The organism is Nocardia sp. CA-136227 (assembly GCF_050955695.1).
Taxonomy (GTDB): domain Bacteria; phylum Actinomycetota; class Actinomycetes; order Mycobacteriales; family Mycobacteriaceae; genus Nocardia.
The window spans coordinates 2174830-2405515 of record NZ_CP192081.1; the positions used below are offsets into that span (position 1 = coordinate 2174830).

Annotated in this window: 211 protein-coding genes, 2 tRNA genes and 1 pseudogene (2 of these 214 running past the window's edge); 128 read left to right on the forward strand and 86 right to left on the reverse strand. The window is 68.9% G+C overall.

The window, feature by feature from the left end; all coding sequences use genetic code 11:
- On the forward strand, positions 1-1357 hold the 3' portion of the coding sequence (locus ACQP06_RS09740; RefSeq protein ID WP_433671917.1) for an ATP-binding protein. Its footprint begins 692 nt before the window's first position; only the last 1357 of its 2049 coding nucleotides appear in the window; the start codon falls outside the window, past its left edge; the stop codon is at positions 1355-1357.
- Between the two features lie 189 nt (positions 1358-1546).
- A complete protein-coding gene (locus ACQP06_RS09745) occupies positions 1547-1765 on the forward strand; it encodes a cold-shock protein (protein WP_433671918.1) in 219 nt (72 codons plus the stop codon).
- A 115-nt stretch (positions 1766-1880) separates the two neighbouring features.
- On the opposite strand, the gene ACQP06_RS09750 is transcribed toward ACQP06_RS09745, so the two are convergent.
- On the reverse strand, positions 1881-2345 hold the full coding sequence (locus ACQP06_RS09750; protein ID WP_433671919.1) for a hypothetical protein: 465 nt from the start codon (positions 2343-2345) through the stop codon (positions 1881-1883).
- Between the two features lie 121 nt (positions 2346-2466).
- Positions 2467-3270: a nucleotidyltransferase domain-containing protein gene (locus ACQP06_RS09755; protein ID WP_433671920.1), complete on the reverse strand. Its 804-nt coding sequence runs from the start codon at positions 3268-3270 to the stop codon at positions 2467-2469.
- Positions 3271-4005: 735 nt separating this feature from the next.
- On the opposite strand from ACQP06_RS09755, the gene serA reads away from it, so the two are divergent.
- Positions 4006-5604, forward strand: a complete 1599-nt coding sequence (gene serA / locus ACQP06_RS09760; RefSeq protein WP_433671921.1) for a phosphoglycerate dehydrogenase — start codon at positions 4006-4008, stop codon at positions 5602-5604.
- Between the two features lie 82 nt (positions 5605-5686).
- Here serA and ACQP06_RS09765 read toward each other — a convergent pair whose 3' ends face one another.
- Entirely contained in the window at positions 5687-5920 is a 234-nt protein-coding gene (locus ACQP06_RS09765) for a hypothetical protein (protein WP_404205294.1), read from the reverse strand.
- A 181-nt stretch (positions 5921-6101) separates the two neighbouring features.
- Here ACQP06_RS09765 and ACQP06_RS09770 point away from each other — a divergent pair, with 181 nt between their 5' ends.
- Complete coding sequence (locus ACQP06_RS09770; RefSeq protein WP_379277562.1) at positions 6102-7109, forward strand: 3-isopropylmalate dehydrogenase; 1008 nt, start codon at positions 6102-6104, stop codon at positions 7107-7109.
- A gap of 227 nt (positions 7110-7336) precedes the next feature.
- Here ACQP06_RS09770 and ACQP06_RS09775 read toward each other — a convergent pair whose 3' ends face one another.
- The gene (locus tag ACQP06_RS09775; protein WP_433671922.1) at positions 7337-8515 is read right to left on the reverse strand and encodes an MFS transporter; all 1179 of its coding nucleotides are present in this window, start codon (positions 8513-8515) and stop codon (positions 7337-7339) included.
- Positions 8516-8841: 326 nt separating this feature from the next.
- On the opposite strand from ACQP06_RS09775, the gene ACQP06_RS09780 reads away from it, so the two are divergent.
- The 4 genes from ACQP06_RS09780 to ACQP06_RS09795 all read left to right on the forward strand — a co-directional run bounded on the left by ACQP06_RS09780 (position 8842) and on the right by ACQP06_RS09795 (position 11467).
- Positions 8842-9615, forward strand: a complete 774-nt coding sequence (locus ACQP06_RS09780; protein WP_433671923.1) for a fumarylacetoacetate hydrolase family protein — start codon at positions 8842-8844, stop codon at positions 9613-9615.
- A gap of 13 nt (positions 9616-9628) precedes the next feature.
- Entirely contained in the window at positions 9629-11095 is a 1467-nt protein-coding gene (gene gltX, locus ACQP06_RS09785) for a glutamate--tRNA ligase (protein WP_433671924.1), read from the forward strand.
- A gap of 159 nt (positions 11096-11254) precedes the next feature.
- Positions 11255-11326 (forward strand) — tRNA-Gln (locus ACQP06_RS09790).
- A gap of 68 nt (positions 11327-11394) precedes the next feature.
- Positions 11395-11467: transfer RNA gene (locus ACQP06_RS09795), tRNA-Glu, on the forward strand.
- 54 nt (positions 11468-11521) lie between these two features.
- Here the strand turns inward: ACQP06_RS09795 and ACQP06_RS09800 are convergent.
- On the reverse strand, positions 11522-12022 hold the full coding sequence (locus tag ACQP06_RS09800; protein WP_357279204.1) for a pyridoxamine 5'-phosphate oxidase family protein: 501 nt from the start codon (positions 12020-12022) through the stop codon (positions 11522-11524).
- 242 nt (positions 12023-12264) lie between these two features.
- Positions 12265-12966, reverse strand: coding sequence for an IclR family transcriptional regulator (locus ACQP06_RS09805; RefSeq protein WP_357097580.1), 702 nt, complete (start codon positions 12964-12966; stop codon positions 12265-12267).
- A gap of 135 nt (positions 12967-13101) precedes the next feature.
- Here ACQP06_RS09805 and leuC point away from each other — a divergent pair, with 135 nt between their 5' ends.
- The 3 genes from leuC to ACQP06_RS09820 all read left to right on the forward strand — a co-directional run bounded on the left by leuC (position 13102) and on the right by ACQP06_RS09820 (position 15994).
- Positions 13102-14526 carry a 3-isopropylmalate dehydratase large subunit gene (gene leuC / locus ACQP06_RS09810; RefSeq protein WP_433671925.1) on the forward strand — a complete coding sequence of 475 codons (1425 nt, stop codon included), beginning with the start codon at positions 13102-13104 and terminating at the stop codon, positions 14524-14526.
- Positions 14527-14583: 57 nt separating this feature from the next.
- A complete protein-coding gene (leuD, locus tag ACQP06_RS09815) occupies positions 14584-15192 on the forward strand; it encodes a 3-isopropylmalate dehydratase small subunit (RefSeq protein ID WP_357097576.1) in 609 nt (202 codons plus the stop codon).
- Positions 15193-15349: 157 nt separating this feature from the next.
- Positions 15350-15994 (forward strand): HU family DNA-binding protein, encoded by a 645-nt coding sequence (locus tag ACQP06_RS09820; protein ID WP_433671926.1) that lies wholly within the window; start codon positions 15350-15352, stop codon positions 15992-15994.
- A gap of 199 nt (positions 15995-16193) precedes the next feature.
- Here ACQP06_RS09820 and ACQP06_RS09825 read toward each other — a convergent pair whose 3' ends face one another.
- From ACQP06_RS09825 to cofC, 3 genes are all read right to left on the reverse strand, one after another.
- A complete protein-coding gene (locus ACQP06_RS09825; protein WP_433671927.1) occupies positions 16194-17156 on the reverse strand; it encodes an NUDIX hydrolase in 963 nt (320 codons plus the stop codon).
- Positions 17153-19360, reverse strand: a complete 2208-nt coding sequence (locus tag ACQP06_RS09830; protein ID WP_433671928.1) for an RNA degradosome polyphosphate kinase — start codon at positions 19358-19360, stop codon at positions 17153-17155. The genes ACQP06_RS09825 and ACQP06_RS09830 overlap by 4 nt, the downstream gene beginning before the upstream one ends.
- 62 nt (positions 19361-19422) lie before the next feature.
- Complete coding sequence (gene cofC / locus ACQP06_RS09835) at positions 19423-20139, reverse strand: 2-phospho-L-lactate guanylyltransferase (RefSeq protein WP_433671929.1); 717 nt, start codon at positions 20137-20139, stop codon at positions 19423-19425.
- 104 nt (positions 20140-20243) lie between these two features.
- On the opposite strand from cofC, the gene ACQP06_RS09840 reads away from it, so the two are divergent.
- From ACQP06_RS09840 to ACQP06_RS09850, 3 genes are all read left to right on the forward strand, one after another.
- Positions 20244-21239, forward strand: a complete 996-nt coding sequence (locus tag ACQP06_RS09840; RefSeq protein ID WP_433671930.1) for an NAD(P)H-dependent glycerol-3-phosphate dehydrogenase — start codon at positions 20244-20246, stop codon at positions 21237-21239.
- Between the two features lie 65 nt (positions 21240-21304).
- Entirely contained in the window at positions 21305-22402 is a 1098-nt protein-coding gene (locus ACQP06_RS09845; protein ID WP_433671931.1) for a D-alanine--D-alanine ligase family protein, read from the forward strand.
- Between the two features lie 106 nt (positions 22403-22508).
- Positions 22509-22805 (forward strand): DUF6191 domain-containing protein, encoded by a 297-nt coding sequence (locus tag ACQP06_RS09850; RefSeq protein WP_433671932.1) that lies wholly within the window; start codon positions 22509-22511, stop codon positions 22803-22805.
- 27 nt (positions 22806-22832) lie between these two features.
- Here ACQP06_RS09850 and ACQP06_RS09855 read toward each other — a convergent pair whose 3' ends face one another.
- Positions 22833-23525 carry a DUF3515 domain-containing protein gene (locus ACQP06_RS09855; RefSeq protein ID WP_433593465.1) on the reverse strand — a complete coding sequence of 231 codons (693 nt, stop codon included), beginning with the start codon at positions 23523-23525 and terminating at the stop codon, positions 22833-22835.
- A 188-nt stretch (positions 23526-23713) separates the two neighbouring features.
- On the opposite strand from ACQP06_RS09855, the gene ACQP06_RS09860 reads away from it, so the two are divergent.
- The 3 genes from ACQP06_RS09860 to ACQP06_RS09870 are packed head-to-tail and all read left to right on the forward strand — an operon-like array spanning position 23714 to position 25689.
- Complete coding sequence (locus ACQP06_RS09860; RefSeq protein WP_433673280.1) at positions 23714-24673, forward strand: thiamine-phosphate kinase; 960 nt, start codon at positions 23714-23716, stop codon at positions 24671-24673.
- A gap of 47 nt (positions 24674-24720) precedes the next feature.
- Complete coding sequence (locus ACQP06_RS09865; protein ID WP_357279964.1) at positions 24721-25398, forward strand: uracil-DNA glycosylase; 678 nt, start codon at positions 24721-24723, stop codon at positions 25396-25398.
- A 33-nt stretch (positions 25399-25431) separates the two neighbouring features.
- Positions 25432-25689 carry a hypothetical protein gene (locus tag ACQP06_RS09870; RefSeq protein ID WP_357097557.1) on the forward strand — a complete coding sequence of 86 codons (258 nt, stop codon included), beginning with the start codon at positions 25432-25434 and terminating at the stop codon, positions 25687-25689.
- A 16-nt stretch (positions 25690-25705) separates the two neighbouring features.
- Here the strand turns inward: ACQP06_RS09870 and ACQP06_RS09875 are convergent, their stop codons facing one another.
- Positions 25706-26206 carry an N-acetyltransferase family protein gene (locus tag ACQP06_RS09875; protein WP_433671933.1) on the reverse strand — a complete coding sequence of 167 codons (501 nt, stop codon included), beginning with the start codon at positions 26204-26206 and terminating at the stop codon, positions 25706-25708.
- Between the two features lie 85 nt (positions 26207-26291).
- Positions 26292-26483 (reverse strand): 50S ribosomal protein L28, encoded by a 192-nt coding sequence (gene rpmB / locus ACQP06_RS09880; RefSeq protein ID WP_011210730.1) that lies wholly within the window; start codon positions 26481-26483, stop codon positions 26292-26294.
- Positions 26484-26767: 284 nt separating this feature from the next.
- Between rpmB and ACQP06_RS09885 the strand changes: the two genes are divergently transcribed.
- Positions 26768-28666 (forward strand): DAK2 domain-containing protein, encoded by a 1899-nt coding sequence (locus tag ACQP06_RS09885; RefSeq protein ID WP_433671934.1) that lies wholly within the window; start codon positions 26768-26770, stop codon positions 28664-28666.
- On the forward strand, positions 28667-30934 hold the full coding sequence (recG, locus tag ACQP06_RS09890) for an ATP-dependent DNA helicase RecG (RefSeq protein WP_433671935.1): 2268 nt from the start codon (positions 28667-28669) through the stop codon (positions 30932-30934).
- Between the two features lie 4 nt (positions 30935-30938).
- Here the strand turns inward: recG and ACQP06_RS09895 are convergent, their stop codons facing one another.
- The 8 genes from ACQP06_RS09895 to ACQP06_RS09930 all read right to left on the reverse strand — a co-directional run bounded on the left by ACQP06_RS09895 (position 30939) and on the right by ACQP06_RS09930 (position 37431).
- Positions 30939-31655 carry a hypothetical protein gene (locus tag ACQP06_RS09895; RefSeq protein WP_433671936.1) on the reverse strand — a complete coding sequence of 239 codons (717 nt, stop codon included), beginning with the start codon at positions 31653-31655 and terminating at the stop codon, positions 30939-30941.
- A gap of 48 nt (positions 31656-31703) precedes the next feature.
- Complete coding sequence (locus ACQP06_RS09900) at positions 31704-31925, reverse strand: DUF397 domain-containing protein (protein ID WP_357097547.1); 222 nt, start codon at positions 31923-31925, stop codon at positions 31704-31706.
- A 251-nt stretch (positions 31926-32176) separates the two neighbouring features.
- Positions 32177-32548, reverse strand: coding sequence for a hypothetical protein (locus ACQP06_RS09905; protein ID WP_357097545.1), 372 nt, complete (start codon positions 32546-32548; stop codon positions 32177-32179).
- A 23-nt stretch (positions 32549-32571) separates the two neighbouring features.
- Positions 32572-33015, reverse strand: coding sequence for a roadblock/LC7 domain-containing protein (locus tag ACQP06_RS09910; protein WP_433671937.1), 444 nt, complete (start codon positions 33013-33015; stop codon positions 32572-32574).
- Between the two features lie 95 nt (positions 33016-33110).
- Positions 33111-33959, reverse strand: a complete 849-nt coding sequence (locus tag ACQP06_RS09915) for a hypothetical protein (RefSeq protein WP_433671938.1) — start codon at positions 33957-33959, stop codon at positions 33111-33113.
- The gene (locus tag ACQP06_RS09920) at positions 33949-34341 is read right to left on the reverse strand and encodes a hypothetical protein (protein ID WP_357097539.1); all 393 of its coding nucleotides are present in this window, start codon (positions 34339-34341) and stop codon (positions 33949-33951) included. The genes ACQP06_RS09915 and ACQP06_RS09920 overlap by 11 nt, the downstream gene beginning before the upstream one ends.
- 236 nt (positions 34342-34577) lie before the next feature.
- Entirely contained in the window at positions 34578-35999 is a 1422-nt protein-coding gene (locus tag ACQP06_RS09925) for a short-chain fatty acyl-CoA regulator family protein (protein ID WP_433671939.1), read from the reverse strand.
- 217 nt (positions 36000-36216) lie between these two features.
- Positions 36217-37431: a DUF445 domain-containing protein gene (locus tag ACQP06_RS09930; RefSeq protein ID WP_433671940.1), complete on the reverse strand. Its 1215-nt coding sequence runs from the start codon at positions 37429-37431 to the stop codon at positions 36217-36219.
- A 107-nt stretch (positions 37432-37538) separates the two neighbouring features.
- Between ACQP06_RS09930 and ACQP06_RS09935 the strand changes: the two genes are divergently transcribed.
- Positions 37539-38450, forward strand: coding sequence for a helix-turn-helix domain-containing protein (locus tag ACQP06_RS09935; RefSeq protein WP_433671941.1), 912 nt, complete (start codon positions 37539-37541; stop codon positions 38448-38450).
- A gap of 18 nt (positions 38451-38468) precedes the next feature.
- Here ACQP06_RS09935 and ACQP06_RS09940 read toward each other — a convergent pair whose 3' ends face one another.
- The 7 genes from ACQP06_RS09940 to ACQP06_RS09970 all read right to left on the reverse strand — a co-directional run bounded on the left by ACQP06_RS09940 (position 38469) and on the right by ACQP06_RS09970 (position 45581).
- Positions 38469-39014 carry a hypothetical protein gene (locus tag ACQP06_RS09940; RefSeq protein WP_433671942.1) on the reverse strand — a complete coding sequence of 182 codons (546 nt, stop codon included), beginning with the start codon at positions 39012-39014 and terminating at the stop codon, positions 38469-38471.
- Between the two features lie 121 nt (positions 39015-39135).
- Complete coding sequence (locus tag ACQP06_RS09945; protein ID WP_433671943.1) at positions 39136-39486, reverse strand: YbaB/EbfC family nucleoid-associated protein; 351 nt, start codon at positions 39484-39486, stop codon at positions 39136-39138.
- Between the two features lie 192 nt (positions 39487-39678).
- Positions 39679-40218 carry a hypothetical protein gene (locus ACQP06_RS09950; RefSeq protein WP_433671944.1) on the reverse strand — a complete coding sequence of 180 codons (540 nt, stop codon included), beginning with the start codon at positions 40216-40218 and terminating at the stop codon, positions 39679-39681.
- Positions 40219-40364: 146 nt separating this feature from the next.
- Positions 40365-41876 (reverse strand): serine/threonine-protein kinase, encoded by a 1512-nt coding sequence (locus ACQP06_RS09955; RefSeq protein ID WP_433671945.1) that lies wholly within the window; start codon positions 41874-41876, stop codon positions 40365-40367.
- A gap of 73 nt (positions 41877-41949) precedes the next feature.
- Positions 41950-43140, reverse strand: a complete 1191-nt coding sequence (locus tag ACQP06_RS09960; protein WP_433671946.1) for a DUF7373 family lipoprotein — start codon at positions 43138-43140, stop codon at positions 41950-41952.
- A 4-nt stretch (positions 43141-43144) separates the two neighbouring features.
- On the reverse strand, positions 43145-44389 hold the full coding sequence (locus ACQP06_RS09965; protein WP_433671947.1) for a DUF7373 family lipoprotein: 1245 nt from the start codon (positions 44387-44389) through the stop codon (positions 43145-43147).
- A gap of 4 nt (positions 44390-44393) precedes the next feature.
- Entirely contained in the window at positions 44394-45581 is a 1188-nt protein-coding gene (locus ACQP06_RS09970; protein ID WP_433671948.1) for a DUF7373 family lipoprotein, read from the reverse strand.
- Between the two features lie 322 nt (positions 45582-45903).
- Here ACQP06_RS09970 and ACQP06_RS09975 point away from each other — a divergent pair, with 322 nt between their 5' ends.
- The 6 genes from ACQP06_RS09975 to ACQP06_RS10000 all read left to right on the forward strand — a co-directional run bounded on the left by ACQP06_RS09975 (position 45904) and on the right by ACQP06_RS10000 (position 53884).
- Positions 45904-49308 carry a pyruvate carboxylase gene (locus ACQP06_RS09975; protein WP_433671949.1) on the forward strand — a complete coding sequence of 1135 codons (3405 nt, stop codon included), beginning with the start codon at positions 45904-45906 and terminating at the stop codon, positions 49306-49308.
- On the forward strand, positions 49305-49868 hold the full coding sequence (gene rsmD, locus ACQP06_RS09980; protein WP_433671950.1) for a 16S rRNA (guanine(966)-N(2))-methyltransferase RsmD: 564 nt from the start codon (positions 49305-49307) through the stop codon (positions 49866-49868). The genes ACQP06_RS09975 and rsmD overlap by 4 nt, the downstream gene beginning before the upstream one ends.
- Positions 49869-49960: 92 nt before the next feature.
- A complete protein-coding gene (locus ACQP06_RS09985) occupies positions 49961-51085 on the forward strand; it encodes an FAD-dependent oxidoreductase (RefSeq protein ID WP_433671951.1) in 1125 nt (374 codons plus the stop codon).
- Positions 51082-51993, forward strand: coding sequence for a hypothetical protein (locus ACQP06_RS09990; RefSeq protein ID WP_433671952.1), 912 nt, complete (start codon positions 51082-51084; stop codon positions 51991-51993). Before ACQP06_RS09985 ends, ACQP06_RS09990 begins: the two co-directional genes overlap by 4 nt.
- 106 nt (positions 51994-52099) lie before the next feature.
- Positions 52100-52840 carry an SDR family oxidoreductase gene (locus tag ACQP06_RS09995; RefSeq protein WP_433671953.1) on the forward strand — a complete coding sequence of 247 codons (741 nt, stop codon included), beginning with the start codon at positions 52100-52102 and terminating at the stop codon, positions 52838-52840.
- A gap of 12 nt (positions 52841-52852) precedes the next feature.
- Positions 52853-53884, forward strand: a complete 1032-nt coding sequence (locus ACQP06_RS10000) for a sigma-70 family RNA polymerase sigma factor (protein WP_433671954.1) — start codon at positions 52853-52855, stop codon at positions 53882-53884.
- A 20-nt stretch (positions 53885-53904) separates the two neighbouring features.
- Here the strand turns inward: ACQP06_RS10000 and ACQP06_RS10005 are convergent, their stop codons facing one another.
- Positions 53905-54285, reverse strand: a complete 381-nt coding sequence (locus ACQP06_RS10005) for a pyridoxamine 5'-phosphate oxidase family protein (protein WP_433671955.1) — start codon at positions 54283-54285, stop codon at positions 53905-53907.
- Between the two features lie 94 nt (positions 54286-54379).
- Complete coding sequence (locus ACQP06_RS10010) at positions 54380-58573, reverse strand: molybdopterin-dependent oxidoreductase (RefSeq protein ID WP_433671956.1); 4194 nt, start codon at positions 58571-58573, stop codon at positions 54380-54382.
- 306 nt (positions 58574-58879) lie between these two features.
- Here ACQP06_RS10010 and ACQP06_RS10015 point away from each other — a divergent pair, with 306 nt between their 5' ends.
- The 5 genes from ACQP06_RS10015 (at position 58880) to ACQP06_RS10035 (ending at position 63176) form a co-directional block, all read left to right on the forward strand.
- Positions 58880-60046 carry a molybdopterin-binding protein gene (locus tag ACQP06_RS10015; RefSeq protein WP_433671957.1) on the forward strand — a complete coding sequence of 389 codons (1167 nt, stop codon included), beginning with the start codon at positions 58880-58882 and terminating at the stop codon, positions 60044-60046.
- A gap of 41 nt (positions 60047-60087) precedes the next feature.
- Positions 60088-60489, forward strand: a complete 402-nt coding sequence (locus tag ACQP06_RS10020; protein WP_357097507.1) for a TOBE domain-containing protein — start codon at positions 60088-60090, stop codon at positions 60487-60489.
- Positions 60490-60494: 5 nt separating this feature from the next.
- On the forward strand, positions 60495-61283 hold the full coding sequence (gene modA / locus ACQP06_RS10025; protein ID WP_433671958.1) for a molybdate ABC transporter substrate-binding protein: 789 nt from the start codon (positions 60495-60497) through the stop codon (positions 61281-61283).
- Between the two features lie 88 nt (positions 61284-61371).
- Positions 61372-62130 carry a molybdate ABC transporter permease subunit gene (gene modB / locus ACQP06_RS10030; RefSeq protein ID WP_433671959.1) on the forward strand — a complete coding sequence of 253 codons (759 nt, stop codon included), beginning with the start codon at positions 61372-61374 and terminating at the stop codon, positions 62128-62130.
- Positions 62127-63176, forward strand: a complete 1050-nt coding sequence (locus tag ACQP06_RS10035) for an ABC transporter ATP-binding protein (protein WP_433671960.1) — start codon at positions 62127-62129, stop codon at positions 63174-63176. Before modB ends, ACQP06_RS10035 begins: the two co-directional genes overlap by 4 nt.
- A gap of 97 nt (positions 63177-63273) precedes the next feature.
- Here ACQP06_RS10035 and ACQP06_RS10040 read toward each other — a convergent pair whose 3' ends face one another.
- A complete protein-coding gene (locus ACQP06_RS10040) occupies positions 63274-64377 on the reverse strand; it encodes an alkaline phosphatase family protein (protein ID WP_433671961.1) in 1104 nt (367 codons plus the stop codon).
- A 262-nt stretch (positions 64378-64639) separates the two neighbouring features.
- Here ACQP06_RS10040 and coaD point away from each other — a divergent pair, with 262 nt between their 5' ends.
- Positions 64640-65131: a pantetheine-phosphate adenylyltransferase gene (gene coaD, locus ACQP06_RS10045; protein WP_433671962.1), complete on the forward strand. Its 492-nt coding sequence runs from the start codon at positions 64640-64642 to the stop codon at positions 65129-65131.
- A gap of 59 nt (positions 65132-65190) precedes the next feature.
- Here the strand turns inward: coaD and ACQP06_RS10050 are convergent, their stop codons facing one another.
- Positions 65191-66294, reverse strand: a complete 1104-nt coding sequence (locus ACQP06_RS10050) for a hypothetical protein (RefSeq protein WP_433671963.1) — start codon at positions 66292-66294, stop codon at positions 65191-65193.
- Positions 66295-66517: 223 nt separating this feature from the next.
- Positions 66518-67075, reverse strand: a complete 558-nt coding sequence (locus ACQP06_RS10055; protein WP_433671964.1) for a GtrA family protein — start codon at positions 67073-67075, stop codon at positions 66518-66520.
- Between the two features lie 222 nt (positions 67076-67297).
- Here ACQP06_RS10055 and ACQP06_RS10060 point away from each other — a divergent pair, with 222 nt between their 5' ends.
- The 6 genes from ACQP06_RS10060 to ACQP06_RS10085 all read left to right on the forward strand — a co-directional run bounded on the left by ACQP06_RS10060 (position 67298) and on the right by ACQP06_RS10085 (position 71445).
- Positions 67298-68065, forward strand: coding sequence for a DivIVA domain-containing protein (locus tag ACQP06_RS10060; RefSeq protein ID WP_433671965.1), 768 nt, complete (start codon positions 67298-67300; stop codon positions 68063-68065).
- A 106-nt stretch (positions 68066-68171) separates the two neighbouring features.
- Positions 68172-68831 carry a YceD family protein gene (locus ACQP06_RS10065; protein ID WP_433671966.1) on the forward strand — a complete coding sequence of 220 codons (660 nt, stop codon included), beginning with the start codon at positions 68172-68174 and terminating at the stop codon, positions 68829-68831.
- 2 nt (positions 68832-68833) lie between these two features.
- Positions 68834-69016 (forward strand): 50S ribosomal protein L32, encoded by a 183-nt coding sequence (rpmF, locus tag ACQP06_RS10070; RefSeq protein WP_033088742.1) that lies wholly within the window; start codon positions 68834-68836, stop codon positions 69014-69016.
- A gap of 17 nt (positions 69017-69033) precedes the next feature.
- Positions 69034-69804 (forward strand): ribonuclease III, encoded by a 771-nt coding sequence (gene rnc / locus ACQP06_RS10075; protein WP_433671967.1) that lies wholly within the window; start codon positions 69034-69036, stop codon positions 69802-69804.
- Entirely contained in the window at positions 69805-70662 is an 858-nt protein-coding gene (mutM, locus tag ACQP06_RS10080; protein WP_433671968.1) for a bifunctional DNA-formamidopyrimidine glycosylase/DNA-(apurinic or apyrimidinic site) lyase, read from the forward strand.
- A gap of 201 nt (positions 70663-70863) precedes the next feature.
- Positions 70864-71445, forward strand: coding sequence for a dihydrofolate reductase family protein (locus ACQP06_RS10085; protein WP_433671969.1), 582 nt, complete (start codon positions 70864-70866; stop codon positions 71443-71445).
- Between the two features lie 4 nt (positions 71446-71449).
- On the opposite strand, the gene ACQP06_RS10090 is transcribed toward ACQP06_RS10085, so the two are convergent.
- The 6 genes from ACQP06_RS10090 to ACQP06_RS10115 all read right to left on the reverse strand — a co-directional run bounded on the left by ACQP06_RS10090 (position 71450) and on the right by ACQP06_RS10115 (position 75579).
- The gene (locus ACQP06_RS10090; protein WP_433671970.1) at positions 71450-71902 is read right to left on the reverse strand and encodes a DUF350 domain-containing protein; all 453 of its coding nucleotides are present in this window, start codon (positions 71900-71902) and stop codon (positions 71450-71452) included.
- Positions 71903-71923: 21 nt separating this feature from the next.
- Entirely contained in the window at positions 71924-73087 is a 1164-nt protein-coding gene (locus ACQP06_RS10095; RefSeq protein ID WP_433671971.1) for a glutathionylspermidine synthase family protein, read from the reverse strand.
- The gene (locus ACQP06_RS10100) at positions 73087-74079 is read right to left on the reverse strand and encodes a hypothetical protein (protein WP_433671972.1); all 993 of its coding nucleotides are present in this window, start codon (positions 74077-74079) and stop codon (positions 73087-73089) included. The genes ACQP06_RS10095 and ACQP06_RS10100 overlap by 1 nt, the downstream gene beginning before the upstream one ends.
- Positions 74080-74106: 27 nt before the next feature.
- Positions 74107-74388, reverse strand: a complete 282-nt coding sequence (locus ACQP06_RS10105; RefSeq protein WP_433671973.1) for an acylphosphatase — start codon at positions 74386-74388, stop codon at positions 74107-74109.
- Positions 74385-74849, reverse strand: a complete 465-nt coding sequence (locus ACQP06_RS10110) for an OsmC family protein (protein ID WP_433671974.1) — start codon at positions 74847-74849, stop codon at positions 74385-74387. Before ACQP06_RS10110 ends, ACQP06_RS10105 begins: the two co-directional genes overlap by 4 nt.
- Positions 74850-74919: 70 nt before the next feature.
- Positions 74920-75579: an HAD family hydrolase gene (locus ACQP06_RS10115; RefSeq protein ID WP_433671975.1), complete on the reverse strand. Its 660-nt coding sequence runs from the start codon at positions 75577-75579 to the stop codon at positions 74920-74922.
- A 128-nt stretch (positions 75580-75707) separates the two neighbouring features.
- Between ACQP06_RS10115 and ACQP06_RS10120 the strand changes: the two genes are divergently transcribed.
- Positions 75708-76901 (forward strand): cytochrome P450, encoded by a 1194-nt coding sequence (locus ACQP06_RS10120; RefSeq protein WP_433671976.1) that lies wholly within the window; start codon positions 75708-75710, stop codon positions 76899-76901.
- 218 nt (positions 76902-77119) lie between these two features.
- On the opposite strand, the gene ACQP06_RS10125 is transcribed toward ACQP06_RS10120, so the two are convergent.
- Genes ACQP06_RS10125 through ACQP06_RS10135 form a run of 3 tightly spaced genes read right to left on the reverse strand, consistent with a single transcriptional unit; the run spans position 77120 to position 80480 of the window.
- Positions 77120-77821, reverse strand: coding sequence for a response regulator (locus ACQP06_RS10125; protein ID WP_433671977.1), 702 nt, complete (start codon positions 77819-77821; stop codon positions 77120-77122).
- Positions 77818-80331 carry an ATP-binding protein gene (locus ACQP06_RS10130; protein ID WP_433671978.1) on the reverse strand — a complete coding sequence of 838 codons (2514 nt, stop codon included), beginning with the start codon at positions 80329-80331 and terminating at the stop codon, positions 77818-77820. The genes ACQP06_RS10125 and ACQP06_RS10130 overlap by 4 nt, the downstream gene beginning before the upstream one ends.
- Positions 80328-80480 (reverse strand): hypothetical protein, encoded by a 153-nt coding sequence (locus tag ACQP06_RS10135; protein WP_379101804.1) that lies wholly within the window; start codon positions 80478-80480, stop codon positions 80328-80330. Before ACQP06_RS10135 ends, ACQP06_RS10130 begins: the two co-directional genes overlap by 4 nt.
- 307 nt (positions 80481-80787) lie before the next feature.
- Here ACQP06_RS10135 and ACQP06_RS10140 point away from each other — a divergent pair, with 307 nt between their 5' ends.
- The 7 genes from ACQP06_RS10140 to ACQP06_RS10170 all read left to right on the forward strand — a co-directional run bounded on the left by ACQP06_RS10140 (position 80788) and on the right by ACQP06_RS10170 (position 90813).
- The gene (locus tag ACQP06_RS10140) at positions 80788-82998 is read left to right on the forward strand and encodes a protein kinase domain-containing protein (protein WP_433671979.1); all 2211 of its coding nucleotides are present in this window, start codon (positions 80788-80790) and stop codon (positions 82996-82998) included.
- A gap of 191 nt (positions 82999-83189) precedes the next feature.
- Positions 83190-83798: a hypothetical protein gene (locus tag ACQP06_RS10145; protein WP_433671980.1), complete on the forward strand. Its 609-nt coding sequence runs from the start codon at positions 83190-83192 to the stop codon at positions 83796-83798.
- A 99-nt stretch (positions 83799-83897) separates the two neighbouring features.
- On the forward strand, positions 83898-85658 hold the full coding sequence (locus ACQP06_RS10150) for a serine/threonine-protein kinase (RefSeq protein ID WP_433671981.1): 1761 nt from the start codon (positions 83898-83900) through the stop codon (positions 85656-85658).
- A 312-nt stretch (positions 85659-85970) separates the two neighbouring features.
- Complete coding sequence (gene kdpF / locus ACQP06_RS10155; RefSeq protein WP_357279956.1) at positions 85971-86057, forward strand: K(+)-transporting ATPase subunit F; 87 nt, start codon at positions 85971-85973, stop codon at positions 86055-86057.
- Positions 86058-87734, forward strand: a complete 1677-nt coding sequence (kdpA, locus tag ACQP06_RS10160) for a potassium-transporting ATPase subunit KdpA (protein ID WP_433671982.1) — start codon at positions 86058-86060, stop codon at positions 87732-87734. It abuts the gene before it with no gap.
- Positions 87731-89881, forward strand: coding sequence for a potassium-transporting ATPase subunit KdpB (gene kdpB / locus ACQP06_RS10165; protein ID WP_433671983.1), 2151 nt, complete (start codon positions 87731-87733; stop codon positions 89879-89881). The genes kdpA and kdpB overlap by 4 nt, the downstream gene beginning before the upstream one ends.
- Positions 89881-90813 (forward strand): potassium-transporting ATPase subunit C, encoded by a 933-nt coding sequence (locus tag ACQP06_RS10170; protein ID WP_433671984.1) that lies wholly within the window; start codon positions 89881-89883, stop codon positions 90811-90813. Before kdpB ends, ACQP06_RS10170 begins: the two co-directional genes overlap by 1 nt.
- Here the strand turns inward: ACQP06_RS10170 and ACQP06_RS10175 are convergent.
- Positions 90777-91136: a hypothetical protein gene (locus ACQP06_RS10175; RefSeq protein ID WP_433671985.1), complete on the reverse strand. Its 360-nt coding sequence runs from the start codon at positions 91134-91136 to the stop codon at positions 90777-90779. The genes ACQP06_RS10170 and ACQP06_RS10175 overlap by 37 nt on opposite strands.
- 180 nt (positions 91137-91316) lie before the next feature.
- Between ACQP06_RS10175 and ACQP06_RS10180 the strand changes: the two genes are divergently transcribed.
- Both ACQP06_RS10180 and ACQP06_RS10185 read left to right on the forward strand, forming a co-directional pair.
- Positions 91317-91652, forward strand: coding sequence for a winged helix-turn-helix transcriptional regulator (locus ACQP06_RS10180; RefSeq protein ID WP_433671986.1), 336 nt, complete (start codon positions 91317-91319; stop codon positions 91650-91652).
- Between the two features lie 59 nt (positions 91653-91711).
- Positions 91712-93701 (forward strand): annotated as a pseudogene (locus tag ACQP06_RS10185) (potassium transporter Kup).
- Here ACQP06_RS10185 and ACQP06_RS10190 read toward each other — a convergent pair.
- The 5 genes from ACQP06_RS10190 to ACQP06_RS10210 all read right to left on the reverse strand — a co-directional run bounded on the left by ACQP06_RS10190 (position 93698) and on the right by ACQP06_RS10210 (position 98592).
- On the reverse strand, positions 93698-93904 hold the full coding sequence (locus ACQP06_RS10190; RefSeq protein WP_433671987.1) for a hypothetical protein: 207 nt from the start codon (positions 93902-93904) through the stop codon (positions 93698-93700). The pseudogene ACQP06_RS10185 and the gene ACQP06_RS10190 sit on opposite strands and share 4 nt — an antisense overlap.
- A gap of 139 nt (positions 93905-94043) precedes the next feature.
- The gene (locus tag ACQP06_RS10195; RefSeq protein ID WP_433671988.1) at positions 94044-94511 is read right to left on the reverse strand and encodes a YbaB/EbfC family DNA-binding protein; all 468 of its coding nucleotides are present in this window, start codon (positions 94509-94511) and stop codon (positions 94044-94046) included.
- A gap of 54 nt (positions 94512-94565) precedes the next feature.
- Entirely contained in the window at positions 94566-97367 is a 2802-nt protein-coding gene (locus ACQP06_RS10200) for a hypothetical protein (RefSeq protein WP_433671989.1), read from the reverse strand.
- A 3-nt stretch (positions 97368-97370) separates the two neighbouring features.
- A complete protein-coding gene (locus ACQP06_RS10205; RefSeq protein ID WP_433671990.1) occupies positions 97371-97685 on the reverse strand; it encodes a WXG100 family type VII secretion target in 315 nt (104 codons plus the stop codon).
- Positions 97686-97827: 142 nt separating this feature from the next.
- A complete protein-coding gene (locus tag ACQP06_RS10210) occupies positions 97828-98592 on the reverse strand; it encodes a DUF6585 family protein (RefSeq protein WP_433671991.1) in 765 nt (254 codons plus the stop codon).
- A gap of 312 nt (positions 98593-98904) precedes the next feature.
- On the opposite strand from ACQP06_RS10210, the gene ACQP06_RS10215 reads away from it, so the two are divergent.
- The 6 genes from ACQP06_RS10215 to ACQP06_RS10240 all read left to right on the forward strand — a co-directional run bounded on the left by ACQP06_RS10215 (position 98905) and on the right by ACQP06_RS10240 (position 105525).
- Positions 98905-99726: an SDR family NAD(P)-dependent oxidoreductase gene (locus tag ACQP06_RS10215; protein WP_433671992.1), complete on the forward strand. Its 822-nt coding sequence runs from the start codon at positions 98905-98907 to the stop codon at positions 99724-99726.
- A gap of 151 nt (positions 99727-99877) precedes the next feature.
- Entirely contained in the window at positions 99878-100588 is a 711-nt protein-coding gene (locus ACQP06_RS10220) for a metallophosphoesterase family protein (protein WP_433671993.1), read from the forward strand.
- Positions 100589-100766: 178 nt separating this feature from the next.
- Positions 100767-101210 carry a CBS domain-containing protein gene (locus ACQP06_RS10225; protein ID WP_433671994.1) on the forward strand — a complete coding sequence of 148 codons (444 nt, stop codon included), beginning with the start codon at positions 100767-100769 and terminating at the stop codon, positions 101208-101210.
- Between the two features lie 19 nt (positions 101211-101229).
- Positions 101230-102522 (forward strand): SLC13 family permease, encoded by a 1293-nt coding sequence (locus tag ACQP06_RS10230; protein ID WP_433671995.1) that lies wholly within the window; start codon positions 101230-101232, stop codon positions 102520-102522.
- 83 nt (positions 102523-102605) lie between these two features.
- Positions 102606-104837, forward strand: a complete 2232-nt coding sequence (locus ACQP06_RS10235; protein ID WP_433671996.1) for an acyltransferase family protein — start codon at positions 102606-102608, stop codon at positions 104835-104837.
- 70 nt (positions 104838-104907) lie between these two features.
- Positions 104908-105525 carry a hypothetical protein gene (locus ACQP06_RS10240; RefSeq protein WP_433671997.1) on the forward strand — a complete coding sequence of 206 codons (618 nt, stop codon included), beginning with the start codon at positions 104908-104910 and terminating at the stop codon, positions 105523-105525.
- Positions 105526-105548: 23 nt separating this feature from the next.
- Here ACQP06_RS10240 and ACQP06_RS10245 read toward each other — a convergent pair whose 3' ends face one another.
- Complete coding sequence (locus ACQP06_RS10245; protein ID WP_433671998.1) at positions 105549-105989, reverse strand: carboxymuconolactone decarboxylase family protein; 441 nt, start codon at positions 105987-105989, stop codon at positions 105549-105551.
- Between the two features lie 169 nt (positions 105990-106158).
- Between ACQP06_RS10245 and ACQP06_RS10250 the strand changes: the two genes are divergently transcribed.
- On the forward strand, positions 106159-106356 hold the full coding sequence (locus ACQP06_RS10250; RefSeq protein ID WP_357092590.1) for a hypothetical protein: 198 nt from the start codon (positions 106159-106161) through the stop codon (positions 106354-106356).
- A gap of 21 nt (positions 106357-106377) precedes the next feature.
- Here ACQP06_RS10250 and ACQP06_RS10255 read toward each other — a convergent pair whose 3' ends face one another.
- Both ACQP06_RS10255 and ACQP06_RS10260 read right to left on the reverse strand, forming a co-directional pair.
- Positions 106378-107502 carry an acyl-CoA dehydrogenase family protein gene (locus ACQP06_RS10255; protein WP_433671999.1) on the reverse strand — a complete coding sequence of 375 codons (1125 nt, stop codon included), beginning with the start codon at positions 107500-107502 and terminating at the stop codon, positions 106378-106380.
- A 1-nt stretch (position 107503) separates the two neighbouring features.
- Positions 107504-108736: an acyl-CoA dehydrogenase family protein gene (locus tag ACQP06_RS10260; RefSeq protein ID WP_433672000.1), complete on the reverse strand. Its 1233-nt coding sequence runs from the start codon at positions 108734-108736 to the stop codon at positions 107504-107506.
- 173 nt (positions 108737-108909) lie between these two features.
- Between ACQP06_RS10260 and ACQP06_RS10265 the strand changes: the two genes are divergently transcribed.
- The 3 genes from ACQP06_RS10265 to ACQP06_RS10275 all read left to right on the forward strand — a co-directional run bounded on the left by ACQP06_RS10265 (position 108910) and on the right by ACQP06_RS10275 (position 113770).
- A complete protein-coding gene (locus ACQP06_RS10265; protein ID WP_433672001.1) occupies positions 108910-109575 on the forward strand; it encodes a DUF1707 SHOCT-like domain-containing protein in 666 nt (221 codons plus the stop codon).
- Positions 109484-113038 carry a chromosome segregation protein SMC gene (smc, locus tag ACQP06_RS10270; RefSeq protein ID WP_433673281.1) on the forward strand — a complete coding sequence of 1185 codons (3555 nt, stop codon included), beginning with the start codon at positions 109484-109486 and terminating at the stop codon, positions 113036-113038. The genes ACQP06_RS10265 and smc overlap by 92 nt, the downstream gene beginning before the upstream one ends.
- Positions 113039-113131: 93 nt before the next feature.
- A complete protein-coding gene (locus ACQP06_RS10275; RefSeq protein ID WP_433672002.1) occupies positions 113132-113770 on the forward strand; it encodes an HAD family acid phosphatase in 639 nt (212 codons plus the stop codon).
- 31 nt (positions 113771-113801) lie between these two features.
- Here ACQP06_RS10275 and ACQP06_RS10280 read toward each other — a convergent pair whose 3' ends face one another.
- Positions 113802-114716, reverse strand: coding sequence for an NmrA family NAD(P)-binding protein (locus ACQP06_RS10280; protein WP_433672003.1), 915 nt, complete (start codon positions 114714-114716; stop codon positions 113802-113804).
- Positions 114717-114820: 104 nt separating this feature from the next.
- On the opposite strand from ACQP06_RS10280, the gene ACQP06_RS10285 reads away from it, so the two are divergent.
- Together ACQP06_RS10285 and ACQP06_RS10290 are read left to right on the forward strand one after the other, a co-directional pair.
- A complete protein-coding gene (locus ACQP06_RS10285; RefSeq protein ID WP_433672004.1) occupies positions 114821-115591 on the forward strand; it encodes a TetR/AcrR family transcriptional regulator in 771 nt (256 codons plus the stop codon).
- 174 nt (positions 115592-115765) lie between these two features.
- Positions 115766-116650, forward strand: a complete 885-nt coding sequence (locus ACQP06_RS10290) for a hypothetical protein (RefSeq protein WP_433672005.1) — start codon at positions 115766-115768, stop codon at positions 116648-116650.
- Between the two features lie 36 nt (positions 116651-116686).
- Here the strand turns inward: ACQP06_RS10290 and ACQP06_RS10295 are convergent, their stop codons facing one another.
- Complete coding sequence (locus ACQP06_RS10295) at positions 116687-117076, reverse strand: DUF2237 family protein (RefSeq protein WP_326357779.1); 390 nt, start codon at positions 117074-117076, stop codon at positions 116687-116689.
- 215 nt (positions 117077-117291) lie between these two features.
- Between ACQP06_RS10295 and ftsY the strand changes: the two genes are divergently transcribed.
- The 13 genes from ftsY to trmD all read left to right on the forward strand — a co-directional run bounded on the left by ftsY (position 117292) and on the right by trmD (position 131311).
- A complete protein-coding gene (ftsY, locus tag ACQP06_RS10300; RefSeq protein WP_433672006.1) occupies positions 117292-119013 on the forward strand; it encodes a signal recognition particle-docking protein FtsY in 1722 nt (573 codons plus the stop codon).
- 261 nt (positions 119014-119274) lie between these two features.
- On the forward strand, positions 119275-120579 hold the full coding sequence (locus ACQP06_RS10305; protein ID WP_379278633.1) for an ammonium transporter: 1305 nt from the start codon (positions 119275-119277) through the stop codon (positions 120577-120579).
- 5 nt (positions 120580-120584) lie between these two features.
- Positions 120585-120923 carry a P-II family nitrogen regulator gene (locus tag ACQP06_RS10310; protein ID WP_154787741.1) on the forward strand — a complete coding sequence of 113 codons (339 nt, stop codon included), beginning with the start codon at positions 120585-120587 and terminating at the stop codon, positions 120921-120923.
- A gap of 111 nt (positions 120924-121034) precedes the next feature.
- A complete protein-coding gene (locus ACQP06_RS10315) occupies positions 121035-123482 on the forward strand; it encodes a [protein-PII] uridylyltransferase (RefSeq protein ID WP_433672007.1) in 2448 nt (815 codons plus the stop codon).
- Between the two features lie 188 nt (positions 123483-123670).
- Positions 123671-123979 carry a hypothetical protein gene (locus tag ACQP06_RS10320; protein ID WP_379278627.1) on the forward strand — a complete coding sequence of 103 codons (309 nt, stop codon included), beginning with the start codon at positions 123671-123673 and terminating at the stop codon, positions 123977-123979.
- A 49-nt stretch (positions 123980-124028) separates the two neighbouring features.
- Complete coding sequence (ffh, locus tag ACQP06_RS10325) at positions 124029-125603, forward strand: signal recognition particle protein (RefSeq protein WP_433672008.1); 1575 nt, start codon at positions 124029-124031, stop codon at positions 125601-125603.
- Positions 125604-125665: 62 nt separating this feature from the next.
- Positions 125666-126403 (forward strand): MBL fold metallo-hydrolase, encoded by a 738-nt coding sequence (locus ACQP06_RS10330; RefSeq protein WP_433672009.1) that lies wholly within the window; start codon positions 125666-125668, stop codon positions 126401-126403.
- A 161-nt stretch (positions 126404-126564) separates the two neighbouring features.
- Positions 126565-127665, forward strand: a complete 1101-nt coding sequence (locus ACQP06_RS10335; protein ID WP_433672010.1) for an amidohydrolase family protein — start codon at positions 126565-126567, stop codon at positions 127663-127665.
- A 130-nt stretch (positions 127666-127795) separates the two neighbouring features.
- Positions 127796-128959 (forward strand): LppU/SCO3897 family protein, encoded by a 1164-nt coding sequence (locus ACQP06_RS10340; RefSeq protein WP_433672011.1) that lies wholly within the window; start codon positions 127796-127798, stop codon positions 128957-128959.
- Positions 128960-129379: 420 nt separating this feature from the next.
- Positions 129380-129826, forward strand: coding sequence for a 30S ribosomal protein S16 (rpsP, locus tag ACQP06_RS10345; protein WP_357092641.1), 447 nt, complete (start codon positions 129380-129382; stop codon positions 129824-129826).
- The gene (locus ACQP06_RS10350; RefSeq protein WP_029930032.1) at positions 129826-130068 is read left to right on the forward strand and encodes an RNA-binding protein; all 243 of its coding nucleotides are present in this window, start codon (positions 129826-129828) and stop codon (positions 130066-130068) included. Before rpsP ends, ACQP06_RS10350 begins: the two co-directional genes overlap by 1 nt.
- Entirely contained in the window at positions 130069-130605 is a 537-nt protein-coding gene (gene rimM, locus ACQP06_RS10355) for a ribosome maturation factor RimM (protein WP_433672012.1), read from the forward strand.
- 4 nt (positions 130606-130609) lie between these two features.
- On the forward strand, positions 130610-131311 hold the full coding sequence (gene trmD / locus ACQP06_RS10360; protein WP_433672013.1) for a tRNA (guanosine(37)-N1)-methyltransferase TrmD: 702 nt from the start codon (positions 130610-130612) through the stop codon (positions 131309-131311).
- A 6-nt stretch (positions 131312-131317) separates the two neighbouring features.
- Here the strand turns inward: trmD and ACQP06_RS10365 are convergent, their stop codons facing one another.
- Positions 131318-132538 (reverse strand): PQQ-binding-like beta-propeller repeat protein, encoded by a 1221-nt coding sequence (locus ACQP06_RS10365; protein WP_433672014.1) that lies wholly within the window; start codon positions 132536-132538, stop codon positions 131318-131320.
- Positions 132539-132658: 120 nt separating this feature from the next.
- On the opposite strand from ACQP06_RS10365, the gene ACQP06_RS10370 reads away from it, so the two are divergent.
- On the forward strand, positions 132659-135070 hold the full coding sequence (locus ACQP06_RS10370; RefSeq protein WP_433672015.1) for a Tex family protein: 2412 nt from the start codon (positions 132659-132661) through the stop codon (positions 135068-135070).
- 211 nt (positions 135071-135281) lie between these two features.
- Here ACQP06_RS10370 and ACQP06_RS10375 read toward each other — a convergent pair whose 3' ends face one another.
- On the reverse strand, positions 135282-135491 hold the full coding sequence (locus ACQP06_RS10375) for a TOBE domain-containing protein (RefSeq protein ID WP_357281576.1): 210 nt from the start codon (positions 135489-135491) through the stop codon (positions 135282-135284).
- 127 nt (positions 135492-135618) lie between these two features.
- Here ACQP06_RS10375 and ACQP06_RS10380 point away from each other — a divergent pair, with 127 nt between their 5' ends.
- From ACQP06_RS10380 to ACQP06_RS10430, 11 genes are all read left to right on the forward strand, one after another.
- Positions 135619-136521, forward strand: coding sequence for a hypothetical protein (locus ACQP06_RS10380; protein ID WP_433673282.1), 903 nt, complete (start codon positions 135619-135621; stop codon positions 136519-136521).
- Between the two features lie 213 nt (positions 136522-136734).
- Entirely contained in the window at positions 136735-137076 is a 342-nt protein-coding gene (gene rplS, locus ACQP06_RS10385; protein WP_120737548.1) for a 50S ribosomal protein L19, read from the forward strand.
- Positions 137077-137219: 143 nt separating this feature from the next.
- Entirely contained in the window at positions 137220-138038 is an 819-nt protein-coding gene (gene lepB / locus ACQP06_RS10390) for a signal peptidase I (protein ID WP_433672016.1), read from the forward strand.
- 30 nt (positions 138039-138068) lie between these two features.
- Positions 138069-138812 (forward strand): ribonuclease HII, encoded by a 744-nt coding sequence (locus ACQP06_RS10395; RefSeq protein ID WP_433673283.1) that lies wholly within the window; start codon positions 138069-138071, stop codon positions 138810-138812.
- Between the two features lie 43 nt (positions 138813-138855).
- A complete protein-coding gene (locus ACQP06_RS10400) occupies positions 138856-139161 on the forward strand; it encodes a DUF2469 domain-containing protein (protein WP_040859817.1) in 306 nt (101 codons plus the stop codon).
- 86 nt (positions 139162-139247) lie between these two features.
- Positions 139248-139604, forward strand: coding sequence for a YraN family protein (locus tag ACQP06_RS10405; protein ID WP_433672017.1), 357 nt, complete (start codon positions 139248-139250; stop codon positions 139602-139604).
- A 1-nt stretch (position 139605) separates the two neighbouring features.
- Positions 139606-141108 carry a YifB family Mg chelatase-like AAA ATPase gene (locus tag ACQP06_RS10410; protein ID WP_433672018.1) on the forward strand — a complete coding sequence of 501 codons (1503 nt, stop codon included), beginning with the start codon at positions 139606-139608 and terminating at the stop codon, positions 141106-141108.
- A gap of 2 nt (positions 141109-141110) precedes the next feature.
- Positions 141111-142313, forward strand: a complete 1203-nt coding sequence (dprA, locus tag ACQP06_RS10415; protein WP_433672019.1) for a DNA-processing protein DprA — start codon at positions 141111-141113, stop codon at positions 142311-142313.
- An 81-nt stretch (positions 142314-142394) separates the two neighbouring features.
- Complete coding sequence (locus ACQP06_RS10420) at positions 142395-143318, forward strand: tyrosine recombinase XerC (RefSeq protein ID WP_357092664.1); 924 nt, start codon at positions 142395-142397, stop codon at positions 143316-143318.
- A gap of 133 nt (positions 143319-143451) precedes the next feature.
- Positions 143452-144228 carry a siderophore-interacting protein gene (locus ACQP06_RS10425; protein ID WP_433672020.1) on the forward strand — a complete coding sequence of 259 codons (777 nt, stop codon included), beginning with the start codon at positions 143452-143454 and terminating at the stop codon, positions 144226-144228.
- Between the two features lie 125 nt (positions 144229-144353).
- Positions 144354-144725: a hypothetical protein gene (locus ACQP06_RS10430; protein WP_433672021.1), complete on the forward strand. Its 372-nt coding sequence runs from the start codon at positions 144354-144356 to the stop codon at positions 144723-144725.
- Positions 144726-144794: 69 nt separating this feature from the next.
- Here the strand turns inward: ACQP06_RS10430 and ACQP06_RS10435 are convergent, their stop codons facing one another.
- On the reverse strand, positions 144795-145298 hold the full coding sequence (locus ACQP06_RS10435) for a DUF1990 family protein (protein WP_433672022.1): 504 nt from the start codon (positions 145296-145298) through the stop codon (positions 144795-144797).
- 7 nt (positions 145299-145305) lie between these two features.
- Positions 145306-145791 carry a M23 family metallopeptidase gene (locus tag ACQP06_RS10440; protein ID WP_433673284.1) on the reverse strand — a complete coding sequence of 162 codons (486 nt, stop codon included), beginning with the start codon at positions 145789-145791 and terminating at the stop codon, positions 145306-145308.
- A gap of 388 nt (positions 145792-146179) precedes the next feature.
- Here ACQP06_RS10440 and rpsB point away from each other — a divergent pair, with 388 nt between their 5' ends.
- Positions 146180-147061 (forward strand): 30S ribosomal protein S2, encoded by an 882-nt coding sequence (gene rpsB / locus ACQP06_RS10445; protein ID WP_433672023.1) that lies wholly within the window; start codon positions 146180-146182, stop codon positions 147059-147061.
- Positions 147062-147169: 108 nt separating this feature from the next.
- Positions 147170-147985: a translation elongation factor Ts gene (tsf, locus tag ACQP06_RS10450; protein ID WP_433672024.1), complete on the forward strand. Its 816-nt coding sequence runs from the start codon at positions 147170-147172 to the stop codon at positions 147983-147985.
- A gap of 81 nt (positions 147986-148066) precedes the next feature.
- Here the strand turns inward: tsf and ACQP06_RS10455 are convergent, their stop codons facing one another.
- The gene (locus ACQP06_RS10455) at positions 148067-148300 is read right to left on the reverse strand and encodes a hypothetical protein (protein ID WP_433672025.1); all 234 of its coding nucleotides are present in this window, start codon (positions 148298-148300) and stop codon (positions 148067-148069) included.
- Positions 148301-148587: 287 nt separating this feature from the next.
- Between ACQP06_RS10455 and pyrH the strand changes: the two genes are divergently transcribed.
- From pyrH to ACQP06_RS10490, 7 genes are all read left to right on the forward strand, one after another.
- Positions 148588-149322: a UMP kinase gene (gene pyrH / locus ACQP06_RS10460; protein ID WP_357092686.1), complete on the forward strand. Its 735-nt coding sequence runs from the start codon at positions 148588-148590 to the stop codon at positions 149320-149322.
- A 37-nt stretch (positions 149323-149359) separates the two neighbouring features.
- A complete protein-coding gene (gene frr, locus ACQP06_RS10465; protein WP_213556998.1) occupies positions 149360-149917 on the forward strand; it encodes a ribosome recycling factor in 558 nt (185 codons plus the stop codon).
- Between the two features lie 40 nt (positions 149918-149957).
- Positions 149958-150929 (forward strand): phosphatidate cytidylyltransferase, encoded by a 972-nt coding sequence (locus ACQP06_RS10470; protein ID WP_433672026.1) that lies wholly within the window; start codon positions 149958-149960, stop codon positions 150927-150929.
- 94 nt (positions 150930-151023) lie between these two features.
- Complete coding sequence (gene rlmN / locus ACQP06_RS10475) at positions 151024-152133, forward strand: 23S rRNA (adenine(2503)-C(2))-methyltransferase RlmN (RefSeq protein ID WP_433672027.1); 1110 nt, start codon at positions 151024-151026, stop codon at positions 152131-152133.
- A 252-nt stretch (positions 152134-152385) separates the two neighbouring features.
- The gene (locus ACQP06_RS10480) at positions 152386-153582 is read left to right on the forward strand and encodes a fatty acid desaturase family protein (RefSeq protein ID WP_433672028.1); all 1197 of its coding nucleotides are present in this window, start codon (positions 152386-152388) and stop codon (positions 153580-153582) included.
- Positions 153583-153638: 56 nt separating this feature from the next.
- Positions 153639-154076, forward strand: coding sequence for a 2,4'-dihydroxyacetophenone dioxygenase family protein (locus ACQP06_RS10485; protein ID WP_433672029.1), 438 nt, complete (start codon positions 153639-153641; stop codon positions 154074-154076).
- Positions 154077-154213: 137 nt separating this feature from the next.
- Positions 154214-154642, forward strand: a complete 429-nt coding sequence (locus ACQP06_RS10490) for a phage tail protein (RefSeq protein ID WP_433672030.1) — start codon at positions 154214-154216, stop codon at positions 154640-154642.
- A gap of 5 nt (positions 154643-154647) precedes the next feature.
- Here the strand turns inward: ACQP06_RS10490 and ACQP06_RS10495 are convergent, their stop codons facing one another.
- Both ACQP06_RS10495 and ACQP06_RS10500 read right to left on the reverse strand, forming a co-directional pair.
- Complete coding sequence (locus ACQP06_RS10495) at positions 154648-155514, reverse strand: SGNH/GDSL hydrolase family protein (RefSeq protein ID WP_433672031.1); 867 nt, start codon at positions 155512-155514, stop codon at positions 154648-154650.
- A 55-nt stretch (positions 155515-155569) separates the two neighbouring features.
- Positions 155570-156421 carry a helix-turn-helix transcriptional regulator gene (locus ACQP06_RS10500; protein ID WP_433672032.1) on the reverse strand — a complete coding sequence of 284 codons (852 nt, stop codon included), beginning with the start codon at positions 156419-156421 and terminating at the stop codon, positions 155570-155572.
- Between the two features lie 110 nt (positions 156422-156531).
- On the opposite strand from ACQP06_RS10500, the gene ACQP06_RS10505 reads away from it, so the two are divergent.
- The 3 genes from ACQP06_RS10505 to ACQP06_RS10515 all read left to right on the forward strand — a co-directional run bounded on the left by ACQP06_RS10505 (position 156532) and on the right by ACQP06_RS10515 (position 159248).
- Positions 156532-157419: an NmrA/HSCARG family protein gene (locus ACQP06_RS10505; protein ID WP_433672033.1), complete on the forward strand. Its 888-nt coding sequence runs from the start codon at positions 156532-156534 to the stop codon at positions 157417-157419.
- 246 nt (positions 157420-157665) lie between these two features.
- On the forward strand, positions 157666-157917 hold the full coding sequence (locus tag ACQP06_RS10510; RefSeq protein WP_433672034.1) for a hypothetical protein: 252 nt from the start codon (positions 157666-157668) through the stop codon (positions 157915-157917).
- A gap of 167 nt (positions 157918-158084) precedes the next feature.
- Positions 158085-159248, forward strand: a complete 1164-nt coding sequence (locus tag ACQP06_RS10515) for a low temperature requirement protein A (protein WP_433672035.1) — start codon at positions 158085-158087, stop codon at positions 159246-159248.
- A gap of 3 nt (positions 159249-159251) precedes the next feature.
- Here the strand turns inward: ACQP06_RS10515 and ACQP06_RS10520 are convergent, their stop codons facing one another.
- Together ACQP06_RS10520 and ACQP06_RS10525 are read right to left on the reverse strand one after the other, a co-directional pair.
- Positions 159252-160484, reverse strand: coding sequence for an RNA polymerase sigma factor (locus ACQP06_RS10520; RefSeq protein ID WP_433672036.1), 1233 nt, complete (start codon positions 160482-160484; stop codon positions 159252-159254).
- Positions 160481-160819: a YciI family protein gene (locus ACQP06_RS10525; RefSeq protein ID WP_433672037.1), complete on the reverse strand. Its 339-nt coding sequence runs from the start codon at positions 160817-160819 to the stop codon at positions 160481-160483. Before ACQP06_RS10525 ends, ACQP06_RS10520 begins: the two co-directional genes overlap by 4 nt.
- A gap of 133 nt (positions 160820-160952) precedes the next feature.
- Here ACQP06_RS10525 and ACQP06_RS10530 point away from each other — a divergent pair, with 133 nt between their 5' ends.
- The 5 genes from ACQP06_RS10530 (at position 160953) to ACQP06_RS10550 (ending at position 165357) form a co-directional block, all read left to right on the forward strand.
- Complete coding sequence (locus ACQP06_RS10530) at positions 160953-161765, forward strand: alpha/beta fold hydrolase (RefSeq protein ID WP_433672038.1); 813 nt, start codon at positions 160953-160955, stop codon at positions 161763-161765.
- Positions 161766-161867: 102 nt separating this feature from the next.
- Positions 161868-162530, forward strand: a complete 663-nt coding sequence (locus ACQP06_RS10535; protein WP_433672039.1) for a DedA family protein — start codon at positions 161868-161870, stop codon at positions 162528-162530.
- 58 nt (positions 162531-162588) lie between these two features.
- Positions 162589-163518, forward strand: coding sequence for a cytochrome c oxidase assembly protein (locus tag ACQP06_RS10540; protein WP_433672040.1), 930 nt, complete (start codon positions 162589-162591; stop codon positions 163516-163518).
- A 185-nt stretch (positions 163519-163703) separates the two neighbouring features.
- Positions 163704-164411: a hypothetical protein gene (locus ACQP06_RS10545; RefSeq protein ID WP_433672041.1), complete on the forward strand. Its 708-nt coding sequence runs from the start codon at positions 163704-163706 to the stop codon at positions 164409-164411.
- 262 nt (positions 164412-164673) lie between these two features.
- Complete coding sequence (locus ACQP06_RS10550) at positions 164674-165357, forward strand: hypothetical protein (RefSeq protein ID WP_433672042.1); 684 nt, start codon at positions 164674-164676, stop codon at positions 165355-165357.
- A 103-nt stretch (positions 165358-165460) separates the two neighbouring features.
- Here the strand turns inward: ACQP06_RS10550 and ACQP06_RS10555 are convergent, their stop codons facing one another.
- The gene (locus ACQP06_RS10555) at positions 165461-165745 is read right to left on the reverse strand and encodes a DUF2631 domain-containing protein (RefSeq protein WP_357092747.1); all 285 of its coding nucleotides are present in this window, start codon (positions 165743-165745) and stop codon (positions 165461-165463) included.
- 93 nt (positions 165746-165838) lie between these two features.
- Between ACQP06_RS10555 and dxr the strand changes: the two genes are divergently transcribed.
- Positions 165839-166978: a 1-deoxy-D-xylulose-5-phosphate reductoisomerase gene (gene dxr, locus ACQP06_RS10560; RefSeq protein WP_433672043.1), complete on the forward strand. Its 1140-nt coding sequence runs from the start codon at positions 165839-165841 to the stop codon at positions 166976-166978.
- Between the two features lie 24 nt (positions 166979-167002).
- On the forward strand, positions 167003-168205 hold the full coding sequence (locus tag ACQP06_RS10565; RefSeq protein ID WP_433672044.1) for a M50 family metallopeptidase: 1203 nt from the start codon (positions 167003-167005) through the stop codon (positions 168203-168205).
- 81 nt (positions 168206-168286) lie between these two features.
- Here the strand turns inward: ACQP06_RS10565 and ACQP06_RS10570 are convergent, their stop codons facing one another.
- A complete protein-coding gene (locus ACQP06_RS10570; protein WP_433672045.1) occupies positions 168287-168853 on the reverse strand; it encodes a YbhB/YbcL family Raf kinase inhibitor-like protein in 567 nt (188 codons plus the stop codon).
- A 27-nt stretch (positions 168854-168880) separates the two neighbouring features.
- Positions 168881-169573: an alpha/beta hydrolase family esterase gene (locus tag ACQP06_RS10575; RefSeq protein WP_433672046.1), complete on the reverse strand. Its 693-nt coding sequence runs from the start codon at positions 169571-169573 to the stop codon at positions 168881-168883.
- Between the two features lie 71 nt (positions 169574-169644).
- Between ACQP06_RS10575 and ACQP06_RS10580 the strand changes: the two genes are divergently transcribed.
- The 5 genes from ACQP06_RS10580 (at position 169645) to ACQP06_RS10600 (ending at position 177008) form a co-directional block, all read left to right on the forward strand.
- Positions 169645-170079 (forward strand): MarR family winged helix-turn-helix transcriptional regulator, encoded by a 435-nt coding sequence (locus ACQP06_RS10580; RefSeq protein ID WP_433672047.1) that lies wholly within the window; start codon positions 169645-169647, stop codon positions 170077-170079.
- Between the two features lie 170 nt (positions 170080-170249).
- On the forward strand, positions 170250-170897 hold the full coding sequence (locus ACQP06_RS10585; protein WP_433672048.1) for an MspA family porin: 648 nt from the start codon (positions 170250-170252) through the stop codon (positions 170895-170897).
- Positions 170898-171278: 381 nt separating this feature from the next.
- On the forward strand, positions 171279-174578 hold the full coding sequence (locus ACQP06_RS10590) for a protein kinase domain-containing protein (RefSeq protein WP_433672049.1): 3300 nt from the start codon (positions 171279-171281) through the stop codon (positions 174576-174578).
- A gap of 263 nt (positions 174579-174841) precedes the next feature.
- Positions 174842-175087 carry a hypothetical protein gene (locus ACQP06_RS10595; protein ID WP_433672050.1) on the forward strand — a complete coding sequence of 82 codons (246 nt, stop codon included), beginning with the start codon at positions 174842-174844 and terminating at the stop codon, positions 175085-175087.
- A gap of 280 nt (positions 175088-175367) precedes the next feature.
- Positions 175368-177008, forward strand: coding sequence for a TerD family protein (locus tag ACQP06_RS10600; RefSeq protein WP_433672051.1), 1641 nt, complete (start codon positions 175368-175370; stop codon positions 177006-177008).
- 295 nt (positions 177009-177303) lie between these two features.
- On the opposite strand, the gene ACQP06_RS10605 is transcribed toward ACQP06_RS10600, so the two are convergent.
- Positions 177304-177942: an endonuclease V gene (locus tag ACQP06_RS10605; RefSeq protein WP_433672052.1), complete on the reverse strand. Its 639-nt coding sequence runs from the start codon at positions 177940-177942 to the stop codon at positions 177304-177306.
- A gap of 255 nt (positions 177943-178197) precedes the next feature.
- Between ACQP06_RS10605 and ispG the strand changes: the two genes are divergently transcribed.
- From ispG to ACQP06_RS10620, 3 genes are all read left to right on the forward strand, one after another.
- Positions 178198-179331, forward strand: a complete 1134-nt coding sequence (gene ispG, locus ACQP06_RS10610; RefSeq protein WP_433673285.1) for a flavodoxin-dependent (E)-4-hydroxy-3-methylbut-2-enyl-diphosphate synthase — start codon at positions 178198-178200, stop codon at positions 179329-179331.
- 157 nt (positions 179332-179488) lie between these two features.
- Entirely contained in the window at positions 179489-180352 is an 864-nt protein-coding gene (locus tag ACQP06_RS10615; RefSeq protein ID WP_433672053.1) for a GNAT family N-acetyltransferase, read from the forward strand.
- Between the two features lie 89 nt (positions 180353-180441).
- Positions 180442-182229, forward strand: coding sequence for a penicillin-binding transpeptidase domain-containing protein (locus ACQP06_RS10620; RefSeq protein WP_433672054.1), 1788 nt, complete (start codon positions 180442-180444; stop codon positions 182227-182229).
- A gap of 40 nt (positions 182230-182269) precedes the next feature.
- On the opposite strand, the gene ACQP06_RS10625 is transcribed toward ACQP06_RS10620, so the two are convergent.
- From ACQP06_RS10625 to ACQP06_RS10660, 8 genes are all read right to left on the reverse strand, one after another.
- Positions 182270-182470, reverse strand: a complete 201-nt coding sequence (locus ACQP06_RS10625; RefSeq protein WP_357092784.1) for a hypothetical protein — start codon at positions 182468-182470, stop codon at positions 182270-182272.
- Positions 182471-182680: 210 nt separating this feature from the next.
- Positions 182681-183190, reverse strand: a complete 510-nt coding sequence (locus tag ACQP06_RS10630) for a peroxynitrite isomerase (protein WP_433673286.1) — start codon at positions 183188-183190, stop codon at positions 182681-182683.
- Positions 183191-183263: 73 nt separating this feature from the next.
- Positions 183264-184085 (reverse strand): ABC transporter permease, encoded by an 822-nt coding sequence (locus tag ACQP06_RS10635; RefSeq protein WP_433672055.1) that lies wholly within the window; start codon positions 184083-184085, stop codon positions 183264-183266.
- Positions 184085-184921 (reverse strand): antibiotic transporter, encoded by an 837-nt coding sequence (locus ACQP06_RS10640; RefSeq protein WP_433672056.1) that lies wholly within the window; start codon positions 184919-184921, stop codon positions 184085-184087. Before ACQP06_RS10640 ends, ACQP06_RS10635 begins: the two co-directional genes overlap by 1 nt.
- The gene (locus tag ACQP06_RS10645) at positions 184918-186000 is read right to left on the reverse strand and encodes an ATP-binding cassette domain-containing protein (RefSeq protein WP_433672057.1); all 1083 of its coding nucleotides are present in this window, start codon (positions 185998-186000) and stop codon (positions 184918-184920) included. The genes ACQP06_RS10640 and ACQP06_RS10645 overlap by 4 nt, the downstream gene beginning before the upstream one ends.
- On the reverse strand, positions 185997-199256 hold the full coding sequence (locus ACQP06_RS10650) for an amino acid adenylation domain-containing protein (RefSeq protein WP_433672058.1): 13260 nt from the start codon (positions 199254-199256) through the stop codon (positions 185997-185999). Before ACQP06_RS10650 ends, ACQP06_RS10645 begins: the two co-directional genes overlap by 4 nt.
- A gap of 41 nt (positions 199257-199297) precedes the next feature.
- Entirely contained in the window at positions 199298-199711 is a 414-nt protein-coding gene (locus ACQP06_RS10655; protein ID WP_433672059.1) for an AMP-binding protein, read from the reverse strand.
- 147 nt (positions 199712-199858) lie between these two features.
- Positions 199859-200722 (reverse strand): helix-turn-helix domain-containing protein, encoded by an 864-nt coding sequence (locus tag ACQP06_RS10660; protein ID WP_357092801.1) that lies wholly within the window; start codon positions 200720-200722, stop codon positions 199859-199861.
- A 262-nt stretch (positions 200723-200984) separates the two neighbouring features.
- On the opposite strand from ACQP06_RS10660, the gene ACQP06_RS10665 reads away from it, so the two are divergent.
- Positions 200985-201344 (forward strand): DUF4254 domain-containing protein, encoded by a 360-nt coding sequence (locus tag ACQP06_RS10665; RefSeq protein ID WP_379102218.1) that lies wholly within the window; start codon positions 200985-200987, stop codon positions 201342-201344.
- Positions 201345-201604: 260 nt separating this feature from the next.
- Positions 201605-201967 (forward strand): hypothetical protein, encoded by a 363-nt coding sequence (locus tag ACQP06_RS10670; protein WP_433672060.1) that lies wholly within the window; start codon positions 201605-201607, stop codon positions 201965-201967.
- Positions 201968-201998: 31 nt separating this feature from the next.
- Here ACQP06_RS10670 and ACQP06_RS10675 read toward each other — a convergent pair whose 3' ends face one another.
- From ACQP06_RS10675 to ACQP06_RS10710, 8 genes are all read right to left on the reverse strand, one after another.
- Positions 201999-203636 carry a hypothetical protein gene (locus ACQP06_RS10675; RefSeq protein WP_433672061.1) on the reverse strand — a complete coding sequence of 546 codons (1638 nt, stop codon included), beginning with the start codon at positions 203634-203636 and terminating at the stop codon, positions 201999-202001.
- A gap of 135 nt (positions 203637-203771) precedes the next feature.
- A complete protein-coding gene (locus ACQP06_RS10680) occupies positions 203772-204569 on the reverse strand; it encodes an ABC transporter permease (protein ID WP_379272533.1) in 798 nt (265 codons plus the stop codon).
- Positions 204570-204572: 3 nt separating this feature from the next.
- Complete coding sequence (locus ACQP06_RS10685) at positions 204573-205466, reverse strand: 2-aminoethylphosphonate ABC transporter permease subunit (protein ID WP_433672062.1); 894 nt, start codon at positions 205464-205466, stop codon at positions 204573-204575.
- Positions 205463-205639, reverse strand: a complete 177-nt coding sequence (locus ACQP06_RS10690; protein WP_433672063.1) for a hypothetical protein — start codon at positions 205637-205639, stop codon at positions 205463-205465. The genes ACQP06_RS10685 and ACQP06_RS10690 overlap by 4 nt, the downstream gene beginning before the upstream one ends.
- Entirely contained in the window at positions 205636-206820 is a 1185-nt protein-coding gene (locus ACQP06_RS10695; protein WP_433672064.1) for an ABC transporter ATP-binding protein, read from the reverse strand. Before ACQP06_RS10695 ends, ACQP06_RS10690 begins: the two co-directional genes overlap by 4 nt.
- Positions 206821-206842: 22 nt before the next feature.
- Entirely contained in the window at positions 206843-207913 is a 1071-nt protein-coding gene (locus ACQP06_RS10700; protein WP_433672065.1) for a 2-aminoethylphosphonate ABC transporter substrate-binding protein, read from the reverse strand.
- Between the two features lie 94 nt (positions 207914-208007).
- A complete protein-coding gene (locus tag ACQP06_RS10705; protein WP_433672066.1) occupies positions 208008-208697 on the reverse strand; it encodes a phosphonatase-like hydrolase in 690 nt (229 codons plus the stop codon).
- A 24-nt stretch (positions 208698-208721) separates the two neighbouring features.
- Entirely contained in the window at positions 208722-209837 is a 1116-nt protein-coding gene (locus tag ACQP06_RS10710) for a TIGR03364 family FAD-dependent oxidoreductase (RefSeq protein ID WP_433672067.1), read from the reverse strand.
- Positions 209838-210036: 199 nt separating this feature from the next.
- Between ACQP06_RS10710 and ACQP06_RS10715 the strand changes: the two genes are divergently transcribed.
- Positions 210037-210729, forward strand: a complete 693-nt coding sequence (locus ACQP06_RS10715; protein ID WP_433673287.1) for a GntR family transcriptional regulator — start codon at positions 210037-210039, stop codon at positions 210727-210729.
- 8 nt (positions 210730-210737) lie between these two features.
- Here the strand turns inward: ACQP06_RS10715 and ACQP06_RS10720 are convergent, their stop codons facing one another.
- Positions 210738-211751, reverse strand: a complete 1014-nt coding sequence (locus ACQP06_RS10720; protein WP_433672068.1) for an LLM class flavin-dependent oxidoreductase — start codon at positions 211749-211751, stop codon at positions 210738-210740.
- 129 nt (positions 211752-211880) lie between these two features.
- Between ACQP06_RS10720 and map the strand changes: the two genes are divergently transcribed.
- From map to ACQP06_RS10740, 4 genes are all read left to right on the forward strand, one after another.
- A complete protein-coding gene (map, locus tag ACQP06_RS10725; RefSeq protein WP_379101984.1) occupies positions 211881-212744 on the forward strand; it encodes a type I methionyl aminopeptidase in 864 nt (287 codons plus the stop codon).
- Positions 212741-213034 (forward strand): hypothetical protein, encoded by a 294-nt coding sequence (locus ACQP06_RS10730; RefSeq protein ID WP_433672069.1) that lies wholly within the window; start codon positions 212741-212743, stop codon positions 213032-213034. The genes map and ACQP06_RS10730 overlap by 4 nt, the downstream gene beginning before the upstream one ends.
- Before the next feature lie 10 nt (positions 213035-213044).
- Entirely contained in the window at positions 213045-214577 is a 1533-nt protein-coding gene (locus ACQP06_RS10735) for a cobyric acid synthase (RefSeq protein WP_433672070.1), read from the forward strand.
- A 66-nt stretch (positions 214578-214643) separates the two neighbouring features.
- Positions 214644-215207, forward strand: coding sequence for an alpha/beta fold hydrolase (locus ACQP06_RS10740; RefSeq protein WP_433672071.1), 564 nt, complete (start codon positions 214644-214646; stop codon positions 215205-215207).
- Here the strand turns inward: ACQP06_RS10740 and ACQP06_RS10745 are convergent.
- Positions 215187-216215 (reverse strand): alpha/beta hydrolase, encoded by a 1029-nt coding sequence (locus tag ACQP06_RS10745; RefSeq protein WP_433672072.1) that lies wholly within the window; start codon positions 216213-216215, stop codon positions 215187-215189. The genes ACQP06_RS10740 and ACQP06_RS10745 overlap by 21 nt on opposite strands.
- 173 nt (positions 216216-216388) lie before the next feature.
- Here ACQP06_RS10745 and mqo point away from each other — a divergent pair, with 173 nt between their 5' ends.
- The 8 genes from mqo to ACQP06_RS10785 all read left to right on the forward strand — a co-directional run bounded on the left by mqo (position 216389) and on the right by ACQP06_RS10785 (position 226266).
- A complete protein-coding gene (mqo, locus tag ACQP06_RS10750; protein WP_433672073.1) occupies positions 216389-217912 on the forward strand; it encodes a malate dehydrogenase (quinone) in 1524 nt (507 codons plus the stop codon).
- 18 nt (positions 217913-217930) lie between these two features.
- Positions 217931-218380, forward strand: coding sequence for a GNAT family N-acetyltransferase (locus ACQP06_RS10755; protein ID WP_433672074.1), 450 nt, complete (start codon positions 217931-217933; stop codon positions 218378-218380).
- 146 nt (positions 218381-218526) lie between these two features.
- A complete protein-coding gene (locus ACQP06_RS10760; protein WP_433672075.1) occupies positions 218527-220677 on the forward strand; it encodes a VWA domain-containing protein in 2151 nt (716 codons plus the stop codon).
- 162 nt (positions 220678-220839) lie between these two features.
- On the forward strand, positions 220840-221460 hold the full coding sequence (cobO, locus tag ACQP06_RS10765; protein ID WP_379276565.1) for a cob(I)yrinic acid a,c-diamide adenosyltransferase: 621 nt from the start codon (positions 220840-220842) through the stop codon (positions 221458-221460).
- 11 nt (positions 221461-221471) lie between these two features.
- Positions 221472-222866 carry a cobyrinate a,c-diamide synthase gene (locus ACQP06_RS10770; RefSeq protein WP_433673288.1) on the forward strand — a complete coding sequence of 465 codons (1395 nt, stop codon included), beginning with the start codon at positions 221472-221474 and terminating at the stop codon, positions 222864-222866.
- The gene (locus tag ACQP06_RS10775; RefSeq protein ID WP_357281447.1) at positions 222853-223245 is read left to right on the forward strand and encodes a cobalamin biosynthesis protein; all 393 of its coding nucleotides are present in this window, start codon (positions 222853-222855) and stop codon (positions 223243-223245) included. Before ACQP06_RS10770 ends, ACQP06_RS10775 begins: the two co-directional genes overlap by 14 nt.
- Positions 223246-224118: 873 nt before the next feature.
- A complete protein-coding gene (locus tag ACQP06_RS10780) occupies positions 224119-225570 on the forward strand; it encodes a DUF222 domain-containing protein (RefSeq protein ID WP_433672076.1) in 1452 nt (483 codons plus the stop codon).
- Positions 225571-225897: 327 nt separating this feature from the next.
- Positions 225898-226266: a hypothetical protein gene (locus ACQP06_RS10785; protein WP_433672077.1), complete on the forward strand. Its 369-nt coding sequence runs from the start codon at positions 225898-225900 to the stop codon at positions 226264-226266.
- A 57-nt stretch (positions 226267-226323) separates the two neighbouring features.
- On the opposite strand, the gene ACQP06_RS10790 is transcribed toward ACQP06_RS10785, so the two are convergent.
- Both ACQP06_RS10790 and ACQP06_RS10795 read right to left on the reverse strand, forming a co-directional pair.
- Positions 226324-227424 (reverse strand): hypothetical protein, encoded by a 1101-nt coding sequence (locus ACQP06_RS10790; RefSeq protein WP_433672078.1) that lies wholly within the window; start codon positions 227422-227424, stop codon positions 226324-226326.
- Positions 227425-227435: 11 nt separating this feature from the next.
- Entirely contained in the window at positions 227436-228563 is a 1128-nt protein-coding gene (locus tag ACQP06_RS10795) for a phosphotransferase family protein (protein ID WP_433672079.1), read from the reverse strand.
- Between the two features lie 293 nt (positions 228564-228856).
- On the opposite strand from ACQP06_RS10795, the gene ACQP06_RS10800 reads away from it, so the two are divergent.
- Positions 228857-230215, forward strand: a complete 1359-nt coding sequence (locus ACQP06_RS10800) for a DoxX family protein (protein ID WP_433672080.1) — start codon at positions 228857-228859, stop codon at positions 230213-230215.
- On the opposite strand, the gene ACQP06_RS10805 is transcribed toward ACQP06_RS10800, so the two are convergent.
- A protein-coding gene (locus ACQP06_RS10805; protein WP_433672081.1) for a hypothetical protein crosses the window boundary here: on the reverse strand, positions 230208-230686 show its final stretch. It continues 487 nt past the right edge of the window; only the last 479 of its 966 coding nucleotides appear in the window; the start codon falls outside the window, past its right edge — the gene reads right to left on this strand; its stop codon occupies positions 230208-230210. The two genes, ACQP06_RS10800 and ACQP06_RS10805, sit on opposite strands and share 8 nt — an antisense overlap.

Sequence of the window (230686 nt, forward strand, 5' to 3'; positions counted from 1 at the left end):
CAACGCCATCGGCCGGGAGAGCTTCGTGCTCAGCCGCCTGCCGATCGACGTCATGGAGGAGACCCGCATCGACGTCGGCCGCGTCCCGGTCCGATTCGGCCGGCAATTCCTGCCGGTGACCGGCTGGATCGCCTATTCGAAACAGCCGTACCGGGACGAGGCCATGGCCGGGGTGCGCATTTACGCGCGCGGCAAGATCGTCGCGCAGACCCGGGATTTCGGCATTTCCTCCGGATTCACCGGCGAATTCAAACTGCGCTCCTACCTGGTCGGCGCGATCGAGGTGGACTGGCTCGACGATGACGACGACCTGGTCCGCTCCGACCGCCAGGACATCATCTGGAACTCTCCGCGCGGCGAGGCTCTCGCCGAGTGGGGCCAGGCCCTGATCAAGGAGATCGGGCGGCTCGGCGAGAAGTCCATCCGCCGCCGGGTCTGGGAGGAGTTCGTGGAACGCTCCCGCATCCACGAGACCCTCGACGCCATCGCCCCCGGCGACCGCCTGTTCCGCGACTCCGTCCTGGACGCGGCACGAATCCTGGTGGCGCACAAGGATCGAGCCTCGCTCGACGATCCCGCGCACCTGGAGAACATGCTGCGGCTGGCGCTGTCGCTGGGCCCGCAGCGGAGCCTGCTCGACACCCTCAAGGAGATCGCCGAGGACGCCGATCCGCAACTGGACGTGGTGGTCGCGCTCTTCGAACGGGCTCGCGTCGCCGAGATCTACTCGCTGGGCCAGATCGCCAGCGAGCGGGTCGCCGTGGTGGATCGGCTGCGCTCGCTCATCGACGACCGCCGCTCCCTGGAACGCCCCTTCCAGGAGCTGATCGAATCCGCGCCGTGGCTGCTCGCCCCGGAATGGACCCCGCTGGGCATGAACGAATCGCTCAAACGGGTGCGCGCCAGCTTCGAACGCTGGTACGCACAGAAATTCGGGACGCCGCTGGTGACCACCTCCATCGGCAGCGAGAAACGCGAACCCGATTTCGTGCTGCTGCACGACTCCGGTGAACTGTGGATCGTCGAGATCAAGCGGATGGACTACCACCTCACCGACGAGGAGTACAACCGCGCGGTCAACTACCTCTACGAACTCGACCATTTCCTCGACGAGAACCCGCGCATCGGCGCGCAATTCCCGCGCCGGCGGCTCACTTTCATCGTGGACCACATCGACCGGCTCGGCCCGGCGTCGCTCTCGTCGCTGGTCAGCGATCAGCGGGTGGATCGCCGCACCTGGCGCGAACTGCTCGACGCCACCCTGCGCGCGCACCGAGACTTCCTCGAACGCGTCTACGCTATGCGGGTCACCGAACCCGGCGCCGACGAGCCGCCCGGCAACGTGCGCGCGGGTTGATCCCGGACCGGTCCGCCGCGAGTGATACGCGGCGGCTGGGGAATTCGATAATCGGACAAGGGTCGCGAGAGCCGGGCGGGGGATGCGCCAGGCTCGGGCGACCGCCCGCGCGCGCCGCGGCCGTGACACCATGGACCGCGGCGCGCGGGGACGACAGCGGTGTCCGATTCGGCTCGAGAAGGTTTGGTAATGGTGCACGGCACGGTGAAGTGGTTCGACAGCGAGAAGGGGTTCGGGTTCCTGAGCCCGGACGGCGACGGGGCGGACGTATTCGTGGAGTACACCGCGCTACCGGGCGCCGGATTCCGTTCGCTGGCCGAGGGGCAGCGCGTCGAATTCGAGGTGCGGGGCACCAAGCCCGGGCCCGAGGCGGTGGCCGTGCGGGTCATCGCGGGAGCCGACTACTGACCTCCGCCCGAGCTGGTGCGTCTTTTCGCCGAGGTCGACGCCGAGCCGTTCTGGCTGGACCGCGGGCAGCTGGATGCGGCGTGCAAGGTCCCGCACCAGCCGCCGCGCGACAGGGTTAGGAACTGCCTGTTTGGAGGCGGCTCAACGGGTCGCAGCCGCGCTGCGAGACGGGGGTGGCGGGGGTGCTGCCGGCAAGTGCGGGCACGACGGTGATGGTGAGTGCTTTGGTGGTCTGACCGTCATCGGCGGTGATGACGTGCTGTCCCGCGGTCGCCGGGATCCAGGACACGCTCGCGGCGTATTCGATGCCGGTCTGCGGTTGCACGTGCGAGCTACCGGTGCCGATGCATTGGCCGTTGTCGTAGAAGCTGACGACCTGGCTGCCGCTCGGTTCCGTGGATGGCCCGGCGGCAAGGCGGTAGCTGGTTCCGACGTAATAGGTTTGCGCCGGCGGATTGATATTCACCCATGCGACGTCAGCGGACGCCGCGGGGGCGGCGCCCGTGACGATGGCGACCGTCGCGGCCAATCCTGTAATGCCACAGCCGATTCGGCGGCCGTGGCGGGTGTCTGTGATCATCGTTCTCCTGTGTCGGACCCGAGGTTCCGGGCCAGGAGAAGCTATCGCTCGACCGAAGTGAAACGGGTGGATTTCAACATCTGGGGGTGCCCCAATCTGGGGCGCTCGCCGGGGGTTGTTCTCAGCCCCGCACGTGGTGCCGGAAGAACTCGGCTGCGCGGGCCTGTGCGTGTTCGCGCCGGGCCGGATCCACCTTCGCGAACTCCAACGCGGCGCGCTCGAACTCGGCGGAGATGAAGTCCGCGATCGGCGCGGGCACGTCCCCGGAGCCCATTTCGCGGGTGCGTGATTTCAGCTCGGTCAATTCCCGCACGGACTCGACGAATTCACGAGGCAGCTCGCATTCGGCCAAGAGGGTCGGTAAATGCATCGGCGCCACCGCCTTATCGGGGTGTTCGTGCATCCACCGCAATGCCATGGCGGGCCGCAATGAATAGAACACCTTCTTCAATGACCGGTTCGAATCGAACAGCCGCCATTGCCGTCGGCCCAGGTGCAGATAGTGCCGGGCCACTCGCTGCCGGTCGGCGACCTCGTCCGCGAGGGTGCGCAATTCGTCGCGGAATTGCGCGTCGCCGCGATACGCGATCGGTGACATCAGCCATTCGATAAGCACGGCATTGCCGTTCACCAGCAGTCGCAGCGCCTTCACGAGATCCCAGCCGTTGACATCGAGCAGTCCCACCAGAGGCGTCTCGATGACATCGCTTCCGGGCCAGGGCGTGAGGTAGTCGTCGGCCGGACGGAGGTAGACGAACCGGCAGTCGTAGTCGGAGTCCGGGGACGGGAATCCCCAGGCGCGGCTGCCGCTTTCGATGGCGAGCAGCACGTCGACGCGGTGTTCGCGCACGATCCGGTCCAGTTCGCCGTCGATCGTGGCGACCACCGCCGGGTCCATGGAGGCGGGGATCGAGCGCAGGGTCATGGCAGGCGACGGTAGCGTCCGGGATCGCGCTGGTCCATGCGTTTTTCGCGCGGCGAGCCCCCAGAATTAGGGGCGTGATAGCCGCGTTATATGGCGGGAATTCGACACGCATATGAACGGGACCACAGAATTCCGAGGCTGTGACGCCGGTCACATCGTGTTAATCCCCCGTAACGGGCCGCGAAATCGGCCCGATAGGCTCCACGTCAGAAAGTTCGTACGGATTTCAGAAGAGGTATTTCCATGATCCCCGTTATCATCGACACCGGTTCCGCTGCTCTGAGCGGTCTGCTCGACACCGGTTCGGCCGCTCTGCACGGCATCCTGAACACCCTGTGGACCGGCTCTTTCGGTCGCTAAGGACTACTGACGTCGATTACTCGACTTTCGAAAGCCCGGCCTCGGACTCCGTAGCTCCGAAGCCGGGCTTTCGGCTATCTCGAATGCCTGTGCGCCGAGACCTGATTCCGCGGTAGTGCGCCCCCGTCGCCGGTGTGACCAGGGGTCTCGCGAGCCCGAACCTGAACGCCTGCCCAGGAATAGCGGCCCGAATCACATCGCCCCAACCGAGCCGTACCGCGCGGCCTGTACCCCGTGAGACCCGCGCGGCCCTCCGGAAACCCGCAGTTCACGGCTTTGATGGCAGTTGCCTACCAGGCGGTAAAGCGCCCCGATTCCCAGCCCACTAAGCTGACGCCCGTAAATCCCGGATCCCTTCCTCAGGAGTAACCCACCGTGAGCCAAGCAGGCCGTCCTGTTGTTCTGATCGCCGACAAGCTCGCCCAGTCGACCGTCGACGCGCTGGGCTCCGGCGTCGAGGTTCGCTGGGTCGACGGCCCGAACCGTCCGGAGCTGCTGGCCGCCGTGCCGGAAGCCGATGCGCTGCTGGTCCGTTCGGCCACCACCGTCGACGCCGAGGTGCTCGAGGCGGGCAAGAACCTCAAGATCGTCGCGCGCGCCGGCGTCGGCCTCGACAATGTCGATGTGCCCGCGGCCACCGAGCGCGGCGTCATGGTCGTCAACGCGCCGACCTCCAACATCCACACCGCCGCCGAGCACGCCGTCTCGCTGCTGCTCTCGGCCGCACGCCAGATCCCGGCCGCCGACGCCACCCTGCGCGAGCACACCTGGCAGCGCAGCAAGTTCAACGGTGTCGAGATCTTCGGCAAGACCGTCGGCGTCATCGGCCTGGGCCGCATCGGCCAGCTGTTCGCGCAGCGTCTCGCCGCCTTCGAGACCAAGATCGTCGCGTACGACCCCTACACCTCGCCGGCCCGCGCCGCCCAGCTGGGCATCGAGCTGCTGACCCTGGACGAGGTGCTCGAGCGCGCCGACTTCATCTCCATTCACCTGCCCAAGACTCCTGAGACCAAGGGCATGCTGAACAAGGAGACCCTGGCCAAGACCAAGAAGGGCGTCATCATCGTCAACGCCGCCCGTGGCGGTCTGATCGACGAGCAGGCCCTGGCCGACGCCATCCTCTCGGGCCACGTGCGCGGCGCCGGTATCGACGTGTTCGAGACCGAGCCGTCCACCGACAGCCCGCTGTTCGAGCTGCCGCAGGTCGTCGTCACCCCGCACCTGGGCGCCTCCACCGCCGAGGCCCAGGACCGCGCCGGCACCGATGTCGCCAAGTCCGTGCAGCTGGCCCTCGCGGGCGAGTTCGTGCCCGGCGCGGTGAACGTCACCGGTGGCGCGGTCAACGAGATCGTCGCCCCGTGGCTGGACATCGTCCGCAAGCAGGGCGCGCTGCTGGGCGCCCTCGCCGACGAGCTGCCGGTCTCCATCGAGGTCCAGGTGCGCGGCGAGCTGTCCTCGGAAGACGTTGCGGTGTTCGAGCTTTCGGCGCTGCGCGGCGTGTTCTCCGCCCTCATCGAGGACTCGGTCACCTTCGTCAACGCCCCGTCGCTGGCCAAGGAGCGCGGCCTCGAGGCGTCGGTCACCACCCACACCGAGAGCCCGACCCACCGCAGCCTGGTCGACCTGCGCGCCGTGTTCGGCGACGGCCGCACCCTGAACGTGGCGGGCACCCTGACCGAGCCCGCCCAGGTCGAGAAGATCGTCAACATCAACGGCCGCAACTACGACATGCGCGCCGAGGGCCTGAACCTGGCCGTCCTCAACTACGAGGACAAGCCGGGCCAGCTGGGCCGCCTGGCCACCAAGCTCGGCGACGCGGGCATCGACATCCTCGCCGCCCAGCTGACCCAGGACCTGGAGGCCGAGGGCGCCACCGTCGTCCTGCGCGTCAACAAGGACGTCCCGGCCGAGGTGCAGTCCGCCATCGCCGAGGCCGTCGGCGCCGCCAAGGTCGCCCTGGTCAGCCTCGACTAGTCGATCGCGCACAACGCGATCCGGGCCCCCTCCACGGAAAGTGGAGGGGGCCCGGTGCGTTCGGTGGGGTGGGTGACCGCCGTCAGCGGCGACCGCGGGCTTCGACCGCGTCGCGCGCCTCGACCAGACTGGCCGTCGGATCCTGCTCGCGATACGCCTTGATGGCGTGGATCTTCTTGCCGCGCAGCAGATGCTCGTCGATCGCGGTGTAGTCGATGGCGTGGTCGGGATCGTCGATGCCGAGATGCTCGAGGATCAGATCGATCTTGCGTTCCAGCCGGCGGAGTTTGCGCTCGAAGCGGAGATTGTCGAACATCCCCCGACACTACCGGCGCGATCCGCCGATCGAGAGCTCCGCGCGACCGCGTCGATCCCACTGGTTGGGAGCGATTCGCCCTGGTGAAAGGGGTCATGGCGGCACCCGCTATGGTGGCCGGGACTCTCCTGTCAGCGCGGAGAGGACCACCCGCGCGTTATCGAAACGGAGCATGGATTTCATGAAACTCGCTGTCATTCCGGGCGACGGTATCGGCCCCGAGGTCATCGCCGAGGCCCTCAAGGTGCTCGATGTGGTGGTGCCCGGTGTCGAGAAGACCGCATACGACCTGGGAGCCAAGCGGTTCCATGCCACCGGCGAGATCCTCCCGGAGAACGTGATCCCGGAGCTCAAGCAGCACGACGCCATCCTGCTGGGCGCCATCGGCGACCCGTCGGTGCAGTCCGGCCTGCTCGAGCGCGGCCTGCTGCTGCGCACCCGCTTCGAGCTCGACCACCACGTGAACCTGCGTCCCTCGAAGCTGTACCCGGGCGTCACCAGCCCGCTGGCCTCGAACCCGGACATCGACTTCGTGGTCGTGCGTGAGGGCACCGAGGGCCCGTACACCGGCACCGGCGGCGCGATCCGCGTCAACACCCCGCACGAGGTGGCCACCGAGGTCTCCACCAACACCCGCTTCGGCGTCGAGCGCGTGGTCCGCTACGCCTTCGAGACCGCCCGCAAGCGCCGCAAGCACCTGACCCTGGTGCACAAGAACAACGTGCTGGCCTTCGCCGGTTCGCTGTGGTCGCGCACCGTGGCCGAGGTCGGCGCCGAGTACCCGGACATCGAGACCGCCTACCAGCACATCGATGCCGCCACCATCCACATGGTCACCGATCCGGGCCGCTTCGACGTGATCGTCACCGACAACCTGTTCGGCGACATCATCACCGACCTGGCCGCCGCCGTCTCCGGTGGCATCGGCCTGGCCGCCTCGGGCAATATCGACGCCTCGGGCGTCAACCCGTCGATGTTCGAGCCGGTCCACGGTTCGGCCCCCGACATCGCGGGCCAGTCCAAGGCCGACCCGACCGCCGCCATCCTGTCGGTGTCGCTGCTGCTGAACCACCTCGGTAAGACCGAGGAGGCCGCCCGTATCGAGGCCGCCGTCGCCAAGGATCTGGCCTCGCGCTCGGGCGCCGCCTCGACCGTCGAGGTCGGCGACCGGATCGCCGCGTCGCTCTAGGGTTCACGCGCCGCCGATTCACCACCGAAGCCCCCGTCCCGCGACCGCGGAACGGGGGCTTCGTCGTCGTGCCCGAGCCTCGCCGGAGTGCCATCCTGGAGTGGATTCGGTGAAATGAACTGGGGCAGTGGGGCGTTTCGTCCGGATAGTGAGGCGTATCGCACAAATGCATTCGGATGCGAAAACGTAACGGGCGCAGGTCTTCCTGATTTGCCGCGAATCAGCCGCTACCGGGAACCCCTGGGTACCAACGGGACTGCCGCCAGTGCGATCAGCGCCGTCAGCAGGTAGGTGACCGGAAAACCGGCCGCCGTGATCAGTGCGCCGAAGGCCGGGGCGATCGCGGCCGCTGCCAGGTTCTGGCCCGTGTTCTGGATACCCAGCCCACGACCCGACCAATACGGCCCCGCGATCTCGGCCACCGCCGTGAAGGCCAGGCCATTGTCGGCCACGGTGATGACCGAGGCCGCGATCAGGATCGGGATCGCCGCCCACCACTGCTGCGTCCAGGCCGCTACGGCCAAGGCGGACAGGGAGATTACCGCCGCCACCGCCACCGTGCGCAGCGGCCGCAGACGGCTGCCCACCCGGTCCGACCACACGCCCGCGCCGATCCGCCCGGCCGCGCCCAGGATCTGGGTCACCGTCACCAGCGCGCCCGCCGCGGGCAGCGACAGGCCCACATCGCGGTGCAACCACAGCAGACCGAACGTCCAGATGGTGGCCTGGGGGATGACCAGCAGCACCGACACCACGTGGATGCGCAGCAGCGTGGAGTCCCCGCGGTACGGATTCGCGGGACGCCCTGAGCCCCCGGCGGATTCGGGTCGCGGCGGATCCACAATCCCGACCAGGCAGCCGATCGCGGCCGCGCCCGCCAGTACCGCGGGCACCAGCACCGCCATCGAGAACCCGTGTGCCGCAGCGATGGCCGGGATCGCCAGCGCCCCGATCGCCACGCCCAGCGGCTGCGCGGTCTGCCGGATGCCCATGGCCAGCCCGCGCTGATCGATCGGGAACCAGCCCACGATGACCCGCCCGCTGGCGCCGTTGGTACTGCCCGCGCCCGCCCCGGCCAGGAACAGCAAGGCCCCCAGCGCAACGTAGTTCGAGACGGTGGCGGCGGCCAGGCCGGCCGCGAACATGACCGCCGGACCGGCCACCAGCGCCTTGCGCTCGCCGACCTGATCGACCACCCACCCCCACGCGATCAGCGTGCAGCACAGGCCGACCAGGGGCATGGCCACCAGCAGACCGGCGGTGGCCAGCGCCATTCCGCGCTGGGTCAGGGCCGGCAGCAGGAAGGCGGCGCCGTTCACCATCACGGCGCTGGCGGTCTGGGCGAAGACGCCGAGGCCCAGCATGGTCCACCGTCGTGTCGTGCCCATCTCCGTCACGGTGGTCATGACCTCACCTCGCGTCTCACTATGTGGAATCAATGTCCTACAGTTTGAACATCGGGTCTTACGGTACACCTGGGGCGCAAGACGATTTCCGGGGCGAGCTGTCTGTTTGCTCACATTCGGGCGCTGATCTCGTGAGTGCCGCGGACCGGTCCGAGATCGCTTGCGTATAAGGGCATTCCACATCCGGCCCGGGGCGGTGCGGGCCGGTATGCCGCACCGGCCCGGGGCCCGCGCGGGCGTCCCCGCCGCCATCGCGCCCCGGCCCGGTCCCGCCCCGCGGTCGGGCGCGTTCGGGCAGGTCGAAGCCGGTCGATAGGATGCCAACCATGCGCCTAGGTCGAGTTGCCAGCCCAGATGGAGTCGCTTTCGTCAGCATCGAAGGGGACGGCCCCGCCGCCGTCGCCCGAGAAATCGCCGAACACCCGTTCGGTACCCCGACCTTCACCGGTCGCAGCTGGCCGCTGGCCGATGTGCGCCTGCTGGCCCCCATCCTGGCCAGCAAGGTGATCTGCATCGGCAAGAACTACGCCGCGCACGCCGAGGAGATGGGCGGCCCGGCCCCGGCCGACCCGGTCATCTTCATGAAGCCCAGCACCTCGATCCAGAGCCCCAACGCCCCGATCATCCTGCCGCCCAGCTCTTCTCAGGTGGACTACGAGGGCGAACTGGCGATCGTGATCGGCCGCCCCTGCAAGGACGTGCCCGCCGCCCGCGCCAACGAGGTCATCCTGGGCTACACCGTCGCCAATGACGTCACCGCCCGTGACCAGCAGCGACACGACGGCCAGTGGACCCGCGCCAAGGGCTACGACACCTTCTGCCCGCTCGGCCCGTGGATCGAGACCGCCCTGGACCCTTCGGATCTGGAGATCGTCACCGAGGTCGACGGCCAGGTCAAGCAGCGCAGTCGCACTTCACTTCTGCTGCACGATATTCCGAAGCTCATCGAGTGGGTCACCACCGTAATGACCTTGCTTCCGGGCGATGTCATCCTCACCGGCACCCCCGAGGGCGTCGGGCCGCTGCAGGACGGTCAGACCGTGTCGGTGACCGTGTCCGGTATCGGCACCCTGTCCAATCCCGTTGCCGCCAAACGCTGAACGAAAGAGAGCCATGTCTGACGTCCGGGTTCGTTTCTGCCCGTCACCCACCGGCACGCCGCACGTGGGTCTGGTCCGCACCGCCCTGTTCAACTGGGCCTTCGCGCGCCACCACGGCGGCACCTTCGTCTTCCGCATCGAAGACACCGACGCCTCACGCGATTCCGAGGAGTCCTACGCCGCCATCCTCGACGCCCTGCGCTGGCTCGGCCTGACCTGGGACGAGGGGCCCGAGGTCGGCGGCCCCTACGCGCCCTACCGGCAGTCGCAGCGGCGCGAGATCCACCTCGACGTGGTGCAGCGCCTGCTGGCCGCGGGGGAGGCCTACGAATCCTTCTCCACTCCAGAGGAAGTCGAGGCCCGCCACAAGGCCGCCGGCCGCGACCCCAAGCTGGGCTACGACAACTTCGACCGTGACCTGACCGACGAGCAGATCGCCGCCCACAAGGCCGAGGGCCGTCCCGCGGTGGTGCGCCTGCGCATGCCCGACCGCGACCTCACCTGGAACGACCTGGTGCGCGGCGAGACCACCTTCCGCGCCGGCGTGGTTCCCGACTTCGCGCTCACCCGCGGTAATGGCGATCCGCTCTATACGCTGGTCAACCCGGTCGACGACGCGATGATGAAGATCACCCACGTGCTGCGTGGCGAGGACCTGCTGTCCTCCACTCCGCGTCAGCTCGCGCTCTACGACTCCCTGAAGCGAATCGGGGTCGCCGAGTTCACCCCGGAGTTCGGGCACCTGCCCTTCGTGATGGGCCAGGGCAACAAGAAGTTGTCCAAGCGCGATCCCGAGTCGAATCTGTTCCATCACCGCGACCGCGGGTTCATTCCGGAGGGTTTGCTGAATTATCTGGCACTGCTCGGCTGGAGCATCGCCGATGATCATGACCTCTTCTCCATGGCGGAGATGGTGGCGGCGTTCGATATTTCGAAGGTGAATTCGAATCCGGCCCGATTCGATCAGAAGAAGGCCGACGCACTCAACGCCGAACATATTCGGATGCTCACTCCCGGTGATTTTGCTCACCGGCTGCGGGAGTACCTCACCGGACAGGGACATATCGGCGCCGAGATCGACGAGAAGCTGTTCGAAACCGCGGCCGATCTCGTTCAGACGCGCATCAAGGTGCTCGGGGATGCCTGGGATCTGCTGAAGTTCCTGTTCATCGCGCCCGCGGACTTCGCGATCGACCCGGCCGCGAAGGAAAAGAATCTCGGCGCCGATGCCGCTCCGGTGCTGCAGGCGACGGTGAAAGCCCTCGAAGGCGTCTCGGAATGGGCCACGGCCCCGCTGGAGACCGCGCTGAATACCGCGCTGATCGAGGAGCTCGAGCTCAAGCCGCGCAAGGCGTTCACCCCCGTGCGCGTCGCGGTGACCGGATCCCACATCAGCCCGCCGCTCTACGAGTCGATGGAACTGCTGGGTCGCGAGGTCACCATGGACCGGTTGCGCGGGGCCCTCGCGGAGATCGGCTGACGCCGGTGTCCCGCCGGGCCTGAGGTAAGCCCGAATTGATACACAAACCGGCCTCTGACCAGCCGGTTTGTGTATCTACCGGGGGATGCTGCTAATCTTCTTCTCGGCCGCAGAGCAGCCAGGAACTTCCTCCGGGGAGATCCTGAAAGCCCAGGTCAATGGGGTATGGTGTAATTGGCAACACAGCTGATTCTGGTTCAGCCATTCTAGGTTCGAGTCCTGGTACCCCAGCTGCGAGAGCTCCGGCTCTCGAATTCGAGAAGGCCGGTGGATTGCCAAATCCGCCGGAATCTCATCCTGGTCCCGTCGTCTAGCGGCCTAGGACGCCGCCCTCTCAAGGCGGTAGCGCGGGTTCAAATCCCGTCGGGACTACAAAGTGAAGGCCCTCAGCCAACCGGCTGGGGGCCTTCACTGTTTCCGGGGTTCTTACGGCTCCTGGCCGTGGGTGCTGCCGCCCAGCGGCATGGCGGGCAGGCCGAGTTTGCGGTGATCCCAGCTGCGGGTCCGCTCGGGCACCACGCGCACCGCCACCCGCTTGTGCAGCATCTGCTCCACGAACGGCTTCATCTCTTCGCTGTAGGGCCCGGTATAGCGTTCCCACACGCTGATTCCCACTTTGAACAGCGCTTCGGGGTCGTCGACGACCTCGGCGCGGCCCTCGATGGAAATGCCGCGCAACTGGTCGTAGGTGTCGCCGGCCTCGACCATCACGGTGATGCGCGGATCGCGCCGCAGATTCACCGTCTTCTGGGCCTTGGCCTTGGTCTCGAACCAGATCTCGCCGTCGATGAGCGCGTACCACATGGCCACCAGGTGCGGCCTGCCCTCGGCGCTCAGCGTGGCCATGGTGGCGACCCGGCTGCGCTCGAGGAATCCCGTGATCTCCTCGTCGGACATCACGATCTGCGCGCGTTGATTAACTCCCATGGGCCGACTGTAATTTACGGCGTATGAGCGCGGTCACACCGGCCATTTCCTGCCATGCGCGGGGCTTCACCGGCGGTTTGCCGGGCCGCGGAAACGCCGCAGCCCCCGCCGGATCCGGCGGGGGCTGCGATCGGCGCCCGGGTCGTGGGCTGTCGGGGACTGTCGAGCGGCCGCTGAGGCTGTCGTGACGGCTGAGGCCACCCCGAGTGTCACCCGGGGCCGCAAAGTCCGTCAGCGTCGCGTCAGAGGCGTTTGTGGAGGGCGTCGGCGGCGGCCACCAGGTCCGCGGCCCAGCGCGCGCCCGGGCGGCGGCCCATGCGGTCGATGGGTCCGGAGACCGAGACGGCCGCGATCACGCCGCCCGCCGCGTCGCGCACCGGCGCGGAGACGCTGGCCACCCCGGCCGCGCGCTCGGCCGCGCTCTGCGCCCAGCCGCGGCGGCGGACCTCGGCCAGCGCCCGCTCGCCGAACACGGCCTCGGGCAGGATGCTGCGCTGCGATTCGGGATCGGCCCAGGCCAGCAGGACTTTCGCGGCCGAGCCGGCGGTGAGCGGTAGTCGGGCCCCGATGGGCACGGTGTCGCGCAGGCCCGCGGCCGGTTCCATGGCGGCCACGCAGACGCGGGCATTGCCGTCGCGGCGGTAGAGCTGCACGCTCTCGCCGGTGATCTCGCGCAGGCGCGGCAGGATGGAGGAGGCGGCGTCCAGGAGCGGGTCGCTGGCGGTTGTCGCCAGTTCCGACAGGGCCGGACCGGGCCGCCACAGTCCCTGGCTGTCGCGGGCCAGCATGCGATGCGTCTCCAGGCCCACGGCCAGGCGATGCGCGGTGGCGCGGGGCAGGCCGGTGCGGGCGCACAGCTCGTTGAGGCCGCAGGGTTGCTCGGCTACGGCGTGCAGGACGGCCATGGCTTTGTCCAGAACCCCGATACCGCTATGCTGTCTCATAGAACGATATTAGCGTCTCGCATGTTGGGAAATGCAAATTGACTGCGCGGCAAACCGGCCGCTCCCCGGCTTCGGACGCGAGCCACCGTGTCACCAGCCCGGGCACGGGAATGTCTATCGAGAGGTGATGGAGCTATGGCCGACCGGCCACGCACTCTGGCGGAGAAGGTCTGGGACGAGCATGTCGTCGTGCGCGGCGAAGGCGAGGGCGAGCACCGCCAGCCCGATCTCATCTACATCGACCTGCACCTGGTGCACGAGGTCACCAGCCCGCAGGCGTTCGACGGCCTGCGCGCCGCGGGCCGCCCGGTCCGCCGCCCGGATCTCACCATCGCCACCGAGGACCACAACGTCCCCACCGTCGACATCGACAAGCCGATCGCGGACCCGGTCTCGCGCCTGCAGGTCGAGACGCTGCGCAAGAACTGCGAGGAGTTCGGTGTCCGCCTGCACTCCATGGGCGATGTCGAGCAGGGCATCGTGCACGTGGTGGGCCCGCAGCTGGGCCTGACCCAGCCGGGAACCACGGTGGTGTGCGGTGATTCGCACACCTCCACCCACGGTGCGTTCGGCGCGCTGGCGATGGGTATCGGCACCTCGGAAGTGGAACACGTGCTGGCGACGCAGACGCTGTCGCTGCGCCCGTTCAAGACCATGGCCATCAATATCGACGGTGAACTGCCCCACGGCGTCACCTCCAAGGACGTGATCCTGGCGGTCATCGCGCAGATCGGCACCGGCGGCGGTCAGGGCTATGTGCTGGAGTACCGCGGCGAGGCCGTGCGCTCCATGTCCATGGAGGCCCGGATGACCATGTGCAACATGTCGATCGAGGCCGGCGCCCGGGCGGGCATGGTGGCCCCCGACGAGGTCACCTACGAGTACCTGAAGGGCCGTCCGCACGCCCCGCAGGGCGCGGACTGGGATGCCGCCGTGGCGGCCTGGGACGCCCTGAAGAGCGACGAGGGCGCGGTTTTCGACGCCGAGGTGCACCTGGACGGCTCGGCGCTGACCCCGTTCGTCACCTGGGGCACCAACCCGGGACAGGGTGCGCCGCTGGGCGACTCGGTGCCGGATCCGGAGCAGATCCACGACGAGAACGAGCGCGCGGCGGCCGAGAAGGCGCTGGAATACATGGACCTGACCCCGGGTACCCCGCTGCGGGACGTCGCCGTGGACACGGTTTTCGTGGGTTCGTGCACCAACGGCCGGATCGAGGATCTGCGCGCGGTGGCCGACATCCTGAAGGGCCGCAAGGTCGCGGGCGGGGTGCGGATGCTGATCGTGCCGGGCTCGATGCGGGTGCGGCTGCAGGCGGAAAAGGAGGGTCTGGGCGAGATTTTCACCGCCGCGGGCGCGGAATGGCGTCAGCCGGGCTGCTCGATGTGCCTGGGCATGAACCCGGATCAGCTTTCCCCCGGTCAGCGCTGTGCCGCCACCTCGAACCGCAACTTCGAAGGGCGCCAGGGCAAGGGCGGCCGTACGCACCTGGTCTCGCCGCTGGTCGCGGCGGCCACCGCGGTGCGCGGAACCCTGTCCTCACCTGCGGATCTGAACTGATCGCCCGCCGGTAGCGGCCCAGATTCCGCTGCCCCCACTGACTCAGGAGAAACAACGATGGAAGCCTTCAAGGTCCACAAGGGGATCGGTGTTCCGTTGCGCCGATCCAATGTCGACACCGACCAGATCATCCCGGCCGTCTATCTGAAGCGCGTAACCCGAACGGGTTTCGAGGACGGTCTGTTCGCGGCATGGCGGACGGATCCGAACTTCATTCTGAACACCGAGCCTTACAACCGGGGTAGTGTTCTGGTCGCCGGTCCGGATTTCGGGACCGGATCCTCACGTGAGCACGCGGTTTGGGCCCTCAAGGACTACGGCTTCCGGGTCGTGATCTCGTCTCGCTTCGCCGACATCTTCCGCGGGAACGCGGGCAAGGACGGGCTTCTGACGGCCCGGATGGCCCAGAGCGATGTGGAATTGCTCTGGAAGTTGCTCGAGGAACAGCCGGGTTTGGAATTGGCGGTGGACCTCGAGGCGCGCACCGTGTCGGCCGGAACCGTCGTGTTGCCGTTCGATATTGACGACTACACGCGGTGGCGCCTGCTGGAAGGCCTGGACGACATCGGTCTCACTCTCCGGCACAGCGACGAGATCAGCCAGTTCGAAAACGCAAGGCCGACTTGGAAACCCGCAACCATTCCGGCCCGTATTTCGCAGACGTAATCATTGATGGGCGTTAGCTGGACGCCCTCAAACCCGGTAGCTGAGCGTGTGCCATGCGTCATGTATTTCCGCGTGGCACATAGACTCTTGCCCCGAAAGGGTTTACCGTGGTACCTAGTCGGTCCGACGACGGGCCAATTAGTCTGCGGAGGATTCAATGAACAAGGCGGAACTGATCGATGTTCTGACCGAGAAGTTGGGTACTGACAGGCGCACCGCTACTGCAGCTGTCGAGCAGATGGTCGACACGATCGTGCGTGCTGTGAACAAAGGTCAGAGCGTCACCATCACGGGATTCGGCGTCTTCGAGCAGCGGAAGCGCGCGGCGCGTGTCGCTCGCAACCCGCGCACCGGCGAAACCGTCAAGGTGAAGCCGACTTCGGTCCCGGCCTTCCGTCCCGGTGCGCAGTTCAAGGCGATCATCGCGGGCAAGCAGAAGATCGCCTCGAGCGGCCCGGCCGTGAAGCGCGGTGTGGCTGCCCCGGTTTCGGGCAAGGCCGGTGCGAAGAAGGCCGCCGCCAAGAAGACGGTGAAGAAGGCCGCCACCAAGGCTCCGGCCAAGACCACCGCCAAGAAGGCGGCGTCGAAGGCTCCCGCCAAGAAGGCCGCCGTCAAGAAGGCGGTCGCCAAGAAGGCCGCCGTCAAGAAGGCGGTCGCCAAGAAGGCTCCGGCCAAGGCCGCCGTGGTCAAGAAGGCCGCCGCTGCCAAGAAGGTCACCGCCTCGAAGGCCACCACGGCCAAGAAGGCTGCCAAGAAGGCTCCCGCCAAGAAGGCCGCCGCGAAGCGCACCGCGCGCCGCTAATCCGGCGACAACCCGTCGCTGACGGGGGTTTTCGAGCAGGACGACACGTGAGACGGCCCGGCATCGCCGGGCCGTTTCGCTTGTCCGGGGCCGGTAGGGGGCCGGAATCGGCCGTCCGCCGGGTGGATTCGGCCGGACAACGGCCGGTACGGCGGCGTTCCAAGGGTTCTGGGCGGCCGCCGGACGACAGATGACCCGGTCAGCCCTGGGGTAGGTCGGCGGGGACGAGAATGCGGTCGAGATGGTCCGCGGCGACCAGCCGGCCGCCGTGGAAGGACAGCACCCACACGCTGCCCTTGCGGTTGCGGGCCGGTGGCAGGCTCACCCCGTCCTCGGCGGCCCACCACTCCAGCAGATCCGGAATCACCTTGCCCTGACTGGAGATCACCCGCACCGAGTCGGTGGAGACCAGGTCGCGGGCGCGTTTGCGGGCGGCATCGGGTGCTGCCGCGTAACCGGATTCGGAGAACAACGGCTCCAGTTCGATATCGACACCCAGTTTTTCGGCCAGCGGGGTCACGGTTTGGACACAACGAGACGGTGGGGCCGAGATGATTTCGGCCGCGCCGAAGGCGAGAAGGTTGGGCACCAGGGCGCGAGCCTGTGCGCGACCGGCCTTTTCGAGCGACCGCAGGTCGTCGTCCCCGGCGTAGCGGTCGTTGCGGCCGGCCTTGGCGTGCCGGACGACCAACAGGGTGGCGGTGTCGGCGGGCTGGCGCAGGAAATTGCGGATGATGGTGCGATCCATGGGATAGGAGACGGCGTCCATCACCCGGTCGAGGCGGTACCAGTGCAGGACGTCGACTTCCGAGTTGGACTCGAAGGCCCCGTCGACGACCTCGGCGGCCCAGTAGTCCACCCGCTTCAGCTTCCGATGGCCCGGGATCGGATACGTCACGTGGCCGAGATAGCGCCCCAGGCGCGAATTCAGCCCGGTCTCCTCGGTGACCTCCCGCACGGCCGTGATCACCGGCGTCTCACCGGGATCCAGCTTGCCCTTGGGCAGCGACCAATCGTCGTACTTGGGGCGGTGCACGAGGGCGATCTCGACGGCGTCGGTGCCCGGGGCGTGCCGCCACAACACCGCCCCCGCCGCGAGGATATTGGCCTTGACCGGTGGATCGGTGAATTCGGCGGCGGGGTCCTTGGCGGGTCTGCTCACTGGCGGTCCGGACGACGCAGCCGCATGAGGTACTCCTGGTGGTCGCGAATCTGGTCGGAGGGCACGTCGGGGCCGGGCTGGGCCTGCCAGCTGCCGTCGGGGCGCAGCACCCAGCAGCGGGTGGCCGGATGGGTGGCGGAGTCGAACACCTGTCCGAGCTGGTCGGCCAGACGCGGATCCTTCACCTGCGCCAGCACTTCCACGCGCCGGTCGAGGTTGCGGTGCATCATGTCGGCCGAGCCGATCCAGTATTCGTTCTGGGCCTGGAAGTGCAGCACCCGCGAATGTTCCAGGTACCGCCCGAGAATCGAGCGCACCTGGATGTTGTCGCTCATGCCGGGCACGCCGGGGCGCAGGCCGCAGATGCCGCGCACCACGATCTCGACCGGCACCCCGGCCTGGGAGGCCCGGTAGAGCGCGTCGATGACCTGTTCGTCGACGATGGCGTTGGCCTTCACGCGGATTCGCGCGTCGGCGCCCTCGCGCGCCAGTTCGATCTCGCGTTCGATCCGCTCGATGATCCCGGCGCGGACGCCGACCGGGGCCACCAGCAGGTTGCGGTAGTTGGCCTTTCGCGAATAGCCGGTCAGCGAGTTGAACAGGTCGGTGAGGTCCGCGCCGATCTCCGGTGCGGCGGTGAGCAATCCGACGTCCTCGTACAGGCGCGCGGTCTTCGGGTTGTAATTCCCGGTGCCGATGTGACAGTAGCGACGGATGGTGGCTCCCTCGCGCCGCACCACCAGGCAGGTCTTGCAGTGGGTCTTGAGCCCGACCAGGCCGTAGACCACGTGCACGCCCGCCTGCTCCAGCGCCCGCGCCCATTTGATGTTGGCCTGCTCGTCGAAGCGGGCCTTGATCTCGACCAGCGCCACCACCTGCTTGCCGGCCTCGGCGGCGTCGATGAGGGCGTTGACGATGGGGGAGTCACCCGAGGTGCGGTACAGGGTCTGCTTGATGGCCAGCACCTGCGGGTCGGCGGCGGCCTGTTCGATGAACCGCTGCACGCTGGTGGAGAAGGAGTCGTAGGGGTGGTGCACCAGCACGTCGCCCTCGCGCAGGGCGGCGAAAACGTTTCGGGGCGTTTCACGTTCGCCGAAGGCGGGCGGCGTGGCGGGGACGTAGGGGGCGTCCTTGAGGTTGGGCCGGTCCACACCGTAGACCTGCCACAGGCAGGACAGGTCGAGCAGGCCCGGCACCTGGATGACGTCGGCGGGGTCGACGTCGAGTTCACGCAGCAGCAGATCGAGCATGTGCTCGGTCATGTCGTCGGAGACTTCCAGGCGCACCGGGGAGCCGAAGCGGCGGCGGGCGAGTTCGCGTTCGAGGGCCTGCAGCAGGTCCTCGTCGCGGTCCTCCTCGACCTCCAGGTCGGCATTGCGGGTGATGCGGAACGAATGCTGTTCCACCACTTCCATTCCCGGGAACAGCTGATCCAGGTGCGCGGCGATCAGCTCCTCCATGGGGAGGAAGGCGGCCATGGACGGGCCCTGCGCGGCACCGGACGGGCCTTGTGCCGCACCGGATTCACGGCTGCCGGCGCGGCGGACCCGCACGAAGCGGTCCACATTGTCGGGCACCTTGACGCGGGCGAAGTGCTCGCCGCCGGTCACCGAATCCTTAACCGTCACGGCGAGATTCAGACTCAGGCCGCTGATGTAGGGGAACGGGTGGGCCGGGTCGACCGCCAGCGGGGTCAGCACCGGGAACACCTGATCCTGGAAATATCCGGACAGGCGTTCCTTCTCGCTGTCCACCAGGTCGGCCCAGCGGATGATGTCGATGCCCTCGGCGGTGAGCGCGGGCAGCACCTGGTCCAGGAAGACGCGGGCGTGCCGCGCGGCGATCTCCTGGGTGCGCACCGCGATCATCTCGAGTTGCTCGGTGGGGGACAGGCCGTCGGCGGACCGCACCGACAGCCCGGTCTCGGCGCGGCGCTTGAGGCCCGCGACGCGCACCATGTAGAACTCGTCCAGATTCGACGCGAAAATGGCGAGGAATTTGGCTCGTTCGAGCAGCGGCTGGGACTGGTCCTCGGCCAGCGCGAGCACGCGGGCGTTGAAGTCGAGCCAGCTGAGTTCCCGATTGACGTACCGGTCGGCGGGCAGCGGCGCTATCGCGGTGGGCGGTGGGGTTGCCGCGGGCGGCGCCGCCGGTAGTAGCGGCGATTGCTTGACGGTTTCCGTATCGCTCACTCTCACGATCATTCCTTATGTCGTGGGTGTGGTGCGGTTCTGACACCGTCCAGTGCAGCGCAGATCACGCCGCGTCAGGACAGTGATGATTCGGCCCGGCACCCGTTCCCGGTTTCGTGACACGCTTGCGACACGCTGATTTCTCGGAGTAGCGCGCTGGTCGCCCGCCCGACGCCGAGCGCGGCGGCGCGCTCGAGATCCGCGGCGGTATCGACGTCCTGACGTAATCCAGGCCAATCGCCCGGCAACTCCACCGCGCCCCCGGCGATATGGCGGCGGGCGGAGTCCGGACCGAAGAGCGGGTTCAACGCGGCGGTCAGCGGATCGTCCCCGCCGCCGCGCACCAGCAGGGCGACGGTGCCACTGCCCTCGTGATCGGTGACCACCGACCGGCGATACCCGGCGCTCGCGAGCAATTCGCCCAGTTCTGCGGGACGCAGCGCGGGCAGATCCGCTTGCAGGGCAAGCAGATCGACCGGGCCGTGCGCCCGCCGCACCGCGTCCGCGCCCGCTGCCAGCGCCGCGTTCAGACCGGTGGTGTGCGCGGGGACGACCTCGGGTTCGGGATGCACGAGCGCGCCGAGTTCACGAACCAGATCCGACACGGCCGGGTCGGGCGTCACGACGGTCACCGAGGCGATGCCCGGCGTGGTCGCGGCGGCGGTCACGGTATCGGCCAGCATCGCCAGCACCAGCCGCGGCCGGTATTCCGGACCCAGCCCATCACCCAGCCGACTCTTGGCGAGTCCCAAGCTCTTGACCGCGATGACCGCGTGCACGGACGAGTGCATGCCCGAATCCTCCCACTCCTAGATGACGGGCGCGTGAGCGGCGTCGAATTTCGGGGAGACGCCACAACGGAGTGGCTCACAGCGTGCGCGCATATATTTGTCTGATGGCAAGGGCAGCGGTGTTGGGAGCGGGGTCATGGGGGACCGCGTTCGCGAAGGTGTTGGCGGAGGCGGGAACCGAGACCACCATGTGGGCTCGGCGGCCGGAGGTGGCCAAGGTGCTGGCCACCGAGCATCGAAATCCCTGGTATCTACCCGGGGTGGTGTTGCCGCCGCTGGCCGCGTCCGATGATCCGGCCGTCGTGCTGGACGGGGCCGACATCGTGGTGCTGGCGGTGCCGTCGCAGTCGCTGCGCGCCAATCTCGCGGCCTGGAAGGATCTGATTCCGGCCGATGCCACGCTGCTGAGTCTGGCCAAGGGCATCGAGACCGGGACGCTGCTGCGGATGAGCGAGGTGATCGCGGAGGTCTCCGGCGCGGATCCGAGCCGGATCGCGGTGCTGTCGGGCCCCAACCTCTCGCACGAGATCGCGGCCGGGCAGCCCGCCGCGACCGTGATCGCCTGCCCGGACGTGGCGCGCGCGGAGGCGGTGCAGCACGCCTGTGCCACCGGCTATTTCCGGCCGTACACCAATTCCGACGTGATCGGCTGCGAGATCGGCGGGGCGTGCAAGAACGTCATCGCGCTGGCCTGCGGGATCGCCTCGGGCATGGGGCTGGGCGACAACTCGATCGCCACGCTCATCACGCGCGGGCTGGCCGAGATCATCCGGCTGGGGGTGGCGGTCGGCGCGGAGCCGGTGACGTTCGCCGGACTGGCCGGTGTCGGTGATCTGGTGGCCACCTGCACCTCGCCGCTGTCGCGCAATCGGTCCTTCGGGCGCGCGCTGGGCGCGGGCGGCACCATGGAGACCGCCCTGGAGGCGACTCATGGCCAGGTCGTGGAGGGTGTGAAGTCCTGCACATCGGTGCGGGCGCTGGCCGCCGCGCACGGGGTGGAGATGCCGCTGACCAACGCGGTGCATCAGGTGTGCCACGAGGGGCTCTCGGCGGCGGAGGCGGTCGGGCAATTGCAGGGCCGCCGTCTGAAGTCCGAGTGAACGACCCCCGGTTCGGGACGACCGCGTAACACTGCCGCCACAATCGACCGGGTACGGTTCGGGGCATGACCAACAGGACCAGGGTGGCGGTGGTGTTCGGCGGCCGCAGCAACGAGCACGGGGTGTCGTGTGTGTCCGCGCGCACCGTGTTGGCGAGCCTCGATCCCGAACGCTACGAGGCTGTTCCGATCGGCATCACGCGGGACGGCACCTGGGTGCTCGGCGACGCCGACCCGCGGACCCTGTCCGCGCAGGATCGCGCGCTTCCCATGGTCGACGACAAGGGCACCGCGCTGGCGCTGACCGCGGATCCCTCGCGGGCGGGCGCGCTGGTGCCGCTGGACGGCGCGCAGACCGTGCTCGGCGCCGTCGACATCGTGTTCCCGGTGCTGCACGGCGCGTTCGGTGAGGACGGCACCCTGCAGGGTCTGCTGGAACTGGCCGAACTGCCCTACGTCGGTCCGGGCGTGCTGGCCAGCGCGGCCGGCATGGACAAGGAGTTCACCAAGAAACTGCTTGCGGCCGAGGGGCTTCCGATCGGCGTGCAGATCGTGCTGCGCCCCGGCGTCGCGACCGTCTCCGCGGCCGACCGCGATCGCCTGGGCCTGCCGGTGTTCGTGAAGCCCGCCCGTGGCGGCTCCTCCATCGGCATCACCAAGGTGGACAGCTGGGACCTGCTCGACGCCGCCATCGAGGAGGCGCGCCGCCACGACCCGAAGGTGATCGTGGAGGCCGGGATCGTCGGTCGTGAGGTCGAGTGCGGCGTGCTGGAGTTCCCGGACGGCCGGGTGGAAGCCAGTGTGGTGGCCGAGATCCGGATGCCGGAGGACGACGCGCAGGCCCCCGACTTCTACGACTTCGACACCAAGTACCTCGACGACGTCTGCGAGTTCGACGTCCCCGCCAAGCTGGACGACGCTGTGTCCCAGGAGATCCGGGAGCTCGCGGTGCGCGCCTTCCGCGCCCTGGACTGCCAGGGCCTGGCCCGCGTCGACTTCTTCGTGACCGCCGACGGACCGGTCATCAACGAGATCAACACCATGCCCGGCTTCACCTCGATCTCCATGTACCCGCGCATGTGGGAGGCCGCGGGGATCGACAACCGGACCCTGGTGAGCACCCTCATCGAGACCGCCCGCGCCCGCGGCACCGGCCTGCGCTGACTTCCCCGTCGACGGCCCGGTTCATCATTTCGGATGATGAACCGGGCCGTTCGCGTGCGACCGCGGGGCGACGCCGCGAGCCGGGTCCGCGCGTAACCTCGACGGTGTGCTCGTCGCCCTCACGATTCCCGGTCTGGCCCTGCTGATCATCGCGGTGGCCTTCGCCGACGTGGCGTATCGCAAGCTGACCGGGCGCACCGCGCTGCCGTGGATGCGGAACGAGGACGGCCGGGGCGCGGCGGCCATCGGCCTGGAACAGTTCGACGCGGCCTTCAGCTCCGGCAAGCGGCTGGAGATGGAGCAGCGGCAGTCGGTGCTCATGCACCGGGAGAATCCGGGTGACGGCGACGACGGACCCGAGATCGATCTCACCGCCGGGAAGGCCACGCTCCGCAAGCTCTGAGCGACCCGGCTTCTCCGTATATATCTGTCAGTTGGGGATCGGGTTCGGATCCATCGGCTTCTCGGGCATGGCCTTCTTGATGGCCTCCGAAACTTCCTGCAGCGGAGTCGCTCCGGCATTGTCGGGCATGGTCAGCGCGACATAGGTGCCGCGGTCCACGGCCCACCAGGTGCCGGAGGTGACGCCGCTGGTCTGGTCGCGCAGCTCGAACCAGTTGACCCCGTTCACCACCTGCAACGGCGAGGACTTGGTGAATTCCAGCGGCCGGTCCAGCCCGCAGCGCACCACGATGGCGTCGCCGCCGTCGGGCAGCTGCCAGGCGTGGGTGGCGGGCGGCGCGGGCTGCACCAGTTCGGCGGTGGTGTAGTCGCCGATCGTGTCGGGCAGGGCGGGGAGCAGCGCGGTGCATTCGGGTCCGGCGGCCGCGGGCGCGGGCACCGAACCGAGGGCCAGCGCGTCGCGGCTGTGGTGCCGGTTGGCCAGCACGCCCATCACGATCAGTCCGACGACCAGGGCGACCGGCAGCGCGACAGCGGTGGCGATGAGCGCGGGCGAACGACGCATCTCGTACTCGCCGTCGGAGTCCCCGGCGTGCGCGGACTCCGGCTTCGCGTCGGCGTCGGCCTCGGTGGCGGGCGTCTCGGCCGCCGTGTCCTCGAGGGCGTCGGGCGCCGCCGCGTCGCTGTGGTCCGGTTCGGTGCCGCGGGTGTCGTTGCTCATCCGGTCGTCGATCCCCGATCGTGCCGTGCCGGGTGTGCGCGTCCTCGCGGTGTGCTGCCCGGCTGCTGGTCGTCGATTGCGGGTTCGAGGGTACCGTCGAGCGGTCGGCCGCCCGCATCACACTCGCCCCGAAGGAGACCGCCATCACCACCGCCAGCGATCCGCAGTCCGTTCCGGCCGCCCGCACCGTGGGCGAGCTCGGCGAGTTCGGGCTCATCGCGCTGGTGAACGCGGGGCGCACGCAGACGCCGGGCGTGCTGCTGGGCCCGGGCGACGACGCCGCTGTGATCGCCGCGCCCGAGGGCCGCTTCGTGGTGACCACCGACATGCTGGTGCAGGACCGCCACTTCCGGACCGACTGGTCGAGCCCGCAGGAGATCGGCCGCAAGGCCATCGCCCAGAACGCCGCCGACGTGGTGGCCATGGGCGCGGTGCCGAGCGCGTTCGTGGTGGGGCTGGGCTGTCCCGCCGAGACGCCGGTCGAGTTCGTGCGCGCGCTCGCCGACGGGATGTGGGCCGAGGCCGGGCGGGCGGGCGCGTCCATCGCCGGCGGCGACATGGTGCGCAGCCCGCTGATCATCATCAGCGTCACGGCCTTCGGGGATCCGCGTCGCGCGCCGATCAAATTGTCGGGTGCGCGGCCGGGTGATGTGGTGGCGGTGGCCGGGCCGCTGGGGCATTCGGGTGCGGGGTTCGCGGTGCTGTCCGCGGGCACGGCCGGGAACGCCGAGTTCGCGGACGTGGAGACGGAGTTCGCGGACGTGGTTGCCGCGCACCGGGTTCCGCGGCCCCCGTACGAGGCGGTGCTGGAGCTGCCCGATACCGCGGAGATCACCGCGCTCACCGACGTGTCGGACGGCTTGCTGGCCGATCTGGGGCATATCGCCGAATCCTCGCGGGTGGCCATCGATCTGGAGTCCGAAGCCCTGGCCGACCCGGAGTTGGAGGCGGTCGGCAAGGCGCTGGGCGTCAGCCCCCTGGACTGGATTCTGGCGGGCGGGGAGGACCACGCCTTCGCCGCGACGTTCACCGATTCGGGCGATTTGCCGGAGGGCTGGCGGCGCGTCGGCCGGGTTGTCACGGGCGAGGGCGTGACGGTGGACGGAACCTCCCGAACCGGACCTGCCGGTTGGGATTCCTTCGCATAGCAGGGTCCGGTACCGCGATGAAACTCGACACGATAAGTTTTCCCGACATGGGCGCGAAACCACTGTCGGAAGTCATCGATACGGGCTGGGCCGAGGCCCTCGAACCGGTGGCCGACCGTATTGCCGCGATGGGTGAATTCCTGCGAGTCGAAAACGCCGAGGGGCGTGGCTATCTCCCGAAGGGGGAGAACGTGCTGCGGGCCTTCCAGCGGCCGTTCGACAAGGTGCGGGTACTCATCGTGGGTCAGGATCCGTATCCGACGCCGGGGCATCCGGTGGGCCTGAGTTTCTCGGTGGCCCCGGACGTTTCGCCGATTCCGCGCAGCCTGACCAATATCTACTCCGAGCTGACCAAGGACCTCGGCCTGCCGATGCCGTCCAACGGTGATCTGTCGCCGTGGTGCGATCAGGGCGTGCTCATGCTCAACCGCGTGCTGACCGTGCAGCCGGGCCAGCCGGCCTCGCATCGCGGCAAGGGCTGGGAAGCGGTGACCGAGCAGGCAATTCGCGCGCTGGTTGCCCGGGATCAGCCGCTGGTGGCGATCCTGTGGGGCCGCGACGCGTCCACGTTGAAGCCGATGTTGGGCGATACGCCGTACATCGAATCCGCGCACCCGTCACCGCTGTCGGCTTCGCGAGGATTCTTCGGATCTCGGCCTTTCTCCCGAACCAACGAATTGCTGGGTACCCTAGGGGCCGCGCCGGTCGACTGGCGTCTGCCGTAGCGCTGATCCGTTACCTGATTCAGGAGCATGTGTATGCAGAAGAAGACTGCCCGTGGTGTTTTCGTCGCTCTGGCCGCCGGTGCCGCGCTGGCCTCGGCCCCGGCCATCGCCAATGCCGAGCCGTTGACCCTGGACCCCTACGTCCCCGAGTCCACCTCCTCGGTCAAGCCCGTCGGCAGCCTGCTCGACACCAACAGCGTGAGCGGACTCTCGTCCAACGTCACCTCGCGGACGGCGTGCCTGCTGCAGTCGATCAGCCAGCAGGTGGATTGCCTCAACGGCGCGGCGTGATCCGCGGCGCCGGGCCTCACCCCGTCAGGGCCCGGCGCACCATCCGCACTTGCAGTGCGGGAGAGAAGGCTTCGACCCGGCGTTCGCCGTCGGGTTCGAAGCCGTATTTCGTATAGAAGGCCCGCGCGCGGGGGTTCTCCTCGAACACCCACAGCGCGATATCGCCGGTCTCCGGCAGCACCTCGTCCATCAGCGCCTGGGCCACGCCTGTGCCGTGGTAGGTCGCGCGGACGTAGAGGGCGCTGAGCTCGTATTCGGCGGCGGGTGATTCCTCGCGGTTCTCACCGCTGCCCGCGAAGCCGATGACGGTGCCGTCGTCGAGCACGGCGACCCGGATCCGGCCCGGGTACTCGAACAGGATCCGGCTCCACGCCGCCGCCCGCCGGTCCACGTCGAAGGCGTCGAGCACGTGCTGGGGCACCAGCCCCTGATACGCCTCCCGCCAGCAGGCGATGTGGCATTCGGACATGCTGTTGACGTACTTCGGTTCGAGTGGAACGACCTGCCACTCACCCATGATTGCCACCTGTCCAGTCCCCGGAACGACAAAAGCCCCGGTTCACCCATTCTGGGTGCCGGGGCTTCCGACGAAAAGCGCTTTATCAGCCGCGAACGACCTTGCCCGCCTTCAGGCAGGAGGTGCAGACGTTCATGCGGCGAGTGTTGCCGGGGGCAACCTGGGCGCGCACGGTCTGGATGTTCGGGTTCCAGCGACGGTTGGTGCGCCGGTGCGAGTGCGAAACCGACTTACCGAAGCCGGGGCCCTTGGCGCAGACGTCACAGACGGCAGCCATAGTCGCGAGCTCCTTCATGTCATAGAGGGACCCGCTGCACGACGTACAGCGTGTCCGAAAGCCTAATGTCTTGGACCGTACCTACCGGCTGAGAGCCGGTGAACGCATGCCGATACCTGAGCGAGCAGGACCGTGCCTGCGTGAGGCAACCGCCCAAGAGTAGCCAACCCGTCCCGGGCGTGTCCAATCAGCCCCCCGGTACCGGTCCCGTATGCGGTGTACGAACGCCAGGTGACGGCGCGGTGTCGGTTGCCCCGACTAGGCTGGCGAGGGGATTTCACGACGTGAGCGGAAGGACGGTGACGGTGCCCGGGGTAGCGGACGCGCTCGACGGTACGGCCCTGTTGAACTGGGGTCGCCACACCCTCACCGCCCTGGAACGCCACCGGGACGAGATCAACGCCCTCAATGTCTTCCCCGTCGCCGACTCCGACACCGGCACCAACCTGTTGAGCACCATGCGGGCGGCAGTCGGCGGGGCCGAAGCCGCGGCCCGGTCGGGCGCTGCCGCCCCGACGGGCGACTCCGACCTATCGGTCCGGGACGCCGCCGACCTATCGGCCCGGGACATCGCGGCCGCCATGGCGCGGGCGGCGACCGTCGGGGCCCGCGGAAACTCCGGGATCATCCTGTCGCAGGTATTGCGCGGCATCGCGGACGCGGTCGCCGAGGGGCCGCTGACCGAGCGGGCGTTGCGGGTCGCGCTGCGGCAGGCGGCGCGGCTGGTGCGGGAGGCGTTGAGCTCGCCGGTCGAGGGGACCATGCTCACCGTGCTGGACCGGGCCGCCGAACGCGCCGCCGATGCCACCGAGCGGGATCTGCTGGGTGTGGCGCTGGCGGCGGCGGACGGGGCGGTCAAGGCGCTGGGGGAGACGCCGACCCAATTGGGTGTGCTGGGCGAGGCCGGGGTGGTCGACGCGGGGGCGCGCGGACTGCTCGTGCTGTTGGACGAATTGGTGGTGGCGGCCGGGGGCAGCGCGCCCGCGCGCCCGGTGTACCGGCGGGGCGCGCCCGAAGGGCGGCCGTCCCGGATCCCGGACCGCGAGGCGCGAAGTACGGAACCCGCGTCCTGGACGGGCGTGAACGGTTCCGGGTCCTCGGCATCACCGAGCCGTTCCGAGTTCTCGGCGGCGGAGGACGAGTACGGCCTCGGTGCGGCCGGTCCGGACGGCGATCACGTCGATCATCCGGCAGCCGCGCACGCCTCCGGCGTATCCGCATCGAATTCCATTGCGGCGGTACTCAATTCGGGTGCGCATGCGCTGCGCTCCGCGGTCGGCGGTGGTGTCCCGCACTACGAGGTGATGTTCCTGGTGCGCGGGACCGAGGAGCAGCGCATCGGCGAGCTGCGGGATCGGCTGGGAGCGCTGGGGGATTCGGTCGTGGTCGTGGGCGACGGCGCGGAAACCTGGTCCGCGCACGTGCATTGCGGGGACGCGGGCGCGGCGGTCGAGGCCGGGCTGGCGGCGGGGGCGTTGAGCGGGATCCGGATCGAGGTGCTCGACGATTCCGGGCACAGGCCGGCGGGAAGGGTCGATCGCGCGATCCTGGCGGTGGCGTCGGGGGTCGGGGCGGTGCGCTTGTTCGAGGACGCGGGGGCGGTCGTGATCGAGGGGGCCGTCACCTCGGAGGTTCTGCTCGAGGCGATCCGGCGCATCCCGCATCGGGAGGTGCTGGTGTTGCCCAACGGGGCCCTGCCCGCGCACGAGCTGGTCGCGGTGAGTGTGGCGGCGCGCGACGGGCAGCGCGAGGTGTTGATGCTGCCGTGCGGGTCCATGGTGCAGGGCCTGGCGGCGCTGTCGATGCACGATGCCGGACGGGCCGCGGCCGACGACGCGTTCGCCATGTCGGAGGCGGCGGCCGGAACCCGGTGGGGTGCGCTGCGGGTCGCGCCGGAGCGCGCGCTGACCATGGTGGGGATGTGCGCGGCGGGCGACGGGCTCGGATTGGTCGGCCACGATGTGGTGGTCATCGATTCCGATGTGCGGGCCGCCGGTCGCACGCTGCTGGACCGAATGCTGGGACTGGGCGGGGAATTGGTGACCATGCTCCTGGGCGGCGATGCGCCCGAAGGGCTTTCCGACGACTTGACCGCGCATGTGGCGGCCGGCTTCCCGGGTGTGGAAGTGGTGGTGTACCCGGGCGGTCAGGCCGGTGACCTGGTGCAGATCGGGGTGGAATAGATGGCGACGCTGGCTGATCGGCTCGATCACGTGCTCGGGGTGAAGGCGGCGGAATCGCTGCAGGAGCACTTCGACATGCAGACCGTCGAGGATCTGCTGCGGCACTATCCGCTGCGCTACGCCACCCAGGGGCAGCCGCTCACCGAGGAGCAGCCGGAGGAGGGCCAGCACATCACCGTGATGGGCCGGGTCACCAAGACCGATCTGCGCCCGATGAAGAATCGTCGCGGCAGCCTGCTCAAGGTGAACCTGGACACCGGCGGCCCGCGCCCGGTGGAGATCACCTTCTTCAATGGTGACAAGGTCCGCTATCTGGTGAAAGACGGTGTGCGGGCGATGATGTCGGGCACCGTGCACTGGTGGCGGCCGGACCGCTGGAACCTCTCACACCCCGACTACCTGATCCTGCCCGAGCAGGGCGAGTCGATCGAGAACCTCACCTCGGTGCGCGGCGGCGGCGCGCTGCGCGGGCTGGCGCAGACCGCGAAAGGCGCCGGGGGAGTGGATGTCTCGTTCTTCGAGCGCGAGTTCATCCCGGTCTATCCGTCGACGGCGAAGGTGCAGAGCTGGGATCTGCTGCGCTGCATCCGGCAGGTGCTCGATCAGCTGGACCCGATCGACGACCCGCTCCCGGAATCGCTGCGCACCGAGCATTCGCTGCTGCCGGTGTCGGACGCGCTGCGCCTGATCCACCTACCCGAGCACAAGGCCGATATCGAGGCCGCCCGCGGCCGGCTGCGGTTCGACGAGGCGATGGCCCTGCAGTTGGTGCTGGCCGAGCGCCGCCATCAGACCGAGGGCCGCACCGCCAAGCCGTGCCCGCCGCGCACCGACGGCATCGCCGCCGCCTTCGACAAGCGGCTGCCGTTCGAGCTGACCGAGGGGCAGCGCACGGTCATCGACGAGATCTCCGCGGACCTGTCGCGTCCGCACCCCATGCACCGGCTCTTGCAGGGTGAGGTGGGTTCGGGCAAGACCATCGTGGCCCTGCACGCCATGCTGCAGGCGGTGGACAACGGTCAGCAGTGCGCGCTGCTCGCCCCCACGGAAGTCCTTGCCGCCCAGCATTATCGGTCGCTGTCGAAGATGCTCGGCGATCTGGGCACGGCGGGGGAGCTGGGCGCGGACGAGAACGCCACCAAGATAGTGCTGGTGACCGGTTCCATGTCGGCGGGCCAGAAGAAGGCCGCCCTGCTGGACGCGGTGACCGGTGACGCCGGTCTGGTGATCGGCACCCACGCCCTGATCCAGGACAATGTGGAGTTCTTCGACCTGGGCATGGTGGTGGTCGACGAACAGCACCGGTTCGGCGTGGAGCAGCGGGATGCCCTGCGCGCCAAGGCGAAAGGCGCGGCGAGCCCGCACCTGCTGGTGATGACCGCGACCCCGATTCCGCGCACCATCGCCATGACCACCCTGGGTGATCTGGAGACCTCGGTGCTGACCCAGCTGCCGCGTGGCCGGTCGCCGATCACCTCGAAAGTCGTTCCCGCCAAGGTGAAACCGGCGTGGGTGGATCGCGCGTGGGAGCGCATCCACGAAGAGGTGTCGCAGGGGCGGCAGGCGTACGTGGTGTGCTCGCGCATCGGCGACGAGGAGGAGAACGGGAAGGGCAAGGGCCGCAAGGCGAAAGCCGAGGAGGAGAAGGAAGGCCCCACCACCCATTCCGCCGTCGACATGTACGAGATGCTCGGGGCGGGCCCGTTCAAGGATCTCCGCGTGGGCCTGTTGCACGGCCGGCTGCCCGCGGACGAGAAGGACCGCGTCATGCGGGATTTCAACGACGCCGAGATCGATGTGCTGGTCTGCACCACGGTGGTCGAGGTCGGTGTCGACGTCCCGAACGCCACCGTCATGGTGATCGTGGACGCGGACCGATTCGGCGTCAGCCAGTTGCATCAGCTGCGCGGCCGGGTCGGTCGTGGCAAGCACGCGGGCTTGTGCCTGCTGATCACCGAGACCAATCCGATGGGGACGGCCATGGCCCGGCTGGAGGCGGTCGCGGGCACCACCGACGGTTTCGAACTCGCGGTTCTGGATCTCAAACAGCGTCGCGAGGGTGACGTGCTGGGGTCGGCCCAGTCCGGAACCGCCCGCAGCCTGCGCCTGCTGTCGCTGCTCGACGACCTCGAAGTCATCACCGCCGCACAGGAAGTGGCGCGCGAGATCGTGTCCTCGGATCCGGGCCTGAAGAACCATCCGGGTCTGGCGGGCATGATGCGCGCGGCGGTGGACGGCGAACGTCTGGAGTATCTGGCCAAGTCCTGACGGACTATTCGGCGGTGGCGTCGTCGGGGGCCAGCCCGGCGAGTTCGCGCCACCGCGAAATCTCCTCCCCGTGCGAGCCGGACAGCGTGGCCTCGGTGACGTCCACCGCGGCGGCGTCGTCACTGTCGCCGTCGCGGGTGAGCAGCATCAGCGGCCAGCTCGGTTCGTCGGTGGCGGCGGGGCCGAACGGCTGCCAGTCCCAGGGTCCGCCGAAGCGCCAGGCGCGGCCGGAGGAGTCGGCGACCTCGTCGCCCGGTTCGAGGAAAGCGTAGGGGCGGAATCGCAATTCGACGGTCCGGGGGATGCCGTCGTCGGGATCGAACACCGGTTCCTGATCGGTTGCTCCGGGCTCGTCGGCGAGTCCGGCACGCAGGTAGGCGATCTCCCGGCGCGGCCGGGGCAACCGGCCGGTGGCGCGCGGCGGTTCGTGCTCGCGCAGCCCGGTCACGCGCACCAGGGTCGGCGGAATCCCGACCCGGCACGGCGCGTCGGCGGCGAGTTCGCCGTCGGCGGGCCGGATTCGGAACAGTTCGTGTTCCCAGCCGGGTGCGCCGGGGCCGGTCGGCACCGTGACGACGCCGTTCCAGCCGTCGCCGTCGGGATCGTCGGCCCACCAGGGCCATTCGACGCGGACCTGGTCCGCCGTCAGCTCGGTGACCCGTGCCGCGGTGAACGGACAGGACAGCTCGAGGATGTCACCGACCCGGTATTCGAACGCCACAGCCACCGAACCTAACCCGTTCGTGGCGTGGACGTCCCATTCGCCGGGCTAAACGGCGGCGGGGAATTCGTCGGCCTTGACGCCCTCGATGAAGGATTCCCACTCGCGCACGGTGAAGAGCAGCACCGCGCCGTTGCTACCCTCCTTGCTGTGGGCGACCACGATGCCGCGGCCGGGCCAGTAGCCGACCTGCACGCAGCTGCCGTTGGCACCGCCGACGGTGCTGGTCCGCATCTGCAGTCCGTCCGGCAGATCTGCCTTGGTAGTCATGAGCGGGTTCCCTTCGTCCTTTCACAGTCGGGTTCGGACGCGAGGCGAAGAAGAGCAGCCGGGGTCCTCGATGCGGGACAACGCCGTCTGGCATCGGCTGACGCGGTTCACACTACCGGCTCGGTGCTGGAAGTGTGCCCGGTATCGGCTGTCAAAATGGTGACCCGTCATGGGGATTCACAATGGTGTTCGCCCGTACGGGGATTCGGCGAATTCGCCCGTACGGGCACCCGGGTTCGGCGCGGAACGGGTCACACCTCGAGGTCTTCCTCGATGCCCTTGAGGCGGTGGCGCGCCATGGCCAGGTTGGCCCGGGCGCGGTCGAGCGCCAGATACAGGAACAGGCCCTTGGATTTCCGTCCGGTCATCGGCCTGATGATGTGATACTGGCTGCTCAGGGTGATGAGGACGTCCTCGATCTCCTCCTTGATGGCGAGCTGGTCGATGGTGCGCATCTTGGCCCGCACCACCTCGGTGTTGCCCGCGGCGGCGACCTGCAGATCCAGCGCCTTGGAGCTGCCGAGCATGCCGAGCGCCATGCCGCTGTTGTAGTCGACCACGGCCGCGCCGATCGCGCCGTCGATCACCATCATGTCCTTCAGTGCGATATCCATGTTGGACATGGGGTTTCCTTTCAATCGGTGTTTCACTTGGGGTTCGAAGTCTGTGTTCCGGGCGGCAGCGCGGCGGCGGGATCGGCGTCGCCGGTGACGGCCGCGAGCTGGTCGGCGATGGCTCGGGCGGTGGGCCGCGATTCCAGGTGCACGCGGCCGATATTCGTGCCGGGCCCGGCGAGAACGGTGAGCGAGGCGGTCCAGCCCACGGCGTAGATGACGACGTCGCCGCTCTCGCCGTGCACCACCACCTCGTGGAAGCCGCCGCCGTGTGCGGTCGACGCGAGCCGGTGCGAGAGCGAGAGCTGTGCGGCGGTGAGCGCCGCCATGCCCGCCGGCTCGATGTGCGCGGGCAGATCGTGTGCGATGAGCAGCCCGTCGGTGGATGCCACCAGCGTGCCGGTCAACTGCGGCACCCGGTCCCGCAGCGCCTTCAGCTCCCTGAGTACCTGCGTGTTCGGTTCTGGGCCGGACATCGCCACTTTGGTCAACCTTCCTATCAATTCGCCGAGCCGCCTTCGCCGCGCGGTCACGCGAGCTCCTCCAAGGCCGCCTCCCTATCCGTTCGCGGTCATGCCAGTTCCTCCAGTGCCGCCCGTAGCCGGATGAGGACGTCCCGGTCGGGCGGTTCCCAGCGGTCGGGGACGGCGACCGCCGCGGCCTGCCGCACCCGGCGGCGCAGCGGCGGGGCGGAATTCGTTGCCGCCGCGGAGTTCTCGTCCGGAGCTGCGGCGGATCGTTCGGCCGGTGGCCGGTCCGGCTCGATGGCGGCGCAGATGTGGTCGGCCAGGGCCACCATGACCGGCGCCTCGATCAGCCCCGCCGCGGTGAGTTCGCGCACCGCGAGCAGGCAGCCGTAGGTGGTGCGGCCCAGATCCTCGGCGAGCCCGGTGATGCTGCGGCGGGCGTCGACCGCGGCGAGCACCTCCGCCTGGCCGCCGGTGAGCACCACCCGCCGTCGCTGCACCCGTCGTACCGGGACCACGGCGACGCGATCCACCAGCTCCACCGGCCATACGCCGGCGGTCGGGTCGCCGCGGCGGGCGCATTCGTGGATCAGCGCGCCCGGGGTGATCCGGCAGGCGTGGGCCAGCCAGTGCGCCGGCCCTTCCCGGAACTCCACCCGGGCGGGTGCGGCCAGCAGCAGGTAGGCGGCGTCGAAGACCGACAGCAGCGCAAGGGTTTCCAGCCGCGGGCCGGTCGGTAGCTGGTCGGGGGTTCCGGACCGGGCGCGGCGCCAGCCCTCGGCGTCGGTGAGCCCGGCGGTTATCGCCAGGCGATCGAGTCCGGTGGTGCGCCGGCAATCGGCGGCCACGATCGCGCCCTCGACGAGATGAAATGCGCCATCGCCCACGGTGAGCACGCCGGTGCCGCGTTGCTGTTCCAGTCGCCGCAGTTCGATGACGAGTTCACTGTCCATGATCATCCTCGGAGAATTCGGCGAGAATAATCCGCAGCTGGTATCGGGCCATGGCGAGATTTCCGGTGTCGCCGTCGAAGAGAACGTGCACGAAAAGCCGTCCGTCGAAATCGCCGTCGATCAAATTCAGCAGGTGATATCCGCCGGTTCCGCACACGATGATCTCGGTGATGTCGTCGCCGGGGCGGCCGGTGGCCATGGCCGGGGAGGTGAGCACCGAGCGCACGACATCGGTTGCGGCAGCTGCGTCTTCGTGTTGATCGACGACGTCGTGGCGACCGGCGGCGGCGATGGCCAGCCCGCTCGCGCCGTCCACGAGGGTGACGCTGCACGCACCGGGAATGTCCATGATGCGTTTGAGGCATCCGTCGATACCGATCACTGCCGCCCACCGCTTGTTCCGAGAAATCTTCGAGCGAATCCAGACGCTACACAGGATGCGCGGGAGATGGGGAGCAAACGCCGGATTAATCCGGGTAACTCATGATTTTCCAGGTGCGCGATCAAGAATACTAGACAGTATTAATACCTTTCGGTATTTGATGCAATCGGGCGAAATGGATATCCAAAATGGATGAGGGCAAGCATGATGCAAGCCCCACTTCCGGCTCACCGGCCTCAGTGGGGCAGACGGGGGTACGGCAGATCCGAACTGGTGTGCTCGTCGATCGCCAGCGGCCGCCCGATCTGCGGGAAGGCGCGCTGGGCGCAGGACGGGCGCTCGCACACCTTGCAGCCCGCTCCGATGGGTATCGCCGCGGCGGGATCCTCGATCTCCAGGCCGCGTGAATAGACCAGGCGGTCCGCGTATTCGATATCGCAGCCCAGTCCGATGGCGAATTCGCCTCCGGCGCCGCCGAACCCGCTCGGCGTGGGCGCGGTGGTGCGGGCCACCCACAGGTAGCGCCGCCCGTCGGGCATGGACGCCACCTGCGACAGCATCCGGCCGGGCTGGTCGAACGCCTCGTGCACCACCCACAGCGGGCAGCTGCCGCCCACCCGGGAGAAGTGGAAGGCGGTGGCGGACTGGCGTTTCGAGATATTGCCCGCCCGGTCGCTGCGGATCAGGAAGAACGGCACCCCGCGCTGCCCCTGGCGTTGCAGCGTGGCCAGGCGGTGGCAGACGGTCTCGAAGCCGACCTCGAAGCGCAGGCCCAGCAGGTCGATGTCGTAGTGCAGTTCCTCGGCCGAGCGCAGGAACTTGCCGTAGGGCAGGATCAGCGCGCCCGCGAAGTAGTTGGCCAGCCCGATCCGGGCCAGTGTGCGGGATTCGCCGCTGAGGGCGGGGTTTTCGTCGAGCACCTCGTCGAGCAGGGCGCCGTGCAGCAGGAAGGCCAGGGTGGCGGCGATCTGGAAGGCGCGCTGGCCGGGCCGCAGCCGGCGGGCCAGGGTGAGGGTGCGGGTCTCGGGTTCGTAGTGGCGCTTGGGGATGTTCGGGTCGGCCCCGTCGCCGCGGACCAGGACGGTGACGCCCGCGCGTTCCTCGGCCACCCGCGCCAGCTGGCGGTCGAGCGAGCCGATGGTCAGCCCGCTCTCCTCGAACAGCCGCTCGGCGGCCAGATCCAGCTGGGCGATGTGATTGTGGTGGTCGTAGAAGAAGTCGCGCACGTCCTCGTAGGGCATCGCGACGCCGGGTGTGCCGGCGGGGGTGGCCACCTTGGAGGACAGAAGATCCAGCTGGTCGGTCGCGGCCCGTAGTCGGCGATGCATGGCCACAACGATTTTCGCGACCTCGGGCATGCGGGTGGCCAGATCCTCGACCTCGGCCACCGGCGCGGCATTGCCGCCCGCGGCCTCCACCAGGATCTCGTGCAGGTCCGAGACCAGTCGCGCGTCGGAGTCCGCGGCGAAGAACTGCACGTCCAGGTCGAAGGTGGAATTCAGTTTGAGCAGCACGGGAATCGTGAGCGGTCGCTGATCACGCTCGAGCTGGTTGAGGTAGCTGGGCGACAGGTCCAGGGATTTGGCCAAGGCCGCCTGGGTCATCCGCCGTTCCTCGCGCAACCGCCGTAGTCGGGCCCCCGCATACATCTTGCGCACGTGGGGGATGCTACCGATTCGGCTTCGCAAACATCGCAATTTGAGGAGACTCGCGGTGATTTCGCAGACACTGCGTGGTACTTCACCGTGCCGTCCAGCATGCGTAGCATGCGAATTCGAGACTACCGGCGGTTTTACGCGCGAGTGCCCATCGTACGACCAACGCCACGCCGACGGGCTGGAACGGCGGTCGGAATGTGCCCCGAAATCGGCGGGCTCACCCCAGAATCAGGTGAACCTGGAGTTCGCCGACCAGGAATCCGAGCACCGCGCCGATCGCGACCAGCTTCCACTCGTCCTGTTTGAAGGCGGGTCGCAGCAGGCCCTCGTACTCGTCGTCGGACAACTGCTTGGTCTTCTCGATGACCAGACTGCGGACATCGAGGGCCTCGATGGCGTGCTGGTCGAACCCGGAGTGGGCGGCGGCCTTGACGTGGTCGAGGACGAAGGTGACCGCGTCGCGTTCGATGGCGGTGTAGCTGTCGCCGGCGACCATCATGACCAGCGGGCGGGCCGGGCCGGTCTGTAGTTCCAGGAACTCGCTGACGTGGCGGCTCAGCAGGGATGCCAACCGGTCGGCTCGTTCGCCATTGAGGACGGCCTCGAGAATGCGTGCGGGGGTGAGGATCTCGGTGGCGATCAGGTCGCCGTAGTCGGTGCAGACCTGCTCGCGGCGCTTGTGGAACAGGCCCTGCCATTTGAACGGGCCGATACCGACCGGACGGATCGGGCGGAAGATCATCTGCAGCGCCAGCCAGTCGGTGAGCAGGCCGGTGAAACCGCCGAACGCGGGCATGAGCAACGGATTGTGCGTCAGCGACCAGGTGAACATCTGCACGAAACCCAGCACGGTGCCGAAGATCAGCCCGGAGCGCACGATGAAGCGCAGCTCGTTGTTGCCGACCCGGCGCACCATCTCCACCAGCAGCGACTTGTCGTCGACCAGGGCGTTGATGGCCATGCCGCGCAGGTCCATCACCTGGTCGATATTGGTGCGCAGGTCGAAGACGATGTCCTCGATCAATTGCGGCAGATCTCGTTGCGCGCGTTCGATGATGGCGCGTTGCGCGGACTCGGGCATGTTCACCCACAGCCGCGGCTGATGCTTCATCATCATGGCGCGCACCATGTAGTCGACGCCCGCGTCGAGGGGTTCGCGCAGGCGCGTGGTGAGTTCGCCGATGTCGATGCGGGCGATGATGTCCTGCGGATCGATCAGCTTGCCGAACATGAGGTCCACCGCGATGGTGGCCATGCGCGGCGCGGAGCGGGGGATGACGCCCTGCCAGCCCAGCCACGGCGGGATGCCCTTGAACTCGAGCGGTTTCATGAGCATCTGCACAGCGACGATCTTGGTCACCCAGCCGATGAGCGCCGCGACGAGCGGGATGGAACAGTACAGCAGCCAGTGGTCGGCGAAATCCGCGATCACGACCCGCTCGGCCCCTGTGCCCTGGTTGCCATGCCCTGCTCCTCGATGCGACTATTCGTACCCAGCCGTACGGCTATTTGTGCCGCGGCTCAGGCTAGGAGACCGTGGTGCCCACAGGCAAGACCGAGAGTTCGCCCCCCACCCAGCGTGTGGTGGCCATCGTGGAACTGCTCGCCGCCCAACGCGACTCGCTCACCGCCGCCGAGATCGCCGACACCCTCGGCCTGAACCGCTCCACCGCGGGCTCCATCCTGGCCGCCCTGGCCGACCGCGGCTGGGTCCGCCGCCTCCCCGACCTCAGCTACGAACTGGGCGGCCGCCTCGCCGCCATCGGTGCCCGCGCCGCCGCGAGCCGTCACGATCGTGCCTGGTTGGAGCGCGAATTGGAGGAACTGGCTGACCGCGTGAATTGCGGTGCCGCCCTCACCGCGCTCAGCGGCGGCCACCTCAAATTCGTCGCGGTCACCCGCGACCGCCTCACCGTCGGCATGGAATCCGGCGTCCGCATCCCCCTCCTGGCTCCCGCCGGCGCCGCGATCATCGCCCACACCGGCAAGGCCCGCCAACGCGACTGGCTCGACACCCGCGGCACCGAACGACGTGACGAATATCGCGCCGTCCTCGACACCCTCCGCACCGCCGGCTACTGCGCCTGGCGCCTGGAACCCGACAGCCTCCCCGGCCTCCGAGTCCTCTCCGACGTGGCCACCCACCTGGCCGAACACCCCGGCGACAAGGACCTCCGCGGCCGAGTCCTGGCCCAGCTGGCCACTTTCGGCGGCAGCGCCTACGACCAGCCCACCTTCGACTCCGACGCCACCCTCCCCCTCAGCTACATGAGCGCCCCCGTCTTCGACGACAGCGGCCACGCCGTCATGGAACTCCAGATCGGCCCCCTCCGCCCCGACGTCACACGCCAAGAACGCCGCCACTACCTCGCCGAACTCTCCGCCGCCGCCCGCCGCATCGGCGACGGCCTCGAATCCATCCCCTCCCGAACCCACCGATTGCCTTCCTGAACCGCTGGGGCGCGCGGACTACGGCGTCGGGAGCAGGTATCCGTTGCCGGTGCGAGCCATCACGGTGTCGGGCACCAGGACCTCGCGACCGCCCATCTTCAACTGAAGCTTGTCCCCGTACCAGCGCACAGCGTGAACGAACTCCGCCCCGCCGACGCCGTCGTCCTTGGTGAAGATGTAGTAGCCGGACGGCGGTCCCTCACTCGCATTTCCATTCCCGGCCCCGCTGCGCCCGGTCCCCTGCCAGCAGTGCCCAGTCGTGTGAGCCCGCTGGTTGATCTGCTCATCCGTGGAACCCGCCCGCACCTCGGTCAGACGATCCCAGTCATCGGCCCAACCGGCCGACCGGGTGATGTCGATCATCGCCACCGGTTGCCCATCCCGCCCGGCTCCCGCGAGCGCCGCATCGAAACGCCCGCCCGCCTCAGTCTGTTTCGTCGCCTCGACACCGAGCTGATGAGTCACCGTGCACGTCGCCTGCGGAGAACTCCGCGTCTCCGCGCCCCCACATGCCACCGCCAAGGGAAGCGCCACGGCCAGTAGTCCTATGGTTTTCGCCTTCACCGGATCACTTCACCCCCGGCAGTGGAATCTCCGCGCCCTCGGTGCCGCACTGCGCGACGACATTGGCCAAGGCTCGAATCTTCCCGGTATCAACGGGGATTGTCATGGGAGTCCTCGGCGATCACGTGTAGAGGTTGGACGACAGGCGGTACGGCTGGCCGTTCTCGTCGTCGGACCATTCGGGTTCCGGCCGGACCGGGGCGGTTGCTTTCGTCTCCTCCCGAACAATGTCCTGATAGACCTTGTTCGCTTGTGTTTCCGCATCCAACCGCGCCAAACGGTACTGTCTGACGATTTCCGCTTCGAGCAGTTCGGTGCCTTCGCTGACCGCATGCGGGGACAACTTGATCTGAGTGATCTGCCCCCACGCGTCCACCTCGATCGCCATGGTGCGGTCTTCGGCCCGCGCTCGCGCCCTCGCCTCCCCGATCGCTTTGTCGATCTTCGCGGCTCGTGCGCCCCGCTCGTCCACGTTGCTGCCCCTACCCTTCATTCAGCTGAATCGTCGGCCAGGCGACCTCCCCCCGGCTGAATCGCAACTCTACCGAACGATTTCATGGCGTCAGTGGGGCGCGCGAACGATGGCGTGCCCGGCGGGCGGACCTTGGAACACCTCGGCGGCTACGCCGCGCAGTGCCGGTAGCGGCGCTGTCGGTGCGTGGCGCTATTGGAGTTCGCGGGTGGTGGCGATCAGGAAGGTGATGGTGTCGCGGACTTTGGCGTCGGTCATCTTCAGGGGGACCGAGCTGGTGGCGGCGATCTTGTCGTCGATCGCGATCATGCCTTCCCAGGTGCCGATGCGGGTGAGGAAGGAGTCGTCGGCGGAGCGCCAGACTTCTTCGTCGAAGCCGTCGAGGCGGTGGTAGCGGCCGCCCTCGGGGTCGGTGTGGTCTGGTTTGCGCATATTGCGGAGGGTCAGCCAGGCCACGTAGGGGGCTCGGGGCTTCAGGTTGAGGTAGCAGGAGCCGTTCATGCCGATGGTGGCGTTGATGGTGCCCTGGCTGAGTTCGGCTACCTGGGCTTCGGGGACGCCCAGGGTGGTGTGGAAGAAGTCGAGCATGCGGGTGCACACGTCACGGTTGGAGTGGGCGGAAGGCGTTGAGCCGGGGTCGGATTGGGAGGCCGGGGACGAACCGCAACCCGCCAGCGCGAATACGACTGCGACCAGCAGGTATCGGAGGATCCCCCACCGTCTTCCGAGCACCACGACCTCCTGTTCGGGGCGGAGCGTAACAGGATGGCGGGGGCCCGCCAACCGGAGTGGCGCAGTTGCGCCTGGACGCCCAACGCTGCGTGAGACGCGGATCACGCTGGCGCGCAGTGACTTCCGGGAAGCGGTATGGAGAGGGGTCAGAGCACCTTGGCGATGGCGGGGACGATCTTCGCTATCGCGACATCCGTGGAATTCGGGGTCCAGGTCTGGAAGGCCTGGGCGGTGGCCGGGTCGTCGACGATGACCAGGCGGGCGTGGGTGAGGCTGGAGGACAGGAAGGAACTCGGCAGGCCACGCAGGCCGCCATTGCCCGCCTGCTTGTCGGTGCGCACGATGATGACCAGGTCGACGTCGGGGACCGTCTCGCCGGACGCGGACAACGGGCGCGGGGACGTCTCGTCGGGCTTGGCGCGGAAGTCGGTCGCGTAGCGGAAGCCGATGTCCTGCAGGAACTTCGCCTGCTCGCTCGAATCCAGGTCGACGGACAGCGAACTGTCGCCGAGGTTGTAGGCGGCCACCGTCTTGTTGAGGAACGACGGATGCGCGGCGCGGACCTGGGCCGGGGAATCACTGGGTGTGGAGGTGGTCTGAGTGACGGTGTCGCCGCCGGAATCCTGGTGCGTGGCCAGGTAGACCGCGGTGCCGGAAACACCCAGCAGCGCAACGGCCGCCGCCACCGCGAGGGCACGCCAGCGGGTGGTGCGGGAGCCGCGGGTCCCCGAGTGGATCGGCTGCGGCCGGGTGATCCGCTCGGTCGGCCGTTCGCTCTCGACGATCGGCGGCGCGGAGGGCATCCGGCCCTGCAAGGCGAGCGCGGCGTCCTCGGTGAAGTCCCGGCAGGTGGCGTAGCGGCCGTCGGGATCCTTGGCCAGCACCTTCGCGATCACCGCGTCCAGCGCGGGCGGCAGATCGGCGCGCAGCGTGCCCAGCGCGGGCGGCGGATCCTGGAGGTGACCCAGCGTCGCCTGGGCGATGGAATTCACCGGGAACGGCGTGCGCCCGGTGAGCAGCTTCACGAAAGCGCAGCCGAGACTGTAGATATCGCCGCGATGATCCAGCGGCCCGGCGACCAGCCGTTCGGGGGCCGCGTAGGCGAGGGTCGCCATCATGGCGTCGGTGGCGGTGAGTTCGCGGCCGTCGGTCACCGACTTGGCGACGCCGAAGTCGGTGAGCAGCACCCGTTCCTCGCCCGGATGCGCGTCCTCGTCGCGGGAGAGCAGGAAGTTGGCGGGCTTCACATCCCGGTGCAGCAGCCCGCGCCGATGCGCGTAATCCAGGGCCTTGCCCACCTCGGTGACGATGCGCAACGCCCGCTGCGGCGTCATCCCCTCGGGATGCTGTTTCAACTCCACGGAGGCGTCGGTGCCGGGGACGTACTGCATCGCGATCCACAGCCGCCCGTCCTCCTCACCGCGCGCGTAGACCGTCACGATGTTCGGATGATCCATTTCCGCAGCGAGATTCGCCTCGCGCGCGAACCGCGCCCGATACACCTCGTCGTGAGATAGGTCGTTGCTGAGCACCTTCAGTGCGTCGAGCCGCCCCGGAAACATGGGATCCTGCACCAGATAGACGGTCCCCATCCCGCCACTGCCCAGCACCCGGATTATCCGATGTCCGCCCACAACAGTGCCGGGCCGCAACGGCATTCGCATCCTCCTAGCGCGCGGCCGGGATTCCGGCCTTGTCGAATGTAGCAACCTTCACGATGCCCGTCCGGGCTCAGATGTGCCCGTACGCGAGCAGCTTGTACTGGGCCGAAAGCCGTTGGCGCAGATCCTGGGACTGGTCGGCGGACACCTCGGCCACGTAGCGCTGGTAGGGCAGGTAGCACATGAACTTCGCGCCGATGGCGTACTTCACGTCCTTCAACTGCAGGCAGCGGGCCGTCGCCAGGCCGGGTGGCGGGTCTACGGGCTTGTAGCGGTCGAGCAATTCGTCGACGAAGGCGGCGATGAAGCGCTGGGCGGCCGCGTCGTCCTTCGTCCGGTAGATATTGCTGAGCGAACTGGCCATCACGTCGATTCCGGCGTCGGCGTACGCGCGGCGGGAGGCGACCGGTCGATCGTCGTGGCTGAGGGCGGCGTGCGGGCCGTACAGTCCCTCGCTCGCCCGGGACTGGCCCTTGCCCGCGGGCAGCACGCGACTGAGCAGGTCGTCGGGGTCGCTGAACAGGCCCGCCAGCTGGTCGGGCGGGGTGGGACGATAGTCCCGCATCGATTCGATGGCCTTGTCCAGCATCCGCTTCGCCACGTCGATCAGGAGGGCGGGACCGTCAGGCACGGTCAGGTCGTCCTCGACGTACAGCCGGTACAGGTACTCGCCCTGCGGGTACAGGGCCCGCACCGATTCGAGGGAGGTGAGCGCGGCCCGCGCGGCCGGATAGCCGGGGATCTGCACCGGCCCCTTGTCCGGATACTCCGGACTCGCCTGCGAGGCAAGGAAATCCGCGGCCGTCGCGGCCTGCGCGGGTTTGCCGAAGCGCAGCACGGTGATATGCACGCTCAGCCCGAGCGTGGTGTCGTACCGATGCCGGCCCCCGGTCTGCCAGCCCGCGACCAGCCCGGGGGCGCGATCGTTGAAGCCGTCGATCCCCATCGGCGGATAGTCCGCGGTGATCGCCGGCCCGGCGGACCCGTACCCCAGTCGCTCGTCGATCTCCAGCGGCAGCGGGACGTGCTCGCCCAGCCGGATCGCCTCCTGCACCACGTCCGCGACGCTGATGTCGGGCTTCATGGTGGTGATCTGCCGCGGCACCACCGGATAGTTCCCCGGATCCAATTGCGACACATCGACGGTCGCGGCGGGCGACGCGGGCGCGGCGGGGTCGGTCGGGCCGGACCCGCAGCCGCCGGCCAGCACGGCCGCCACCGTCAACGCCAGCAGCCGGGTGCTCGATCGTGCGATCCTCATGGCGCTATCCGCTCCTGGCCAGCATCGAATACTGCGCCGACACCCGCTGCTCGAACGAGGCGGGCGCGCCGCCACTGAACCGGGCCTGCGCCCCGATCACCGCCACGTACCGGCCGTAGACCACCGCGCACAGATAGGTGGCGTCGCGGATCGGCTCGGGTTCGTCGAGCCGCACGCAGTGCGCGTCGGTGATGCCCGCGGGGTTCGGGACCTCGTCGTCGTCGCGGCCCAGCCGGGTCAGCGCGGTCTGTAGACCGAAGGCCGCCTTCAGATCCCGGGTGCGGTACACGGTCGCCCCGTTGCGCGCCACCAGATCCACCCCGGCCGCCTCGAACGCGGGCCGCGCCACCGCGGTGTCGCGCTCGAAATGCAGTGCGCCCGCGGGCGTGTAGACCCCGCCCCGGCCGCGACCCCCGTATTGGTCGGAGTCCGAGCTGTCGTACTGATTGGGCAGCGTCAGATCCAGGATCTTGTCCGGATTGCCGGGCAGGTCCGGAAGATCCTCGAGCGGTGTGGGTTTCAGGTCCGCCATCGCGGTGAGCTGGGCGCGCAGCATGTCCCGCAGCCGGGTGCCGAGCGCCGCCGGATCGTTCTGCGGGATCACGGCGTGGCCGATGATCACGTACACGCCGCGCGCCGCGACCACCTCGCCCTTCTCGTCGGTGCGGGAGGAGGCCCGCACACTGTCGTGGGTGTCGGCGGGCAGATCGGCGGTGTCGATCGGAATCGGGTGCCGCCCAGGGTCGTTCAACGCCTCCCAGTACCCGTCGACGGCCGCGCGGGCGGCCTGCTCGGTCGGGAAGCGCTGGATGGCGAGGGTGATGTGCTTGCGGGCCCGCACACTGTCGTTGTTGCGCCAGATGTAGGCGCCCGCGATGAGCCGATTGCGTTCCGCGACCGGCTGCCAGTTCTTCGGGAACGGCCCGTTGTCGTCGTCGAAGTCGCCGCCGGAGCTGCTCAGCAGCCGGGCCCCGCCCAGATACCGGACGTCGGGATCGATGCGGTCGGGTCCGGCCAGATACGACATCATGCGCCGCGATTCGATCGCGTACGCGTCGGCGACCGTGCCGTAGAACGGCACGAATTCCGCCGGGGCCGACGGATAGGGCCCGACCTTCAGTTTCGGCAGATCGGCCGCGGTCATGCCGGGCACCGCGTGTCCGGACACCGGCCACGACCCGACCGCGTACCCCGCGCCGAGGACCGCCACGGCGGCCACCGCCAACGCCACTGTCCGCAGTCGTCTCATCCGGTCACCCGCTCGTCAACAGCACGTACTGCGCGGCCGTCTTCTGATATAGCTCGGCCAGGTTGGACGCGCCGACCTGCACGGTGTACTTGTCCACGTGGAAGGTGCACTGGTGGAACATGACCCGCCCGTTCTCCAGATCCGCGAAGCAGCCGATATCGCCCGGGAAACGCGGCGGCGGGTCGATGGCCCGATGCTTGTCGGAGGGTTCGTTGGCCGGATTCCACTTGTCCCACAGGGCGCGTGCCGCCGCGCCGGTGCGGCTGTGGAACACCAGCGCGTCGCCGTAGCCGACCAGATCGACATCGCCGATGGTGAGGAACTCCAGGTCCGTGCCGTCGAGACTCTGCAACGAGCCGCGGCCGGTGTACACCCCGTCCGGGTCCGGGCGCAGCGGCAGTTCCGGATTCGTCGGCAGGGTGCGGCCGAGAATGCCGTCCGGGTCGAGCGGAATGTGCTCGAACTGGTCGGCCGGCGTGGGCTGGAACTTGTCGAGCAGCGGCAGCGCCACGTCGAGCATGCGTTCGGTGCGCGCGCTCAGATCCGCCAGATCCGGCGCGGCGGCCAGCTCGTCCACCAGCTTGATGTACACGACGTAGCGGTCGCGCACCGTCCACGAGCCCAGCGACGCCACGTTAGGCCGCCAATGCGCGGTGCTCGCAGGGTATTTGGCCAGCGTCACCGGTTGATTGCCATTGTTGTAGGTGAAGTCGTCGTGTTCGAGCACCGGACCCACCGCCGCGGCGCGCCCGGCGTCGGGCAGTTCCAGCACCGCGATGCTGAGCCTGCGGTGCTTCTCCTCCCTGCTCTCGCCGGTGCACCAGGTGGTGACCCAGCCACCGCGCAGATCGTGGGCGACCTCGTCGAAGGTGTCGTTGATGACGATATTGCCCAGGCCCTTGTGGTTGGTGACGACGTGCGGGCGGACATCGTTCGAGCACTCGTAGGCGTAGTCGTGGTCGGCCTCGAACGGCAGCGCCACGTAGTCCGACAGCCGCTGCGACTCCCGGATCCGGGATTGCTTGCCGGTCTTGGCATTTCCCACCGTGCGCGGCGTGGTTTGGTAGTTGCCGACCTCCAGGCTCGCGGGGTCGGTCGGCTGCCGCACCGCGTGGCCGGGAACGCTGCTCGCGCAGCCGGTTCCGGCCGCGAGCGTCATCGCGAGGCCCATCAACGCCGCGAACAGTCTCACCGTCCCCTCCTCCCGGGGCGGATTTTACCGTCGCTCAAGACTTCTCGCGCGCCTTCGGACGCGCCGGGTGTGGTCTCGGACACGATCGCGCGGCAATCCGGGCACCGTGACGTCTCGGTCCGCGCGCCTCGCCCGGCCGCTTCCGGGCCGGTCTCCGTTAGCACGGCGGCGAATTCCGTGGTCGGAGGCGCGTAACCCTCACCGGCAGGCATGTATCGCGGTGATTAACACAAATTCGCAAGCGGAGAGTCCGGCCTGTGAAGATTGCACCGAACGGGACTTCGATGCCCGATCCGTATCCCCGGGCAGGTACCTTCTACGCATGTTCTCCAAAGTCCTGGTCGCCAACCGCGGCGAGATCGCCATTCGCGCCTTCCGCGCGGCCTACGAACTCGGCATCGGTACCGTCGCGGTTTTTCCGTACGAGGACCGCAACTCCGTGCACCGGCTCAAGGCCGACGAGGCGTACCAGATCGGTGAGCCCGGTCACCCGGTCCGCGCGTACCTGTCGGTCGAGGGCATCATCGAGGCCGCCAAGAGCGCGGGCGCGGACGCCATCTACCCCGGGTACGGCTTCCTGTCGGAGAACCCGGACCTGGCCGCCGCCTGCGCCCGTGAGGGGATCACCTTCATCGGCCCGGCCGCCTCGGTCCTCGAACTGACCGGCAACAAGGCCCGCGCCATCGCCGCGGCCAAGGCCGCCGGACTGCCGGTGCTGCGGTCCAGCGAACCGTCCGCCGATGTGGACGCGCTGATGACGGCCGCGGAGTCGATGGAGTTCCCGCTGTTCGTGAAGGCCGTCGCCGGTGGCGGCGGTCGCGGTATGCGCCGCGTCGCGGACCCGGCCCAGCTGCGCGAGTCCATCGAGGCCGCCGCGCGCGAGGCCGAATCCGCGTTCGGCGACGCGACGGTGTTCCTCGAGCAGGCGGTGGTCAACCCCCGCCACATCGAGGTGCAGATCCTCGCCGACCAGCAGGGCAATGTCATCCACCTCTACGAGCGCGACTGCTCGCTGCAGCGTCGCCACCAGAAGGTGATCGAGCTCGCGCCCGCCCCGAACCTGGATCCCGCACTGCGCGACCGCATTTGCGCCGACGCCGTGGCCTTCGCCAAGCAGATCGGCTACTCCTGCGCGGGCACCGTGGAGTTCCTGCTCGACGAGCGCGGCAACCACGTCTTCATCGAGATGAACCCGCGCATCCAGGTCGAGCACACGGTGACCGAGGAGATCACCGACGTCGACCTGGTGCAGTCGCAGCTGCGCATCGCGGCGGGGGAGAGCCTCGCGGATCTAGGCCTGAGCCAGGACGCCATCCACATTCGCGGCGCCGCCCTGCAGTGCCGCATCACCACCGAGGACCCGGCCAACGGGTTCCGCCCCGACACCGGCCGCATCACCGGCTACCGCTCCCCGGGCGGCGCGGGCGTGCGCCTCGACGGTGGCGCGAACGTCGGCGCGGAGGTCGGCGCCTACTTCGACTCCATGCTGGTCAAGCTGACCTGCCGCGGCCGCGACTTCAACGCCGCGGTGGCGCGGGCCCGCCGCGCGGTCGCCGAATTCCGCATCCGCGGCGTGACGACCAACATCCCGTTCCTGATGGCGGTGCTCGACGACCCGGACTTCCGGGCGGGCCGGGTCACCACCTCGTTCATCGACGAGCGGCCGCAGCTGCTCACGCTGAAGAGCTCCGCCGACCGCGGCACCAAGATCCTCAACTACCTGGCCGACATCACCGTGAACAAGCCGCACGGCTCACGGCCGACCAAGGTGTACCCGCACGACAAGCTGCCCGCCCTCGACCTGACCGTGCCGCCGCCGGCGGGCTCGCGGCAGCGGCTGCTCGAGCTCGGCCCCGAAGGCTTCTCGCAGTGGCTGCGCAACCGGGAGGGCGTGGCCGTCACCGACACCACCTTCCGTGACGCGCACCAGTCGCTGCTCGCCACCCGCGTGCGCACCAACGGCCTGCTCGACGTGGCCGGGCACGTGGCGCGCATGACGCCCGAGCTGCTGTCCATCGAATGCTGGGGCGGCGCGACCTACGACGTGGCGCTGCGCTTCCTCTACGAGGACCCGTGGGAGCGGCTCGCCGCGCTGCGCGAGGCCGTGCCGAACATCAACCTGCAGATGCTGCTGCGCGGCCGCAACACCGTCGGGTACACGCCGTACCCCGAAAAGGTCACGCGCGCTTTCGTTTCCGAGGCCACCGCCACCGGCATCGACATCTTCCGCATCTTCGACGCGCTCAACAATGTCGACCAGATGCGCCCGGCCATCGACGCCGTCCGCGAAACCGGCACGGCCCTGGCCGAAGTCGCGCTGTCCTACACCGGCGACCTGTCCAACCCGAACGAGGACCTCTACACCCTCGACTACTACCTCAAGCTCGCCGAGCAGATCGTCGAGGCCGGGGCGCACGTCATCGGCATCAAGGACATGGCCGGCCTGCTGCGCGCACCCGCCGCGTCCACCCTGGTCACGGCGCTGCGCCGGGAGTTCGACCTGCCGGTGCACGTGCACACGCACGACACCCCGGGCGGCCAGCTGGCCACCTACCTCGCCGCCTGGCAGGCCGGGGCCGACGCCGTGGACGGCGCGTCCGCGCCGATGGCGGGCACCACCTCGCAGCCCGCGCTCTCGGCCATCGTCGCCGCGGCCGCGAACTCGCCCTACGACACCGGGCTGAACCTGCAGAACGTGTGCGACCTCGAACCGTACTGGGAAGCGCTGCGAAAGGTGTACGCGCCCTTCGAGTCCGGGCTGCCGGGCCCGACGGGCCGCGTCTACCACCACGAGATCCCCGGCGGGCAGCTGTCGAACCTGCGCCAGCAGGCCATCGCGCTGGGCCTGGGCGACCAGTTCGAGGAGGTCGAGGCGAAATACGCCGCGGCGGACCGGATGCTGGGCCGCCTGGTCAAGGTCACCCCGTCCTCCAAGGTGGTCGGCGACCTGGCGCTGGCGCTGGTCGGCAGCGGCGTCGACGTCGACGACTTCGCCGCCGATCCGGCCCGCTACGACATCCCGGACTCGGTGATCGGTTTCCTGCGTGGCGAACTCGGCACCCCGGCCGGTGGCTGGCCCGAGCCGTTCCGCAGCCGCGCCCTCGAGGGCCGCGGTCCCGCCAAGCCGGAAACCCAGCTGACCGTCGCCGACGAGGCCGGACTGAACGGAACCTCCGCCGAACGCCGCGCCACCCTCAACCGGCTGCTGTTCCCCGGACCCACCGCCGAATTCATCGCCCACCGCGAGAAGTACGGCGACACCACCGGGCTCTCGGCCAACCAGTTCTTCTACGGCCTGCGCCACGACGAGGAACACCACGTCCAGCTCGACAAGGGCGTCACCCTGCTCATCGGCCTGGAAGCCATCTCCGAGCCCGACGAGCGCGGCATGCGCTCGGTCATGTGCATCCTCAACGGGCAGCTGCGCCCCATCCAGGTGCGCGACCGCTCCATCGCCAGCGAGATCCCGGCGGCGGAGAAGGCCGACCGGAACAACGCCGGCCACATCGCCGCCCCGTTCGCCGGTGTGGTGACCCTGGCCGTCTCCGAAGGCGATTCGGTGTCCGCGGGTGACACCATCGGCACCATCGAGGCCATGAAGATGGAAGCCGCCATCACCGCCCCGCGCGGCGGCGTGGTGCGCCGCGTCGCCATCGCCAAGGTCCAGCAGGTGGAGGGCGGCGACCTGCTCGTCGACGTGAACCTGAACGAGACCGCCGCCGAATGACCCGCATCGTGGCAGGTACCGCCGGGGGCCGACGCCTACGCGTCCCCCCGGCGGGCACCCGCCCCACCTCCGACCGCGTGCGCGAGGCCCTCTTCAGCTTCCTGCACGCCCGCATGGATTTCGACGGCCTGCACGTCCTCGACCTCTACGCGGGCTCGGGGGCCCTGGCCCTGGAAGCCCTGTCCCGCGGCGCTTCCCACGCCCTGCTGATCGAAGCGGACCGCAAGGCCGCCGCCATCATCCGCGGCAATATCGGCGACCTCGGCCTCCCCGGCGCCGACCTCCGCCAGAACAGCGTCGGCTCGGTGCTTTCGGGTGCCGCCCCCGAACGCTACGACCTGGTCTTCTCGGACCCGCCGTACGACCTCGACGTCGCCGACGTGCAATCCGACCTCCGCTCGCTGGCCGAGAACGGGTGGTTGCACAACGAGGCGCTCATCGTCGTGGAACGCTCCACCCGCTCACCCGAAGTGGTCTGGCCCGACGGGTTCGAACCCCTGAAGTCGCGCACCTACGGCGAGACCCGCCTCGACTTCGCCGAGTTCGCCGGAGCCAACTGACACACGGGCTTTCGCTGTTTCGGCGGGTGTGCCCCGGTCGCGGTCGATAGAATCACCTCGGGGTGAGCGATCGCGGTGAGGGGGTTCGAGCGGTGCACACAGGACGCGTCGCCGTCATCGGCCTCGGGGCCGCGGGCCTGTCCGCGTGCGTGGCGGCAGCGGAAACCGGGTGGTCGGTCATCGGATTCGATCGGAGCACCATCGGCGCGGACGCCGCGGCCTCCGCGGGCCGGTCGAAGATCATCAGGTTCGGATATTCGGACCCGTTCTACGCCGAGCTGATGCGCGATACCCGGCCACGCTGGGAGCGGCTCGAGCACGACACCGGAATGCCGTTGATCGATCTGTGCGGGATGCTGCACTTCGGGATCGGCGGGGAATCGGGGACCGACGCGGTCATCGAATCGCTCGAACGGTCGGGTCAGGACTGCGAAATCCTCACCGGCGGTGAGTCGGCCGCGCGGACCGGATTGCACCTGCGGGCCGGGGAAATCGGCGTCTACGAACGCAATGCCGGGATGATGACCCCGGCATCGGTGCTGCGCGCGCTCGCGGTCCGGGCGAATGCGCTCGGCGTGACCCTGCGCGAGAAGGCCGCCGTGTCGGCGATCGACGAGACGGGCGGCTCCGTCACCGTGGTGACATCGGACGGGCCCGTACCCGTGGATCGCGTAATCATCGCCGCTGGTGGACAATTCGGGCGATTCGCGCTTGCTGCCGCCGCTCGAATCACGGTTACCCGCCAATATCAGATCGTCTGCGAATCGACCGAGCCCATCGCGGGCGGTCACGGGTGCAGCTGGATGGACGTCACGGCCGACGAGTGGTACGGGATGGTCAACGCGGGCAACGGTTTACAGATCATGGGCGTCCACGAGCCCGCGACCATCGTGGACGCCGACCAGCCGATCGAGGACGCGGAACTGAAGGCATCGGTCGATGTGCAACTCGAGTACCTGAGGGAACGGCTGGCGCTGAACTCCCGGCAACTCACCCTTCGCGAAGTCCGGACCTGCCACTACACCAATACGGCGGCCAAGGATTTCGTGATCGACCGCCTGCCGGGCCGCTCGGCCGTGCTGCTCAGCGCCTGCTCCGGGCACGGCTTCAAATTCACCATCACCAGCGGCTACCTGGCCGCGCAGCTCGCCTGCACCGACGCGGCGCCGGTTCCCCGCTTCCAGCTGTCCGCCACCTCCACCGAGGCGCAGCCATGACCACCCCGACTCCGCAGCCTCCACCGGAACTGCCGGTGAGCAGCAATACCGCCGCCAAAGTCACGCTGATCATCGGAATCCTCGTCACCGTCCTGGGCTCGATGTGGGGCATCATCTCGAGTTCCGGCGGCAAGGTCGTCGCTCCGATCGACACCATCATCGCCGGGGCGCTGACCGCGGTGGGCGGCGGCATCGTCGGCGCGTCGATGCAGGATCTGTTCTCCCGCACCAACGTCGAACGCGGCCTCAGCGCGGTCTCGCGCATGATGTCCGATGTGGTCGCCGAGAACTCGCGGGTTCTGACGGCCATCACCGAGCGGATGACCGATGTCGCCGACGGGATCGGCGGCTCCGCCCGGGCATCCCACGACACCATCCGCAATACCTTGGCCGGTTCCCTGTCCGCGCGGTTCGTGTCCGACGAACAGCAGCTCGCCCCGCTGCGAAAAACGTGGCATCACTATCACGTCACCCAAGCCGGACGTGAATTGCGCTGGTTGTATTCGATATTCCCCTTGGACACGGGCACCAGCCCCTCGACGATCACCACGCCCATCGTCCTGGTCGATCTCGCGAGCGTCGCGCATGTCTACAACGCCGAGGTCGGCATGCGAACGAATCGACTGTTCGTCAACTTCACCCGCGCCGACGGCACCGAGCCGAGCTGCTCGGAGATATTCCCGCACATGCAGACCTTCCGCGACATCCACGCCGGCTTCGGCATCCGCCAGACCTGGGACGGCTCGCACCTGCTCGGCCGCGCCATCATGAGCGAACGCCCCGTCATCCCCGACGCCGAACCCGGCATGATCCCCGCCGAGCACAACACCACCCTCGACGACGTCTGGCTCACCGGCTTCATCCAGAACCGCATCCACCTCGACGACCTCCCGGTACCCCAGTCCTGAGGGTCGACCGACCTGTTTGTGAAATTTCGGGCTGACACCCGACGGATTTCTCGCCGCCCGCTGGTCTGAATACCTGACAGGAACAGACCGGAGTTGGGAGTGAGTGATGACGGATTCGAAGCAGACCGCGGTGGTCACGGGTGCGAGCCGGGGATTCGGGCGGGGGATCGCCGCCGCGCTCGTCGCCTCGGGGATGCGGGTCATCGGGATCGCCCGTGACGGGCAGGCGCTGGGGGAGGTAGCGGGCGAGCTCGGTGCGGCGTTCGTGCCCGTCACCGGTGATGCCACCGAGGAAGCGCTGGCGCAGCGGGTGATTCGCGAGTGCCGGCCGGAGGTGTTGGTGCTCAACGCAGGGGCGACGCCGCCGCTGGCACCGATACACGAGCAGAGCTGGGAGAGCTTCAGCCGCAACTGGGAGACCGATACGAAGCACGCGTTCGTGTGGACCGGAGCCGCACTGCGGGAACCCTTGGCGCCGGGCAGTGTGGTGATCGCCGTGTCGAGCGGGGCCGCGCTGAACGGGTCGCCGTTGAGCGGCGGATACGCCGGGGCCAAGTCGGCGATCCGGTTCATTCGGACCTATGCGGCGGAGGAGTCGGAGCGGGCGGGGCTCGGGATTCGGTTCACGGCCCTGCTGCCGCGGCTGACCCCGGCCACCGGGCTCGGTGCGATGGCGGTCGGGGGGTACGCCGCTCGGCAGGGCATCGACGTCGATACCTATCTCGCGGAGATGGGGCCCGCGCTCACACCCGAACAGGTGGGAAAAGCCGTGCTCGAACTTGCCGGGGATCCGGGGAGCGCGGCGGAATACTTGGTGAGCGGCGCCGGGCTGCGGCAGATCGGCTGAGGTGGCGCGACCATGACCATCAGCGCACCGGCAGGAGTAGCGGCCATGCCCGCCGAGACCGAACGACCCGCCGAGACCGAACGCCCGGCCGAGCGTGAATTCGGTTCTCTCACCGAGAGATTCCGGCCCGAGCTGCTCGCGCACTGCTACCGGATGCTCGGATCGGTGCAGGACGCCGAGGACCTGGTACAGGAGACCTACCTGCGGGCCTGGCGGGGCTACGGCGGGTTCGAGGGCCGGTCCTCGGTGCGGCACTGGCTGTACAAGATAGCCACCATGGCGTGCCTGACCGCGTTGGAAGGCCGGGCGCGCAGACCGCTGCCGTCCGGGCTGGGCGCGCCCGAGGACGATCACCGGGTGGCGGTCGCCGCCCGCGAGCCCACGGTGCCGTGGCTGCAACCCGCACCCGACGCGGTATTCGGATTCGACGACCCGGCCGCCATCGTGACCGGCCGCGAAGGCATCCGCCTGGCCTTCATCGCGGCCCTGCAACTGCTGCCCGCCCGCCAGCGCGCGGTGCTCACCCTCCGCGACGTCCTCGCCTTCCGATCCACCGAAGTCGCCGCCATCCTCGACACCACCCCGACCGCCGTCGACAGCGCCCTGCGTCGCGCCAGATCTCGCCTGGCCCAGGCCGGCCCGGTCGCCACCGACCTGGCCGAACCCGACGAACGTGTGCGACGCCGCCTGCTCGACGATTATGTCACCGCTTTCACCAGCGCCGACCACGCCGCCCTGGTCGCCCTGCTGCGCGCCGACGTCGAAATGGAAATGCCGCCCACCCCAACCTGGTTCACCGGCCGCGACGCGGTAGCGGGCTTCCTCACCGCCCGCATCCTGACTCCGGGCCTGTGGCGCATGCTCCCGGCCCGCGCGAACGGGCAGCCCGCCTTCGTCGTCTACAAACGCGCCCCCACGGGCCGCTACGACGCGTACGGCATCCAGGTGCTCACCCTGATCGGCTCACGCGTCGCTCGCATCACCGCCTTCAACGACCCGTCCCTGGTCCCGGCCTTCGGCTTCCCGGTCGCGGTCGAAACCTGAATCGGCACAGGGTATGTGGTTCAGCTCAGCGCGTACGGAGGTGCGAGGTGGAAACGGCGGCAGTCGGCGCAACGCCGGCTCATGTCCTGCGTACCGGTGTGATGGAGGATGGCGTGGGTCGGGATGACGTCCAAGGTGTGGTCGCGCAGGACCGCGTGGCCGTCGATGATCAGCACGTGGCCATCGGGCTCGACCGGTGGCCAGAGCAGGGTCACCGCGGGGTGGGTCGAGATGTTGCGGCAGGTCGCGGGTCCGGGTGCGGTGATCTGGAAGCGGTTGCCGTTGAGGATCGGATGCTGGGGCGTGGTGTGCGGTCCCAGATCCCCGATGCTGACCAGGAAAGCGAGTTCGTATCGGCCGACGATCGCGGCCAGCTCGGGAGGGAAATCCTGCTCGCTCATTCGTCCAGGGTAGTCGAGATTTCGGGACGATCGGGCGGATTGTTCCGTGAATGAGTGACTTCCGGGCGGTGATCTCCGTAGATGAGGTTGTTCGTCAGTACACGTCGCGGACGTACCGCTTCTCGGCCGCGAGCTTCTTGACGTAGGCGTCGGCGTCATCGGTGTCCAGGTTGCCGTGATGGGCGATGATCTCCCGCAAGGCGAGATCGACGTCCTTGGCCATGCGGGAGGCGTCGCCGCAGACGTAGAAGTGGGCGCCGGAATCGATCCAATGCCACAGTCGCGCACCGTGTTCGCGCATGCGGTCCTGGACGTACACCTTGGCGCGCTGGTCGCGGGAGAAGGCGAGATCGAGGTGGGTCAGGACGCCCTGCCCCTGGAGCTGTTCGAGTTCGTCGCGATAGTAGAAGTCGGTGGCGTGGTGCTGTTCACCGAAGAAGAGCCAGTTGGGGGCGTGGTCGCCGCGCGCCCGCCGGTGTTCGAGAAAGCCGACGAACGGCGCGACGCCGGTTCCGGGGCCGATCATGATGGCGGCCACGGCCGGATCGTCGGGCGGGCGGAAGTGCGGCGAACGCTGGACGTGCAGCGCCAGGGGCTGATCCTGCTCGGCGTCGGCGAGATACGCCGAGCAAAGCCCGCCCCGAGGTCGGCCCGTCGGACCGGGATAGCGGATGACCGAGACGGTGGTGCGCACGATTGCCGGGTCCGCCAACGGGCTCGACGAGATCGAATACAGGCGCGGTTGAATGCGTTTGAACATGTCGGCCCACCGTTGCGGGTCGGCGGGCACCGGATAGTCAGCGGCGATGTCGACCGGCTGCCGACCCCACAGCCATTTGGCCAACTCGCCCTTGTTGTCCTGGCGTAGCAAGGTGCGCAGATAGGGATCGGCCGTGCATTCGGCCAGGTACTTCAGCAGGTCCGGCGTCACCTTGGTCAGGTCGAGATGTTCCTCCAGCGCGATGGACAGCGGCACGGGGCCGACCTTCGGGACCTCGACCACGGCGGCGGGATCGAGTCCGGTGACCGCCAGGAACTCCCACACCAGCCCCAGATCGTTGAACGGCCGCACGCCGAGGGCATCGCCGACGTCGTAGCTCAGATCGGTGCCGGTCAGGTCGAAGCTGAACTGGCGGACCTCCTTCTGAGCGCCGGGCAGGCTCAGCAGCCGATTGCCCACCAGCCGGCCGGATGGTCCGCCGGATTCCGGGCGCGCGGTGACGGTCGGCGCGGGAGCCGGCGCCGCGGTCGTCTCGCCGCCGGTGGGAACGGTGAGGGCGGGGAGGAGCTGTTCGAGCCAGGCCGCAGCGGAGTCGTCGAAGTCCGGTTCACAGTCGACGCGGGGGACCAGCCGTTCGGCGCCGAGTTCGGCCAACCGGTCGTCGAGACGTCGGCCGTGGCCGCAGAACGCGTCGTAGTTCGAGTCCCCGAAGGCCAGCACCGCGAATCGTGTTCCGGCGAAGGCGGATTCGGACAGTGCGGTGAGGGAGTCCCAGAATCCCGCTCCATTGTCCGGGGCGCCGCCATCGCCGAAGGTGCTGCTCACGACGATGAGGTCGGCCGCGCGAGGCAGATCGGCGGCGGAGATCGCATCCATGGCGTGTACGACCGGGGTCAGCTCGCGCGCGGTCAGCGTGTCGGTGAGAGTTCCGGTGGCGAAATCCTCCGCATTGCCGGTCTGCGAGGCCCACAGGATCAGCAGTGGGCGGGTCGGTGTGGCGGCTTCCGGCGTCGCCGGTTCGGCAGACCGGGCAGTCGCGGGTGCGATCGTCGCGAGCGAACCCGCCGGGCTGATGCGGGCGTGCGGTGTGAACATGCCCGCGAGCAGGCCGTCGACCCAGGCCGTGACGGTGGGGCGCAGCGGATTCGCCGCCGGGACGGCGGGCATCACCTCGGCGTCCCCGGTCTGCCGCACCCCCGCGAGAAACCCTGACAGATAAGAGGATTCGAGGTCCGTCAGGGCAGGCGCGCCGAGGTCGGCGATACCGAGCACCGCGGCCGCGGCCAGCGCCCGATCATCGGTTCGCACCGACACGAGCGCAGCGGGTGCGGTCGGCGCGATCGCCACGGGTTCGGGGGTCGCGGCGGGTTCGGGCCGGATCGGGGCGGCGACCTTGGCCAGGGTGACCGCGCAGACCTTGAACTCCGGTTGAAACGAGATCGGGTCCACTGCGTCGTTGGTGACGGCGTTGACGGTCAGGTACTCGCCGAACAGGTCGTTCCAGTGGAACGGGGCGAAGGTGGTGCCGACCCGCACGCGATCGGTGACCACGGCCGGCAAGACGGCGCGGCCGCGCCGTGAAGCCACTTCGACCCAATCGCCCTCGGCGACGGTGAGTTTCGCCGCGTCCTCGGGGTGGATCTCGAGGAACGGCCCGGGATTGAGCTTGTTGAGCTTGGCGACGCGGCCCGTCTTGGTCAGGGTGTGCCACTGGTGCTGGACCCGGCCGGTGTTGAGCACGAACGGGTAGTCGTCGTCGGGCAGTTCGGCGGCGGGCAGGTGGGGGCGGGGGAAGAACACCGCGCGGCCGGAGGCGGTCGGAAACCACAGGCGCGGCGTGGCGCCGTCCTCGCGAACCTGTCGCGGCCGGCTGATGCCGTCATTGCGGTAGCGAATCGGGTTGCGCGCCGGTCCGTCCGGCGCGATCGGCCATTGCAGCGGGCCCTCGCGCAGCCGATCGTAGGTGGCTCCGCGCAGGTCGTATTCGGTCTTCGGGTTCCAGGTGTGCTTGATCTCCTCGAAGATCTCCTCCGAGTCGCCGTAGGTGAAGGCGTCGGAATACCCCATGGCACAGGCGATGCGGGCGATGAGCTGCCAGTCCGGGAGCGCCTCTCCCCGCGCCGGAATCGATTTCCGGACCAGGGTGAGGTTGCGCTCGGAGTTGATCATCACGCCTTCACCTTCGACCCACAGGGTGGCGGGCAGGATGACGTCGGCGTAGGCGTTGGTCTCGGTCTCGGCGAAGACGTCCTGGGTGATCACCAGTTCCGCGGCTTCCAGCCCCGCCAGGACGGTCTTCCGATTGGCCACGGTGGCAACGGGATTGGTGCAGATGATCCAGCAGGCCTTGATCTCACCGGCCGCCATCCTGGTGAACATGTCGATGGTGCCCGTGCCGACATCGGTGCGCAGCGTGCCCGGCGGGCGTTGCCACAGTTGCTCGATGAACTCCCGGTCCTGGTCGACCAGAACCGACCGCTGCCCGGGCAGCCCCGGTCCCATGTAGCCCATCTCCCGCCCGCCCATCGCATTGGGCTGGCCGGTGAGCGAGAACGGGCCGCTGCCGGTACGGCAGATGGCCCCGGTCGCGAGGTGCAGGTTGACCAGGGCGTTGGTGTTCCAGGTGCCGTGGGTGGACTGGTTGAGGCCCATCGTCCAGCAGCTCATCCACTCACCGGCCGTGCCGATCAGTTCGGCGGCGCGGCGGATGTCGTCGGCGGGGAGCCCGGTGATCTCGGCGACGGCGGCGGGCGGGTAGTCGCGCGCGAAATCCGTCATCGCCTCCCAGCCCTCGGTGAACTCGGCGATGAAGTCCGGGTCGGTGTGGCCGTTCTCGATCAGCAGGTGCAGCAGCCCGTTCAGGAGAGCCAGATCGGTGCCCGGCTTGATCTGCAGGAACAGATCGGCCTTGTCGGCGGTGGCATTGCGGCGCGGATCGACCACGATCAATTTCGCGCCCGCCTTGACCCGATCCATCATGCGCAGGAACAGGATCGGGTGGCAGTCGGCCATGTTCGCGCCGATGACGAAGAACACGTCCGCGTGGTCGAAATCGTCGTAGGAACCCGGCGGACCGTCCGCGCCGAGGGAGAGTTTGTAGCCGCTGCCCGCACTGGCCATGCACAGTCGCGAGTTGGATTCGATCTGATTGGTTCCGATGAACCCCTTGGCCAGCTTGTTCGCCAAATACTGTGCTTCCAGGGTCATTTGACCCGACACGTAGAAGGCGACCGCGTCCGGGCCGTGTTCGTCGATCAGGCCGCGCAGGCGAGCGGCGGTCGCGGTGATCGCGGTGTCGAGCGGAGTCGGCTCCGGCGGCATCCCGCGCTCGGCGCGCACGAGCGCGGTGGTCATCCTGCCGTCGGCGGCCATCAGGTCGGCATGACTGCCGCCCTTGGTGCACAGCCGGCCCGCGTTGGCCGGATGTGCCTTGTCCCCGGCGGCTTTTCGGATCCGGTTGCCGTCCGGTCCGGTGTCGAGTTCGAGTGCGATCCCGCATCCCACGCCGCAGTACGAGCACACCGTGCGCACCGTGCCTGTCGCCGCTCCGGAATCGGTTGCCGCCACCGCAGTTCTCCCCTTCGCCTCGCCCTGCTCTCGGTCCGTGTTCTTCACGCTAGGAACGGGCTGTTACCGCCCGGTCACGTGAGTGGTTACGTTCGCCTCTCCGCGGCGCGGGCCCGTCTGTGCGTTCTTCCGGCCCGCACAGCCAACCGCGAATGAGGGTGAGAAGGCGGCAACAGACAAGCAACTACGGAGCAAGACAGGTGAAATCTCCGTAATTGAGGATTATGAAAAAGTCGCCGACATGTGAAGGGCGGATGCGTGAGCACCCTGCGATCCCGATCCATCGAGCCAGTCAGCGGATCCGCTGTGACCGTGGACGGGATCGATGCCGTGTTGCGTTCGGCGCTGACCGCGATTCCGTCGCGATACGCCGTCCTGGCGGATGCCGTGGGTGCGACACTGGCCGAGCCGTTGGCCGCGACGGCGGCATTGCCGGCGGCCGACACCGCGGCCATGGACGGGTTCGCCGTGGGTGGCCGCGGGCCGCGCTGGCGACTGCTGATCGGGACCTGCATCGCCGGGCGGCGATCCCGGATCGCACTCGCCGACGGTGAGGCCGTTCGCATCTCGACCGGCGCGCTGACGCCCGTCGGCGCCACGGCGGTGGTGCGGTCGGAGCACGCGCACATCGAGCGGATCGGGGGACAGGCCACGGTCGTGCTCGCACCGGGCGTGCCGCATCGCAACGACATGCGGCTGCGCGGCGAATCCTGGTCCGACGGTGACGAATTGACGCCGGCGCGGGTCCGGGTGGACGCCGCGGTGATCTCGGTGGCGCAGAGCGCCGAAACCCCGATCGCCATGGTGCGCGGTCCATTGCGCGCCGATGTGCTCATCACGGGAGACGAGATTCGAGGCCCGGGGGAGCTCGCGCCCGGGCAGGTCCGTGACGCGCTCGGTGCGGTGCTGCCGCTCTATCTGCGGCACTGTGACATCGGCATGGGCCGCCTGACCCGGCTGCCCGACGACCGCGCGCTGCTGCGCACCTGGTTCGAGCTCGACACCGACGCCGAACTCGCCGTCACGGTCGGAGCGACCGGGCGTGGCGTCGCCGATCACCTGCGCGAGGTCCTGGCCGAGATCGGCGCCCACGTCATCTTCGACGGGGCGCGCATGCGCCCGGGCGGTTCTCATCTGGTGGCCCGGCTACCCGATGGCCGTACCCTGCTCGCCCTGCCGGGCAATCCACTCGCCGCGATCGCGGCCACCCTGGTGACCGGTCCCGCGCTGGTACGCGCGCTGACCGACCGGCGGGACTCCCCGGCGCTGTGGGGCCGGATCGCCGATGCCGCGGCCCCCGCCGACCTCCTTCGCATCGTCCCCGCACGCCAGGTCGAGGGCGGCGTGTGGCGTGCCAACGGCGTAGCCGGAACCGCGCATCTGGCGAATCTGCTGCACGCCGACGCCCTGGCTCTGCTGCCGCCGGGAGCCGGGCGCGGCGCCCTGGTCGAATTGTTGCCGTTGCCCCGGTGATACCGCTTGCGTCCCGCAGATTCGGCAATATGCTGCCTATCGTGACGAACTTGCGGATCAGTGAAGCCGCCGCGCTGATGAGTGTCAGTGATGACACCGTGCGCCGCTGGATCGACCAGGGACGGCTGCAGTCGGTCCGGCTCGACAACGGCCGGCTGGGCGTGCGCGGACAGGATCTGGCGGAGTTGCTGCGCAGCATGTCCGCGGAAACTCCGGAGCCGGGCGTCACCGTCGCGGTCTCGGCGCGCAACCGGATGCGGGGGATCGTGACCCGCATCGTCAAGGACACGGTGATGGCCCAGGTCGAGATGCAGGCCGGGCCGTTCCGGCTGGTATCGCTGCTGAGCCGGGAATCGGTCGACGAACTCGGACTCGAGGTCGGCAGCGTCGCCGTCGCCTCGGTGAAATCGACCCACGTCGTGGTCGAAATACCAGAAAGTTGATGAGGATGAAGACATTCCGTCGCCTCGGCGCGGTCGCCGCCGTGCTCGCAGTCACCGCCGGTCTGGCCGGTTGTGGCTCCGACGACAAGAAGGACACCCCGGCCGGATCGGATCAGGTCACCGGCACGGTGACCGTGTTCGCGGCGGCGTCGCTGACCGAGACGTTCACCAAGCTGGGCAAGGATTTCGAGGCCGCGCACCAGGGTGTCAAGGTGGTCTACAGCTTCGGGGCCAGCTCCGCGCTGGCCGAGCAGATCAAGCAGGGGGCGCCCGCCGACGTGTTCGCCTCGGCCGCACCCGCCAACATGCAGCAGGTCGTCGACGCCGGTGACGTCACCGGCACGCCCGCCACCTTCGTCAGCAACCGCTTGGAAATCGCCGTGCCCAAGGGCAATCCGGGCCACATCACCGGGCTCGCCGACTTCGGCAAGTCCGAGCCCAAGCTGGCGCTGTGCGCCGAGCAGGTGCCCTGCGGCGCGGCCGCCAAGAAGGTCTTCGAAGCCGCCGGCATCACCCCGCAGCCCGACACCCGGGAGCAGGACGTGAAGGCCGTGCTCACCAAGGTCACCCTCGGCGAGGTGGACGGCGCACTCGTGTACCGCACCGATGTGAAGGCCGCGGGCGACAAGGTCGAGGGCATCGACTTCCCGGAGTCGGCCAAGGCCGTCAACGCCTATCCGATCGCGCCGCTGGCCAAGGCCCCCAACGCGGCCGCCGCCGCGGCGTTCGTCGACTACATCAAGTCGGCCCAGGCCAAGCAGGTCTTCGCCGCCGCCGGATTCGAAACCCCGTGAGGCGTCCCCTCACCCGTTCCGGGTCGCGTCGGTGACGCGAGCCGGAACGCGTCGGCGGGCAGCACGAGGGCGACGTCCGCTCGCCCTCGTGCTGCCCGCCGTGTGCGCGCTGGCCTTCCTGATCGCACCGCTGATCGGGCTGCTGGTGCGCGCTCCCTGGCCGACGCTGACCACACGGCTCTTCAGCGCCGAAGTCGCTCGGGCACTACGGCTCTCACTGCTGTGCGCGAGCCTGGCGACGGTGATCTGTCTCGTGCTGGGGATCCCGCTGGCCTGGCTGCTGGCCCGCGGGAACGTGCCGGGACGCGGGCTGATCCGGGCGCTGGTGACCGTTCCGCTGGTGCTGCCCCCGGTGGTCGGCGGTGTCGCGCTGCTGCTGGTCTTCGGCCGCAGAGGGCTGTTCGGGCAATACCTGTACGACTGGTTCGGGGTGTCGCTGCCGTTCACCACGCCGGGGGTCGTCGTCGCGGAGGCGTTCGTGGCCATGCCCTTTCTGGTGATCTCGGTCGAAGGCGCGCTGCGGGCCGCCGATACCCGGTATGAGGAGGCGGCCGCCACTCTGGGTGCGTCCCCCTGGTACACCTTCCGTCGTGTCACCTTGCCCGCGGTACTGCCGGGGGTGATCGCGGGCGGTGTCCTGTGCTGGGCCCGGGCGCTCGGCGAGTTCGGCGCGACCATCACCTTCGCGGGCAACTTCCCCGGCAAGACGACGACCATGCCGCTCGCGGTCTATCTCGCGCTGGAGACCGATCCGGACGCCGCGATCGTGCTCAGCCTGGTGCTACTCGTGGTGTCGGTCGGTGTGCTGGTCGCGCTGCGGGAACGCTGGATTCGAGGTGCGGTGTGACACTGCACGCCGAACTCCGTGTCGAGCGGGACCGATTCCGCCTCGACGTCGACCTGACCGTCGAACCCGGTGAGGTCGTCGCGCTGCTGGGTCCCAATGGGGCCGGGAAGACCACCGCGCTGCGGGCACTGGCCGGTCTGCTGCCGCTCACCGGCGGCCGGATCGCGGTGGCCGACCGGGTCTGGGATGCGCCGCCCGCGATCTTCCTGCCCGCCGAACGGCGCGAAGTGGGCGTCGTCTTCCAGGATTATCTGCTGTTCCAGCACCTTTCGGCTCGCGAGAACGTGGCTTTCGGTCTCCGCGCGCGGGGTGTGCGTCGTTCCGAGGCCCGCGCTCGCGCCGAGACATGGCTGGACCGGGTCGGCCTCGCCGACCACGCGGACAGCACGCCCCGAGCGCTCTCGGGCGGTCAGGCCCAACGGGTGGCGTTGGCCCGCGCCTTGGCCACCGACCCCCAATTGCTGCTGCTCGACGAGCCGCTCGCGGCGCTGGACGCCAGCACCCGGCTGCAGGTGCGCAGCGATCTCGCCCACCATCTGCGCGACTATTCCGGGCACACGGTGCTGGTCACCCACGATCCGCTCGATGCCATGGTGCTGGCCGACCGGCTCGTGATCCTCGAGCGCGGTGCGGTGGTCCAACAGGGCGCACCGGTCGAGATCGCCCGCCGTCCCCGTTCGGACTATGTCGCGAACCTGGTCGGCCTCAACCTGTTTCGCGGCACCGCCGACAACGGTTCGGTGTCTGTCGAGGGCGGGGGCGTGCTCGCCGTCGCCGACCCGGCCTCGGGCCCGGTATTCCTGGCCTTCCCGCCGACCGCGGTCAGCCTGCACCTCGAACAGCCGTCCGGCAGTCCCCGCAATACGTGGCAGGTCACCGTGGCGGGCGTGGAACAACACGCCAACACGACCCGCGTCCGACTCGACGGAACGCCATCGGTGCTCGCCGATGTCACACCCGCGGCCGTCGCCGAGCTGCGCCTGCAACCCGGTCTGCGGCTGTGGGCCGCGGTGAAAGCCACCGAGATCCACAGCTATCCGGCCTGACCGTCACCGGTACGGCGGTCCGGTCCACGCGGTGCCTGGGGAGAACTGGGCGTTGCCCGTCGTGCACCGCACGACGGGCAACGCGAATGCGTAAGAGTCAGGCTGCGAACATGTCTCGCAGCGATCCAGAGGTCTTCGGGGAACAGGTGTTGGCCAGGCAGCCCAGGTGCCACATCTGCTCGATGGTGGCCAGGACCGAGTAGTGGTCGATGACGTCGGCGGACGAGTGGTGCGGGCCCTCCTTGGAGTTGATGACCAGCAGCGGGGCGTCACCGCCGCCGAGCACGGTGCCGTTCTTGCCGACCGGGCTGCCCGGGCCGCCGGAGAAGCCGGAGTAGTCGTTCTCGTCCCACGCGATCACGATGGAGGAGTTGGAGGTCTTCCAGGTGTTCGAGTTCATGATCTTGGTGACGGTCGCCTTCAGGTAGTCGTCACCGAGGTGGATCGGGCCGTGCGACACACCGGAATCCGGGTAGGCGCAGGTCGGCTTGTTGATGATCGCGGCGGCCGCCGGGGACAGGCCGTGCATGTCATCGCACTGGTCGGGGCTGATCCAGGTGAAGTTCGGCACCTTGCCGCTCGCCAGATCGGCGTCGAAGTTGTTCTCGAACGGCACCACCTTCTGCAGGCGGGCGTTGCCGGGGGAATTGATGCCCGAGAAGTACATGAACGGGTTGTGCTTCTCGGCGTACAGCTTCACCGTCGTGCCGTTGACATTGCCGGGCGCGAACTCGCCCTGGAAACCGGCCTGCGGCATGGCGCCCATGTAGGCCTTCCAGGACAGGCCCTTGTCCTCGAGCTCGTCGACCAGGGTGCGGCCGCCGAACATGTGCGGCTTGGCGCTCGCACTGGCGATCTGCTCCGGGGTCAGCGAGGCGCCGGAGGTGCCGTCGCCGGAGTCGGACACGAATTCCTCAGGGGCGCACTTGACGTCGGCGCCGGCCTTGCAGTCGTCCCAGATGCCCTGGAAGTCGCCGGACAACATGGACAGGTAGTTCGGCAGCGAGGGGTGGGTGACGCCGTGGAAACCGGTGGACACGTTGTAGCGCGCGGCCAGCTGGTTGATGTACGGAGCGTCGGCGGTATTGCCGAGAATCTGGGCGTCGCCCTCGTTCTCCATCATGATGTAGAAGATATGGTCCGGCTTGGCGCCCGGATCAGCCGATGCGGTCGCCCCGATCACGCCGCTCACGGCCGTCACCGCGCTCACCGCCGCAGCCACGGTGACTGCGATTTTCCGACCCAACGATGCCCTTGACATTTTACTGCTTTCTGTAACGAACGAGATTGCCGATGCAGCTTCGCAATTGGTTTCGCAAACGATCAACGCGAGCAAACCGAACAGTTCTCGAACGGGAAGCGAGCAGTTTCCGGGTTGCAAAACCATAGCTGACCAGGCATGTCCGTTTTGTGAAGTTTGGGGCGGACACGGATGCTACCCCGGAATGCGGTAGCGTGCGGCCATGGCTGGAGCACTGTGCCCCGGGTCCTTCGACCCGGTGACCAACGGACATCTCGACGTGATCGCCCGCGCCGCCGAGCAATTCGACGAGGTGGTCGTGACCGTGGTGGTGAACCCCAACAAGCAGGGGATGTTCACCGTCGAGGAACGCATGGAGCTGATCCGCGAGGTGACCGCCCACCTGCCCAACGTGCGCGTGGAATCCTGGCGCGGACTACTGGTGGACTTCGCCAAGCAGGAGGGCATCACCGCGATCGTCAAGGGCCTGCGCGACGCCACCGACTACGGCTACGAAGTCCAGATGGCGCAGATGAACCGCAAGCTCACCGGCGTCGACACCTATTTCATCGCCACCAACCCCGCCTACAGCTTCGTCTCCAGCTCCCTGGTCAAGGAAGTGGCGACGCTCGGCGGCGATATCGCCGACCTGCTGCCCCCGGCCGTCCACAAGCGCCTCATGGCCCGCATCGCCGAACGCAAAGCCAACGCCTGACGAAACCCCGCATCCCCCTGGGCCGCAACCCCATACGGCCCAGCGGGTGCGTGCCCGCGTCACAACGCGCGGATCGAGGCCGGACGGGCAGGTATTGCGGGGGCGGGCTCGATTCGGCCGTCGGGGCGGGGTCGCGAGCGGGACAGGGCGGCGCGCAGGCGGCGGGCCGCACGGTCACGGATGAGGTCGTCCCAGGTCCAGCGGACCACCTCGAAACCCAGGGCGCGCAGGTAGGTTTCGCGGATTCGCTCGCGGTGGATGGTGGCCGCGAAGTCCTGGCCGGGGCGGAGTAGGCGGCCGTATTCGATGGGGCCGTCGAACTCGCACAGCACGCCCGCGGACTCGTAATAGAAGTCGACGCGCGCAACGAAACGGCCGTCCGGGGTCAAGACATTGCCCTGGGAACTCGGCAGCGGCAACGCGTGCCGTTCGATCATGGTGCGGCTGAGAGATTCCCCGATGCTCTGGCTGCGGCCGTCGAGCAGGGCGATCACCTCTTTCGCCTGGCCGATGCCGTAGCGGCCCTTGGCCTTCGCGATCTCCTCGCCGAGTTCGGCCGTGGTCAGTCCGAACCTGCCGGCCAGCGCGTCACCGGCGACGACCGCCGCCTCGAACGGCAGCGTCAGCGCCAGATCCACCACGGTCCGCGCCGGGGTGGTGACCGGCAGTCCGTCGACCTCGACCGCGCGATCCACCGGCGAGCCATGGACCTTCGCGAACGGCCGGGTCCGCCCGCCGCCCTTGCGATTGCGGGTCACGCACACCCGATCCAGCGGCGTCCGCCACAAGGTGGTCCCGTACAGCACGGCCGCCGATTGATGGCTCACCACACTGCCCGCGGCCATCTCCGGCAGCAGGGCCCCGATCAATCGCCGATGCTGCTCGCGCCGGTCGAGCGCGGTCGGCATCGGTTCGTGCACCCGCTGCCCGGACCTGCCCCGCGGTCCGGTACCCGATTGCCGTCCCGGGCCCCGCTGCGCGCCACACCCCGCGAGCAGCGCCTTCCGGGATTCCCGTGCCCCGCAATGTCGTCCACCGTCGACCCTCGCCTGTGCCCGGCCGGTGGTCTCGGTCGATCCGGTCACCGGGAATGCGGCCGAGCCGGTCGCCGTGGCGTCGCCGACGGTCGCATCGGTGGCGGTGGTCGTCGCGATGGTGGTCATCAGCCCTCCTGCCGGGGCGGCCGCGGACGCCGGTGCCGCACGCACGATCGGCACCCCCGTCCCGGGGGTCGCTGGGGCCGTGGTCCGCTCGTATCCCGCCGTCCCCCAAGGCATCCGCGCCCACGGTCCATGTCGGAACCCCTTTCGTCGTCGATACTGGCTTGGACGCCGACGCGGCGAAAGAGGTTCCCGCGTTCGCGGAGAACATGTGGGGGAGTGGGGCTCAGAACACCCAGAGCCGCAGGGTGAGGAAGCGCATGGTGCCGACCACGGCTGTAATGCCCAGGACGGCAACGGCTTCGGCGATATCACCCATGCCGGGTGCGGTGACCTCGAGAATCGCCAGACCCGCCGAGGTGATGGCGAGCCCGGCCAGCGCCAGCGCCCCGCCCTCGATCTGCGCGGTGTACCAGCGCACCCGGTCCGCGGCCTGGAAGGTGAGCCGCCGGTGCATCTCGTTGGCGAGCGCGGTGCTCACGATGGATCCGGCCAGATTGGCCACCTGCGCGCCGCCGCCGTAGAGGGCGAGGAACAGCAGGATGTAGCCGACATTGCTGAGGCCGCCGACGAGGGCGAAGCGAATCAATTGCGCGAAGGCGGCGCCGCCGCGCAGCCAGGCCCCGATCCGGGCCGACCAGCGGACGCCGGTCGCGCGCAGGGTGTCGGTGCTCTGGGCGAGCGCCTCGGAGCCGTAGGCGAAGGCTTCGGAACCGAGGGTATAGGTGTGCACCAGACCGGGCACGGGCATCGTCGCCCGCTCCGGAATCTCGTGGACAGCCATCGTCTACCCCATCCGAACACGCCATTACTTGTCTTGCTCCTCAACGGTAAACCAAGTGGAGCTATTTCCTCCACTTGTTTTCCCTGCCGGATCTGTGAAACAGGCCATGTTGCGGAAAACCCGCGACACGCCGTGTCGGACCTTGTTGACAGCGCGGAGATTGGCAGACTGGCTGAAGCGGAGAGTCTCGCCGTGAGTCCTGGCAGGAGAGTGGGGTAGCACATGTACCGGGTATTCGAAGCGCTCGACGAACTGGTGGCCATCATCGAAGAGGCCCGCGGCATCCCGCCGACCCGAAACTGCATCGTGCCGCGCGGCGAGGTGCTGGAGCTACTCGATGACGTCCGCGAGGCGCTGCCCGGCGAGCTCGACGACGCCCAGGACGTGCTCGATCACCGCGACAAGATCGTCACCGACGCCCGCACCGGCGCCGAGACCACGGTCAAGACCGCCAACGACCAGGCCCACCACACCGTGTCGTCCGCCCGCGAGGAGGCCGACCGCATCCTGGCCGACGCCAAGGCGCACGCCGACCGCATGGTCGCCGAGGCCCGCGCCCACGCCGACCACCTGGTCGCCTCGGCCGAGGAGGAGGCCGAGCGCACGGTGTCCGACGGTCAGAAGGAGTACGACTCCCTCACCGGCCGCGCCCGCGCCGAGGCCGACCGGCTCGCCGCCGCCGGTCAGGCCTCCTACGACCGCTCGGTCGCCGACGGCAAGGCCGAACAGGATCGCCTGGTCTCCCAGACCGAGGTGGTCCGCGCCGCCCACGCCGAATCGGCCCGGCTCATCGACACCGCCCAGGCCGACTCCGACCGCCTGCGCTCCGAATGCGACGACTACGTCGACGGCAAGCTCGCCGACTTCGAGGAGACCCTGCACAACACCCTGCGCATCATCGGCCGCGGCCGCCACCAGGTGCGTTCGGACTCGTCCGTGCCGGACTACGCCTCCGAGTTCCGCACCGAGTCGCCCGGCTTCCGTCGCTGATAGACGGCCCGATCGCCCCGCCTCGGCCCATTTGGGCCGCGAGCGGGGCTTTCGGTATTGTGGGGTGGTTGCCCATTCCCAGCCAGTGTGAAGGTGAGTTCAGAAGATGTCGGCCGATTCCGGTAATGGTTCGCGTCATCGTCACAAGTTGACGGACGCGGGCTTCGTGCTGGACGTACGCAGTCTCGGACGCGCCCCCGGATCCATGCGCGAGCTGCGCCGCACCGTGACGATCGCGGAGAAGATCGGCCTCGATCTCGTCGCGATCCCGGCCGGCGCCGAGGTCGAGCTGGATCTCACGCTGCAGTCGGTGTCCGAGGGCGTCCTCGTCACCGGCACGGTCACCGCTCCCATCGAGGGCGAATGCTCGCGGTGCCTCGACTCGTTCACCGACGAGCTCGAACTGCACCTCACCGAACTGTTCGCCTACCCGGACAGCGCGACCGAGCAGACCACCGAGGAAGACGAGATCCCGCGTCTGGTGGACGATTTCATCGACCTCGAGCCGGTGATCGTCGACGGCGCCGGCATGGAGCTGCCGCTGCAGCCGCTGTGCGAGCCGGACTGCGCGGGTTTGTGCCCGGAATGCGGCGTCAAGATGGCGATTGCGGGTTCCGGCCACGGTCATGAGATACTTGACCCTCGCTGGGCCGGGCTCGCGAATTTCACCGCTGAGTCCACCGATGCAGACACTGCGTCGGACCCATCAACCGATTCCACCCTTGCGGGACACAACGGTGCCGCAAGTAAGACAGAGGAGAGCTAGTCGTGGCCGTTCCGAAGCGCCGGATGTCCCGTGCCAACACCCACGCGCGTCGCAGCCAGTGGAAGGCCACCGCGCCGACCCTGATCACCTGCCCGAACCGCGCCTGCGGTCAGCAGACCCTGCCGCACATCGCGTGCCCGAGCTGCGGCACCTACAAGGGCCGTCAGGTCACCTCCGCGATCTGATTCGCGTATAGCCCACCGTGACCGCCAGCAAGGACGCGGCGGATATTCCCGCCGTAGGTGATGCCGCCGACCATGCCAGTCTGCTCGAGGCGCTCGGCGTAGACGTACAGCCGGAGCTGTTGCGCCTCGCGCTCACGCACCGGTCGTACGCCTACGAGAACGGTGGCCTGCCGACCAACGAGCGCCTGGAATTCCTGGGCGATTCGGTGCTCGGCCTGAGCATTACCGAGCGCCTGTATCTGGAGCACCCGGACAAGTCCGAGGGCGAACTGGCGAAGCTGCGTGCGAGCGTTGTCAACATGCACGCGCTCGCCGAGGTCGCTCGCGGCCTGGGCGCCGGCGGTCTCGGCCGCCACCTGCTGCTCGGTAAGGGCGAGGAGCTCACCGGCGGCCGGGACAAGCCCAGCATTCTCGCCGATGGCATGGAGTCGTTGCTGGGTGCGGTGCACCTGCAGCACGGCATCGATGTCGCGCGGGAAGTGGTGCTGCGCCTGTTCGCCGCTCTGCTCGAGCGCGGTCCCCGCATGGGGGCCGGGCTCGACTGGAAGACGAGCCTGCAGGAGCTGACCGCCGAGCGCGGCATCGGCGTGCCCAGTTACGAGATCACCTCCACCGGACCCGACCACGACAAGGAGTTCACCGCCACCGCGGTGATCGGAGGGAAGGGTTACGGCCAGGGGGTGGGCCGCTCCAAGAAGGAAGCGGAGCAGAAGGCCGCGGGCGCGGCCTACCGGTCGTTGAACGCCGATAACGCGCCCGAGGGTTCGGCCGACGGCTCGCAGAGCTAGATGCCCGAACTTCCCGAGGTCGAAGTCGTCCGGCGCGGACTCACCGAGCATGTGGTGGGCCGCGTCCTGGACAGCGTCACCGTCAAACACCCGCGTTCGGTGCGGCGGCACGCGTTCGGTGGGGACGACCTCGCCGCCCGGTTGACCGGTCTGCGTGTGGAAGCCGCGCACCGGCGGGGCAAATTCCTGTGGCTCACCTTCGACGAGCCCGACACCTCCCTGGTCGTGCATCTCGGCATGTCCGGGCAGATGCTGGTCCAGCCCGCGTCCGCGCCGCTCGAGAAGCACGCGCACATCATCGCCACCCTCGACGACGGCCATGAACTCCGTTTCGTCGACCAGCGCACCTTCGGCGGCTGGCAGCTCTCCGACCTGGTCGAGGTGGACGGCACCTGGGTGCCGGAATCCGCGGCCCACATCGCCCGCGACCCCCTGGACGAGCGTTTCGACGCCGATGCCGTGGTGAAGACCTTGCGCGGCAAGCAATCCGAGATCAAGCGCCTGCTGCTGGACCAGACCGTGGTCTCCGGCGTCGGCAACATCTACGCCGATGAGGCGTTGTGGCGAGCCGAGATCCACGGCGAGCGCCCCGCAGCCAAGCTGACCCGCCCCGCCCTGCACACCCTGCTCGCCGAGACCCGCACCGTCATGGACGAGGCCCTCCGCGCGGGCGGCACCTCCTTCGACGCCCTCTACGTCAATGTGAACGGCCAGTCCGGCTACTTCGAGCGCTCCCTCAACGCCTACGGCCGCGAGGACGAGCCCTGCCGCCGCTGCGGCGCCCTCATGCGCCGCGAGAAGTTCATGAACCGCTCCTCGTTCTCCTGCCCCCGCTGCCAGCCCCGCCCCCGCGGCTGAGGATCGTGGAGCGGACGAAGGGGAAAGTTCACGCAGCGTTCGATTAGCGTGAGATGCCGCCGTCAAGGGCGCTTCCGCGCCTGAGACCAGCAGGTTTTCTTCCGAGCCGGGCAATCCGACTATCTCGGACCCGGCCTATCGCTCAGGTTCAGGCGCTACCTTTTCAGTAGCGGCACGCGTGGTGCCGGCTGGAGGAAGCACATGCGCAAACTGACTTACTACGTCGCGGCCACCATCGACGGATTCATCGCCACCGATGACGGCTCGGTCGACTTCTTCCCGGTCGGGGGTGATCACGGGCCCGCGATCATGGCGCAGTATCCAGAGACGCTGCCGACCAAGGTTCGTGAGGTGATCGGCGTCGACAAACCGTGCCAGAACTTCGACACCGTGATCATGGGCCGCAAGACCCACGACTTCGGCGTGCGGACCGGCACGTCCAGCCCGTACTCGCATCTGCGGCAGTTCGTGGTGTCCACGACGCTGCCGGAGAGCCCCGCGGCCGGGGTGGACCTGATCTCGGAGGATCCGCTCACCCGGGTGCGGGAGCTCAAGCGGGAGAAGGGACTCGGCATCTGGCTGTGCGGCGGCGGCGAGCTCGCCCAGACCCTGCTGCCGGAGATCGATCAGGTGTTCCTGAAGCTGTACCCGATCGTGCTGGGGCACGGGCGGCCGCTGTTCGGAGCCGCCGGACGGCTGCCCGAACCGGCCAAGTTCCGGGTGCTCACCAGCCGGATCTTCGAGGACGGCGTGGCCTTCATCAAGTACAGCCGGGTCCGCTGACCGGTCAGAGGATCGCGAACGCGACCACCAGGCCGATCGCGAACTGAGCGGCCGCCACCACCAGGGACTCGGTGCTGAATTCCGGCTTCTTCAGCAGTTCGCCGATATCGATGCCGATCACGAATTCGAGCACGCGCACCGAGATCACCTGGGCCACGATGCCGACCAGGCCGTAGACGGTGGCGGCCAGCAGCCCCTCGGACAGCTTGCCCGCCTGCGCGTAGATGGCCAGCACCACGATCAGCGACATGCTGATCATGGCTGACGCGCTGATCACGACGGCATTGGGCAGACCGCGCGCCACCATGGTGCGCAGCGGGCCCGGAGTGGTCACGTCCACGGCCTGGAAGCCGATCAGCATGAGCACCAGGCCGAGCAGGGCATAGGCCAGGATGGCGCCTACGCCGCGGCCGAGTGAATGCCAGTACCCGGCTTCGAGGGCGAGAGCGGTGGTCATCGGTGGTCCTCCGAGGTGTGGTTACTGCGGGATGCGGTGCGGGACGAAGGTGGAGCTGTCATCGGTGATGAGGCCGACGGTCTCCCGGATGCCCAGCCCCGCGGACGTGTCGCCCACGATCCAAGCACCGAGTACCGGTCGCATACCGTCGAATTCGGGCAGCGGGTCCAGCAATTGGTAGACGTAGCCCTCGTCGCCGTAGACGCCGCCGGTGGCGGTTTCCAGGCCCGCGCCGACGATGGTCATGTTCGCGCCCTCGCGGCCCAGTTTGGGCTTGCGAATGTACTCGGTGAGCTCGTGCGGATCGTCGAGATAGGTGGGCAGCAGATTGGGGTGGCCGGGGTACATCTCCCACAGCACCGCCAGGATCGCCTTGTTCGACAGCAGCGTCTTCCACAGCGGTTCGATCCACATGGTCTCCGGCAGCGACTCGACCACGCGGCGGCCGAAGTCGTCGTCCAGAGCCCATTCCCACGGGTACAGCTTGAAGATCGCCTCGATCGGGGCCTCGGCCAGATCCACGAAACGGTCCAGCTCCGTGTCGAATCCGACTTCCTCGATGGGCAGGGCGATGGTGTCGAACCCGGCCTCGGCGGCGGTCTCCTGCATGTACGCGGTGGTGACGTTGTCCTCGCCGGAACCGTCCGAACCCGACCAGGTGAAGTGCAGCTGACTGCCCGGCAGGTTCTCGCGCAGCTCACCCCAGCGCTCGACCAGCTTCTCGTGCAGGGAATTCCACTGATCGTCGTCGGGGTGGGTGTCGGTCAGCCAGTGCCACTGCACGATCGCCGCCTCCAGCAGGGAGGTGGGCGTATCGGCGTTGTACTCCAGTAGTTTCGCCGGGCCGCGGCCGTCGTAGCGCAGGTCGAAGCGCCCGTAGACGTGCGGGTCGGAGCGGTGCCAGGACTTGGTGATGTGCTCCCAGCTCCATTGCGGCAGACCGAAATCGGCGAAACGCTCCATGAGGACGACCTGTTCGACCGCGTGCAGGCACATCGAGTGCAGCACCTCGACCTGCGCCTCCATGGCGAGGATCTCGTCCATGTCGAACTCGTAGTGCACCGATTCGTCCCAGTAGGGCCGCGGCTGACCGTCGGCGTACTGCCCGGGAGAGCCGTAGACGAGACCTTGACCTTCGATGATCCGCTGCCAGCCCGGCCGCGGAGTGCTGCGAACCCGCCGCACTAGGAACCTCCACCGATCTTCGCTCCGAGGCCGCCGCGCTGAATCGTGCTGCCGCTCTTGGTCTTCACTGTCGCGCCTTTGGGGGCCACCGTGGTGCCACCGGTGGGCGCGCGCCCGATGGTGGTGTTGCCGCCGTAGTAGTAGCGGTAGGAGTGGCCCAGGTAGATGAACGTGCTCGTGTGCGTTCCGGGGTGCCCGCTGGACGTGGCACTCGAGCAGTAGTTGTCGGGGACCACGATCTCCTGGTTGTCGCGGTCGGCGGTCACGGTCTGCCCGTTGCCGATCGGCACGATCTCGCCCTTGTCGGCGACCACCGTGCAGGACGCGGTCACGTCGGGTCCGCTCCAGGCCGAGGCCACCAGGTAGCCGCCGCCGACCAGCGCCGCGATGCCCGCCACGGCGGCGCCGCCGATCAGGACCCGCTTCTTCTTGCGCTGCTTGGCTTCCGCGGCCTCCGCCTCGGCCTGCTGCTGCTCTTCGGCCCGTTTGCGCGCCTTCTCCCGGGCTCGCACCTCGGCCACCGTCGGCGGGCGCGGCTGCGTGATCCCCGCTTCCTGCGAGATGATGCTCCCGCGCCGCGGCGGTTCCGGAACCGCGGGCACCGGAGGGGCGTCGGGTTCCAGCGACGGCATCGGCAGCGTGAACGGCGGCTCGACGCCGGGCGGCGGGGTGACCGCGCCGAGCGGTGCCGCGCCGGGACTGCCGAAAGCGCCCGCGCCGCCGTGGGATTCACCGGCGAGCGGATGGGTCGGGTGAGGTTCGCCCGCCTCGGGCGGGTTCGCGGATGTGCCGGATAGTGGCAGCGTCGGCTGACTCCCGCCGGGCTCCGGAGCGGGGAATCGGAGCGTCGGGGTGGGAGCGTCCGGCGTCGGCTCGGCCGGATTGCCGGAATCGGCGGATTCGCTTGGCGGACTGGGGCGTTCGGACGGGTGCGCGGGGTCGGGGGTGGGACGGTCCGGGTTGTCCGGACCGCCGGGACGATCAGTGGCCATTCGTCGACTCCGTGGGCTCGCCGCGCGTTAGCGTTCTTCGAATCCTGTCATTCCGCCCGCGGCGGGACCCCAGTCTTCCACCACCAGGTTTACCCGACCTGGTGTATTACCGGAACGTAGCAGGCCGAGCAGCGATTCGCAGGCATCGCGGGGTCCTTCGGCGATGACGTGCACGCGGCCGTCGCGATGATTGCGGGCGTAACCGGTCAGGCCCAGCTCCAGGGCGCGTGACCGGGTCCACCAACGGAAGCCGACCCCCTGGACCTGGCCGTGTACCCAGGCGCTGAGCCGGACCGGGGCATCGCTCATGCGTCGACGCGGAAGGTCAGGTTGACCGTGGTGCCCGCCTTGAGGGTCCGGCCGACGGTGCACACCTTGTCGATGGCGCGCTGCGCGGCGACCAGCAGCCGCTGCCGCGACTCCTCGTCGAGTTCGCTGAGGTCGAGCTCGACCTCCTCGTTCAGCTCGGGGTAGAGCTCGTTCTCGCGGTCGGCGTCGCCGGAGACGTGGACGGTGGCGTCGAAGGTGTCGCCCAGGCGGCGCGCGAGGGTGAAGTCGGAGCTCAGGCCGGTGCAGCCGGCGAGCGCGATCTTCAGCAGCTCACCCGGGGTGAAGGCGCCGGGCACGCCCGCGGACGCGATCAGGACCTCGCCGCCGCGGTTGTTACGGCCGGTGTAGGCGCGGGTGCCGGTGCGTTCGGCCCACAGCTTGACCGGTTCGGCCGCCGGATCGGTGGCGGGGGTTTGCGGTGCGGCGGTCTGTTCGGACATAGGTCAAATCCTCCCATTGGGTCACCCGGGACGACCATGTGGTCGCCGATCGTTCGGAACACCGAGGTGGTCAGCGGAATTCCGATACGAGTTCGGGTGTGACCTGCGTCAGGTCGTCGGCGACGTAGGCGGCCGCGGCGAGGGCGTCGGCGGCGGGCGGATATTTGGGGTGTGGGACGGCGATCACCGTCATCCCGGCGGCGTGCGCGGCGCGCAGGCCGTTGCTGGAATCCTCGATCGCCACGCAGACGCCCGGGTCCAGGCCGAGGCGGGCGGCGGCCTCGAGGTAGCCGTCGGGGGCGGGCTTGCCGCGCTCGACCTCCTCGGTGGACACCGTGGCCGCGAACAGGTCGGTGACGCCCATATGGTCGAGCACCACGTCGATGAGCCGGCGCGGGGAGGAGCTGGCCAGGCCGAGGGTGTAGCTCGCGGCCAGGCGGCGCACGGTGGCGACGGCGTCGGGCATGAGCGGGAGGTGGTCGGCGTAGCGGGCGGCCATGCGGGAGATGACGTCCTCGGCGACCTCGTCGGGGGTGCGGCGGCCGTCGAGCAGGTCCTCGCTCAGGTACCGCGACCATTCCGCGGTGCTCATCCCCATGAACCGGTCCTGGGTGTCGGGCAGCCAGCGCCCGCGCATCTCGTCGATGTACTCGCGCCGCACCTCCTCCCAGATGGGTTCGGTGTCGATGAGCACACCGTCCATGTCGAACACGATCGCGGCAACAGACATGGCGTCCATGGTGGTTCATGGCGGTCCACTGACTGGGACCGCCCTCCGGAACCGCGCCGCCGGGTCGCGTCCGGGATTAGCGTCCGAAGCGAAACAGGCATACCCGCAAGTGAATACCGAGGTGGACCGTGGGCACGGTCAGCGACATCTATGACCCCGAGCTGTATGTGGCGGGACCGATCCACGAGATCTTCGCGGAGCTGCGGCGCACCGATCCCGTGCACTGGCAGGAGATGCCGGGCGAGCCCGGGTACTGGGCGATCCTCAAGCACGCGGACGTGGCGCACGTGGCCCGCAATCCGGAGTTGTTCTCCGCCGAGATCGAGGGCGTGATCCTGGAGAACCAGCCGCCCGAAAGGCTCGAGCAGACCCGCAACATGCTGCTCATGATGGATCCGCCGCGGCACACCGAATACCGCAAGCCGCTGGCCGAGCATTTCAAGGCGCGGGTGGTCGGCGATATGGAGGGCCGCGTCCGCGAGCTCACCGCCGCCCTGCTCGACAGTGTCGACGGCGATGTGGAATTCGTGCACGACGTGGCGGGCGTGCTGCCCAGCCAGGTGGTGGGCGGGCTGTTCGGGATTCCGGCGGAGGACTGGCCGAGCCTGCGCCGCTGGGCCGAACAGTCGGTCAGCCAACAGGATCCGGATCTGGTCGGCGACTTCGACGTCACCGCCGAGCTCACCAATATGGCCATCTACGCCATCCAGTTCTCCATGGCGCGGCGCGCCGAGCCGCCGAAGGAGGACCTGACCTCGCTCATCCTGGCCGGTTCCTTCGGCGGGAACGCCATGTCGGACCTGGAGTTCGGCAGCTTCTTCACCCAGCTGGTGACCGCGGGCAACGACACCACCAAGACCATGCTGTCCTCCGGGCTGCAACTGCTGATGCAGCACCCCGAGCAGCTCGCGGCGATGCGCGAGGACCCGTCGCTGATTCCCGGTGCGGTGGAGGAGATCCTGCGTTTCGCCAACCCGCTGCACTACTTCCGCCGCACCGCGACCGCCGACACCGAGGTCCGCGGCGTCCCGATCAAGGCGGGCGACAAGGTGGCCATGTGGTACACCTCGGCCAATCGCGACGAGGACGTGTTCGCCGATTCCGGCCGCTTCGACATCCGCCGCAACCCCAACCCGCACTTGTCCTTCGGTCTGGCCCAGCACTTCTGCCTGGGCGTGCACCTGGCACGGCTGGAGGGCCGGGTGTTCTTCGAGGAGCTGCTGGCGCGTTTCCCGAAGCTGGAGCAGACCGGCGACGCCCGCCGCATCCGTTCGAACCTCAATAACGGCCTCAAGTCGTTGCCGGTGCGCATGACCCGGTGAGCGCCACGCCGCCGACGCGCTGAACACGCGGCATTCATCGCGAATGCCCGGCCACTGTTCGCGCGCCCATCACCGCGCGGACGCCCGGCCGTCACCCGCTCCGGCGAATCTGGCCGCACCCCGGGGAATTCGCCGTCGTGACCCGAACCCATGCCGGCCCTGCCGATCCCCGGGGCGGCGAACAGGATCAGGGAGCTCCCGGGGAGCTCCCTGATCTGCTACGGCTGGAAGCGGTAGCCCATGCCCGCCTCGGTGAGCAGGTGCTTGGGCTGCGAGGGGTCGTCCTCGAGTTTGCGCCGCAGTTGGGCGAGATAGACACGCAGGTAATGGGTTTCGGTGGCGTAGGACGGACCCCAGACCTCGCGCAGCAGTTCCCGGCGGCCGACCAGTTTGCCCTGGTGGCGGACCAGCATCTCCAGGACGCCCCATTCGGTGGGGGTCAGGTGGACGTCGCGGCCGTGGCGGGTGACCTTCTTGGCCGCCAGATCGACGGTGAAGGAGGCGGTTTCGATGACAGGTTCCGGGGTGTCGGCGATGACGGCCGAGCGGCGCACAGCCGCCCGCAGGCGGGCCAGCAGTTCGTCCATGCCGAACGGCTTGGTGACGTAGTCGTCGGCGCCCGCGTCGAGGGCCTCCACCTTGTCGGAGGAGTCGGTGCGGGCCGACAGCACGATGACCGGGGTGGTGGTCCAGCCGCGCAGGCCGCCCAGCACCTCGATGCCGTCCATATCGGGCAGGCCGAGGTCGAGAATGATGACCTCGGGGTGCTTCTCGGCGGCGGCGCGCAGGGCGGCGGCGCCGGTGGAGGCGGTGGTCACCTCGTAGCCGCGGACCGACAGATTGATGCGCAGGGCGCGCAGGATCTGTGGTTCGTCGTCGACCACCAGCACTTTGATCGGCGCTGCCGCCGCGTCGGTCACCTGTCCTCCTCGGTCGTGTCCGCGGGGTCGTCGCCCCCGGGTAGATCTATCACCATGGTCAGGCCGCCACCCGGGGTGGGCTCGGCGTGCACCGTGCCGCCCATGGCGTCGACGAATCCGCGCACCACCGACAGGCCGAGGCCGACGCCGGTGGAGGTGTCGCGATCGCCGAGCCGTTGGAAGGGCTCGAAAAGCTGATCCTCCAGGCCGGTCGGTACGCCGGGCCCGGTGTCCACCACCGTGATCGCGACCCGCTTGCCGACCTGCTCGGCCGCGACCCGCACCATCGAATCCCTGGGGGAGTAGCGGGCGGCATTGTCGATCAGGTTGGCCAGGACCCGTTCCAGCAGACCGGAATCCGCGTGCACCGCGATGGCGCCGACATCCACCTTGACCCGGTCCATGGTGGTGCGGCGCATGCCGCGGGTGCCCATACCCATGAGCGCGTGATGTACCACCTCGTCGAGGTAGACCTTGCGCATCTGCGGCTTGATCACTCCGACCGCCAGGCGCGAGGAGTCCAGCAGATTGCCGACCAGGGCGGTCAGCTGATCCACCGATTCCTCGATGGTCTCCAGCAATTCGGAGGTGTCCTCGGGGGAGAACTCCACGTCGTCGCTGCGCAGGCTCGACACCGCCGCCTTGGCCGCGGCCAGCGGGGTGCGCAGGTCGTGGCTGACCGCCGACAGCAGCGCGCGGCGCAGCTTGTCGGCCTCCATGACCGCCTGGGCGGCGCTGGCCTCGGCGCGCAGCTGTTTCTGCTGCACCAGTCCCGCCGCCTGATTCGCGACCGCGCCCAGCACCATTCGGTCCCCGGAGGTCACGGCTCGTCCTCGCAAGAGCAGCCAATGCATGTCATCGCCCGCCTCCACAGCGGTCTCGGCGTCGCCGACCTTGGTCGGCGGCTGATCTCCCACCGACGCGATCACCTCGTCGTCGGTGACGAGGCTGACCGCGTCCTGGCCGTAGGTCTCCCGTGCGCGTTCGAGCAGATCCTGCAGGTTCGCGCCGTGCAGCACCGAGCCCGCGAACAGGGTCAGCAGCTCGGCCTGGCGAGAGGCCTTGCGCGCCTCGAAGGTTCGCTTGGCCGCCACATCCACCAGGGCCGCCACCGCGACCGCCACCAGCAGCAACACCACGATGGTGAGGAAGTTGTCGAGCTGGTCGATGGTGAGGCTGTAGCGGGGCTGGGTGAAGAACCAGTTCAGCAGCACACCGGACAGCAAGGCGGACAACGCCGCCGGAGCGACGCCGCCCAGCAGTGCCACCGCGATGACGCCGATGAAGAACAGGGCGCTCTCGCCGCTGAGATCCAGCAGTTGGTCGAACCAGAAGTAGATGACCGCGCAGATCAGTGACGGCACGAGGACCGCCGCCGACCAGGAGCCCAGTTTGCGTTCGCCCCGGGTCAGCGCGGACCAGCGGAAGCCCTTGTTGGATTCCTCGTGGGTCACCATGTGGACGTCGATCTTGCCGGACTCCTGCACCACGGTGGCGCCGATGCCCTCGTCGATCATGCGCGCCCAGCGCGACCGCCGGGAGGTGCCCAGCACCAGCTGGGTGGCATTGACCTGCCGGGCGAAATCCAGCAGCGCGGTGGGGACGTCCTCGCCGGTGACGGTGTGCAATTCGGCGTCGAGTCCGGTGGCCAGATCGCGCAGACGGTGGAGACGTTGCGTCGAGACTCCGGCCAGTCCGTCGCCGCGCACGATGTGCAGCACGATCAGCTCGGCGCTGGATTTGGCGGCGATGCGGCTGGCGCGCCGCACGATGGTCTCCGACTCCGGGCCGCCGGTCACCGCCACGACGACGCGTTCGCGCGCCTCCCAGGTGGTGGTGATCTGGTGGTCGGCCCGGTATTTGGCGAGCGCGGCGTCGACCTGGTCGGCCAGCCACAGCAGCGCGAGTTCGCGCAGCGCGGTCAGATTGCCGGGCCGGAAGTAGTTGCGCAGGGCCGCGTCGACCTTCTCGGCGGCGTACACATTGCCGTGGGACATCCTGCGCCGCAGCGCTTCCGGGGTGATGTCGACCAGTTCGACCTGGTCGGCGGCGCGAACCACCCAGTCCGGCACGGTTTCTCGCTGCACCACGCCGGTGATCTGCTCGACCACGTCGTTGAGGCTCTCGAGGTGCTGCACATTGACCGTGGACACCACGTCGATGCCCGCGTCCAGCAGGTCCTGCACGTCCTGCCAGCGCTTCTCGTGCTTGCCGCCGGGAATGTTGGTGTGCGCCAGCTCGTCCACCAGCACCACGGCGGGCTGCCGCCGCAGCACCGCGTCCACGTCCAGTTCGGGCAGGGTCGCGCCGCGGTACTCGACCAGCTTCGGCGGGATGCGCTCGAGTCCGGCGAGCAGTTCGGCGGTCTTGCTGCGGCCGTGGGTCTCCACGACGGCGGCCACCACGTCACGGCCGCGTTCCAGCCGTCGATGGGCTTCGGCCAGCATCGAGTAGGTCTTGCCTACGCCGGGCGCGGCCCCGAGGTAGATGCGTAGTTGGCCGCGTTTCACTCGTCCATCATCGCGCGGGGTGCGCGGATGTCCTGCGGTGCCATGCGGACGGGTTCGCGGGCGGCTTCGGCGTTGGCCATGGCGCGCAGTATGAGCGCGCAGCCGATGAACCCGAAGATCACCATCAGGGTGACGGCGACGTGCGGCACGGTTTCTCCTTGGATGTGTACGGCGATCGCCCCGGCCGTGGCCGGGCTCCCCACTTCATACCTCCGATGCTGGTCAAGTCACCGATCCTGACGGTTTCTTTACGGGGGTGTGTCGGGTTGTTGACGTCATCCGAGCGAGTACGTCCGCCGTGGCCGCTCCCTACTTGTGCCGCCCGTGCGCTCGTTTCGGAGCGATACCCTTGAACAGGAGGTCTGGTGGAAAGGTGACGATGTGGGGCTACTGCGGTACGAGGTCGCATCGCGCGTAGCCGCCGTGTGATCGCCTGGGGCTGATCTGGAGCTGCCGATGCACGAGCCGATCGATCTGGTCGATTCAGCTGAACGAACCCGCACAGCGCTCGCCACTGTCGTGGCACTGTTTTCAGAGGCGTGGGCATCCGGGTTCCCGCCCGATCTGTCGGCATATCTACCCGGTGAACCGGTTGATCGGCGAACGATATTGATCGAACTGATCAAGATCGACCTCGAATACCGCTGGCTTCGTCATCACTTTCCCAAACGACTGACCGAATACCGTGCGGAATTCGCAGAGCTGCGGAATGGTCCGCTGCCGGCCGAGCTGGTCTACGAGGAATACCACGCCATGCGCCGCGGTTCCGCCGCCGTCGATGCGACTGCCACGCGTGCCGAGGCCACTGCCATGGCCGACCCCGAACCGGCATGGCTCACGAGTGATTACTACAGCACGATGATTGCTCGTCCCAGTGCCCAAGTAGTTCTCGACGCCATCGAAGTCGGCGACCATATCGACGATTTCGACCTCCTGATGAGGATCGGATCCGGTGCCTTCGCCCAGGTGTATCTCGCTCGGCAGCAATCGATGCAGCGACTGGTCGCGGTCAAGATTTCCCACAATCACGGCATCGAGCCGCAGACCCTCGCCCAACTGGACCACGACTACATCGTGCGCATCTACGACCAGCGGCTGATCGCCGATGGCGAGCTGAAGCTGCTCTACATGCAGTACCTACCCGGAGGAACACTGCTCGATGTGCTGCGCTTTCAGCGCGCGAGACCCACGGAACACCGCAGTGGGCAGCTGCTGCTCGATGCCATCGACGAGGTACTCGCGGCGAAGGGCGAGGTTCGGCCCACCGAATCCGCCGTTCGGACCCGGACCGCGGCACTGACATGGCCGGAGACCGTCGCCTGGCTGGGCCGCCGACTTGCGGACGCGCTGCAGCATGCGGCCGAACGCGGGGTGTTGCATCGAGACATCAAACCCGCGAACGTGCTGCTGAGTGCCGAGGGAATCCCCAAGTTGGCCGACTTCAATGTCAGCTCCAGCAACCGCATCAAGGGCACGAGCCCCCTGGCTTACTTCGGCGGTTCACTGGCGTACATGTCGCCCGAACAGCTCGAGGCCTGCCATCCGGACTTGCCGGCGACCGCCGCCGACCTCGACACTCGAAGCGACATCTTCGCGCTGGGTGTCATGCTGTGGGAGCTCCTCACGGGCCGCCGCCCATTCGCGGACGAAGCGTCGGCCGGCGAGTCGGAGACATCGCTGGCCCGCATGCTCGAGCTGCGGCGCAAACCCGTCGAGCCGGAGTTCCTGTCGGAGCTTCCGCCGGATTGCCCGATGGCGCTGCGCCGAGTGCTGTTGAAGTGTCTGTCGCCCAACCGCGAAGACCGCTACTCGTGCGGCACGGAATTGGCTCAGCAGCTCGACTTGTGCCTCGAGGACAGGGCCCGTGACCTGGTCTACCCACCGCCGAACAGTTGGCGGGCACGACTTTCCCGACAGCCCACCCTCATCCTGTGGTCATCGTCGCTGGTCGGCGTCAGCCTGGCTCATATCTATGGGGGCGTGCACATGCGGGCACTGCTCGCCGACCACCTGACCGATGCCACCATCATGCAGCTCCTCAGGGGCGTCATCGTTTTCGAGCTCTGTGCCCTGCCCTTGTCCGTCCTCGTCTACGTGTACATGTCGCGTGATCTGCTCGCGGTTCCGCGCGGCTTGCGCCATGGCAGACGCTACGACGAGGTAATGCTCGCGCGGGTGCGGTCGCGAACACTGTTCTGGGGCGACCTGTGTGCGATGAACACTCTGCTGTTCGCGGTTCTCGGGACCGCGATGGGGGTGGTGCTGCTCATCCGGTTCACCGACCTCCCGGCGCGGATGGTGGTCCACGCGGTGACGACCGTTCTGGTGATGGGCACCGTCTCGGTTGCCTACACGTTCTTCCTTTCGACGTTCTACGTCGTCCGCTGTGTTTATCCCATCTACTTGCGCCGCGGCCGTACCACGGCGGATGACTCCGCCGATCTTCGCGCGCTGCGTCGCAGAACCACGGCCTATCTCGCGGTGACGGCATCAGTGCCGCTGGTCGGGGTGCTGGCCGGATTCACCACCCTCGAACCGGAGGAGCTTCCGCTCGTGCGCGATTCGGTTCTGGGGTTGTGCGCGGCCTCCGGGCTCGCATTCGTCGCCGTCTACTGGTTGTTCCGCAAGCTGCACGCAGACCTGCGCGCGCTCGAGCGGGTGGTCTAGCAAATCAGCCACGGCCTGCCCGAGGTGCGGCCGTGTCCCGTGTTGTAGACAGGATCCGCGCGCGGGATTCGCGACAGGCCATGGCGTTCAGCCGGAAATAGCTACTGATCAGCTATCGTTCGTGACGCACGTGTCCATCACCGGTAGTCAGGGGAGCGTTTCCAAGTCGAATCCAGCGAGAGGGTGGTCGAATGGCTCGTCGGTATGGAGGATCCCGGACCCGCGCGTCGCGACGCGCCCTGGTGCCGATCGTCGGCGCGATACCACTGGCCATCGCCGTGACCTGCTCCATCGCCACCGCCGAGGCCGCGGCGCAACCCGCTGACCCGGCTCCCGCGCTCATCGAGCAGCTTCAGCTCGTCCCGGCGCTGCCCGGCGTGCCGACGATTCCCGCCGCCATCCTCGACCCGGCGAAGACCGCCGCGGCCCCCATCGGCTACTCGGACAACGCGACCCAGCTCATCGTGAACAGTGGCGCCGCCGGTCTCATCATCGGCGCGGTCGTCGGGACGGTATCGGGCGCGGTGATCGGGGCGGTACCGGGAGCGCTCGTCGGGGCCGCGGTCGGTGCGGCCGTCGGCGGGGTCGCGGGTGGTCTCGCCATGGGTGTTCCGACCCTGGGAGTGGGTGCGCCGATCGGGATCGGGGGTGGCGCTCTCGCGGGGGCCGGCGTCGGCGCCGTGATCGGCGCCGTGCTCAGCGCGATCGTGGCCGGTGTCACCATCGGCGCCATCGGCGCGGCTGTCGGTTACGAGCTCGGCGCCGGCACCGGGATCGGCAACGCTCAGCAGGGCGGCTGAGCGAGCGACCGGCCGCGTTGCCGGGGATCCGGGTGACCGGAAAGGACCAACCGGTACCAGATCTCGCGTAGGCAGTGTGGGAACCCTAAGCTGACGTCCGTGAATTCCGGGCGGTCAATGGTCGACGGGCGTTTCGAGTTGATCGAACCACTCGGCAGCGGTGGCATGGGCACGGTGTGGCGCGCGTACGACGTGGCCCTGCACCGCGAGGTGGCGCTGAAGGAAGTGAAGGCGGAGGGCGAGGCCACCGCCGCCGAGGTCCAGCGCGAACGCGTGCTGCGCGAAGCCCGTGCCCTGGCCCGCATCACCCACCCCAATGTGGTTGCCATCCACCACATCGTGGACACGCCCGCCGAGCAGCATCCGTGGATCGTCATGGAGCTCGTCGCGGGCGGCTCGCTCGCCGACCGGCTCGGCGACGGGCCCATGACGCCCGCGCACGCCGCTCTGGTCGGGCGCGGCATCCTCGCGGGTCTGCGCGCCGCCCACGCCGTGGGCGTCCTGCACCGCGACGTGAAACCGCCGAACGTGCTGCTGCGCACCGACGGTTCGCCCGTTCTCACCGATTTCGGCATCGCCGCCGTCAACGACCTGACGGGGCTCACCTCCACCGGCAGCGTCGTCGGGTCGCTGCCCTACGTCGCCCCCGAACGCCTCCAGGGCCACGAGGGCAACCCCGCCTCCGACCTGTGGTCCCTGGGCCTGGTGCTGTTCGCGGCAGTCGAGGGCTACCAGCCCATGCGCCGCGACACCGACGTCGCGACCCTCGCCGCCGTCCTCATGGGCTCGGTCCCGGCACCGCGGCAGGCCGGACCGCTCACCCCGGTCCTGCAAGCCCTCCTGGTCCCCAACCCGGGCCACCGCCCGCCCGCCGACCAGATCGACCGGATGCTCTCCCAGGTGATCGCCACCGGCGACACCGCCCCGGAACAGGTTGCGCACCACCAGTTCTCGGGCTCGCACGGCACGGTCACCTCCCCCCAGGATCTGACCCCGCCACCCCAGGCGTTCCAGACGTTTCCGGTGACCCCGCAGCCCCAGGCCTACGCGACGGTGGCTCAGCCCCCGCCGTTCGCGACGGCGGCCCAGCCGCAGCCGTTCCCGACGACGCCGCCACCGGGATTTGCGACGACCATCCCGCACCCGGGCGGCTACACCGCTCCGCAGGCGTTCGTTCCGATGCCGCCGAACCCCACACCGGTTGCGCCGCAACGCAATGCGCGACCGTGGATCTTCGCCGGTGTCGCCGTCGGCCTGGTGGTCGCCGTGGCCGCCGCCATCGCCCTGTGGCCCTCGTCCGACAGCCAGGGCGGGTCGAACCTGCCGACCGGCCAGACCGATCCCACCGACATCATCCTGAGCAGTGGGGTCGCGCAGCCCACGATCATCGCGCCCACCACCGCCAAGGGCGCCCCCGCCGTCGATCTGCTGACTCCGGACGGAGTCCGCAAGGCCATCGCGGCACTGGAGAAGGTCACCGGCGGAAAGCAATTCACCGAAACCACCATCTATCCCGAACGCGTGTCCTCCGGCGCACCCGTCGCGACCGAGCCCAACCACTACGACACGTTCAGCTACAGCAACGGCGCCGCCAAACGCGACGGCGTGGGCGGCCAACTCACCGGCAAAACGCTCGATCTGAGCTCTATCAACTGGGATATCCTCCCGGGCCTGCTGGCCGAGGCAACTCAGAAACTGAAGGTCTCCAACCCGACGACTCGCTACATCATCGTCGACACCGACGGGACTTTCAGTGACGGGCGGCAGGTCCTTCGCGTCTACATCGACAACGTGTACAACGACGGCGGCTATGTCTCCGCGAGCCTGGACGGAACCATCCTCAGAGTGCTGGGGCGCTGACACCTCGGGGCGGTCCTGTGGCCTGAGACCGCAGGTCCTGACGGTTTTTTGACGGAATCGGGCGACTTGTCGACGACATCTGTGCGACGCGCGGGGCGACGCTGTAAGCGGAGCGTCAATGCGACCCCGTGGGACGCTAAGAAGGCGTAAAGGTCCTCGAATATGGCCTTATCGGGCGCTTGACTCACTCCGGCGCGTCTTGGGACGTGCCGTTCAGAGAGAGGTTCGAGAGATGTCCGTCGTGGTGTTCACGGTGCTGACAGTGGCGATTTTCGCCCTGTTCGGCTTGATCCAACGCGGGGTGGAACGGCTGTGACTCAGAACATTGTCGGTCTGGTCCTGGCCATCGGTATCGCCATCTATCTGGTGGCGGCGCTGCTGTATCCGGAGAGGTTCTGAGTGAGCACCACCGTCGCGGGGATCCTGTTCGTCGTATCCCTGATCATCGCGCTGGTCGCCGTGCATGTGCCGCTGGGCGATTACATGTACCGCGTCTACAGCAGCGAGAAGCACTCCAAGGCCGAGAAGGGCATCTATCGACTGATCGGCGTGCAGCCGGGCGTCGAGATGACCTGGGCCGTCTACGCGCGCAGTGTGCTGGCCTTCTCGGCCATCAGCGTGCTGTTCCTGTTCTTCCTGCAGTTGATCCAGGGCAAACTGCCATTGCACCTGGACGATCCGGGTACCAAGATGACCGCGGATCTGGCGTGGAACACCGCCATCAGCTTCGTCACCAATACCAACTGGCAGAACTACGCCGGTGAATCGACGATGGGTCATGTGGTTCAGGCCGTGGGCCTGAGCGTGCAGAACTTCGTCTCCGCCGCCGTGGGTATGGCCGTGGCGGTCGCGCTGGTGCGCGGATTCGCCCGTCGCCACAGCGGCGAGCTCGGCAACTTCTGGGTGGATCTTGTGAGGGGAACCACCCGGATCCTGTTGCCGCTGGCCATCGTTTTCGCGATCGTGCTGGTCGCGGGTGGCGTCATCCAGAACCTGCACGTGTACGACCAGGTCGCGCAGACCGTCGGCAACACCGGTTCGCAGAATCTGCCGGGCGGACTGGTCGCGAGCCAGGAGGTCATCAAGGAGTTGGGCACCAACGGTGGCGGCTTCTTCAACGCGAACTCCGCGCACCCGTTCGAGAACCCGACGGCGTGGACCAACTGGGTCGAGATCTTCATGCTGCTGGTGATCAGCTTCTCGCTGCCGCGCACCTTCGGACGCATGGTCGGCTCGCCGAAGCAGGGCGTGGCCATTGCCGCCGTCATGGCGACCTTGGCGATCCTCAGCGTCACCCTGATGAACCTCTTCCAGCTGCAGCACCATGGCACCGTCCCCAGTGCCATCGGAGCGTCGATGGAAGGCGTGGAATCCCGCTTCGGCGTCTCGAATTCGGCGACCTTCGCCACCGCGACCACACTCACGTCCACCGGTGCGGTGGACTCGGCGCACGACTCGTACACCAGCCTCGGCGGCATGATGACCATGTTCAACATGCAGCTCGGTGAGGTGGCGCCCGGTGGTACCGGGTCGGGTCTGTACGGGATGCTGATCCTCGCGGTCATCACCGTGTTCGTGGCGGGCCTGATGGTCGGCCGCACCCCGGAGTACCTGGGCAAGAAGATCACTCCGAAGGAGATCAAGCTCGCGGCCGCCTACTTCCTGGTGACGCCGTTGATCGTGCTGACCGGAACCGCTGTCGCGATGGCCCTGCCGGGGGAACGCGCGAGCATGGCGAACTCGGGTCCGCACGGGCTCTCGGAAGTGTTGTACGCCTTCACATCCGCGGCCAACAACAATGGTTCGGCCTTCGCCGGTCTGTCCGGTAACACCGTGTGGTGGAACACCGCACTCGGCCTGGCCATGGTCTTCGGCCGCTTCATCCCCATGATCTTCGTACTGGCCCTGGCCGGTTCGCTGGCGGCGCAGGGGCACACTCCCGCCTCCGAGGGCACGCTGCCGACGCATCGGCCGCAGTTCGTCGGCATGGTCGCGGGCGTCACCGTCATCCTGGTCGCGCTCACCTTCCTGCCGATGCTGGCGCTCGGCCCGCTCGCTGAAGGAATCCACTCATGAGCACTCCCACCATCGACTCCGCGCCGGTGCAGACCGCGCACAGCAACCCGAAACGCGGTGTGTCAGCGGGGTTGTTCGACCCCAAGATGCTGCTCGGGTCGCTGCCGGACGCGTTGCGGAAGCTGGATCCGCGCATCATGTGGCGCAATCCGGTGATGCTGATCGTAGAGATCGGCGCGGTCTGGGCCACCGTCCTGGCCATCGCGAGTCCGACGTTCTTCGCCTGGGCGATCGTCGTCTGGCTGTGGCTGACGGTGATTTTCGCCAATCTGGCCGAAGCCGTGGCCGAGGGCCGCGGCAAGGCGCAGGCGGACACGCTGCGAAAGGCCAAGACCGACACGGTCGCTCGCCGTCTGGCGAACTGGTCGCCGGGCGCGCGCGTCGTCGAGGAGCGGGTGCCCGCTCCCGAACTTCGCCGCGGCGACTACGTGGTCGTCGAGGCGGGGCAGGTCATCCCGGGTGACGGTGATGTCGTGGAAGGCATTGCCTCCGTGGACGAATCGGCCATCACCGGTGAGTCCGCACCCGTCATCCGCGAATCCGGCGGTGACCGGTCGGCCGTGACCGGCGGCACCACCGTGTTGTCGGACCGCATCGTCGTCCAGATCACACAGGAGCCGGGCGGTTCGTTCATCGACAAGATGATCGCGCTCGTCGAGGGCGCGTCGCGGCAGAAGACGCCGAACGAGATCGCGCTCAATATCCTGCTGGCCGCGTTGACGATCATCTTCGTGTTCGCGGTGGCGACCTTGCAGCCGTCGGCCATCTTCTCGAAGGCCAACAACCCTGGCGTGCTGGACAATCTGGCGCTGGACGGCAATGGCGTCACCGGCATCGTGCTGGTCTCGCTGCTCGTCTGCCTGATCCCGACGACCATCGGCGCGCTGCTGTCCGCCATCGGCATCGCGGGTATGGACCGCCTGGTGCAGCGCAATGTGCTGGCCATGTCCGGTCGTGCCGTGGAGGCCGCGGGCGACGTGAACACGCTGCTGCTGGACAAGACCGGCACCATCACCCTGGGCAACCGCCAGGCCTCGGACTTCGTGCCGATGCCGGGCGTCACCGCCGACGAATTGGCCGACGCCGCACAGCTTTCCAGCCTCGCGGACGAGACCCCCGAGGGCCGCTCCATCGTGGTGTACGCCAAGGTGGCGTTCAACAAGCGTGAGCGCACCCCCGGCGAGCTCACCGGCGCGACCTGGGTGGAGTTCACCGCCCAGACCCGCATGTCGGGTGTGGACCTGTCCGACGGGCACCAGTTGCGCAAGGGCGCGGCCAGCGCGGTCACCGAATGGGTGCGCGCCCACGGCGGCGAGATCCCGAGCCAGGTCGGCGAGACCGTCGACGGCATCTCGGCGTCCGGCGGCACGCCGCTGGTGGTCGCGGAGATCAAGCAGGACACCGCGAAGCTGCTCGGCGTCATCCACCTCAAGGATGTGGTGAAGCAGGGCATGCGGGAGCGGTTCGACGAGATGCGCCGCATGGGCATCCGCACCGTCATGATCACCGGCGACAATCCGTTGACCGCCAAGGCCATCGCCGACGAGGCGGGCGTGGACGACTTCCTCGCGGAGGCCACTCCGGAGGACAAGCTCGCGCTCATCAAGAAGGAGCAGGCCGGCGGCCGCATGGTCGCCATGACCGGTGACGGCACCAATGACGCGCCCGCGCTCGCGCAGGCCGACGTGGGCGTCGCCATGAACACCGGAACGTCCGCCGCGAAAGAGGCGGGCAATATGGTGGACCTGGATTCCGACCCGACGAAGTTGATCGAGATCGTCGAGATCGGCAAGCAATTGCTGATCACCCGTGGCGCGCTGACCACGTTCTCGATCGCCAACGACATCGCCAAGTACTTCGCGATCATTCCCGCGTTGTTCGTGTCGATCTTCCCGGGCCTGGATCTGCTGAACGTGATGCGGCTGCATTCGCCGCAGTCGGCGATCCTGTCGGCGGTCATCTTCAACGCCCTGGTCATCGTGGCGCTGATCCCGCTGTCGTTGCGCGGTGTGAACTACCGGCCGTCCAGCGCGTCGAAACTGTTGAGCCGCAACCTCTATATCTACGGACTCGGTGGCATCATCGCGCCGTTCATCGGGATCAAGCTCATCGACCTTGTCATTCAATTCTTCCCGGGGATGTCCTAATGCGTATGTCGGCCTGGATCAGGCAGCACATCGCGGCGCTGCGAGCGCTGCTGGTGCTCACCGTGATCACCGGAATCATCTATCCCGCCGTCGTTCTCGGCGTCTCGCAACTGCCGGGGCTGAAGGACAAGGCGAACGGCTCGCTGCTCGAGCGGGACGGCAAGGTCGTCGGGTCCAGCCTGATCGGTCAGGCCTACACCGACGGTAAGGGCAACGCGCTGGCGCAGTACTTCCAGACGCGCCCGTCCAACGCGGCATGGAGCGGCGACGACGCGAGCCCGGACGGCTACAACGCGCTCAATTCCGCGTTCGGGAACATGGGTCCGGAGTCCACCGTCGACACGCTGGACGCGGAGGATCCGAGCAAGGACAAGCTCAGCCTGCTGAGCACCGTGTGCTCGCGCAGCGCGGCGGTCGGTAAGCTGGAGGGCGTGGACGGCAGCCGTCCGTACTGCACCTCCGGCGGCGTCGGCGCGGTGCTGGCGGTCATGGGCGAGCGTGACTCGCACGGCCTTGTCACTCACCCGACCCGGGTGATCAGTGTCAACGAGGCGTGCTCGGCCGACCCGAAGCACGAGACCACCCCGTTCCAGGAGGCGTACGAGGGCGTGAAGGTGGAGTGCGCCAAGCGTGGCGAGGACTACTCCGCCGGTCAGATCGTCCCGATCCGCGGCGACGCCTCGGCCGACACCCCGGTGCCGACCGACGCGGTGACCGCCTCGGCCTCCGGCCTGGATCCGCAGATCTCCCCGGAGTACGCGGCCATCCAGGTGGCGCGGGTCGCCAAGGCACGCCACGTGTCCGTGGACCAGATCAAGTCGCTGGTGGATGCCCACCGCAGCGGCCGGGCCCTGGGCTTCCTGGGGGAGCCCACGGTCAATGTCGTCGAGCTGAACTACGACTTGGACAGTAAGTACCCGTTCAAGGGTTGATCAGCCGATACCTGGGGTCCGGTCGCTTCGCTCACGAAGGCGACCGGGCCCCTTGGTCGTTCCTGGGGCGAGCAGGTGGTCGGGTTCGGCAGTTCGCCGCACGGGGTATTGCCCCGCGACCGCAGCATGCCCTTGCCGGTCCCGCCGGTGAGGAAACGCAGCGCCAGCGGTTTCGGTGAGGCGCCGATGCGGCTGCGGGTCTCCGACACCCGCCCGCCCTCGAGTTCGGCCCGCCCCACCAGCACGAATTCCCAGACGAATGCCATGATCGGCACCGCTATACCGATGACCGCCTGCGCGATCTCGCGGGGAAAACCGTTCACCGAAAACCCCGAATTCTGTTGTCCTCCAGCCTTGCCGCCCAAGCCTGAGGCCGTATGGATCAGGTAAAGAAGGCGGGGCGCGGTGAACAGGGGACGTCAAGATCGGGCTTCCGGACCGGGTAGTCGGCCTAGCGTCGATGGCAGCAGTATTCCGCTGTCGAAAGGCGAGGCGTCGGTTCGATGAACAACCCGGCGGATGAGTTGTCCGCATTGCGTGAGTTGGTGAATCACCGCGGCGTGGTGGAGATGCTCGACCAGTTGGCGCACGAGCCGAACACGGTGCGAGAGCTACGCGCGGCGCTCGGCATGCGCCGGCCGGAGGTGTCGCGGGTCGTGCGGCTGCTGGCCGCGTACGGCGTGGTCACCGCGAATGTGGCCGGCAGCTGGGACGAGCCGCTGGAGCCGACCGGACCCGTCCGATTGACCGGGAGCGGCTGGCGCATCGTCGAATTGCTGTCCAGCTTCACCGTGTGGGAAGCGCTCTACCGGCAGCCGAATTCCGCCCGCGACCGCTGAGCCGACCGCCCGGCACGCCCTCGGGAAAAGCGCGCGACCGGCCGGTAACCTCCGGTGCGATGTGCGGACCTCCGGCCGAAATCCGCGCGGAGGAGGATGGCGTGACGGTTACCCCGAGCACCCCGCAGGGAGACGTCTCCGCGGCGCCGGCGACCGGCGGGCACACCGGATCGCGACTCGCCCTGACGGTGGGCGCGCTGGGGGTGGTGTTCGGCGATATCGGCACCAGCCCGATCTACACGCTGCAGACGGTGTTCAATCCCGAAGACCCGCACCCGGTTCCGGTCAGCCGCGACAATATCTTCGGCGTGGTGTCGCTGGTGTTCTGGTCCGTGATGATCATCGTCACCGTCACCTACGTACTGCTGGCCATGCGCGCCGACAACGAGGGTGAGGGCGGCATCATGGCGCTCATCACCCTCTTGCGGCGGTGGACGTTGCCCGGCGGGCGGCGGACCGCCATGGCGCTGGCGGCGCTGGGCATCTTCGGGGCGTCACTGTTCCTGGGCGACAGCATGATCACGCCCGCCATCTCGGTGCTGTCGGCGGTCGAGGGCATGAAGACCGTGTCATCCGGCATGGACGAGTTCATCGTGCCGATCACCGCGGTGATCATCCTGGCCTTGTTCCTCGTGCAGCGGCGCGGCGGCGGTCGGCCGAGTGTTCGGCCCGATCATGATCGCCTGGTTCCTGGTGATCGGCGCGTGCGGGATCTCGGGCATCACCGAGCATCCGGAGATCCTGCGGGCCCTGTCGCCGACCTACGCGCTCGGATTCCTGTTCGGGCACTTCGGGATCGCGTTCTTCGCGCTGGCCGCCATCGTGCTGGCGGTCACCGGCGCCGAGGCCCTCTACGCCGACATGGGGCATTTCGGGCGCAGTGCGATCACCCGCGCCTGGCTGGTGCTCGTGTTCCCCGCCTGCGTGCTCAGCCATATGGGCCAGGGCGCGTTGATTCTCGACGACTCCGCCAACCTCAGCGCCCCGTTCTTCCTGCTCGCACCCGGCTGGGGCCGGCTGCCCATCGTGCTGCTCGCCACCGCCGCCACCGTCATCGCCTCCCAAGCCGTCATCACCGGCGCCTTCTCCGTGGCCGCGCAGGCCGCCCAGCTCGGCTACCTGCCACGGCTGCGGGTCGCCCACACCTCCGAATCGACCATCGGCCAGATCTACGTGCCGTGGATCAACTGGCTGCTGCTGGTCTCGGTGCTGACCCTGGTGTTCGCGTTCCGCAGCTCGGCGGCGCTAGCCTACGCGTTCGGTATGGCCGTCACCGGCACCATCACCATCACCACGCTGCTGTTCTTCTATGTGGCACGGGCGAAATGGCGGACACCGCTGTGGCTGGTGGCGCTCGGCGCGATCCCACTGCTCACCGTGGACCTGCTGTTCTTCGGCGCCAACATGACCAAGCTGGTGCACGGCGCGTGGCTGCCGCTGCTGATCGCGGTCATCGCGTTCACCATCATGACCACCTGGCAACGCGGCCGTGCGGTGGTCACCGCCGAGCGGGAACGCCGGGAGGGCTCGCTGCGCGAATTCGTGGACCGGCTCCGCACCGACGGGCCGGAGGTGATCACCGTCCCCGGCACCGCGATCTTCCTCAACCGCGGCAAGGAGACCGCGCCGCTGGCCATGCGCGCCAATGTCGAACACAATCACGTCCGCCACCGGCAGGTCGTCATCCTGACCATCCGCACCGACCTGGTGCCGCGGGTGCCGGAGCCGCAACGGATCTCGGTCGACCACCTCGGCTACTCCGACGACGGCGTCATCCACGTCACCGCCACCTACGGATACATGGAGACACCCGACGTCCCCGCGGCACTGCGCCTGCTCGACCCCGCCGACACCGAGGGCACGCTCGATCTGGACGAGGCGTCCTACTTCCTCTCCAAGATCGAGCTGCGCCGCGGCGACGAGCCGACCATGGCCGTGTGGCGGAAACAGCTGTTCATCGCCACCTCCCACATCACCGCCGACGCCGCCGAATACTTCGCGCTGCCCCGCGACCGCACGGTCACCATGGGGTCGCACATCGAGGTCTAGGCGGCGGGCCGTCCGGCCGAACGGGTCAGTCGCCGTTGGCGTTCGATCAGATCGATCAGTTCGTCGACGGCGGCCAGGGAAGAGAATTCATTGCGGGCGACCAGGCCGGGATAGTGGTCCGACAGGGCGACGAACGCGTCGTCCGACGACGACCGGAACACGTGGAAAGACGACAGACAGACATCCGTGTCGACGATGCCCATGATGGTTGCCTCTTCTACTGGTCTTTGACTGAGACCTTCGATTCAACCGCCGGACAGGGGCGTCGTGGGCGGCCTTGATGCATCCATTACCGCCGCCCACACCGGATTTCCGATTTCCTTACGCCGGGGGTGTCGCCCGTCACCAGCCGGATTCACGGAACATCGCGCCCGGATCGCGGTAGCCCGACTCCTCGGTCTCCACCGGCCGCGAATCCCGCTGGGGCGGAAGTTCTCCGGTCAAGGGCGGCAGCACCGAACGAAGGTCGGGCGCGCCGTCGATGAGATCGCTCAGCGAGAGCCCCGACCGCTGCTGCTGGAACCTGGCCACCAGCTCACGAACCTGCCGGGCCGCATCCGCCGCGGCCGCCGACGCCGCCCGGACGAAAGCGTCCGCGATCTCCGGATAACTCAAATCGGCTATCTCCGAACCGAATCGAACCTCGATCACCATGCCGTTCGCATCGGTCGCCACGGTCACCCGCTTCCGCACCGTCGCCCGCCCGGTGATCCCGGCCCGCTCCCCTTGAATTCGCGCGACCTCCCGCACCTGCCGACGCATCTCGTCCAGCAACTGCGCCATATCCGATCTGGCGTGTTCGTTCGACATGAAACTCTCCTTTCATAGTTGGCAAATCAGCGACGGAGCAGACTGCCCGTCAACTCATCCCGCCTCCGCCGGTCCCGACGGAGTGGACTCCGAAGGATCCGGCTCGGGCGTGGGTACGGGGTCGGGTATCGGAGTCGGCGTGGGGTCGGGTGCCGACGGTGTCGGTGTGGGTGGCTCCGGCGTGGGTGTGGGTGGTTCGGGTGTCGGTGTCGGTGTTTCTGGTGTCGGCGTCGGTGGGGTGGGGGTTGGCGGGTGCGGCGTGGGCGTGGGTGAAGGCGGGGTCGGCGCAGGCGAGGCCGGGGGAGTCGGTGCCGGGTCGGGTGTCGGGGTTGGCTCGGGTTCCGGGATCGGTTCGGGCGTCGGATCGGGTGTAGGTTCCGGATCGGGGGCTGGGGTCGGCTCCCAGACGGCGTCGGGGGGTGGCGCGGCGGCCGAGAACTGGGGAATGGGGGGCAGGCCGAAGTACCGCGGCGTGTACGGGATCTTCGAGGTGGTGTCGGGGAACTCGTCCGGCTCCAGTGCGGGTCGCGGCTCAGGCGCAGGTGCAGGTTGCGGTGTGGGCGTGGGCTGTGGGGTGGGTGCGGGATCCGCCGCGGTGTTCGCTTGCGCGCCTTCGGGGTTCCCGGCCTCGGGTAGCCCGGCCCGGATCTCGTTACGCAGTCCGAGGAACTCGTCGATCTGCTTCTGCAACTCCATCCGCTGCACCCGGAACTCCCCGGGCCGCAACCCGGCTCCCTCCAGTGCGGCGGTGCGATCCGCGAACTCGTCGGCCTTCTGCCCGAACGCGGCCTCCGCTGCCGCCCGCATCTGCTCCGGGCTCATCCCGTCCGGATCGATACCGAGGCGCCGCAACTTCTCCCGAGCGATGTCGAGTCCGTCTCCTGCGGAACGGGTCTCGGTGCTGGGCTCGACCTGTGGTGCGCTCGGGGTCACCGGCTTGGGGGTCGGCTGCGGCGCGGCGGGCTGGTGCGCGGGACTCGGCCCGGCGACCGGGGCCGCCGGGCCGGGGCCCGCGTGATGCTGCTCGAACAGTGAACGCAGCTGTCCCCGCAACGCCATGGTGTCGGCGATCTGCTGCTGAATGGCGTCGCGGCGCGCGAAGTACTCGGCCGGGCCCAGGTTCTGGTTGGGCAGATCGTCCGCGGCGGCGGTGAGTTCCCCGACCCGCCGCATCACCGCGTCGGCCGCCGCCCGTTCCAGTTCGCGCGGACTCATACCGTCCGGATCCACGCCCAGCGAACGCAATGAATCCCGCGCCTGGACAAGCGGATCCGGCGTACTCGTAGGTGACGGTGCTCCGTGCGATCCGGCCGGGGCACCTGCCGCACCTGCCCGCGCTTCGCCTTCCGGCGCACGGCCGTCACCAGCGCCCCGGTTGGCCGATTCGCCCGTCGACGCGGCACGGCTCTCGCCATGGGTGGCGCCGCCCTCCGAAATCTGCTGGTGCCCTTGGGGCCCCGCGGCGCGGCTTCCCGGCTCCGGCGTCCGCCCTTCCGTCTGCGGAGTCCGGCCTTCGGGGCCCGAGGGGCGGCCTTCTGAACCGGTGGCGTGGCTCTGCTGCGGGTGCGGTGTGCTTCCGCCCGGACCAGCCGCCTGATGAGCGGACTGCGGTGAAGCCTTCGCGGGAGTCTCGGCGTCGGGCGAGCCCGATCGCGGCTGTGCGCCACTCGGATCCGCCGAGCGCGCCGGGTGAGGCTCGCCCGCGCCGGCGTTGGAAGGGTCGCCTGCGCGAGGTGCGCCGCCCGTTCTCGCCGGGTCGCCCGCACGAGGCGCAGCACTGCCGGCGTTCGTCGGGTCGCTGGCGTGCGGTCCGTTGCCGTTGCCGTTGCCGGTTCGTGGTGGCGGCGTGCTGCCGTCGCCGCCACGGCCGGGAGGGTGTGGGCTTTCGCCGCCGCGCAGGGCGGGGTCCGCGGCGTTGAACGGGTGGGTTCCAGGGGCGTGGATGGCGGAGGCGTGGCGGAATCCCTTGCTGCCGCCGACGGTGATGCCGTAGGCGCCGGCGCTGGTGAGGATGCGGGGGTCCCAGGTCCAGCCGTTGGCGAAGCCGCCGATGCCCCAGGCGGCGAGGCCGCCGGCGATACCGGAGCCCGCGCCGACGGTCGCGCCTTTGACGGCGTTGGTGAAAGCGCCGCCCGGGAGGTGGATCTTGCCTGCTGCTTTGCCGAGGAGGGAGCCGGCGGGGCCGCCGACGGCGCCCGCCGCGGCGGCGGTGTAGGCGGTGGTGCCGACGCGTTCCCAGTCGATGCCGTCGCGGTGGCCCGCGCCGACCTGGTAGGCCTGGATCGCCAGGTCCTGACCGGCGCCGAGGACGGTGCTGAAGACCACGTGTTTGGCGGTGAATCTGGTGAGGGCCGCGAGGCCGGTCTTGGCGGCGAAGCGGGCGATCGCGCTCACCGCGCGCTCGCCGAGCAGCCGCACCGCCACGCGGGTGGCCCCGATCGCGAGCGCCTCCGACAGGGGAGCGGTGGGCGGGAACAGCCAGGCGGCGGCGATCTCCACGGCCAGCATGGCCAGTGAGGAGATGATCAGGATCTTGGTGTACTCGATCTCGGTGCCCAGGCCGTCGGCGGATTCGGCTACGGCGTCGAGGATCTCGGCGAGGTGCTCGAGGGATTCGGGGCCGTGGTCGAGGGCGTCGAGCGCCTTGGTCATGGCTTCGAGGCCGTCGCCCCACGGGTAGGCGTCGATCGTCGCGGTCTTGGCGGCCCGCAGGTCGGGGAGGAGTTCGCGCAGCTCGGCGGCGGCGGTGCGCCAGTCGCCGCCGATACCCCACATATCGTCTTCGTCGCCGTCGGGCCAATCCGATCCGGCGACCCAGCCGAGCCATTCCAGCTCGCCGGGAATATCGATGGACACGGGCTACCGGAAGCCGTTCCCGTTGCGTTTATCGGTGTGCGCCAGCAGATCCGCGGCCTTGTGCTGGCCGTCGGCGTAGGAGTCCAGGGTGTCGGCGGTCTTGGCGATACCCTCGGCGAGGTTCTCGTGCGCGGCGAGATACCCCTGCTCACCGTCCGCGAACGTGCTGCCGTAACCGTCGCCGCCCCACGCGGATCCCCTGGCCGCCAGCGACTTCTCCAGGGTGGCGCGGATTCCGTCCACCCGATCCCGCAGGTCCGCCATCTTCCCGGCGGCACCACGCAACTGTTCCGGCGTCACACCGACTTTCGCCGCCACCCGCACACCCCTTCCACTCCTCGAACGGATTCCGAGGTTGGCAGGTGGAATTCGCGCCGAGAAGGATGTGGGTCGCGAATTAACGTGCTCATGACGGTCTTTGCGTGATCTATTGACGAAAACGCAGCGGCAGAAGCGGATTTCACTCCGAGCGAAGGTCTCGCGACAGCGTCCAGAACAGGTCGATGTCGTTCACCAGTTCGGTCGGATAGGCCTGGAGCAGAACGTCTTTACCGTCTCGGGTGATCCACACGCCGATCAACCCTTCGTGCACGGTGATCCGACGCACCTGGATCCACAACGCCACCTGATTCCCGTGGATCGTCGTCCGTGTGATCCGGAACGGCCCGAACTCCAGCCGTACGCCCGCATCGAGCCGAGCCCGAGCGCCCGCCAGTCGCGCCGCCACGGCCGCGCCCACCAACGCGGGTCCCCACTGCTCGCGGCCGGGTATCCCGGCGGGGATGGTCACCGCCTCACCGGACGCGGTGCCGACCCGGTAGGTCAGCGACATCGGAGTCAGCGCAGTGCCATCCGTGCCTTCGGCGACGCGGCGCCACACCCGCATCTCGTCGAAGCGGACCGCCCGCGCCCCGTGGCACGTGGTCACGAGGATCCCGTGCTCGAACCAGTCCAGCCGCGCCCCGTGATCGGATCCGAGCCGAGCGGCCAGCCACGGCAGGTCCCACAGCAGCAGGCGGCCGCCCAGCACGGCAGCCGGTATCGCCGCGAGCACTCCGAGCGCGGTCGCGCCGCTCGCGAACCCGATGATCGCCGTCAACCCGCAGACCGCCACGATCGCCCCGGACACCAGATGAATCCGCGAATCCGCCCGCGCGGCGGCATAGCCGTGGCTGTACCGGCCGAGCCCGCTCACCGTTTCCCATTCCGCGTCAACTGACCTCATAGGCTCGGTCGTAACGCAACCGGGGGAGTGGGGTCGAGGGGGTGACCCGGTAATTTTTCGTCAAAGTGGCGGCCGGATCTTGTCCCGGATGCCGAGCGCCGGTTCTGATGGAGACATGGCAGACATGTGCCCGGAGCCCGCGCCTACCGCGTTGGAGCGCTTCGGCTTCGGCGGCGAGGACGAACCGCCGTCGCGTGGGTGCCGCCTGTTCTGACGGTCGAATCCGGCCGCGCACTCTTCGGTGATCCCACCGAACCCCTCTCGTGAGGCGGGCTTTCGCGCACCCTCACGCATTCTCCGAATGGATGGTCGATGACCCACTCCCCGTTTGCTTCCCGTACCGCGCTCGTCACCGGTGCGACCAGCGGCCTCGGGCTGGAGCTGGCCCGTCGCCTGGTCGACGGCGGCGCCACCGTGATCCTGCACGCCCCCGATCAGGACAGCGGCGATGCCGCGCTGGAACAGCTGGTCAAGGGCGGCGCCGAACCGCTGCGGCTGCGCCTGGTGACGGCTGACTTCTCGCACCTGGACGAGGTGGCCGCGCTCGCCGGTGAACTGGTTCGCACCCAGCCCGCACTGGATCTGCTGGTGAACAATGCCGCGATCCGCGGGCCCGAACGCCGAACCCGGACCCTGGACGGCAACGAGATCACCTTCCAGGTCAACTATCTCGCGCCCTACGTGCTCACCAAGGCGCTCGGGCCCGCTCTCGCCGCCGCCCGCGGCCGGGTCGTGAACGTCTCCTCAACCATGCACAAGGCGGGCGCCATCGGCTGGTACGACCTGGACCGGAAGAAGGGCTACTACCTGCCGTTGCCGGTCTACGCCCAGTCCAAGCTCGCCCTGACCATCTTCAGCCGTACCTTCGCCGAGGCGCAATCCGGTTCGGTGACCTCCATCAGCGTGGACCCCGGCAATATCAAGACCGGGATGCTGCCGTTCTACGGTCACGTCGGCCGCCCGGCGGCCGAAGTCGCGGCGGAACTCGCCCGGCTCTGTGATCCGGCGACCGAACTCGTCACCGGCGCGCACTACGTCCGCTCGGAACCGGCGGCGCCCGCGGCCCTGGTCGACAACCCATCCATCCGCGCCCGCCTGACCCGGTTGACTGCTCGGCTCACCGACATCGACTGACGGAACGAACCCCGGGGATCGCGGCCGAATTGCGTTGACACGCTGGACGCTGGTGTGGCTGGCTGGCTGTATGGGGCGAGTTGACCGGAAAGGGCCCGCCGGCGGATTGCGGGGCGGCGACCGTGGATCCGGCTGTGTCAGGGTGGCGGCGGTGGGTGATCTGCACTTGCGTGAAACCCTGCGTGGTCGCTTCCGTCCCGCTCTGATGGAGTTGGGTGAACGGGCGGACGTGCTGTTGCTGGCGGGTGATCTGACCAACGGCGGCACCTTGCGGGACACCGAGGTGCTGTGTGCGGAGATCGCCGACCTGCCGGTGCCGGTGGTCGCGGTCCTCGGGAACCACGATCACGACCGGCGCCTCGGGTTCCGGATCGCGGTGCGGCTCGGCGAGATCGGCGTTCACGTGCTCGACGGAACCGCGATCACCCTGCCGGTCAACGGCATTCGGCTCGGCATCGCCGGGGTGATGGGCGGTAGTGGCGGATTCCCGGGCCACCCAGGCACTCCCGACGAGGGCAGCGCCGAACACCGGGCGCGTTACCGCCGTGGGCCTGCCGACGCCGCCCGTCTGCGCGCCGCCCTCGAGTCCCTCGACTGCGAACTGCGCATCGCCCTGATGCATTTCTCGCCTGTCGTGGACACCCTGGTGGGCGAGCCGCCGAAGATCTATCCGGGGCTCGGCTGCTCGGAGCTCGCCGACGCCGTGGATGCGGGCGGCGCGCACCTCGCGATCCATGGACACGCCCACAACGGCACCGAGTTCGGGCGCACGCCGGCCGGGGTCGCGGTCCGCAATGTCTCCCACCCCGTCATCCGCTCGGCCTATCGGGTGTACGAGGTGCCCGTCGTGGGCGACAGGTAAACCGGGTCCGGGTATCCTTTTACGCAATCTGTACCAACGGTGCGCCGGGAAGTCTGGTCGGCCGGTCCGAAACCTCGGGCCGTATGTTCCGACCTGGGAGTTTCGATGCGGCGTCCGTTTTCGATCTTGACGAATATTGCTGCCGTGAAGGCCCGGCCGATCGTCGTATCCTGCAGTTATGCATGCCGCTCAGATGGCCGAGGAATACCCGGTGATCGATTTGGACTCCGACGCGATCGACGCCGCGAGGCTGCTGGCCGAGCATCGGCTGCCGGGGATCCTGGTGACCGACGCCGACGGGGCGCCGCATTCGGTGCTGCCCGCTTCGCAGGTGGTGCTGTTCATCGTGCCGACCTACGTCCAGGACGATCCGTCGCTGGCGGGGGTGCTGAACGAATCCATGTGCGGCCAGGTGGTGAAGCGGTTGCGCGGCAAGAAGGTCCGCGACGTGATCCCGGAACGGCTCACCAAGATCCCGGCCGCCAAGGCGGACGACAATATCGTCGAGGTCGCCGCGCTCATGGCGAAGTACAAGTCGCCGCTGGTGGCGGTGCAGGAGGGCGAGCGGCTGCTCGGTGTGATCACCTCGTCGCGGCTGCTCGAGGTGGCGCTGGCGAACTGAGCCCGCCGGGGCGGCGTCCGTGAACGTCGCCTTCGCCCTCGCGGTCTTCGCGATCGCCTATGTGCTGATCGCCTCCGAACGCGTCCACAAGACGACCGCGGCCCTGGTCGGTGGGGGCGCGGTGGTGGCGGTCGGCATCGTCGACGCCGACGACGTCTTCTACTCGCACGAGACCGGCATCGACTGGAACGTCATCTACCTGCTGCTCGGGATGATGATCATCGTCGGCGTGCTACGCCACACCGGCATCTTCGAGTACGTCGCGATCTGGGCGGCCAAGCGGGCCAAGGGATCCGCGCTGCGGGTGATGATCCTGCTGGTCCTGATCACCGCCACCGCCTCCGGATTTCTCGACAATGTGACGACCGTGCTGCTGATCGCCCCCGTCACCCTCCTGGTGTGCGAGCGGCTGGAGGTGTCGCCGACGCCCTTTCTCATCGCCGAGGTGCTGGCCTCCAATATCGGCGGCGCGGCCACCCTGATCGGTGACCCGCCGAACATCATCATCGGCAGCCGAGCGGGGTTGTCGTTCAACGACTTCTTCCTGAATCTGACCCCGATCGTGTTGATCGAACTGGCGGTGTTCACGCTGCTGCTGCCGCGGCTGTTCCGGGGCGCGTTCGACGTCGATCCCGAGCGGGCGGCCGACATCATGGGCCTGAACGAGCGCGAGGCCATTCGCGATCCGAAACTGCTGATCAAGTGCGGAATTGTGCTTGCGGCGGTTTTCGCGGGTTTCTTCGGCCACCCGATTCTCCACCTCGAGCCGTCCCTCGTGGCATTACTCGGAGCCGGTGCGCTGGTGTTGATTTCCGGTCTGCCACAACGTGATTACCTGGGCGCGGTGGAATGGGAGACCCTGCTGTTCTTCGCGGGCTTGTTCGTGATGATCGGGGCGCTGGTGAAAACCGGTGTGATCGGCCGTGCGGCGAAATTCGCGACCGAACTCACCGGTGGAAACGCGCTCGTGGCAACCATGCTGATACTGGTCGTCTCAGCGGTGCTGTCGGGGGTCATCGACAACATCCCGTACGTGGCGACCATGAGCCCACTGGTGGCGGAGCTGGCCGCGCACGTCGACCAGCCCGGCCGGGCGGACGCGCTGTGGTGGGCGCTGGCACTGGGTGCGGATTTCGGTGGCAATCTCACAGCAGTCGGGGCCAGCGCGAACGTGGTGATGCTCGGGATCGCGCGGCGTTCGGGCCATCCGATCTCGTTCTGGGAATTCACCCGGAAGGGCATTCTGGTGACGGCTGTCACTATTGCGGTGGCCGCTCCCTATCTCTGGTTGCGCTATTTCGTATTCGCCTGACCAGTGCAAATCGGTACATTCCGGACGTCTTCTGTGTGGCGATTGGGGATTTCCACGACCCCTGACCGACAATGGCAGCCGTCATGTCCATATCCAGCACCGATCATCCGACCGCGCCCGATCGCGACCGCCAGCCGGTCCCGGGCGCCCCCGTCAGGCCCGGCTCCTACCGACACGATCTGGACGGCCTGCGCGGCGTAGCTATCGCCCTCGTGGTCGCCTTCCACATCTGGGCCGGCCGGGTGTCGGGCGGCGTGGACGTGTTCCTGGTGCTGTCGGGCTTCTTCTTCACCGGCATGCTGGTGCGGCGCGCCGACACCGGCTCGGTGGGGGTGCTGCGGACCGTGCGGCGCACCCTGCGCAGACTGCTGCCCGCCATGGTGGTGGTGCTGGCCGCGGTGGTGGTGGCCGCGGTCGTGCTGCTGCCGCACACCCGCTGGTCCGATATCGCGGGGCAGACGCTGGCTTCGCTGTTCTACTACCAGAACTGGTATCTGGCGACGTCCTGGTCGGATTATCTGGCCGCGGATCCGTCGGTGAGCCCGTTGCAGCATCTGTGGTCGATGTCGGTGCAGGGGCAGATGTATCTGGCGCTGCTGCTGGTGGTGGCGCTGGTGGCGACCGGGCTGCGGCTCGCGTACACCTGGAAACGCGCTGCCGCGCATCCGATCGTGCGGCGGCTGGGCCGGGACGGGATGCTGCGGGTGACACTCGCGGTGGTGTTCGCGATCGCCGTGGTGATCTCGTTCAGTTATGCCGCCGAGGGTGTTTCGACCCAGCAGGGCTGGAACTACTACGACACCTTCGCGCGCGCCTGGGAACCGCTGGCGGGAGCGTTGCTCGCGCTCTGCGCGCCCCTGATCCGGCTGCCCACGCCCGCGCGGGAAGCGCTGGCCTGGATGGGAATCGCGGTGATCGCCTGCTGCGGCTGGGTGGTCAACGGCGTCCTGGTGTTCCCCGGTCCCGCCGCCCTGATCCCCGTGCTGGCCACCGCCGCACTGATTCTCGCGGGCGCGGGCCGCGACACCGCCGATCAGCCGGTGGTGAACCGGCTGCTGGCCACCGGCCCGATCGTGCAGCTGGGTGGTTTCGCGTACGCGCTGTACCTGTGGCACTGGCCGATTCTGATCTTCTATCTGGGTGAGCAGCATCAGCGCCGGGCCGGAGCGCTGGACGGCCTGGTCATCATCGTGGTCTCGCTGCTGCTCGCCTACGTCACCCACCATCTGGTGGAGGAGCCGCTGCGGGAGCGTTCCAAGCCCGCGACAGTCCCGCAGCGCGGTCGCGTGGCCACCGGACTGTCCCGTCTGCTCGTCGGCCGGTTGGCCGGTCGCGCGCTCGCGGTCCCGGTCCGTCTGCTCGCCGGGCGGGGCGGTCTGCTCACCGGCATCGCGGTCACGACTGTCGGTGTGCTGCTGCTGGGTTCGACGGTGGCGTGGCAGTGGAACAACGGCGCGAAGGCGCACGCTGTCGGCCAGCTGGATCCGGCGAAGTACCCGGGCGCGGCGGCGCTCACCGATCACGCCCTGGTGCCGCGCGCGCCCATGCGCCCCACCACGGAGGAAGCCCCCGCCGATATCGCCTACCCGACGCGCGACGGCTGCATCTCCGACTTCGACACCCGCGCGGTGATCACCTGCACCTACGGTGACCAGAACGCCCATCGCACCATCGCGGTGGTCGGCAATTCCCATGCCGAGCACTGGATTCCGGCACTGCAACTGCTCGGCGAGCAGTATCGCTTCCGTGTCGTCGTCTACCTGAAGATGGGCTGCCCGCTGACGGTCGCCGAGGAGCCGATGTACAAGGGCCAGCAGAACCCGGACTGCCGTGACTGGTCGGGCGAGGTCATCGACCGCCTCGGCATCGAGCGCCCCGACTACGTCTTCACCACCGCCACCCGCCCCAGCGACAATGGTGGCGACGAGACCCCGCAGGACTACATCGACGTCTGGTCGGCCCTGTCCGACCGCGGCCTCGAGGTCATCGGCATCCGCGACACCCCGTGGTTGCGCCGCAACGGCATCCGCTACCGCGCCATCGACTGCCTGGCCAGCGGCGGCGACCGGGTGAGCTGCGGTCTGAAGCGCTCCGAGGCCCTCTCGCCCCTGAACCCCGCCGAGGACCCCGCGTCCGCCTTCCCGAACATGCACCTGATCGACCCCAACGACGCGGTCTGCGAGCCCGTCGTCTGCGCCGTCGTCGAGGGCAACATCCTCGTCTACCACGACGAACACCACCTGACCGCGAGCTACGCGCGCTCCCTGGCCCCCGAGCTCGGACGCGAACTGCGCCCGATTCTCGGCTGGTGGTGATCCCGCTTCGCGGGTGTGTGCGAGACTGCTTGGACTGCAACGGGTATCGAGCAAGTACGCGAGGAGTCGGGTGTCTTTCGAACGGTGGAGCGCGAGTTGGGAATCGGTACCGCTGTCCGAGGCGGTGAAGCGCTACGACATCGGCAAAGCCAGCGACGACCACGTGGAGGATCTGGAAGACCTCTTCGAGGAGGAGCCGGAGTACTTCTTCGTGCACCAGGGCGACCTGACCGTCGACGGGTCGTTGTCGATCGGGAACGATCCCGGTCTGGCGGAGGACACCGTGTACGTCATCGATGGCGACCTGACGGTCGACGGGCCGATGCGCTTTCTGAACGGAGACGTCTACACGCCGCTCTACGTCACCGGCTCGGTCACCGCGCGCCACCTGATGTGCCTGCTGGACAGCAACCTTTTCATCGGCGGCTCGCTCACCGTCGGGGGCCTGCTGATGACGGAGTTCTCCGACATGGGGATGCTCGCCGTGCACGGCGCCGCGACAGCGGGGGCGTGGTTCGAGGCCGGGGACAGGGGCGAGGTCGTCTTCCTCGGTGATGTGAAGGCCCCGCGAGTGCGGGTGTCCGAGGCCGACGTCCTGTTGCCCGAGTTCCTGGACGGGGACATCGAGGATGCCGCGGACAAGCTCTGGGCCGCGGCCCTCGAAGGACGTCCCCTGCTGCGCCCCTGATTCCGGCTATTGCGAGACGGAACCTAGCCGCCGAGCGGCTCCAGCCGGAGCGGGACGCCGATGCGGTTCCACAGGTTGATCTGGGCGGTCACCGCGACCAGGCCGGCCCGCTGGCCGTCGTCGAAGTGCTTCTCGACGCCCGCCCAGATCTCGTCGCTCACCCCGTGCGGGCCGAGCTGCGTTGTTGCCTCGGCGTATTCGAGCGCGGCCCGCTCGGCCGGGGTGAACAGCGCCGACTCGCGCCAGGCGTTGAGATGCCAGAGGCGACGCTCGGTCTCTCCTTCCTTGCGGGCCTCGGTGGAGTGCATGTCGATGCAGAAGAGGCAGCCGTTGATCTGGGAGACCCGGATCTTCACCAGCTCGCGCACGGTGGCGTCGAGCGGGCCGCGCCGGATCGCGGTCTCGGCGGCGAGCCAGGCCTGGTAGACCTCGGGAGCCGCCTCGTGCATGGTCAATCGCGACATGGTGTCGTCCTTCCTGGGATCGTGTACCCCTTGGACGAGACAGGTCCTGCGGACGTGACGGGCGGGCCGCTGTGGCCTCGATCACACTCACGGTACGGTGGTCGCGCTGCCGTTGCCTTGTATTAGCCGAAATTGGCCGAAACACCCCAAGGCGGACAATAATCCGCACGTGGGAACCGTTCTACTGATCGCCCTGAGTCTGTTGTGCTTCGTCACCGGACCCGCGATGGCACTGGTCATCGTGGCTGCGGTGCGCAGGTCCACCCGGCATGTCGCCGCCGAACTCCGGCGTGGCGCGGATGAATCGGGTTCCGGTGGATCGGTCACGCGATCCACCGGAACCCGATCCGGCACCGGTCACCCCTGAGCCGGTGCGCGGGAGCGCCCGCTACGGCCGCGTCAGTGAGGCGTAGCGGGCAATGTGCTGGTCGGTGGTGCCGAACTCGTACTGGACGGCGGTCAGGCGCTTGAAGAAGTGGCCGATGGCGAGTTCCTCGGTCATGCCCATGGCGCCGTGCAACTGCACCGACTCCTGGCCGATCTTGCGGGCGGCGCGGCCCACGGTGGCCTTGGCGGCCGAGGCCGCGCGGGCCCGCTCGGCGGCGGGGGCGTCCAGCTTCAGGGTCACCAGATACGTTGCGGCCACGGCCTGTTCGAGCTCCAGCAGCATGTCCACCATGCGGTGCTGCAACGCCTGGAAGCTGCCGATCGCGACGCCGAACTGGCGGCGTTGCTTGGCGTAGGCGACGGTGTCGTCGACCACCTTGCGCATGGCCCCGACCGTCTCCGCGCACACCGCCGCGATGGCCTCGTCCACGGTCGCGGCGATGGCCTCGCCGGCGGACGCGAGCAGCAGGGCGTCGGCGGGGACGCGCACACCGTCGAAGGTCAGGTCGGCGGCCTGACGCTCGTCGATGGTGCGGTAGACGCGCGCGGTCAGACCCGCGGGCGGCGCGGCCGGGTCGACATCGACGGCGAACAGCGCGATCTCGCCGTCCGCGACCGCGGTCACCAGCAGGTGGGTGGCCAGCGGGGCCGCGGTCACCACCGTCTTCTCGCCGGTGATCACCCAGTCGTCGCCGTCGCGCACCGCCGTGGCCGCCACCGCGGTGTAGTCGTAGCCGGATCGCGGTTCCAGCGCGGCGAATCCGGTCACCACCTCACCGGCGGCGATGCCCGCCAGCAGATCCTCGGCGCGCTTGCCGGTGGCGCGGCGCAGCAGGCCGCCGCCCACCACCACGGTGTCCACGTACGGCTCCAGCACCAGGGCCGCGCCCAGCGCCTCGGCGATGATCATGGTCTCGACCGGTCCGCCCCCGATGCCGCCCGCCGACTCCGGCAGGCTGGCCCCGAGAATCCCGACCTCCTCGGCCAGTCCGCGCCAGATCTCCGGCTGCCACCCGGCCCCGGTGCGCGCCGCGGCCCGGCTCGCCTCCAGGGGGTAGCGGGCCGTCAGGAACTCGGTGACGGTGTCACGCAGCAGTTCTTGTTCCGCGGTGAAAGAGAAGTCCATGTCACAGTCCCAGGGTGGCTTTGGCGATGATGTTGCGCTGAATCTCGTTGCTACCGGCGTAGATCGAGCCGGCGCGGTCGTTGAAGTACCGCAGCGGGGCGACCGCCTGCCACTCCTCGCCCGCCACGAAACCGTCGGCGGGCGGAGTGAAGTCGGCGATCGGGCCGCCCGGCATGGTGGCGTGCGGCTGATAGGCGCGGCCGCGCGGCCCCGCTGCCTCCAGCGCCAGCTCGGTGAGCGCCTGGCTCAGCTCGGTGCCCAGGATCTTGAGCGTGGACGCCGCCGGACCTGGGTCCTTGCCGCTGGAAACCAGTGCGAGCGTGCGGTATTCGAGGATCTCCAGCACATCGGCGCGCAACCGGGCATCGGCCAGCTTGGCGGCGAAGGCGGGGTCGTCGATGAGCGCGCCGCCGCCCGGGGCGACCTGCTCGGTCGCGGCCTGTGCCAGCTCCTCGGCCATCACCTGCAGGGCCGGGGCCACCGCGCCGCCGCCGCGCTCGAAGTTGAGCAGGAACTTGGCCACGGTCCAGCCGTCGTCGATCTGCCCCAGCACGTTCCCCTTCGGGACCCGGACCTGGTCGAAGAACACCTGGTTCTGCACCTGCTCGCCGGAGGTCATGACCAGCGGCCGGATCTCGATGCCCGGGGTGCGCATGTCGATCAGCACGAAGGTGATGCCCTGCTGCTTCTTGGCCTGCTTGGAGGTGCGGACCAGGGCGAAGATCCAGTTCGCCTCGGTGGCGTGGGTGGTCCAGATCTTGGAGCCGGTGACCACCAGGTCCTCGCCGTCGGCGACCGCGGCCATGGACAGCGAGGCCAGGTCCGACCCGGCCTCGGGCTCGGAATAGCCCTGGCAGAAGAAGACCTCGCCGGTGAGGATGCCCGGCAGGAAGAAGTCCTTCTGTTCCTTCGTGCCGAACGCCATGATCGCGTGCGAGACCATGCGAATCCCCATGGGGGACAGGTTCGGCGCCCCGGCCAGGGTGCACTCGCGGCCGAAGATGTAGTGCTGGGTCAGGCTCCAGTCGCAGCCGCCGTACTTCACCGGCCACGCCGGGGCGGCCCAGCCGCGCTCGTGCAGGATGTGCTGCCACTCCATGCTGGCCTCGTGGTCCGGGTAGACGCTGGTCGCCAACCGTCCCGCTCGGCGTAGATCGTTCGTTAACTTTTCGTCGAGAAAGCTGCGCACTTCATCACGAAACGCCAGATCAGCAGGCGACCAGTCAAGGTCCACGATGACTCCTTGTCCGAGAACTGGCACCAACCATCTCACCGCATCCCCCCTGCTGGCAAATGTGCTGGCACCCGCCCTCACTTGAATCCCTTGAACATTCCAATGTGGAGGTTTATCCTGGATTTACGTTCCACAATGGAATATCCGGCAGCGCCCGACCGTCAAGGATCGATATGGACATCACCACCGGCACCCGCGCCTCCGACGCCGAGCGCGCCCAGATCGCCGATCTGCTGGGCCGCCACCTGTCCGAAGGCCGCCTGGACCTCGCCGAATACAACGACCGCCTCACCAGCGTCTACGCCACCGCTACCCGCGAAGACCTCCAGCTCGTCCTGCGGGACCTGCCGAAGCTCTCGAAGACCGTTGCCCCGCAGACCACTTCGCGCACGCGCCTCCCGCTCTGGCAGCGGATCGAGGGCAGCGCCTGGCTCGGCGTGAGCCTGCTGTGCCTGTTCATCTGGGCCGCGATCTCGGTGGCCGCAGGCGAATTCACCTACCCCTGGCCCATCTGGGTCATCGGCCCCTGGGGTGCGGTGCTGATCTTCCGTGTCGTCATGGGCTGGGAATCCACCGCTTGGAACCGCTACGCGCCCGCTGACCCGCGACCCGGATCGCGTCGTGGCGCAGAAGGGACGCGGGGTCGGCATACTCGGGGCAATCTTCGGGGAACGGGTAGTCTGAGCCGCTGTGCACCTGAAGAGTCTGACGTTGAAGGGGTTCAAGTCCTTCGCGTCCGCGACGACGTTGCGATTGGAGCCGGGGATCACCTGCGTGGTGGGGCCCAACGGGTCGGGCAAGTCGAACGTCGTCGACGCGCTCACCTGGGTGATGGGTGAGCAGGGCGCGAAAGCGCTGCGGGGCGGGAAGATGCAGGATGTCATCTTCGCCGGCACCGCGGGCCGTGCCCCGCTCGGTCGTGCCGAAGTCACGCTGACCATCGACAACTCCGACGGGGTGCTGCCCATCGAGTACTCGGAAGTGTCGATCACCCGCCGCATGTTCCGCGACGGCGCCGGCGAGTACGAGATCAACGGCAACTCCTGCCGGTTGATGGACGTGCAGGAACTGCTGTCGGACTCCGGTATCGGCCGGGAGATGCACGTCATCGTCGGTCAGGGTCAGCTCTCGGCGATCCTGGAATCGCGGCCGGAGGATCGGCGGGCCTTCATCGAGGAGGCCGCGGGCGTGCTCAAGCACCGGCGGCGCAAGGAGAAGGCGGTCCGCAAGCTGGACGCCATGCAGGCCAATCTGGCCCGCCTCACCGACCTCACCACCGAACTGCGCAGGCAGCTCAAGCCGCTGGGCCGGCAGGCCGAGGTGGCGCGTCGCGCCGCGACCGTCCAGTCCGAACTGCGGGACGCCCGATTGCGGCTCGCCGCCGACGATCTGGTCAGCCGCCGCCGCGAACTCGAGAGCCAGCAGAGCAAGGAGGCCTACGCGCGTGAGCAGCACGTCACCGTGCAGGCCGAACTCGACGCCGCCAATGCCGCACTGGCACAGCAGGAGTTCGAGCTGTCCAAGCTGACCCCCAGCGCCGAGGCCGCCGCCCAGACCTGGTTCCAGCTGTCCGCGCTGACCGAACGCGTCAACGCCACTATCCGGATCGCGCGGGATCGCGCGCGCAACCTGACCATCGAGCAACCGACCGGCACCGGCCGGGATCCGGAACAGCTGGAGCGCGAAGCGGATCGGGTCGAGGCCGAAGAGGCCGAACTGCGCGAAGCCGTCGAAATCGCCACCGAGACGCTGGAAGCGGCCCGCGAGCAACTCTACGAACGCGAGCAGGCCGCCAAGGCCGCCGAGCAGGCGCACCTGGCCGCGGTCCGCGCCGTCGCCGACCGCCGCGAGGGCCTGGCCCGGCTCTCCGGCCAGGTCGACACCCTGCGCATCCGCGCCCAGTCCGTGGACGGCGAGGTGGCCCGCATGTCCACCGCCATCGCGGAGGCCCGCCGCCGCGGCGAGGACGCCAATGCCGAATTCGAGTCCGTGCAGGGCGAACTCAATGAACTCGACGCGGGTGAGGAAGGCCTCGACCACGCCTACGAGCACGCCGCCCAGGCCCTCGCCTTGGCCGACCAGCGCGTCACCGAACTGCGCGAACAGGACCGCGAGGCCGGCAAACGCGTCGCCTCCCTCACCGCCCGCATCGAAGCCCTCGCCATGGGCCTGCGCCGCAAGGACGGCGCGGCCTGGCTGCTCGAGCATCGCGCCGACGGACTGCTCGGCCCGCTGTCCGGCCTGATCCGCGTGCACGGCGGCTTCGAGTCCGCGGTCGCCGCGGCCCTGGGCCCGCTGGCCGACGCCGTGGCCGCCGACACCGGGCCAGCCGCGCACGCCGCGGTGCGCGCGCTCAAGGAGAGCGACGGCGGCCGCGCCGCCCTGGTCTACGCCGACGCCGCGGCCCTGCCTGCGGCGCAGGCGAATTCACCCCTGCCCGGCTCGGCCCGCTGGCTCGCCGACGTGGTCGACTGCCCCGCCAACCTGCGCGGCGCGATCACCGCCCTCACCGCGGGCATCGCCGTCGCCGACGACCTCGCCACCGCCGCGCAGGTCATCGCCGCGCGCCCGGAACTGCGGGTGGTCACCCGCGACGGCGACATCACCGGCAGCGGCTGGCTGCTCGGCGGCTCCGACCGCGCCCCCAGCCAGCTCGAGGTGCAGGCCGACATCGATTCCGCCACGGCCGAATTGGCGTCCTGGCAGCGGCAGGCCGAGGAACTGGAAGCCGCGCTCGCCGGGGCGCTGGCCGAGCAGACCGACCGCAAGGAAGCCGTCGACCACGCCCTGCTCGCCCTGCACGAATCCGACCAGGCCCTGGTCGCCATCTACGACCGGCTCGGCCGCCTCGGCCACGCCGCCCGCGGCGCCCAACGCGAATGCGACCGGCTGCTGGCCCAGCGCGCCGACGCCGAGACCGGCCGCGAGGAAACCCTCGCCAAGCTCGCCGAACTCGAGGACCGGCTGCGCCACGCCGAGAACGAACAGGCCGACCTGGACCCGGAATCCGCGGGCACCGAGACCGCCGGGTACGCCCGCGAGGAGGCCGCCGCCGCCCTCGCCGAGGTCCGCTCCATGGAGGTCGAGGCCCGCCTGGCCGTGCGCACCGCCGAGGAACGCGCGGAATCGGTACGCGGCAAGGCCGATTCGCTGCGCCGCGCCGCCCGCGCCGAACGCGAGAACCGGGCCCGCGCCGAACGCGCCCACGCCGCCCGCCGCCAGGCCGCCGCGCTGGCCGCCGTGGTCGCGGCCTCCGCGGAGAAGATCGCCGCCGAACTCGAGCAGGTGGTGGCCCAGGCCGCCGTACGCCGCGACGAATTGGTGCGCCGCCGTGGCGAATACGCCGCCCAGGTGGATCAGACCAAGGAGCGTGCACGCGCCCTGACCACCCAGCTCGCCCAGCTCACCGACGCCGTGCACCGCGACGAGGTGGCCCGCGCCCAGGCCGCGCTGCGCATCGAACAGGTCGAGACCACCATCTCCGAACAGTTCGGCGTCAGCCTCGACGACCTCATCGCCGAATACGGCCCCGACGTCCCCACGCCGCCCACCGCGCTGGAGATGATCGAGTACGAGCAGGCCCGCGAGCGCGGCGACACGGTCAGCGAACCGCAGCCCATGCCCTACGACCGCGCCACCCAGGAACGCCGCGCCAAGCGCGCCGAGAAGGACCTGGTCACCCTCGGCAAGGTGAATCCCCTTGCGCTGGAGGAGTTCGCGGCCCTCGAGGAGCGCTACACGTTCCTCAACACCCAGCTCGAGGACGTCAAGAAGGCCCGCCAGGACCTGCTCGACGTGGTCGCCGAGGTCGACGAGCGCATCCTGCAGGTCTTCACCGAGGCCTACGAGGACGTGGAACGCGAGTTCACCGGCGTCTTCGGCCGCCTGTTCCCCGGCGGTGAGGGGCGGCTGCTGCTCACCAATCCCGCGGACATGCTCACCACCGGCGTCGAGGTCGAGGCCCGCCCGCCGGGCAAGAAGGTCAAGCGGCTGTCGCTGCTCTCCGGTGGCGAGAAGTCCTTGGCCGCCGTCGCTTTCCTGGTGTCGATCTTCCGCGCCCGGCCCTCGCCCTTCTATGTGATGGACGAGGTCGAGGCCGCGCTGGACGACACCAACCTGCGCCGGCTCATCGGACTGTTCGAGCAGCTGCGGGAGAAGAGCCAGCTGATCGTGATCACCCACCAGAAGCCGACCATGGAGATCGCCGACGCCCTCTACGGCGTCAGCATGCGCGGTGACGGCATCACGCAGGTGATCTCGCAGCGGATGCGCGGGGAGAACCTGGTCGGCGCGACGTCGTAGATTCGCTACAGTGTCCCGCTCAGCGGGAATTCATCCCGATGTCGGAGTGAAACACCTGCGCGTCCCATTGCGTTGCCGCTAGCGTCCGGCCCCATGAAGCGCTCCATCGCCGTCCTGGCCGCCGGACTCGCCGTCGGACTCGCCGCTCCGCTCCCGCTCGCCCTCGCCGACACCGGATCCGCCGGGTCCGGCTCGGGCACGGGATCCCTGTCCGGCTCCGGCGGCAGCAAGGCCGACCTCCCGCCCTACAGCCAGTGGATCAGCGACGTCACCACCGTCGCCAACGCCGCCCAGGCCTACCTCACCACCGCGCTGCCCGGCGTCACCAAGCCCGCCATCGTCCTCGACATCGACAACACCTCGCTGGAGACCAGCTACAACGCGGCGCCCATCACCCCGGCCATCCCGCCCATGCTGGCGCTGGCCAAGTGGGCGAAAAGCCAAGGCGCGTCGATCATCTTCGTCACCGGCCGCCCCTCGGTGATGAACATCTACACCCAGATCAACCTGACCACGGTCGGCTACCCGGTCGACGGCCTCTACGGCGGCGGCCTCACCACCGGCTCCGCGGGCGCGGGCGCGCTCGCCGACTACAAGACCGCCACCCGCGCCTCGATCGAGGCCCAGGGCTACACCATCGTCGCCAATATCGGCAACAGCGCCTCCGATCTGTCCGGCGGCCACGCCCAGCAGACCTTCAAGCTGCCCGACTACAACGGCGCGCTGAACTGATCCACCCGGACCCCGATCGAGCGCGCGCTCGTCAATCCAGCAGCGACTTCAACCGCGCCGCACCGGATTCGGCGAGCCACGCCTCGAAAGTCCGCAACCCGGGATGGATCTCGCGGACCGCCGGGATATCGGCGTGCCAGCCCCGGCCCTCCCGGGACAGCCGCCAGACCACACCGACCTCGGGGCCCATGGCCTCGGCGTCGGCCTGCGACGCCTCCACGTAACGGACCTGGTGGCCGGTCGCGGCGGTGATGGCCGCCGCGGCCTCGGTCATGGTGAGCGCGTCACCGGCCAACTCCAGGACCTCGCCGTGGAAGCGGGCCGGATCGTCGAAGGCCAGCTGCGCGATCACCGCGATGTCCTCGATCGCGATGGACTGGACCGGCTTGTCGGCCGGGAACAGATGCCGGTGCACGCCGTCGTTGATGCCGTCCACCGGGAAACCCTGCATGAGGTAGTTCTCCATGAACCGGGCCGGACGCAGGATCGTCCAGTGCAGGCCGCTCGCGCGCAGCGCCTCTTCCACCCGGCGTTTGCCCTGCGCACCCCACTGGCCGTCCTCGGTCAGCGAGGCGACGGTCGTGAACACGATGTACTCGACCCCGGCCGCGGCCGCCGCGTCGAGGAAAGCGTCGCCGCGCGCGACCTCCAGGCCGACATCCCAGCCCTCGGGGCCGAAGGCGGCCGGCGGCACCAGGAATGCCGCACCCACGCCCGCCAGCGCCGGGGCCAGGGTCTCGGGCCGGTCGAAGTCGCCGACGGCGAGCTCCGCGCCCGCCGCGGCGAGGGCCTGCGCCGCAGCCGATTCCGGGTCACGCACCAGGACGCGCACCGACCGGCCGGTGTCGAGCAACCGGCGCGCGGTGACGCCACCCTGCTTGCCGGTCGCGCCGGTCACCAGGATCAGGTCGTTCCGAGAGGACGCCAGATTCTTCCGAGAAGACATTCTCATCCGTTCGTTCGGTAGTATTCGGGTCGGTTGACCCGGATAAGAACGCTAGGACCACCGCGTTTCCATTGGCCAGCACCGGAAAGGACGCGCGTAACGAAATGCCCGCACCCACCACCAGCCTCGCCCCCCATGCCCGCGCCGACGCGCGCCGCAATCGCGCCCTGGTCCTGGCCGCCGCCCAGCGCGCTCTCGCCGACGGCGGGCTCGCGGTCTCCCTGGCCGAGGTGGCCCGCCGCGCCGGGGTCGGCGCGGGCACCGTGTACCGCCATTTCCCCACCAAGACCGCGCTGCTGGAAGCCGTTATGCAGCAACGCATCGACCGGCTCACCGGTCTGGGTCACCGGTTGCGCGACGCCCCCGACGCGGGGGCCGCCTTCTTCGGCTTCTGCACCGAGGTCATCACCTCCAGCCATCGCAACCAGGCCGTGTGCGACATGGTCAACAATGACGGCTGGCCGCGGGAACTGGTGCGCGACGCCGGAGCCCGTTTCCACGCCGTCCTCGGCGACCTGCTCACCGCCGCCCAGCGCCAGGGCTCCGTCCGCGTCGACCTCACCGTTCCCGACGTCCTCGCCCTGTTCACGGGATGTGTTGCGATCCAACGTCTGTCCCCGGACCGCGAACTGTCCCGCCCCGCCGCCCTGGTCCTGGACGCCATGCGCGCCCGGCCTCCGGCGCAGTCCGTAACGAAACGCGGGAACACGATCGCCGCCCGTGACGAAACGGCCATCCGTGACGAAACCCCGGCCCCGCACTGCCCGATCTGCGCCACCCCGATCCGGCCGACCGGCACCGGCCGCCCCGCCCGCTATTGTTCGGCAGCCTGCCGGCAGAAGGCCCACCGCCGCCGCCACGCGGTGCCCGCCTGACCTCACCGCCCGGCCCCCGATGAAAGCCGTTGGGGCCCTTCGTGACCTGCGTGTGCCCAAACGGATGCGAAGGTGTGACGAGGGGGTGTAATCGGTGAAAAATACTGGTAGAAGGCCATATCCGGCGTTGCGGTATGCCCCCCCGAACCGCCGGCGGGGCAGTACGCTCCCTGCGTGGTTTGGGTGTCGGCCGCGGCGTTCGGTGCCGCATGGTGGCTCGGTTTGTATCTATTGGCGCGGGATCCGCGAAAGCTGTTGTTACGCAGAGCGGCAATCGGATTGCTGGCGTTCGCCGCCGCGGTGGTGGCGGATCGGATGGCAGGGGGAAGTCCCTGGTTCGACGGTGTGCGCATCGTGCTGGTGTGCGCACCGGTACTGGCCTTCAGCGGTGTCTTCGTGCGGCTGCTGCCCGCCGGGGTGGAACGAGTCGACCGCTGGTGGCGGGTCGGGCTGGTGCCGCTGTGCGCGGTGCTGGCCATGCCCGCCGCGGGCGGTTTCCTGCCCGCGGGCTACGTGCTCGGCGCGGTCACCCTGCTGGCCCTGCTCGGCACCATGCTGGCCATGCTCGGCGAGCAGGCCGAATGGTCCGAGGACTCACGGCGTTCCGCGGCCGGGCTGCTCACGGTGGGCGCGCTGCTGCTCGGGATGAGCGCGGCGCTCATCCTGCTCGGGTTCAACGTGCTGCCCAGCACGGCCATGCTGTCGGTGACCGCCGCCGACCTGGTGGTGCTGGGCCTGGGGATCGCGGTGCTCGACGCCTACGACGAGGGTGAGGCGCTGCGCGCGGACATGACCCACTCGCTGGTCATCTCGGCGGCCACCGCGGCCGTGTTCGGCGGCCAGGCGGCGCTCACCCTGGCCCTGGCGGGGGAGCGGCCCGCGCTGGTGGCGCTGTTCTTCGGGGCCATCGCCGGTTCCATCACCCTGCAGGTGCTCAACGGCCCGCTGCACGCGGGCGCGGACCGGGTGGCGTTCGCCTCCGATCCGCGCCTGTTCGCGGCCCGCGTCGAATTGCGCAGCGCCACCGAGGCTTTACTGCGCAAGGGCGCCGACGACTAGAGCGGGGCGTCGACGACTGGAGCTGTCCGCCGACGACTAGAGCAGGTCGCTGACGTCGTCGGGGACGTCGACGGCGTATTTGCGCAGCGTCTCCATGGGCACCACCTCGAGGGCGTTCTCATGGGTGGCGGCCAGCACCACGGGTGCGGCCACCCCGTCCTCGTGGGCGTGCAGCCAGCGCACGGCCACCACGCACCAGCGGTCGCCCGGTTGCAGGCCGGGGAAGTTGTTCTCCGGCCGTGGGGTGACGAGGTCGTTGCCGATCGACTTCTGGTGCTCCAGGAATTCCGCGGTCACCACCGTGCAGACGGTGTGGCTACCCAAATCCTCGGGACCGGTGCTGCAGCATCCGTCCCGGTAGAAGCCGGTGAGAGGATCGGTGCCACACTCCTCCAGCGGTCCCCCAAGCACATTTCGATCGGTCACGTCGCCGATCCTATTGTCTCGGTGTCGCATTCGCCGCTCCTTCCGCACTGTGGCACGTAGTCGGGCAGACCGGTTGGTAGATGGTCGGATTTTCGGACCAAACCCCGGCGTGTCGCTGCATCCCACGGCCCCGTCGTGTGATATCGACCACGGCCCCCGACGCGACGGTAGGTGCGTGAATCCGACATGGCAACCACCTCTGAAAGGATGGGGACGTGACGACTGCAGAAGTTTGGATTCTCATCGCCGCCATCGCGGCGGTGCTGCTCGTGGCGCTGGTTGCCGGATATGCCCTGAACAAGCGCCGCCGGATCTCGCTGACCCCGGAGGTCACCGAGTCCAAGGAGCTGACCGACAGGTCCGGCGGATACCAGGCCGCGAGCGGATTCAGCTTCAGCCAGGGCACCTCCGCGCCCGAACGCGAGCAGGTCCCGGCCACCAAGGACAAACCGGTGCCGCTCCCGCCCGAGCGCACCGACGACGAGGGCCAGCCGCACATCGGCGACGACGCGGCCGTTCCGCGCGACTCCGGCAAGCGCAGCATCCACGAAGTGCGCCTCCCGGAACCTGTCCAGGGGCCCGAACCCGCCCCGGCCGCGGAGACCGTCACACCCGACGCGGACGACCCCGCGACCGCGGTCGACACCACCACGAGCGCCGCCGCGACTGAGGCCGACACCACCGCGAGCGCCGCCGCGGAGACCGCTCCCACCGACGCGGCAGTCACGCCCGCCACCGATGCCCCCGCCGAGTCGGAGGATGACGCGGCCCGCGCCGCGGCGGTCGAGGCCGCCGAAGCCGCCGGGGAGATCGCCGCGGGCAAGGCCGCCGGTGATGTCGCCGAGCAGCCCCTCTCGCAGGAGGCCGCGGCCGAGGAGGCCGCCGAGGCCGCTGTCGCCGCCGCCGAGATCGCGGCGGGCGCCGAGGCCGCCGTCGCCGCCCACGCCGGTGCGCACGCCCCCGCGGCCGCCGCTCCGGCCGAGCCCGCCACCGCGGCTCCCGCGATCGCCGAGATCGAACCCACCGCGGGCCGTCTCACCAAGCTGCGCGGCCGGCTGTCCCGTTCCCAGAACGCCGTCGGCAAGTCCCTGCTGGGCCTGCTCGGCGGCGGCGATCTGGACGAGGACTCCTGGGAGGAGATCGAGGACACCCTCGTCATGGCCGACCTGGGCACCGCCAGCACCGCCGCCATCGTGGAGCGTCTGCGCGAGGAGATGGCCGGGCGCAGCGTCCGCACCGCCGCCGACGCCCGCGCCCTGCTGCGTGAGGTGCTCGTCGACGCGCTACGTCCGGAGCTGGATCGCTCCATCCGCGCGCTGCCGCATGCCGATCACCCGTCGATCCTGCTGGTCGTGGGCGTGAACGGCACCGGAAAGACCACCACCACCGGCAAATTGGCGCGCGTGCTGGTCGCCGACGGCCGCCGCGTGCTGCTGGGCGCGGCCGACACCTTCCGGGCCGCGGCCGCCGATCAGCTGCAGACCTGGGGTGAGCGCGTGGGCGCGGAGACCGTGCGTGGCAAGGAGGGCGCGGACCCTGCGGCCGTCGCGTTCGACGCGGTGTCCGCCGGTATCGATCGCGGCGTGGACGTGGTGCTCATCGACACCGCGGGCCGCCTGCACACCAAGACCGGCCTGATGGACGAGCTGGGCAAGGTCAAGCGCGTGGTCGAGAAGAAGGCCGCCGTCGACGAGGTCATCCTGGTGCTGGACTCCACGGTCGGCCAGAACGGTCTGATGCAGGCCCGGGTCTTCGCCGATGTCGTGGACATCACCGGCGTGGCGCTGACCAAGCTGGACGGAACCGCCAAGGGCGGCATCGTGTTCCAGGTGCAGCATGAGCTGGGCGTACCGGTCAAACTGGTCGGTTTGGGTGAGGGCGCGGATGATCTTGCTCCCTTCGAACCCGGCGCCTTCGTCGACGCCCTGCTGGGTTAATACCCACTGAACTGCATCGATATCGAAACCAACATCATCCTCACAATGTCGTCGTAACAGTGGTGCGGGACCGGAAACGTGACCGCAACACTGCAATCTCATCCGTTCACCTACGCGAAACGCCGCAGGATCACGGAGGAAACACCGACTGACGAATCTCATTGCAGGCTTATGCGCAGGTTGCTGCGGGGCCAGAGATGAGGAGGACAAAAGGTGGCGTTTCCCGTAATCGGTGCAGCCGACACCGGCGACACCGCATGGATGCTGGCCAGTTCAGCACTCGTGCTTCTGATGACACCCGGTTTGGCGTTTTTCTACGGCGGTATGGTCCGCTCGAAGAACGTCCTGAACATGATCATGATGAGCATCGCCTCGATGGGCGTGATCACTGTTCTATGGGCGCTGTACGGCTTCTCCGTCGCCTTCGGTGACGACAAGGGCAGCCTGATCGGCAACCCGACCCAGTACTTCGGGCTGAAGTCGCTGTTCGGTGGCACCTACCTGGCCAGCAGCACCGACCAGACGATCAAGTCGGCCATCCCCCTGGCGGGAACCGTGCCGGCGACGGTCTTCGTGGCCTTCCAGCTCATGTTCGCGATCATCACCGTCGCCCTGATCTCCGGTGCGGTTGCCGACCGCCTGAAGTTCGGGTCGTGGGTGCTGTTCTCGGCCGTGTGGGCCACCGTGGTCTACTTCCCGGTCGCGCACTGGGTCTTCGCCTTCGACGGCGTCACCGGTGAGCACGGCGGCTGGATCGCCAACAAGCTCAAGGCGATCGACTTCGCCGGCGGTACCGCGGTCCACATCAACGCCGGTGTCGCGGGCCTCGTCCTGGCGATCGTGCTCGGCAAGCGCAAGGGCTGGCCGAAGACCCCGATGCGTCCGCACAACCTGCCGTTCGTGATGCTCGGCGCCGGTCTGCTGTGGTTCGGCTGGTACGGCTTCAACGCCGGTTCGGCGGTCGGCTCCAACGGCATCGCGGGCGCCACCTTCGTCACCACCACCGTCGCCACCGGCGCAGCCATGCTCGCCTGGCTGCTCGTGGAGAAGATCCGCGACGGTCACGCCACCTCCCTGGGCGCCGCCTCGGGCATCGTGGCCGGTCTGGTCGCCATCACCCCCTCCTGCTCCTCGGTCAACGTGATCGGCGCGCTCGCCATCGGTGTGGTCGCCGGTGTGCTCTGTGCTCTCGCGGTGGGCCTGAAGTTCAAGTTCGGCTTCGACGACTCGCTCGACGTGGTCGGCGTCCACCTGGTCGGCGGTATCGCGGGCACCCTGATGGTCGGCCTGGTCGCCGCCCCCGAGGCTCCGGCCGCGGTCAAGGGTCTGTTCTACGGCGGCGGCTTCGATCAGCTGATCAAGCAGGCCGTGGGAGCCGGTGCGGTGCTTGCCTTCTCGGGCATCGCGACCCTGATCATCGCGCTCGCCATCAAGTACACCATCGGTCTCCGGGTGAACGAGGAAGCCGAGTTCCAGGGCTTGGATGAGTCCGAGCACGCAGAATCGGCATACGATTTCGCTGCTGTGAGTGGTGCGGCGCGCACCGCCGCCGTCAAGGAGGCATGACGAACATGAAACTGATCACTGCGATCGTGAAGCCGTTCACCCTGGAGGACGTGAAGACCGGCCTGGAGCAGGCGGGCGTGCTCGGCATGACCGTCAGCGAAGTGCAGGGCTACGGTCGCCAGAAGGGCCACACCGAGGTCTACCGCGGTGCCGAGTACTCGGTGGATTTCGTCCCGAAGGTCCGGGTCGAGGTTGTGGTGGACGACGCCTCCGTCGACAAGGTCGTCGAGGTCATCGTCGAAGCCGCCCGCACCGGCAAGATCGGCGACGGCAAGGTCTGGGTCACCCCGGTCGACACCATCGTCCGGGTGCGCACCGGCGAACGCGGTTCCGACGCTCTGTAATTCGAGCGGGATCCCCGTGGCGGCCCCGGCCCCGTCGGTGTCGAAACCGGCGGTGACGGGGCCGTCCCCGTGCCGGGGCGGCGAAGTGAATTGAATCGAGAGGGGCGGGTTGTGGGTTTCCAGCAGGAACGCGATGACAAGGCCGAGGACACCAAGGTCTCCGGCGGCGCCTCGGACCTGGTCCGGGCCCGCAACCAGTTGCTGGCCGAGCACGGCTCGAACGGCCGCGCCGTCCGGCTCGACGCCGAGGCCCTGCGCGAGGCCCTGGTGGATCTCTACGACCTGTGGCTGACCACCAAGGGCCACGAGGTCGGCATCACCGCCGACAGCGGGCTCGCCCTGGTCGCGGTGGGCGGGCTGGGCCGCCGGGAGATGCTGCCCTACTCCGACCTGGATCTGGTGCTGCTCTACGACGACGTCGACCCCGCCCGGGTCGCCGAGGTCGCCGATCAGCTCTGGTATCCGTTGTGGGACGCCCACATCAAGCTCGATCACAGCGTGCGCACCGTCCCGCAGGCGCTGCGCGTGGCCGCCGACGATCTCACCGCCGGCCTCGGCATGCTCGAGGCCCGGCACATCGTCGGCGACGACGGACTGAGCAACCTGCTCATCGGCGGCGTGCGCCGGGACTGGCGGGCCGGGATCCGGTCCCGTTTCGACGCCCTGATCGAACAGGCCCAGACCCGTTGGCGCCGGAGCGGAGACGTCGCCCACCGCGCCGAACCCGATCTCAAGAACGGGCGCGGCGGACTGCGGGACATCCAATTGCTGGACGCCCTCGCCATAGCACAACTGACCGACGCCATGCCGGGGCTCGGTCCGGAAGTGCCGGGCGGCGGGCTGAAGCAGGCGCACCGCCGCCTGCTCGATGTACGCACCGAGCTGCATCGGGTGGCGGGCCGCGCCCGCGACCAGCTGAGGGCCCAGGACGCCGACGAGATCGGGGCGGCCCTGCGGATCGGTGACCGCTTCGATCTGGCCCGCACGCTCAGCGACGCGGCCCGAACCATCGGCTACTCCACCGATGTCGGGCTGCGGACCGCCGGGAACGCGCTGCCCCGCCGCGGGCTCGCGCGCTTGCGCCGTGTTCCGGTGCGCCGACCACTCGATGAGGGGGTGGTCGAGCATTCCGGAGAAGTGGTGCTCGCCCGCGATGCCCGCCCGCAGCGCGATCCCGGCCTGATCCTGCGGGTGGCCGCGGCGTCGGCACAGACCGGGCTGCCGATGTCGGCCACCACCCTCAACCGGCTCGGCGAGGACGCGCCCGAACTCCGCGAGCCGTGGCCCAAAGAAGCGCTCAACGACCTGCTGGTGCTGCTGGGCGCGGGCCGCGGCAGCGTCGACGCCGTCGAGGCCCTGGACCGAACGGGCTTGTGGGGCAGGCTGTTTCCGGAATGGGGTGTGGTGCGCGACCTGCCGCCGCGCGACGCCATGCACACCTGGACCGTGGACCGCCACCTGATGGAGACCGTCGCCCAGGCCGGGGCGCTGTCCACCCGTGTCTCCCGCCCGGACCTGCTGCTGCTGGGCGCGCTGCTGCACGATATCGGCAAGGGCCGCACCGAGGATCACAGCTTGGTCGGCGCGGAACTGGCCGTGTCGATCGGAAATCGCCTGGGGCTGTGGCCTTCCGACGTGCAGACGCTGGCCGCCATGGTGCGTCACCACCTGCTGCTGCCCGATACCGCCACGCGCCGCGACACGTCCGACCCCGACACCGTGAAGATGGTGATCGACGCCCTCGACGGCGACCCGCATCTGCTGGAGCTGCTGGCCGCGCTGGCCGAGGCCGACGCGCTGGCCACCGGGCCCGGGGTGTGGAACGACTGGAAGGCCTCGCTGATCGGCGATCTGGTCCGCAACTGCCGCCACGCCATGGCGGGCGACCCGCTGCCGGAGCCGACCCCGATCCCCGAGGAGCTGCATGCCCGCGCGAAATCCGGTGGCGTGCACGTGGATCTGAAGCCGGGGGACGGGCGCTACCACCACGTGGTCACCGTGGTCGCCCCGGACAGTCCGGGACTGCTGTCGGAGGCCGCGGGCGTGCTGGCCGTGCATTCGCTGCGCGTGTTGTCGGCCGAGCTGGCCAGTGTGGGCGAGGCGGCCATCGACACCTTCGTGGTGGCCCCGCGGTTCGGTGATCCGCCGGACGCCGGTCTGCTGCGGCAGGAGCTGATCCGCGCCATCAACGGCGATCTGGATCTGGCGTCGGTGCTGGCCCGCAAGGAGCGCGACGCGGTCGGCACCCAGCCGAGTCCGTTCGCGCAGGCGCGGCCGCGGGTGTTCTGGCACGAGACCGCCGAGCCGGGGCGGGTGTTGCTGGAATTGCGAGCCGAGGACCGGATCGGGTTGCTGAACCGGTTGGCCGCCGCGCTGGCCGAATCGGGGGTGAACGTGTCGTGGGCGAAGGTGGTGACCCTGGGTTCCGCGGTCGTCGACACGTTCTGCCTGGATCTGGGCGATACCGACACGCCCGGGCGGCGAGCCGAGATCTCGGCGGCGGTGCTCGCGGTGGTGCCGCCGCAACAACCGAAGAAATCGCCTGAATCGGACAGCTGAAACGGATCTTCCAGCGGTTTTCCGGTTGGAGACCAGGCGACGGGAGTAACTGGCAAACCAGGCGTTTGCCAGGTGATCAGAATGTTGCAGGAGATTTGCTGTAAGGCGGCCGAGTGACCGGTGTCACACCCTAGTATTCCGCGTGCACGTGTTCAGTCACGAGTCGCGAGCACGAGGGGAGTGAGTCGGTGGCAATCGAAGTCGTTTCCGCGTCGATGATGACAAGCGATCTGACCGCGCACATCGCCCGCTGTGTCGGTGGCGACCGCTGGGTGGTCTCCTGGCTGCCCGGCCGGACCCTCACCGGGCAGCAGGCCGTGACAGCCATGACCATCGCCTCCGCCGTCACCGGCGAGAGCCCGTCGGACGCCGGCTGGGCGATCCTCGACGGGCTCGCCCTGGAGCTGGGCCTCACCGCCCGCGAGGCGGTCGGCATGGTTGCCATCGAGAAGCACGACCTGCACCGCCCCGGCCCCCGCCCGCGGTCGCTCGAATAACCACTACCCTGGTATCTCGAGTGAACGTCCCTCGAGATCAGGAGCATCGGTGTTCGAATCCCTTTCCGACCGGTTGGCCGGTGCCCTCAAGGATCTGCGTGGCAAGGGACGCCTGTCGCCGGCGGACATCGACGCGACCGCTCGTGAGATCCGCCTGGCGCTGCTCGAGGCCGACGTCGCGCTGCCCGTGGTGCGCGGCTTCATCGCCAATGTCAAGGAGCGCGCCAAGGGCGCGGAAGTCTCCGCGGCGCTGAATCCCGCGCAGCAGATCGTCAAGATCGTCAACGACGAGCTCATCAAGATCCTCGGCGGCGAGACCCGGCGGCTGCGCCTGGCCAAGAACCCGCCCACGGTCATCATGCTGGCCGGTCTGCAGGGTGCCGGTAAGACCACCCTCGCGGGCAAGCTCGCCAGACACCTGAAGGGGCAGGGTCATACGCCGCTGCTGGTCGCGTGTGACCTTCAGCGTCCGGGCGCGGTCACCCAGCTGCAGGTGGTCGGCGAGCGGGCCGGGGTGCCGGTCTTCGCGCCGCACCCGGGCACCTCCATCGGCGGCGGCGAGAACCCGCTGGGCGTCTCGGCGTCCGATCCGGTCGACGTCGCGCGCGCCGGTATCGAGGAGGCCAAGGCCAAGCAGTACGACGTGGTCATCGTCGACACCGCCGGTCGCCTCGGCATCGACGAGGAGCTCATGCGGCAGGCCGCGGGCATCCGCGACGCCGTCAACCCCGACGAGACCCTGTTCGTCCTCGACGCCATGATCGGTCAGGACGCGGTCTCCACCGCCGAGGCCTTCCGCGACGGCGTCGGCTTCACCGGTGTCGTGCTCACCAAGCTCGACGGTGACGCCCGCGGTGGTGCGGCGCTGTCGGTGCGTGAGATCACCGGCCAGCCCATCCTTTTCGCCTCCACCGGTGAGAAGCTCGAGGACTTCGACGTCTTCCACCCCGACCGCATGGCCTCGCGCATCCTCGGCATGGGTGACCTGCTCACCCTGATCGAGCAGGCCGAGCAGGTCTACGACGCCAAGCAGGCCGAGGAGGCCGCCCGCAAGATCGGCTCCGGCGAGCTGACCCTCGAGGACTTCCTCGAGCAGATGCTGGCCATCCGCAAGATGGGCCCGATCGGCAACCTGCTGGGCATGCTGCCGGGCGCGGGCCAGATGAAAGACGTGCTCGCGCAGGTCGACGACAAGCAGCTCGACCGCGTGCAGGCCATCATCCGCGGCATGACCCCCGCCGAGCGCGCCAACCCGAAGATCATCAACGCCTCCCGCCGCCTGCGCATCGCCAACGGCTCGGGTGTCGCGGTCTCCGACGTCAACCAGCTCGTGGACCGCTTCTTCGAAGCGAAGAAGATGATGGGCGCGATGAGCCGCCAGTTCGGTTTCCCCGGCGGCAACCGGGGCGGCAAGAACACCAAGAAGGGCGGCAAGAAGGGCAAGAAGGGCGGACGCGGCCCGACCCCGCCCAAGGTGCGCGGCGGCTTCCCCGGCATGCCCGGCCTCCCGGGCGGCATGCCCGGCGGCATGCCGGACCTGTCCAACCTCCCGGCCGGCCTCAACGAGCTGCCCCCGGGCCTCGAGGGCTTCGACCTCAGCAAGCTGAACTTCCCCAAGAACTGACGCGATAACCGCGGGCTCCGCGTCGCCGTGTGCGGTGCCCGGATCGTCGGTACGGTTCGGGCGTGAAAATCGATCAGGTTTCCGATTCCGTGTACGTCGTGGCGGGGACGAACGTCAACTGGGCGTTGGTCAGTGATGATCGTGGTGTGACCGTGGTGGACGCGGGGTATCCCGCCGATACCGCCGCGGTGTTGAGTTCGGTGTCCCAGATCGGGCATCAGCTCGGCGATATCGCGGCGGTCCTCGTGACCCACGCGCATCTGGATCACATCGGGGCGATTCCGGCCCTGGTCGAGCGGGCCGGGGTGCCGGTGTACACCGGGGCCGAGGAGGTCCGGCACGCCAAACGGGAGTACCTGCAACAGATCACGCCGCTGCAGATGGCAGGGCAGTTGGGGAATCGACGCGGCGCGGTGTGGGTGGCGCAGACGCTGCGGGCCTGCGTGGGGCATATCGGGATGAGCGTGCCGACCGCGGTGGCGGCGGACGCGGAGACCCTGGCGGCGTTGCCGGGCGGGTTCGTCGCGGTGCCGACGCCCGGTCACACGAACGGTCACACCGCGTACTACATGCCATCGGAAGGCGTGCTGTTCTCCGGGGACGCCCTGGTCACCGGTCACCCCATCGCGCGGGGGACCGGTCTGCAGTTGCTGCCGGGCGTGTTCAACCACGACGAGCCCGGAACGCTGGCGAGCGCGCGGAGCCTCGCCGACCTGGGGGCCGAGGTGCTGGTGCCCGGGCACGGGCTGCCGATCCGCGAGGATCTGCCCGCCCTGATGGGCGCTTTCGCGAAGTCCTGAGTCTCAGCTCGCCGCCTGTTTCACCAGCGCGGTGATCCGGGCCTCGATCTCGGGGGTCAACTCGACGATGGCGAAGCTGGTCGCCCACATGCCGCCGTCGTAGAGATTGGCCGCGCCCTCGAAACCGAGGGTGGTGTAGCGGTCCGTGCGATAGTGATCCCATGCGGCTGCATTTCCGTGGCTTCGTCCTGCCCGACGGTGAACTCCGTGATCTGTGGGTGCGCGACGGGGTGATCTCCGCCGAGCCGGTGCCCGGCGCGGACACCGTGCACGCCTCCGGCTGGATCCTGCCCGGCCTGGTCGACGCGCACTGCCATGTCGGCATCAAATACGGTGGCGGACAAGAGGATTCGGACGGGCTGATCGCCCAGGCCGAGGTCGAGCGGGACGCCGGCGCGCTGCTGCTGCGCGACGCGGGCTCACCGGTCGACACCCGTTTCCTCGACGAGCGCGCCGATCTGCCGCGCATCATCCGCGCGGGCCGCCACATCGCCCGCCCCAGACGCTATATCCGTGAACTCGGCATCGAGCTCGACGACGAGCGCGACCTGCCCGACATCGTGGCCGAGCAGGCCCGCCGCGGCGACGGCTGGGTCAAGATCATCGGCGACTGGATCGACCGCGCGGTCGGCGACCTCGCGCCGCTGTGGTCGGATCCAGTCCTGAAGGCCGCCATCGACGCCGCCCACAGCGAGGGCGCCCGTGTCACCGCCCACGTCTTCGGCGAGGACGCCCTGCCCGGCCTGCTCGCCGCGGGCATCGACTGCATCGAGCACGGCACCGGCCTCACCGACGACACCATCGCCGCCATGGCGGCGCAGGGCACCGCCCTGGTCCCCACCCTCGTCAATATCGACACCTTCCCCGGAATCGCCGACGGCGCAGCCAAATTCCCCACCTACGCCGCCCACATGCGCGACCTCCACCGCCGCTCCCGCGACACCGTCGCCAAGGCCCACGACGCCGGGGTGCCCGTCTACACCGGCACCGACGCGGGCGGCTCCATCCGCCACGGCCGCATCGCCGACGAGATCATCGCCCTCACCGAGGCCGGTTTCAGTGCCCACGACGCGCTGGGCGCGTCCGCCTGGAACGCCCGGGAGTGGCTCGGCCACCCCGGCATCACCCCGGGCGCCCCCGCGGATTTCGTTGTCTACCAGGACGACCCCCGCGTCAACCTCCGCATCCTCACCACCCCCTCCTGGGTGGTGCTGCGCGGCCACGTCTATGACCGCCGCGACCCGGTGACCGCGTACCGCTGAGCCGATCCGGCTCGAATATCCACGGCGTATAGGTATCCCAATCCGTCACCCGGCATCGGAAATGCCGGGTCTTACGATCTCCCCCTGCATTGTCGCGGAGAGTTTCTGCAGCAGTCCGTGGGAGGGAACCATGCTCGAACCATCCGATCCCGTCGCCCGCGTGGCACCGCCGAGGGACCAGTCGCCCGGGCAGCCGGTCGAGGCGAATCCCGGCTGGGGGCCGGCGGTTTCGGCCGACGCACCGGGGATTCCCACCTCGGCCCCGCGGAAGCGGCGGTGGTGGGTGTGGGGCGCGGTGCTCGCGGTGGTGATCGTCGGCGCGGCGTCGGCATTGTTCGGGTGGGTGCTCACCCGGCCGGATCCGGTGGCGTTCCCCGTCGGCGCCTGCGTCGCGCTCGAGACGCCCGTCAAGCCCGTGGTGCACGGATGCGGTGACGAGTACTCGCTGTACAGGATCGTGGCCCGCGAGGATCTGGTGTTCCCGGTGGAAACGGCGTGCGCGAAGTACCCCGACGCCACCCGCGCGGTGACCGAGTGGCCCGTGGCGGGCAAGGGGACGAGCACCATCCTGTGCCTGGCCCCGACCCGGTTCAATCTCACCGACCCGGGCGCGTTGCAGGCCGAGGACTGCGTCGACGTGAAGGGCGCGGGGGACACTCTGACCCGGGTCGACTGCGGCATGACCCCCGCACCGGCGAAAGTCGTTGCGATCGAACTGCATACGAAGGTCCCGGTCACCGATCAGGCGTGCAAGCAGTATCCGGCGGCGCGGATGGCGTTCGCGCAGTCCTCGCTGGGCGGCCGCGCGATCGTGGTGTGCGCCAATGACACCGACACCACCTCGATGGGCACCGCGAAGCTCGGTGACTGCGGCGACCGCAACACCATGAAGAAGGTGGCCTGCACCGCTTCGGGCGCCTCGCAGCGGGTCCTGTCGGTGCGCACCGTCCACGGCATGCCCGCGCGCCCGGAGTGCTCGGACGATCTGGGTGCGAACTCGGTGTTCACCCGCGGCAACGACAAGACGGATCTGGTGCTGGTGGTCTGCATGGGCCCGGCCGATCTCGGTGATGCGCGGTACGCCGTGGTGGGCGACTGCGTCACCGACAACGGAGTCCGCGCCTCGTCGGCCGCCGGTCTGCACCGCATCGACTGCGCGGAGTCGAAGGCCGAGTACGAGGTCACCGATCGCCACGATTCGAACGACAACGCCTGCCCGGCGGGCACGGGGGTCAGCTTGACCTACGACCCCGGCGTCACCACGGGCCTGACCATCTGTCTGCGCCGCCGGTAGGACTCTTCTGCCGATTCCCCTGCGCGGGGATAGTGAATCGTGCATGCTTCACACGTTTCATTTCTCGACCCCTGATGAGGAGAACGACCGTGGGTTCCATCGAAGCCCTGGCCATCAGCGTGCTGGCCGGACTGATCGTGAAGCTGCTGACCTCGGGCAGCTCGACCCCGAACTAGCGGCGGGTACGGTCACAGCCCATCGGGACCCTCCGGTGGGCTGTCGCCGTTTCCGGGGGTTGCGGGGCGATTTCTCCGGCCGGACGGGGGTCTGGCAGAATGAACGACCGTCCTCATCGAGGACAGTGTCAGCCCGTCTCCGGTTCCGTACCGCGCGGCGGTCACAGCACTTGACGCAAAACCGGGCCCACCGCGAGTGGGTCGCTGAATTGCGACGTGACCAACCTTTGAAAGGAAGCAGCTCATGGCTGTTCGTATCAAGCTGACCCGTCTGGGCAAGATCCGCAACCCCCAGTACCGCATCGTCGTCGCCGACGCCCGCACCCGTCGTGACGGCCGCGCCATCGAGTCGATCGGCATCTACCAGCCGAAGCAGGAGCCCTCGCTCATCCAGATCGACTCCGAGCGCGCCCAGTACTGGCTGGGTGTCGGCGCGCAGCCGACCGAGCCGGTGAAGCGTCTGCTGGAGATCACCGGCGACTGGCAGAAGTTCAAGGGCCTGCCGGGCGCCGAGGGCACCCTGAAGGTCGCGGCCCCGAAGCCGTCCAAGCTGGACCTGTTCAACGCCGCGCTGGCCGCCGCCGAGAACGAGCCGGTCGCCGAGGCCGTCACCCCCAAGAAGAAGGCCGCCAAGAAGGACGAGGCCGCCGAGGCCGAGGCTGCTGAGGCCACCACCGAAGCCGCCGAGTAATGAGCGCCGTCGTGGCTGATGCCGTCGAACATCTGGTTCGCGGCATCGTCGCCAATCCGGACGACGTCCACGTCGAGCTGATCACCAGCCGTCGTGGCCGCACCGTCGAGGTGCACGTGCACCCCGACGATCTGGGCAAGGTGATCGGTCGCGGCGGTCGTACCGCGACCGCGCTGCGCACCCTGGTCGCCGGCATCGGCGGCAAGGGCATTCGCGTCGACGTGGTCGACACGGATCAGTAGATGGAACTGGTCGTCGGGCGGGTCGCCAAATCGCACGGTGTGCGTGGCGAACTCGTCGTAGATGTCCGCACCGACGAGCCGGATCTGCGGTTCGCGCCCGGCAGCGTCCTCACGGGGAAGCTGCCGCGCGCGAAGCAGACGCAGGAATTCGTAGTGGAGTCGGCCCGGGAGCACTCGGGCCGGCTTCTGCTGCGTCTGGACGGGCTCGTCGATCGCACCGCCGCGGATGCGTTGCGCGGCATGCTGTTCGTGGTCGACACCGCGGACCTGCCGCCCTCCGAGGATCCGGACGAGTACTACGACCACGAGCTCGAAGGGCTCCGCGTCGAACTCGCCGACGGAACCCTCGTCGGCACGGTCAACGAAGTGCTGCATTCCGCTGCGGGAGAACTGCTCTCGATCAAGGCCGGGGACGCCTACCCGCCCGCGGGCCGGGAGATCCTGGTGCCGTTCGTGCTGGCCATGGTGCCGACCGTGTCCGTCGCCGACGGGCTGATCGTCATCGACCCGCCCGAGGGCCTGCTGGACCCGGAGTAGCGGCATGCGTATCGACGTCGTCACGATCTTCCCCGAATACCTCGAGCCGATGCGAGCGGCCTTGCTGGGCAAGGCCATCGACAAGGGCCTGCTCGAGGTCGAGGTGCACGATCTGCGCCACTGGACCCATGACGTGCACAAATCCGTGGACGACACCCCCTACGGCGGCGGGCCCGGCATGGTCATGAAACCGACCGTGTGGGGCGACGCCCTCGACGAGGTGTGCCCGGACAATGCCCTGCTGGTGGTGCCCACCCCCGCGGGCGTGCCGTTCACCCAGGAGACCGCGCAACGCTGGTCGGGCGAACAGCACATCGTGTTCGCGTGCGGCCGCTACGAGGGCATCGACCAGCGGGTCTTCGACGATGCCGCGCGGCGCGTGCGCGTCGAGGAGGTCAGCATCGGCGATTACGTGCTGATCGGCGGCGAGGCCGCGGTGCTGGTCATGACCGAGGCGTTCGTCCGGTTGATCCCGGGCGTGCTGGGCAATCAGCAGTCCCACGAACAGGATTCGTTCTCCGACGGACTGCTCGAGGGCCCGTCCTACACGCGGCCGGTGAGCTGGCGCGGGCTGGACGTGCCGGAGATCCTGTTGTCCGGCAATCACGCCAAGATCGCGCAGTGGCGGCACGAGCAGTCGCTGGAACGCACGGCCGAGCGCCGGCCCGACCTGCTGCCCGAGGCCGCGCCGACCGAACTCGGCTGAGACCGGTCAGCGTTTCGGGATGGCGGCGTAACTGTTGTCCGAACCCGTGACGAGGATTCCCCACGGCGCGGGATAGAGCCGGGTGTGCGAGATGTCCAGATTCATGGTGAGCGTGGGCTTTTCGCCCGCCGTGGTCGGGTCCGGGCCGAGGACGACGGTCCGTTTGCCGTTCCTGGTGTCGTAGGCCACCAGCCATGCCTTGGACCCGCTGCCCTCCCGCATGAGCAGGAAGACGGCGTTGCGGCTGCTCACCATCGACGGCTGCATCTCCTCCTTGTGCGCGTCCAGGGGCACGCTCCAGCGGACGCTGCCGTCGGGGGATTGCAGCCGCATGTCCTTGTCGTCGGCGATGACATAACTGTCCATCGTGAGCGACGAACCGTCGGCGAGCAGGGCGCGGAATTCCTTGTCGGAGGCGGCTTTCCGGCTGCCGAGTGAGGACCCGGTGGCCATGTCGACGGTGTCGATGCTGCCGTCGGTCACCACGATGGCCATCCGTCCGGGGCCGCGCAGGAAATTGCCCTTCTCGGGGATGTCGCGATGCCAGACCGTGGATCCGGTGGTGCGATCGAGACCGCCGACGACGGTCCGGCCGCCTGCCGCGGCACAGCGGAACATGACGACGCCGGGACCTTCGGCCAGGCTGGGCACATCCGAATCGAACAGGGCTGGAAGGTCTTTCGGCAATGGCGTGGCGCAACCGAGCGTGCCCGGATCCACAGACCAGCGCTGCTCGCCGGTGCGCGGATCGAAGTGGACGAATTGCCCGGTGGTGGAATCCGACTCGAACCACTGCTCGGCCGGGGTGTCCCACAGCCGCGCGCCGGTCCCGGTGTCGTAGGCGGTCAGGCCTGGAGTGCCCTGCCATCCGGCCAGCAGCACACGGCCGGAGTCCAGCACCTGGATCTTGCCCTGCTCGGGCGGATTTCCGGTCGACGCGATCTTCCAAAGCTGTTGTCCGGTACGGATGTCCACGCCGGTGATCCCGTCGTCGGCCAGCGTGTAAACCCCCGTGGACGTGACTCCGAAGGACTCGCTCGGGCCCAGTGGCAGCATCTTGACCGCGCTCGGATCCAGGTCGGGCACCGTGGATCCGTCGGTGGTGGAGGCGGAACCGCTCGAACCACAGCCCGCCGCGGCCACCGCCAGCCCCGCCGCCAAGGCGGCATGGGCGCAGGCCCGCAACACTCGACGTGGAACACGTTCGCGCAGAGTCGGGATCGGCACGGGGGTCGATCCTGCCACCGGCCTCGCGGCGCGCCGATCCGAGACTCGCGGGACAGAACGGACCGAATCGCGCGTGGGCGTTGCACCGGGCGTCGGACGACGGCGGTAGTGTCTGCGGGCGTGACGACAGCCTCCGAAACCGTCAGCGCAGCATCCGCAGGTGCCACCGGCACCGTCCGCCTCGCCAGCGTCGGCCGGCGTATCGCCGACGAGCTGGGCGTGCGCGAGGAGCAGGTGCGCTCCGCCGTCGAACTCCTGGATGCCGGCTCGACCGTGCCGTTCATCGCCCGCTACCGCAAGGAAGTCACCGGCGGACTCGACGACGCGCAGCTACGCACCCTCGACGAGCGCCTCCACTACCTGCGAGAACTCGACGAGCGCCGGGGCTCGATCATCGAATCCATCCGTGGCCAGGGCAAATTGGACGACGCGCTGCACACGCAGATCATGCTCGCCGACACCAAGGCCCGCCTCGAGGACATCTACCTGCCGTTCAAGCCGAAGCGGCGCACCAAGGCGCAGATCGCGCGCGAGGCCGGGCACGAGCCGGTGGCCGACGCGCTGCTGGGCGACCCCACCACCGATCCCGCGCAGTACAACGCCGAACAGCTCGACGGCGCCCGCGCCATCCTGGTTGAGCGTTTCGCCGAGGACGCCGACCTGGTCGGTGAACTGCGCGAATTGATGTGGGACCGCGGCCAGGTGTCCTCGTCCGTGCGCGCGGGCAAGGAAGAGGCGGGCGCGAAGTTCGCCGACTACTTCGAATTCTCCGAGCCGTTCTCCAAGCTCCCCTCGCACCGCATTCTGGCGCTGCTGCGCGGCGAGAAGGAGGAGGTGCTCAACCTGCACCTCGAACCCGACACCGAGGAGCTCGAGGACGGGCAGCGCTCGATCTACGAGGGCCGCATCGCCGTCAAGTTCGACATCGCCGATCGTGGCCGGGCCGCCGACGGCTGGCTGCTGGACACCGTGCGCTGGGCGTGGCGGACCAAGTTGCAGGTCAGCCTGGGTATCGACACCCGGATGCGGTTGCGCCAGTCCGCCGAACGCGATGCCGTCGACGTGTTCGCCGCCAACCTGCGCGACCTGCTGCTGGCCGCCCCGGCGGGCACTCGCACCACCATGGGCCTGGACCCGGGCTACCGCACCGGTGTGAAGGTGGCCGTGGTCGACTCCACCGGTAAGGCCGTCGCCACCGAGGTCATCTACCCGCACAAGCCGCAGGGGCAGACCGAGAAGTCGCTCGCCGTGCTCGGCGCACTGGTCGCCCGGTTCAATGTGGAGCTGATCGCCATCGGCAACGGCACCGCCTCCCGCGAGACCGACGCCCTTGCCACCGAACTGATCTCGCGCATCCCGGAGAACAAGCCCACCAAGATCGTGGTCTCCGAGGCGGGCGCGTCGGTGTACTCGGCCTCCGCGTACGCCTCCGCGGAGCTGCCCGACATGGACGTGTCGCTGCGCGGCGCGGTGTCCATCGCCCGCCGCCTCCAGGACCCCCTGGCCGAACTGGTGAAGATCGACCCGAAGTCCATCGGTGTCGGCCAGTACCAGCACGACGTGTCCGAGACCCTGCTGGCCCGTTCGCTGGGCGCGGTGGTCGAGGACGCGGTGAACGCGGTCGGCGTCGACGTGAACATCGCCTCGGTCCCGCTGCTGTCGCGGGTGTCGGGCATCTCCAACTCGATCGCCGAATCCATTGTGGCCCACCGCGATGCCAACGGCCCGTTCCGTAACCGCGCCGGGCTCAAGGACGTCCCGCGCCTGGGCCCCAAGGCCTTCGAGCAGTGCGCCGGCTTCCTCCGCATCCGCGAGGGCGACGACCCGCTCGACACCTCCGGCGTGCACCCCGAGGCGTACCCGGTGGTCCGCCGCATCCTCGACGCCAGCGGCAAGGGCATCAAGGAGATCATCGGCAACACCTCCGCGCTGCGCGCCCTGCGTCCCGCGGACTTCACCGACGAGCAGTTCGGTGTCCCCACCGTCTCCGACATCATCTCCGAGCTCGAGAAGCCCGGCCGCGACCCGCGACCGGAGTTCAAGACGGCCGAATTCGCCGCGGGCATCGAGAAGGTCGCCGACCTGAAGCCCGGCATGGTGCTCGAGGGCGTCGTCACCAATGTGGCCGCGTTCGGCGCGTTCGTCGACATCGGCGTCCACCAGGACGGCCTGGTCCACGTCTCGGCCATGTCCCACAACTTCGTCAAGGATCCGCGCGAGGTCGTGAAGTCCGGCGATGTCGTGAAGGTCAAGGTCCTGGAAGTGGATGTCCAGCGCCAGCGCATCGGCCTGTCGCTGCGCCTCGACGACGAGCCCGGCGCCGGCAAGCCCGAGCGCGGCGGTCCCCGCGCCAACCAGGGCGGCGGCCAGCGCGGCGGTGGCAACCGTCAGGGCGGCGATCGTCAGGGTGGCGACCGCTCCGGCGGAAACCGCCAGGGCGGCAACCGCAATCAGGGCGGCGGCAACCGCAACCAGCCCGCCGCCAGCGGCAGCATGGCCGACGCTCTGCGCCGCGCGGGCTTCGGTCGCTGACCGACCTGTTCTGAACCACCCATCCGGCCGCGCCCACCTCAGGGCGCGGCCGGACGGCTCTTCCGGGATCGGGGAGCCGACGCGGTGCGGGGTGCCGTCGGGATCGACAACCGGTGTGGACCGACAACCCGGCTGTCGTCGCAGGTCGAGCGGGGTGGTGAAAAGTGGAGCGGCGGAGGCGGATCGGGCCCGGCTAGGCCGCTCCGGGCGGCTATTCGACGCCGAGCGAGACTTCGGTCGATTTGATCAGGACCTTGACGGGCGTGCCGTCGGCCAGGCCGAGGTCGTCGGCGGCATCGCGGGTGATGGAGGAGGTGATCTCGTCGCCACCGGTGAGGCGGATGCGGACGACGGCCATGGCCTCGCCGCGGGTGACCTGGGTGACCGTTCCATCGAGTTGATTTCGTGTACTCAGTCGCATGGTCGCCAGGGTATAGCTCCGTCGCGTCGCCGCGTGTTCGTGATCTCGGCGTGCCGATCTTGGACCCGGGTAGCGTGGCGGGGGTTGGGGTTCGCGTGAGGATTCCGGAGGCGACACGGGCATGCATGTGCGGCGGTGGTGGGAAGATGTCGTGGTGGCGCACGGCCGAATGCCGCTGGCATGCCTGCTGCTGGGGTTCATCGTCGGATTCCTGTTGATCCGGATCAGCGTGCGGCTCATCCGGAAAGAGGTGCGGTGGTGGCCGGGCAATGTCCGCGCGGGCGACGTGCACATCCATCACATGGTGTTCGGCGTGGTGCTGGTGCTCGGGTCCGGCATGGGACTGGTCGCGCTGTATCAGAGCACGGTCGGCGTGATCAGTGCGCTCGCCGCGGTTTTCGGGCTCGGCGCGGCCCTGGTGCTCGACGAGTTCGCGCTCATCTACTACCTGCGCGACGTGTACTGGGAGGAGCAGGGCCGCACCTCGGTCGACGCGGTGTTCGTCGCCTTGGCCGTGACAGGCTTGCTGCTGCTGGGTTTCCATCCGCTGTGGCTGCTCGACATCGGGGACCTGCGCGAGTTGCGGTCCGATCCGAATGTGCCCGAGCGCTTGTTCACGATCGCGTTCGCGTTGATGAACCTGCTGCTCGCCGCGATCGTCATCGCCAAGGGCAAGATCTGGACCGGTCTGTTCGGCATGTTCTTCCCGCCCCTGCTCTTCATCGGCGCGCTGCGACTCAGCCGCCCGGGCGCGCCCTGGGCCCGCTGGCGCTACGGCACCCGCTCGGGTCTCATGCGCCGCGCCATGGTGCGGGAACGCCGCTACCGACGCCCGATGATCCGCGCCAAGATCTTCGTGCAGGATGTGCTGGCCGGAAAGCCCGACGCCGAGCACGTCCTGCGCGCCGCCGAGGAGGAGCTGAGCCGCACCGTGGTCCCGGCCCCGCCGGCGCCACCGCCGACCCACCTACACTTGATGCCGGGCCGCAAGCCCTTCGAGCGCCCGACCGAACCGGTCGACAGCCCGTAGCTTGCCGGGGCCCGGCGGCGGATCGCGCCGGTCGGCCGCCTGCCGGTCGCCCCCGATTCCCGTCCGGGCCGCGTCGTCTGGCACAATGCTCAGGTTGCCTTGGGCGCACCGCGCCCGGGCACCGCCCAATTATCCGGAGCACGAACCGGTAGAGCACCCTCCCCGGGTAGCCGCCAGGTTCCTCTGTTCGCGCGAAAACCAATAAGGACGGACATGAACACCCTCGACTTCGTCGACGCAAGCTCGCTGCGCAACGACATCCCGGACTTCCGCCCGGGTGACACCGTCAACGTGCACGTGAAGGTTATTGAAGGCAACAAGGAGCGAGTCCAGGTCTTCAAGGGCGTCGTCATCCGCCGCCAGAACGGTGGCATCCGCGAGACCTTCACCGTGCGCAAGGTGTCGTTCGGTGTCGGCGTGGAGCGCACCTTCCCGGTGCACAGCCCCAACCTCGACAAGATCGAGGTCGTGACCCGCGGTGACGTGCGTCGCGCCAAGCTGTACTACCTGCGCGATCTGCGCGGCAAGGCCGCCAAGATCAAGGAGAAGCGCTGAGGTAGCGACCGTCCCCGACTCGTCGGGGATCGGTTCTCACAGAGCATCACCGTCGGCTCGCCACAATGCTTCATTGTCGGCTCGCCGACGCCGAGTAGCCCGGCACCGCATGGTTCTTCGCGGTGCCGGGCTACTCTGTTCCGGTGGCAGACGAGAGCGAGTCGGTGACGAAGTCCGGGTCGGGCGATGGCAATGGGTCCCAGACGCCCGAACCCCTGCAGCCGAAGCCGAAGAAGAAGCAGCGCCCGTTCTGGCAAGAGCTGCCCATCCTGATCGGATTCGCGGCGTTGATCGTGGCGCTGCTGGTGACCTTCATAGGCCGGCCGTACGTGATCCCGTCGCAGTCCATGGAACCCACCCTGCACGGGTGCGCGGGCTGTACCGGTGACCGCATCTACGTGCAGAAGCTGAGCTACTACTTCGGCGACCCGGAGCCGGGCGACGTGGTGGTCTTCGTCGGCCCGACCGACGACTGGAACCGGCACTACAAGTCGATCCGCTCGTCGAACACCGCGGTCCGCGGCGTCCAGAACTTCCTGTCCTTCTTCGGCCTGGTGCCGCCGGACGAGAACGACCTGGTCAAGCGGGTCATCGCGACGGGTGGCCAGTCGGTCAAATGCTGTGACGCGCAGGGCCGCATCCTGGTCAAGGACAGCGCCCCCGGTTCGGAGTGGAAGCCGCTCGACGAGCCGTACGTGCTGCACAACAACCCGTTCAACGCGCAGAACCCCGACATCCAGTTCAATGCCGGCGGCCGCGCGTTCCCCGAGGTCAAGGTGCCCGAGGGCAACCTGTGGGTGATGGGCGACAACCGCGCCGAATCCGCCGACTCCCGCTATCACATGCGCGACGAGCTGAACGGCACCGTCCCGGTCGACGATGTGCGCGGCAAGGCCGTGTTCAAGATCTGGCCGCCCAGCCGCATCGGTCCGGTCCGGGCCGAGAACCCGCAGACGAACTGAGAATCGCGAGATAATCGACCGGTGGGGAAGATGGCAGGCGGAGCCGCCGGCGCGCGCCGGAAGGAGCGCGGCGGTAAGAAGATTCAGCGGATCGACCGCGGTGACTGGCCGCCGCGCGTGGTGATGCGGCAGGCGGGCGGGCTACGCACGCTCGAGGCCGCGCTGATCCGCAGCGGACTGGGCCCGGTCGCGGGCGTGGACGAGGCCGGGCGCGGTTGCTCGGCCGGACCGCTGGTCGTCGCCTCCTGCCTGCTACCGCCCAAGGCCTACACCTCGCTGGCCGGTCTCGACGATTCCAAGAAGCTCACCGAGAACACCCGTGAGCAGCTGTTCCCGATCATCAAGCGGATCGCGCTGGCCTGGTCGGTGGTGGTGATCCCGGCCTGGGAGATCGACGCCATCGGCATCCACGTGGCCAATATCGAGGGCATGCGGCGGGCGGTGGCCGGACTCGATCCGGTGCCCGGCTACGTGCTCACCGACGGGTTCCGGGTGCCGGGCATTCCGGTGCCCTCGCTGCCGGTGATTGGCGGCGACGCGTCCGCGGCCTGTATCGCCGCCGCCAGCGTGCTGGCCAAGGTGACCCGCGACCGCATGATGGTCGAGATGGACCGCGAGTATCCCGGCTACGGTTTCGCGGGCCACAAGGGCTACAACACCCCCGAGCACAGTGAGGCGCTGACCCGTCTCGGCATCACGCCCGAGCACCGTCGATCGTGGCGAAACGTCCGGGAGACCGGCCGAGTGGCTACCGACACGGCGTATGCGGGATGATGTTTCTACACCCAGTTGGGCGACAAGGAGGACGTTCCACCCGATGAGCGCCGAGGACCTCGAGAAGTACGAAACCGAGATGGAGCTATCCCTGTACCGCGAGTACAAGGACATCGTCGGGCAATTCTCGTACGTGGTGGAGACCGAGCGTCGCTTCTACCTCGCCAATTCCGTCGAACTGCGTCCGCAGAACGCCGATGGCGAGGTGTACTTCGAGGTTCGGATGTCGGATGCATGGGTGTGGGACATGTACCGGCCCGCCCGCTTCGTGAAGCACGTTCGCGTGATCACCTTCAAAGACGTGAATATCGAAGAGCTGGAGAAGACCGACCTGCGGCTTCCCGACTGATCCACAGGCTGGAGGTTATCCCCAGCCTCGCTGTTTTCCCAGGTCGGCATGGCCGCGTCCGGTACGGGCGCGGCCATGCTGGCTGAATGGCACAGCATCTGGCGCTGGGAGCGCAGGGGGAAGACCTGGCCGCGGACTATCTCCGCACGGCCGGGATGTCGATCGTCGCCCGCAATTGGCGATGCCGCTACGGTGAACTCGACCTCATTGCCCGCGAGGGCGACATCACCGCCTTCGTCGAGGTCAAAACCCGCCGCAATCTGAGCTGCGGCCGCCCCGAGGAGGCCGTCACCCTCCTCAAACAGCAGCGCATCCGCACCGTGGCCCGCCACTGGCTGCAGGCCCACCCCGGCCCCTTCCAGCGCATCCGCTTCGACGTCGTCTCCGTCATCCTGCGCCCCGGCCGCCCACCGGAGATCCTGCACCTGAAGGCGGCGTTCTGACATGCCCCTCGGCAGGGCCTACTCCGTCGCCGTCAACGGCGTCGAGGGCCAACTCGTAGAAATCGAAGCCGATATAGGCCAGGGCCTCCCGTCGGTCCACCTCGTCGGCCGCCCCGACACCACCCTCCAGGAATCCCGAGACCGAGTCCGGGCAGCCGTCTCGAACACCGGCGAAAAATGGCCCGACGGCCGCGTAATCCTGGCCCTGTCTCCCGCCACCCTCCCCAAAGTGGGCAGCGTCTACGACCTCGCCCTCGCCGGCGCGGTCCTCGACGCGGCAGGAGTCATCCCCTCCAACCGCCTCGCCGAATCCGTCCTACTCGGCGAACTGGCCCTCGACGGCCGCGTCCGCCGAGTACGAGGCATCCTCCCCGCAGTCCTCGCCGCCCGAAACGCCGGCCGCCGAACCGTCATCGTCCCCACCGCCGCCCTCCCCGAAGCAGGCTTGGTCGACGGCATCCGAGTCCTCGGCGCCGCCACCCTCCTCGAACTCCTCGACTGGCTGCGCGGCGGCGCAGAACTGACCGTTCCGGAGCTCGTGCCGCCGCAACCCGTGCCCTCGATCGGCGATCTGCGTGAGGTCGTCGGCCAGGAGGAAGCACGGTGGGCGTTGGAGGTCGCGGCGGCCGGTGGTCACCACCTGCTGCTCACCGGGCCGCCGGGGATCGGCAAGACCATGCTCGCTCAACGACTTCCGGGACTGCTGCCTCCGCTGCGCGAGCGGGATTCACTGGAGGTGACCGCGATTCACTCGGTGGCGGGCACGCTGTCGGACGATTCGCCGTTGATCACCGCGCCACCGTTCGTGGCTCCGCATCACTCGTCATCGGTGGCCGCCATGGTCGGCGGCGGTTCGGGTTCGGCTCGACCCGGGGCAGTCAGCTGCGCCCATCGCGGGGTGTTGTTCCTCGACGAGTGCGCCGAGATCAGCACGAAAGTTCTGGAGGCGCTGCGAACTCCGCTCGAGGAGGGCGAAGTGCGTATCGCCCGGCGCGATGGGGTGTCGCGATTCCCCGCCCGCTTCCAACTGGTGCTCGCGGCCAATCCTTGCCCCTGCGCACCGGCGCGCGATATCGATTGCATCTGTGCGCCTTTGGCTCGCCGCCGCTACCTCGGCAAGCTGTCCGGTCCGCTGATGGACCGGATCGACCTGGCGGTCCGGATGCACGCCCAGGCGGCCGGTGCGTTCAGCGGCGACGAGGTGGAGGGCAGCGAGGTGGTCCGGACGCGGGTGGCCGCGGCCCGCGAGGCCGCCTCGAAGCGGTGGGCCGATCTGGGCCTGACGACCAATGCCCAGGTCCCCGGACATGTGCTCCGTCAACGGTTCCGGCTGCCACGCGAAGCGCTCGCCCCGGTGGAGAACGCCCTGCAGCACGGGCGCATGTCGGCGCGTGGCGCGGATCGAGCGATCAGAGTGGCCTGGACCGTGGCGGATTTGCGGGGCGGCGATATTCCGAACGCGCAGGACATCCTGCAGGCGTTGAGTTTCCGGCAGCGGGGGTGAGCATGAGCGAAACCGTGAAGACGAGCGCCGCTGGGGATGAGCGGCGGTTGGCGTGGGTGTACTTGTCTCGGGTGGTGGAGGGGCCTTGTGCGGCCTTGTCGGCGTTGATCGAGTCGGTGGGGGTGGTGGAGGCGGCTCGGGCTGTGCGGGAGCGGGAGTTGCCGGATGTGTTGCGGGGGCCTACCGAGTTGCGACGGGGGATTGAGCGGGCGGACGAGGATCTGGCGCTGATCGAGCGATTGGGTGGGCGGGTCGTTACGCCGGATGACGGGGAGTGGCCTGCGTGGCGGATGTTGGGGTTGGGGCAGTTGGATCCGGGCCATGATGCGGATGCGGCTGTGCCGCTGGTGTTGTGGGTGCGGGGGACGCAGTCGTTGGTGACGGCGACCGAGAAGGCGATCGCGGTGGTGGGGGCCCGGTGCAGTACCGGGTATGGGAATCACGCGACGGGGGAGATCGCGGGGGAGTTGGCCGCGCGAGGGTGGACTGTTGTGTCGGGGGCGGCTTTCGGGATCGATGGGATGGCGCATCGGGCCGCGCTGGCGGTGGGTGGCATGACCGTCGCGGTGCTCGCGTGTGGGCCGGATCGGCCGTATCCGGTGCAGCATGACCAGTTGTTGGGGGAGATCGCGGAGCGGGGGTTGGTGGTGACCGAGTATCCGCCGGGGACGGCGGCGCGGAAGCATCATTTTCTGGCGCGGAATCGGCTGATCGCGGGGCTCGCGGATGGGGTTGTGGTGGTGGAGGCGGGGGTGCGGAGTGGGTCTCGGAACACGGTGAAGTGGTGCCGGAGGCTGGGGCGTCCGGCGATGGCGGTGCCGGGGCCGATCACCTCGGCCGCCTCGATCGGGTGTCACCGGATGATCCGGGAAGGGGAGGCGTTCATCGTGACCCGGGCCGAGGACATTCTCGACGAGGCCGGGCCGTTGCGGCTGTCGCTGCCGGGAGCCGTCCCGGCCGATCCGGAGGACAACCTGTCCGGGGACGAGGCGCTGGTGCTGGCCGCGCTGCCCGCCACCGGGTCCCGGCTGCCGCGGGCGGTGGTCACCGACACCGGGCTGGCATTGCCCACGGTGCGAGCCACCCTGTCCGCGTTGGAGATCGCGGGTCTGGTCGGCTGCGATGGCGACGGGTGGTATCGGATGCGGTCGCCGGGGGCCTCCGGGGCCGGGGCCATTGCCGCGACCCATGAACGGCATCGGTAATCCCGTCCGCCGGAATTGGTGTGGCGCGATCGCGCGGCGGGGGTGCTTGAAAAGGCGGCGGAATGCGGTCAGCGTGGGGGGATGAGTGGGTTGCCCGAGGATTTGGAGGCATTGCTGGCCGAGTACGGCCGGCATTTGCGATTGGGTCGGAATCGGTCGGCGCATACGGTGCGGGCCTATGTGGGGGATGCTCGCGGATTGCTGGAACATTTGCTGGCGCGGGCGGTGGATTCCGGTGTGGGGGAGGTGGATCTGGCCCTGCTGCGATCGTGGCTCGCGGCACAGGCGGCGGGCGGAGCGGCCCGGACCACGATGGCGCGGCGGGCGTCCTCGGCGCGGACATTCACCGCGTGGCTGACGCATACGGGTCGGCTGGCGGTGGATCCGGGGCCGCGCCTCGGATCGGCGCGGGCGCATCGGGTGCTGCCGTCGGTGCTGGGGAAGGAGCAGGCCCGGGCGGCCATGGAGGCGGCGGAATCGGGTGCGGCGCAGCAGGATCCGATGGCGCTGCGGGACCGGCTGATCGTGGAGATGCTGTACGCCACCGGGATTCGCGTGAGCGAGCTGTGCGGCCTCGACATCGAGGACGTCGATCGGGAACGGCGGCTGGTGCGGGTGCTGGGCAAAGGCAACAAGGAACGGTCGGTGCCCTTCGGCGGGCCCGCCGAACAAGCCCTCGAGGCCTGGCTCCGGTTCGGCCGGTCGGCCCTCGCGACGCCGGACTCGGGCCGGGCGCTGCTGCTGGGCCGCCGCGGCCGCCGCATCGACCCCCGGCAGGCCAGAACCGTGGTCCACGAGGTGGTTTCCGCGATTCCCGGCGCACCCGACATGGGCCCGCACGGGTTCCGCCACACCGCCGCCACCCACCTGCTGGAGGGCGGCGCCGACCTGCGCGTGGTGCAGGAGATCCTCGGCCACGCCAGCATGGCCACCACCCAGCTCTACACCCACGTCTCGATCGACCGGCTCAAGAAGGTCCACGACCAGGCGCACCCACGCGCCTGACCGGCCCGTTCGTCGGCACCCGGGGAAGCGGTCGGTGATCTACGGCCTATCGGAAAGTTATCGACGACCTATCGACACCCGTGCTAGCGTCAGTTAGGTAACCCTAATTATGCACTGACCATGGAGGTGCCCTTTGGCGCGCACACGCATCACGCTGGTGGTCCAGAACGCGGTTCACCTGACCGATCACCTGATCCGGGTCCGATTGGGCGGCCCGGGCTTCACGTCCTTCCAGCCCAACGACAGCACCGACGCCTACGTCAAACTGATCTTCCCGGGCCCGGACGGCGACGTCATGCGCACCTACACCGTGCGCGAAGTCGACCGCGCCGCCCAGGAGATCGCCATCGACTTCGTCCACCACGGCGATGAGGGCGTCGCCGGCCCCTGGGCGGCCGCCGCCCAGCCCGGCGACACCATCGACCTGTTCGGCCCCGGCGGCGGCTACGCCCCGCGCCCCGACGCCGACTGGCACCTCCTCGCCGGCGACGAATCCGCCCTCCCCGCCATCGCCGCCGCCTGCGCGGCTCTCCCCGCCGACGCCGTAGGCCAGGTGTTCGTCGAGGTCGGCGGCCCGTCGGACGAACTCGCCTTCCCGCGCCCGGAGGGTGTGGACCTCACCTGGATCCACCGCGGCGACGCCGAACCCGGCGACCGGCTGGCCGCCACCGTCCGCTCCGCACCCTGGCGAGACGGCCGGGTCCAGGTCTTCATCCACGGTGAGGCCCGTGCGGTCATGCACGACCTGCGCCCTTACATCCGCAAGGAGCGCGCCGTCCCCGCCGAATGGGCGTCCTCCATCTCCGGCTACTGGCGACGCGGCCGCACCGAAGAGGGCTTCCGCACCTGGAAGTCCGAACTGGCCGAACGCGAAAAGGCCACGCCCGCAGCCGTTCAACCGATCGCGTAGCAGCGGGGCGGGTTCGCGATGCCCCGTTGACCGGCGGGTCCCGCGTGTGGCACCCGAATCCCCGCTGGCGACACCCGGTCGCTGAGATCCGGTTCGGGGCATTTCGGCGGGTAGCGTCGAATGGCATGACGCCGCCGCCCGCCGAGACCCCCGCCTTACGCGAACGCCTCCGCGCAGCACTCCCCGCCGCCATGAAGGTCCGGGACCGTCACGCCACCGCCGCCCTGCGCTCGGCGCTGGCCGCGATCGACAATGCCGAAGCCGTGGACGGTTCCGATGCGCGGGCCGGCGCGATCGAGAGCAGCGCCGTCGGCGCCGGCGCGGCCGAGCGCCCCCGCCGTGTACTGACCGAAGCCGAGGTCGTCGCCATCGTCCGCGCCGAGATCGACGAACGGCTCACCGCCGCACGGGAATACGCCGAGTTCGAGAGTGGAGCGGATCGCGCCGCCGGTCTCCGCGCGGAGGCCGCTACCCTCGCCGCTCATCTCAAAGTTTGATGTCGCCTTCAGTAATGCCGAACCGCTGACCGATCACGATCCGGTCGAGTGTGGGGCGGTCCGCGCCGCTCAGCGGGGCTCGAGCGCTGCGATGTAGCGACCGGAGAACCAGCGCTGGACGAGGCGGACGACAGGTGCTCCGAGGCGGGCGTACCAGGGGTCGGGGTGGGAGAACGAGGCGATGACTCCGTACACGGAGTCGTCGGCGGGGTCGTATTCGACGGCGAAGAGTTCCTCGCCGCGCAACGGATGGCCCGGCAGCGTGCCGTAGGCGAATCCGCGGCGGTTCGGTTCGTCCACGACATAGACGACACGGCAGGGCGCGGTGAAGCCGATCGGGCCGAAGCCGATGCGGACGGTGATGTCGGTGCCGGGCCGGGCCTCGGGCGTCGACGCGTTCTGGAAGACGCCGCTGCCGCGTTGCATGCGATAGGTGAGGACCTGTTCGGCGGCCTCGTCGAAAAACGCACGGCCGGAACCGATTCGGCGCCGCAGCCGGAAGTGGTGGTACCCCGCCGGGAACTCGCCCGCGGTCGCGCCGACGTCGGGATAAGTGAACGGCTGCTGCGGCATCGATCCATCATGGCCCGCCTCGTGACCCGGTGGGCGGATCTGTGAGCGGTTTCAACCGGATCGGCGCGCGATGGATCAGGCCGAGCGGATCGACGTATTCGCCGTCGCGCCGGGCGCCCCAGTGCAGGCAGGGAGAGCAGGGCGGATGCCCGTCGGCGAGCACGCCGATCACGGTGCCGCGAGTCAGCCTGCGGCCCACCGTGATTGACGCGGTGACCGGCTCGTAGGTGGTGCGCAACCCGCCCGGGTGATCGATGGAGACCACCGGTTTCCCGGCCACGATTCCGGCGAACACCACGATCCCGTCACCCGCCGCCAGCACCGCCTGTCCCCGGCTTCCCGTCAGGTCGACGCCACGATGTCCGGGCAGCCAGTCGTGCTCGGGTTTGTCGAAGGCCCGCACCACGGCGGGCCGCGGCGCGAGCGGCCACCCGAACTCCCCGCCGGGCGCGGCCGACCCGGGTGCGGCCAGGACGACCGTCATCACCACCATCGCCGCGGACGAGAATGCGCGGCGAAATTCCGGATCGAAGTAGTTCGCGGACATGCGAATCAGCGTGCGCCCCGTAACCGTCGTCCAGCCCCTCCCGCCCCGCGAGTGTGGATGAAATTCAGTATTCTGAATAGAACAAGCGCAGCGTTCTGACCTGCGTCGACGGGTTCGGATCCACCCCTGCTCCGGGCCCGATTTCGATCTGGCGGAACCGCTGCGTAAACTGATTCAGCGGTTTGCGTTAACGCGGACCGACTTCGCGCGCCCACAGTGAGTGTCGCCGGCTGGTCCCCCTGATTCGTTCTCGGAGGGTTCCGGTGGCCGTGGGCGCCAGGGCAGGGATCGCCGATTCCTGTGTCAACCAGCAACGAGAGGAAGTTACGGAGCCATGGCTGTCGTAACAATGAAGCAGCTGCTCGACAGCGGCGCGCACTTCGGTCATCAGACCCGCCGGTGGAACCCGAAGATGAAGCGTTTCATCTTCACCGACCGCAACGGCATCTACATCATCGATCTGCAGCAGACGCTGACCTACATCGACAAGGCCTACGAGTTCGTCAAGGAGACCGTTGCCCACGGCGGCACCGTCCTCTTCGTCGGCACCAAGAAGCAGGCCCAGGAGTCGATCGCCTCTGAGGCGACCCGTGTCGGCATGCCCTACGTGAACCAGCGCTGGCTGGGCGGCATGCTCACCAACTTCCAGACCGTGCACAAGCGGCTGCAGCGCCTGAAGGAGCTGGAGTCGATGGAGCAGACCGGCGGTTTCGAGGGTCGCACCAAGAAGGAAATCCTCATGCTGACGCGTGAGAAGAACAAGCTGGAGCGCACCCTGGGCGGCATCCGGGACATGGCCAAGGTTCCCTCGGCCATCTGGGTTGTCGACACCAACAAGGAGCACATCGCCGTCGGCGAGGCTCGCAAGCTGAACATCCCGGTCATCGCGATCCTGGACACCAACTGCGACCCCGACCTGGTCGACTACCCGATCCCGGGTAACGACGACGCGATCCGTTCGGCCGCGCTGCTGACCAAGGTCGTCGCTTCCGCCGTCGCCGAGGGTGTGCAGGCTCGTGCCTCGCGTGCCGGTGGCGACTCGAAGCCGGAGGCCGGCGCGGGCGAGCCCCTCGCCGAGTGGGAGCAGGAGCTGCTGTCGCAGGCTGCCCCGGCCGAGGCTGCCCCGGCCGAGGCTGCCGCCGAGGCCCCCGTGGAGACCGCTGCCGAGGCGGAGCTGAAGGAAGAGCCGGCCACCAAGACCCCGGCCGACTTCTGATCCACCGCCGCCAGGCATCTGTTCACCTTGCCGACCGCTGTCGTTCGATGACGGTCGGCAAGGTGTGACCACCACAGACTTTCACTCACACAGGGAGGCTCGCCCGAGATGGCGAACTACACCGCCGCCGATGTGAAGCGGCTCCGCGAGCTCACCGGCTCCGGCATGATGGACTGCAAGAAGGCGCTCGAGGAGAACGCGGGCGACTTCGACAAGGCCGTCGAGTTCCTGCGTATCAAGGGCGCCAAGGATGTCGGCAAGCGCGCTGAGCGCGCCACCGCCGAGGGCCTGGTCGTCTCGCAGGACGGCATCCTGATCGAGATCAACTCCGAGACCGACTTCGTGGCCAAGAACCAGGAGTTCCAGGACGTCGCGAACGCCATCGTGGCCGCCGCCGCGAAGGCCCGCCCGGCCGACCTGGACGCCCTGAAGGCCGTCGAGGTCGACGGTCAGACCGCCGACCAGGTGCTGCAGGCGCTGGCCGCCAAGATCGGCGAGAAGCTCGAGCTGCGCCGCGTCGCCGCGTTCGACGGCCAGACCACCGTCTACCTGCACAAGCGTGCCACCGACCTGCCGCCGTCCGTCGGCGTGCTGATCGAGTACACCGGCACCGACGCCGACGCCGCCCGCGCCGTCGGCATGCAGGTCGCGGCCCTCAAGGCCAAGTACCTCACCCGCGAGGACGTCCCGGCCGAGCTCGTCGCCAAGGAGCGCGAGATCGCCGAGGCGACCGCCAAGGAAGAGGGCAAGCCGGAGGCCGCGCTGCCGAAGATCGTCGAAGGCCGCGTCAACGGCTACTACAAGGACGTCGTCCTCCTGGAGCAGGCTTCGGTCACCGACTCCAAGAAGACCGTCAAGGCCCTGCTGGACGACGCCGGTGTCACCATCACCCGCTTCGCCCGCTTCGAGGTCGGCCAGGCGTAATCGCCTGACACACACGCGGAAGGCTCTTCGCACATCGTGATTCGATGAGCGAAGGGCCTTTTCGCGTGCCTGGCCCGGGGGTCAGCTACACACGGGACAGCCCAGATTCACGGGAGGGAAGAGTGCGTTGGATATGGCGGCGCTGCCGGAGGTCAAGGCGCTGCTCCCGGAGTCGAGGCTGGTAGCGATCTGGTCGGCGGTCGTGGTGGGCGTCAGCGGCACTTCGGCCGAGGCGGGTCCCGCGAAGGCGGCGAGAGCCGCCGCGAGGGCTACGGTGGCCAGGCCTGCTCGGACCGTGCGGTTCTTGGTGTTCACGGCCGAAAGATATGCGAAACACCTTTGTTTAAAAGGAAATTGGCGCCCCCAACTTTTGGGGCACTACGTCTCTGGGGGTAGCCCCGCGATTGCCCCGCCGGTTGCCGAGCCGACCCACCCGCGCCCGAAATATCGCGATCCAGTGGGCCGTATCGAGGGTCGGCTCACGCTCGTGACCGGTCGTGAGGCAGGATGGATGGAGCTTTGTTGCCGTCCCGTGCAATTCGTCGGCCGGGATGGTCTTTTCATGTGCCTGCGCACGCTCGAACGTCTGGACAAGGAGACCGATGACGGACCCGGATACCGCCCCCGATCGCAAGGGCTATCGCCGAGTGCTCCTCAAGCTGGGTGGCGAGATGTTCGGCGGTGGCCGTGTCGGGCTCGACCCGGATGTCGTGCAGGCGGTCGCCGAGCAGATCGCGGAGGTCGTCGAGGACGGCGTCCAGGTGGCCGTGGTGATCGGCGGCGGCAACTTCTTCCGTGGCGCCGAGCTCGAGGAGCGCGGCATGGAACGGGCCCGCTCGGATTACATGGGCATGCTCGGCACCGTCATGAATTCTCTTGCGCTGCAGGACTTCCTGCAGAAGCAGGGCATCGACACCCGGGTGCAGACCGCCATCACCATGGGTCAGGTCGCCGAACCGTATCTGCCGCTGCGCGCCAAGCGGCACCTGGAGAAGGGCCGCGTCGTGATCTTCGGCGCCGGTATGGGCATGCCCTACTTCTCCACCGACACCACCGCCGCGCAGCGCGCCCTGGAGATCGGCGCCGAAGTGGTGCTGATGGCCAAGGCCGTGGACGGTGTCTTCACCGCGGACCCGCGGGAGGACCCCGACGCCACCATGTTCACCCAGATCACCCACAAGGAAGCGCTGGAGCGGGGCCTCAAGGTCGCCGATGCCACCGCTTTCAGCCTGTGTATGGACAACCAGATGCCGATGCTGGTGTTCAATTTGTTGACCAAGGGAAATATCGCCCGCGCTGTCGCCGGTGAGAAGATCGGCACCCTGGTCCGGTCGTGACCGACGACAAGAACCATGACGCAGTGGAGGAAACGCCGTGATTGAAGAAGCGCTCTTCGACGCCGAGGAAAAGTTCGAGAAGGCCGTCTCGGTGGTGAAGGACGACCTGGCCTCGATCCGGACCGGTCGCGCGAATCCTGGTATGTTCGCGCGGATCGTGGTCGAGTACTACGGCTCGATGACGCCGATCACCCAGATCTCCTCGATCACCGTGCCCGAGCCGCGCATGGTCGTGATCAAGCCGTACGAGCAGGCGCAGATGCAGCCGATCGAGACCGCGATCCGCAATTCGGATCTCGGGGTGAACCCCACCAACAACGGTGACATCATCCGCGTCTCGATCCCGCAGCTCACCGAGGAGCGGCGCCGGGAAATGGTCAAGCTGGCCAAGTCCAAGGGTGAGGACGCGAAGATCTCGATCCGCAACGTGCGCCGTAAGGCCATGGAAGAGCTGGGCCGCATCCAGAAGGACGGCGAGGCGGGCGAGGACGAGGTCGGCCGCGCCGAGAAGGAACTCGACAAGACCACGCAGAAGTACGTCGCGCAGATCGACGAGCTGGTGAAGCACAAAGAAGGCGAACTGCTCGAGGTCTAGGACGGCCGATCTTCGGCCGGGGGTAGGGAACGGACGACAAGTGAGCGACGGGACAATCGTGGCCGAAGAGACTGCCTCCACCGGCGAGCTGCCGGAGGGGGCCACCGCATCGCCGGCCGAGCTGCCGGCCGCGAATTCGGCCACGCCGGACAATGCGGGCGAGGCCGCCTCGGGTGGGAAGCCGGGCGCGCCCGCGTCGAAGGCGGGCCGCAACCTGCCCGCGGCGCTGGGCGTCGGATTCGGGCTGGGGTTGTCCCTGATCGCGATCCTGCTGTGGGCTCCGAAGGTGCTCGTCGGCGTGATCGCGATCGCGGTCGCGGTGGCCACCTGGGAGGTGACCAAGCGGCTGCGTGAGGCCGACGTGCTGGTGCCCCGGATCCCGCTGTTGCTCGGCGGGCAGGCGGTGGTGTGGCTGGCCTGGCCGGTCGGACCGCAGGGCGTGCTGGGCGCGTTCGGCGCGACGGCGCTCACCCTCATGGTGTGGCGGCTGTTCGACCACGGCCTGACGGCCACCCCGCGAAACTACTTGCGCGACACCGCGATCTCGGTGTTCACGCTCACCTGGATTCCGCTGCTGGCCTCGTTCGCGGTGCTGATGCTGTCCGAGGACAAGGGCAACCTGCGGGTGCTGTCCTTCATGATCCTGGTGGTCTGCTCCGACGTCGGCGGCTACGTGGCGGGCGTGCTGTTCGGCAAGCACCCGATGGTGCCGCACATCAGCCCGAAGAAGTCCTGGGAGGGCTTCGGTGGTTCGCTGGTGTTCTGCGTGATCGGCGGTCTGCTGACGGTGACGCTGCTGCTCCAGGCGAATTCGATGATCGGCGTGCTGCTGGGCGTCGGGCTGGTGCTGGTGGCGACCAGCGGCGACCTGATCGAATCGCAGGTGAAGCGGGAGCTGGGCATCAAGGACATGGGCACGCTGCTGCCCGGACACGGCGGGATCATGGATCGGCTCGACTCCATGCTGCCGTCGGCTTTCGTGGCGTGGCTGGTGCTGACCGCCCTGCTCTGACGGGTCGCGTGGCCGCCGACCAGCCCCGTATGTGACGAGCGCATCGCACCCCGCGGCTCCGAACGCGTGTTTCGGATGGAACACTGGAAGGGTTATGACTACCCCGTTGCCCCTCGTTTTCGACGCCCCTCGTCGCGGTATGCCGCCGCGGCATCTCGCCGACCTCGATTCGGGGGAGCGCAAGGCGGTGGTCGAGGAGCTCGGCCTCCCCAAGTTCCGCGCCGACCAGATCGCGCGCCAGTACTACGGCCGCCTGGTCGCCGACCCGGATCAGATGACCGATCTGCCCGAGGCGATGCGGTCCAAGGTCGCGGAGGCGCTGTTCCCGCAGCTGCTGACCGAGATCCGGCACATCGAATGCGATGACGGCACCACCCGCAAGTCGCTGTGGCGTGCCAATGACGGCACCCTGCTCGAGTCGGTGCTCATGCGCTACCCCGACCGCAACACCCTGTGCATCTCGTCGCAGGCGGGTTGCGGCATGGCGTGCCCGTTCTGCGCCACCGGTCAGGGCGGTCTGAACCGCAACCTGTCCACCGCCGAGATCGTCGATCAGGTCCGGGCCGCCGCGGCCGCCCTGCGCGACGGCGAGGTCGCCGGTGGACCCGGCCGCCTGTCCAACATCGTGTTCATGGGCATGGGCGAGCCGCTGGCCAACTACAAGCGCGTGGTGAACGCGGTCCGCCGCATCACGTCCCCGTCGCCGGAGGGTTTCGGCATCTCGCAGCGCTCGGTGACGGTCTCCACCGTCGGCTTGGCGCCCGCCATCCGCAAGCTCGCCGACGAGGACATGTCGGTGCGACTCGCTGTCTCCCTGCACACCCCCGACGACGAGCTGCGAGACACCTTGGTGCCGGTCAACAATCGCTGGCCGGTCGCCGAAGTCCTCGACGCCGCACGCTATTACGCGGACAAGTCGGGTCGCCGGGTGTCGATCGAGTACGCCTTGATCCGCGACATCAACGATCAGGGCTGGCGCGCCGACATGCTCGGCAAGAAGCTGCACAAGGCCCTCGGCCCACTGGTTCATGTCAACCTGATCCCGCTCAACCCGACGCCGGGCAGCAAATGGGACGCGTCCCCGAAGCCGGTCCAGGACGAGTTCGTCCGGCGTGTCCAGGCGCAGGGCGTCACCTGCACCGTCCGTGACACTCGGGGCCAGGAGATCGCCGCCGCCTGCGGCCAGCTCGCCGCGGAAGGCTGACCACACGTCGGTGTGATGACGCTCGTGGTGACGGGCGTGCGGCGGGCGCGATCGGGCCCGTCGGGTCGTAGCGGATCCTCGACCAAGTCGGGTATCCCGCATGACATTCCGTGTCAGCGAATAGTGGGTTATCACGCGGCAGGCGCCTCACGCGGTATTCTGACAGGCTGGATCGGCCCGGCGTCCGCGAGTTTGTCGTCGCAAGCAACGGCGCGACGTGGGCAGACGGGTTCGTCCTTGCAGCACCTTTCGATGCAGATCGATCTCACCGCAGATTGGAGCGTTGATGGCACTGTCCGAATCACGTTTGCCCGGTCGACTGCGATCGGCCGGGGCGCACTGATGGCCATCACCGACGTAGCGGCCTACACCCATCTGACATCCGAAGATGTTCGCGAGTTCGGAGACCGGCTCGACGAGATCAAACGATCGGTGGAGCACGACCTCGGTGAGCGGGACGCCCGCTACATCAGGAACCTGATCAGGATCCAGCGGACGTTCGAGGTCGGTGCGCGGCTGGTGCTCCTCGACTCCGGCAGAAAGAGCAGTTGGTGGCTCGGCACCGGACTGTTGTTCTTGTCCAAGGTGATCGAGAACATGGAAATCGGACACAATGTCCTGCACGGCCAGTGGGACTGGATGAATGATCCCGAGATACATTCGTCCGCCTGGGAATGGGATCACCCGATGCCGGCGGCGCACTGGAAGAAGGCGCACAACTACCAGCATCATGTTTTCGCCAACGTGATCGGGATGGATCCGGACGAGGGGTACGGGCTGCTGCGCGTCACTCGCGATCGACGTTGGCGCCCCTACCATCTGGGCAACGCGGTGTACGTCGTGCCGATCTCGATGCTCTACGAGTTCGGGATGTGCATCTATCATCTGGAGATCCCGAAGGTCGTGGCGGGACGCAAGGATTCTCAGGAGTTGCGGGGAGCCGGCGTCGAGATACTCCGCAAGGCGAGCAGACAGCTCTTCAAGGACTACGTCGCCTTCCCCGCATTGTCGACGCGGAATTGGAAATCGACCATCCGCGCCAACCTGGCCGCCAACGTCGCGAAGAACAGCTGGGAGCAGATCGTCACCTTCTGCGGCCATTTCCCCGACGGCGCCGAGAAGTTCACCCGACGCGATCTGGCCACCGAGACCCGCGGCGAGTGGTATCTCCGGCAGTTTCTCGGAAGCGCGAACTTCCCGTCCGGTCCGGTCGGGAGAATCTTGACCGGGTCATTGGGATATCAGATCGAACACCACTTGTTCCCGGACGTGCCGAGCAACCGCCTGCCGGATGTCGCCCGGCAAGTCCGGGACCTCGCCGAACAGTACGGGCTGCCCTACACCTCCCGAAGCATCGTGGTGCAGTATCTGCTCACTCTGCGCACCATCGTGATGCTGTCCTTGCCGGACCGATTTCTCGGGCTCGATGCCGAGAGCGCAACGGGATGAATCGGATATTTCGGATTCCCTTCGGGCGCAAAGGTTCTTGACCTAGCGTTTGCTTCATGTTGCAGCAACCGCTCGTAGGGCACGTGAACGAAGCCGATATCCCCTGGGTGTGGGCCGGTGATGTCGGCTTGCAGCTGCTGCGGGTGTCGCCGTCGGGGTTCGTGCTGCGCAATCGGTTCAAGGCCGGGTTCAGCCTGCCCACGCACAAGCACACCGGTGCGGTGAACGCGTACACCTTCTCCGGGGGCTGGTACTACGCCGAGCAGGGCATCCACTACACCGCCGGGACGTTCATCCACGAGCCCGCCGGGTCGGTCCACACCCTCACCGTCGCCGAGGACTCCGATGTCCTGTTCATCGTCGAGGGCGCGTTCATCGACCTCGACGCCGACGGCAATGTGGCGGGTGTGGTCGATTCGAAGACCATCCAGGACGCCTACTTCGCGCTCTGCGATGTCGCCGGTGTCGCCCGTCCGACCGGAATTCTCGAATAGCGTCCCGACCGGCGGGCTTGTTGCCCGAAGGTAGCTATGCGATCGATTCGCTCTTGCCGGGCGTCCCGTGGTTCCTACACTGGATCGAAGGCGGATGCTTGCCGGGCGTCCGATCGGCCGAGGAGCGCATGATGCCAATGCCGCAACTCACGACCATTTCCTCCTTCGTCATCGTCATCGACGGCCTCCAGATCGCGTCCTTCGCGGAACTGGGCGGCATCGTGTCGGAAATCGAACCGGTGGCCTACCTCGAAGGCGGTGGCGGCGGTCCGATCCAACTGCCCGGAAGGGTCAAGCCACCCCAGGTCACGCTGTGCCGAGGCCGCACCGGCACCGCCGACCTGTGGGCCTGGCACCAGTCGGCGCGCAATGGCCAGATGGCCATGGCGCGCCGCGACTGCACCCTGACGATGTACGACGGCGAGGGCACCCCGGTTCCGAGCTACCTGCTCGAGCACGCGTGGCCGTCCAAGATCGAGGTCTCCGCCCTGCGGGACGGCCCCGGCGAAATGCTGTACAACAGCGTCACATTGGTCTGCGAGAACCTCCAGCACATGGCCGCCTGACCCGGTCAGAGGGTGGCGATCATCTTCTGTGCGGTGGCGGCGTGGCCGTACTGGTTCGGATGGAATTGCGCGCCTTCGCCATTGTCGACGGAGGTGCCGTTGACCCAGCGGTCCGGAACGGCTTCGCAGACATCGTGGCCGTCGTACAGCTCGTAGGTGCTGAAGTAGGTGGTGCCGGGCTGCGAGCTCAGCATGGTGTTGAGACCGCCGATCACGCCGTCCCGAATCCAGTCGGCATCGGCGGCGAGCACCGGTTGGCGGCCCGCGCACAGAGACGCGTTGTCGGGCAGGATCTTCGGATACCCGACCAGCACGATGCGAGCCTGCGGCGCCTGCGTCCGAATGGCGGCGAGCAACTGCGCGAGCTTGGCCGCGGTCATCGACAGCCGCCCCGGCATCGCCGCCGCGTACTTGTTCTTGCAGCCCGCCACCAGCTCGGCGACCGCCCCGGCACTGCCGCTGGCGCTACCCGTGGCGAGACTCCCTGTTCCGCTGCCCGTTCCGATCGTGCCCGCGAGCACGCAATCCTTCACCAACTGCCCGAACCCGACATCATTGCCGCCGACCCCCAGCGTGACGAGGGTCGTGTCCGAGGTGACAGCCGACAGCTGCGTACTGGTCACCGAGTCGATGGTCGCGCCACCACAGGTGACGTCGGTGAGCGCATACCCGCGCTGCGCCGCGAACAGATGCGCGTAATTGCGATCCGACCGCGAACAGGTCTTGTCGAGAATGTTCGAGATGCCCACCCCCGCCGCATACGAATCGCCCAGCGCCACATACTTTCCGCTGTCCGCACCGGCCGGGGTGATGCCGGTCAGGCCGGCGGCGACGATCATCGCAATTGCGGACAGGCAGTGTTTCAGTTTCACGAGAGGGTCCTGGTGGTGCAGCGGGGAGGGGATCCCGCCGACCCTAGAAGATGGCCTACCGCCCAGTAGGTCGGTTTGCGCGATCGTTATCGAGCAATGTGGCGATGCGGTGGCGGTCGTCCGGGGTGGCGGGGAGTTGGACGACCATGAGCAGGTCGGGGTTGTCGACCGGGCGGAGTTGGTGGACGTCGAGGTCGAGCGGGCCGGCGGTGGGGTGGTTCAGGGTGATGGTGGCGGGGCGGAAGTCCTGGACGGGGTATTCCTGCCACCAGGTGCGGAATTCGGGGCTGGCTTCGGTCAGGGCCGTGATGAGGGCGGTGAGGTCGGGGTTGTCGGGGGTGCGGCCGGCCACGGCGCGGAATTGACCGAGGATGGCGCGGGCGGCGCGTTCCCAGCGGGGCATCATGGCGCGGGTGCGGTCGTCGGTGAACATCCACCACAGCAGGTTTCGGCGGTCGGCGGGAAGTTCGGCGGGGTCGACGCGGACGCGGGCGAAGGCGGCGTTCCAGACGACGAAGTCGAAGCGGGCGTCGTGGACGACGGCCAGGTCGGGCATCAGGGCGTCGACCAGGCGTTGCAGTCGGCCGTCGTCGATGTCCTTGCGCTCCACGGGATCCGCGAGGCCCGCCAGGGTGCGCAGGTGGCGGTGCTCGGCGGGGGACAGGAGCAGGGCGCGGGCCAGGGCGTCGACCACCTGGGGGCTGGCCGCGATCTTGCGGGCCTGTTCGAGCCACGTGTACCAGGTCAGACTGACCCCGGCGAGCTCGGCGACCTCCTCGCGCCGCAGCCCGGGGGTACGGCGGCGGCCGGGCTCCGGATCGTCGAGCAGGCCGACGTCCTTGGGGGTGAGCCGGGCTCGGTGCGCTTTGAGGAAGGCGGCCAGTTCGGAACGGTGATTGTCGGGCATCGCATCCCCTTGTGGCTAGCAGTATCGGTACCAGGACCAGGTGTCGGCGCGTCCCTAACGTCATAGGCATCAGGTGATCGGCACGGATCACCGCTCATGGGGAGAACGACATGACGAACGACAAGGGACCGGTTCTGGTCATCGGCGCGACCGGGCAGCAGGGCCGGGCGACCACACGGCAGCTGCTCGAACGCGGCTGGGAAGTACACGCTTTCGTGCGCGACCTGGAGTCGCCCGCCGCGACCGCGCTGCGCGCCGAGGGCGCGAACCTGATCCAGGGCGACCTCGACGACACCGACTCGATCAGGGCCGCCATGGCGGGCGCGTACGGCGTGTTCATGATGCTGACCATGATGGAGGGCGTCCACATCACCACGGAAGGCATTGCGGCCGAACAGCGCCGGGGCCGGGCGGTCGCGGAGCTGGCCCGGGAGCTCGGTATCGAGCACTTCGTCTACAGCTCGCTGCGCGGCGCGGGTCAGGACACCGGCGTCGAGTACTACGCGGCGAAGACCGCCATCGAGGGGTACATCCGCGAACTCGAGCTGCCCGCGACCATCCTGCGGCCCACCTTCTTCATGGACAACCTCAACGGCTTCAACCGGCCGGTGCTCGACGAGAACGGCGTGCTGCAGCTCAATCTCGCGGTGCGCGGGGACATTCCGGTCTCGCTGATCTCGACGCGCGATATCGGCGCGTTCGCCGCGATCGCCTTCGACCGGCCCCGGGAGTTCCTCGGCCGCACGGTGCCGCTGGCCGGGGACTACCTGACTCCGCCGCGGATCGCGGAGATCATCGGGGCGCACGCCGGGCTGCCCGCGCACAGCAATGTGGTGCCGCTGGAACAGGTCCGGGCGTTCGACCCGCACGTCGGGCAGATGTTCACGCACTTCAACGAGAGCCCGGACGGGCCGCTGGACCTGGCGGAACTGCGGGCCGAGCACCCGGGACTGCTGGATCTGGCCGCCTGGCTGCGGTGCGTCGATTGGAAGCCGTGACGGGACACGGTCGCCGACGGCGGTGCGGAGCTGCTGCTTCGCGCCGCCCTTTCCGTGTGCGCTCACGCCGGACCTCCCGTAACGGCGGGTCGATCGACCGACTCTAACCGGATCCGATTGCGGCGCACGGTGACTCGGAGACGATTCGGCGACCGTGATCGGGGTCCGGGCGGCTGGGTCGGGTGGAGGGGTGCGAAGTTCCGGTATCGCCGCGGTGTCGCCGGACCGCGGCGCAGCCTGGATGGCATGAACGCACAACGAAGCCGAATGGACTCGGCGACACGGCCGTTGAAGCGGGCCGCCGCGGCGGCGCGGCTGGATATCGCGGTCACCGATCTGCCGGAGCTGGGTGGTGGCTGGACCGTGGGGGAGGTGTGGCGGCTACGGCGGGAACGGCCCGATTGGCTCGACGACGCGCGGCGGCGGTTCGCCGGGCGCGGCCCGCGTGGCCGGGCCCGGGTGCGCGGGAATCGCCTCGGTCCCTCCGGCGGGCGGTGATCCGGGTGACGGCTCGGCGTGACCGGCCGGCCGCTCGATGTGGCCTGCTTCGGGTGATCGATGTGATCGGCGGGTGTGATCAACGCAGGGGGCAGGTCGGACAAAACGGTCATGTGGTGTGACTAGAGTGAACGCGCTGGAAATGGTGCTAGGCAGGGATTACGGGTGTGACTGAACCTCTACGTGAGGCGCATGAGCGGGCCAGTTGGGCGGAGTTGTTCTTCGACCTGGTGCTGGTGTTCGCGGTGACGCAGGCCGCGCATGTGGCGGTGGCCGGGGAGAGCTGGGGAGCCGTCGGGCAGACGGTGTTGCTGCTGGCGATCATGTGGTGGTCGTGGGTGGGGACGACGCTGTCGGTGCACGGGGTCGAGGATTCGAATCGGCAGCGGATCTTCCTGTTCGCGTGCGGGCTGTGCATGTTCGTGATCGCCATCGCCGCGCCGCACGCGTTCCTCGGGCGCGCGCTGCCGCTGATCCTGGCGGTCGCGCATCTGGTGCTGCGGCTGCTGCTGTGGGCCGAGATGCGGCGCAAGCGGGCGTTCTCGCAGGCGGGCGTGTTCGGCAGCTGGGTCAATCCGTTCACGATCACCCTGGTCGCGGCGGTGCTGCTGGTGATCGCGGCGCTGGTTCCGCAGGGTGGGGCGCGCAACGCGCTCTGGATCGTCGCGGTGCTGCTGGCTTTCGGCGGTCCGGCGCTGCTGGCGCGGCGGATGGAGTCGGTGCAGTTCGGCGCGACGCATCTGCCGGAGCGGTTCGCCACCTTCGTCATCATCGCGCTCGGCGAGACCGTCGCGTCGGTGGGTTCGGAAGCGGCGGAAGCGCATCTGGGCGTCATGTCGTGGATCGCGGTGGTGCTGATCTTCGTGCTCGGCTGCGGTCTGTGGTGGCTGTACTTCGCCTACGGGTTCTCCGCGGTCGAGCATTCGTTGCGCACCAACCAGGTTCGCGGCACCGTGGTGCGGGATGTGCTCAGCTACGGCCACATTCTGCTGGTGATCGGCCTGGTCGGGGTGGCGGTCGGCGCGCGCAGCATGGTCGAGCATCCGACCGGGACCGCGCACGGCGTCAACGCCTTCCTGCTGCCCATCGGCGCGACCCTGTACGTGTCGACCTTCCTGTTCACCCGCTGGCGCATGTTCGGCGCGGCCACCGTCGGCCGGTTCATCGCCGCACTGGTGCTGGCGGCGCTGACCCTCGCCTCGACGCTGCTGCCGGAGATCGTGACGCTGGCCGCGGTGACCGCGGTCCTGGTCGGCCTGAATGCCTGGGAGCACTGGGTCGTTTCGACCGGACGCCCCCTGCTGCTGATGACCCGCACGCGGGCGAGCTGACCCTCAGCCCTCGACCTCGGTCAACCGGCGGCGCAGATAGTCGCGCTCGGCGGCATTGGCGGTGAGGTCGAGGGCGGCCCGGTATTCGTCTGCCGCCGAAGCACTGCGGCCCAGCCGTCGCAGTAGATCGGCCCGGGTCGCGGTGACCTGCCGGGCTACCTCAGACCCGACCGGAGCCGCCACCGAGTCGAGCAACGCCAAACCCGCCTCGGGTCCGGAGCGCATGGCCACGGCGATGGCCCGGTTCACAGCCACCGTGGGGGAGGGGATCCGGGCCCACAACCCGTCATACAGTTCGGCGATCCGCGCCCAATCCGTCTGCTCGGGATCCGCGGCGGTGACATGGCAGGCGACGATCATGGCCTGTAACTGGTACGGACCCAGCCGATCCCGGCGCGCGGCGCGCCGCAACTCGGCCAGCCCCGCCGCGATCAGCTCCCGATCCCACCGCCCCCGATCCTGCTCCTCGAGCGGCACCAGCACCCCGTCCAGAGTCCGGGTCGCGGCTCGCGACTGCTGGAGCAGGACAAGCGCATTCAGCCCGCCCGCCTCGGGATCATCGGGCATCAACTCGACCACCAGCGCGGCCAGCCGCCGCGCCTCCGCCGCCAGATCGGGCCTTTGCAGATCGGGCCCAGCCCCGGCCAGGTACCCCTCGTTGAACAACAGATAGATCACCCCGAGCACGGCGGTGGTGCGCTCGGGCAGCAGATGCGCGGGCGGCACCCGATACGGGATGCCCGCGTCGCGAATCTTCTGCTTGGCCCGCACCAGCCGCTTGGCCATGGTCGGCTCGGGAACACCGAACGCCCGGGCGATCTCAGCGGTGGTCAGCCCGGTCAACGTGCGCAACGCCAGCGCCACCTGCGCCTCGAACGCCAGCGCCGGATGGCAGCAGGTGAAGATCAGCCGCAGCCGATCGTCGGGAATGTCGGTGCCGGACACGGCTTCTCCCGCATCGGGGATCTCGGTGCGGGCCAGTTCCCGCAGTTTCCCGGCCCCGACGCGTTCGCGGCGCAGCCGGTCGACGGCGCGGCGCCGGGCCGCGGTCAGCAGCCACGCCCCGGGCCGCTCGGGCACGCCGTCGCGCGGCCAGGTGCGCCAGGCCAGCGCGAACGCCTCTTGTGCGCACTCCTCGGCCAGGTCCCAGTCGCCGAGCCCGCCGATCAGGGTGGCCACCAGCCGCGCCCATTCGGTGCGGAAGGCGGCGGTGAGCGCGGCGTCGACCTCGGTCACAGCGTCAGCACCGGCCGGATCTCGATCTGCCCGAACCGGCTGGCGGGATGCCGGGCCGCGATCTCGATGGCCGCGTCCAGATCCGCCACCTCGATGAGCGCGAACCCGCCGATCTGATCCTTCGCCTCGGTGAACGGCCCGTCGGTGAGCAGCACCTCGTCCCCGCGCACCCGGACCGTGGTGGCGGTGTGGCTGGGGTGCAGGCCCTCGTGGGCGGTGAGCACGCCGCGGGCGAGCAGGTCGTCGAGCCAGTCCCGGAACTCGCTCATCCCGTCGTCGGTGCGGTGTTCGTCGACCCGGCTCTCGTCGGCGCTGATCAGCAAGAGATATCGCATGGTCGTCTCCTCTCACCCGCACGACGAACGGGACGGACGCGGATGGACACCACTATGCCGACCGCCGCCGTCCATGGCCGGGATTCCCGTTCGTCGATCCGGTATCGAGTCCACCCACAGACCGGAGACGACCATGCCCACCGTGACTTCCGCCGACGGCACCACCATCGCCTATCACCGCGCCGGCGCCGGCCCGGCCATCGTGTTCCTGCCCGGGGCCTTCAACGACAGCGGCACCTGCGCGGCCCTGGCCGAGCAACTCGCCGACCGCTACACCGTGGTCCGCCCGGACCGCCGCGGCCGCGGCGACAGCACCGACGCCCTCGCCCCCGCCGACTCCGGCCGCTACGACGTGCGCCGCGAGATCGAGGACCTGGACGCGGTCATCGCCGAGATCGGTGGCAGCGCAGCGGTTTTCGGCTTCTCCTCCGGCGGCATCCTGGCCCTGCGCGCCGCCGCCGCGGGCTCGCGCATCACCCGCCTGGCCCTCTACGAACCGCCGTTCGCGCTGGGCGGCCTGGCCGATCACACGCCGCAGCGGTTGCCCGAACGGCTGGCCGACCTGATCGCCCGCGGCGAGCGCGGAGCCGCCGTGGAATTGATGCAGCTCGAGGGCATCGGCCTGCCCCCGGCCGTGGTCGAACAGGTCAAGCGGTCACCGATCCGGCCGCAACTGGAGGCGATCGCCCAGACCGTGGTCTACGACGCCGCCATCTGCCGCCCGCCCAACCTGCCCACCGAGCAGATGGCCCGCCTCGATATCGAGACCGTGGTGATCAGCAGCCCCGAATCCTGGCCGGGCGTCCGCTCCGCCGCCGAGGCCCTGCCCGCCCGCCTCGCCCGCGCCCGCTACGCGGAGGTGCCCGGCGGCGCGGACCACGGCATCCCGGCCGAGGCCACCGCGAAGCTGCTCGACGCGTTCCTCGGCGCGGACCTGACCCGCTGAGCCGGACCGCGAACCACCCGGAGCCACCCGAAAATCGTTGCGCCCGCCCGGATCGTGCGACCGGCCCCGCGGGTGACCGGCCCCGTCGGTACCGTGGCGGACATGAATTCGCTGATGCACCGGATCCTGGATATCGCGCCGGTCTGGGTGTACCTCGTCGTCGCGCTGCTGGTGTTCGCCGAGGACGCGATCTTCGTCGGCTTCGTCATTCCCGGCGAGACGGCCGCGGTGCTCGGCGGCGTCGCCGCCAGCCAGGGCCACGTGCAGCTGTGGCTGATGATCGTGCTCGTGATCGCCGCCGCGATCATCGGCGACAGCGTCGGCTACGAGGTCGGCAAACAGGTGGGTCCGAAGCTGTTGCAGGCCTCGATCCTGGACCGCCACCGCGGCCGCCTGGACAGCGCCCAGGACTATCTGGCCCGCCGCGGCGGCTGGGCGGTGTTCCTGGGCCGGTTCACCGCCTTCTTCCGGGCCATGATGCCCGCGCTGGCGGGCACCTCCCGGATGCCGTACCGCCGCTTCCTGATCTTCAACGCGGTCGGCGGAATCGTGTGGGGCGCAATCTTCGTGGTGCTCGGCTTCGTCGCGGGACAGTCCTACGAGGCGGTGGCCAAGACGGTCGGCCGGGATCTGGCCCTGGGCGCGGCCGCGGTCGTGGTGGTCGCGCTGATCGTGTGGAAGTTGCGCGAACGCCGGCGCGAGCGCTCGTTCGAGGCCGACTACGAGGTCTCCCATGCGAGCCCGATGACCCCCGAGACCGACTGATTCCCATTCCCAGCGATCCCCCAGGGATCGCCGCGACCGCACCGCGCATACTGGGGCCGTGGTTCGGATCGAGACACCGCTGCACCTGAGCGGACTGGTGAGCGCCTGGCGATGGGACGCCTCGACGGCGCTGGTCGTCGCGCTGCTGGGCCTCGCCTACGCGACCTGCTTCGTGCTCGGCCGCCGTCGCGGGGAACAGCTTCCGGTGAGCCGGGCCGTGTACTTCGGCGTCGCGGGGCTGGGCGTGTGGCTGTACACCGGCCTCGGGATGCCGGGGGTGTACTCCGACACGCTGTTCTGGGTGCGCGCGCTACAGGTGCTGTTGCTGCTGTACGTGGTGCCGTTCGCGCTCGCGGCCGGAGCGCCGTTCACCGTGCTGCGCGCGGCGCTCGGCGAGGCGGGGCGGAAACGCCTGGACGCCATGCTCTCCGGCGACGTGGCCCGGCTGCTCACCCATCCGGCCACCGCGTCGATGCTGATTCTCTTGCTGCCGTGGGCGCTGTTCCTCTCGCCCTGGTACGAGGCGGTGCTGCGGCACGGCGGGGTCGACGCCATCACGCGATTCCTGGTGGTGGCCATCGGGTTTCTGTATTTCTACTCCCGCTTGCAGATCGATCCGGTGCCACGGCATTTCACGCAGGGGCTGTCGCTGCTCATCACGGTCGGCGAATCGCTCGCCGACGGCATCCTGGGCATCGTGCTGTGGCTCGGCCCGCTCGTCGCCGCCGGGTACTACGGTTCGCTCGGCCGCACCTGGGGACCGGACGTCCGCCTGGACCAGACGATCGGCGCGGGCATCCTGTGGCTGCTCGGGGATCTGCTCGGCCTGATCTACCCGCTGGTCGTGATGCGGCGATTCGCCGACGACGAGAAGCGGGAGGCGGGCGCGCTGGACGCCGAACTCGATGCCGTCGAGGCCGACGAACCGGTCTCCACGGGACTGTGGTGGGAGAACGATCCGCAGCTGCGGGACCGCTTCCGCCGCTGATTCACGACCCAATTGTGGCCTGTGTCACCGGTTCTGGCACTGAGTGATGTTCGCTATCAAAGGAGCATTTGCGGCTATTTCTCAGTACTTTCTTATTGGACGCCCGCTCAGGATGCTCGACCTGCGTCCCATCCGATCTTCCGGGCCAACCCGGTGGAATCCCGCCCGTAAGAAAGCCAGAAGTCATGCAGTTCAGCAAAATCGCCGCCACCTCCGCGCTGGTCATCTCGGCTCTCGGCGTCACCGCCGGTGTCGCCTACGCCGACCCCGCTCCGGCTCCGGCCCCCGTGCCGGTTCTGCCCTCGCTGATCGACGGCGTGAACAAGGGCATCAATCAGGTCGCCCCCGCCATCCATTGGAACGCCCGCATCGAGGGCAACGCCGTCGTCGTCGACACCGACCGGGGTTCGATGACCACCGACAACGGTCAGCTCCAGGTGCGCGACGACAACGGCATCGTGGTCGCCGCGGTCCCGCTGTCGTACACCGTCGACGATCTCGACTACCCGATCCAGGCCGGTGTCGAGGGCCTGCGCGCCACCCTGACCCCGAGCACCGATCCGGCCGCCGCGCGTCCGACCAACCTGCCCCTGCATCAGGTCACCACCGACCACCAGGCCAGCTTCGATGACGCGGTCTCGGCCGCGGCCACCGAGTTCGGCCTGGCCACCGCCATCGGCACCCTGGTCGGCACCGTCATCGGCGGCACCCTCGGCTTCCTGATCGGCGGCCTGGCGGGCGGCGGCGTGCTGTCCATCCCCGGCGCCCTGGCCGGCGCCGCGACGGGTATCACGCTGGGCGGCGCGGCCGGCCTGGTGCTGGTCGGCGTGCCCGCCGCGATCATCGTCGGCATCATCTTCCTCAACCGCATCAACAACCCGGCCGAGCAGTAGCCGTTAGTTCGCGCACCGCGACCCGCGGTCATGCCCCTCGATCGGGGTGTGACGCGGGTCGCTTCGCATTCTGGAAAGTTGCTCAGATCACCGAACAGATGATCGGCAAACGCCGTCTTTACGCAAAACATACGTTCAGGACCGTTTTCGCCACGATTTGGCAACAAATAGGCAACATTTGCTGACTTATCTTATCTCGGGTGCTCGATGAGGACCTCGCTCCCAAGAGGGAAGCGCCCAGTCTAGAAAGCGACGAAAAGTAATGCGTTTCAAGAAGTTTGCCGCCACCTCGGCTCTCGCCATCGCGGCCGTCGGCGTCTCCGCCGGTACCGCCAATGCCGCCCCGGTCGCCGCCCCCGAGGGCATCCACTGGGATACGAAGATCGAGGGTGCGTCCGTCGTCCTGAAGACCGACGCGGGCTCGCTGACCACCGAGAACGGTCAGTTCCAGGTGCGTGCGGCCGACGGCGCCGTGGTGACCGCGTTCCCGCTGAGCTACGTGACCGGCGATGTGGCCCACCCGGTCGCCGCGAAGATCGCCGGCAACACCGCGACCCTCACCCCGAACATGGACCCGGCCGCCGCCTTCCCCGCCCCGGCGCTGCCCGCTCCCGCGTTGCACGATGTCGCCAGCCAGGCCGATCAGGACGCCGCCATGTCGGCCGCGGTCAACCAGTTCGGTCTGTCCACCTCCATGGGCACCCTGCTCGGCACCGTCGTCGGCGGCGTCGCCGGTTGCGCGCTCGGCGCGGTCGGCGGTGCGGTGGCCGGTGTGGTGATCATGTCGGTGCCGACCGGCATCGCGGGCTGTGTCGCGGGTGCCGCCATCGGCATCCCGCTGGGCGCCGCCTCGGGTCTGGTGCTGACCGGTGTGCCCGCGGCCATCGCCGTCGGCATCGGCCTCTACAACCGCATGAACGCGCCGGACTCCACCCCGGCCAGCTGAGGCTCCTCGCCTCCGCGCCGCGGTGAGAACCCGGCGGACAACACAATTCGGTCCGGATCGCTCAGGGGCGATCCGGACCGAATGTCGTTGTGGGGCTTCGCGACTAGCGCGGGCGACGCGACAGGATGGAGTCGCGGATCAGGATGACCGCCAGGCCGGCCGCGAACAGCACGAGCGCGATGTAGCCGACATTGCCGGTACCCGACGAGCTGCCCTGCTGGTTCTCGAACAGCATGGTCAGCAGGATCACGACGACGACCCAGCCGGCGATGCGGAAGGTCCGGCGGGACTCGCCGCTCCAGCCCCACGCTGCGGACGGAACCTCGGCGGTGTCGACCTTGGTGACGACCTCAGAGGGGTGCGCGGGTTCCAGTTCCGTGGCGGCCACTGTGGCTCCTTTACGGCTCGAATCGATTGCTGGCCAATATCGTGACATACGACCCAGCGTCGTAGCGACCAGGGGGCGGGGGACAATAGGCGCGTGTCCGACGTTGTGAGAGTTCTGCTGCTGGGCAGCACCGGTTCGATTGGTACGCAGGCACTGGAGGTGATCGCCGCCAACCCCGACCGCTTCGAAGTGGTGGGGCTCGCGGCGCGCGGGGGTAACACCGAACTGTTGGCGAGCCAGATCGCGGCCACCGGCACCACCAATGTGGCGGTCGCCGACGAGGCCGCGGCCGCCGAACTCGGTGTGGCGCTGGCAGGTCCGGACGCCGCCACCGAGCTGGTGCGCCGCACCGACGCCGACGTGGTGCTCAACGCGCTGGTCGGCTCGCTCGGACTGGGACCCACCCTGGCCACCCTGGAATCGGGGCGGCGACTCGCCCTGGCCAACAAGGAATCCCTGGTGGCGGGCGGCTCGCTGGTGACGCGGGCGGCCACGCCGGGGCAGATCGTGCCGGTGGACTCCGAGCATTCGGCGCTGGCCCAGTGCCTGCGCGGCGGGCGCGCCGACGAGGTGTCGAAGCTGGTGCTCACCGCCTCGGGCGGGCCGTTCCGGGGCTGGACCACCGAGATGCTGGAGTCGGTGAACCCGTCCGAGGCCAAGACCCATCCGACCTGGTCCATGGGCCCGATGAACACGCTGAATTCGGCGTCGCTGGTGAACAAGGGCCTCGAGCTGATCGAGACGCACCTGCTGTTCGGCATCGGCTACGACGACATCGACGTCACCGTGCACCCGCAGTCGATCGTGCACTCCATGGTCACCTTCAAGGACGGTTCGACCCTGGCCCAGGCCAGCCCGCCCGATATGAAGCTGCCCATCGCGCTCGCCCTGGGCTGGCCGGACCGGGTGCCGGGCGCGGCCGCCGCCTGCGACTTCTCCACCGCCTCGACCTGGACTTTCGAGCCCGTCGACAACGCCGTGTTCCCGGCCGTCGAGCTGGCCCGCACCGCCGGAAAGGCCGGTGGCTGCGTGACCGCCGTGTACAACGCCGCCAACGAGATCGCGGTGCAGGCGTTCCTGGACGGTCTCATCCGATTCCCCGACATCGTGCGAACCGTTGCGCGCGTCGTGGAGTCCGCCGACCGCTGGGCCGCCGAACCCGGTAGCTTGGACGAGGTGCTCGCGGCCGATACGTGGGCGCGCGACACCGCTCGCACGATCGTGCGCGGCTGACTGCAGGAGAGGGCTCGTAACCGGATGGTCTACGCGATCGGCTTCGCACTGTTCGCCCTCGGGATCACGGCCTCGGTCGCCCTGCACGAATGCGGTCACATGTGGACCGCGCAGGCCACCGGCATGAAGGTGCGGCGCTACTTCATCGGTTTCGGGCCCAAGATCTTCTCGTGGCGGCGCGGCGAGACCGAATACGGTCTCAAGGCGCTGCCGCTGGGCGGTTTCTGCGATATCGCGGGCATGACCGCCCTCGACGAGCTCGAGCCGGAGGATCTGGACCGGGCGATGTACCGGCAGGCCACCTGGAAGCGCCTGCTGGTCATGTCCGGCGGCATCCTGATGAACTTCCTCATCGGCTACATCCTCATCGTGATCCTGGCCGTCGGCTGGGGTCTGCCCCGCTTCGATCAGCCGGCGGAAACCCAGCTCGGCAAGCTCGGCTGCGTCTCCGACATGACCGCCGACCAGAAGCTGATCGACTGCACCGGCACCGGTCCCGCCCAGTCGGCCGGTCTCCAGCAGGGCGACAAGGTCACCAAGGTCAACGACGTCCCGATCAAGACGTGGAAGGAATTCCGCGCCGAGACCGAGAAGCAGACCGGCCCCTTCACCTACACCTTCGAACGCGACGGCAAGACCATGACCGCCCCGGTCACCCCCAAGATGGCGGTCGTCTACCCGGAGAAGAACGGCACCCCCAAGACGGTCGCCAAGGTCGGCGTCGGCCAGGACTTCTACGGCCCGGTCCAGTACAACGTCCTCGCCGCCATCCCCGCCGCCGGCGCCTTCACCGGCCAGATCGCGGTCCGCACCGTCGAGTCCCTCGCCCAGATGCCCGCCAAGGTCGGCGACCTCTGGCACGCCGTCACCGGCGGCACCCGCGACCCCGAAACCCCCGTCTCGGTCTACGGCGCCTCCAAGATCGGCGGCGAAACCGCCGAACACGGCCTCTGGTCCATGTTCATCCTGACCCTGGCCTCGCTGAACTTCTTCCTCGGCGCCTTCAACCTGCTCCCGCTGCTGCCCCTCGACGGCGGCCACATGGCGGTGGTCATCTACGAGAAGCTCCGCAACGTGTTCCGCAACCGCAAGGGTCTCCCCGACGGCGCCCCCGTCGACTACCTGAAGCTGTTGCCCGCCACCTACGTCGTGGTGGTTCTCGGCGGCGCGTACATGATCCTCACCCTGGTCGCCGACATCGTGAACCCGGTGAAGCTGTTCCCCTGACGAGTTGGCTCCGGTCAGACGCTCGCGCTCACGTTCTGGGTCGCGCGCAACGCGAGATGTGACCGGCCGCGACCGGATCCCTCACGAGCGTTCGTAGAAGCCGTCGATTCGGCCGCGGGCGTGGGCTCGGGCGGCGGCCAGGACGTTCTTCGGCTTGACCGAATCGATGGGCTTGCCGTCGATATCGGTGAGGGGTTCGGTCAGGGCGAAGATCTGGAACGCGTAGCGGTGTGGGCCGTGTCCCTTGATGGGGGAGGGGCCCATGTAGCCGCGGCCCCAGTCGGAACGCAGCAGTCGGACTTCGGCGGGTGCCGTGGCCTTACCCAGTGCGCCGCGCGGCAATGCGGTGACTGTCGGCTCGAGCAATGCGACGCAGTGCACGAAGGGCGCTGAGCCGGGGGCGTCCGGGTCTTCGATGACCAGGAGCAGTTGCGCGGTGCCCTCGGGCGGGGTCGACCACGTCAGCGCCGGGGACTCGTCCCTGCCGCCGATCCGCTTCCCGGTATGGACGTCCGGCAAGGTCGATTCGTGTGCGAAATCCGCACTGGTGACAGTGATTTCCGCGGACGTGGACAGTCCCGGCCGATTCCAGGCCAGCCCCGCGTCGCCCGCGCGCCGATTCTTCAGCAGCTTGCCGAGCAGTGCCATTCGGTTCTCCCTGTGTGCTGGTGGGTTTCAGAGCTTGCGGTCTTCGGGGGAGGTGAGCCCGGACAGCTCGCGCTCGGACCGGTCGGTGCGAATGGTCTCACTCGCTCCCGTGCAGCCGTTCAGCTCGCGCCAATGCTGCCCGGATTCGGTCAAACCATAAGTGCGGCCGCGTAGTTCACCGTCGGGCCCGCGATGGCGGGAGTGCCCGCCCTCGATCGGCACCCACGGATCGCCATCGCCGTTGATCAGGATGGCCGAGACCGCGTGGGTCGGATCCACTCCCGCCAGATCGGCAGGTAGTCCACCGGCGACCGCCGCGAACACTGGAACCAGATCCCCGATTTCCAACCCCGCACGGTGAGCCATGAACGCGCCGTTGGAAATTCCGGCCACGATCGAATGCTCGGCCACCGTGTCATAGCGTTCGGCGCTCCACTCGATCACAGCGCGCAGAAACGACACATCGTCCACGCCCGCCTCATCGGCGAGCGTCGCTCCGCGCCCGTCGGCCCAGCACCCCGACCACCCCTGCGGAAACGCGACCCCGATTCCCCATCGGTCGGCATTGGTGCGAAAGGTGGTCCAGTCCCGCCATTCACGCTTCTTGCTCGCCGACTGATTGCCGTGTAGTACCAGCACGAGCGGCCGACCGGCTTCGCTGGGTGGCCGCATCAGAACCGTCCGCTCCCGCCCGCCCACCATCAGTTCGGCCGTGACCATGCCATCCACCATCGGACCCTCTCCGAATTAATACAGCCAAACTGCGCAGTCTTCCTGTACTTTATGGAGTCGTGAGCGAACTGACAAGCGATCCAGCAGAACTCGCCGACGACCTCCAATCCGTTGTCGGCGCCCTGGTCCGCCGCATGCGCGCAGCCTCACCCCGCCGAGCCATCTCCCTGTCCCAGGTGTCGATCCTCAAACGCCTCGACCGAGACGGCCCCGCCACCGTCGCCGACCTCGCCCGCGCCGACAAGATCCGTCACCAGTCCGTCGCAACGGCCGCATCCACCCTCATCGAGCGCGCCCTGATCCGCCGCACCACCGACCCCGCCGACCTCCGCCGCAAACTCCTCGAACTCACCCCCGCCGGCCGCGTCCTGCTGACCGAACGCCGCGAGGCCGGCTCCGGCCACCTGGCCGACCTCCTCGACGAACGCATGACCCCCGCCGAGCGGGCCCACGTATCGGAGGCGCTGGCCCTGCTCCGCCGCCTCGTCGACTGACCAGTCGCAAGTCGCGGTACTCGGCTGTGCCGATTCGGTGGGGGTGGACACGCCTTGCGGTGACACGGCCTGGATGGTGGCGCCGTCTAGGCTTGCCGAGCGGTATCCCTCCGTGTGGGTCTGCCCCATGTGTTGTCGAGTTGCCCATCGCGAACCGGAAGGCTCCAAGCATGCGACGTTCGTTCACCGGCGCCTTGGTCGCTACGGTCGCGGCGAATCTGGCCGGGGTGGGCTTGTGGGCCGGCGGTGCCGGACTCGGTCGCGCTCAGCCGCCCGGCACGGATGCCTCCGGTGGGGGAGTCCATGTGACGGCGTCGGTCGACAGCATCGAGGCGAGCCCGCCCGGTGACCGGACACCGAACGTCCTCATGACGTTCTCGCATGCCGCGCAGATATCCGGCGATTACTCGGTCACCGTGGACGGGGGCCCGATCACCTCGGGTGAGGCGGTCGCGGGATTCATCCTCGGCTGCGGGATCAGTGTGGACGGCGGCTTCGACGCCGATCTCGGCGCCTATCAACAGCTGGGCACAGTTGTTCCCGCTGGGGTCATCAGCCCCGCTGTCATCGGGAATCTGGGTGTGGCCGAAGGCGTGTTCGCGAACTTGGGACCCGGCCAGGTCACTGTCGCGAGAACGGAGACGGCCCGCCTGGGTGCCACCACGACGTTCCCGCTTCGCATCGCGTTCAACAATGCCGCGCTCAATATCGCCCAATGCGCCTCGCCGGTGTCGGCCGTCCCGTTCGTCACCACCACGGTGAGCACCGCCGTGGGACTCGCGCAGACCACCGCCTACGGCGATCAGTTCACCTTCTGAAGCGGTGGCCCGGTCGGAGTTGTAATCCTTCGCGCCGACGGAGGTCGAAATTCCGGGATTACCCCGATTTGCGTGAAACCTCTTGTGCGGCAAACCGAATCCCGGGTCGGGTCATTGTCGATAGGAGTTGATTCACGCATGGTTCAACGGTTGTTGGTCGGTCCGGGTACTGCGGCCGTGATCACCGCTGCGGCCGGCGTCCTGGCCCCGGCGGCATTCGCGACGCGAATCAGGTGGGTGAGCGAGCGCAGTGGATCGCCGCATCGCCGCGTGGATGATCATGCGGGAGCGCAGGTCTTCGCCGCCTTCCGTGGGTGAAAGGCGAGGTGGCCATGATCGACTGCGCGATATCCTGAGCACTCCAGGAAGCGGGACCGGCGCATGGTCGACATCGACCCATTGAAAACTCAGCGCGACGCGGTCTGTGAGATCACGGCGGAGCTGGCGGCGGCCGGATTCACCGACGCCGAGCAGATCGGGCGCGGCGGGTTCGGCCTGGTATATCGCTGCATCCAAGAGGCGTTGGACCGGACGGTGGCGATCAAGGTGCTCACCGCGGACCTCGAGGAGGAGAACCACGAGCGGTTCGTCCGGGAGCAACAGGCGATGGGCCGGCTGACCGGGCACCCGAACATCGTCGAGGTGCTGCAGGTGGGCATGACGGCGTCCGGTCGGCCGTATCTGGTGATGCCCTATTACCCGCAGGATTCCCTCTACGCCCGGATCCGTCGTTACGGTCCGCTGTCGGTGGACGAGACGTTGCGAGTGGGGGTGAGGATTGCCGGGGCGCTCGAGACGGCTCATCGGCTCGGTATCCTGCATCGAGACGTCAAACCCAGCAACATCCTGATCACCGAATATGGTGAGCCGGCGCTGACCGATTTCGGTATCGCGCGCATCCCCGACGGGTTCCACACCGCTACCGGCTTGGTCACCGGTTCGCCGGCGTTCACCGCGCCGGAGGTCTTGGCGGGTGAGGCACCCACCCCCGCCGCGGACGTCTACGGACTCGGTGCCACCTTGTTCGCCGCGCTGACCGGGCACGCAGCGTTCGAGCGACGCAGCGGCGAGCAGGTGGTCGCCCAGTTCGTGCGGATCACCACCGAGCCGGCACCGGACCTGCGCGAGCACGGTATCGACCCGGACCTAGCGGCGGTGATCGAACATGCCATGGCTCATGCTCCGGGGGAGCGGCCCTCCGTCGAGGCGTTGGGAGAGCAGTTGCAAGCACTGCAAGCCGGGCGCGGATTGCCGGTGGACGAGATGGCGGTGCGCGCCGAAGCGGGTGCCGAGCGGCAGGAGAGCACCCCGGTTCCGTTGACTCCCGTGGCCACCGGTCGCTCGCCGGCCCTGGAGCCCCTGCCGTTCGCTTCGCCGGTCAGCACAGGGTCCTTTCCTCTCGAGCTGACGAGCTTCGTCGGCCGCCGCACCGAATTGACCGAGGTCAAGTCCCGGCTGGCGAGTTCCCGGCTGGTTACCTTGGCCGGGATCGGCGGGGTCGGCAAAACCCGGCTGGCGTCGCGGGTCGCGACCGATGCACAGCGCAATTTCCCGGACGGGGTGTGGCTGGTCCAGCTCTCGGAGGTGCACGACGATGCCCTGCTGCCGGGAGTGATCGCCACCGCCGTGGGGTTGCGCCCGCAAGGGAAGCTGGTACTCGACATGCTGATCGACTACCTGGCTTCGCGACAGTCGCTGCTGGTGCTGGACAATTGCGAACACATCGTGGACGCGGCCGCGAAGGTGGTCGAGACTCTGCTGCGGGAGTGCCCGACGTTGCGGATTCTCAGCACCAGCCGTGAGCCCCTGCGCATCGGCGGGGAAACGGTCTTACACGTGCGGCCGCTGTCTGTTCCCGATCCGGATCAGCGGCCGTCGCTGCGGAGGGCGGCCCGCTCCGACGCGGTCACCCTGTTCATCGAACGCGCTGCCGCCGCCGTGCCCGACTTCGCGCTCACCGAGGACAACCTCGCCACCGTGACCGAGATCTGCCGCGGGCTCGACGGGCTGCCGTTGGCGATCGAATTGGCGGCGGCCCGATTGCGAGCATTGTCACCCGAACAGATCCTGCAGCGGCTCACCGACCGGTACGCGCTGCTGACCAGCGGCAGCCGCGGCGCACCGGACCGCCAGCAGACCCTGCAGCGGTGTATCGACTGGAGTTACTCCCTGTGCACCGCGGCCGAACAGCAGGTGTGGGCACAGCTGTCGGTGTTCGCCGGCACCGTCGAACTGGACGCTGTCGAACAGGTGTGCCGAAACGACCTCGGAGCGCCGCTGCTCGACATCCTCACCGCCCTGGTCGACAAGTCCATCCTGAACCGTGAGGAGTCGGGGTCGGTGGTGCGGTTCCGGCTGCTCGAGACGGTGCGCCAATATGGCCGCGACAAGCTCGATCAGACAGGCCGGTACACGGACCTGCGGCGTCGGCACCGGGCCTGGTACCGGCAGCTCGCCGAGCGCGCCGAGGCCGAGTGGATCAGCCCCCGCCAGCCGTATTGGATCGCCCGCCTCGACCGCGAGCAACCGAATCTGCGTGAGGCGCTGGATTTCTGCCTGACCGACACCGAGGCGGAATCCGACGCCGCGTTGTCGTTCGCGGCGGCCCTGCAGCCGTTCTGGATCGCCCGAGGCCAGCACAGTGAGGCGCGGTACTGGCTCGACCGCGCCCTCGCCGACGGGTCAGCTGCCGCTACGGCGCTGCGCGCCAAGGCGCTGTGGCACGCCAACCTGGTGGCCATCGGCCAGGACGATCGCGCCGCGGTGTCCGCGCGGGCCATGCAGGCGCAGGCACTCGCCGCAACGACCGACGACCCGATCGTGCACGCGTTCGCGGATCTCGGCCAAGCCTTTCACGCACTCAGCAGCGGCGACCCGCCGCATGCCCGCGCCCCCGCGGAAGCCGCCCTGGCGTGGTTCGCTGCGCATGGGAACGTCTATGGACAGATCTGGGCCCTGTTCGCGCTCGGATGGGTGTGCATATTTCGGGAGGACAGCGCAGCAGGCCTCTCGTACTACGAGCAGGCCCTCGCGATCAGCGAATCCCACGGCGAATCGTTTCATCGGTCGGCTGCCTTGTGGGGAGCAGCGGTTGCCGCGTGGCACCAGGGCGATAGCGAGCGGGCGCTGCGGCTGCTGCGGCAATCGATACAGATGACCAGGCAGCAGAAGGACCTGTTCATGGTCGCGCAGACCATGGAAACACTGGCATGGGTTGCCCAAGCACAGGGCGGCGCGAGGCGCGCCGCCGTGTTGCTGGGCGCCGCGAAGGCTCTGTCCCAAGCGATCAGCGCTTCCGCGATGATCTTTCCGGAACTGGTGGCCTACCACGAGAACTGTGAGCGAGCGGCGCGTCGCACGCTCGGCCGGGGACCCTTCGAGACCGCCTACCGCGAAGGCGCCGAGCTGGATCTCGACGCCGCGATCGACTACGCCCTCGGAGAGCAGCCAGCGGCCACAGCTCCCCGTCGGGGTCCTTCGGCGCAGCTGACCCGCCGGCAGCAGGAGGTCGCCACCCTCGTCGCCGAGGGCCTGACCAACAGGGCCATCGCCACCCGCCTGCACATCTCTCAGCGCACCGCTGCGGCACACCTCGAACACATCCTGACCAAACTCGGATTCACCTCGCGCGTCCAGATTGCCGCCTGGGTCGCCGAACAGAGCCGACCCGAACGCGGTTGAGGGCTCGAGCCGCTGATGAATCGCCCCGGCGCCCGAGAATCGGCTCGAACGTAGCCCGCCGTTGACCTCGAGTGCCTATCATGGCGCACGTCGGCCCCCTTCTGCGTGGGGTAGACCCCTCGGCATTGCCCCTGGGCCTTCGTGGCATTCCTCGCGCGCGGTCGACCTCGGCGTACACCGCCGCCGCGAGTTGCGAATCCAGCCCGCCCGGTGAGACCCGGCGTCGGGCGTTCGACCATCGGAAAGGTTCAGCAATGTTCGCAATGACCAGGCAAACGGTGGCCCGGGCCGTATTCGCCGGTGCGATCGCGGTGGCTCCGGTCACCGCCGTGACCGTCCCGACCCAGGCCGATGTGGTCGTCAACTACGCCCCCACCCCTGTCGATCAGCACGGGGACCACAGCCAGGAGAGTAAGCGCTTCCTGTTCCCTCCGGGCTGGGGAATCCCTCCGGGATGGTTCAAGCATCTACTGCCGTTCGAGTTCTTCGATTGGTTCGATTGGGACTAGTCGGAGCGCTCGATACGACCACCGGCGCCGACACTCCCCGGCAGATCCGCCGTCATCGTCCGCTACCTACGCGACAGTCGCCCGCTGACAGCACTGGCCCCCACCATGACCGATAGTGCCTGAAGGCAGCGCTCTGTCGAATGTCGTCGGTGCGGCTGACTAGTGTTTGTCGCCGTGGCCGCAACTGACGCGGATGTGGGGATCATGAACTCCAAAGTCCCTGGCGCAGAACATGGCTCACGGTCGGTTGTGTGTGAGGAACGGGGTTCGGGTCGTGGAGTTGGCACGTGGTGCAAATGCGCTCGTGGCCGCGTCGGCGGTGTCGCTGGTCCTGCAGTGGGATGGCGGACGGGAAGTCGACCCGCACGCCCTGCTGCTGGCCGGGTCGGGGAAGATCCGATCCGACGCTGATTTTGTGTTCTTCAACGCACCACAGCATCCGTCCGGTGCCGTGGTGCTGGATCAGGTGATGGCCGGGCGAGCCGGGCTGGCGGTGAACCTGAACGCGATCGAATCCGGTGTGGATCGTGTCGTGATCGCGGGATCCGTAGCACAAGGGTCGTTCCAGGACGTTCCAGCGCTGGTACTCAGCGTGTTGGGAACCGGAGGCCGACTATTCGAGTATCGGGTGTCGAGCCCGGAAGCCGTGCAGGCCATGGTGTTCGGCGAATTCTATCGCCGGGACGGCGGCTGGAAGTTCCGTGCGGTCGGACAAGGATGGTCGAGCGGATTGCGCGGACTCGCCGAGGAATTCGGCGTCTCGGTGGACGACGACGAGACACCCGCACAGATCGTCGCACCCGGTTGGTATGTGGCGCCGGACGGCACAGGGCAATTGCAGTGGTGGGATGGGACGGCTTGGACGGCCGACCGTCGACCGCGGCATCCACAACAGGAACCGGCGATCTGCGAGCGGTGCGGGCGTCCGCGGGCAGTGCACCGAGTCGGTGGCGCACCCCGGAGCCGGAGCTTCGGCCAATCAGCCGCGCAGCCAACGGTTGTCGCGTCGCCGTGTCAATGGTGTCAGCGTGAGGTTCAGCATCTGATGGACACCTGGCGAGGTCAGGCGTGGCAGGTGCTGATCGAGGACGGTCCCGGCGGTTCACGGTGGGACGACCTGTGGGTGATGCTCCAGTTCCACATGGTCAGCGAGGCCACCGGACGCGAAGCTCTGCGGTCGTTGGCCATTGCACATCTGGAACGGATGGTCGCCTTCGCCTTCGCCGACAACCAGATCGACCAGGAGGAACTGGACGACTTCGAACGGACTGTCTCCGAGTTGCAGGCCGCTACCGATCTGTCCGCGGCGGGATCGCTCATTCACGGTCTGCGTCAACGGATGGTCCGTGGCCGGTCACTCACCGAGGTCCGGGCCGGAGATCTTCCCCGGCTGAGCCGTCCCGAGCTGCATCTCGCGATGGACGAGTTGCTGCACGTCGACGTCGACGCGACACAGATACGAATGCTGGCCAGCGGTCCGAAGCACACCACCGGCCGCCTGCTCGGCAGCAGCAGCAAGCTGCGGTTCATCGGTGCCGGGACGGGATCCGAACTCGCCTGGGCCAAGATCGTGGCTGTTCGGCACGAATACGACACGGTGGTGATCGATGCGACGACGGCCCGGGGTGGTGGCAGCTACCGGGTACGGGATGCCGAGTACGTCGCAGCGGTCCTCGAGGGTGCGCTACGCATCGCGAAGCGTCTCGTGCTCGCGCCTGGACAACGGGACTCCCGCGCGATCCCACAGGAGATGAAGTCGCGAGTCTGGCAGCGTGACGGCGGGAAGTGTGTCGAGTGCGGCGCTCAGGAGTACCTCGAGTTCGACCATGTCATCCCCTGGAGCCGAGGCGGTGCGACCAGCATCGACAACCTCCAGATCCTGTGCCGCGGCTGCAACCTGGCCAAGGGCGCGCGAATGTGATCCGCACTCATTCGATCGAGGCCCGCCGTCGCGGACCGTGACCGGCACCTCGGTTCTCACAGGTGTGGCGGCCGCGGTGTCTTCCTCGCCGGGATATCGCGGGTGAAGGCTGCCTCGGCTGTGGCCTGCAGTTCCGGGGGCACGTCGGGTGCGGTGTCCGCGATGGCCCCCAGGGCGGCCGTTGTATCGCGTCCCAGCCCGAGGCACGAGCGTTCGATGCCGGCCTGTGCGTCCGCGAGGGCACGCTCGAATCGGAATCGCAGTTCTGCGTCGGTCGGTTTGTCGGAACTCGATCTCATGGCCGCGCCGGGGAAATTTCGCGCAGTAGGTCGCGGCAGAGGCGGTCGGCTCGGCGGGTGGTTTCGGGCTGGCGGAACTCCGGGGTCAGGGCCAGGACCTGGGTACAGGCGGTGTCCAGGTCGATGAGGTGGCCTACCGAGACGAAGACCGGCTTCACGCCGGTGCGGGTGCGGAGGGCTCGGCCTACCGGGTCGCCGTCGATGGTGATGACGGAGGACGAGCCCCGGTCGGGGCCCGGTTCCTCGTAGTCGCCCCAGGCGTTCTTGGCGACGCCGAGGGTGGGTATGCCGGTCAGCAGGCCCAGGTGGCAGGCGAAGCCGAAGCGGCGGGGGTGGGCCAGGCCCTGGGAGTCGCAGATGATCAGATCCGGTGTGGTGGTGAGGGTTTCGAGGGCTGCGACGGTGGTGGGGAGTTCGCGGAAGGCGAGTAGGCCGGGGACATAGGGAAATGTCGTGGTGCCGCGGGCGGTGGCGGTTTCTACGGTGTCGAGGGTGGTTGCGTCGAGAATCACGATGGCGGCGGCCACATTTCCGTGGTCGTCGTAGGCGGAATCGAGGCCGGCAACCGTCCGGAACCGCGGTGGCCGGGGGTTCGCGGGAATCACCGCGTTGCGTAGCCGATCTTGAAGTGCCACTGCCTGTTCCGGTGTGGACGGCCAGTCGCCGGGATTCGCTACCTTCACTTCTCGGAGCGTAAACCTTCGCGTCGATTGCAACGAATATGAACTGTAGGTCCCGGCCGCTTCCGAGTCCCGCTTCCGGCGCGGGTACCGTTGTCGCCGCCGTCACAGGGCGACCGGTATTCGAGCCTCGGTAAGCTCGGAGCCGGTAAGGGTGACGAATCAGTGGAAAGTAGGCAGCCGATCGTGAGCAGTGCCATCGCATTGGGGATGCCGGCCGCACCGGCGGCCGTCCTCGCACCACGGCGCAAGACGCGCCAGCTGATGGTGGGCAATGTCGGAGTGGGGAGCGAGTTCCCCGTCTCGGTTCAGTCGATGACCACCACCAAAACCCATGACATCAACGCCACCCTGCAGCAGATCGCCGAGCTGACCGCCTCCGGCTGCGACATCGTGCGCGTCGCCTGCCCGCGTCAGGAGGACGCGGACGCCCTGGCGACCATCGCCAAGAAGTCGCAGATCCCTGTGATCGCCGACATCCATTTCCAGCCGCGCTACATCTTCGCCGCCATCGACGCCGGCTGTGCCGCGGTGCGCGTCAACCCCGGCAACATCAAGGAGTTCGACGGCCGCGTCAAGGAGGTCGCCAAGGCGGCCGGTGACGCGGGCATCCCGCTGCGCATCGGCGTCAACGCCGGTTCGCTGGACAAGCGGCTGCTCGAGAAGTACGGCAAGGCCACCCCCGAGGCGCTGGTCGAGTCCGCGCTGTGGGAGGCGAGCCTGTTCGAGGAGCACGGCTTCGGCGACATCAAGATCTCGGTCAAGCACAACGACCCGGTGATCATGGTCGAGGCCTACCGCCAGCTCGCCGCCCAGTGCGACTACCCGCTGCACCTGGGCGTGACCGAGGCCGGTCCGGCGTTCCAGGGCACCATCAAGTCCGCCGTCGCCTTCGGCGCGCTGCTCAGCGAGGGCATCGGCGACACCATCCGGGTCTCGCTCTCGGCCCCGCCGGCCGAGGAGATCAAGGTCGGCTCGCAGATCCTGCAGTCGCTGAACCTGCGCCCGCGCAAGCTGGAGATCGTCTCCTGCCCGTCCTGCGGTCGCGCCCAGGTCGACGTCTACACCCTCGCCAACGCGGTCTCCGCGGGCCTCGAGGGCATGGAGGTCCCGCTGCGCGTGGCGGTCATGGGCTGCGTCGTGAACGGCCCCGGCGAGGCCCGTGAGGCCGACCTGGGTGTCGCCTCCGGCAACGGCAAGGGCCAGATCTTCGTCAAGGGCGAGGTCATCAAGACCGTGCCCGAGCACCTGATCGTCGAGACCCTCATCGAAGAGGCCCTGCGCATCGCCGAGGAGATGGGCGACGAGGCAGGTTCCGGCGCCCCGGTGGTCACCGCGAGCTGACCCACCCCGATCGACACGGCCCGGCTCGCGCGACAATCGCGCGGGACCGGGCCGTCGCCGTCTCCGATCCCCCTGGGCGCGTGATATTTTCGCTGGTCGCCGGGCGGCTGGTGGCAATCTTGCGGCGCGGGGCGGGAAGTTCTGGCAGGCTGTGAGCGTGCGGAGTGTGCTGGAGCCGACTCGCCGGGGCCGGACATCCGGGGCCCGTCAGCTCGCGAACCGCGACCTGACGCAGGTTCTGCGTGTGCTCGACACCGATCCCGTGGCGACCTGCATGGTGGCCGCGCGCCTGCAGGAGTTCGGGCTGGATCAGCGCGGCGTCTACGGCGAACTGTGGACCCGGGGCGGACCGGGGGACTCCCTGTGCTTCTCGGGGGCGAATCTGGTGCCGCTGCGCGGCGGCCGCGAGGATCTGCGCGCGTTCGCGGAGAAGGCGATCAAGAACCCGCGGCTGTGCTCGTCGGTGGTGGGGCGGCGCGAGCTGACGCTGCCGCTGTGGGAGTTGCTGGCCGGGCACTGGGGGCCGCCGCGGGAGCTGCGCGCGGATCAGCCGCTGCTCGCGCTGGATCGGCCCGCGGGCATCGCCCCGGATTTGCGGGTGCGCCGGGTGCGGCCCGAGGAGATCGACCGGTACCTGGTGGCCGCGATCGCCATGTTCACCGAGGAGATCGGCGTCGACCCGCGCACCGGGGACGGCGGACGCAGTTATCGCCGCCGGGTGGCGGGGCTCATCGAATCCGGCCGGGCCTGGGCGCGTTTCGAGGACGGTGAGGTCGTCTTCAAGGCGGAGGTCGGCGCGTTGTCGCGACGCACCGGGCAGATTCAGGGCGTCTGGGTCCATCCGGACAAACGCGGCGAAGGGTACGGAACCTCCGGCACCGCCGCCGTGGCCAATGTGGTGGTGTCCTCCGGGCGCACGGCCAGCCTGTATGTCAACTGCTACAACGAGGTTGCGCGGCGCGCCTACGCGAAGGTCGGTTTCCGGCAGATCGCCACATTCGCGACAGTGCTGCTGGATTGACCGAATTTCGCGTGATATCGGCGTGAAATCCGTTCCGGTGCAGTGTGTCGCACCGGTTTGCCAGTAGTTGGCTCTTAGCATCGGATCCGATGTCAACTCGGGTCTTCTCCACGCTGATCGCCGCCGCGGTCGCGGTCGCCGCGGCCGGCTGCTCCTCGGGTCCCCAGGGTCCCGCCCAGGCCGCCGAGGCCTTCGTCTCCGACTTCGCCGACCACGATGTGGACGCGGCCGCCGACCGCACCAGCCAGCCCGAAAAGGCCCGCGCCGCACTCGGTTCGGCGTGGGACCAGCTGCAGGCGGAGAAGCTGGTGGCGACCACCGGCGCGGCGCGGATCACCGGCGACACCGCCATCGTCGACTACACCTACGAATGGCATCTGCCCAAGGATCGCGTCTGGACCTACCAGGGCCAGTTGCAGATGGGCCGCGCCGGCGGCCAATGGCAGGTGCGCTGGTCGGCCGCCGACATCCACCCCCAGCTGGGCAATACCCAGACGCTGCAACTGCGTTCGAACCCGGCGCCGCGGGCCCGGGTGAACGAACGCTCCGGCGGGGACGTGCTGGTGCCGGGCGCGCTGTTCCGGGTGCAGTTCAAACCGTCCGCTTCGTCCGATCCGAACGGCGTCAGTATCGCGCTCGCGAATGCGTTGCGCCGCTTCGACGAGAAGATCGACGCCGCCACGCTGCTGCGGACCGCGCGCCGCGCCGACGGCCCCTACACCGTCGCCCAGCTCTCGGAATGGGAGTTCGGCGAGGTCGATTCGGTCCTCATGGGCCTGTCCGGGGTCACCTTCAACAAGGAATTCGACCTGGTCCCCACCGACCGCCACTTCGCCCCGGATCTCATGACCCAGATCCGCAAGACCGTCATCGACGAGGTGGACGGCAAGGCGGGCTGGAGCGTGGTGACCGTCAACGCCAACGGCGCCGACACCGACGTGCTCGAGGAGGTGGATCCGCAGACCTCCCCGTCCTTCTCGCTCAGCGTCGACCGCTACGTCCAGAACGCCGCGCAGCACGCGGTGGACGTCCGCAAGGAACAGGCCATGATGGTCGTGGTGCAGCCCTCGACGGGCGCGATCCTGGCGGTCGCCCAGAACGAGGCGGCCGACAAGGACGGTCCGGTGGCCGCGACCGGTCTGTACCCGCCCGGTTCGACGTTCAAGACGGTGACCGCCGCCGCGGCCATGACCGCGGGCCACGCCACTCCCGACACCGTGGTCCCGTGCCCGAGCCAGATCGTGGTGGGGGAGCGCACGATTCCGAACTACGACCTGTTCAGTGTCGGCAGCGTGGCCATGGCGACCGCCTACGAACGGTCCTGCAACACGTCCTTCGCCAAGCTCGCCTCCGAACTCGAGGGCGAGGATCTGCGCACGGCCGCCGCCGCGCTCGGCCTCGGCCTGGACTACACGATCGCGGGCCTGCCGACGGCCTCGGGTTCGGTGCCCGCCGACGACGATCTGGTGCAGCGCGCCGAGGACGGCATCGGGCAGGGCAAGGTGCTGGCCAGCCCGTTCGGGATGGCGCTGGTGGCGGCGACGGTAGCGCACGGTTCGGCGCCGACGCCGTATCTGATCGCGGGTCATCAGACCCAGGTGTCGGGGGACCGGCCGCAGTTGAAGCCGGAGGTGATCGACGGCCTGCGGTTGATGATGCGCAAGGTGGTGCTCGGCGGTACGGCCGAGCGCATCGTCGATCAGGGTGAGGTGTACGGGAAGACCGGTGAGGCCGAGGTGGACGGCGGTTCGCATTCGTGGTTCATCGGATACCGCGGTGATCTGGCCTGGGCCACCCTGGTGGTGCGAGGCGGCAGCTCCGACAACGCCGTGGCGGTGACCCGCGATATGGTCGCGGCCCTGCCTGAGGGGTATTGAGGCCTATCGAGGAGGGGTCTCTGAGCACTCGGGGGTGAAGTCAGCGTCCGGTGTAGCGGCCGTCGACCTTCACGCATGCGGCGGACTGGATCTCACCGACATTGTCGGTCACGAATCGCTGGTCGGCGAGGGTCCGGACGGGTGGTCCCTCGACGGATCCGTCACCGAGCATCTCGGTGACACCGGCGCCCGCGAGAATCATGCCCGCGGTGGTGACTAGCAAAAGGGCCGAGCGCTTCATATCCCGCTCCCTTGTTTTGGGATGAGTAAGGAGACCCGAACGGTGTGAATTCGGTGATCCGGTCCTCGATTAGGAGTTGGCTGAGTGTTTGCCGATGTATGAAACGGTAATCGGTGACGTATGCCGGGGCAAGGCGTAAATGTGCTGCCGCACTCCGCTTGCGGCGGAGAACGGCAGTTCGCGGCCGCTATCCGACCGTAAAGTTCACTTTCAGTTCGTGCGCTGCAGGGTGGCTGCCAGATGGTGCGTGAGAGGTTGCTCGACAGCTGCCATGCGCAAGGAGTAGTCGAGAGTGTCGCCTGTGACGGAAATGGTCCGGCCCAGCGCGGTCACCGACTTCGCACTGCTGCTCATCCCGATCGAGGTGGAGTCGAGTTCCAGGCGCAGCTCGCCGTCCTCGCGGACCAGCCGGCCCTCGCAGATCTCGGTGATGCCGGTGGGGTGGGCCAGGATCAGTTCGATCCGGTCGTCGGGCAGCGCGCGCAGATAGCCGGTCTCACTGTGCATGGGACGGCTGCCGTCGGCGGCGCGGGTGCGCTGCCGGTAGGTCAGGAAGGGGCGGCCGACATGGCCGAAGTGCACTTCCTCCAGGTACTCGAACGAGTCGATGGTCGGGTATTCGCCGCGGCCGCGGCCGCGCCACGTGCCCAGCAGCGGGGCCAGGTGGGCGACATCGGGGTGGGGCGCGACGGCGGTTTCGGGTTCGAGCACGGCGGACAGCTTAATCCGCTCGCCGCGCCCCGGCAGGAGGTCGGGGCGTCCGCGCGCCGACTTTCCCGGTAAGGGGTATTGATCATTGGCGGCTGGCGCGGCGGTAGCCGAGGCCCGCCGGGATCGCGAACACCACGATCAACCCGACCGACCACGCCACAGTCCGCAGCAACGGTCCCGCGACCGGACCGCCCTCGGCGAGCGCTCGCATGGTGTCGACGGCCACCGACATGGGCTGGTGCTCCACCACCGGCTGAATCCACTTCGGGTAGGCCGCCAGCGGCACGAACCCGGTGCTGAAGAACATGAGCAGCGACGACAGCAGCGCCACCGCCTCGACCAGCGTGGCCTTGGCGGTGAACACGGCGATGGCGGTGACCATGGTGGCGAAGGCCAGCCCGAACAGCACCGGGATCCACAGGAACGCGAACGCCTGCCAGGGCCCTTGCCGGAAGCGGAAGCCGAGCGCCATGCCGAAGCAGATGATGACGACGGTCCCCGCGAAGATCCGGCAGCCCTCGGCGATGATCCGCGCCGCCAGTCCGGAGGCGCGGTGCACGGGCAGCACCCAGAAGCGGGCCAGGATCCCGGCCTCGCGTTCGCGGCCGAGCATGATGCCGCTGGCCACCGTGCCCGACAGCGCGCCGACCAGCGTCACCATGGGCGTGGACCCGTAGAGGGCGCTGCGGCCGGAGAACCTCTCGATCTGCGACCCCACCACGATGTCGAGCATGAGCAGCAGCAGGCACGGCACGATGAGGGTTTCGAGCAGGGTGATCGGGTCGCGCATCCACCGCACCAGCAGCCGCTGGGTCTGAATCCAGGTGTGGCGCAACAGGGCCGGTGCGGAACCCTCGCGGAAGCGGAGGAGGTCGGCGGTGTCGGGGCGTTCGAGAGTGGTCATCACGACCTCTTCAGGTTCTGCTGGTAAATGAAGTAGCAGGCCAGCGCGATGGTGCCCACGAGCCACAGCAGCACGGGGGTCATCAGCGACCAGGTGACCGCGTGCGCCTTGCCGCCGGGGTCGCCGCCGAGCGCGCGCAGCCCTTCGGCGTACTGCGAGACGGGCTGGTTGCGGACGAAACCCTGTACCCAGTGCGGGAATTGGCGGGCGGGGGCCAGGCCGGTGGAGAGCATGCCGAGGATGAGCGGTGGCAGCACCAGCATCTGGCTGGTGGCCTCGGGGCTACGGGTGTAGGTGCCGATGGCGTCCGCGCCGAGGCAGAACGTGATGCCGATGACCATGCCGAGCGCCAGGAAGCCGAGGGTGTGCCCGGCGCCGGCGGCGAAGCGGAAGCCGATCACATGGGTGCTGATCACGGCCGCGACGAGTCCGACGGCGAGTCGGAACACGTTGGCGGACATGCGCGCCGCAGCGGGCACCAGCGGGTGCATGGGCATGGCGTCGAAGCGCCGGTCGAGTCCGGAGACGGCGTCGGTGGCGGCGCGGAAGGCGGCGGAGACGGCGGTGAACGCGCAGGCCTGCAGGATCACGATGGGCGCCATGAACTGCGCGTAGCTGCTGAATCCCAGGCCGGCGAAGGACATCACGCGGTTGAGCGGGATGTAGAAGCTGGCGGTGAAGGTGACGGGTGCGGCGATGGCGGTGATGATCTCGCCGGTCTTGACCGAGGGGACGATGAGCCGCACGGTGAGCACCCACCATTGGGCGAGGGTGCCCGGGGTGGCGCGGACGTCGGTGAGCCAGCCGGTGGTGGCGGGCGCGGTGGTGGTGGTCATGCGCGGGTCCGATCGCCGTCGGCGCGGTGGCGCCCCTCGCCGTTTCGGAAGCGCACCGAGGGGGAGTCCTCCTCGGGTTCCTCGGTTTTGGCCATGTGCCCGGTGAGTTCGAGGAACACGTCGTCGAGGGAGGGCCGCCGCAGCGCGATGTCGACGAGTTCGAGTCCGGCCGCGTCGAGGCGGCGCAGGGCTTCGGCGAGGGTTTTCGCGCCTTCGGGCGCCGGGATGGCGAGCCGGTCCGAGTCCCCGGTCAGGGCTTCGCGATTGGCGGCGGGGAGCAGGTCGCCGAGGGTGCTGATCAGGGCGGGCATGTCCTCCAGGCGCAGGGGGACGATCTCGCAGTAGCTGCCGCCGGTGCGGGCCTTGAGTTGGTCGGCGGTGCCGTCGGCGATGACCAGGCCCTGGTCGATGACGATGATGCGGTCGCAGAGCGCGTCGGCTTCCTCGAGGTACTGGGTGGTGAGCAGCGTGGTGATGCCGTGTTTGCGGAAGCCGCCCACGAGGTCCCAGACGCCTTGGCGGCTGCGCGGGTCGAGGCCGGTGGTGGGTTCGTCGAGGAACACCACTTCTGGCCGGACGACCAGTCCGCAAGCGATGTCGATGCGCCGCCGCATACCGCCGGAGTAGGTGCCGACCCGCCGTCCGGCGGCCTGGGTGAGGTCGAATTCCTCGACGAGTTCGTCGGCGCGGGCGCGGGCCGCGCGTTTGCGCAGGCCCATGAGGCGGCCGAACATGACCAGGTTCTCGTATCCGGACAGAGCGTCGTCGAGGGCGGCGAACTGACCGGTCAGCATGATGGATCGGCGGACCGCCGCCGCGTCGGTGACCACGTCGTGCCCGGCGACCTGCGCCCGCCCGGCGTCGGGAGAGATGAGGGTGGACAGGATATTGACCATGGTGGTCTTGCCCGCGCCGTTGGGCCCGAGGATGCCCAGGACCTCGCCGGGCGCGGCCTTGAAGGTGACGCCGCGCAGGGCCTGGACCGCGCCGAAGGATTTCACGACGCCCTCGACGACCACCCCGTCGGAGGAGGTGTCGGTCAGGTCGGTGGTCTCGGCTCTGCCGGTGTCGGTGTTCACGGTGTCTCTCCCTGGGGTGCGTCGAGATTCCGGGTCCAGTGGGTGTCGAGGATCCGGGCGATGGCCGCGAGCGCGTGCGGTGCGGTGAGTTCGTCGTGGCTGACGTCGATGTCGTGGTTGGTGATGGTGCCGGTGATCCAGGGCCGCCAGCCTTCGGGGCCGAAGATGTCGGAGGTGTGCACGGTGGCGCTGAAATACAGCGCGTCGCCGTGGTAGACGGGCCGCTGGTAGCCGGTCCGGGTGGCGGCGGAGGCGTTGTAGGAGGCGGCCATCCGTTCCAGGGTGGTGGCGTCGACCAGGTCGACTCCGCCCATGCGGTCGCGGATCATGGCGGCGGCCTGGGTGGCGGTGGTGTCGGCGGGGATGTCGGTGATGCCGAAGACGGACCCGAAGGTCGCGACGAAGGAACCGGCGGTGAGCTTGTCGATGCTGTCACCGTCGATATCGGTGCTGTCCGCGTCGAGTAGGGCCAGGGTGCCGACCTCGTCTCCGGTTGCCTCGAGCTGGGCGGCGACGGCGTGCGCGATCAGGCCGCCGAATGACCATCCGAGCAGATGATAAGGCCCGTTCGGTTGGAGTCTGCGAATTTCGGCCACGTAGCGTTCGGCGAAGTCGCTGATGCTGCGGGCGTGCGGTTCGCCGGAAAGGTCCGGTGCCTGCAGGCCGTAGATCGGCCGTCCGGGGGCCAGGGCCTCGGCGAATCCGAGGTAGGTCCAGGCGATGCCGGACGAGGGATGGATGCAGAACAGCGGTGGCGCGTCGCCGCCGGGCCGGATGGGCAGCACCACGTCCAGGCCGAGTCCGGGACCGGCTTCGGCGCGCGAGGCGGCCAGTGCGGCGGCCGCCTGCTGCTCACGCAGTTCGGCCATGTGCTTGCGTTCGGCCTCGGCCGCGAATTCGGCGGCGGGTGAGGTGGCGAAGTACGCCGCGGCGGCGAGCGCGTCGGTCCACAGGTGGGCCAGCATGGTGATCTCGTGCCGGGGCAGCAGGGTCTGCGGGAAGGTGAAGCTGGCCTGCAACCGGTCGCCGGCCACCACCGCGTTGATCTCGATCTCGGCGGTGACGGGCACGTCGCCGTGTTCGGTGGTGCGCAGGTCGCCGAATTCGTCGGTGGGCAGCCAGCCGAGGTCCTCGAGCCCGGCCGGGATGTCGGCGGTGGCGTAGCGGCCGAGGTAGTTGAAGCCGATGCGGCCGGGCAGCCGGTGCGGCAGGGCCGCGGCGGTCTCGGGGTTGAGGTAGCGCAGCAGGCCGTAGCCGATGCCCTTGTCCGGCACGGCCATCAGCTGGTGTTTGACGGCCCGGATGGCCTCGCCCATGGCGGGTCCGCCCGCGAAGGCGTCCCGGATCGGGATGTGGGACAGGGCGAGTCGCACCGGGTAGATGGTGGTGAACCAGCCGAGGGTGCGTGACAGGTCCGCGCCCGGCACGATCTCCTGCTGCCGTCCGTGTCCTTCGAGCCGGACCAGTACGGCCTCGGACGGGTCCATGCGCCAGCGCATGACGGCCAGGGCGAGCGCGGCGAGCAGGGTGTCCTCGACGGTGCCGTCGAAGAGTCCGGGCAGGGTGGTGAGCAGGGTGTCGGTGACCTCGGCGTCGAGTTCGATCTCCACGGCGCGCACCGTGGGGACCCGGTCGACGGCCGGGTCCAGTTCGCGCGGCCCGATCGGCGGGTCGGGGGTGGCGGTCACCTCGCGCCAGTAATCCAGTTCGGCCGTGCGGGTGTCGCGTCGCGCGGCCTCCTCGAGGGCGTGCGCCCAGCGGCGCAGCGAGGTGCCGGTCTCGGGCAGGATCGGGGTGGTGTCGCCGCTGATCTGCGCCCAGGCCGCGATGAGGTCGGGGATGAGGATGCGCCAGGAGACGCCGTCGGTGACGAGGTGGTGGGCGACCAGGATGAGGCGGCCGCGCCGGTGGGCGGGACTGCCGGGCGCGGGGTCGAGCCACACCAGTTGCAGCACGGTGCCGGTGGCGGGGTCGAGGCGGCCGAGCGCGGAACCGGTTTCGGTGATGGCGTATTCGCGCAGGTCGACCGTGTCGGCGGTATCGAATTCGATGCGGTACAGCAGGGCGTCGACATCGACCGAGCCCGGTTCCCCGATGCTCATCCGCCACTCGCCGTCCTCCGGCGCGAGCCGGGCGCGCAACGCGTCGTGATGGTCGACGACGGCGGTGACGGTGGCGACGAGTTGTTCGCGGCTGATCCCCTGCGGCAGTTCCAGGACCGCGGTCTGCGCGAATCGCCGGTGGTCGCCGCCGCGTTCGAGCATCCAGCGCACGATCGGGGTGAGCGGCAGGTCGCCGACGCCGCCGCCGGGCAGTTCCTCGAGCACGACGGTGTCGCCTCCGGCCGCGGCGAGTGCGGCCAGCGCGGCGACGGTGCGGTGTTCGAAGATCTGCAACGGTGTCAGTTCGATGCCGCGCAGTTTGGCGCGCGACACCAGCTGGATGGCGAGGATGCTGTCGCCGCCGAGGGCGAAGAACGAGTCGTGCACGCCGACCTTGTCGCGGCCCAGCAGTTCGGCGATGATCTCGGCGAGCGCGGTCTCCAGATCGCCGCTGGGCGCGCGGTATTCGGTCTCGGCCTCGAACACCGGCGCGGGCAGCGCCCGCCGGTCGAGCTTGCCGACCGCGTTGAGCGGGATGGCGTCGAGCACCACGAAGGCCGAGGGCACCATGTAGCCGGGCAGCCGGTCGGCGGCGTGGGCGCGCAGGTCGGCGAGGTCGATCTCGCGGCCGGGTTCGGGCAGCAGGTAGGCGGCCAGGGCGGTGGCCCCGCCGGGGCCGGGAACGCCGAGGGTGACGGCGAATTCGACATTGTCGGCGGCGGACAGCGCGGCGTCGATCTCGCCGAGTTCGATGCGCTGTCCGCGCACCTTCACCTGGAAGTCGGTGCGTCCCAGGTATTCCAGGCGCGGTTCGTCGAGGTAGCCGGTCCAGCGCACGAGATCGCCGGTGCGGTAGAGGCGTTCGCCGGGCCGCCCGTAGGGGTCGGCGACGAAGCGGGCGGCGGTGAGGCCGGGGCGATCGTGGTAGCCGCGGGCCAGCGCGTGCCCGGCCAGGTACAGCTCGCCGGCGACGCCCATGGGGACCGGCCGCAGCCGGTCGTCGAGGACGAGGGTGGCCGCGCCCCGGATCGGCGCGCCGATGGTAACGGGCTGCCCCACCACCAGCGGCTCGGAAGCCGTTGCCCAGATGGTGAATTCGGTGGGCCCGTACAGGTTGATCAGGGTGCGCCCGGTGGCCCAGCGCGCCACCAGGTCGGGTCCGATGGCCTCGCCCGCCACGGCCAGCACCCGCACGCTGGACACGGCGTCCGGGTCGAGGGTCGCCAGCGCCGACGGTGTGATGACCAGGTGGGTGACCCCTTGGGTGGCGATGAGTTCGGTGAGCGGTTCGCCGCCGAACACGTCGGGCGGGGCCACGATGGCGGTGCCGCCGGAGCCGAAGGCCATGAGCGCCTCGAAGGCGGAGGCGTCGAAACTCGGTGAGGCGACCTGGAGGACGCGGCAGTGCTCGCCCAGCGCCAGCAGTTCCCGTTGGGCGCGCACCAGATCGGCGATGCCGCGATGCGACACGGACACGCCCTTGGGTGTGCCGGTCGACCCGGAGGTGTAGATCAGCCACGCGGGCTGGTCCGGGTAGCTGCGCCTGGCGCGAACCCGTCCGCCGCCGAGCGGGATTCGCACGCTGGAGGCGGCGGGGTCGTCGAGTACCAGCCAGCCGATCCGGTCGGGCAGCGCCTCCCGGTGCGCGCTGGTGGTGAGCCCGAGCAGCGCGCCCGAGTCGGCGAGCATGTGGTCGATGCGGTCGAGGGGGTGGCGCGGGTCGATGGGCAGGAACGCGGCCCCGGCCTTGGCGCACGCCCAGATCGCGGTGAGGAGTTCCGCGCCGCGCGAGAGGGCCAGCGCCACAACGGTTTCCGAGCCCGCGCCGGCGGCGGAGAGCTGCATGGCCAGCCGCTGCGAGGCGGTGTCGAGTTCGCGGTAGGACACCGCGCGCCCGTCGGCGATGACGGCCGGGCACAGCCGGTGCGCGGTGGCGGCGGCCCGGAAGACCTCGGCCAGGGTGGTGATTCCGCTGGTCCGGGGCCCGCGCACCGGGACCAGGGCGGCGCGTTCGGCGAGGTCGAGCAGTTCGATGTCGGAGAGCCGGACGCCCGGGTCGGCGGTGACGGCGGTGAGGACGCGCCGCCACCGGGTGACCAGCCGCGAGGCGGTGGTCTCGTCGAACAGGTCGGTGGCGAAGGTGAGGGTGCCATCGAGCCCGGATTCGTCGTAGCCGGGCAGTGGGGCGCGCAGGTCGAAGGTCAGGTCGAACTGGGAGGCGTCGCGTTCGATGGGTTCGACCTCGACCCGCAGGCCCGGGAATTCCACGGTGGGCGGTTCGAAGTTCTGCAGTGACAGCGAGACCTGGAACAGCGGGTGCTGGGCCGTGGATCGCGGCGGGTCCAGGACCTGTACGAGTCGTTCGAACGGCACGTCGCCGTGCGCGAAGGCGTCCAGGTCGGCGGTCCGGACCTGCGCCAGGAAGTCCCGGAATCCCAGTGCCGGGTCGACCGGGGTGCGCAGCGCGAGGGTGTTGACGAACATGCCGACCAGATCGTCGAGGGCGGCCTCGCCGCGGCCGGCCACCGCGGTGCCGATGAGCACGTCCGGGGTTCCGGCCAGTCGCGACAGCAGCACCGCCAGCGAGGCGTGCAGCACCATGAACAGGCTGGTGTCGGTGGCCGCCGCCAAGGCGGTGAGCGCTTCGTGGGTTCCGGCGTCGATGCGGAATTCGAGGTCGCGGCTGTGCAGGCTCTGCACCGCGGGCCGCGGCCGGTCGGTGGGCAGTTCCAGCACGTCCGGTGTCGAGGCGAGGCGTTCCTTCCAGAACCGGACCTGGTGTGCGGCACGGGATTCGGGGTCGTTCTCGTCGCCGAGCAGTTCGCGCTGCCAGATCGAGTAGTCGGCGTACTGCACGGGCAGCGACGGCCGTTGGGGTTCCGCGCCGTGGGTGCGGGCGAGGTAGGCGGTGACCAGGTCGGTGGCGAGCGGCGCCATGGAGGCCCCGTCCGCGCTGATGTGGTGGACCACCAGCACCACCACGTGTTCGGTGGGTTCGCCGGGGCGTGGGGTGAGGCGCAGGACGTGTACGCGCAGTGGGGCTTCGCGGGTGAGATCGAAACCGGTCCCGGTGTTCTCGGCGATGGCGGCGTGCAGGTCGGGGCCGTCGTCGGTGTCGGCGAAGCTGATCTCGGGGGCCGCGGCGTCGGCGCTGAGCACCACTTGGCGGGGGCCGTCGGCGTCGGCGGGATAGATGGTGCGCAGTGATTCGTGCCGGGTCACCACGTCGGCGACCGCGCGGCGGAGCGCGTCGACGTCGAGGTCGCCGGTCAGGCGCAAGGCCGCGGTGATGTTGTAGGCGGCCGAGTTCGGGTCGAGCCGGTTGAGGACCCACATGCGTTGCTGGGCCGGGGACAACGGGATCCGGTCCGGCCGGATGCGCGGGGCCAGGGTCGGCAGGCCGGGGAGTTCCGCGCCCGGCACGATGCGTGAGGACAGTTGCGCGACGGTGGGCGCGTCGAACAGGTCGCGCAGCGCGACGGTCGCGCCGAGGGCGGCGTTGACCCGGGCCACCACGCGGGTGGCGGTGAGGGAGTTGCCGCCCAGTTCGAAGAAGGACCGGTCGATGCTGACCTGGTCGGTGTCGAGGACGTCGGCGAACACCTGGGCGACGGCGGTCTCGACGGCGGTGCGCGGGGCGAGGTACTGCTGGTCGACGGTCGCGAAATCCGGTGTGGGCAGGGCGTTCCGGTCCAGTTTGCCGACGGGCGTGAGCGGCACGTCGTCGAGTTCGATGAGGTAGCTGGGCACCATGTAGCCGGGCAGCGCCGCGGCGATGCGGGTGCGCAGCAGTTCGGTGTCGAGGCGCTGTCCGGGGGCGGCGACCACGTAGGAGACCAGGACGGTCTGGCCGCCGGGTCCCGGGCAGCCGAGGGTGGCGGCGTAGTCGACCTGCTCGTCGGCGGCCAGCACGGCGTCGATCTCGCCGAGTTCGATGCGCAGGCCGCGGATCTTGACCTGGAAGTCGCTGCGCCCCAGGTATTCCAGTTCCAGCTGGGTGCCGTCGGCGGTCTTGACCTCCACCCAGCGCACCATGTCGCCGGTGCGGTACATGCGCGCGCCGGGCGCGGTGAAGGGGTTGGCGACGAAGCGGGCCGCGGTGAGCCCGAACCGGTTGAAGTAGCCGCGGGCCAGTGCCGGTCCGGCCAGATACAGTTCGCCGGTCACGCCGAGCGGCACCGGCCGCAGCCAGCTGTCGAGCACCAGGGTGGCGGCGCCGCGCACGGGGGCGCCGATGGTGATCGGTTCGCCGGGCCGCAGTTCGCCGGGTCCGGTCGCCCACACGCTGAATTCGGTGGGCCCGTATAGGTTCACCATGCGCCGCCCGGTCGACCAGGCCGCGACCAGTTCGGGTCCGGCGGCCTCCCCGGCGACCGACAGGCAGCTCAGGTTGTCGAGTCCGGCGGGGTTCATGGTGGCCAGCACGGACGGCGTGATGACCGCGTGCGTGACCCCTTCGGTGCGCAGCAGTTCCTCGAGGGCGTCGCCGCCGTAGACGTCGGGCGGCGAGATGACCAGCCGTCCGCCCGCGCCGTGCGCCATGAGCAGTTCGTGCACCGAGGCGTCGAAGCTGGGCGAGGCCACCTGCAGGGTGCTGGAGTTCTGGTCCAGATCGAGCAGACTCTGCTGGGAGGCCGCGAGATTGGCGAGTCCGCGGTGGCTGAGCAGTACGGCCTTCGGTTTGCCGGTGGAGCCGGAGGTGTAGATGAGGTACGCGGTCTGGGCGAGGTTGATGGGCCCGCCGCGTTCGTCGTCGGTGATGTGCGCGTCGGAGACGGTCATGACGCGCCGGATGGTGTTGAGGTCGTCGAGCAGCAGCCAGTCGATGCTGCCGGGCAGGGTCTCGCCGACCGAGCACACGGTGACGCCGATGGGCGCGCGCGAGTCGGTGAGAATGTGCTCGATGCGTTCGACCGGATAGTTGGGGTCCAGCGGCAGGAACGCCGCGCCGGTCTTGGCCAGCGCCCACACCGCGACCACCGATTCCACCGATCGGGTCAGGGCCAGCACCACGAAGGTCTCGCGACCGACCCCGCGCCGCAGCAGGACTCGCGCGAACCGGTTGGACCAGGCGTCGAGGTCGCGGTAGGTCATGGTCATGCTGCCGGAGCTGATCGCGACGCCCTCGGGGTTGGCGCGCGCGCCCGCGGCGAGGATGTCGGGCAGGGTGCGCAGCGGCGTGGGCGTGCCGCCGCGGACCGGCACCAGCTGCGCCCGCTCCAGCGGGTCGCAGTGCTGCAGCTGCGCGGTGCGGCGTTCGGGGTGTTCGGCGATCTGGTCGAGCAGCAGCAGGAACCGGTCGAGCAGTCGCCGCGCGGACGCCTCGGGCAGTTCGTCGGCCATGAATTTGACGGTGATGCGCAGGCTTTCGCTGCCGTCGGCGGCGCGCTGCGGGATCACCATGAGGTTCAGGGGGTAGGGGGTGGCGTCGGTGCCGGACACGTCCAGGATTCGCATGCCCGCGATATCCAGTGCCCGCGAGAGGGTTTCGCGGTCGATGGGGTAGGACTCGAACACGGTGAGGGTGTCGAACAACTCCGGCAGCCCGACCGCCCGGTGGATGGCGGCCAGCCCGACGTGCTGATGGTCCAGCAGCCGCGCCTGCTCGGTCTGCACCCGCGCCAGCAGATCGCCCACCCGCTCACCGGGATCCAGCCGCACCCGCACCGGCAGGGTGTTGATGAACAGCCCCACCATCTCCTCGACGCCGTTGAGCTGCGGCGGGCGTCCCGAGACGGTGCCGCCGAAGACCACGTCGGTGCGCCCGGTGAGCATGGCCAGCAGCAGCGCCCACCCGGCCTGCACCGCGGTGTTCACCGTGGCCCCGGCGGCGCGCACGGTCTCGGTGAGCTGTTCGAGTTTCGCGGTGCCGAAATCGGCGGAGACCATGCCGGATTCGGCGGAGGTGATGCCCGCCAGTGTGGGAATGGCCCGGGTGGGGGAGTCGACCCCGGCCAGCGCCTCGGTCCAGGCGGCCAGCGAGGCGGCGTCGTCCTGTTCGCCGAGCCAGGTCAGGAATTCGCGATAGGAGTGGGCGGGGGTCTGCGGGATCTCGTGCCCGGTGACCGCGGCCAGATAGCCCGCGAGGAGTTCGCGCACCACCAGCGGCGTGGACCAGCCGTCCAGCGCCAGATGGTGATTGGTCATCAGCAGCGTGTACGCCTCGGCGTCGGTGCGGATGAGGCTGAAGCGCAGCAGCGGCGGCCGGGCGAGGTCGAAGCGGGTGCCCGCGTCCACGGCGATCAGGCGGGCCAGTTCCCGCTGCCGTTCGGCCGGCTCGGCGATGCCGGTGAGATCGATTTCCTGCCAGGGGATCTCGGCCTGGCCGAGCACCAGCTGCCGGGGCCCGTCGGGGGTCTCGACGTAGGCGACGCGCAGCACCTCGTGCCGGTCCAGCAGGGCCGCGGCGGCGGTGCGCAGCCGCCCGGAGTCGACGCGCCCGGCCAGATTCAGCTGGGTCTGCACGGTGTAGCCGTCGGCGGTGTCGGTGTCGTAGCGGGCGTGGAAGAGCAGGCCGTACTGCAACGGCGACAGCGGCCAGACCTCGGTGAGGTCCGGATATTCGCGTTCCCAGGCGTCGATCTGCGCCTGCTCGACGGCCACCAGCGGGAAGTCCGAGGGCGTGTGCCCGCCTGACCCGGCGTGCCGGGCGTGGGTGACCAGCGCGGTCACCGCCAGTCCCCACAGCCGCGCCAATTCCTCCACCTGTTCGGCGGACAGCACCCGCGACGCGTAGGCCCAGGTCACCTCGAGACCGGCGGCGGTGTGGAAGGCATTGATGTCGATGACGGCGGCCAGCGGCGCGGCGTCGTCCTGGGTGGCGGCGAATCGGACCGGCACCCACGGGGTTTCCGCGCCGCCGGGATGCTCCACGCCCGCGCCGGTGCGCCCGAGATAGTTGAAGCTGATCTGCGGCGTGGGCGCGCCCTCGAGGTCGGCCGCGGTCGCGGCGTCGAGCCAGCGCAGCATGCCGAAACCGACACCCTTGTCGGGGATGGCCCGCAGTTGTTCCTTGACCGCCTTGAGCGCCGCGCCCGCCGCCGGCCCGCCGTGGAAGGCGTCGTCGAGATCGAGTTCGCCCAGGTCGAGCGCGACGGGGAACACGCTGGTGAACCAGCCGATGGTGCGGGAGATGTCCGCGCCCGGCAGCACCGCTTCCTCGCGGCCGTGGCCCTCGACGGTGAGCAGGGTCCGCTGTGTCTGCCGCAGCTGACCCGAGGCGAGGGCGAGTGCGGTCAGCAGCGCGTCCTCGAGTCCGCAGTGGAACCGCGCCGGAATGAGTTCCTGTGCGGCCGTGGCGGTATCGGGGTCGATGACGGTGCGCAGCTGACCCATGGTGGCCACGGTGTCGAGCTCGGGATCCAGGGCGCGGGTGCCCAGCCGCGGGTCCGGCGCGGTGAGGACCTCACGCCAGAAGGGGAGTTCGGTGGCGCGGGCGGGGGCCTGTTCCGACTGCCCGTGCGCCCAGCGCCGGAAGGAGGTGCCGACGGGTGCGAGGGCGCCGCCCGCCCAGGCGGTGGCCAGGTCCGGCAGCAGGATGCGCCACGAGACGCCGTCGGTGACCAGGTGGTGCAGCACCACCCACAGCAGGGGCAGGGCCTCGCCGCGGTCGATGAACACGAACCGGGCCACCACCCCGGCCGACGGGTCGAGCAGGTCGGCGGCACGCTGCAATTCGTCCTCGCCGTCGCTGTCGGGTTCGGCGGTGACGGTGTCGATGAGGGCTCCGGCCTCCACCATGCCGGGCTCGCCGACCCGCCACACCCAGGGGTGCTCGCCGGTGCCGGGCTCGTGGGTGAGGGTGCTGCGCAGTAGGTCGTGGCGGTCGATCAAAGCTTGGACGGCCGTGGTGAGCGTGGACCGATCGATGTCGTGCGGCAGTGGAATCAGTACGGCCTGTGCGAATCTCGGCCAGGTGTCGCCGTGCTCGAGCATGTCGTGCACGATCGGGGTCAGGGTCACCGGGCCCACCGCCCCGCCGGGCAGCTCCTCGACGACCGGCGCGGTCACGGCGGTGGCGACGGCGGCCAGCGCGGCGACGGTCTTGTGCTCGAACACATCCCGGGCCCGCAGCCCCAGCCCGGCGGCCTTGGCGCGGGCGACCAGCTGGATGGCCACGATGCTGTCGCCGCCGAGGGCGAAGAAATTGTCGTCGGCCGATACCGATTCCACGCCCAGTACGGATTCGAACACCGTGGCCAGCGCCCGTTCGGCGTCGGTGGAGGGTGCGCGTCCGGCCCGCGGCCCGGATCCGAAGTCGGGCGCGGGCAGCGCCCGCCGGTCCACCTTGCCCGCGGGGGTCAGCGGCAGCGTGTGCAGCACCATCACCACCGACGGCACCATGTGCGCCGGAAGCTGCTGGGCGACGGTTGTTTTCACGTCCTCGGGCGCGACCACCGAGTCGGCCGCCAGCACGTACGACACCAGCGCGGTCGCCCCGCCGGGCGTGGTCGCGCCGATCGTGACCGCCATCTCGACGCCCGGGTGCCGGGCCACGGCCGCGTCGACCTCGCCGAGTTCGATGCGGAAGCCGCGCACCTTCACCTGGGTGTCGCCGCGGCCCAGGTACTCCAGTTCCCAGCGGCCGGACCGCCGCCGCCAGCGCACCAGGTCGCCGGTGCGATAGATCCGCGCGCCCGGATCGACGGGGCTGGCCACGAACCGCCCGGCGCTGAGCCCGATGCGCTGGTGGTAGCCGCGCGCCAGACCCGCACCGCTCAAATACAGTTCGCCGACCACCCCGGGCGGCACCGGCCGCAGCCACGGGTCGAGGACCAGCGCCCCCACCCCGCGCGACGGCCCGCCGATGGTGATCGCCTCGCCGGGCGTCAGCGGCGCGCTGAGGGTGGCGGTGATGGTCGCCTCGGTCGGCCCGTATCCGTTGATGACGCACCGCCCGGCCCACCGCACCGGCAGCTCCGGCGGACAGGAGTCGCCGCCCACCACCACGGTCCGCAGCCGGGGCAGGGTCCGCGGTTCCAGCGAATTCGCCACCGCCGGAGTCACATTCAGGTGCGTGACCTCGAGCTTGCGCAGCACCCGCGCCAGGTCGTCGCCGGCGTAGGCGGCCGGGGGCACCACGCCCACCGTCGCGCCGACCGCGAACGCGACCAGCAGCTCCTCCACCGAGATGTCGAAGCTGGGGGAGACCGCGTGCGCCACCACGGCGTCGGCGCCGACCCCGAACGCCGCCCCGGACCCGGTCGCCAGATTCGTCAGACCGCGATGGGTGACCGCGACGCCCTTGGGCAGACCGGTCGAGCCGGAAGTGTAGATGAGGTACGCGACCTGGTCCAGGCGCACCGGCGCGGACCGGTCGGCGTCGGTGATCGGCGCGGAATCGGTTGCGGCGATGGTCTTCTCGGTCTCGGGATCGTCGAGGACCAGCCACCGAACCCGGTCCGGCAGCGCGGCCCGCGAGCCCGCCACGGTGACACCGGCGACCACGCCGCTGTCGGTGAGCATGTGCTCGATCCGGTCGATCGGATAGCCGGGATCGACGGGCACGAACGCCGCGCCGGTCGCGGCGACCGCCCACATGGCCAGCACCGACTCGGCGGAGCGGGGAATCGAGATCGCCACGGCGCGTTCGGGTCCCGCGCCCGCGGCGATCAGCACCCGGGCCAGCCGGTGCGCGTACTCGGTGAGCTCGCGATAGGTGAAGGCGGTGCCGTCCACCCGCAGCGCGATGGCCGAGGGGGCCTTCGCCGCGCCCGCCGCCAGGATCTCCGGCAGGGTGTGGGGCCGGCTGCCGTCGCGGCCGCGCGCGGGGGCCAGCGCGGCGCGTTCGGCCTCCGACAGCGCGGTCACCGCGGTCAGCGACTGTTCGATGCCGCCCGCCAGGAAGCGGTGCAGGAAGTCGAGGAACCGGGCGTGCAGCGCCGCGAGTTCGGGTTCGTCGTAGCGGTTGGGGTTGGCCTGGAAGTCGATGTGGGTGGGTTCGCCGCCGGTGCCCGGGTACACGTTGACGAACAGGTCGTCGATCATGCCCGAGGTCAGCACGTGCAGCTGCCCGGTCACCCCGCCGGATTCGCCGGAGTCGGCGGTGCTGAAGCGGATGCGGGTGTTGGCCAGCATGAGGTTGACGGTCGGCCCGAATCCGGCGACCTCGTCCATGGCCCAGCCCAGGTCGCGGAAGATGTCCTCCTGCCGGTACCGCTGGCGCCGCAGCGCCGCGGTCAGCTCACCCTGGGTGGCGCGCAGCAGGTCGCCGACGGTGGCGGTGGGGGACAGCGGCAGCCGCAACGGCACCACATTGGCGACCATGCCGCCGGATCGGCGCAGTGTGGCGGTGGTGCGGCCGGACACCGGCAGGCTCAGCACGATCTCGCCCGCCCCGGTCATGGCTCCCACGTAGGCGGCGAAGGCGGCCACCACCACCGGCGCCGGACTGGTGGACTGCGCGGCGGTCAGCGAATCCAGCAGGGCGGCAGTGTCTTCGGGCAGCGCGCCGCTCAGCAAGCGGGGGTGGGCGTCGACCGCGCCGGTGCGCCGCCCCAGCAGCGCGGGCTCCGGCATCCCCGCCAGGTGCTCGCGCCAGTAGTCGCGGTCGGCCTGCAGCTTGTCCGAATTCCGGTAGGCCGCATCGGCTTCCACGATGCGTTGCAACGGTTCGGCCTTGCCGGCCGGGACCTCCTGTCCGGTGACGATGGCGTTGTAGATCTCCGAGGTGCGCTGCAGCATGGTGAGCGCGCCGACGCCGTCGAGCAGGATGTGGTGGAACCGCGAGTACCAGTACCAGCTGTCCTCGCCCAGCCGCAGCATCACCATGGTGCACAGGCGGTCGCGGGTCAGGTCCAGGGGCGCGGTGTACTCGGCGCGCATCCACTCCTGGGCGGCGGCGCGCGGGTCGGGCGCTCCGCTGCAGTCCACGGTCCGGACGGCGTCGTCGAGGGTGGTGTCGACCAGCTGCCACGGCAGTTCGTCGATCTCGATCAGCCGCAGGTAGCCGGTGCCGAACTCGCGTCCGGCCCGGCGTGCGGCGTCGGCCAGCAGTTCGGCGTCGATCGGCCCGGTCAGCTCCACGTACTGGGCGATCGAGACGGGGGTTTCGCCGGCCAGCTGCTGGGCGAACCAGATGCCACGTTGTGCGGCGGAGAGGGCGAAGGCCGCCGAGGTGTCAGGGGTGGAGGGCAGGGGACTGCTGAAAGCCATACTGCGGAAACCTTCTGCGGGCTGCGGCGGCTTCGGCGCGGTCAGGAGGCCTTCCGCGCCAGGTTCAGTTCGGCCTCGCTGAGCGGGGCGTCCGAGCCGGTGAGGTACTGCACCAGCGTGCTGCGGTCATCGAGCACCAGCCAGCGGCTCCGGTCAGTGACCAGATCCAGCCCGGCCTTGGTGGTGATGCCGAAGTCGGCGCGGGCCACGGTGGACTCGGTGGACACCGGGACGGGGGTGGCGCCGGTCTTCTCGATGGCCAGGCGGGAGACCACGGCCTCGACTCGCGGCGTCTCCGCGATCACGACCTTGGACCCGGGGCGGACCCCGAGACCCAGCAGCATGCGCGCCACCCGGTTGCTCCAGCGATCCAGTTCGGCGTAGCTCAGGTCGCAGTCGGCGGTGGTCACCGCGATGGCCGTGGGAGCCGCGGGCGATTCGACCGTCTTGCACATGAACATCATCCTCTCGGAGGGGCCGCTTGCGGTGGCGTTCGGTATGTATCCACTTTCGCCGCCGCGAGCCGCCGCCGGTACCGACCACAGTGCTGCCGGAACCCGCTCCGAGGGTGCGTGTTGTCCCACCCTGGGGTGGGTGGAAGATCAGCCGTTCAGGGCGTCCATCGTCTCCGAGATCATGGTGATCGAGTCGCGCGGGCTCAGCGCCATCGCCCGGAGCTGGTCGAACATCACCCCGTAGCGGCGCACCTCCGGGTGGCCCTCGATCAGCTCGTCGCTGGCGATCCCCTCCACGTACACCAGCTCCGGGTCGGCGGGGTCGGGGAAGTCGAGCAGGGTGAAGGAGCCCAGCATGCCCGGGTGCGCGCCGGCGTCGAAGGGCAGGATCTGCAGGATCACGTTCCGCTTGTTGGTGTGGTCGAGCAGCTGACTGAACTGTTGGTTCATCACCTCGGGGCCGCCGACCATGCGGCGGATGACGGCCTCGTCGAGCACCACCCACAGCTCCAGCGGGTTGTCCTTGGTGAGCACCTTGGAGCGCTCCTGCCGAGCCCGAATCCGTTGCTCGATAACCTGATCCGACACCTTGGGCATGGTGGTCTGGTATACCGCGCTGGCGTACGCCTCGGTCTGCAGCAGGCCGGGGACGTAGGTGGACTGGAAGAACCGCGCCGAGAGCGCCTCGGCCTCGAAGTTGATGTATGCGCCGTAGACCTCCGACACCGCGTCCTCGAAAGACCTTGCCATGCCTGGGCGTAACGCGTCGACCAGCAACTGCAAGGCATCTGAACGCCCGGGTTCGCCGATGCCGTAGAGGTCCAGCATGGCCGTCAGGGTGCGGCGCTGCGGCCTGGCCTGGGCGGTCTCGATCCGGTACAGCGTGGTGACGTTGATGCCGGTCTTGGCGCTGACCACTTCTTTGCTGAGCCCGGCGCTCTCCCGCATCTCGTGGAGCATCGCGGCGAGCCTCCGCAAACGGACAGTGAGCACGGTGCGCTTGCCTGCCATGACGACCCTTTCCCTTGGCGCACTTGCTAGAACGCAGTATTGCGTTCTTGCATTTGTAAGAGCATGATCCAGCTAGCCTATTCGTGAACAACCGATCCGATGACCGGTATAGCTGAATCCGGAGACCAATCATGTTGGTGCGATTAGTGATGCTGTCGGGTGCGTATAGGGAGTCTCGATGACCATGTCGATAGCCGGCGTTCTGCCGACCGCTCCGCAATTGCTGTGTGCGTTCCAAGGGAGGCGATTCCAAGATCGAGTATTGCTGCGGTCCGCGCACGCACTCGCCGAACTACACGAACGTCGCGCCCAGGTACGGGATCCCATGATGGTCAGCGAGATCGATTGCCGCCGCGGCGAACTCGTTGACGATATCAACGATTGGGTGGAGCAGGAACTGCCGCAGCACCGCAACGGCGCCACCATGCACACCGAGAGCCTGGGCGCCGTGGTGGACCGCATGGCCCGGAGCTGGGTCGAAGCCAACCAGGTGATCGATCACGAGGGCGCTTCCAGTGACAACACCCATAAACACTGGTACCACCTGGCCGAACTGGTTGACGGCTACACTGATCTCGTATTCGACGTGGCCGGTGGCCGCCGCCGTTTACCGGAACAGTGATTCCGAATGCATTGACACAATTGATGTATTGCCGCCGAATCGTTGATTCGTCCCGCCCGTAGACGGCGGGCGCAACGGGGCGCCCCGCCCGGCGTGCCGCGTGGTCGACTGGCGCGGCACGCCCGCCCTGAATTTCGTGCGAAGCGTTTAGAACCAACCGTCCGGTGTTTTATTCGTGCAGCCTTTCATTCGCAGGGACTCGAATTCACGACCGTGCGAGTGAAATACGGCGTTCCGCACTATGAAGGGGGGAGTTCGACATGAATCCGGGCGAGGGCACCGCCACCGACCTGTATCGACGGGCCCGCACCGGCGACTTCCGGCTGGACGTCGCCACCGCGCGCCACTGCGCCGCAACCTTCCTGCGGTTCGCAGCCATGCTGGATCCGCAAATCGACCGCAGCCACCGTGTCCACACCCTCGGTGGCTTCGGCGATTTCACCTCCGCCCGGCAATTGCGGCGCGGCTTCGAACGCAAGGGCCGCGATCTGACCGGCACGCTCACCGCGCTGCGGAGCTCCGCCGAGGACATGGCCGCGGCCTATCTGCTCGCCGCGGGCCTCATCCGCGCCACCGACGACACCCATTCCCGCGCCCTCCTGGCCGCCGCCGCGGGTCTCTGACCCGCACCCCGCTCGATCGAAAGCGGTTGGGTCAGCGCGGTTTCCAGTAGTTGTCGGGCCCCGCCAGTTGCAGGATGGTGCGCGAGGGCGCGTCCAGACTGGGCTGCAGCGAGGTGTCGACCTTCAGGTCGATCGACAGCGAGTACGCCTCGTACAGGTACCGGTACTGCCAGCGACCCCAGCTGGAATAGGTTGCGGCCCACAGGGTATCGAGATCGGACTGGCAGACGCTGGCGCCGATGCCCTGGGTGGGGCACCACACGTCCCAGGTCTGTTTCTGGCCCTTGAGGCTGGTGTAGATGGCCTCGGCCTCGGTGCTGGAGGGGAAGGCGAACACCTCCAGCGAGGTCATGAGCTTGTCGGACTTGTCGATGTAGGTGCCGGTCACCATCTGGACGCACTTGTTGGCCTGCAACGCGGTCTTCACGTTCTGCGACATATTGCTCGCGACGCAGTCCTTCACGCCGGAGGAGCGGCGGGTGAACACCACACCCTTGCTGTCGGTGAAGCTCGACGGGAGCAGGGCGTCGGCGGTGAACGGGGTCTTGTCGGTGCCCTGCTGGTTGAGGGTGGCCTTGTCGACCTCGGAGGTGCCGGAGGTGGACGGGGGCGTGGTGGCGGTGGTCGTCGTCGGTGCGGTGGTGGTGATGCTCGAGCCTTTGGCGTTGTCGGTGGTCTTGTCGTCGCCGGAGAGCACGACCACGCCCACGCCGATGGCGATGACGAGGACCCCCAGCAGGACGCCGAGGATCACCTTGAGCGCGGTATTGGTCGAATTCGGCTGGGGCGCACCTTGATACGTCACCAACGGCTGCGGCGCGGACCAACCGGTCGGTGAGGTGTGGGTCGGCGGCAATGGCGCCGTCGACGAGCCGAAACCCGCCTGCGCCAGGTACACCGCCCGCAGCGTGTCGGCCCACTCCTGCGCGGACGGCCGCGCCTCGGGTCCGAACCCGCCATTGCCGAAGGCCCGGTCGAACAGCGCCCGCACCCGCGGATCGAGATCGGCCGGCACGCCACCCGGCTGCCACGGCGCGCCGGGCGGACCCGCACTGTCGGGCAACAAGGTTCGGTACAGCAGTGCCGCCAGGTCGTACCGATCCTTGTACCGATCGTGCGCCCGGTCGGCGGGCATCAGCCCGGCGGTGTCGATGAGATGGACCAGTGGCGCGGCGGGCTGCCACAACACGTTCTCCGCCGAGAGATCCCCGTGGATCAGCTGCCGTTCCTCGAGCACCCGCACGACCTCGCACAGCCGAACCGCCAGTCCCGCACGGAGATACGGCGTGGTCTGCCCCGGCGCGGCCCACAGGTGATCCAGGGTGCGCGGCCTGCCGTCGGGTTGCAGATAGTCCCTGGGGATCAGCGGCAGGATCGCGCCGATCAGCGCCGCGTCGTGCCGGACGAGGTCGATCGGCCAGTTCACCGCCTCCGCCCCGGACGCTCCGCCCGTGGTGGCGGCGAGCAGGGTCTGGCGCCCGAAAAGCATGGCCTGCCGGGCCCATTCGATCGCGTCCGGTGCGGTGACCGGCGTCCGGTAGAGCTTGTAGAGCCGCTGCTGCCCGCGTGGATCCCGGCAGAGGTACAGCACCGAGCGCGCGCCCGCGACATAGAAGGGTTCGCCGTCGGCGTCGTAGGACTCGCCGGACAGACCTGTGACAACCACCATCGAACAGCCCCCGCCCGATAAATGAGTTCCAGGCGAGTTTACCGGCCCGGGCGTCGCCACGCCCGGGCCTCGACGCAAGACACCGCTGACCGTCCCCTCACGACCCGGTCAGCGGTGTGGGTGCGGCCGCGCCGTTCAGCGCAGTGCCGCACGTCCTTTCACGCGGCCCAGCAGTACCAGGGCGATGAGGGTGACCAGGACCAGCAGGGTGGTGCTGGCGGCGGCGTCGAAGACCGCGCCGCGGTCGGTGGCCGCGAAGATGCTCACCGGCAGCGTCTTCCAGGTGGCCGGGTACACCATGATGGTGGCGCCGAGTTCGCCCATGGACAGGGCGATGGCCAGGCCGGCCGCGGCCCCGAGGGCGGGCAGCAGCAGCGGCAGGGTGATGCGCAGCAGGACGCGCACCGGTCCCGCGCCGAGGGATTCGGCGGCCTGCCGGTAGCCCGGATCGAGCCGGTCCAGGGCGGCGGAGACGCCGCTGAACGCGTACGCCAGCACCAGCACGGTGTGGGCCAGGATGACGATCCATTTGGTGCCGCCCAGCAGCAGCGGGCGCTCGTTGAAGGTGATGAGCACCCCGAGCCCGATCGCCACCGACGGCACCGCGACCGGTACGTGGAACACCGCGTCGGTGAGCCGCCGCAGCCAGGCCGGGGCTTCCATCGCGGCCAGTGCCGCCCAGGTGCCGAGGATCAGCGAGAACAGGCTTGCCAGCAGCGCCGTCTGCAGGCTGACGGACAGGCTGGCGGACTCCTCGCCGGACAGCGCCCGATCGAAGTTGGCGAAGCCGAGATCCGAGGGCAGCGGCCCGGTCCAGTGCCCGGCCAGCGCCGCGGCCACCACGGTCGCGATGGGCGCGACGAACACCACCGTGACGACGATCCCGAAGACCGCGAGCACCGCGGCCCGCCCGCGTCGCGTCCACACCAGCATGGGTCAGCTCTCCTTGCGCGCGCCGGTGAGGCGCGCGAACAGCAGTCGGTATCCGAGGTACAGGCTCAGCGACAGCAGCACCTGCACCGAGGCCAGCACGGCCGCGCCGGGCAGGTCGAAGGTGACGATGCCGCGGGTGTAGATCAGCGCGGGCAGCGTGATCACGCCCTTGGCGCCGGTGAACAGCACGATGCCGAATTCGTTGAGCGTCAGCAGCAGCACCAGGCTGCCGCCCGCCGCCAGCGCGGGCCACGCCTCGGGCAGCACCACCTGCCGCAGCACCCGCCACGGCGAGGCCCCGAGGCTGGACGCCACATCCAGTTGCTCCCTGGGCAATTGGGCGAACGCCGCCAGCAGCGGGCGCACCACGAACGGCGTGAAGAAGGTGACCTCGGCCAGGATCACGCCCCAGGGCGTGCTCAGGAAGTCCAGTACCGGCGTCGTGCCGCCGGTGATCTGGTTGATCAACGCGTTCACCGCGCCCGCCGTCCCGTACAGGAACGTGAATGCCAGCGTCACCAGGAACGACGGCAGTGTCAGCACCGAGTCGATGAGCCGCCCCACCACCTGTGACCCGGGAAACGGCACGAACGCCAGCACGATCGCCAGGAACGTCCCCAGCACCACGCACCCCGCGGTCGAGCTGACCGCGATGGTGACGGTGCGCCACAACGCATTCCGGAACGACTCCTCGGCCAGCACCTTCGACCAGGTCCCGGCCCCGCGCCCGGACGCGGTCTCGGTCGACTCGAGCAGCACCCGCGCGATCGGATACACCGCGATCAGCAGCACGATGAGCACCGGCGGCAGCGTCCACCACACCGGCCGCCAGGATCGCGCGGGCCGATGCTGTTCGGGAGCGTCGGCCGCGGAGGGGGATTCGAGCAAGGCCGTCACGACGCCCTCCTGTCCCGGGCGGCGGCCACGCCGGCGAAGAGTTCCGACCACACATCGGTGGTCGGGGTGCGACGTCGGAAGGATGCGCGCCGGTCCCGATTCAACGGCGTGGATACCGGTGCGGCCTCGGTGAATTCGCCGGGTGTGCGGCAGGGCAGCGAGGTCGCGGTCATGCCCGCACCTCGGGGGAGTCGGCGGCCGCGGCGGTGCCGATGCCCGGCGGGATGAGTACGCCCGCCGGGTCGGCGAAGCGGACGCCGACGTGGTCGCCGGGGGCGATGTCGGTGTGGCCGAGGATGTCGGCGGCGAGTTCGGTGGGCAGACCCGCGACATCGAGGTGCAGGCGGGTCGAGGCGCCCTTCCAGACGCTGGTGATCACGGTGGCGCGCAACGCGTCTCGTTCGGCGAGCGGGACGATGCGGACGGTGTGGGGGCGGACGCAGAGCTGGGCTTCGGCGTTCGGTACCCAGTCGGGGCGGCCGATGCCGGGCGGCGGGGCGTCGGCGCGCAGCGTGTGCTCCCCGGCGGTCACCAGGGCCGCGGTGCCGGAGACGTGTTTGACCTCGCAGGCGATCAGGTTCGCGCCGCCGAGGAAGGAGGCGGTGAACTCGGTCGCGGGCCGCTGCCACAGGTTGTGGGCGGTGTCGATGTCGACCAGCCGGGCGTCGCGCATGACCGCGATGCGGTCGGCCAGCGCGAGCGCCTCGGACTGGTCGTGGGTGACGTACAGCATCGCCGTGTCGGGCAACGCTTGTCGCAGTTGCTGGAGTTCGCCCAGCATGTTCTGCCGCAGCTGGGCGTCCAGGGCGGCGAGCGGCTCGTCGAGCAGCAGCACCTTGGGCCGGATGGCCAGGGCGCGCGCGATGGCGACGCGCTGCTGCTGGCCGCCGGACAGTTCGCGCGGCAGCCGGTCGGCGTAGCCGCCCATGCCGACCATGTCGAGGGCTTCGGTGACGCGCCCCCCGATCTCGTTGCGCGCCACCCGATGTGCCTTCAGCCCGAAGGCCACATTGTCGCGCACCCGCATGTGCGGGAACAGCGCGTAGGACTGCACCACCACCCCGATCCCGCGCTTGGCGGGGGACAGGTCGGTGACGTCGCGGCCGGCCAGTCGCACCGCGCCCGAGGTGGGCCGGACGAATCCGGCCAGTGCCTTGAGCGCGGTGGACTTGCCGGAGCCGCTGGGCCCGAGCAGCGCCACCGTTTCCCCCGCGGCGACGCGCAGGTTGAAATCGGCCAGTGCGACAGTCGATTTGCGACCGCGGCCGTAGGTGACCCCGACCCGGTCGAACACGATGGCCGGTTCGGCGGTGGTGTCGGTGACCACCGTGGATGTCGTCAACGCGGAGGACATGGCTGCTGCTCCTGTGGGTGGGTTAGCTACCGGTGGCCTTGGTGTAGGCCGCCAGGTCGGCGTCGAGCTCGTCGAGGACCTTGGTCCAGTCCGGGTGCACGATCTCGACGTTCTTGATCACCTGCGCGGGCGACTGCGTGCCGGCGGCGGACGGCGCGGCGTCCTTCAGCTCCTGACGGGCGGGCACCGCGTAGGAGTCCGGCAGGGACTTCTGCGCGTCGGCCGACAGCAGGAAGGTCATCAGCTTCTTGCCCGCGTCCGAGTGCGGCGCGCCCTTGGCCAGACCCATCAGGTACGGCACCGCCACGGTGGACTGCTTGCCACCCGCCGCGGCCGGGAAGAAGACGTTGAACTTCGAGCCCTTCTCCTTCACGTTGGCCAGGTTCATCTGCACATCGCCGTTGGCGACCAGGATCTCGCCCTTGTCGACCTTGGCCTGCAGCTTGCCGGTGGAGGAGGACGGGCCGACATTGTTGGCCTGCAGCTTGCCCAGGTAGTCCAGCGCGCCCTGCTTGCCCATCAGCTGCTGCAGCAGGATCAGCACCGCGGTGCCGTCACCGGCCTGGCCGGGGGTGGAGTACTGCAGCTTGCCCTTGTACTCGGGCTTCAGCAGGTCGTCCCAGTTCAGCTTGGACGAATCGACCGAGGGGTTGGCGATGAAGCACAGGTAGTTGCCCGCCAGCGTCACCCACTTGCCGTTCGCGTCCTTGTCGGTGGCCGCGACGGCGGCGGTGTCGACGCCGCTGGCCTGCAGCAGACCCGACTTGTCGGCCTTCTGCATGAACGGCGGCAGCGTGACGACCACGTCGGCCTGCGGGTTGGACTGCTCCTTGTCGACGCGGCTCACGACCTCGGCGGAGCCGGCCTCGACCAGGTTGACCGCGATGCCGGTCTGGTCCTTGAACTTCGCGAACTGGGTCTTGTACCAGTCGCCGACACCGTCGGCGGAGTAGACGGTGACCGTCTTGTCCCCGGAGTCGCCGGCGCCGGTGCCGCCGCAGGCGGTCAGGCTGAAGGCGACCGCGGTGGCGGAGGTCAGGATCAGGGCGGTCCGGGCGATGGTGCGTGCGAGGCGGTTGTTCGGATTACGCACGGTGACTGCAACTTTCAGTTCAGGGGACGTGACGGATCGTAGGAACTGGGGGGTGATCCGCGGCCCGGCGAGGCGCGCCGGGCCGCGGAATTCTCTAGCCGCGCTCGGCGAGCAGCAGCCGCGCGAACTCGGTGACCGAGGGCAGCACGTGGGTCGCGCCCGCGGCCCGCAACTGCTCCTCGGTGTGCGCGCCGGTGAGCGTGCCCGCGACGATGCGCGCGCCCGCGGCCAGACCGGTGGCGATGTCGCTGGACGTATCGCCCAGCACCGCCACGCGATCCACGGCGTCGACCTCCAGGCGCAGCACCGCGGTCAGCACCATGTCCGGGTAGGGGCGGCCGCGACCGGCGTCCGAGGGCGCCAGGGTCAGATCCGCGATGTCGTTCCAGCCCAGCGCGTTCAGCAGCTTGTCCTGCGTCTCACGGCTGAACCCGGTGGTCAGCGCCACCTTGATCCCGGCGGCGCGCAACGCGGAAATGGCCTCCGCGGCACCGGGAATCGGGGCCACCCCGGACGCCTCGGCGAGCTCGGTGTAGGCGGTCTCGAAGGCGCGGTTGGCGGCCTGGGCGCGCTCCTCGTCGCCGAGCAGCGTGCGGAAGCACCAGATCTTGGACTGACCCATGGTGTCTCGCACGAACTTCCGGGCGGCCTCGCGCTCCGGGCCCTCGGCCGGCACGCCCGCGGCGGTGACGGCCACCTCGAACGCCTGCTCGACCAGCCCGTCGTCGGCCACGGTGGTGCCCGCCATGTCGAAGACGGCGAGTTCGATCTGCTTGTCGGACACGATGATTCCTTCGGTGAGGTTCGTTCAGAGCTCGAGCAGGTCGGCGGTCTGTTCGCCGAGCGCGGGGCCCAGCGTCATGCCGCGCCCACCCGGACCGGTGATGACCCAGACGCCGTCCGCGGCCTGCGCGCGGGTGACGATGGTGCCCGGATCGATGGACTGGCTGTACACGCCCGCCCAGCGCCGCACGATCGGCGGCAGCTTGCGGCCCAGCAGCTCCTCCATCACGCCGGTGAGGTGCTCGTAGGGGGCCTCGTCCACGTCGAAGGTGAACGGCTCGTCGTATTCGTGGGTGTCGCCGATGGTGAGCCCGCCGTGCAGGCGCTGCACGGCCAGCAGCTGCATCTTGTGCTGGGCGGCCGTGAACGGCTGCGCCTCTTCGCGATTGAGCCGGTCCAGTTCCGGCCCGGCGAAGGCCGGGTAGTAGCGGAAGCTGTCGCCGTCGGCGATGGCGGTGGTGAGCGGTTCGCCCAGGGGAGCGGTCTGCATCATCTGCAGCCGCACCCGGCGCACCGGGATATCGCCGACCAGTTCGCGGGTCAGGCCGGTGTGCGCCGCGCCCGGGCAGACCAGCACCAGGTCGCCCTCGTGACGGCGGCCGCGGTCGTCGATCACGGTGGTGCCGGTGACGGTGCGGGCCTCGGTGCCGGCGAAGAAGCTGTAGCGCCCGCTCGCCTCCATGTAGCGGCGCAGCGCGGGCAGCGCCTGCCGGGACTCCACGGCGGCATCGGTCGAACAGTGCAGGCCCGCGAGGAATTTGCCGCGCAACGCGGGGTTGAGCGCGCGCACCCGCTCCGGGTCGAGCAGTTCGAAGCCGCGTTCGGCGGCCGAGGGGTTCGCCAGGGCGGCCTCGGCGACCGCGAGCTCGTTCTCGCTGCGGACCAGGGTGATGGAGCCCGCGGGCCGGAAGCCCACGCCCGGCACCTTGCCGCCGATCTCCTCCCACAGCTGCCGGGATCGCAGTGTGAGTTCCAGTTCGCTGGCGCTGCGTCCCGAGACCCACACCAGACCGAAGTTGCGCACGGTCGCCCCGCGCGCCTCCACCTCGCGTTCGAGGTGGACTACTTCGTGGCCGCGCCCGATGGCGGCGAGAGCGTGGGCGGTACCGAGGATCCCTCCGCCGATGATGACCAATCGCATGGTTGTCATCGTGGGCAATGGTCTAGACCTACGGGTGTTTCGTGTGGAAACGGTAGGTTAATAATTGGTATAGACCAATCTTGTGTACGCTGGGGGCATGGAGACGAGGGAGGCCGCCGGGGTGGAAGACCAGGCGGGGCCGGGCCGACCGGCGGCTGGAACATCCAGCGCGGCAACCGATTCCGCGTCCGCCGGGCGCATGCCCAAGTCGTATCGGGTGCGCGCCGAGTTGGAGGCGCTGCTCGGTGAGCTCTCCGAGGGCGACCCGGTGCCGTCCGAGCGCGAACTCGCGCTGCGCTGCGGCGTCGCCCGCGAGACCGTGCGCCAGGCGGTGCGGGAACTGCTGGTGGAGGGGCGGATTCGCCGTCAGGGCCGCGGCACCGTGGTCTCGCGCCCGAAGATGGTGCAGCCCTTGTCCTTGCGCTCCTACACCGAGGGCGCGATCAAGTTCGGCCGCAAACCGGGCCGTCTGCTCGTCGACTGGTCCGACATCCCCGCCGACCCCGACACCGCCCACGATCTGGCCGTGAAACCGGGCACCCCGGTCATGCACCTGGAACGCATCCTGCTCGCCGACGGGGAACGCATCGGCCTGGAGAGCACCTGGATGCCGTTGCACCGCTTCGCCGTCCTGCGCGAGTTCTACGACCCGCAGACCTCGCTGTACGTCGCCACCCGCGGTATGGGCGTGGTGTACGCGGTCGCCACCGAGCGCATCGAGACGGTGCTGGCCTCCCCGCGCGAGGCCGCCCTGCTGGAATGCACGACGGCCCTGCCCATGCTGCTGCTCCACCGCCGCAGCGTGGACGGGGAAGGCGTGCCGATCGAACGCGTGCGCTCGCTGTACCGCGGCGACCGGATCGCCTTCCAGGCCAAGCTCACCGACTACTGAGCGCGCGATCAGCCCAGCTGCGGGGCCACTTTCGCGCCCAGCAGCTCGATGCTGTGCAGCACCTTCTCGTGCGGCAGCGTGCCGACGCTGGTGTGCAGCATGAACCGATCCAGTCCGAGGGTGTCGCGGACGTCGGCGATCTTCTCGGCGACGTAGTCGGGCGTGCCCACGAACAGCGACCCGCTCTGCGACCGCAGCGCGTCGAACTGCTGCCGGGTCATCGGACCCCAGCCGCGCTCACGCCCGATGCCGGTCATGGCCCGCGCGTAGGACCCGTAGAAGTCCTCCACCGCCTGCTTGTCGGTGTCGGCGATGTAGCCGTGCGCGTGCACCGCCACCGGCTGCGGCTCGTGCCCGCCCTCGGCCAGCGCCCGGTGGTACAGGTCCACCAGCGGCTTGAACCGCGCCGGCTGCCCGCCGATGATGGCGATGGCCAGCGGCAGGCCCAGGAGTCCCGCGCGCACAACGGATTCGGGGCTGCCGCCGACGGCGATCCACACCGGCAGCGGCCGGTTCTCGGTGCGCGGATAGACGATGGCGTTGTCCAGCGGCGCGCGGAACTTGCCGGACCAGGTGACCGGTTCGTCCTCGCGGAGCTTCAGCAGCAGGGCGAGCTTCTCCTCGAACAGCTCGTCGTAGTCGGCGAGGTCGTAGCCGAACAGCGGGAACGATTCGATGAACGAGCCACGCCCGGCCATCAATTCGGCACGGCCGTTGGACAACCCGTCCAGGGTCGCGAAGTCCTGGTAGGCGCGGACCGGGTCGGCGGAGCTGAGCACGGTGACCGCGCTGGTGAGCTGGATGCGCTCGGTCCGCGAGGCGATGGCGGCCAGCACGACCGCGGGGGAGGAGGCGGCGAAGTCCGCGCGGTGATGCTCGCCGACGCCGTACACGTGCAGCCCGGCCCGCTCGGTGGCCACGGCCTCCTCGACCACCTGCCGCAGGCGTTCGCCCGCGGTCGGCACCGGCCCGTCGCCGCCGACGGGATGCGTTTCGGCGAATGTCGTCAGTCCCAGTTCCACGGCCGTTGCCCTTCTCGAGTCTTGTTGCCAAGTCAACCGACAGGATAAACGGACCGTGGTCCGGAAGAATTCCCGCGTGCCCCGGACCTGGGAATCCCACCATTCGGACCGGCAGATAGTCTGGTACCCATGTCTGTGCGCACCCGCAAGCCCCTCGCACCCGGCACGCAGTCGCCCATTCGCGAGGTCCCCAAGAACATCGAACGGCCGGAGTACGTCTGGAAGAAGACGGTCAACGAAGGCCGCGAACCCTGGGTGCAGACCGCGGAGACCATCGACAAGATGCGGATCGCGGGCAAGATCGCCGCGCAGGCCCTGGAAGAGGCGGGCAAGGCCGTCGCGCCGGGCGTCACCACCGACGAGCTCGACCGGATCGCCCACGAGTACATGCTCGACCACGGCGCGTACCCGTCGACCCTGGGCTACAAGGGATTTCCCAAGTCCTGCTGCACCTCGCTGAACGAGGTCATCTGCCACGGCATCCCCGACTCGACCGTGATCGAGGACGGTGACATCGTCAATATCGACGTCACCGCCTACATCCACGGCGTGCACGGCGACACCAACAAGACCTTCCTCGCCGGTGACGTGGACGAGGAGGTGCGCCTGCTGGTCGAGCGCACCGAGGAGGCCACCAAGCGGGCCATCAAGGCGGTCAAGCCGGGGCGCGCGCTCAATGTGATCGGCCGCGTCATCGAGGCCTACGCCAACCGCTTCGGTTACGGTGTGGTCCGTGACTTCACCGGCCACGGCGTCGGCCCCACCTTCCACTCCGGCCTGGTCATCCTGCACTACGACCAGCCGGCCGTGGAGTCGGTCATCGAGCCGGGCATGACCTTCACCATCGAGCCCATGATCAATCTGGGCGGTATCGACTACGAGATCTGGGACGACGGCTGGACCGTGGTCACCAAGGACCGCAAGTGGACCGCCCAGTTCGAGCACACACTCGTCGTCACCGACGAGGGCGCAGAGATCCTGACGCTGCCGTGAAAATCGCCATGCCCCAGCGGGGCGTCACCACGCGCGGCATCGGCTCCCGCGGCCCTCGCCGCAAGCCCTCCCGTGTCCTCCCCCCGAACCCTCGCGACGAGGGTCTGGGCGCCCTGCGCGCCACCATGCGCCGCCACGTCGAGCTCTCCGCCGGTCGGCCGGTGGACGACGCCGAGAACCGGGACGTCGTCGCCGACACCCGCGGCGATTACGACAACCGCGACGCCTACACCAGCAGCGGCCGCGACCACTACGTCTACCGCCCGCGGGCGGAGTACAGCACGCGGTGAGTCGGCGCGAGTGAAGGGTGCGCTGCTGGTCGCCGGAACCACCTCCGACGCGGGCAAAAGCGTTGTGGTGGCCGGACTTTGCCGGATGCTGGCGCGGCGCGGGGTGCGGGTCGCGCCGTTCAAGGCGCAAAACATGTCCAACAACTCCGTCGTCACCCTCGACGGCGGGGAGATCGGGCGGGCGCAGGCCCTGCAGGCGCGGGCCTGCGGGCTCGAACCCAGCGTGCGGTTCAATCCGATCCTGCTCAAGCCGGGCAGTGATCGGCGGTCGCAGCTCGTGGTGCGGGGCAAGGCCGTCGACACCGTCGGGGCCAAGGACTATTTCCGGCATCGGCGGGAACTGCGAACCGTCGTCGCCGAGGAATTGGCTTCGCTGCGCGATGAATTCGATGTGGTGATCTGTGAGGGCGCGGGTTCCCCCGCCGAGATCAATTTGCGGGCAACCGATCTCGCGAATATGGGATTGGCGCGCGCCGCCGATCTTCCGGTCGTGGTGGTGGGCGACATCGATCGCGGTGGCGTGCTGGCCCATCTGTTCGGCACCGTCGCGATTCTGGAACCCGAAGACCAGCAACTGATCTCGGGATTCATCATCAATAAATTCCGCGGCGATGTGGATCTGCTGCGGCCCGGCCTGGATCAGCTCACCGCACTCACCGGCCGCCCCACGCTCGGTGTCATCCCCTTCGCCGAGGACCTGTGGATCGACGCCGAGGACTCCCTCGGCACCGTCGCCGACGCCCCGGTGGGCCGCTCCCGGCCGCCGCTGGGCCGCGACTGGCTGACCGTGGCCGCCATCCGCCTGCCGCGCATCTCCAACTCCACCGACGTCGAGGCCCTCGCCTGCGAGCCCGGCGTCTCGGTGCGCTGGGTCAGCGACCCGTCCCGCCTCGCCGGGACCGACCTGGTGGTGATCCCCGGCAGCAAATCCACCGTCAGCGACCTGGAGTGGTTGCGCCGCACCGGAATCGCCGACGCGCTCACCGCCCGCGCGGCCGCGGGCGGCCCCATTCTCGGCATCTGCGGCGGCTACCAGATGCTGGCCCGCACCATCGTCGACCGCGTCGAGTCCGACGCGGGGACCGTCGCGGGCCTGGGCCTGCTGGACCTCGACATCGAGTTCGCGGATCCGAAGGTGCTGCGCCGCTCCGGCGGCCGGGTCCTGGATCACGCCGGTGACGCCGATCTCCCCGTGCACGGCTATGAGATCCACCACGGCCGTGTCACCCGCACCGCCGACCGGCCCTGGTTCGAGCTCGACGGCACGCCGGAAGGCAGTGTGCGCGAATCGGTGTGGGGCACGCACCTGCACGGCGCCCTGGCGGCGGACGAGTTTCGCCGGGCCTGGCTGCGCGAGGTCGCCCAGCGCGCGGGACGCGCCGATTTCGTTGTCGCCGAGGATGTCTCGGTCGACGAGGTGCGCGCGTCCCAGCTCGACCTGCTCGCGGATCTGATGGAGAAGCACCTCGATCCGGACGCGCTCGAGCGTCTGATCGACGCGGGCGCACCCCCGGATCTCCCGACCCTGACCGTGGGAAAGTGACCCCGATCACGGCAAACCGACCGACTGGCGATCGGCCTCCACACCCCTCCTGTAGCGTGATCGACCATGGAATCACGGCGGATCACGGTCGGTGACCGCGAGTGGGCGGTGCGAGTCGGCGGGCCCGACACCCGGCACCACGTCCTGCTGCTCCCCGATGCGGGTGATCCGGCCGATGTTTACGACCAGGTCTGCGAACGCCTGCAGACCTCGGACCTGCACACCATTGCCATCGAGTCGATCGACGGCCTCGACGCCGCGACCGTGGTCGACATCCTGGGCCAGCTGAAGGTCCCGTACGTCAACCTGGTCGGTATCGGCGCGGGCGCGGACCTGGCCTGGGAACTGGCCGCCCGCCAGTTCAGCCATTTCATGAGCCTCATCGTGGCCGGTGGCGGCCACCCGGCGGTGCCCGGTGTGGACGGCACCGTCCGCGACGCCTCCTGCCCGCCGGTGGAGATCCCCACCACCCTGTTGGCCACCAAGCCCTTCCCGCGCGAGGTGGCCGAGGGCTCGGCCCGGTTCGTCTACGGCGAATTCCGGCTGGTCCCCATGGATGTCACCGCCGTGGCCGCCGAAGCGGGCCACGAACTGGCCACCGAGGTCGTGCTACGCACCAGCTTCTGGTGACTCGGCGAGCCATTTCAGCCAGGAGTCGAGTTCCCGCAGGGCCGCGTCGCGCGGCGTCTCCGACGACAGGAACACGTCGTGCCGCGCGCCCTCGATCGGCACGATATTGGTGCGCGTACCCAGGCAGCCCGACCAGCGCTGGATCTGGCGCACGTCCAGCACCACGTCCGACACGTCGGCGGCGGGCCCGTAATTGCGCATGAACTTGGTGACCTTCGACCGCAGGATCAGCGCGGGCACCCCGATGTCGAGGCCCTTGTGCAGCCGCAGGTGCCCGCGGCGGATGGCCCGCAGCCAGCCCGCGTGAACGGGGAAGCCGCTCAACGGTTTCCAGTCCAGGTTGTAGTCCCACTCACCGGACTGGGTGTGGTGCAGGCTGTCGCCGTAGGTGGTGGCCACGCCCAGCGGCAGCTTGGCGAAGGCCCGCAACCGGCCCAGGCCCTCCAAGAGCGGCGTGCCCACCGAGCGGTAGTAGCCGGGGCCCTGCAGGTCGAACCACGGGCTGTTGAGCATCAGGCCGGTGATGCCCTGGGCGCGCACACCGCCCGCCGTCTCCAGCCGGTTCAGCCACAGCGAGGTCACCAGGCCGCCGGTGGAATGCGCCATGATCACCACCGGCAGTCCGGTCTCGGTGCGGACGACCTCGAGCGAGCGGTTCAGCTCCTCGTCGTAGAGCTCCAGGTCGCTGACATAGTGCGGGGTCTGCCCGGCGCGGCGCGAGCGCCCGCATTTACGCAGGTCCAGCGCGTAGAAGGCGAACCCTTGCGCGGCCAGGTGCTGGGCCAGATGCTCCTGGAAGAAGTAGTCGGTGAAGCCGTGCACGTAGAGCACCGCACGGGTGGGTGCCGGGATGCCGTCGGGGGTGTAGCGGACCAGGGTGGCGACGGCGTCGCCCTCGCCGTCGGGGTCGGGGCCCAGGGCGAGGGTGAGCTGCTGGTAGTCGGCGCCCAGGACGTCGGGCTGCCAGGCGGTGGTCGAAGACGTGGTGGAGGACGTTTCGCGGGTCACCCGCTCAACATAGACCGCGGTGCGGAGATGTCTATTTGGGAGGGATCTCTCACATTCGGGGATTTCGAAGCGGGATTCGGGAATGGTCAGGGGCAGAATTGAGTCCAAGTGAACGACGGGTAACCTAACCCCCACCTGGTGACCCAAAAAAGACAAGGAAGTCGATCCCCGCCGTGTCGAACGCTGCCACGATTGAAAAGACCGATGTAGTACTCATCGGTGCCGGCATCATGAGTGCCACCCTCGGTGCCCTTCTTCGTCAGGTGCAGCCGGATTGGTCGATCACCGTCTTCGAGCGCCTCGAAGCCGCGGCCGCCGAGAGCAGCGACCCCTGGAACAACGCGGGCACCGGCCACTCGGCCCTGTGCGAGCTGAACTACACGCCGCAGAACGCCGACGGCTCGGTGGAGATCGCCAAGGCCATCGACATCAACGAGCGCTTCCAGGTCTCGCGCCAGTTCTGGTCCTACTCGGTCGAGAACGGCGTGCTGGCCAACCCGTCGAACTTCATCAACCCCATCCCGCACGTGAGCTTCACCCACGGCAAGGACGGCGTCGAATACCTGCGCAAGCGTCACGAGGCGCTGTCGCGGCATCCGCTGTTCGAAGGCATGGAGTTCATCGACGACGCCGACGAGTTCGCGCGGCGACTACCGCTGATGTCCAAGGGTCGTGACTTCTCCGACCCGGTCGGCCTGAACTGGACCGACTACGGCACCGACATCGATTTCGGTGAGCTCACCAAGGAGCTGCTGGCCTACCTGGGCGCGTCCGGCGCGGACATCGCGTTCGGCCACGAGGTGGTCAACCTGACCAAGCAGTCCGACGGCTCCTGGCTGGTGAAGGTGCGCAACCTGCGCAGCAACAAGGTGCGCGTCATCAACGCCAAGTTCGTGTTCGTGGGCGCGGGCGGCGGTGCGCTGCCGCTGCTGCAGAAGTCGGGCATCAAGGAGATCCGCGGATTCGGCGGCTTCCCGGTGTCGGGTCTGTTCCTGCGCTGCACCAACCCGGCGCTGGTGGCCCAGCACGAGGCCAAGGTGTACGGCCAGGCCTCGGTCGGCGCGCCGCCGATGTCGGTGCCGCACTTGGACACTCGCGTCATCAACGGTGAGAAGGGCCTGCTGTTCGGTCCCTACGCCGGCTGGACGCCGAAGTTCCTCAAGGACGGCAAGCTGACCGACCTGATCAAGTCGGTGAAGCCGAACAACCTGTTCTCCATGCTGGGCGTCGGCGTCACCGAGATGGGCCTGGTCAACTACCTGGTCGGTGAACTGCTCAACTCGCAGAACGACCGGATCGGCTCGATGGAGGAGTTCATCCCGCGCGCCGACGGCGACGACTGGGAGCTGATCATCGCCGGTCAGCGCGTGCAGGTCATCCGCCGCAAGGGCGCGGGCGGCGTGCTGGAGCTGGGCACCGCGGTCGTCGCGGCCGAGGACGGCACCATCGCCGGTCTGCTCGGCGCCTCGCCGGGCGCGTCCACCTGTGTGAGCGCCATGCTCGACGTGATGAAGAAGTGCTTCCCGCGCGAATTCTCCACGTGGGAGCCGAAACTGAAGGAAATGGTGCCGTCGCTGGGCATCAAGCTCTCCGAGAACCAGGCCCTGTTCCGCGAGGTGTGGGACTGGTCCACCAAGGCTCTGCAGCTGGATCCCGCCAACACGCCGGAGCACGCGGGTATCGCTTCTCACGCGTAGATGTGATAGCAAGACGCGATGATGTCAACGGTTGCTCTCAAACGGTCGTGGTCCCAAGACCTGGACACCGCGACGCTGTACAAGCTGTTGAAACTTCGCGTGGAGGTTTTCGTCGTCGAGCAGAAGTGCGCCTACCCGGAACTGGACGGGTTCGATCTATTGCCGGAGACCCGTCACTTCTGGCTCGATGACGAGGGTGAGACCATCTGCACCCTCCGTCTCATGGAGGAGCACGAGGAAGGCGTGAAGTCGTTCCGCATCGGCCGGCTCTGCACCACCCCGGAGGCGCGCGGTCACGGCTACACCACCCGCCTGCTGCAGGCCGCCCTGGCCGAGGCGGGTTCGGCGACGGTCCGCCTGAACGCCCAGACCTACCTGCTCGACATGTACACCAAGCACGGCTTCAAGGTCGACGGCCCGGAGTACATCGAAGACGGCATCCCGCACATCCCCATGCGCCGCGGCTGACCCCGCCCCGCACCCTTCCGCGCCCGCTGTGAAACCCACAGCGGGCGCGGCTGTTTCATCGGTGCTGCGCCGGAACGGCGGGCGGGCGGGCGCATCGGGGATGGGGTCGTGGGGGTTCGGCTGGTGGGCGCGCATAGAGTTGGGGCGTGTCTGTTCCTGTGGCTTACTCCGAGAGTGTTCGCGCGGCCGGTGACGAGGCCGGGTTTCCGTTCTCCGCGGTGGTGGGGCAGGAGCGGCTGCAGCTGGCGTTGATCCTGTGCGCGGTGCATCCCGGCATCGGCGGGGTGCTGGTGCGCGGGGAGAAGGGCACCGCCAAGTCGACCGCGGTGCGCGCGCTCGCGCAGCTGCTGCCCCCGGTCGTGGACGAGTCCGGCGCGCGGCCCGCGCGGCTGGTGGAACTGCCGGTCGGCGCGACCGAGGACCGCGTGGTCGGGTCGCTGGACCTGGAGCGGGTGCTGCGGGACGGGGAGCAGGCGTTCAAGCCGGGCCTGCTGGCCGCCGCCCATCACGGCGTGCTCTACGTCGACGAAGTGAATCTGCTGCACGACCACCTGGTGGACGTCCTGCTCGACGCGGCCGCCATGGGCCGGGTGCACATCGAGCGCGACGGCGTCTCGCACACCCATCCGGCGCGATTCGTGTTGGTGGGCACCATGAATCCCGAGGAGGGCGAGCTGCGGCCGCAGCTGCTGGACCGCTTCGGCCTCACCGTGGACGTCGTCGCCTCCCGCGACGTGGACACACGCATGGCCGTGGTCCGCCGCCGCCTCGACTACGAGGCCGACCCCGCCGCCTTCGCCGACCGCTACGCGGGCGCGGATCGCGCGGTGGCCGAACGCATTCTGACCGCCCGCGACCACCTCGCCGAGGTCACCCTCGACAATGTCGAGCTGCGCCGCATCGCCGCCCTGTGCGCCGCCTTCGACGTCGACGGCATGCGCGCCGACCTGGTGGTGGCCCGCACCGCCACCGCCCACGCCGCCTGGCGCGGCGCCACCGAGGTCACCGAGTCCGACGTCCGCGTCGCCGCCGAACTCGCGCTGCCGCACCGCCGCCGCCGCGACCCCTTCGACGAACCCGGCATCAGCGAGGAACAACTCGACGACGCCATGCGGCACGCCGCCGACGAAGCCGCCCGCGCCGAGCAGGACGGAGCTGACCGCCTGGGAAAAGGTGAGGCGGTCCCGCCGAACGGCGCGGGACCGCAGGATCCGGCGGAAGGCGCGGGGCGTGACGCCGATTCGCCTGCCGCGGAACAGAATCCATCCGAGGGCCCGACGCCCGCCGACTCGGCCGTGGCGGACCGTCCCGACGGCCCGGACTCGCACGATCCCGGCCCGGACTCACCGGATGGTGGCCCGGACTCGCCGGACGGCGGCTCGGATTTCCCCGGCGGCCCGAATCCTCCTGGCGGAGGCCGGAATCCCTCCGATGACCGCGCCGACCGCAACCCCTCGGCCGATCGCCCCGCCCGTGAGGGCAGCGTCGCCGCCCCCACCGCCGCCCTGCCCAAGCCACCGCGCTGGGAGGTCCCCGGTGTCGGTGAAGGCGCCCCCGGCCGCCGCTCCCGCGCCCGCACCCGCCAGGGCCGCATCGTCCGCGCGACCGACGACACCTCCACGGGTCTGCACCTGCTGGGCACCATCTTCGCCGCGGCCCCCCGCCAGTTCGAGCGCGGCCGCCTGACCGGGCCCCTCGCCTTCGCCGCCGACGACCTGCGCGGCGCGTATCGCGAAGGCCGCGAGGGCAACCTGGTCGTCTTCGTCGTGGACACCTCCGGCTCGATGGCCGCCCGCGACCGCCTCTCCGCCGTCACCAACGCCGTCGTGGCTCTGCTCCGCGACGCCTACCAGCGCCGCGACAAGGTCGCGGTCATCACCATGCGCGGCCAGGAAGCCGACCTGGTCCTGCCCCCGACCTCCTCGGTCGACATCGCCGTCCGCCGCCTCGCCGACCTGCGCACCGGCGGCAAAACCCCACTCGCCCAGGGCCTGCTGAAGGCCCGCGGCCTGATCCGCCGCGAACGCACCCGCGACCCCCACCGCCGCCCCCTGCTGGTCCTGCTCACCGACGGCCGCGCCACCGGCGGCGTCGATCCCGTCCCGCGTGCCCGGGCCGCCGCCCGCATGCTCGCCAACGACTCAGTCACCGCCATGGTCGTCGACTGCGAGCGCGGCATGATCCGCCTCGGCCTGGCTCGCGACTTCGCGGCCGAATTGCGCGGCGGCTACCTGCATTTGGGCGAACTCACCGGCGACGCCGTCGCAGGCATCGTCCGCGCGAGCCGGGCTGCGTAGACACGGTGGGAACGCGCGGAACAGCATGAAAGTTCGCGGCCCGTCTCGTTCTGGACTGAGTGGAGCGGAGGGAGGGAAGAACGAGACTTCGGGGGCCGCGAACAGCCCGGAGCGAAGCGGAGGGCAAGATGAAACAGCCCGCGTTGAAAGGAGCCTCCACCGATGCCGAAGGGTGTTCCCCTCCCGGAATCCATTCCCGATGACGGTCTGACCACCCGGCAGCGGCGCAACCAGCCCGTGCTGGCGGTGCACACCGGACCCGGCAAGGGGAAGTCGACGGCCGCGTTCGGAATGGCGTTGCGGGCGTGGAACCAGGGCTTCGACATCGCGGTGTTCCAGTTCGTGAAGAGCGCGAAGTGGAAGGTGGGCGAGGAGGCGGCGTTCCGAACCCTCGGGCAGCTGCACGACGACACCGGCGCGGGCGGCGCGGTGGAGTGGCACAAGATGGGCGAGGGCTGGTCCTGGACCCGCAAGCAGGGCTCCGACGACGACCACGCGGCCGCGGCCGCGGCGGGCTGGAAGGAGATCCGGCGACGGCTGGAGACCGAACAGCATCGCTTCTACGTGCTCGACGAATTCACCTACCCGCTCAAGTGGGGCTGGGTCGATGTGGACGAGGTCGTCGAGACGCTGCGCGACCGGCCCGGCAATCAGCACGTGGTGATCACCGGCCGCGACGCCCCGCAGGCCCTGATCGACGCCGCCGACCTGGTCACCGAGATGACCAAGGTGAAGCACCCGATGGACGCCGGCCGCAAGGGCCAACGCGGCATCGAGTGGTGAGCGGGCCCGCCATGGTGAGCCCGGCGAGCACCCCCGCCGTCGTCATCGCCGCGCCCGCCTCGGGCAGCGGGAAGACCACGGTGGCCACCGGATTGATCGGCGCGCTGCGCCGCGCCGGGCACCGGGTCGCGCCGTTCAAGGTCGGCCCGGACTACATCGACCCCGGCTATCACGGCCTGGCCGCCGGCCGCCCGGGCCGCAACCTGGACCCGGTCCTGGTCGGCGCGGACCGCATCGCGCCCCTGTACCTGCACGGCAGCCGCGACAGCGATCTCGCGGTGGTGGAGGGCGTCATGGGCCTGTTCGACGGCCGCATCGACGAACACCACACCGACCCCATCGCCGAGGGCTCGACCGCCCAGATCGCGGCCATGCTCGGCGCACCCGTGATCCTGGTGGTGGACGCGCGCGGCCACAGCCAGAGCCTGGCCGCCCTGCTGCACGGATTCGCCACCTACGACAGCGGAATCCGGCTCGGCGGAGTGATTCTCAACCGGGTGGGCAGTGAACGCCACGAACAGGTTCTGCGCGCCGCCTGCGCCCGCGTGGGCCTCCCGGTGCTGGGCGCCCTGCCCCGGCTCGCCGAATTGGCCGTGCCCTCACGGCATCTCGGCCTGATCCCGGCGATCGAGCACGGCACTGCCGCCCAGGCGGCCGTGGACGCCATGACGGATCTCGTTGCGGCGCACATCGATCTGGCCGCGGTCGCCGCCCTGGCCGCCTCCGCCGTACAGGGCCGAGCGTGGGATCCGGCCGAGGAAGTGACGGTCCAGGAGTCCGGACCGGTGGTGGCCATCGCCGGGGGACCGGCCTTCACCTTCGGCTACGCCGAACACCGCGAGCTGCTCGCGGCGGCCGGAGCCCAGGTCCGCGTCTTCGACCCGCTGCGCGACGAACTGCCCTCCGGCACGGCCGGATTGGTCATCCCCGGCGGCTTCCCCGAGGAGCACGCCGCCGACCTCGCGGCCAATACCGGGCTGCTGGCGGCCATCGCCGACCAGGCCCGCCGCGGGCTCCCGATCCACGCCGAATGCGCCGGTCTGCTGTATCTGACCCGCACCCTCGACGGTCACCGCATGGCCGGTGTCCTCGACGTCGACGCCGAGTTCGGCCCGCGCCTCACCCTCGGCTACCGAGACGCGGTGGCGCTCACCGACTCTCCGCTCTGGAGTGCGGGTGACCGCGTCCGTGGCCACGAGTTCCACCGCACCCGTTTGACCTCCACGGGTTCGGCGGACACGGCCTGGGCCTGGCGCTCACCCACCGGTGAGACGGTCCGCGAGGGCGCGATACCCCACCGCGTGCACGCGTCCTACCTGCACACCCACCCGGCCGGGAACCCGGCGGCCGTCGGACGGTTCGTCGCCGCGGCGGCCGACTTCGCCCGAACCGATGTCACGGTCTGACCTGGCGGTCGGCGTCGGGTTGCGCCCCGGGACGACCGCCGAGGTCATCGTGGCGGCGGTGCGGGAAGCCCTGGGGGACAGGGCGGTCGGTCGATTGGCGACCCTCGACAGGCGCGCCGGTGAACCAGGGTTTCTAGAGGCGGCGTTGCGGCTGCACGCGGTGGCCATGGGGTTCTCGGCTCTGGAATTGGCAGCCGTGGCCGTTCCCAATCCGTCAAGCCGGGTTTCGGAGGCTGTCGGCGCCACGAGCGTCGCGGAGGCTGCTGCCGTGCTGGCCGGTGGGGGTGGGGATTTGACGCTCCCTAAGACCGTTGTATCCGGAATCGTGGTTGCTGCTGTGGAATTCGATTTGTCGGGATCGCTGGACCTGGGTTCATGATGTCGCCCCTTCCGGGACTCGATCTGAAACGGGAAGACGACTCAGCGCTTCGTGCGCGCCTCGTCTGCGATCATCGGATGCTTGCGACCATGAAAAGCAGTGGGGAGAGAGCGAGTTGCCGATGAGAACACGGAACTGATCGAGCAGGTCAACCGTGACATTCAGGAACGCGCCCGTATCTTTCCCTACTCGGCGGTCGGAGAGATGCGGCGAGGTGGTGTACTCGAAACTCAGCCCATGAGCCGGGGCTCTGGGGCGACCATGACAGCAGTCGAGCTTGCCCGCTACAACGTGGTTGCTGCCAGCGACATTGCTCAATCGACGTTCGCTCTCTGCTCAGCGCACCTGACCGCCTATGCAACGATCACACAGGGGTCGGCACGAGAATTGAACGAACGCACCTATTCCTGGTGTCCGCAATGCGGGGAGACCGAAGGGCCACGGTACCCCAGCGGGCAGCCGATGACGGTCGGCCAACCGGTGACATTGCTGCGCGGCCACCACAAGGGCCAGCACGGAACGATTAGGGGATTCACTCAGAAGAAGGTCCAGATCGACGCACGAATTCCAACGGGGCGGTGGACCAGTGGGGCTTGCGTGAGACAAAGCCTGTTCAGGTTTCGGTCGCACCCGAGGCGGTTGTCCTCGGTCATACGGCTGGTCGACCGATTGCCGCCGAAGACCTGATAAGGGCGGCCGAGGAACGTGGGGTGGTCGGTAGCGCGAGCGTGCGCAAGCTGCACAAGCTGTTACTCGATCTCCGATTCCCAGAGATGGACTGAGCTTCGGGAACTAGGACGAGAAGTGCGAAAATCCTTGCGATACTGGACATTTCGGGTTCTCGCGGTGATCATTCCCGCGTAAAATAGAGGCATGGATTCGAATGGGGTGACACTCGACGACTGCGGTATCGCTGAACTGGCGGCCGCTGTCTCGACCCTGTCGGAATCCGTGCAGGGCGGGAAGATGGCGGAGTTCTCCGACGAAGATGTCGTGTCGTTGATGCAGCAGCTGGAAACCTGCAAGCGTCAGCTCGCTGCACTGGATACCCGCCTGATCATCGAAGCGGGAGAGCGGTCTCTGCATTCACGCAGCGGGGCCGGGAAGATGGTGCCGTTCCTGCGGCACACCCTCGGGTTGTCGCGGTATGACGCGTCGGTACGTGTGAAGATCACCCACCATTGCGGCGAATTCGTCCAACAGACCGGGCACGTCGCGCCGCCGGTACTTCCGGTGACCGCCGAAGCGTTCGCGGCCGGTGAGATCTCGCGGGATCACGTGCGCCACATCATGGACGTGATGAACCACCTGCCCGTCGATGTCCCTGCCGAGGCGCGTGCGGAGGCGGAGCAGATCCTCGTCGACTACTCGCGTAGTGGGTGGCCCGATGACCTGTTGAAGATCGGGCGTGACATCCTCGCCCGCCTCGATCCCGACGGGAAAGTGGTGTCGGACGCTGACCGTCGTCGCCGTCGTGGGATCACGTTGTGCCGTCCTGGTGTGGATGGGATGACTCGGATCGAGGGGTGGATCACGCCCGAGTTGCGGGCGTGCCTGGATGCGGTGTTCGCCAAGCTCGCTCGTCCGGGGATGTGCAATGTCGAGGATCCGGAAAGCCCTTCCGCGGCTGGTGGGTTCATCGCCGACAGCATCCTTGTTGCTGCTGCGCGTCGTGATCGTCGTGATGCTGGTCAGCGGACTCATGATGCGTTGCTGGCGTTGGTGCAGCCGGGTGTGAACATGCGGACCTTGGGCATGCACCGTGGGTTGCCGGTCGAGGTGGTGCTCACGATGAGCCTGAGCGACCTCGAGAACGGGACCGGCGTCGCGACCACTGCGTCGGGCACCCAGATTTCGATCAACGAGGCCCTGAAGATGGCGGAAGGCGCTCGCCCGGTGATCGCGGTGCTCGATGGGGATGGGATGCCGCTCTACCTGCGGCGTTCGCGTCGCACCGCGAACCGCGCCCAACGCCTCGCACTTGTGGCCCGCGATAAGGGATGTACTCGCCCGGGGTGTGAACAACCCGCCACTATGTGTGCCGCCCACCACGTCAATGATTGGGCCAAGGGTGGTCCCACCGACATCAACAACCTGACATTGGCGTGCGATCACTGCCATGCGTTGGTCAATGATGGCCCGGATGGTTGGAAAACCGTTGTGATGGGGAAAGATTCGCCGTTCCCCGGCCGTACCGGGTGGATTGCTCCGAAGAGTGTTGATCCCACCGGCACGCCACGGGTGAACGATCGTCATCACGTGGGGCAGTTGATCGCCGCTGCGATCGATTCGAGTTGCCGGACGTGGCGCTCACGGGCAGCGTGAAATCCGGCTGCTCGTCGGCTGCTGGCGTGCGCAAAGCGACGGGGAGTGTGGTCGCGTCGCCTGCCCTGCCGGACTTGGGCTGACGCCGGGCTGGGATCCGTTACCCGCCGATCCCAGCCCACGGACTGCACGCATCACCTTCTCGAGCCAAACCCAAACCCCTTGCTCTTGCTCCGGGATGATGCGCGGCCGAGCGGTGCGGGGCTGGTAGGTGAGGGGCCTCGCAAGCTCGGCCACCTCTCTTCCTTCTCCAGGCGTCTTTAATCTTTTGATCTTTGCCGCTTTCGGTCTTTGGCCTCAGGCCTTTTCTTCTCTATCTTTTGCCATGTGGCCGACCCCACCCTCACTCTCACCCCGGACCGCTGGCGCACCTTCCTGACCTGGTGGCGCTTCTGGGGCATCCTGGGTTTCTGCGGCTCGGCCTTCCTGACGTTCCTGATCATCAGCGATCTGGACGGCGTGCCCGCCTACTGCGGCTGGCGCCACCCCTGCCCACCGTGGATCACCCTGACCATCGGCGCGTTCCCGATGTACGTGTGGGCGGCGGGTGGAGCCGTTGCCTGGCAGCTCGGCAGGATGGCCCGCCGCCGGGGTTGGCGGCCGTCCCTGGGTATCCCGATCGGCGCACTGATCTTCTTCCCCGGCCTGCTCCTGAGCCTGTACATCGTCTACCACTACTGGTGGCCGAACGGCTGAAACACCGCAGCCCCCGCCGACTGGTTGGGTATCGGCGAGGGCTGCGACTTCACGCGATCAGGGCGCGACAGAACCCCAATCGGCGAACCCGGTCGGATCGTGCCGACCCATGGTGCCGTGTTCGAACAACCCCCAGCCCTCGTCGTCGCCGCAGCGCGCCTTGCCGACGTGGTCGATGACGCCGAACGGAATCCGGCCGGCCACAGCGGGATCGGTCAGGTCGTAGAGCTTGCTCTCGGACCAGTTGCGGCCCTTCCACTGTCCGTGCAGCCAGTCCGGGTCGCCGCCGTAGCCGCAGCCGGCGTTGAGCGCGATGAAGGTTCCGGCCTCGACCTCGACCTCGAGGGGCTTGCCGTCGGGCGTGCAGAGTTCCAGCCGCAGCGCGGTGGGGATGCGGGTGCCGGACTTGTAGGTGAGATGCACGCGCGGCCAGCCCAGCTGCTCGACCCGCCCGTCGTTCCAGACCCGGGTGGCGTCATTGAGCGTGCGGAAGCCGTTGGGCTCCTCCTGCACGATGACGATGATCGAGTAGTCGTCGAACTTCAGCGGCACGTACAGCCACCAGAAGCCTTCGGACGGCTCGTCGGCCACGCGCCCGGCCGGATCGGAATCGCCGACCGGCCGGATGCCCCAGGAGCGGTCGCGGGTGCCGCACCACACGGCGGGGTCGATGGCGAAGTCGTCGCCGTCGACATTCAGTGTGCCCGACCAGGTTCCGACCTGGGCGAAGCGCTGGGCGTCGATGATGGGCCGGTTCAGCTTGGTGATGATGGTGTGCGGCTGCTCGGCGACCGCGGGGTGGGCGCCTTCCCAGGTGAGGTCGAACGACAGGTCGTCGTGCTCGCAGATCACGCGCAGCTTCTGCAGCGGCTCGATCACCTCGATGCGGTACCCGCCGACGGCCAGGTCCAGGCCGCGCTGGTCGAGCGCGTCGGAGAACCGCACCGCGCGCTGGGTGTCGCCGCGGCGCACGGTGGCGAAGGCGTCGGTCACGCCCAGGTTCGGGTAGACGCCGAACCCGGTGATGAGCATGGTGTCGCCGCCGGTCTGGATGGCGTTGTAGTAGCTGCGGTCGTAGAAGTTCCGATCGCTGCTCACCACCCGCGCCATCGGCAGCGGGGTCTGGTGGATGGGGTATTCGTCCAGCGGACCGATCATGTCCTCGTCTCTCAATCCCAGTTGTACGTGCCGTCGAGCAGTGCTTCGATCAGATCCGCGTGCATGACGAATTCGTCGCGGTTCTCGGGTTCGGTGGTCTCGCCGAAGTGGATCATCCGTCGCCAGATGCGGGCCATCACGACGCCGTGGCGCAGGGCCGCGTAGGTGAGGTACCAGTCCAGGTCTTGCAGGGTGTGGCCGGTGGCCTCGGTGTAGAGCTTCTCCACGTCGGAGCGCCGCATGTAGTCGGGCACGCCGGTCTGGCCGTACTTGGTGGCCATGTCCTGGAAGAAGCGGTGGATCAGCAGGGTCCAGGCGACGTCGAGTTCGCGCGGGCCGATCGCGGCCATCTCCCAGTCGAGGACGGCGTTGGGGGTCAGGCCCTCGAACATGATGTTGCCGGGCCGGGCGTCGCCCCAGCTGAGCACATCGGCGCTCGGGTGCTCGGGGAAGTTGTCCTCGAGCCACGCGAAGGCGCGGTCCAGGATCGGGATGTTGTAGCCGTCGTCGGTGAGAGCCCAGGCGTACCAAGCCTTCTGGGCGTCCAGGTGGCGGCGCAGCGCGGGGCCGTCGCCGTCGAGGTGCGGGAAGCGCTCGGCGGGCTTGTCGATGGCGTGGATGCGCGCGATCACGTCCACGGTGTTGCGGGTGATCTCCAGGCGCTGTTCGGGGGTGGCGTCGTAGAGCCAGCCGGTGAACACGTAGGGCGGGTTGTCGGACGGCGCCTGGCCGCCGACGCGCCGCATCACCAGGAACGGCGAACCGAGGATGCTGTCGTCGGCCTCGTACCAGCACAGCGGCGGGATCGGCAGGTCGGTGTGCTCGGTGACGGCCGCCATGGTCGCGAACTGGCCGCCGAGATCGTATTTCTCGAAGACCGGGAAGGAGTCGGCTTCCGGCGCGAGCCGGGCGACGAAGGATCCGCCGGCGGACTCGCCGTTCTCGGTCCATTCGGCGTCGAACAGCAGTGTGGCGCTGGACATGCCGCCGGACTGGGGGTGGGTGAGGGAGGTGACCCGGGGCGGGGTGTCGGACTCGACCTTGGTGGACAACCATTGGGCCAATCTCGTCGCGAGCTCGTCGTCATCGCGGTCGGAGACCGTCAATTCCCATTTCTCATTGAGATCGTCGGCGGACATTGCCGTCCCTTCTAGCGCACCCGCATCACCGTCGGCGATGTGGTCTGAGTAACACGTGCCCAAAATGTAACCGGTTCTAGTGGGGGGTGGGAAGTGCTCCCGGCGATTGGTGTAAGCAGTACCGCTGACCGGGATGACCGCTGGTCGGGGGTGTGGACTCGTGCTGCCCCGTAATCCCTTGGGAGGACTTCCGATTAGGCATATTCCGGGTCGGCTCAGGGTCTTCACGGAGGCGCCGCGCGGGGTCCGGAACCTAGCGTCGAAGGTCCGGATCGACGACGAGGGGATGTGGGATGAGCCTGCTGACGGCCGAGGACGGAACCGAACTGGCGGCGCGGCCGCCGGGGGAGCGCGCCGGCTGGAAACCGGCCACCCGGATTCTGTTCCGATTCGGCTTTCTCTATTTCGGGCTGTTCTGCGTGTTCTATCCGCAGCCGATCTTCGCCTTTCTCGGCGTCATCCAGGAATGGCTGCCGGAGAATATCCAGATCACCATGGTGAACTGGTATCACGCGCCGATCGAATGGGTCGGGCGGACCGTTTTCGGCGCCGACGTCGCCCTGAATCCGCAATCGGGCAGCGGCGATCAGGCGTATTTGTGGGTGCTGGTCTTCTGTGTCCTGGTGGTCGCCGACGTGGGCACCCTGGTCTGGAGTGTGCTGGACCGCCGCCGTACCGAGTACCGCCGTCTCGCGGGCTGGTTCCTGCTGTTCATCCGGCTCTGCCTGGCCGGGCAGATGCTGGGCTACGGCTTCGCCAAACTGGTTCCGACCCAGATGCCGGTGCCGCCGCTGGACGCGTTGGTCCAGCCGCTGGGCAGCATCACCCACTCGTCCATGCTGTGGCTGCAGGTCGGCACCTCGCCGGTCTACGAAATGCTGCTGGGCGGGGCCGAGGTCATGGGCGGCATCCTGTTGCTGCTGCCGCGCACCACGCTGGCGGGCGTCCTGCTGAGTCTGGTGAGCATGGCGCAGGTGTGGGTGCTGAACATGACCTTCGACATCCCGGTCAAGCTGCTGTCGTTCCATCTCATGCTGCTGTGCCTGGTGCTGCTGGTCCCGGAGGCGCGACGCCTGACAGCGGTGCTGACCGGCCGGGCGGCGGGACCCGCGGACACCCCGGAGCCGGTCTCGAGCGCCAGGGGACGCCGGATCCTGGTGATCGGGCAGGTGACCCTGCTCGTCTGGTTCCTGATCGCACAGGTGGTGCAGCAGACGCGGGCCTACCACGAGTGGGGCCCGGGGCGGCCGAAGTCGGAGCTGTACGGCATCTGGACGGTCACCGAATTCACCCGCGACGGGCAGACCGTGCCGCCGCTGGTGACCGATGAAACCCGGTGGCGGCGACTGGTGTTCGACAACCCCGAGGCGGCTTCCTACCAGTCGATGGACGACACGCTGACCACGGTCGGCGCGAAGATCGACGCGTCCGCGCACACGCTGGCGCTGCTCGCCCCCGGCGGTGAGGGTTCGGACGGCCCGCGTCCGCTGGCCACCTTCACCTTCGACCGCCCGCGATCCGAGCATCTGGTGCTGACCGGCGAGCTGTCCGGGCATCCGGTGACCGTCACCCTGCAACGCGTCGACGAGAGCGGTATCCGATTGCGGCAGGGCGGGATTCACCTGATCCAGGACGTCCCGCGGTTCAGCTGACACCGACGGTGCTGCACTGGTTGTCCCACAGCGGATTCGGCGCGAGGAACTCGCCGCTGCCCCGCACGAACGCCTGCCGGGCGTCGGCACTGCCCAGCAGGTGGGCGGCCAGCCAGGCCGTCGGATAGCCGAGGTAGCCGTGCACCCCGGTCGCGCACGGCCAGGCCGCGCCGGAGCAGTCCGGTTGGCCTTGCACGTCATTGTGATCCGGGGTGACCAGGGTGCCCCATGCCTTCGGGATTCCGGCGGGCACCGCGTCGTAAAAGGCCCGCATGGACTCCAGCCCGATGGCCTGCGCCGGCAACAGCTGATCCGACGGCGAGATGAGGGTGTCGGCCGCGCCGTTGACGAAGAACACCGAGCCCGCCGTCAACGCCCGGATATCGGGGCACGACACGCCGAAGACGCACAGCAGTTGGATCGGCAGTTCGATCGGCACCGCGGTCGTGATCCGGCCGCCGGAATGCGCCA

Coding starts and splice junctions, on each gene's coding strand:
- ACQP06_RS09745 (WP_433671918.1), top strand. CDS start 1,547: ATGGTGCACGGCACGGTGAAGTGGTTCGACAGCGAGAAGGGGTTCGGG.
- ACQP06_RS09750 (WP_433671919.1), bottom strand. CDS start 2,345: ATGATCACAGACACCCGCCACGGCCGCCGAATCGGCTGTGGCATTACA.
- ACQP06_RS09755 (WP_433671920.1), bottom strand. CDS start 3,270: ATGACCCTGCGCTCGATCCCCGCCTCCATGGACCCGGCGGTGGTCGCC.
- ACQP06_RS09765 (WP_404205294.1), bottom strand. CDS start 5,920: ATGTTCGACAATCTCCGCTTCGAGCGCAAACTCCGCCGGCTGGAACGC.
- ACQP06_RS09770 (WP_379277562.1), top strand. CDS start 6,102: ATGAAACTCGCTGTCATTCCGGGCGACGGTATCGGCCCCGAGGTCATC.
- ACQP06_RS09775 (WP_433671922.1), bottom strand. CDS start 8,515: ATGACCACCGTGACGGAGATGGGCACGACACGACGGTGGACCATGCTG.
- ACQP06_RS09780 (WP_433671923.1), top strand. CDS start 8,842: ATGCGCCTAGGTCGAGTTGCCAGCCCAGATGGAGTCGCTTTCGTCAGC.
- gltX (WP_433671924.1), top strand. CDS start 9,629: ATGTCTGACGTCCGGGTTCGTTTCTGCCCGTCACCCACCGGCACGCCG.
- ACQP06_RS09800 (WP_357279204.1), bottom strand. CDS start 12,022: ATGGGAGTTAATCAACGCGCGCAGATCGTGATGTCCGACGAGGAGATC.
- ACQP06_RS09805 (WP_357097580.1), bottom strand. CDS start 12,966: ATGAGACAGCATAGCGGTATCGGGGTTCTGGACAAAGCCATGGCCGTC.
- leuC (WP_433671925.1), top strand. CDS start 13,102: ATGGCCGACCGGCCACGCACTCTGGCGGAGAAGGTCTGGGACGAGCAT.
- leuD (WP_357097576.1), top strand. CDS start 14,584: ATGGAAGCCTTCAAGGTCCACAAGGGGATCGGTGTTCCGTTGCGCCGA.
- ACQP06_RS09820 (WP_433671926.1), top strand. CDS start 15,350: ATGAACAAGGCGGAACTGATCGATGTTCTGACCGAGAAGTTGGGTACT.
- ACQP06_RS09830 (WP_433671928.1), bottom strand. CDS start 19,360: ATGATCGTGAGAGTGAGCGATACGGAAACCGTCAAGCAATCGCCGCTA.
- cofC (WP_433671929.1), bottom strand. CDS start 20,139: ATGCACTCGTCCGTGCACGCGGTCATCGCGGTCAAGAGCTTGGGACTC.
- ACQP06_RS09840 (WP_433671930.1), top strand. CDS start 20,244: ATGGCAAGGGCAGCGGTGTTGGGAGCGGGGTCATGGGGGACCGCGTTC.
- ACQP06_RS09845 (WP_433671931.1), top strand. CDS start 21,305: ATGACCAACAGGACCAGGGTGGCGGTGGTGTTCGGCGGCCGCAGCAAC.
- ACQP06_RS09855 (WP_433593465.1), bottom strand. CDS start 23,525: ATGAGCAACGACACCCGCGGCACCGAACCGGACCACAGCGACGCGGCG.
- ACQP06_RS09865 (WP_357279964.1), top strand. CDS start 24,721: ATGGGCGCGAAACCACTGTCGGAAGTCATCGATACGGGCTGGGCCGAG.
- ACQP06_RS09870 (WP_357097557.1), top strand. CDS start 25,432: ATGCAGAAGAAGACTGCCCGTGGTGTTTTCGTCGCTCTGGCCGCCGGT.
- ACQP06_RS09875 (WP_433671933.1), bottom strand. CDS start 26,206: ATGGGTGAGTGGCAGGTCGTTCCACTCGAACCGAAGTACGTCAACAGC.
- rpmB (WP_011210730.1), bottom strand. CDS start 26,483: ATGGCTGCCGTCTGTGACGTCTGCGCCAAGGGCCCCGGCTTCGGTAAG.
- recG (WP_433671935.1), top strand. CDS start 28,667: ATGGCGACGCTGGCTGATCGGCTCGATCACGTGCTCGGGGTGAAGGCG.
- ACQP06_RS09900 (WP_357097547.1), bottom strand. CDS start 31,925: ATGACTACCAAGGCAGATCTGCCGGACGGACTGCAGATGCGGACCAGC.
- ACQP06_RS09905 (WP_357097545.1), bottom strand. CDS start 32,548: ATGTCCAACATGGATATCGCACTGAAGGACATGATGGTGATCGACGGC.
- ACQP06_RS09910 (WP_433671937.1), bottom strand. CDS start 33,015: ATGTCCGGCCCAGAACCGAACACGCAGGTACTCAGGGAGCTGAAGGCG.
- ACQP06_RS09915 (WP_433671938.1), bottom strand. CDS start 33,959: ATGGACAGTGAACTCGTCATCGAACTGCGGCGACTGGAACAGCAACGC.
- ACQP06_RS09955 (WP_433671945.1), bottom strand. CDS start 41,876: ATGCCGTTGCGGCCCGGCACTGTTGTGGGCGGACATCGGATAATCCGG.
- ACQP06_RS09960 (WP_433671946.1), bottom strand. CDS start 43,140: ATGAGGATCGCACGATCGAGCACCCGGCTGCTGGCGTTGACGGTGGCG.
- ACQP06_RS09965 (WP_433671947.1), bottom strand. CDS start 44,389: ATGAGACGACTGCGGACAGTGGCGTTGGCGGTGGCCGCCGTGGCGGTC.
- ACQP06_RS09975 (WP_433671949.1), top strand. CDS start 45,904: ATGTTCTCCAAAGTCCTGGTCGCCAACCGCGGCGAGATCGCCATTCGC.
- rsmD (WP_433671950.1), top strand. CDS start 49,305: ATGACCCGCATCGTGGCAGGTACCGCCGGGGGCCGACGCCTACGCGTC.
- ACQP06_RS09990 (WP_433671952.1), top strand. CDS start 51,082: ATGACCACCCCGACTCCGCAGCCTCCACCGGAACTGCCGGTGAGCAGC.
- ACQP06_RS09995 (WP_433671953.1), top strand. CDS start 52,100: ATGACGGATTCGAAGCAGACCGCGGTGGTCACGGGTGCGAGCCGGGGA.
- ACQP06_RS10000 (WP_433671954.1), top strand. CDS start 52,853: ATGACCATCAGCGCACCGGCAGGAGTAGCGGCCATGCCCGCCGAGACC.
- ACQP06_RS10005 (WP_433671955.1), bottom strand. CDS start 54,285: ATGAGCGAGCAGGATTTCCCTCCCGAGCTGGCCGCGATCGTCGGCCGA.
- modA (WP_433671958.1), top strand. CDS start 60,495: ATGAAGACATTCCGTCGCCTCGGCGCGGTCGCCGCCGTGCTCGCAGTC.
- coaD (WP_433671962.1), top strand. CDS start 64,640: ATGGCTGGAGCACTGTGCCCCGGGTCCTTCGACCCGGTGACCAACGGA.
- ACQP06_RS10050 (WP_433671963.1), bottom strand. CDS start 66,294: ATGACCACCATCGCGACGACCACCGCCACCGATGCGACCGTCGGCGAC.
- ACQP06_RS10055 (WP_433671964.1), bottom strand. CDS start 67,075: ATGGCTGTCCACGAGATTCCGGAGCGGGCGACGATGCCCGTGCCCGGT.
- ACQP06_RS10060 (WP_433671965.1), top strand. CDS start 67,298: ATGTACCGGGTATTCGAAGCGCTCGACGAACTGGTGGCCATCATCGAA.
- ACQP06_RS10065 (WP_433671966.1), top strand. CDS start 68,172: ATGTCGGCCGATTCCGGTAATGGTTCGCGTCATCGTCACAAGTTGACG.
- mutM (WP_433671968.1), top strand. CDS start 69,805: ATGCCCGAACTTCCCGAGGTCGAAGTCGTCCGGCGCGGACTCACCGAG.
- ACQP06_RS10085 (WP_433671969.1), top strand. CDS start 70,864: ATGCGCAAACTGACTTACTACGTCGCGGCCACCATCGACGGATTCATC.
- ACQP06_RS10090 (WP_433671970.1), bottom strand. CDS start 71,902: ATGACCACCGCTCTCGCCCTCGAAGCCGGGTACTGGCATTCACTCGGC.
- ACQP06_RS10100 (WP_433671972.1), bottom strand. CDS start 74,079: ATGGCCACTGATCGTCCCGGCGGTCCGGACAACCCGGACCGTCCCACC.
- ACQP06_RS10105 (WP_433671973.1), bottom strand. CDS start 74,388: ATGAGCGATGCCCCGGTCCGGCTCAGCGCCTGGGTACACGGCCAGGTC.
- ACQP06_RS10110 (WP_433671974.1), bottom strand. CDS start 74,849: ATGTCCGAACAGACCGCCGCACCGCAAACCCCCGCCACCGATCCGGCG.
- ACQP06_RS10115 (WP_433671975.1), bottom strand. CDS start 75,579: ATGTCTGTTGCCGCGATCGTGTTCGACATGGACGGTGTGCTCATCGAC.
- ACQP06_RS10140 (WP_433671979.1), top strand. CDS start 80,788: ATGCACGAGCCGATCGATCTGGTCGATTCAGCTGAACGAACCCGCACA.
- ACQP06_RS10145 (WP_433671980.1), top strand. CDS start 83,190: ATGGCTCGTCGGTATGGAGGATCCCGGACCCGCGCGTCGCGACGCGCC.
- kdpB (WP_433671983.1), top strand. CDS start 87,731: ATGAGCACTCCCACCATCGACTCCGCGCCGGTGCAGACCGCGCACAGC.
- ACQP06_RS10170 (WP_433671984.1), top strand. CDS start 89,881: ATGCGTATGTCGGCCTGGATCAGGCAGCACATCGCGGCGCTGCGAGCG.
- ACQP06_RS10180 (WP_433671986.1), top strand. CDS start 91,317: ATGAACAACCCGGCGGATGAGTTGTCCGCATTGCGTGAGTTGGTGAAT.
- ACQP06_RS10190 (WP_433671987.1), bottom strand. CDS start 93,904: ATGGGCATCGTCGACACGGATGTCTGTCTGTCGTCTTTCCACGTGTTC.
- ACQP06_RS10195 (WP_433671988.1), bottom strand. CDS start 94,511: ATGTCGAACGAACACGCCAGATCGGATATGGCGCAGTTGCTGGACGAG.
- ACQP06_RS10210 (WP_433671991.1), bottom strand. CDS start 98,592: ATGAGGTCAGTTGACGCGGAATGGGAAACGGTGAGCGGGCTCGGCCGG.
- ACQP06_RS10215 (WP_433671992.1), top strand. CDS start 98,905: ATGACCCACTCCCCGTTTGCTTCCCGTACCGCGCTCGTCACCGGTGCG.
- ACQP06_RS10225 (WP_433671994.1), top strand. CDS start 100,767: ATGCATGCCGCTCAGATGGCCGAGGAATACCCGGTGATCGATTTGGAC.
- ACQP06_RS10235 (WP_433671996.1), top strand. CDS start 102,606: ATGTCCATATCCAGCACCGATCATCCGACCGCGCCCGATCGCGACCGC.
- ACQP06_RS10245 (WP_433671998.1), bottom strand. CDS start 105,989: ATGTCGCGATTGACCATGCACGAGGCGGCTCCCGAGGTCTACCAGGCC.
- ACQP06_RS10255 (WP_433671999.1), bottom strand. CDS start 107,502: ATGGACTTCTCTTTCACCGCGGAACAAGAACTGCTGCGTGACACCGTC.
- ACQP06_RS10265 (WP_433672001.1), top strand. CDS start 108,910: ATGGACATCACCACCGGCACCCGCGCCTCCGACGCCGAGCGCGCCCAG.
- ACQP06_RS10275 (WP_433672002.1), top strand. CDS start 113,132: ATGAAGCGCTCCATCGCCGTCCTGGCCGCCGGACTCGCCGTCGGACTC.
- ACQP06_RS10280 (WP_433672003.1), bottom strand. CDS start 114,716: ATGTCTTCTCGGAAGAATCTGGCGTCCTCTCGGAACGACCTGATCCTG.
- ACQP06_RS10285 (WP_433672004.1), top strand. CDS start 114,821: ATGCCCGCACCCACCACCAGCCTCGCCCCCCATGCCCGCGCCGACGCG.
- ACQP06_RS10305 (WP_379278633.1), top strand. CDS start 119,275: ATGCTGGCCAGTTCAGCACTCGTGCTTCTGATGACACCCGGTTTGGCG.
- ACQP06_RS10310 (WP_154787741.1), top strand. CDS start 120,585: ATGAAACTGATCACTGCGATCGTGAAGCCGTTCACCCTGGAGGACGTG.
- ACQP06_RS10335 (WP_433672010.1), top strand. CDS start 126,565: ATGCGGCTGCATTTCCGTGGCTTCGTCCTGCCCGACGGTGAACTCCGT.
- ACQP06_RS10340 (WP_433672011.1), top strand. CDS start 127,796: ATGCTCGAACCATCCGATCCCGTCGCCCGCGTGGCACCGCCGAGGGAC.
- rpsP (WP_357092641.1), top strand. CDS start 129,380: ATGGCTGTTCGTATCAAGCTGACCCGTCTGGGCAAGATCCGCAACCCC.
- ACQP06_RS10350 (WP_029930032.1), top strand. CDS start 129,826: ATGAGCGCCGTCGTGGCTGATGCCGTCGAACATCTGGTTCGCGGCATC.
- rimM (WP_433672012.1), top strand. CDS start 130,069: ATGGAACTGGTCGTCGGGCGGGTCGCCAAATCGCACGGTGTGCGTGGC.
- trmD (WP_433672013.1), top strand. CDS start 130,610: ATGCGTATCGACGTCGTCACGATCTTCCCCGAATACCTCGAGCCGATG.
- ACQP06_RS10375 (WP_357281576.1), bottom strand. CDS start 135,491: ATGCGACTGAGTACACGAAATCAACTCGATGGAACGGTCACCCAGGTC.
- rplS (WP_120737548.1), top strand. CDS start 136,735: ATGAACACCCTCGACTTCGTCGACGCAAGCTCGCTGCGCAACGACATC.
- ACQP06_RS10395 (WP_433673283.1), top strand. CDS start 138,069: ATGGCAGGCGGAGCCGCCGGCGCGCGCCGGAAGGAGCGCGGCGGTAAG.
- ACQP06_RS10400 (WP_040859817.1), top strand. CDS start 138,856: ATGAGCGCCGAGGACCTCGAGAAGTACGAAACCGAGATGGAGCTATCC.
- ACQP06_RS10405 (WP_433672017.1), top strand. CDS start 139,248: ATGGCACAGCATCTGGCGCTGGGAGCGCAGGGGGAAGACCTGGCCGCG.
- ACQP06_RS10410 (WP_433672018.1), top strand. CDS start 139,606: ATGCCCCTCGGCAGGGCCTACTCCGTCGCCGTCAACGGCGTCGAGGGC.
- dprA (WP_433672019.1), top strand. CDS start 141,111: ATGAGCGAAACCGTGAAGACGAGCGCCGCTGGGGATGAGCGGCGGTTG.
- ACQP06_RS10420 (WP_357092664.1), top strand. CDS start 142,395: ATGAGTGGGTTGCCCGAGGATTTGGAGGCATTGCTGGCCGAGTACGGC.
- ACQP06_RS10430 (WP_433672021.1), top strand. CDS start 144,354: ATGACGCCGCCGCCCGCCGAGACCCCCGCCTTACGCGAACGCCTCCGC.
- ACQP06_RS10435 (WP_433672022.1), bottom strand. CDS start 145,298: ATGCCGCAGCAGCCGTTCACTTATCCCGACGTCGGCGCGACCGCGGGC.
- ACQP06_RS10440 (WP_433673284.1), bottom strand. CDS start 145,791: ATGGTGGTGATGACGGTCGTCCTGGCCGCACCCGGGTCGGCCGCGCCC.
- rpsB (WP_433672023.1), top strand. CDS start 146,180: ATGGCTGTCGTAACAATGAAGCAGCTGCTCGACAGCGGCGCGCACTTC.
- tsf (WP_433672024.1), top strand. CDS start 147,170: ATGGCGAACTACACCGCCGCCGATGTGAAGCGGCTCCGCGAGCTCACC.
- pyrH (WP_357092686.1), top strand. CDS start 148,588: ATGACGGACCCGGATACCGCCCCCGATCGCAAGGGCTATCGCCGAGTG.
- rlmN (WP_433672027.1), top strand. CDS start 151,024: ATGACTACCCCGTTGCCCCTCGTTTTCGACGCCCCTCGTCGCGGTATG.
- ACQP06_RS10480 (WP_433672028.1), top strand. CDS start 152,386: ATGCAGATCGATCTCACCGCAGATTGGAGCGTTGATGGCACTGTCCGA.
- ACQP06_RS10485 (WP_433672029.1), top strand. CDS start 153,639: ATGTTGCAGCAACCGCTCGTAGGGCACGTGAACGAAGCCGATATCCCC.
- ACQP06_RS10490 (WP_433672030.1), top strand. CDS start 154,214: ATGCCGCAACTCACGACCATTTCCTCCTTCGTCATCGTCATCGACGGC.
- ACQP06_RS10500 (WP_433672032.1), bottom strand. CDS start 156,421: ATGCCCGACAATCACCGTTCCGAACTGGCCGCCTTCCTCAAAGCGCAC.
- ACQP06_RS10505 (WP_433672033.1), top strand. CDS start 156,532: ATGACGAACGACAAGGGACCGGTTCTGGTCATCGGCGCGACCGGGCAG.
- ACQP06_RS10510 (WP_433672034.1), top strand. CDS start 157,666: ATGAACGCACAACGAAGCCGAATGGACTCGGCGACACGGCCGTTGAAG.
- ACQP06_RS10525 (WP_433672037.1), bottom strand. CDS start 160,819: ATGCGATATCTCTTGCTGATCAGCGCCGACGAGAGCCGGGTCGACGAA.
- ACQP06_RS10530 (WP_433672038.1), top strand. CDS start 160,953: ATGCCCACCGTGACTTCCGCCGACGGCACCACCATCGCCTATCACCGC.
- ACQP06_RS10535 (WP_433672039.1), top strand. CDS start 161,868: ATGAATTCGCTGATGCACCGGATCCTGGATATCGCGCCGGTCTGGGTG.
- ACQP06_RS10545 (WP_433672041.1), top strand. CDS start 163,704: ATGCAGTTCAGCAAAATCGCCGCCACCTCCGCGCTGGTCATCTCGGCT.
- ACQP06_RS10550 (WP_433672042.1), top strand. CDS start 164,674: ATGCGTTTCAAGAAGTTTGCCGCCACCTCGGCTCTCGCCATCGCGGCC.
- ACQP06_RS10565 (WP_433672044.1), top strand. CDS start 167,003: ATGGTCTACGCGATCGGCTTCGCACTGTTCGCCCTCGGGATCACGGCC.
- ACQP06_RS10570 (WP_433672045.1), bottom strand. CDS start 168,853: ATGGCACTGCTCGGCAAGCTGCTGAAGAATCGGCGCGCGGGCGACGCG.
- ACQP06_RS10575 (WP_433672046.1), bottom strand. CDS start 169,573: ATGGTCACGGCCGAACTGATGGTGGGCGGGCGGGAGCGGACGGTTCTG.
- ACQP06_RS10585 (WP_433672048.1), top strand. CDS start 170,250: ATGCGACGTTCGTTCACCGGCGCCTTGGTCGCTACGGTCGCGGCGAAT.
- ACQP06_RS10590 (WP_433672049.1), top strand. CDS start 171,279: ATGGTCGACATCGACCCATTGAAAACTCAGCGCGACGCGGTCTGTGAG.
- ACQP06_RS10595 (WP_433672050.1), top strand. CDS start 174,842: ATGACCAGGCAAACGGTGGCCCGGGCCGTATTCGCCGGTGCGATCGCG.
- ispG (WP_433673285.1), top strand. CDS start 178,198: ATGCCGGCCGCACCGGCGGCCGTCCTCGCACCACGGCGCAAGACGCGC.
- ACQP06_RS10620 (WP_433672054.1), top strand. CDS start 180,442: ATGTCAACTCGGGTCTTCTCCACGCTGATCGCCGCCGCGGTCGCGGTC.
- ACQP06_RS10625 (WP_357092784.1), bottom strand. CDS start 182,470: ATGAAGCGCTCGGCCCTTTTGCTAGTCACCACCGCGGGCATGATTCTC.
- ACQP06_RS10635 (WP_433672055.1), bottom strand. CDS start 184,085: ATGACCACTCTCGAACGCCCCGACACCGCCGACCTCCTCCGCTTCCGC.
- ACQP06_RS10640 (WP_433672056.1), bottom strand. CDS start 184,921: ATGACCACCACCACCGCGCCCGCCACCACCGGCTGGCTCACCGACGTC.
- ACQP06_RS10650 (WP_433672058.1), bottom strand. CDS start 199,256: ATGGCTTTCAGCAGTCCCCTGCCCTCCACCCCTGACACCTCGGCGGCC.
- ACQP06_RS10655 (WP_433672059.1), bottom strand. CDS start 199,711: ATGTGCAAGACGGTCGAATCGCCCGCGGCTCCCACGGCCATCGCGGTG.
- ACQP06_RS10660 (WP_357092801.1), bottom strand. CDS start 200,722: ATGGCAGGCAAGCGCACCGTGCTCACTGTCCGTTTGCGGAGGCTCGCC.
- ACQP06_RS10670 (WP_433672060.1), top strand. CDS start 201,605: ATGAATCCGGGCGAGGGCACCGCCACCGACCTGTATCGACGGGCCCGC.
- ACQP06_RS10675 (WP_433672061.1), bottom strand. CDS start 203,636: ATGGTGGTTGTCACAGGTCTGTCCGGCGAGTCCTACGACGCCGACGGC.
- ACQP06_RS10680 (WP_379272533.1), bottom strand. CDS start 204,569: ATGCTGGTGTGGACGCGACGCGGGCGGGCCGCGGTGCTCGCGGTCTTC.
- ACQP06_RS10690 (WP_433672063.1), bottom strand. CDS start 205,639: ATGACCGCGACCTCGCTGCCCTGCCGCACACCCGGCGAATTCACCGAG.
- ACQP06_RS10695 (WP_433672064.1), bottom strand. CDS start 206,820: ATGTCCTCCGCGTTGACGACATCCACGGTGGTCACCGACACCACCGCC.
- ACQP06_RS10710 (WP_433672067.1), bottom strand. CDS start 209,837: ATGCGATTGGTCATCATCGGCGGAGGGATCCTCGGTACCGCCCACGCT.
- ACQP06_RS10715 (WP_433673287.1), top strand. CDS start 210,037: ATGCCCAAGTCGTATCGGGTGCGCGCCGAGTTGGAGGCGCTGCTCGGT.
- map (WP_379101984.1), top strand. CDS start 211,881: ATGTCTGTGCGCACCCGCAAGCCCCTCGCACCCGGCACGCAGTCGCCC.
- ACQP06_RS10740 (WP_433672071.1), top strand. CDS start 214,644: ATGGAATCACGGCGGATCACGGTCGGTGACCGCGAGTGGGCGGTGCGA.
- ACQP06_RS10755 (WP_433672074.1), top strand. CDS start 217,931: ATGATGTCAACGGTTGCTCTCAAACGGTCGTGGTCCCAAGACCTGGAC.
- cobO (WP_379276565.1), top strand. CDS start 220,840: ATGCCGAAGGGTGTTCCCCTCCCGGAATCCATTCCCGATGACGGTCTG.
- ACQP06_RS10770 (WP_433673288.1), top strand. CDS start 221,472: ATGGTGAGCCCGGCGAGCACCCCCGCCGTCGTCATCGCCGCGCCCGCC.
- ACQP06_RS10775 (WP_357281447.1), top strand. CDS start 222,853: ATGTCACGGTCTGACCTGGCGGTCGGCGTCGGGTTGCGCCCCGGGACG.
- ACQP06_RS10780 (WP_433672076.1), top strand. CDS start 224,119: ATGGATTCGAATGGGGTGACACTCGACGACTGCGGTATCGCTGAACTG.
- ACQP06_RS10790 (WP_433672078.1), bottom strand. CDS start 227,424: ATGATCGGTCCGCTGGACGAATACCCCATCCACCAGACCCCGCTGCCG.
- ACQP06_RS10795 (WP_433672079.1), bottom strand. CDS start 228,563: ATGTCCGCCGACGATCTCAATGAGAAATGGGAATTGACGGTCTCCGAC.
- ACQP06_RS10800 (WP_433672080.1), top strand. CDS start 228,857: ATGAGCCTGCTGACGGCCGAGGACGGAACCGAACTGGCGGCGCGGCCG.